This is a genomic window from Agrobacterium tumefaciens, assembly GCF_005221385.1.
In the GTDB taxonomy this organism is placed as follows: Bacteria; Pseudomonadota; Alphaproteobacteria; order Rhizobiales; family Rhizobiaceae; genus Agrobacterium; species Agrobacterium tomkonis.
The window spans coordinates 1-226,447 of sequence record NZ_CP039903.1 but is presented as its reverse complement, the minus strand read 5'-3'; the positions used below and the strand labels follow the sequence as shown (position 1 = coordinate 226,447).

Genomic DNA, 226,447 nt, shown 5'->3' with positions numbered 1-226,447 from the left:
CAAAATGTAAGAAGAAATCCGGCGCAGCGCCGAAAACGAGCAGGAGCATCATGCGCATCGGCGATGGTTGAAATGAGCCACCGCGACCTGCCGTTCGTTAACAAATCGTTAATTCGATAGGTACCAAACAACAACGCTGATTTGCAAGGCGTTCCTCGCTTCGCCGGAGCGGTTTCGCATAAAGCTGCAGGCTTCAGGCAAGCTCGGGCAAAAAAGCGATCAAACAAAACCGCTGCGACCGCCAATTCGGCAGTCGCAACGGATAATTATCCGGTTGTGATGTTCAGGCCGCCTCGCCCTGATGGGCCGGAACGAATCGGGCCGCCATCAGGCTTCTGCGCAGGAACTCGGTATTCTCATCCGGATTTTCCGACGGGTTCTGAAACGAAACATGATTGATCTCGACCGCCGCATGTTCATTGGCGAGAATCAACTGCGCATAGACCGTGGCGCCTTTCGGTTTGATTTCGAGATCGAGAACGATCTCCGGGGCGCCTTCCCATTCAAGCTTGTATTCGCCACCCGCACCGAAATTGATCGTGCCGGGATGATAATAAAGCTCTGCGGCGGAAGAGACGAGGTCGGCGATGCTGCCATAGCACTCGAATCTGAGCAACGAAATCAGGTCTGCCGGGTCTAGCAATCGTAATTCGGTAGCGATCGGGTTGATCGCCTCTGCGACGATCATTTCCCGCTGTTCAGAATAGGCGGATTTTTTCATTGGTTTTATTGAACCCGTATTTTCGATGACTTCATGGCGTAAACCCGATGAACGAGCTCAGCCACAGCCTTATAAAAGGCTGGTGGAATCACACTATCGATCGAGACTTGCGCAAACATGGAGCGTGCGAGCGGTGGGTCTTCAAAAACGGGGATATTGTTTTCTTCCGCAATCTCGCGGATTTTCAATGCGATAAGGTCCTGGCCCTTGGCGACGACAACAGGCGCGTCACCTTCTTCGCGCACGTAACGCAACGCCACCGCAAAGTGTGTCGGGTTGGCGATGACAAGTGTTGCGCGCGGCACATTGTTGATCATGCGGCGGCGGGCGCGATCGCGGGCGATCGAACGCTGGCGGGATTTGACCACAGGGTCGCCCTGCGATTGCTTGTACTCTTCCTTCACCTCGTGTTTCGTCATTTTCAGCTGGCTGAACCAGTGGTGGCGCGTCCACAAAAGATCGACGGCGGCAAGCAATGCGGTCGAAAGCAGGATCACGACCATCATTTTCTTGACGATCTCGACGACCCTGACAAAAATCACCTGCGGATCGGAAAACATCAGGTCGATGAGGCTGTAGAAATCGCCGCGCAGCGACATGAACATAATGATCGAGACGATCAATATCTTGAACAGCGACTTGCCGAATTCCACGAAGCCCTGCTTGCTGTAAATGCGCGTGAACCCCTTTGCGGGCGAGATGCGCGACCATTGCGGGCGCACCCTCTCAAGCACTGGCGATGGCAGGTTCTGGAGAAACGACGAGGCAAGGCCGAAAACGATGAACATGATCATGGCCGGCATGAGCAGATAGGCCATGGACGTGCCGAGGAAATAAAGCAGAGACAGGGCATCAGGCCGGGTGCTGAGGTCCCATTGTTCGGGCTGACCGAACAGGTCTTTCAGCGTGACGCCAAGACGGCCGGCGCCATCGGGCAAAAAGAAGACCAGATAACAGTAAAAAGCGAGCGACGAGGCAAAGATCGGCACTTCCCGAGAGAAGGGAAGATTGCCCTTCTCAGCCGCATCGCGGAGCTTTTTCTCCGTCGGGGCTTCTGTTTTACTGTCCTTGTCCTCATCGTCTGCCAAGGCACGTTCCCGGGATCAAAAAAAAGGCCCGCCGATCCCGGCAGGCCGTCATCCCGAAACTAGCGTCCGGGGCCGGCCATCGCAATGGCCGGTTCTGCCCGAAGGGTGGGTTATCAACCGGCTTCCGCTCAAGCGGCGGCCGATTGTTCTTCCGCGCCGGCTTCCTTCAGCTGGATCTGGCCGGAATTGGCCAGACGGATAGCCTCCTGGGCAACTGCGCGGCGGGCGATCGCCACTTCGCGGGTGTTGACCGAGGCCTGCGGTACGGCAAGATCCGATTCGATCATGCGGCGCTGGCGCGGGCTGATGCTGGACAGCACACATTCCTTGATTTCCATCGTGGCGCCACGCAGCGCCATGGTCAGAACGTCGGCCGAAACATCGTTGAGCAGCATGACGCGGCTGCGCTGCGGCATGAACATGAGATCGTCGAAGAGGAAGATCTTCGGCTTGACCTTGTTTGCGGCTTCCTTGCTCAGTGTTTCGAGCGAGCTGAGCAGCGTATCGACCTGCGGCTTCTCCAGCTCGTTCATCAGATCGGCAACCTTGGTGGAGCCGCCTGCATTGCGTTCCGCTTCGATCTCGTTGATCAGATTGATCACACGCTTCTCGATGATCTGGGCAGCCGTCGGGCTCACTTCCTTCATGTTCACCGTGCGGTTCATGATATCGGCGCGCTGCTCTTCGGGAATGGTCAGGAGAACCTTGGCACCGAAGGATGAGGGCAACATGGAGAGAATATAGGCGATGGTCTGGGGATGTTCGCGCAGCAGGAACTTGCCGACGAATTCCGGCTCCGCTTCCTGCAGGCGATCCCAGATCGAGGCTTCATAGGCCTGGAAGGCTGCACGACGACCGAGAAGGCTGTCCACCTCTTCAGGGGTCAGGCCTTCTTCGAGAATGCTTTCGATTGCCTTGGCATTGTCCATGAGACCCGTTCCTTCGGTAAACAGGTCTTCGAACTCCGCCACGATCTGCGCAAGCTCATCGGGAGGAATGACGCGCAGGGTCTGGGCCGAGGAAATGATCATCTGCAATTCGTGCTGCGTGAAAAACTTCAGCAGCTTGCCGGCGACACCCTTGCCCATGGCAAGCAGCACCGCGGCCGCCTTGTCGGCCTGAGACAACGGCTTGCCCGCAAGGGGGTTACCGAAATCCTCGAAGTCCATCATGGTCTTTCCTCTCCGTCCCCACAGGGATCAGGCTTTTCTGGTACTCATTACTTCAATCAATTTTACGCCGAAGCGCGTATCGTCGTCTTCAAGTACCGTTATCTCACCGCGCGCAATACGGCGGCCATTCACCATGATCTCGACGGGCTCGCCAATCTTGCGGTCAAGCGCAATCGTCGCACCCTCTTCGAGGCTCATCAGTCCCGAAACCAGCATACGGCTGGTGCCGAGAACGATCTGGACATCGATCGGGATGTCCATGATCAGTTCCATGTTCTCGGACAATCCGCTGCCAAGCGGCGCCTTCACACCCGCGACCTGCGGGGTGGTGGCGAAATCATCCATCGCAAAACTGGCCGCTCCGCCACCGAAGGCGGAAAGGTCGGTATCATCGGAAGCGTCGTCCGTGCTTCCGAAATCGCCGAAGTCGCCAAAATCGGACAGCGAACCTTCCGCGTCCGTCTTGAGGACGCCACGCAGATCGCCGATAGCCTGGTCGATGTCGCCGGCATCTTCCAGCGACGGCAGCTCCGCATCATCGGTCAGAGGTGTTTTCTTCGTAGCCATGCGCTGATTATTCCCTTTGAAACTTGCGTCAGCCTGCCCAGAGCCCAAAAAGGGCGGGCAGGATTTTAACCCATCAAATGTCGCAAAATCTCGTCGTCCGTGCTGACATTGTTCTTCACCCGAACCATGTAGCGCTCACCGGACTTGCCGAATTCGCAATTATAGAGCTTGGAGCCGTTGGCGCTGACCTCGACGCCGATATCGTCCTGCTTCAGATCCTGAAACGGAATGACATCGCCGGCAACCAGTTTGGAAATCGTCCGCAAGGTCAGCGTTTCGAGCTTGATGCGCGCCTCGAGCGTTACCTGCGATCTCTTCACCTGCTGCGAGATCATTTCCATCCATTCCTCCTGCTTCTTCAGCGCCTGGGCCGAAGCCTTGGGCGCGACGATGGAGGTCTTGAGCAGGGGCCGCTGCGGCACGATGAGAGAAAACTCCGACGAAACCTTGCCGATATCGATCTTCATGCGGATGCTGACGCCGTAAAGGCCGGCAATCATCTCGTCGAAGGCGCTCTTTCCATTAGCACTGAACGGCGGGTCGATCGTCGCCTCGAAGCCGCCCGGCGCGTTGACGCCCGAACGCAGCACGCCCGCGATGCGGCCGAGAACCATGGCCGCAAGGTCGAGTTCGATATGCGACAGGTTGCGCTCGTCAGGTTCGCCGATGGTGTCGGGTGCAGCACCCAGCATGCGCTCCATGAGCGCGATGACAAAGCCGTTGCCGACCGCCATCATGAAATTGGGGCACCAGTTGCGCAGCGAACAATCGGCAACCGAGACGTTGTGCCCGACATTGGCGATGAGATCGGTCATCAGCCCCGATTCGGAACCGATATATTCGACATCGATCGCGATGCCGGTCTCGCTGTGAAAGATATCAGGCAGGAATTCGCTGTAGAGATGGCCGATATCGGAACCGATCCTGGCGATCGTCTTGCGATCGGAAAGCCCACCGGTGAGTTGCGCGAGCAGGGCCGTGTCGATGGTGGGGGCTCTTTGCGCTGCAGCTTTTACCATGGTCATGCCGCCTTGTTTTCGCCGCCGGGATTCATCATCTCCTGCTCGACGGCGTCGATGGACGGCCGCTCGTAGTTGGAGATGGTCTTGCGGCCGTATTCAAGCGCGACCTGCGGCACTGAACCGTTCATGTAGGCGATCAGCGTCTGCTTGACGATGATGTAGAGGCGGTGCTGCTTGGAGCGGACGATCTTGACCTGCGATGCGAGCGGGTTGCAGATCGAGTAGGACAGGATGATGCCGAGCATGGTGCCGACGAGTGCGGCGCCGATCAGGCCGCCCAGCACTTCCGGCGATTCGTTGATCTTGCCCATGGCCTTGATGACGCCGAGAACCGCCGCGACGATACCGATGGCGGGGAAGGAATCGCCCATGGTGGTGATCGCGTGGTAAGGCTTCAGCTTGTCGTAGAGGATGGTTTCGATTTCTTCATCCATCAGCGCCTCGATTTCGTGGCTACGGGCATTGCCGATGATGATGAGGCGAACGTAGTCGCAGATGAACGAGGTCAGTTCCTTGTTCTTCAGAACCGAGGGCGCCGACTGGAAGATCGAGGATTCTTCCGGATTGTCGATGTGCGCTTCGATCTCGTTGCGCGATTTCGTGCGCAGATCGCGCATCAGCGAATAAAGCACGCCGAGCACGTCGAGATAATTGCGCTCCTTCGGAACCGAATGTTTGAAGGCCTCGCCGAGCGCCTTGCCCGAATCTTTCACGACCTTCATCGGGTTCGCCATGATGAAGCCGCCAAGCCCCGCTCCGCCGATAATCAACAGTTCGAACGGCTGGATGAGGACGTCCAGATGGCCGCCCATCGCCATGTAGCCGCCGATGATGCAGCCGAAGGTGATTATAAGTCCAATTACAATATTCATTGATCGACCACGCCCGAACAGTGTTCCATGCCGCCATCTCTAGAAAATGTGGCTTGCGTGAACCTGTCCGCTACGCCTCTTTCATGCTTCTCCGGCAACCAGTTTCGCACAAGCAAGCTACGGCAATATGCCGGCAAAGGCGGACGTGCGCCTCGAGATCGGGATCAAACGAGAGCGGCGGTTCAGTGACTTCCACCTACACCAGCTACAGACTGATCAGTCAGGACATCGGCAAGTCGCTTGAGCGCGTGTCGAAGCAGCCTGACGTGGCGCGCGAAACCGAATATTACCGCGCGAAGATCGGCGATGTGAAATCCATCGACGACTTCATGGCCGATACACGCCTTTATAATTATGCGTTGAAAGCCCATGGCCTCGAGGACATGGCCTATGCGAAAGCCTTCATCCGCAAGGTGCTGACGGAAGGCACCTCGGACAAGGATGCCTTCGCCAACAAGCTTTCCGACAATCGTTACGCGGATCTGGCGAAATCACTGAATTTTGCCGAGCTTGGAAAAGCTGCGACCGCGACCGAGGCTGCACAATCGGGCACCATCGAGAAATATACCCGCCAGACGCTGGAACAGACAGCCGGCGATGATAATAACGGCGTCCGCCTTGCCCTTTATTTCGAGCGCAAGGCGCCGGCGATCAAATCAGGCATGGATTTCCTGGCCGATGACGCGCTCGCGCAGGTGTTCCGCACAGCCTTCAACCTGCCTGACGAGTTTGCCGCTGCGAGTGTTGAGAAACAGGCCGCTCTCATCGAAAAATCCATCAAGATCAAGGATCTGCAGGATCCTGAAAAGGTCGGCAAGCTGCTCGAGCGTTTCACCATCATGTGGGAAATGCAAAACCCCTCAACGACCTACGACCCCTTGGCCGTCTTCGGCTCCTCCAGCGGCTACGGCATTTCCCCGGACCTGCTGATTTCCATCAACTCCCTGAAACTCGGAGGCAAATGATATGCAATCCGGACTATATGTCGCCCTGTCCTCGCAAATCGCGCTGGAGCGCCGTCTCACCACCATTTCCGATAATATGGCGAATGTGAACACGGTCGGCTTCCGTGGCTCCGAAGTGAAGTTCGACGAAATGGTCGCCAAGAACCACAATGACATGAATGCCAAGGTGGCCTTCGTTTCACAGGGTAACGACTATCTCTCCACCCGCCAGGGCGCTTTCGAGCAGACCGGCAATTCCTTCGACTTCGCCATCAAGGGCGACGCCTGGTTCTCGATGGACACGCCTGATGGCCAGATTCTGAGCCGCGACGGCCGTTTCACCATGCGCCCGGACGGCGCGCTGATCTCTTCGAATGGCTATCCGGTCCTTGATGCGGGTGGTGGTCCCATCCAGCTCAATCCGAATGGCGGACCGATCACCGTCGGGCTCGACGGTGCCATCAGGCAGAACGAGAATATCGTCGCCACGCTCGGCATCTTCAAGGCGGATTTCTCGCAAGGTTTCCTGCGCCATCCCAATAGCGGCGTGAAGCCCGTGGCCCAGCCGACACCGGTCGTCAACGATCACGAGGTCGGCGTCGTTCAGGGCTATCTCGAGCAGTCGAACGTCAATGGCATTTCCCAGATGACGCAGCTCATTCAGGTCAACCGGGCCTTCGAGAGCATTTCCTCGCTGATGCGCGATACCGAATCCACCTTCGGCGAAGGCATCAAGACGCTTGGCGGCGCGCGTTAAGGAACTGAGCAATGACAATGCCGGAACCCATGCTCTCGGCTGAGGCGATTTCACCGAAACTTGCCCAGCTGGCGAGCCTCGCCGGACACTATGCCGATCCGGAGTTTTCGGTGGCGCCGGGCGGCCATGTCCGTACCATCGCCGCCGGACACTATACGGTTTCCGGCCTGTCGCGGCATGTGAGGCTCGGCGAGTTCGTCGCCCATCGCAGCACGACCGGCATCCATCTCGGCGAAGTCGTGCGCGTGGAGCCGGATATCTGCTATGTCTGCCCCATCGAACCCGGTGAACCGATCGGCATTCACGACACCGTCATCCGCAAGGGCGCTTTCCGTGTTGCGCCTGACGACAGCTGGTGCGGGCGCACAATCAATGCGCTTGGCGAACCCATCGACGGCCAGGGGCCGCTTTCCTCCGGTACAGAGCGCCGTTCGATCTCCAACAACGCGCCACCATCCATGACGCGCAAGCGCGTGGAGACGCCTTTCAAGACCGGCGTGCGGGCAATCGATATTTTCTCTCCCTTGTGTCTCGGCCAGCGTCTCGGCATTTTCGCCGGCTCAGGCGTCGGCAAATCCACGCTGCTGTCGATGCTCGCCAAGGCCGACGCCTTCGACAAGGTAGTGATCGCGCTCGTCGGCGAACGCGGACGCGAAGTGCGCGAATTCATCGAAGACACGATGGGCGAAAACATGAGCAAGTCCATCGCCGTCGTTGCCACCAGCGATGAAAGCCCGATGCTGCGCAAGATGGCCCCGCTTTCCGCCGTCACCATTGCCGAGCACTTCCGCGACAAGGGCGACAACGTTCTTCTTATCATCGACAGCGTCACCCGTTTCGCCCATGCGATCCGCGAAGTGGCGGTTGCTTCGGGCGAGCCGCCGGTTGCGCGCGGTTATCCGGCCTCGGTCTTTACCGAACTGCCGCGCCTTCTGGAGCGGGCCGGCCCCGGCGCCGAAGGCACCGGCACCATCACCGCCATCGTCTCCATTCTGGTGGATGGCGACAACCACAATGATCCGATTGCCGATTCGACCCGCGGTATTCTCGACGGCCATATCGTGCTGGATCGTAGCCTTGCCGAAGAAGGCCGTTATCCGCCGATCAATCCGCTCGCCTCGATCTCGCGTCTTGCCAAGAAGGCCTGGACGCCGGATCAGGAAAAGCTGGTCTCGCGCCTGAAGGCGCTGGTGCATCGCTTCGAGGAAACGCGGGATCTGCGCCTCATCGGCGGCTATCGCCCCGGCACCGATCCCGATCTCGACATGGCGGTAAAGCAGGTCCCGATCATCTATGAAACGCTGAAACAGCTTCCGAACGAGCCGGCGGCGCAGGACGCCTATGCTGATCTCGCGACAGCGCTACGTGGCGGAGTGCAGAACAATCAGCCGCAGGTAAACCCGAGAATGAGAGGCTGACACCGTGAAAAAGAAAAAGATCGACAATGGCGACGTCGAGGATACACGGTCGCAGCCGCCTTTCTTCACGTTGGACCGCATTCTGGCCTGGACGGGAATTGGACTTGCCGCAGCTGCGGCCTTTTTCCCCTGGTATGTGTTCTTCAATGAAGACAAGTTTGGAATAAAGGTGGCGGGCGGTGACCGCACACGCGACCTGCCCCACACAGGCCCCCGGGAAGTCTTCAGCGTTTCGCCGATGGCCATGACCAACCGCAACAAGGAAGACATGCCGCAACCGGCCGAACTGCCTGATATGCTGACGACGGCGACAGTCAACGCCAGCGGCAAGGAAAAGCAGAACGATCTTGCCGCCGGCGTGGAAGACCAGCCTTTCCCCGGTCAGACTTCCTTCCGTTTGCTGCATGTTTCCAACGGCCGCGCGCTGATCGAGGATGGATCGGGCATGTATATGGTGCGGGTCGGCTCCACCCTGCCAGACAATGCGCTTCTGACCAAGATCGAGCAACGCGGCGGCGAATGGCAGATCGAAACGTCCTCGGGTAAAACCTATCGTCCTGAAAAGTAGACAATTTTTTCTTCCTTGAAAAAGGCGTGCCGCATCTGCCGGCGCGCCTTTTTTGTTTCACGGATGGCCGTTCTTCCGCCGTTCGGCTTCTTTGCCCCTCCCCGCAAGTCTGACGCAAGATTAGGTGCTTAGGTTCGGGCCATACGAGATGGAGAAGTCTATGCAACCGATTCAACTGTTCGATCTGGCATCCCGCCAAGCGGAATGGCTGAGCGTGAGGCAGGAAGTCGTGGCGACCAACATCGCCAACGCCAACACCCCCAAGTTCCACGCCAAGGATGTCAGCCCTTTCGAAGCGGTCATGCAGGCCACCAGCCAGCAGGTCGGCATGGCAAAGACCCATCCCGCCCATTTTGGCGCGAGCAACCTCAGCGAAAATATCGCCGTGCGCGACAACCCGGTCAATAACGAGATCGGCATGCAGGAGTCCGGAAATTCGGTCGCGCTTGCTGAGGAAATGACCAAGACGGGCGAGATCAAGCGGCAGTACGACCTGAACGCCAATCTCGTCAAATCCTTCCATCGCATGATGCTGATGACGGTTAAGAGGTAAACCATGGATCCCTTGAGTGCGGCGAGCAAGATCGCGGGCAGCGGCCTGGAGGTGCAGTCCACCCGACTGCGCGTCGTGTCCGAAAACATCGCCAACGCCAGATCGACCGGCGACACCCCCGGCGCCGACCCCTATCGCCGCAAGACCGTTACCTTCGGTTCCGAGCTCGACCGCGTCAGCGGTGTGGAGCGCGTGACGGTGAAGAAGCTCGGCGTCGACCGTGGTGACTTCGTCAACGAATACGACCCCGGCAACCCGGCCGCCGACACAAACGGCATGGTGAAGATGCCGAACGTCAACATCCTGATCGAAATGGCCGACATGCGCGAAGCCAACCGCAGCTATGACGCCAACCTTCAGGTCATCCGCCAGACACGCGACCTCGTCGCTTCCACCATCGACCTTCTGAAGGCATCGCAATGATCGACGGCATCAAGCAACTCAGTTCCCTTTCGCTCACGCGCGGCGCAAGCGACATCTCCTCGCTGACCGAAAGCGTTTTCGGCAGCCAGCAGACGACGCCCGCCCAGCAGACGGGCGCAAGCTTCGCGAGCGTTCTCGGCAACGTATCGCTGGATGCGATGAACAACCTGAAGAAGGCGGAAGTCGCCTCCTTCGAAGGCATTCAGGGTAAGGCGAACACGCGTGAAGTGGTCGATGCCGTGCTTTCGGCCGAGCAATCGCTGCAGACCGCCATCGCGCTGCGCGACAAGATCGTGTCGGCCTATCTCGACATTACCAAGATGCAGATCTAGCCCAGCGGGAATATTGATATGAGAGCTCTTGCAATCGCCGCCACCGGTATGGACGCCCAGCAGACCAATCTGGAAGTCATCGCCAACAACATCGCCAACATCAACACCACCGGCTACAAGCGCGCGCGTGCGGAGTTCACCGATCTGCTCTACCAGACGGAGCGCATGCAGGGCGTGCCGAACCGCGCCAATCAGGCGATCGTGCCGGAAGGCGCCAATATCGGTCTCGGCGTGCAGACGTCTGCCGTCCGCAACATTCACACCCAGGGCAACCTGATCGAGACCGGCAACAAACTCGACGTGGCGATTATCGGACAGGGCTGGTTCCAGATCGAAGCGGCTGATGGTTCGACGCTCTACAGCCGCGCCGGCGCCTTCAACAAGAATGCCGACGGCAATCTGGTGACGGTCGATGGCTACAATGTCATTCCCAACATCAACATCCCGACCGACGCGCAGGACATCACCGTTACCCGCACGGGTCAGGTGACGGCCCGTATCGGCAACGCCGCAGACTTCACCGAACTTGGCCAGCTGACCATCGCCAACTTCGCCAACGAAGCCGGTCTGAAGCCGCTCGGCGACAACCTCTTTGCCCAGACGCCGGCTTCCGGCGACGCGGTCATCGGCGTGCCCGACGATCCGAGCTACGGCTACATCAAGCAATCCTACCTTGAAGGCTCGAACGTCGATGCCGTCAAGGAAATCACCGACCTGATCACGGCGCAGCGCGCCTATGAGATGAATTCCAAGGTCATCACCACCGCTGACGAAATGGCATCGATTGTCAGCAAGAACCTGAAGTAAGAACGGAAAGGCAGGCGGACATGAGGTTTGGCCGAAAAAATAACAGCTGCAGAACGGCGCTCGTCCGTATGTGCCTGGCGTCTGCCTTTTCACTTGTTGCCATGGCGCCGGCTTTCGCCCAGGCGCCGATGGCGCTGGTTCCCACACGCACCATCTATCCGGGCGAAACCATCTCGTCCGACCAGGTGAAACCGGTGGAAGTGACCAATCCCAACATTTCCTCGGGCTACGCGACCGACATCAGCGAAGTTGAGGGCATGATCTCCAAGCAGACCCTGCTTCCCGGCCGCACGATCCCGGTCGCCGCCCTGCGCGAAGCGTCGCTGGTGGTGCGCGGTACCAGCGTCAAGCTCGTTTTCACCATCGGCAACATGACGCTGATGGCCTCGGGAACGCCGATGACCGACGGCTCGCTTGGTGAGGTGGTGCGTGTGCGCAACATCGATTCCGGCGTGATGGTCAGCGGCACGGTCATGAAGGACGGAACCATTCAGGTGATGGCGAAATGAGATTGCTTCGTATCCTGGCCGCGGCCATTCTGTTTTCGGCCCAGCCGTTCCTTCCCGTACCCGCAGCCCACGCCGATACATCCCGTATCAAGGATATCGCATCGCTGCAGGCCGGACGCGACAACCAGTTGATCGGATACGGTCTCGTCGTCGGCGTCCAGGGCACGGGCGACAGCCTGCGCTCCTCGCCATTCACCGAACAATCCATGCGCGCGATGCTGCAGAACCTCGGCATCACCACGCAGGGCGGCCAGTCGAATGCCAAGAACATCGCCGCCGTGATGGTGACGGCAAATCTGCCGCCCTTCGCCAGCCCCGGCAGCCGTGTGGACGTGACGGTCAGTTCGCTTGGCGACGCCTCTTCGCTTCGCGGCGGCACGCTGATCATGACCTCGCTTTCCGGCGCGGACGGGCAGATCTATGCGGTTGCGCAGGGAGCGCTGATCGTCAACGGCTTTTCGGCGCAGGGCGATGCCGCGACGCTGACGCAGGGCGTCACCACATCCGCGCGCGTGCCGAACGGCGCGATCATCGAGCGTGAATTGCCGTCCAAATTCAAGGATTCGGTCAATCTGGTCCTTCAGCTGCGCAATCCCGATTTCTCGACTGCGGTGCGTGTTGCGGACGTTGTCAACGCCTTTGCCCGCGCCCGCTACGGCGATGGTATCGCCGAGCCGCGCGATTCGCAGGAAATCGCGGTGCAGAAACCCCGCACCGCTGACCTCACCCGGCTGATGGCGGAAATCGAGAACCTGACGGTGGAGACGGATACGCCCGCCAAGGTCGTGATCAACGAACGCACCGGCACGATCGTCATCGGCGCGGATGTGCGCATCTCCCGCGTTGCCGTCAGCTATGGAACGCTGACCGTGCAGGTGACGGAATCGCCGCAGGTCATCCAGCCGGAACCCTTCTCGCGCGGCCAGACCGCCGTGCAGCCACAGACGGACATCATGGCGCTGCAGGAAGGCAGCAAGGTCGCCATTGTCGAAGGTCCTGATCTTCGCACGCTGGTTGCCGGTCTCAACAGCATCGGGCTCAAGGCGGATGGCATCATATCCATCCTGCAAGGCATCAAATCCGCCGGCGCCCTTCAGGCGGAGCTTGTGCTGCAATGATGGAACTTCTTAAAAACCAAGCCCTGCCGAATGGTCTTGTCCGGTTCGCAGCCGTTGCCTCCCTGCTTTTCCTGCTGCCGGCCGCCGGCGCCGAAAGCCAGCAGAACGTGGTGTCGGAACTGAGCACGCAGGATGAAATCCAGAAATTCTGCACCAACATCGCCGATGCCGCCCGCGACCAGCGGTATCTGATGCAGAAGCAGGAGCTTGAAAAGCTTCAGGCCGACGTCAACGAGCGCATCTCCGTGCTGGAAGACCGCAAGGCAGAATATGAGGACTGGCTGGCGCGCCGCGAACATTTCCTTGCCCAGGCGAAAGCCAATCTCGTCGATGTCTACAAGACGATGAAGCCGGACGCCGCCGCACCCCAGCTCGAGAAGATGCATGTGGAGATCGCGGCCGCCATCATCATGCAGCTGCCGCCGCGCCAATCCGGCCTCATCCTCAGCGAGATGGATGCGCAGAAAGCCGCCACCGTCGCCGGCATCATGTCGCAGGCAACCGACAAAAACACTTCGAAGGATCCTTCATGAGCACGCGTCGTCTTCCGGCCCTCCTCCTGCCGCTGGCTCTGCTGGCAGGCTGCCAGAACAACCAGACCCTGAAGGAAATCGGCAACGCACCCGCGATGAGCCCGATCGGCAGCGGCCTGCAATTCAGCCAGACGCCGCAGATGGGCATGTATCCCAAGCAGCCGAAACATATGGCGAGCGGCTATTCGCTGTGGAGCGACAGCCAGGGCGCATTGTTCAAGGATCTGCGCGCGCTGAATATCGGCGACATCCTGACCGTCAACATCCAGATCAACGACAAGGCCGATTTCGACAACGAGACCGAACGCAACCGCACCAATTCCAGCGGTCTGAACTGGAAGGCCAAGGCGGAAATCTTCGGCTGGACGCCGGAAGCGGACTCCAACATCAAATACGGATCCGACACCGACACCCAGGCCAAGGGCAAGACCAAGCGTTCTGAAAAGCTGACGCTGATGGTGGCTGCCGTGGTGACCGGCATTCTGGAAAACGGCAACCTCATCATCAGCGGTTCGCAGGAAGTGCGCGTCAACCACGAAATCCGCATCCTCAATGTCGGCGGTATCGTCAGGCCGCAGGATGTCGATGCGCAGAACATGATTTCCTATGAGCGTATCGCCGAAGCCCGCATCTCCTACGGCGGTCGTGGCCGCCTGACGGAAGTGCAGCAGCCCCCGGTCGGTCAGCAGGTCGTCGACCTGTTCTCGCCGCTCTGACGCCGGTTTGCGGGAGCGGGACTGACCATGGAAAACGAACAGGCTGAGAGCAAGAAAAAGTCCTCTCCGGTGGTCATGACCATCGCTGGCGTTGTGATCCTGACGCTGCTCGGTGCGGGCGGCGGCTGGCTGGTGGGCGGCATGATCGCCCCCAAGATCGCCGGCGCGGAAGCCGCAGCGCACGCGCCGGCCGCTTCGGCTGAAAAAGGCAAGGCCGCCGAGGGCATAGAGAAAATCTCCGCCGAAGCGAACGGCATCGTCCAGCTCGACCCCATCACCACCAACCTCGCCTACCCTTCGACCAACTGGGTGCGGCTGGAAGTGGCGCTGATGTTCAAGGGGCCGGTGGAAGTCGGGCTGGCGGAGGATATCCACCAGGATATCATGGCCTATGTGCGCACCGTTTCCCTTCAGCAGCTGGAAGGGCCGCGCGGCTTTCAATATCTTAAGGATGACATTCAGGAACGAGTTGACCTGCGCTCGCAAGGGCGCGTATCCAAGGTCATGTTCCGGACCTTTGTCATCGAATGATTCGATTTCTTGTAACCATCGCCGTCCTCCTCGCCTTGCCGGGCCTTGCCAGCGCCCAGCAATTTCCGTCCGATCTGTTCAATACGCAGATCGACGGATCCGTCGCGGCATGGATCATCCGCACCTTCGGCCTTCTGACAGTTCTCTCCGTCGCGCCGGGCATCCTGATCATGGTCACGAGCTTTCCTCGTTTCGTGATCGCCTTTTCGATCCTGCGCTCCGGCATGGGCCTTGCCTCGACGCCATCCAACATGATCCTGCTGTCGATGGCGATGTTCATGACCTTCTACGTCATGTCGCCCACCTTCGACAAAGCCTGGACGGACGGCGTGCAGCCGCTTTTGCAGAACCAGATCAACGAACAGCAGGCGATAGGGCGCATCGCCGAACCCTTCCGTACCTTCATGAACGCCAATACGCGTGACAAGGACCTGAAGCTGTTCGTCGATATCGCCCGTGAGCGCGGACAGGAAGTGATGACCGACAATGTCGTCGATTACCGCGTTCTCGTTCCGGCCTTCATGCTGTCGGAAATCCGCCGCGGTTTCGAGATCGGCTTCCTGATCATCCTGCCGTTTCTGGTCATCGACCTCATCGTCGCCACCATCACCATGGCCATGGGCATGATGATGCTGCCGCCCACCTCGATTTCCCTGCCGTTCAAGATCCTGTTTTTCGTGCTGATCGACGGCTGGAACCTGCTCGTCGGCAGCCTCGTCAGATCGTTCAACTGACGGCATTTGTGCCGAAATAAACTTCGTTAATCCTGTTTGTTAACCCCGCAGCCCCACGGCAGCGGGGTTTTCGCGTTTTAAGGCTTTGGTTACCAATTTTGCTAGGGCCCGGATAACTATAATTTTAAATTAAAAACTTACCATTTAAATACACTTTGCAGTAACCATAAGTATTTTCCAGTATTTCTTAATGCTCAAATTAATAATTACGCAATTTTTCGCTGCGAAATTCTCCCTACACACAGCGGGTTTGGTTTCAAGAGACAAGTAACTCTGAACCGAGTGGCATGAAGCCGAAACGTTGTGACCGGTAATACGAAGTCCGGAATGTCCCCAATTCCAGTATCTCGTAAAAACAAGGGACAATATATTATGGCAAGCATTCTCACCAACGCCTCCTCTATGGCTGCTCTCCAGACGCTGCGTTCTATCGGCAACAACATGGAGACCACACAGGGCCGTATTTCGTCGGGCCTCAAAGTAGGTTCCGCCTCCGACAACGCCGCTTACTGGTCCATCGCGACCACCATGCGTTCGGACGCTTCGGCGCTCTCTACCGTTTCCGACGCGCTCGGCATCGGCGCTGCCAAGGTCGACACGGCTTATTCCGGTATGGAAGCCACCATCAAGGTCGTCCAGGAAATCAAGGACAAGCTGATCCTTGCTCAGGACCCGACCGCCGACAAGAAGAAGATCCAGAAGGAAATTGGCCAGCTCCAGAAGCAGCTGACCTCCATCGCAGACTCCGCAACCTTCAACGGTGAAAACTGGCTGAAGACGAAGGCATCCAACGATGGCGCCGCATTTGCTGTCGGTACGGACGATGCCGCTATCGCCAACCTGAAAAAGCAGGTTGTCGCATCCTTCACCCGTGACTCCGCTGGCGCCGTCAAGGTTCAGCGCGTTGACATGCAGCTCAGCGGTTCGAACATCCTGTTCGACACCGGCGCTGTGACGGACGGCAAGGGCACGGGCATTCTCGACAAGGCAGCGATCGCAGACGGCGTAAAGCAGACTGTTTCGAACCTCGATATCTCGGACCTGTCGATCTACAAGGGCGCTGGCGCCACAATGCTCGGCACTGCCGCTGCAACCGACAACGACATCCTCGACAAGCTCATCAGCCACGTCGACAAGCAGCTTGAAACCCTCAACAGCGCTGCTGCCGATCTGGGTTCGGTGTCCAACCGCATCTCCATGCAGGAAGACTTCGTCTCCAAGCTGACCTCGACCATGGAAAAGGGTATCGGCCGTCTGGTTGACGCCGACATGAACGAAGAGTCCACCCGCCTCAAGGCTCTGCAGACGCAGCAGCAGCTGGCAATTCAGGCCCTGTCGATCGCCAACAGCGACTCGCAGAACATCCTGTCGCTCTTCCGTTAATCGGAACGAAAATTCTAAAAAAACGAGCCGCGCCCGAAAGGGCGCGGTTTTGCGTTCCGGGCATGGCATGCAAACCGCAAGGTTTCATTTACCATTCCTGCTTTCAAAGCATTTACCACGATTAGAGTGAAGGCCCGGGCGTCCGCTGAAATTAGGAAATTGGAAAGCACCGGCTGTCAGATTTTGCGCATGGACAAGCGGATAGCCGCTGGCCGGAATGACATAAAACACAAGATCGCAAGCGGTGGCTGACCGTCTTGTAATCGGGTGAAAATGGCAGACGCAACGGAGGCTGACCCGAGCGTATTGCCCCTCTATCAAAGCCGCATCCGGAAACGGGTGCGGCTTTATTATTTTTTTAAACATTTCCAGCTACGCGCGCGCACGCGCAAGGGTTGCAAAACAAACCGCCAGAATGTACTTTTTTAGAAAGCCATTAGGTCTTCATTAACTATATAAAGGTTAGCTAGAGCCATCGAAACGGTGAGCTAACCTTTAAAAATCAGCCGGTTAGCAGGCATGACGCTGTGCGCCGTTCCCGGTGAGACCGGAATGTCCCTTTTCTAATCAGCCATTCAAGGGGCAAATCTACTATGACGAGCATTCTTACTAACGTCGCAGCTATGTCTGCACTTCAGACCCTGCGCTCTATCGGCCAGAACATGGAAACGACGCAGGACCGCGTTTCCTCCGGCCAGCGCGTCGGCGAAGCTTCCGACAACGCCGCTTACTGGTCGATCGCGACCACGATGCGTTCCGACAACGGCGCACTTTCGGCCGTCCAGGACGCTCTCGGCCTCGGCGCTGCCAAGGTTGATACGGCTTATTCCGGTATGGAATCGTCCATCGACGTCGTCAAGGAAATCAAGAACAAGCTGGTTGCCGCCCGCGAACCCGGCGTCGACAAGTCCAAGATCCAGGAAGAAATCAAGCAGCTCCAGGATCAGCTGAAGTCGATCTCCAGCTCCTCTTCCTTCTCCGGTGAAAACTGGCTGCAGGCCACCGTCAGCAACGGCGCTGGCGAACTGAAGAACGTCACCAAGCAGATCGTGGGCTCCTTCATCCGCGACGCCGCCGGTAACGTATCCGTAAAGACCGTTAATGTTGACCTGAGCCGTAACACGGTCCTGTTCGACACGTCTTCGGGCGCTGCAAAGGACAAGCAGGGCGTCCTCGACTCCTACGCTTATTTTTCTTCCACGGGCAGCTACAAGCTGTTCGAAATCACCAATGACTCGGACGGCGTAGGCGCCGCTCAGCCGGTGACCAAGGTTGCTGCAGCCAAGGTTTACACTGAAGCTCAGCTTAAGGGCCTGAAGGAAGCAACAGCCGGCACCGCCGTCACCTTCACCACCGCCGCTGCAACGGGTATCGTCACGATCGCTAATGCCGATACGACCACTCCGAACGTCAACGGCACCTACTTCAATCTTGGCAACGACCAGTACGTGAAAATCAACACGACTGCGCCGACTGCGCCGGCAACCAAGACCAACATTGCCGTTGGCCTCGACGGCACCACCAAGATCTACCTCGAAGAAGGCGCTGACGCCCAGCTTGCAACGCAGCTCACCTACTCGCTGACGTCTCTGGACATCACCAAGGATCTGACCGGCACGTTCAAGAACAGCGACGGCTCGGCAGTCTCGGAAAACCAGTACCTCGACGCGATGGTATCCTTCGTCGACAAGCAGCTCCAGAGCATGACGTCCGCTGCCGCCGACCTCGGCTCGGTCAAGATGCGCATCGAACTGCAGGAAAACTTCGTCAACAAGCTGACCGACTCGCTCGACAAGGGCATCGGTCGCCTGGTCGACGCTGAAATGAACGAAGAATCCACGATGCTGAAGGCTCTTCAGACCCAACAGCAGCTGGCTGTTCAGGCCCTGTCGATCGCCAACAACGACTCGCAGAGCATTCTCTCGCTCTTCCGTTAATCACGGGCAACATCATCAAAAACGGAAAGCCGCGCCTCGAGCGCGGCTTTTTTCATTATGGTTAAGAAAAATTATCGTTCCTTAATTTTTCCCTTTTTTGATTTAGGCTTTGTTAACCATTCGCCGCCTAAAACCTAGTCATCGAAACGATTGGTTAACCAAGACGAAAAAGAGGTTAACAGGCATCAAGCCGCTCGATCGTTCCCGGCGGCAATCCGGAATGTCCCTTTTCATTTCAGCCAATCAAGGGGCAAATAATTATGACCAGCATTTTGACAAACGTCGCGGCAATGGCCGCCCTTCAGACCCTTCGCGCCATCGGCAGCAACATGGAAGAAACGCAGTCGCGTGTCTCCTCCGGCCTGCGCGTCAAGACCGCATCCGACAACGCCGCCTACTGGTCGATCGCGACCACCATGCGTTCCGATAATGGCGCTCTTTCCGCCGTGCAGGACGCCCTCGGCCTCGGCGCCGCAAAGGTCGATACCGCCTATTCCGCCATGGAAACCACCGTCGATGTCGTCAAGGAAATCAGCAAGAAGCTGGTTGCAGCCCGCGAAGCAGGTGTCGACAAGGCAAAGATCCAGGAAGAAATCCGCCAGCTTCAGGACCAGCTCAAGAGCATCGGCGAATCCGCCTCCTTCTCCGGCGAAAACTGGCTGAAGGGCAAGATCAGCGACGCTTCGGGCAACCTGACGCCGGTCACCAAACAGATCGTCGGTTCCTTCGTTCGTGATGGTGCAGGTAACGTCGCCGTCAAGACCATCAACATTCAGGTTGATAACAAGACCGCGCTTTTCGATACGTCAACCGGCGCGACGAAAAACGGCATTCTCGACAGCGCTGCCTATTACTCCGACACCGGTGTTCTGCGTGATTTCGAAATCACCACGACGACGCCCGCAGGTGTTGCGACAACCACGCCTTCTACCGCAAAAGTGTTTACCGAAGCTCAGCTTCTTGGTTTCCCGTCGGGTACGACAACCACGGTTTCGGCTGCGGACGCAACAACCGGCCTCGTAACCGTTGCCGCGGCAACAACCGCAAGAAACAACGGCACCTATTTCAAGATCGGTGAAAACGCAGCTGGCGAAGCCCTCTATGTGAAGGCCAACAATACGGCACCGACGCCCGCTGGCACCACTGTGACGGCGATCGGCACCGGTGGCTCCTCCAACAACAATATCTATCTCGAAACCGCTGCGGCAACGTCGCAGATGGCGCAGAAGCTTGATTACTCGCTGATCGATCTGGACATCACCAAGGACCTCAGCGGGCTGACGGATGCCAAAGGCCAGCCGCTGACCGACAATGACGGTCTCGACAACATGATCCAGTTCGTCAACACGCAGCTGGAATCGCTTATCAGCGCAAGCGCCGATCTTGGTTCAATCAAGATGCGTCTCGATCTGCAGGAAGACTTCGTCTCGAAGCTGACCGACTCCATCGACAAGGGCATCGGCCGCTTGGTTGACGCCGACATGAACGAAGAGTCCACGAAGCTCAAGGCTCTCCAGACGCAGCAGCAGCTGGCGATCCAGTCGCTTTCCATCGCCAATACCAGCTCCGAAAATATCCTGTCGCTATTCCGCCAGTAAGCGGCGCCCGTTGGCTACGGGCGGTTTCGTCCCGCTCTGGCAGCAACAGAATATTCGGATATGGAAACCGCGCTTCGCAAGAGGCGCGGTTTTCCCGTTCGTCTGGATTTCTGTTCTCCAAGGCTTACACGGAGTGCTTGGGAAAGCGCGCAAGCAGCGCGCGGCAGACTAATGCCGGCGGCTCGGCTAGGCGCGTAATTTTTTGAATTTATGGGAGAAATGGTGCTGCTAGAGAGATTTGAACTCTCGGCCTCTCCCTTACCAAGGGAGTGCTCTACCCCTGAGCTATAGCAGCATCCGGTGCCGAAGCGTGTGCTTCAGCATCAAGCGTGGCGGCCTATTGCCATAGGTTTTTGATGAGCGCAAGTCGCAAAACGATATTCTTCATCAAGCGGGGCAAAAAAGCGTTCCCCCTGTTGAAAAATGCATTTTTCGGATATTGCTGAATTTATGAACGAACATCATGACAAACAGGCGAATGCAGCGATTTGCGCGAACGACGCCGCAGAACCGTCCGCCGTGACGGCAACCGGTGCCCAGCAGGCTGGCCCGGGCGAGAAGGCACGGCAGCGCGAGGCGGAGCGCAAGGCGCGGGCGGCGAAGAAGCTTCGTGAAAACCTTCTCAAGCGCAAACAGCAGGTTCGTGCGCGTCGCGCCGGCGATGAGGACCAGACGATTGGTCTGCCTGCCGCAAAAACGGACGAATCATCCTCATAGAGAATTCATCAGCATAAATTGAAACGCCGCGGAAATTCGTCTAAGGACGCGCCTTTCCGCAAGGCATGATAAGAAAGGCGGGCGCAGGCCCGTAGGGACGCATGGATCGCATCAGAATTACGGGTGGCAACAAGCTTAACGGCATCATTCCCATCTCCGGCGCAAAAAACGCCGCCTTGCCGTTGATGATCGCATCGCTTCTGACCAGCGACACGCTGACGCTCGAAAACGTGCCGCATCTGGCCGATGTTGAACAGCTCATCCGTATTCTCGGCAATCACGGCGTCGATATTTCCGTCAATGGTCGCCGCGAAAGCCAGGGCGAAGCCTATTCCCGCACCGTCCATTTCACCTGCCGCACCGTGGTTGATACAACGGCACCCTATGAGCTGGTTTCCAAGATGCGCGCCAGCTTCTGGGTCATCGGCCCGCTTCTGGCCCGTGAAGGCCGCGCCCGCGTTTCCCTGCCAGGCGGCTGCGCCATCGGCACGCGCCCGGTTGATCTGTTTATCGAGGGCCTCGAGGCGCTCGGCGCGACGATGGAAATCGACGGCGGCTACATCAACGCCACAGCCCCCAAGGGCGGCCTGATCGGCGCGGTTTATACCTTCCCGAAAGTCTCCGTCGGCGCAACGCACGTGATGCTGATGGCAGCGAGCCTTGCCCGCGGCACCACCGTCATTCACAACGCCGCCCGCGAGCCGGAAGTCGTCGATCTGGCGCAGTGCCTCACCGCAATGGGCGCGAAGATCGAAGGTGCGGGTACCTCCACCATAACCATCGAGGGCGTCACCTCGCTCTCCGGCGCGCGCCACCGGGTTCTGCCTGATCGTATCGAGACCGGCACCTATGCCATGGCGGTTGCCATGGCCGGCGGCGACGTGGTGCTGGAAGGCACGCGCGCATCGCTGCTCGACAATGCGCTCGATACGCTGCGGCTCGCGGGTGCGACGATCAGCGAGACCGAAACCGGTCTGCGCGTCGTGCGCAACGGCAACGGCATCCAGCCGGTCGATGTTGTCACCGAGCCCTTCCCCGGCTTCCCCACCGATCTGCAGGCGCAGTTCATGGCGCTGATGACCCGCTCGCAGGGTGTTTCCCACATCACCGAGACCATTTTCGAAAACCGCTTCATGCATGTGCAGGAACTGGCCCGCCTCGGCGCGAAGATTTCGCTTTCCGGCCAGATGGCCCGCATCGAGGGCGTCTCCCGCCTGAAGGGTGCGCCCGTGATGGCGACCGATCTGCGCGCCTCGGTATCGCTGGTCATTGCCGGTCTGGTGGCGGAAGGCGAGACCATGGTTTCGCGCGTCTACCATCTCGATCGCGGTTTCGAACGTCTTGAAGAAAAGCTCACCCGCTGCGGCGCACTGGTCGAACGCGTCAGCGATTGATCCTTTCATTGCCGCTCATCCGGCTCCTACCCGTTGCAGAGCGGGCCTCGACTGCCTATTTCCAGTACAAGAAATAGACATTGCGGCCCGTGGCCCGCGGAAAAGGAAGAAAAAGATGAGCGGCCTGAAATTGCTCGCGCTGGATACTGAAGATCTCTCCGTCATCTCGACGCATATGCAGGACAGCGTCTTTAAACTGAAAGACGTTGCCTTCGAGCCGAAGCATGGCCAGTTCACGCTTTCCGCCAATCGTTTCGTATGGGAAAGCGCCGACAAGAAGAACCTGCCACCGGAGCGCTGCCGCAGCGTCGTTTTCCTCAAGCGGGTCTCCGCCGTGCGCTCATATGGCATCAACCGCACCGATAAGGAGCAGGTCCTGTCGCTTCTCGCCATCCGCTTCGTGCAGAATGGCGAAGGACCCGATGGAGCCGTTGAGCTGACGCTTTCGGGCGGCGGCGCCATAGCGCTCGACGTCGAATGCATCGAGGCGCAGCTGACCGATGTGAGCGGCGCCTGGGAAACCGCCGCCAAACCGCATCATCCCGATAGCGAATAAGCGCTTCACGCGTCGCAACGGTTGCGTTTCGTGACCGTTTCGATTTATGCCACATACCAGAGCCGCGATTATTGCGCGGCGAGTTCGTGAACCTCGCGGCATCGTCCGCGGGGACAATGAAAGGGTAATGGCGTGGCAATCTGGCTGGAGCAGGCATCGGCTGATTTCGAACAGAAATTCGCAGCCTTCCTGACGACCAAGAGGGAAGTTTCCGAAGACGTCAATGCGACGGTTCGTGACATCATCAACGATGTCCGCCAGCGTGGCGATGCGGCCCTTGCCCATTATTCCCAGAAATTCGACGGCATCGATTTTACCAAGGTTTCGATGCGGGTAACGGCGGATGAAATCGATGCCGCCTATTCAGCGGTCGACAAAAGCGTCATCGAAGCCCTCGAACTCGCGGCCCGGCGCATTGAAAAACACCATGCGCGGCAGATGCCGAAGGACGACATCTACGAAGACGATATTGGCGTGGGGCTCGGCTCGCGCTGGACGGCCATCGAGGCTGTCGGCCTTTATGTGCCTGGCGGCACCGCCAGCTATCCCAGCTCGGTGCTGATGAATGCCGTACCGGCAAAGGTCGCCGGCGTGGAGCGCATCGTCATGGTCGTGCCCGCCAATGGCGGCGTGATAAACCCCGCGGTTCTTGCTGCGGCGCGTATTGCCGGCGTTGTGGAGATCTATCGCATCGGTGGCGCGCAGGCTGTCGCAGCCCTTGCCTATGGCACGGAAACCATCGCACCGGTCGCCAAGATCGTCGGCCCCGGCAACGCCTATGTGGCAGCTGCGAAACGCCAGGTCTTCGGCACGGTCGGCATCGATATGATCGCCGGTCCCTCCGAGGTGCTTGTTATTGCCGACAGGGACAATGATCCGGACTGGCTGGCCGCCGATCTGCTGGCGCAGGCGGAGCATGATCGTGGTGCACAATCGATTCTCATCACCGACAATGCCGAACTCGGCAAGGCGGTGGAGGCAGCCGTCGAGCGGCAGTTGAAGCGCCTGTCGCGCGCCGAGACGGCAGCGGCGAGCTGGGCCGATTTCGGCGCGGTCATTCTGGTTGAGAAGCTCACCGACGCCATTCCGCTGGCCAACCGCATCGCCGCCGAACATCTGGAACTTGCCGTCGATGACCCCGACGCGCTGATGGCCCACATCCGCAATGCCGGTGCCATCTTCGTCGGACGCCATACGCCTGAGGTGATTGGCGATTATGTCGGCGGCTCCAACCATGTTCTGCCGACCGCGCGCTCGGCACGCTTCTCCTCCGGGCTTTCGGTGCTTGATTTCGTCAAGCGCACCTCTATCCTGCGCCTTGGGCCAGAGCAGTTGCGCCAGCTTGCGCCGGCAGCGATCACCCTTGCCCGTTCGGAAGGGCTGGACGCGCATGCGCGCTCGGTCTCCATTCGCCTCAATCCGGAAAGTTAAGCGATGGCTTCAGGCGATTTCCGGCTCTGCGACGTGGTTCTGGACGATAGTATCGGCCGGTCCACGCCTGATGTGGAGCACGAACGCGCCGTCGCCATTTTCGACCTGATCGAAGAAAATACCTTTGAGCCAGCGGGCCACGAAGGCGGGCCATACCGGCTGCATATTTCGCTGGTCGATGCCAAGCTGGTTTTCGCGATAAAGACCGAAGACGAAAAAGACGTTTCGACCCATATTCTATCGCTGACGCCGTTCCGCCGCATCATCAAGGATTATTTCCTGATCTGCGAAAGCTATTATGAGGCGATCCGCTCCTCTACACCCAGTCAGATCGAGGCGATCGACATGGGCCGGCGCGGCATTCACAATGACGGCTCGCAGACCCTGATGGATCGGCTTTCCGGCAAGATCAAGGTGGATTTCGACACGGCGCGCCGCCTCTTCACCCTTGTCTGCGTGCTTTATTGGCGGGGTTAGAGATGAGCGATCCTGCCGCAGCGCCAAACGAGGGACGAGCGCCCAAATCGGTCCTCTTCATGTGCGGTATGAACTCCATCCGTTCCCCCATGGCGGAAGTCATCGCCAAACGGCTGGTGGCGCCTGGCATTTACATCCAGTCGGCTGGCGTGCGGGCTGGCGAGCGCGATCCCTTCGTGGATGCAGTGCTGGAGGAACAGGGATTTTCGCTCGGCAAACACAAGCCGCGCACGCTGGACGAGATCGAGGATGATTTTTTCGATCTGATCATTACATTGACCCCAGAGGCCCATCACGCCGCGTTGGAACTGACCCGCTCGAATTCGCTCGATGTGGTCTATTGGCCGACCATGGATCCGACGGTGATCACGGGCACGCGCGAACAGATTCTCGACGCCTATCGCGAAGTGCGGGACCATCTGTCGAAACTGATTTCGGAACGCCTGCCGGGGCGGCAGCAGCCGGTGGCGGATACGCTGTCAAAAGACTGAAAACTGACCTCGCCTCATGAAAATCGGTACTGATTTTCAAGCCGATGCTTTAGAGGTTCACAAATGTGCCGGGATTGTGTAGTTTCCGCGCAATTTTCCCGGACAGGACATGTCCGGCACTATCAACAGGAAGAAAACCCTTACATGACAAAAGAAGAAGTCCTTGAATTCCCGGGCATCGTAACCGAATTGCTGCCGAACGCAACATTCCGCGTGAAGCTTGAGAACGAACACGAAATCATCGCCCACACCGCGGGCCGCATGCGCAAGAACCGTATCCGCGTTCTGGCGGGCGACAAGGTGCTGGTTGAAATGACGCCTTACGACCTGACCAAGGGCCGCATCACCTACCGCTTCAAGTAATCCGTTCGGCATCGGACGCCCGGGCAGCGCAATGACAAACACAAAACAAAAGCTCGTTCTGGCATCCGGCTCACCGCGGCGTCTGGAACTGTTGCATCAGATCGGCATCGAGCCGGCACGCCTGATGCCGATGGATATCGACGAGACGCCTGCGAAGCTCGAGCATCCGCGCACGCTGTGTCGTCGTCTGTCGCTGCAGAAGGCCGAAGCGGCGCATGCCGCGCTCAAGAGCGAGCAGACGTGGAAAGATGCCTATGTTCTCGGCTCCGACACCGTCGTGGCCGTGGGCCGTCGCATCGTCGGCAAGGCGGAATATACCGAAGACGCCTCGGCGGCGCTGCATCTTCTCTCGGGACGCAGCCATTGGGTCTATACCGGCATCTGCCTTGTAATACCCGGCGGCAAGATCCGACAGAAGGTGGTGGAAACCAAGGTGCGCTTCAAACGGCTCTCGACGCGAGAAATCGATGCCTACATCGCCTCCGGCCAGTGGCGCGGTAAAGCGGGCGCCTATGGCATTCAGGGCATTGCTGGCGCATTCGTGCAGAAACTGACAGGTTCCTACACCAACGTCGTCGGCCTGCCGCTTTACGAGACCATGTCGCTTTTGTCCGGTGAAGGATTTGAGGTGACGTCGGGCTGGCTCGAGGGATAGACCATGGTAAAACCCTCCACTGAAAGCGCCGGAAATGTCACGCCGCTGCGTAAATCCCAGCCATGCCCGGAATGTGGGCGGCCCTCGACGCGCGACGACTATCCGTTCTGTTCGGATCGCTGCCGCTCGCTCGATCTCGCCCGCTGGCTGAATGGCTCTTACGCCATTCCGGTCGCGGACGATGAAAGCAGCGCCGGCGGGCAGGACACGGGTAAAAATACATCCGAATAGCACCATGCGCCGCCGGAGATTTCGGCGGTGGATTGCATATATTATTTTTTGAGCTTCCGCTTACATCCATATTCACAGGGCTGAAAACGGCCCGAAAATCCATATCAAAAAAGGCTTCCGCCCTGCCCCGGCAGCCATAGGGTCCTGCGATGGACGCAAGCCTGCAAAAAAGAGTAAGCCATGGCGCGCTGCTGTTTGCAGTGCTGGCCGTCTGTCTCGCCATATTGGCGACGGTGCTGCTTGCCAACGATCAGAAGCACCTCAAGAGCCTGCTGACCTACCTCAATCTGGCGCCTGCCATCTATTCCGCCGAGCCGCCGCCCAAGGTGAGGCCCGTCAAACGGCAAAAGCTCGCCGCCAAGAAGGTCGATCTGCCGCATCATCTATTGAAATTCGAAAAAACCGGCGACAGGGCATCTTTCGCACGCGATTTCGTGCTTTCTGGCAAGGACCTCTGTGACCGTTTCACCACCGAGGGTTTTTCCAACCTCGAAGGCTGGCATGCCAGCCCGGTGAATATCCGAAATTTCGAATGCATCGCCGATCTTGTCGAAGAGAATGCAGCAACGCCTGCCGAACGGGCATCGCTTTTCCTTGAAATCAGAGGCGAGGCATCGGGCGAGATCAGATCCATAAGAATGAAGGCCGTGGCGCCTGAGACGCCTGACGGTGCCGCCATCAGGGCCAAGCTTAATGATGCACTGGCCCTGATTATCGGGCAAACCCGCTGGGCCGACCTTGCCGCCATGCTTGGGCCAGCAAACGGGATGCAGGCCTATCAGGCGCAACATTTCGGCATTTCGGTCTCCGTCAAGCCGGAGCCGACCGCACCGCATCGCATGAACGTGATTTTGCTCGCGAACGAACAGTCGCCGGGGCTGAAGCTGACGCGCAGTTTTTTCGACAGGGGGCAATGGCTTCCCGCCGCCAGCGCCTCGGATCGGCCGGTCGTCTATAATTCCGTCGAGAAAAACCGTGTCCGCTGATGCGAAACCTGCTCAGCCTATCGCTGCCAGCTTGCGCCGGACCGGGGGGATCCTGTCGCTTTGCTGAGCCTGGCGCTTGGCTTCCCACTGAAGAGCAGTGCGAACGATGATCGCCAGATCGTTGAAACGCGGGCGCCAACCCAGCTCCGTCTGAATACGGGTGGAATCCGCTACCATGGCGGCAATATCACCCGGCCGACGCGGACAATGGATGACCGGGAAATCGTGTTCCGATTCCTGCCGCACCGCGTGCAGCACGTCCAGCACCGAATAACCGACGCCATAACCACAATTCAAGGTTCGGGTGCCGCCACCGGCGCGCAGATGCGCCATGGCCAGCATATGCGCATCTATGAGATCGCTGACATGGATATAGTCGCGAACGCCCGTGCCGTCAGCGGTCGGATAGTCCGTTCCGTAAACCTCAACCCGATCACGCCGGCCGGTCGCGGCCTCGCAGGCGACCTTGATGAGGTTTGCCACGCCCGTCGGAGAAGGACCGGCGCGGCCCTGCGGATCGGCTCCGGCGACATTGAAATAACGCAGCGCCACATAGTTGAAATCATGCGCCTGCACGACATCGCGCAGCATGATTTCAGAGGCGAGTTTCGACAGGCCGTAGGGATTTTCCGGGCTCAGGATCGCCGTTTCCGGCACCGGGCCATCAAAGGGCTGGTTTCCATAGACGGCGGCTGTCGAGGAGAAGATGAAATTGCGAATGCCATGGGCGACCGCTGCCGCGACGAGGGCGCGGGTCGTGCCGGTGTTGTTTTCGTAATATTCCAGCGGCTGGCTGATCGATTCAGGAACGCTGAGGGAGCCGGCAAAGTGGAAAATGGTCTCGATCTGGTTTTCTTCGAAAATCTGGTCGAGCAAGGTGCGATCGGCCGCATCCCCCAGATAGAAGCGCGCAGCCGGCGCGACAGCCCAACGCGACCCCGTGGAAAGCCGATCGACAACAACGACCTCTTCCCCGGCATCGAGCAAAGCCCACACCATGTGGCTTCCTATGTAACCTGCTCCACCCGTGACCAGAACAGCCATGACACTACTTCCCTGTTTGCTTTTCTTGAGCCCATCAAAGCCAATAATTCTTCATCATTGATTACTTGCACAGCAAATACGCGACCCAGCCCTCAGCCCTCTGAAAAGGTGGCTTACGATTGGTTAGCGCAATGAAGTGCTTTTTATTTATTAGATGAAAATGTTCTCATAAAAGGAACAGAAGGCGCATAGCACAGAAAAGCCCGCACGTCGATGGTTGCGCCGTGGGGTTGCAGTTTTGGAGCTTCACTGTGATTTTTGAGCAAATGCACCTGTCGCGGTGACGTACCAACGCGACAGGCAAACATTGCAAGGAAGACCGATATCTACCTGCCGAGAATGTAAGATGACAGCCGATCGGCTGCATCTTCTATCTGCCTGGGGTTGCGCAGGAAGCAGGCGCGCAGAAACAGTTCTCCCCCCGGGCCGAATGCCGTGCCGGGCGCCAGGCCGACGCCGGTTTTATCGACGATATCCAGCGCCGTGGCGCGGCTGTCCGTCACGCCGTCTATCTTGAGAAAGGCATAAAGAGCGCCGTCCGGCTTCAGCGTTTCAACCCTGTTCGTTGCGATCAGCGCATCGCAGAGAATATCGCGGGACGCCAGAGCACGTTCGTAGTTTTCGCGGATGAAGCCATCGCCCTGGTCGAGGGCTGCGACTGCGCCGCGCTGCATGAACTGCGCAACGCCAGAGGTGGAATATTGAATGAGATTTTCGATGACCTGACCGATGGCCGGCGGTGCCACAAGCCAGCCGACACGCCAGCCGGTCATGGACCAGTTCTTTGAAAAGGAATTGGCGAAGACGATCTTGTCGTCCGGCTCCATGATGTCGAGGAACGAAGGCGCGCGGGTGCCGGCATAGTGATAAAGCGCGTAAATCTCATCCGCGACGATCCAGAGATCGTGTTTGCGGGCAAGCGCCAGAACATCGCGAAGATTGTCGCGCGTCGCGGTCCAGCCGGTCGGGTTCGAAGGCGTGTTGATAAAAAGCGCCTTGGTTTTGCCGGTGATGGCGCTTTCAAGCTTGCCGATATCGAGATCCCAGCGGCCGTCGCGGAAATCGATACCGACCGGAACCGCCTTTGCGCCCGCCACACCGATGGCGGCAACGATATTCGGCCAGGTTGGTGAAAGATACACCATCTCGTCGCCCGGCGAGGTCAGCGCCTGCACGGCAAGCACAATCGCCTGCATGCCGGAACCGGTGACGTAAAAATGCTCCGGCGGCAGCGATGCCGCGAAGTGCCGTTCGTAGTAGCGGCTGAGCGCCTGGCGCAGCTCGGGAATGCCACGCTGCCAGGTGTAAAAGGTTTCGCCATTGTTCAGCCCATCAATCGCAGCCTGATTGATGAAGTCAGGGCTCGGCAGATCGCCTTCGCCAACCCAGAGCGGCAGGAGATTGTCCCGTCCCCGGGCATAATTCACGACCTCAACGATGCCGCTCTCGGGAGCCGCCAGAGAGCGCGCACTCAGACTGTTCAAAATGGACATTAAAGACACTCCGTTTGGTGCCTTCTTATCGCATCGAACCGGTCATATGCATGATATTCCGTGAGGCGAACATGGATTTTCTTTATGGATCGATCCCCGGCGCAAGAGAGCTGTCCGCGCAGGTCAGCAAAACCAGGCCGGGGATAATGTCGGTCTCAGCGCGTCTTGAGCAGATCGCGGATTTCGGTGAGAAGCTTGACGTCTTCCGGCGGCGGAGCCGCTTCCGTCTTTTCTTCGGCCTTCTTGGTTTCTACCGAGGCGCGAAGCTTGTTGACGCCCTTGACCATCAGGAAAATGATCCAGGCGAGGATGAGGAAGTTGATGAGAACGGTCAGAAAGTTGCCATAAGCAAAGACGGCACCCTGATCACGGGCAGCGGCAAGCGACGGGGCGGTGACGCCGGAACTCAACGGCAGGAAGTAGTTCGAGAAATCGAAGCCGCCGAAAATTGCGCCGACGATCGGCATGATGAGATCGTTGACGACGGAATCGACGATCTTGCTGAAAGCCGCACCGATGATGACACCGACGGCCAGGTCCATGACATTGCCGCGGGCAATGAAGGTTTTAAATTCGTTTAGCATCCAGATTGTCCCTCTCTCCTGCTTCGAAAGCTGAAGCTATGTGACTGTCCCTACAGGTTCGACCATATAGGTTCCCCTTCGCATTTGGAATTCGTCAAGATTGCATTTATTAGCTTTTTTGCACGCCATAACACGCCGGGTGAAAACGGCACCGGCGGACGTGCTTCAGCAATCTGTTTGCTTCGCATTTTCCCGTGCGTAAAACCGCTACGCACTTTACTGGAAATGCTCCCGTCTTGAACTTTATGATCAGACCGCGCTCATTCTCAACCGCATGGAATTCGCCTATGCTCATATCAGGGAATTCTTGCATGGGGAGGATGCGTGCTTCCTGGGTGGATCATATTCGGTTCGGCCTTCGCTTATGTCCTGCTGCTGTTTGCGGTTGCAAGCTTCGGGGATAGAAACAGCCGGAAAAGAAACGCCCCGAAGAAGGGGCGGCCGTTCGTTTATGCGCTGAGCCTTGCGATCTATTGCACCTCCTGGACCTATTTCGGCGGCGTCGGGCTTGCGGCCGACAAAGGATTGGAGTTTCTCGGCATCTATACCGGGCCGATCCTTGCCTTCACCATCGGCATGCCGATCATTCGCCGAATCGTCGAGCTGGCCAAAACGGAAAAACTGACATCGGTTGCGGATTTCATCGCCGCCCGTTACGGCAAGAACTCCACCGTGGCGATGATCGTCGCCGTCATCGCGCTTGTGGGCGCCATTCCCTATATCGCCCTGCAGCTGAAAGCCGTTTCCAATTCGGTGGCGACGATGGTCGATCCCGGTGACTACGGCATTGGCAGCGGCAATCTTTATTTCCTCGATCTGCCGCTGGTCGTCACCATCGTCATGGCCGGTTTCGCCGTCATGTTCGGGACCCGCCACACCGACGCCACAGAACATCAGGACGGGCTCATTCTGGCGATTTCGATGGAATCGCTGGTCAAGCTGGTCGCCATGTGTACCGTCGGCTTTTACGTGCTGTTCGTCCTTTTCGACGGGCCTGTGCATCTGTGGCGGCTCGCCACGGAGAATGAACAGGCCATGCGGGCCATATCCTATCACACGCCCGTCAGCCGCTGGATTGTCATGACCCTGCTATCCGGCTTCGCCATCATCCTTCTGCCGCGCCAGTTCCACGTCACCGTAGTGGAAAACCGCACGCCGGAAGAATTGCGCATGGCGGGGTTCCTCCTGCCGCTTTATCTCATCGCCATCAACATCTTCGTGCTGCCGATCGCGCTCGCCGGCATTCTGACGCTCGGCGCAAACGGCAGCGCCGATCTCTACGTCCTGCAACTGCCGCTTACGCATCAGATGCCGGTCGTATCCCTCATTACCTTCATCGGCGGATTTTCGGCGGCAACCGCAATGGTTATCGTTGCTTCGGTGGCGCTGTCGATCATGATTTCCAACGACATCGTCATGCCGATCTTTCTGCGGCAGAAGCTGTTGAACCGCTCGCCGCACCGGGACAATTTCGCCAAAACGCTGCTCAATATCCGCAGGACGGCGATCTTCGCGGTGATGCTGCTGGGTTACTTTTATTATCGCGCCGCCGACAGCACGACAGGGCTCGCCTCCATCGGCTTCCTGGCCTTCGCCGCCATCGCCCAGATGGCCCCTGCCCTTTTCGGCGGCCTGTTCTGGCGGCGCGCCAATGCGCGTGGCGCAATTGCCGGCCTGAGTTCGGGCTTTTTCGTCTGGGCCTATCTGCTGTTTCTGCCGAGCTTCGGCGGGCCTGACAATTCCGAAGTGGCTGCGAATATTCTCGGTTTCCTGTTTTCCGGCAGTACAGTCTTCAACGGACCGGAAGCCGATCCGTTTGTGAATGCCGTCATCCTCAGTCTGCTCGTCAACAGCATGGCCTTTGTGCTCGGCTCGCTATCGCGCAACCCGCGGCCGGTGGAGCGGATCCAGTCCGGCATTTTCGTCAAGCGTCATTCGAAATCGCAATTCGCCACACGCGGCTGGAAAACCCGTGTGAGCGTCGGCGACCTCAAAAGCGCGATCGCCCGCTATCTCGGGGAAGAGCGCATGCTGCGCTCACTCGCCACCTATGAAAAGACGGCTGGCCGGAAGCTCAACGATGACCAGCCGGCGGACATGGCGCTGATCCATTTCTCCGAACAATTGCTTGGCAGCGCCATCGGCTCCTCCTCGGCCCGCCTCGTGCTGTCGATCATTCTCCAGAAGGCGGAAGATACCAGCGCAGACACCGCCTGGCTGCTCGATCAGGCCAGTGAAGCCCTGCAATATAATCAGGATATGCTGCAAACGGCGCTGGCGCAGATGGATCAGGGCATCGCTGTTTTCGACAGTTCGCAGCAGCTGACCATCTGGAACCGGCGCTTCCGCACCCTGCTGGACCTGCCCGAACAATTCGGCCAGGTGGGCGTGCCACTGACGGATATCGTCGCCATGCTGCAGGAGCGCGGCGACATGCCGGCCGGTGATACGGACGAGCTGATCACCAGTTTCCTGACCATGGACCTGCCCTTCTCGCTGGTACTGGCTGGCGGCGAGCGCATTATCGAAGTGCGCTCCAACACCATGCCGGACAAGGGCATCGTCGCCACCTTCACCGATATCACGCAGCGGGTGGCGAGCGATCAGGCGTTGAAACAGGCCAACGAAACGCTGGAGCAGCGCGTGGCGGAACGAACCGTCGAGCTTACCCGCGTCAACCGCGAACTGGCGGAGGCAAGAGCATCCGCCGACGAGGCGAATATCGGCAAGACGCGGTTCTTCGCCGCCGCCGGTCACGACATTCTCCAGCCGCTCAATGCAGCGCGCCTCTATTCCTCCTCGCTTGTCGAACGGCTTGGCGTCTCCAGAGAAAGCGATCTCGTCCACAATATCGATTCAGCGCTGGAATCGGTCGAGACCATTCTCGGCGCCGTTCTCGATATTTCCCGCCTCGACACGGGTTCGATGAAGGCGCGCATGACGTCGGTGCCGCTAAACGAGCTGTTGAAACGCATCGAAACCGATTTCGCACCCATGGCGCAGGAAAAGAACCTCGACCTCGTGGTCATGCCCACCTCACTCACGGTCCGTTCCGACCCCAATCTCCTGCGGCGGCTCGTGCAGAATCTGGTCTCGAACGCCATCAAATACACGCTGAGGGGCAAGGTCGTCGTCGGTGCCCGCCGCCGGGGCGGCGAAGTCGTCATTCAGGTGACGGATTCCGGCATCGGCATTCCCGCCTCCAAATTCCGCACCGTCTTCAAGGAATTCGCCCGGTTGGACGAGGGCGCAAAAACGGCCTCCGGCCTTGGGCTCGGCCTTTCCATCGTCGACCGGCTGTCGCGCATGCTGCACCATCCCGTGCAGCTGATTTCGACGCCCGGCAAGGGTACGACCTTCCGCATTCATCTGCCGCGTGAATCAGACCGCGTTGCGCCAGCCAAATCCGGCGGCGCCGTCAGCAATGCGGCGGCGAGCGATCGCCTGCAGGGGGTGCGCGTCCTGTGCATCGACAATGAGCCAAAAATCCTCGAGGGCATGACGCTGTTGCTGACGGGATGGGGTTGCGAGGTTCTGCCGGCAGGTTCGGTGGCGACGCTGGAAGAACCCTTCCTGAAACTGGCGGCAGCGCCTGATATCATCATCGCCGATTACCATCTCGATGATGGTGACGGCATCAGCGCCATCCGCCTCATCCGCACATTCTACGGCAAATCGATCCCTGCCCTGCTGGTGACGGCGGATCGCAGTCCCGAAGTGCGCAGCGATGCCGAAAAATACGGGATTTCCGTTCAGCATAAGCCGGTCAAACCGGCGGCGCTGCGCGCCTATATCAACCAGATATCCAGCACGGCACGGGCAGCGGCGGAATAAAAAATCCCGGACCTTGCGATCCGGGAGTTCTTGATTTTGCGAATTGGGGGTATCAGGCGGCCCGGTTCAATCGATCCCTACCCGCCGCCGAACCCTGCTCCATCTGGAAACGCTGGACGAGATCGAGCAAGGCCTCCACCTCGCCGGACAGCACCCGGCTCGCCGCACTCGACTGCTCGGCAAGTGCTGCATTCTGCTGCGTCATCTGGTCCATCTGGTTTACGGAACCGTTGACGTTGTGAAGCGCCGATGACTGGTCCTGCGTCGCGGTCGCGATGGTTTCAACGTGCTGGCTGACGGTGACGATCTGCTGGCTGATGGCGGAAAGAACCGTGCCCGCCTCCTGCACCAGCTTCGATCCGGTGCTGACTTCGTGCGTCGACTGGTTGATGAGCTGCTTGATCTCGCGGGCTGCATCGGCGGAACGTTGCGCCAGTTCACGCACTTCCTGCGCCACCACGGCAAAACCCTTGCCCGCCTCACCCGCACGCGCCGCCTCGATGCCGGCATTCAAGGCCAGGAGATTGGTCTGGAAGGCGATATCGTCGATGACCTCGATGATCTGCTCGATCTTGCGCGAGGCGCCTTCGATGCGGCCCATGGCATCAACGGCGTTGCTGACGACCGAGCCGGAACTGTCGGCGCTCTGCTTGGTAATGCGGACGGCCTCATTGGCCTCCCGCGCCCGCTCGGCCGACGATCTGACCGTTGCGGTGATTTCCTCGACGGCGGCGGCGGTCTCCTCCAGCGAGGCCGCCTGATTTTCGGTGCGCTTCGACAGATCAACCGACGACTGCTCGATTTCAAAGCCGCTATGCTGGATGATGAGCGTGCGCTCACGGATCTGCCCCAGCGCATCGCGCAGATTGAGCAGGGATTCGTTGAAATCCGTGCGCAGCCGGTCCAGACGGCCGGTGAAAGGTGTCTCGATCGTGCGGCTCAGATCGCCACGCGAAAGCCTGCCGAGACCGGATGCGATTTCACCGACTGCAAATTCGATCTGGCTGTCCAGCGCCTGCTTTTCCGCGTCGTTGCGGTGGCGTTCGGATTCCGCCACCGAGCGTTCATCGGCGCTTCTTCCCTCGATGGCCAGTTTATCAAGCGCATTCTCGCGGAAGATCACCAGAGCGCGGGCGATGTTGCCGAATTCATTGGTATTGGTGGCATAGGGGATTGGTGTGTCGAGATTGCCGTCCGAAAGAGACTTCACCGCGTCCGTCAGTTTGCCCAGCGGCTGCAATGTGCGTCTGATTACGAAATAGGCGAGAAGCCCGACTCCGCCCATGGCCAACGTACCGCAGATCAGCATCAGGTCGCGCAGGCCGAATATCTGGGCTTCGTAAACGGCCATGGGGACGCCGACAAAAAGAATGCCGACGGTGGCGCCGGAATTGTTGATAACCGGCATGTAACCGGTCATGTAACTGACGCCGAAAAGCGTGGCCGGGCCGAAATACGCTTCGCCCTTGCTGACTTTTTCGAAAGCAGGATGATCGGTGGCAAGCTTGGTGCCTGCCGCGCGTTCGCCCTTTTCATTTTTCAGATTGGTGATCATACGGACATATTCACCGGCCTTGGTTTCAAAAACCGTGGCGATGCCACCGTTTCCTGCCGCGGTGCGATCAACGAGGTCGTTGTCGCGCAGCGTCCCAATGCTGGCGCGGCTGACACTTTTGAGCTGCCCATCGCCCATGTCCAGCGCGACGCCACCGACCTTCATCTCGTAGAGGATCGCCATGTTGCGCATTGCGCTGTTGGTATCGCGCAGCGCGGTGGTGATGATATTATCCTTCAAGCGCATGTAGGTGGAAAAACCAACTGCCGCCACGCTGAGCATGATCAAGCCGATCGTCAGCACGACGACTTTGCTCGCGACGGTCTTAAAGAGCCGGTTGTGCATGAACAGTTCCCCAAAGCCAAACCTGCGACAGTTCTAGCTGGCAACTGTTAAAAAACGCGAAATGAGACGCCGGAACCATGGCGTATCGGCAGGCCTGCCGCGGCCTGCGGCCCTGAAAACCCGGGGATGCAGTGCGGGGGAGCCCCCGCCCGCCATCAGTGGATATAGCCGAGCCGGATGGCCTTTGCGATTGCCTGAATGCGGTTGACGGAATCGAGCTTGATCGTCGCGGAACCGAGATAGGCATTGACCGTGTGCACGGAAAGCCCGAGCTTGACCGCGATCTCTTCACTGATCCGGCCGTCACCTGCCAGTTGCAGGCAGGCGATTTCCCTCTCGCTCAGTGCTTCCGAGGGCGCAGCCTTGCGTTCGTCGAGCGCCAGCATATCCACCATGATCTCGCAGCATTTGATGTGCTGCTCGATGACGACCTCATTGTCGAGAACGAGATTGGTGCCGCAGAAAACGATGTAACCGTTGCCGATGGTGCCGAGCCGCACCGGCATGGCCAGCCCGGCATAGGGCAAGGTGTCGTTTTCGATCCGGCGCAGCAACGCCGGAACATCGGGAAGATCGGCAAAGCCGCCGGCATTCTTGTTGCGCCAGATGACCGGCAACAGCGACGTCTCGATATGATCGAGAAGAATATCACCGACGGCGCGGATGAACTGCGTGCTCTGTTCTGCGGCATTCATGCCCCAGTTTTCCAGCTCGCAGGTCAGCTTCTTCTTGTTGGGGAAACCGGAAGCGGCAGCCTTCGTCACCACGAAATTTCGTGCGCCGACCAGCTTCTGCATGGCGACGAGCTTCGGAAACAGATCCGACCGGCTCGTTGCGACAGGGCTGCGGTAAAACATGCCCGTTTGACCTGTACCCTCATTGTCTTTCGTCTGTACCATCCGTCCGACCATTATACGAGGTTGTTGCGCACGGCGTAGGCAATTGCCTCCGAGCGGGTTTTTGTCGCGGTTTTACGCATCACGCTTGTAATGTAATTATTGATCGTATTGCGCGAAATGCCAAGGATCATCGCAATTTCGTCGCTTGTCTTGCCTTCTGCAATCCAGAACAGGCATTCGAGCTCGCGCTCGGTAAGATCGATATCACGCACGGCCTTTGCTTCGCTGGCGATGCCGAAACTGACGCAATAACCCGTCAACAGGGCGATTTCGCGCAGACGCTCCGGTGAAGGAACAGCGTGTTCGGGAAACAGCAGCAGAAGGGAAAGGCGGATGCGGCCCACGCAGAAAGACAGTGCGGAATATTGCCGGTCGATACCGTAGGGAACAGAAACATCGTCGGGAAGAAACAATAATCGCGGCCGCAGAAGCGAAAGGCATTTTTCCATTTCGCTCGATCTGTTCTGGCTGTTCGTCAGTTCAATGCCGAGCCTGCGTACCAGATCGAAAGGCCAGTCGGATGTGACGATGAATTTCAGCCCGGTTTCTTCGAGAAGGTCATCCCGCGCCAGCAGATAATGCGAGGCGCCGGCGTAGGTTACGAGCAAATCCAGTGCGCCTGCAACGTTACCGGCAGCGGCCGTGGCTGCGACGTTCTTGGCAAGCTGATCGCGCGGCAAGGGCTTACCCATGCCCTCCATAGGCTTGGCAGACAGCCTGCGGATATCAACATCGACTTTCAATCGCCTACGCCCTCTTGCTCCCAGTGGGAGATTATACATCGGGATGGAATCATTCCATTCAAGAAGCTTACCAAAATGGAATGGCACGCCCCCGGAGACCGAATCACTTCATTTTATGGAACCGACCGGAATTTGCCATTACCTGACAACAGCCTTTCCACGTATTTCCTCATTCGTCTATTGCTAAAAAAACATACTGAAAAGCTGGCCAATCCATAAACGTCATTCTCAGCCTATTCCCAGCAAACTGTATCGTTGATGAATTTTTTGTAAACACTGTCCTGAAACGAGAATGCCACGGCCCGGCGACCAAGGATAGTAAAAAGCCCGAAAATGCGAAAAAGGCCGGGGTGAGCCCGGCCTTTTCAAAATCACGCTGCCTTTTCCACCGCCCATTTGCGCAGGATCTTGGCTGCTCTTTCCTCGCTGATTTCCACCATGCGGGAGAGCCTGCGTTCCGGTCCTTCGCGAACCCGGCGGTTGAAGGTGCCTTCGCTGTCGCCACCCGCCAGAAGATCGTCGGTGCTGTCGAAGCCGAAATCCGCTCCGAAACCTTCCATAAGACCACCAGCACCTGCATCCATGCCCGGAGAGAAATCCGGCAGTTCGAGACCGGCGGTCTCCTGGCTGAGCTGACCCGCAGCCGCGCCATTGCCGGCGACCGTGCGAACCAGGGGGCGCACACCAAGCCAGATGACGAGGAAGGCGACAGCGACGAAAGCGAGCGAGTTGATGATGCCGGCCGAATTGCGGCTTAACACTTCCATGATGCCCGGACCGCTGGCGGCCTCATCGAGCAATTGCGTTTCAAGGAAGTCCATTGCCGTCAGCGTCACGATATCACCGCGATCGGAAGAGATACCCGCCGCCGAAGTCACGATCTTCTGCATTTCGGCAAGATAGGCGTCGATCTTGGCCTGATCGACGGGTTCGCCGACCATCTTGGCAATGCGACCCTTGTTGACGACCACGGCGACCGAAATCTTCTCGACCGTATAGCCGTTCTTGACCGTAGCGACCGTCTTCGAGTTGATCTCGTAATTGGTCTGCTCTTCCTTCTTGGCCGACTGGTCGGAGGACTGCGGGCCACCGCCGCCGCCCTGCGGGGCTGCCTGCGGTACGTTCTGTTCCACGGTCGCTGCCGTATCCGGCTGCGTTTCCTGGGATTTCTGGTCTTCCTTTACCGTGCGGACAGAACGCTCGACGCGCGATTCCGGATCATACACGGTCTCCTGGATCTGGCGGCTGTCGGTGTTCAGCTGCGCCGTGACGCTCGAGCGGAAATTGTCCATGCCGAGGAAAGGCGCCAGCGCCTTGTCGATATTGGTGGTGATTTCCTGCTGGACGTTCTGCGCCAGCGTCAGCGAGCGGTTCATGGCGGCGTTGGTGACGTCGTCGCCGGAAGCCAGAAGCTGGCCGGTGGAATCGAGCAGCGTCACATCATCGACTTCAAGGCCGGGAACGGCCGAGGCGACGAGGTGACGGATGGAGGCGGAGGCCTTGCGACCTGCGGTGGCGCTGGCGCGGATCATGACCGATGCAGTTGGCTTCTGTTCGCCACGGCGGAAATTGCCGACATCAGGCATGACGATATGGACGCGTGCGGCCGCAATCCCATCGATCTGCTGGATGGAGCGGCTGATCTCACCCTCGAGGGCGCGAACGCGCGTCACTTCCTGCATGAAGGAGGTCAGGCCGAGAGAACCGACATTGTCGAAAAGCTCGTAACCGGCATTGGCGCTATCAGGCAAACCGCGTTCGGCCAGAAGCAGCCTTGCCTTGCTGGTCAGCCCAACGGGAACCTGAAGGCTCGAACCGTCGGTTCCCACCTGAAAGTCCAGCCCCGATTCGGCGAGCGCAATGCTGATCTTGTTGAGGTCGCTTTTTTCAAGCCCTACATAAAGGGTCTCGTAGGCGGGACGGTTCACGTAGAGCGCTGCCGCAAGGATAACGGCCATGGACAAAACGCCCACGCCGCCCAGCATCAGCAGCCGTGTCTGACCCAGCGCCGCGAAATTCTTCAGGACCTGAGGGATTTGATTTAACAGATTCATTCTGTTCCGCACCGTCATTCATAGAATCCGAGACCTTTTGGCCCCGTAATGACAATAGGGTGCGAAGCTTGCGCGAGCGTTGCCTTTCTCCGCATTCAGCGAGGAAAGGAACGTCGGCAGAAATCCGGTCTAGAACAGGTCGAAGTCGCCGGAAGTCTTGTCCAGCGGCTGGGAATGGCCGTGCCGGAAGGCAGCGCCCAGCGCCTTCTGCATTTCGGCAAGCTTGACGAGGCTGAGCGCCGTGGAGACATCCACGATCCATTCACCGGGAATGGAACCGGTGATGGTGTCGATGAATTCGGCAAGACCGCGGGTCTTCTGAACGGCGAGATCAATGCCCTGCAGCAACTTGATGCCATCGCCCGACAACTGACCGCTGGTCACTTCCAGCAACTGCGGCTCGATGCGCTCTATGAGATAGGCGACATCGTGCAGCTCCGACACCACGCGCATGAGGACATCCGGCAGTGCTTCTTCGAACGGAGCGGTACCGGCGTGGTCTGCAATCTGCATTGGAAACTCCGTGACTAGAAAAATTCGATGTCGTTGGCGACGGGCTTGGGAGCCGGCACCGGACGCGTTTCCATGGCGACCGTCTTCTGGGTTTCCGCGCCGCTGAGCGGATGCTGACGCGCGCGACCCGAGACCGGCCAGAACTCGATCTTGCGGCCATGCTCTCCGCCCGTGGAAGAGCTTATGACCGGAATGCCTTCGTCCTTCAGAAACTGCATGGCGAAGATGGCATTCTGCTCGCCGACATTCGAGAAGCTGGCGATCGTCTTCGCGCCGCCGAAAACCTTGGCCTCCAGCCGGTCGCGGCGGGCGCCCTTCTTCAGAAGGCCGTTGATCAGAAGTTCCATGAGATGCACGCCGTAACGCGTCGCATCTCCCCCGGTCACATTGCCCGTTCCCGGCAGCAGGAAGTGGTTCATTCCTCCAAGCCCGGCAACGGGATCTCTCAGACAGGCGGCCACGCACGAACCGAGTATCGTCGTCATGACCACGTCGGGATCGCTGACAACCTTGTACTCGCCCTGAATGATATGTACGCGTTTGGCCGCAGCTTCAATCATTTCAGCGATCCGAAAACCGCCTCGATGGCTGCACGCATCTTGTCAATAGTGAAAGGCTTGGCCAGCACGTTGTTTGCGCCGAGCTGCGCCGCCTTCTGCACCAGCGCGCGGTCGCCCTGCGCCGTGAGGATGATGAAGGCCGCCTTTTTAAGAGTCGGATTGGCCCGCACGGCGTGCAGGAAACCGAGACCGTCCATCTTCGGCATGTTGAAGTCGGAGATGACGAGATGATGGGGCTGCTGCTCCATGATCTTCAATCCCTGCTCGCCATCGCCGGCGGCAGTGATCTGCTTGAAGCCCAGCTGTGTCAGCGCATCGCTGAGAAGCAGCCGGCTGGTCACCTGATCGTCAACGATCAGAACTTTGATCTTTTCTGCGAGAGACATTAGTCAGCACCTTCTTTGCGGGCAGTGGTTAGTTTCAGGATTTCTTCGCCGATGGAGGCCAGCGGCAATTGCTGTTCGACGGCACCGAGCTCATAGGCCACGCGGGGCATGCCGTAGACGACACATGTTTTTTCGTTCTGGCCGACGGTGCGCGCACCGGCATGGCGCATTTTCAGCAGTCCGGCCGCGCCATCGCGGCCCATGCCGGTGAGAATGACGCCGACGGCGTTGCGACCAGCAAGCTCGGCCACCGAATCAAACAACACATCGACGGAGGGACGATGGCCGTTGACAGGATCACGCTCGATGAGCCGGCAGCAGGGTGCTGCCCGGTTGGCGATCTGCAGGTGGCGTTCACCGCCCGGCGCGAGATAGATCTTGCCTGTCTGCAGGCGTGCACCATCCGTCGCTTCTTCCACGACGGGCGCGCAGATGCGGTTCAGCCTTTCGGCGAAGCTCCGGGTGAAGGTCGGCGGCATGTGCTGGGTGATGACGGTCGGCGGGCAATTGGCCGGAAACTTCTGCAGCACGGCGATCAGCGCTTCGACGCCACCCGTGGATGAACCGATGGCCACGACTTTACGACCCGCCCGATAGTCGCTGACCGGGGTAGGCTGCACTGCCGCGGCGCTTTCCGGACGAGCCGCGCGATAGGCGGCATGTTGGGAGCGGGCGGCAGCCTTTACCTTGTCGGCGAGATCGCCAAAGGGACGCGCATCGCCCGGAGCAGGCTTGCCGACGCAATCAAAGGCGCCGATTTCAAGAGCCGCAAGCGACGCGTCCGCACCGCGATGCGTGAGCGACGAGACCATGATCACCGGCATGGGCCGCAGGCGCATGATCTTTTCGAGAAATTCGAGGCCGTTCATTTCCGGCATCTCGATGTCGAGCGTCACGACATCGGGGTTGAGCTGCTTGATGGCGGCGCGCGCTTCCATGGCGTTGCCGGCCTGCCCGACCACCTCGACTTCCGGATCGGCCTTGAGGACAGCCGAAATCAGGCCGCGCATCGTTGGACTATCATCGACGACGAGTACCCGTGCGAGTGCGCTCATGCCTTCCTCCCGGATGCGTGACCAATGTAGCGGTAGGTGGTGATGCCGGTATTGTCGAACAGGTTCTTGGCATCACCGGCGACGCGTTCGGAATGGCCGATATAGAGATGCCCACCTTCCGGCAGCAGGCCGGCGAAACGCGACCAGATGCGCGTCTGTGTCGGCTCGTCGAAATAAATGACGACGTTCCGGCAGAAGATGACGTCGAAATTGCCCTTGAAGGGCCATTGCGTCATCAGGTTCAATTCGTTGAAAGTGATGAGGCGCTTGACCTTGTCGTCGATGCGGAATTTGCGGCGCCCGCCGGCATCGACCTCCGTGAACCATTGCTTGCGCATGGCGGGAGAAACGGTTTCGAGCGCGTTGTCGTCATAGACGCCGGCACGGGCCTGCGCCAAAATCTTCGGATCGATGTCCGTCGCCAGGATCTTGAAATCGTAGTCCGCCGCATTCGGGAACATGGCGAGCACGGTAAGCGCGATCGAATAGGGCTCTTGCCCGTCGGAACAGGCCGCCGACCAGATACGGACACGCCCACCGCTCTTTGCTCTTGCAATGAGACCCGGCAGGACCTCGTCACGCAAATGTTCGAAATGATGGTTCTCGCGGAAGAAGCGCGTGAAATTCGTCGTCAGATGCGACAACATCTCGCGCCGCGCCGTTGCGCCCTCGGTTGAGGAGACCAGCGTGCAATATTCGCGGAAACCGGAAAGGCCGAGATTGCGGATATGCTTCGACAGGCGGGAATAGACCAGCGACGCCTTGGTGTCGTTGAGATAGATACCCGCATCCGCATAGATCATCGCAGCGATCTCCGACAGATCGCGTCTCGTCAGCGGATATTCACCGCTGGCAAGAACGTCGTCCGGAGACTGGCGCTGGTCACTGAAATTAAGTGCTGCCATGAACGAACCGCTTTCAACCTGTCGCCGCAAGCGACATTTCCTGCTTCAGGGGCTGTCCGCGCGAAGCGCTGACGATGGCATCGACATCCAGAATGAGCGCAACGCGTCCGTCACCGAGGATAGTGGCGGCGGCAATGCCCGGAACATGGGTATAGTTTGCTTCCAACGACTTGATGACGACCTGGCGCTGGCCCTGAATGGCATCGACCATCAGCGCGCGCTGACCGCCGCCTTCCGATTCCACCAGAAGCGCCACACCTTCGACCGGATCGGCCTGGGTCGGGCGGAAGTTCAGGACGCGTCCGACATCGACCAGCGGGCAGAAGGAATTGCGGATGGAGATCAGTCGCTGGTTGGAGCCGAAGGAGTGGATGTTCTTCGCTTCCGGCTGCAGGGTTTCCACGATTGCGGTCAACGGCACGACGAGCGTCTGCCCGGCCACCGTCACCACCATGCCGTCGAGGACGGCAAGCGTCAGCGGCAGGCTCATGGTGAAGGTGGAACCATGTCCGGGGCGCGAGGAGATGCTGATGCGGCCGCCAAGCGCCTGAATGGAACGCTTGACCACATCCATGCCGACGCCGCGGCCGGAAATGTCGGAAATCTTGTCTGCCGTCGAGAAGCCCGGTGCAAAGATCAGGTTGTCGATCTCTTCGTCGGTCAGGTTCGCATCGGCGGCAATGAGATCATTGTCGATCGCCTTCTGGCGAACGCGTTCGCGATTGATGCCGGCGCCATCGTCCTGAAGCTCGATCAGGATGCGGCCCGAGCGGTGCTTGGCCGAAAGCTTGATGGTGCCTTCCGGGTTCTTGCCCGCGGCTTCGCGTTTTTCCGGTGTTTCGATGCCGTGGTCGACGGCATTGCGGATCATATGGGTCAGAGGCTCGGCCAGCTTGTCGATAACGGTCTTGTCGACTTCGGTATTCTCACCTTCGGTGATGAGGCGGATCTGCTTGCCGATCATGTCGGCGACTTCGCGGACGATACGGGACATGCGCTGGAAGACCGGCTTCACAGGCTGCGCGCGGATGGCCATGACGCTGTCCTGGATCTCGCGCGTCAATTGCTGCAGCTCGTCCAGGCCCATATTGACGGCAGAGGTGCCGCTCGCATCGTTTTCGATGACGCTCTGCGACAGCATCGCCTGATTGATGACAAGCTCGCCAACGAGGTTGATGAGGCGGTCAACGCGGTCGAGATCAACGCGGATGGTCTGGCCGGCACTTGCATTGGCCGCCGCATTGGCATTCGCCTGCGCTGCGGCCGGCGCTGCCGCCGCCTCACGCTTTTCGATGGCGGCATTGACGCTCTGGGCGATCTGCGTCGTTGCGACGGCCGCTTCAACGGCTGCGGCAACAAAAGGTTCTTCCACCATAGCTGCTTCGACGGCAATGTCCGCTTCCGGTCCGCTATCAAGCGCCGAGAGATCGAACGGAACCGGGATCATCGGAAGTTCTTCGTCATCCGCAGCGGCACCCGAAAGAACCGGCGTGATTTCGAGATCGCAATCCCATTCGGCGAATTCGAAGACGCTGCGGATACCCTCTTCACCCTTGTCGGTGGTGATCGAAACCGTCCAGGAGAGATAAGATGCTTCAGGATCGAGCTTGTCGAGCGAAGGCAGCTCCGACAGGTCGCAATTGATGCTCATCTCGCCGATACGCGAGAGATCGCGCAGGAGAAGCGCTGCCTCGTTGCCCTTTGAATAAAGCGATGCATGCGGCTTGAAGGTGATCTGGAAGGTCGGCGCTTCCATCAACGGTGTCGTGTCGTCGGCAAAGTCCGAGAAGGAGAACAGGACCGGCTGGAAACCGCTCTCATCCGTCGGCTTGGGCGCGGCGGGTGCCGGCGCCTTTATGGCAGCTGGGGCTGCCGCCGGCGCGGAGGCCTGTACGGCTTCGCCGTTTGCCAGCGCTTCCAGCTCCTTGACGAGACCACGGGTGCGGCTTTCATCGACGCTGCCGCCGTCTCTGGCCGCATTGGTCAGGTCCGCCAGCACGTCGGCGGAGCGCAACATGACTTTCAGAACATCCTGTGTCGGCTCCAGCTTGTTGGAGCGAACGCAGTCGAGGGTCGTTTCAAAAACGTGGGCGAAGGCCACGAGATCATCCAGACCGAAGGCACCTGCCCCGCCCTTGATGGAATGAACGGCACGGAAAACGGCGTTGACGGTTTCCGGATCGCGGTCGCCGTCATTCAATTTAAGAAGCCCCGATTCCAGTTCAGCGAGCTGCTCCTCGCATTCCTGGAAAAAGATTTCCTTGATTTCGTTCATATCCATCGTGAAATGTCCCGTATCAGGCGGTTACGCGTTCAATGGCATCGATGAGTTTTGCAGGGTCGAACGGCTTGACAATCCAGCCGGTCGCACCGGCCTGACGGGCGCGGTTCTTCTTTTCTGCATCGCTTTCAGTCGTCAGAACGAGGATCGGGATAGCCCGATATTTCTCGTTGCGGCGCACACCTTCGATAAAGCCGAAACCATCAAGACGGGGCATGTTGATGTCAGTCACGATGACATCGGGGTTGCTCTGTTCCAGCACCTCGAGGCCTTCAACGCCATCTTCGGCCTGAATGGTCTCAAAACCGGCATTGTTGAGCGTGACCAGGAGCATGTTCCTGATCGTCCGGGAATCATCCACGGTGAGAACTTTTTTCTTCACTTTTGCATCTCCTTGGGGAGCAAATGGTCAATATCGACGCCTATCAGTTTCATGGTCTTGTCGAATGCATCGGACACCCTGGCAAAACCGAAGGGCTTGCCGTCCTCCTCCCAGGATTTCGCGCCGGCCATCAGGACCTGGACGCAAAGCGCGCCAATGCGCTCCACCTCGGACGCATCGACCGACAAAGGTGCTCCTCTCAGCGTCATCAGCTTGCCTTGCAGCGCCGATGCTTCATTGAGATCCAGCACCGGTGACAGTTTCAGCGTCGCCTCAGCTGCTTTTCTGGCTGCCATTACATGACTCCTTGGCGTCTGAATTGTTGGTAATCCTGGCCGTAATCCGTGCGGTTATCCGCACGGGCCATAAATGATGTGTCCTGACGGTCCGCCACGGCCATTGCCGCCGCCTGACCCTGACGGGCGATGCGGAACTCGCGAATGGTGCGGCCCAGTTGCAGAATGACAGTGTGTAGCGCGTCTGCCTCGCAGGAGCCTTCGCCGATCTCGTTTGCGATCCGGCCGGCCTGCCGCTGCTGTTCGCTAATATCGGCAGCGACCGTTTTCAGGTCATCGGCCTGTGCAGACGTATGCCGGGAAACTTCGGCGATCATGTCGTTGATGCCGGACACCTGCCGGACGACGCCGCCGATTGCTTCCTGCGTGCGGTTCACCATGCGAACACCGCCCTCGACCTGCGTCTTGGTGGTGCCGACAAGGCTCTTGATTTCCCTTGCGGCGTCGGCGGAACGCTGGGCGAGTGCCCGGACTTCCTGTGCGACGACGGCGAAACCGCGGCCGCTTTCACCCGCACGCGCCGCCTCGATGCCGGCGTTGAGGGCGAGAAGGTTGGTCTGGAAAGCAATCTCGTCGATCGTGCCGATGATCCTGCCGATGTGCTCGGCGGATTGTTCGATGTCAGACATGGCGTCGATCGCCTCGCCGATTGCCTTGCCGCTTTCGACAGCCGCGTCGCGGGCGCAGGAAACCGCCGTTTCCGTCGCCGATATGCGGGTGCCGTTTTCGGCGAGGTTCCCGATCATCGCCTGAAGCGCGCGGGAGGTCTCGGCAAGGGCTTCTGCCTGCTGGCCGGAACGTTCTGCGATGGAGCGACCGATATCGGCGAAGCGGGCGCTGAGCGTCTCGGCGTCGCCGATACCCTGCTGCGCGGAGGTCAGCGATGCGCCGATCGTTTCAAGCGCCGCGTTGAAGGAGGCGGCAACATCGCGATAGGCTTCCGGCAGATCGCCGCCGATACGCGCCTTAAGATCGCCGGCGGCAAAGGCCGTCAGCGCCGCACCCAGCAATGTCGCTGCTTCCGAACGGTCATTGTCGCGCTGTTCCGCAAGTTCCCGGCCGTGACGCAGGCGTAATTCATTAAAGCGCAGCGAGACGGCGATCTCCGTATCGACCATCACCAGACGGACGATGTTCTTCACAGCTTCGGCCAGTTCACGGCTCTTCTTGCGGCTGCCGGGCAGGATGGAGCGCGGCGCGTGCTCAGTCACCAACCCACCGAGCAGATGTTCCAGAACGATGGCGTGGCTGGCGATCTGCCAGCGTGGATCGAGACCCATGCGGCCGGCATTGTCGGAAAGAACCTTCACCCGCTCGGCATAAAGCGCATCGAAACGCGCATCCGTTAGCACACTCCAGTGCGAGGATTGCAGATCGTGCAGGCGATCAAGCTGGTTTTCGCTTTCGAAAGACGGAGAACAGTCGGGCATCGACTGAAAACGGTTCATCACGTCCCGCAGGCCGGCCTTGACGTAAGGCTCCAGCATGCTGCGATAATTGCGCAGGAAATCGGATTGCGTCTCATCGAGGCCGGCAAAACGCAACCGTCCCGCCAGGCTTGCACCTGCCGATCTGCGCGCTTGATCTGATGGCAAGTCCTGCCCCAACCGACGTCCCCAACAACATGACGGCCGGTAAAACCCGGCCAATTGGCCAAGGTTCAGAACGCCAGCACCCTAAGGGGGATTTTTGAACGAACATACCCATCGCGGACGATGCGGCATCGACGCTTGCCTGACCTTCTTGAACCAAGAAACGAAAATACCGGATCGGCACCGGTACGGCAGTGCGGCGTCATGCCTGGAAGGGGAGAGAACCCCATTCCGCCGTGGAAATACCATCAATCTTTATGGTTAATTCCTTGCTTGAAAGTTAAGAAACATCAGCTCCAGCGTCAAACGGTAAAATTTGTAAAAGCTTTTAGCCATTGCCGCCCTCACTTTGCCGCAAACGGGCAAAAACGAAAAGGAATCGGCCATTGCGGGCGGTTTTTCCGGCCTGTGCGCTGGACAAGCGCCTGCGGCTTCCCCTAAAACAAATCAACGGGATATTCGCTGAGCGGTGATGCTTTAAAGAGACCTTTACGATCAAGGAGATGCCAACTTGTTATGGATGGAGAAATGCCGCCGTTCAAGGCGCCATCCGCAAGTGTTGATCGGCATCATGGTCGCAAGCCTGCTCGTCATGATAGGCTTCCAGGCACCATCCGGCATCAAGACCCTTTCCAAGACCAGCCGTCTGGAGAGATTGCAGACCGTCGATCTCAACCGTTCCCTCACTCTTCGCGACAGGGATTGCGATAGCGGCTGCAAGGCCGGGGATACCAGCTCGGGTCTTCGCCCCGGCAACTTCCCCTCGCCCGCTTTGCGGATCGCCGTTGACGCCGGGCCGGCCGTTGCATCTGTTGCCGTCGCGCCACAAGCTTTCCGAGACTTTGCGAGCGTGGTTCCAAGAGCACCCCCGCATATTATCTATTAGTCATTCCGGCGGTCCTCATCATTCGGCTCTCATGAGCCTTGAGGGATCGGAGTCGTCGGAAACCCGCCGTAGACTCCAATTCCAGAGAAAAACCACCGCTGCATATGACACTTGCAACCATTCTTCCATTTATTGTCGCATTGCCCTTTGTCGGCGCCATTCTGACGGCTTTCATGCCGCGCGATGGCGCAGCCGCCGGCCCCGCCTCCGTTGCAGGCGGCGTCGCCCTTTTCGGTCTCATCAGCAGCGTCTTTCTTTATTCGACTGTCAGCGACGGCGGCGCGCTGAAATACGATGTGGAATGGCTGCCGCAGCTCGGGCTGAATTTCACCCTGCGGCTGGACGGGTTTGCCTGGATCTTCGCAATCCTCATTACCGGCATCGGCCTGCTCGTGGTGCTCTACGCCCGTTATTACATGTCGGCCAAGGATCCAATCCCGCGGTTTTTCGCCTTCTTCCTCGCCTTCATGGGCTCGATGCTCGGCGTGGTCCTGTCCGGCAACGTCATCCTGCTGTCGATCTTCTGGGAAATGACCAGCATCTTCTCGTTTTTGCTGATCGGCTACTGGCACCAGAACGCCGGCGCGCGCGACGGCGCCCGCATGGCGCTGACCGTGACCGGCATAGGCGGATTCAGCCTCCTGGCCGGACTTCTCATCCTCGGCCATATGGCGGGAAGCTACGATCTGGACAAGATCATCGAGGCCGGGGCCGCGATCCGCGCCCATTCCCTCTATCTGCCGGCACTTATTCTCATTCTTGGCGGCGCGTTGACCAAAAGCGCGCAGTTTCCCTTCCATTTCTGGCTGCCCAACGCCATGGCAGCGCCCACACCGGTTTCCGCCTATCTGCATTCGGCGACCATGGTGAAGGCGGGGGTTTTCCTGCTCGCGCGGTTCTGGCCGGTGCTGGCAGGCACGCCGGAATGGTTCTGGCTGGTGGGCGTGGCCGGCATCATCACGCTGCTGCTCGGCGCTTATTTCGCCATGTTCCAGCAGGACCTGAAAGGCCTGCTCGCTTATTCGACCATCAGCCACCTCGGCCTTATCACTACTCTGCTGAGCCTCGGCAGCCCGCTTGCGGCAGTTGCGGCCATCTTCCACATGGTCAACCACGCCACCTTCAAGGCCTCGCTGTTCATGGCGGCCGGCATCATCGACCATGAAACCGGCACCCGCGACATGCGGCGCTTAAGCGGGCTTTATACCTATATGCCGGCAACGGCGACGCTTGCCATGGCGGCCAGTGCGGCCATGGCCGGCGTGCCGCTGTTCAACGGCTTCCTTTCCAAGGAAATGTTCTTTGCCGAGGCCGTCGAGACCCATGCCGATTCACTCCTGGACCGGGCGCTGCCCTATGTCGCGACGCTATCGGGCGCTTTCGCCGTCGCCTATTCGCTGCGCTTCATCCACACCGTCTTCTTCGGCCCCAAGCCCGTCGATCTGCCCAACCCAAATCCGCACGAGCCGCCGCGCTGGATGCGTTTCCCGATCGAGTTCCTGGTTTTCGCCTGCCTGATCGTCGGCATCGTTCCGAGCCTCTCCATCGGCCCGTTCCTGCATTCGTCCGTGCTTTCCGTGCTCGGCGACCAGACGCCCGTCTACAGCCTGTCGATCTGGCACGGTTTCAACCTGCCGCTCATCATGAGTATCGCGGCACTTATCGGCGGTGTGACGATCTATGCGCTGCTCGGCGGTTATTTCTCGCGCTGCGACGACGGTCCGCCGGTTTTCCGGCATTTACGGGGACAGCGCATCTTTGAGCGCATTCTCGTCACCGTGTCCTGGAAGTGGGCGCGGTGGCTGGAAAGCACGCTCGGCACGCGGCGTCTGCAGCCGCAGCTGAGACTTCTCATCCTCGTGGCGCTTCTTGCCGGTTTCTCGCCACTATTCCTTTCGGAATTCTCCCTGTCGCTGCCGCGCGTGACGACCTTTGATCCGATCTTCGCCATCCTTTGGCTGATCGGCATGATTGCCGCGCTGGGTGCCGCCTGGCAGGCGAAATATCATCGCCTCGCCGCCCTCATCATGCTCGGCGTCTCCGGGCTCGTCACCTGCCTCACCTTCATCTGGCTTTCCGCGCCGGATCTGGCGATCACCCAGCTGCTGGTCGAGATCGTCACCACGGTTCTCATCCTGCTTGGTCTAAGGTGGCTGCCAAAACGCTTCGAGAAGGTCGATAGCAGCGACGAGCTGCCGGCGCAGCTTCGCCGCGCCCGCGATTTCCTGCTGGCGGCAGCCAGCGGTATCGGCATGTCCGTCATCGCTTACGCCGTCATGACCCTGCCGGTGCCGAACGCCATCGCCACCTATTTCCTGGAGCGCGCCTATACGGAAGGCGGCGGCACCAATGTCGTCAACGTCATCCTCGTCGACTTCCGTGGCTTTGACACATTCGGCGAGATCGCGGTGCTGGCCATCGTGGCGCTCACCGTCTTCGCCCTTCTTCGCCGTTTCCGCCCCGCGCATGAAAGCATCGGGGTGCCGGAACAGCAGCAGATGCAAAACGCCTTCGATGCCGAACGCCCTGATCGTAGCAAGGGCGATACGGTCCGCGACTATCTCTATGTGCCGTCGATCGTGATGCAGTGGATGTTCCCCGTTATCATCACCTTTTCGATCTTCCTGTTCATGCGCGGCCACGACATGCCGGGCGGCGGCTTTGCGGCCGGCATCACCATGGCGATTGCCTTCCTGCTGCAATATCTCGCCGGCGGGGCGCGCTGGGCGGAAGACCGCATTCGCATCCTGCCGCTGCGCTGGATGGGTTTCGGCCTTCTGATGGCGGCGGCGACGGGTATCGGCTCCTGGTATTTCGGCTACCCGTTCCTGACCTCCTATTTCCAGTATACGGAGATACCCTATATCGGCAAAATGCCGACGGCATCCGCCCTGCTGTTCGATCTCGGCGTCTTCTCGCTGGTCGTCGGCTCCACCGTTCTTATCCTGATAGCACTGGCACACCAATCGTTGCGTAACTACCGCGTTCGCACGCCTGACGCCGCAAAAGCGGAGGACGTGTAATGGAACTCATTCTTGCAATCGGCATCGGCATCATGACCGGCTCCGGCGTGTGGCTTATCCTGCGCCCACGTACCTATCAGGTCATCGTCGGGCTTTCGCTTTTGTCTTACGCCGTCAATCTCTTCATCTTCGGCGTCGGCGGCATCAAGACCAATGCGCCGCCAGTGCTGGTCAACGGCGTCGACAGTTCGACACTCGCCGACCCCGTGCCGCAGGCGCTGGTGCTGACGGCTATCGTCATCGGCTTTGCGACCACCGCATTGTTCCTCGTCGTGCTGCTCGCCGCCCGCGGCCTTACCGGCACCGACCATGTGGACGGGAGGGAGTCGAAATGATGTCGTTCCCCTTCCACATCGTCATCGCCCCCATTCTGGTGCCGCTGATCACCGCAGCACTTCTGCTGTTCTTCGATGAGCGCCAGCGCGTGGCGAAAGCCGCGATCAGCCTTACCTCGACCGTCCTGTTGCTGATCGTCGCCATCCTGCTGTTCCGCGAGGTGAACTCGACGGTCAATACCGAGATCGCCGCTGTGGTGTCGAGCGGCGTCTATCTGCTCGGCAACTGGCCCGCCCCCTTCGGCATCGTGCTTGTGGCCGATCGCCTCTCCGGGCTTATGGTGCTTTTGACCGCGCTGCTTGCCATTCCGTCGCTGATCTATTCGATGGCGAAATGGCATAAGGCCGGCGCACATTTCCATTCGCTGTTCCAGATGATGCTGATGGGGGTCAATGGCGCGTTTCTGACCGGCGACCTCTTCAATCTCTTCGTGTTCTTCGAAGTGATGCTGGCGGCCTCCTACGGCCTGCTGCTGCATGGCTCCGGCCAGCAGCGTGTGAAGGCCGGGCTGCATTACATCGCCATCAACCTCGTCGCGGCGCTGTTTTTCCTGATCGGCGTCAGCCTCATCTATGGCGTCACCGGCACGCTGAACATGGGCGACCTTGCCCACCGTATCGAGGGGCTGAACCCAGACCAGCGCATGCTGCTGGAAACCGGCGCTGCGGTGCTTGGCATTGCGTTTCTGGTCAAGGCCGGCATGTGGCCGCTGAATTTCTGGCTGCCTTCCGCCTATGGCTCAGCGTCTGCCCCGGTTGGCGGTCTGTTTGCGATCATGAGCAAGGTCGGCATTTATGTCATCGCCCGCCTGTCCTTCCTGCTTTTCGGGCAGACGGCCGGCGAATCCGCCGGCTTCGGCCATGACGCACTGCTGGTCGGCGGCATCGCCACCATCATCTTCGGGGCCATCGGCGTCCTGGCGTCGCAGGCGCTTGGGCGGCTGGCCGGGTTTTCGGTTCTGGTATCGTCGGGAACGCTTCTGGCCGCCATGGGCACCGGCAATCCGACGGTGGCGGCTGGCGCGCTTTATTATATGGTCAGTTCCACGCTCACCATCAGCGCCTTTTTCATGCTGATCGAACTCGTCGAGCGCGGGCAGGATGCGGGCGCGAACGTTCTCGCCGTCACGATGGAAGCCTATGGCGAGGGTGAAGACGAGGAAGAGGAGGAAGAAGTCGGCGTGACCATGCCCGCCACCATGGCGGTGCTCGGCGCCTGCTTTGCCGCCTGCGGCATTCTTCTGGCCGGTCTGCCACCGCTCTCGGGTTTCATCGCCAAATTCTCGATGCTGACCGCCATTCTCAACCCTTCGGGGCTCGGCGCCAATGACAGCGTTTCCACGCTTTCCTGGTGGCTGGTTTTCCTGATCGTCTTTGCCGGTTTCGCCTCGCTGATCTCGATGACGCGCGCCGGCATCCGCACCTTCTGGGCATCCATCGAGGGAACCGTGCCGCGCGTTCTCGTCATCGAAATCGCGCCCGTGATGCTGCTGCTTGGCCTTACGCTTGCCATGACCGTGCAGGCAGGGCCGGTGATGCGTTACATGCAGGAGACGGCGCGTATTCTCGATCTGCCGGCAAGCTATATTCAGGGCGTCATTTCCGCGCCAAGAGCGGGCAGCAACCCGGAGGCGGAGCCATGATGAGCCGTCTCCTCCCCTACCCGCTGCTGACGGTTTCGCTGATCTTCTTCTGGATGACGATCAACAGCTTTTCGCCCGGACACCTGCTGCTCGGCACCGCCGTAGCACTCATCGCCTCCTGGGCGATGGCGTCGCTCAGGCCAGCCAAACCGCGTATCCGCAACTGGCACAGGCTGGTGCAGCTGATCCTGATCGTGCTTTACGATATTATCAGGTCCAATATCTCGGTCGTGAAGATCATCCTGTTCAAGCGCGAAAGGGACCGTAAATCCGGCTTCCTGGCGGTGCCGCTCGATATTCGCGATCCCATGGCGCTGGCCATTCTGGCAACGATCCTGACCTCGACGCCGGGCAGCGCCTGGCTTGAATATAATTCCAGCCAGGGCACGCTCCTCCTCCACGTTCTCGACGATGTGGATGAGGCGGCGTGGATAAGCCTCATCAAGAACCGTTATGAAAAACTGCTGATGGAGATATTCGAATGAGTTCGATTATCCTTTTCTGGTCCTTTTCGCTGGCGCAGCTGATGCTGGCCATCGCCATGGCGATTTCGGTCTATCGCATCGCCATCGGCCCGCGGGCGCAGGACCGCGTGCTGGGCGTGGATACGCTCTATGTCAACGCCATGCTGCTTCTTTTGACCTTCGGCCTGCGCACCGGCAACGACATCTATTTCGAAGCCTCGCTGCTGATCGCCATCCTCGGCTTCGTCTCCACCGTCGCCCTTTCCAAATTCATGATGCGTGGCGAGGTGATCGAATGAACAGTGCCGCAGAATTTCCGCTCTGGGCCGCCATTCTCGTGGCTTTCTTTGTGCTGCTGGGCGCTTCGCTGACGCTGATCGGCACCATCGGCTTTGCCAAGCTGAACAGCTTCTACGAGCGCCTGCACGCGCCCACACTCGGCACCAGCTGGGGCACCGGCGGCATCGTCATGGCCTCGATCATCTATTTCTCCGTCTCCGGCGACCGCTTCGCCTTCCACGAAATCTTCATCGGCATTTTCATGACGGTGACGACGCCGGTGTCGCTGATGCTACTCGGCCGGGCCGCGCTTTATCGGGACCGGGCGGAGCAGAATACGGATAATCGGGAGCATCTTTAAAGCGTCGGATTATTTTGTCCGGCAGTTCGCCACGGCCTCGATTGCGATGGCCATCACTTCCAGATCGCTTTCCTTCAGCACATTTGCCGCCGAAGCGATTTTTGCTTTCAGCAGATCATCGGCGGTCAACGCGGCTGTTTTCTTTTCGAAATCAAGCAATGCGTTCGGAGTGCTATCCAGAACGGTCGCTATCCGAACGAGCGTCGCCAGATCAGGCTCCCTTCGGCCCATGATGTAATTGCCGTAACGACGCTCCGTAAGCCCCGCTCGGCGGGCAACTTCGGCATTGGAGAGACCAAGCTCCTTCGCGCGCTTTTTCAGATTTGCTGCAAATGATTCCATAGGAACAGATTGTTCCTGACAGAAACCACGGGTCTATGTACATTATGGCGTTAACGATCACGTCATTATAGGTAGGCTATGCCGCTCAGCGCCGATTATCTCTATCTCATCGCGGGCTGCAGTTTCGTCCTAGCAGCTTACCTCTGGCTCGAATGGCAGACCCGCATTCGACCCCTGCTCTTATCAAGCTCGGAGATTAAACGCCTTGCCGATAACCTGACTGAACGACATGGCGAGCGCGCGGAGGAATTCGCGTCAATGGAAGAAGACCGGGCGTGGCGCTATTCGCGAAGCTTCGAGCAGGGCAAATGGCGACGTGTGCGCAGAGAGCTTGAGTGCCGCAACAATATCCCATAGCAGGATAATTCAGGATCGACCCTTGGCACCGAGATTTTGAGATTTTTCGGCACATGACAAAGTCTACGCATACACCCGAGTATCGGCTTCTTGTTGAGATACTAACCGACACGCGGCGAAAAGCAGGGTTAACCCAGCAGCAAGTCGCAGATCGGCTGGGTAAGCCACAGTCCTATGTCGCAAAGGCCGAAGGGGCTGAAAGACGCATAGATGTCGTTGAGTTTGCAAAACTGTCGGCGGCGATGGATCAAGACCCGATAGCGCTTCTCCACCTTTTACTCGAGCGGATAAAATAACAGCGCTCTCCTCTCCGATCAAAACTGTTTCGAAGCAATAACCTTGCGAAAAGTGAGGGAAATTCGCCTGTCTCGGGCTGTCCTAACTCCGTTCACGATATCCGATTTTCGAGCCGGAATTTCATGAGTCAACCCGTAGCGGCCAGCGTCTCTTAGCAAGACGCCGGAGCGAGGTTGAAGCAAGACGCCGCATATGGCTGGTCCACGCAATTCGCGGAAAACCATCTCGCATGTGGATAAAAGGCTTATCGATACGATCCCATCGTCAAAACAGGGAACACAGTCGACATGGGCGCTAATACCCTGCCCCGGAAGATATTCATTAGCGATAACCTGATCGGGCAAATCCCGGCAATATCCTGCGGTAACTAACCGCTCCGCGAACACGCCAAGCCATGGCGGCAACGGCCCGAGATATGCATCCGCGGTAACAGCGCGCGCCTTATAGTCGTACCGATAACCGAAATGCTGCACGCGACGTTTCAACTCCGTGCTCCACGCACCCGCATCCAGTCTGTCGGTGACGGCGGCCTCCTCCTCTGGAGAAAGAAAGCCATCAAAATAGACAATGCCGGGCGGTAGAAGAGGTGGGCTTGTGACACGATCCATTTGCGGGCTGCTCTCCAACTGCCTGCAACAAACAGGGTTGGCCCATGGCTACACCGGGCCTGTCAAAAGCATATGATGGCGGTAGCTACTCATCGAAATTTGCTTGCAAATGGACAAGTCGCCAAGCACGCAATTCGTCAACAATGCTATTGAGAGAAATGGTGCCCGGAGGCGGATTTGAACCACCGACACGCGGATTTTCAAGCCGCGCCTGTCGAGCCGAAAACAGCACCTTACGAAGAAATTTCTGTCAAACCCGCCATCGAAAGTCAAGCACTTAGCGGGCATTTGTCAAACGCTCTGGACACCGTTCAAGCCCGCGTAAAAGAGGCCGCGTTGTGGCTTAGCCTCAACCCCATGACCCTGCACCCGGTCGTCACGATCCGCCGCCGCTTTGCCTTGACCGTCATGGAAGCAGCGGAAGCCGCGAAGCTCGCTCACTCCCTGTCTAAGCCGGGAGCAAGCGAATGACGAACTATCAAGCGTCTGCGGCGCTCCTTCGTACTCGCATCGTTGCCCGCTCCGCACGCGCGCACGATGATTATTTCGAAACTGGCGCAGGCACGAAGCCCGCATCCAAGGTCTACGAGAAACAGGCGTCCGCCCGTGCCGCTGAACGCGTGGTGCAGCAGGCGCGCCGCAAGCGCGTGACCAGCGAAGAGCGCTCCAAGGAAATCCAGCGCCGCCGGAAATGGGCGAGCGGTGGCAATATGCCTCCTGAAATCCGCGCCTGCTACTCTGAGGCCGAACGTGCCGCGCTCGCTGTCATTGCAGATCGTTGCCGCAAGAAGGGCTTCTGCGACCTGTGCCTTGACGAGATCGCCCGCGTGGCTGGCGTCGGTCGGACTTCGGTGCAGAACGCTATCCGCAAGGCGCGCTCCAAGGGCTTCGAGCATATCTCGGTTCGCGAGCGTCCGCAGACCTTCGGCAAGAACCTGACGAACATCATCAAGATCATTTCGAAGTCGTGGGGCAGCTGGATCATCCGGGCGATAGGGTTCAAAGGTTTGAACACTTCAGTGAGTAAGGTAAAAACCTCTCTCTTCGAGACTGCCGAAAAGGAAAAAACGGCTTTTGAGAGGGTGTATGCGGCTTCCGCCCGAAACCCCTCAAATCGGCCTGACCAGCGGCAAGCGCAGCCGAGCATGAACCGCACTGGTTGGTGGCAAGCTTCCACCGCAGCGCATGGCTAGAGGCTGGACCGATGGCCAATCTCGATAGGAATACAATCACGAAACTGCGGAAGCTCTTGCCCCTGCTGGCAAGTGACCATGCTGGCGAGGTTGCCGCGACCGTGGCCGCAATCATGCGGACGCTGGAAAGCGCTGGAGCTTGCCTGCACGATCTGGTGGCGCTGATCGACAAGCCGCCGCGCGTTGTCGAGAAGGTTGTGTATCGGGACCGGGAACCAGAGCCGAAGGCAGAACCGGCCCGTTCGCCGGTCTCTGCGGTCTACATCATCGAGACAGGGCGCATGCTGCTCAACGCGGCGTTCCTCCATGACCGCGAGCGGACGTTTGTGAGCAACATGGTGGTGCGCGCCGAACTCTCTGGTGATCAGTTCACCATGACGGTCAAGCAACACATCTGGTTTCGCGAGTTGGAGACCCGACATCGCGAAATGGAGGCGGCGCATGCGTGACCGGCTGTCCCTCTCCCCCCTCATGGGTCCTTCCCAGAAAGGAGGTGACTAGCGGGTGTGGGGCAGCCCGGCGTTTGCCTCGCTGCAAGTGTTTCCAAGGGGGTTCCACCGCCAAATGCGTGGAATCGGAATCAAGATTTACTAGGAGAAAATTCTAACGATGGGTACTCAACAAAGCAGCTTACGAATTTCGCTGATTGACGATGCAACCGGCCCTGCAAGGCATATCGGTCGGGCGCTGAATAACCTGCGGGCCGAGGCCGTTTCCTCCTTTGCGCCGATGCGTGGTCTGATCGGACAGGTTGCGGCGCTCGGCGCTGGCTATTTCGGCGTCTCTGAGGGCTTCAAGGCCACAGCAGGCGCGGCCATGAGCTTCGAGTCTGCCTTTGCAGACGTGAAAAAGGTTGTCGAAGCCAACGAAGAACAGTTTGAAAACATGCGGCGCAGCATCCGGGAAATGTCCGGCGAAATCCCGCTTGCCGCAAACGACATTGCCGCTCTCTTCGCTGCGGCGGGTGAGAGTGGAATCGCAACGGCCGATCTCAAGAATTTCGCTGAAATGGCCGCACGCGTTGGAATCGCATTTGACCTCGGCGCGGCGGAAGCGGGCGAAAGCCTCGCCAAGCTGAAAACGCAATTGGGCCTGACCGTGGCCGAAACCGGTGACATGGCCGATGCGATCAACCACCTTTCGAACAACATGGCTTCGAAGGCGAAGGACGTTACCGAGTTCATGTTGCGCGTCGGCTCCATGGGTGAAATGAGCGGTTTCGTCAAAGAGGATTTGGCGGCGATGGGTAGCGCCATGATTGCCGCCGGATCGGATGCCAGCACGGCGGGAACGGCGATGAAAAACGTCATGCGCGCGCTGACCCGTGGTGACTTCGCCAAAAAATCGCAGCGGGACGCCGCCAAGGCACTCGGGCTGCATCTGCCGTCCATCGCCAAGGATATGCAGAAAGACGCGAAAGGGACCATGCGCAAGGTGCTGACCGCGATTGCAAAAGCGCCGAAGCACCAACAAACGGGCCTCCTTTCCGAATTCTTCGGTGACGAGGCCAGCGCCTTCATGCCACTGGTGGGCAACATCCAGTTGCTGGATCAGGCGCTTGGGAGCGTGGCCGACCGCACGAAATACGCGGGTTCGGCGTTCAATGAGTACATCCAGCGCGCAAACACCACGCAGAATGTGCTGGAACTACTCGGCAACAAGGCTTCGAACGTCTTTGCGGAAATGGGTGACAACATGTTGCCGACGATCCGCGAGGGCGCGAAGGGGATCAGCGATGTCCTGGACACGCTTGGCAATCGTGTCAGCATTCTCGATGAGGTGACGACCAGCGTTAAAGGCTTTGCGCAGGGCTTCGGTTATACCGGCGGGATGCGCGAACTGATGAATGACATCGGCGACAATCTCTTTGGGGCCGTCGATCCGAACGCCGCCGACAAACTCGGGCGTGTTTTCGTAGAGGCGAAGGAATGGGGCAAATCCATTCGCGAGTTGAACGACGCCATCAAAGAAAACCCTATCACCAAGTTTTTCGCGGATATGTCCGGCTACGGCTTCCAGATTTTCGCGTGGGGAACGGGTATCGGGCTGTTGGCGGGTTCGGTCAGAAAGCTGGCTAAAGCTCTCTTCCTCCTTTCCGGCGCAAGCACCATTCTTTCCGTGCTCAAAACGGTCGGCTCCATCGCCTCGATCTTCCCCGGCAATAAACCGCCTATCCTGCCGGGCGTACCGGAAACAAAAACGACCTCGCCGGGATCGTCGCGCCCGTCGCGTATTCCCGGTGGCAGGCCCGGCACGTCCGGCCCGTGGGGAACTGTACCGCCGAAAAGCCTGTTGCCTGACGGGGCATTGGTAAAAAGCTCGGGCGTTTCCGGTCTTGGTTCGCCGTACAAGCCCACTGTGCCGCCGTCGATCCTGACTGAGCTTCAATCAGCCGCAAAAGGTTGGGGTAGCGGCATCATGAAAGGTGGCGTTCCCGCGTTGCTCGGGCTGGCAGGCGAATACGGTATCCGCCAAGGTTTCCAAGGCGTCTACGGTCAAAACTATCGGGAGCCGCCGGGCATCGGGGAATCCTTCTCCGGCTGGTGGGATACGATGACGAACCGCAAGACGTGGCTAGGCGATGCAGCGAATGATGGTTTCAGCTTTCGGAAGCATTCGAGCATCGAGATCCCCGACCGCCCTTTGCGCATTGATTCATCGTCTATCGACAGAATGAATACGCCGAATGGTACGCAGGATGTTCGCGTGACAAACCAGCAGCCGCCGAATGTGACGTTCTACGTCAATAACAATATTTCCGGCGTGACGGACCCCAACGCGGCGGCAAAAGCGGCGGTTGATTATCTGAATGGTGAGGTTTCGGCCAAGATGGAAGCGCTGCTTTCGGATTGATCTCGTTTCCCCAACTTTGCGAAGCCAATTTCAAGTCGCCAAGTTGGCGACTTGAATTCTAAAACGGAAAAAACCCTGCAAAAGTTTTGTATGGGGGTTTGAAGTTGACTGATATTGGGAAACAATGAAGCACCCTAAATGCGTGAGGGAGGAACGGTTGCACCCGCCCTCCCTCTCCGGGGTCGCCAGTAGCCGGGAAGCAGATTGGTAGCGGTTCTAAACGCCTCTGCTTTCCGGCACATGCGCATTATGTGTGTGAATCGGTCTCTCTGGCACTATGAGCAGGTAACTATCCACAACCGATTAGGTGTTTTCGCGGATTTTCGCGAAAATATGCCTGTTTGTTCTTTTTTGTTCGCGCTTTTGCATAAGTTTCGAATATCGCAGGGGCTAAAAAGCATTACTTTAAAAGCGTTCAAAACCGGAACGCTTTCACTGCAGCGCGCCACTCAATTCAAAAAGAATTTTTCCGAAAGAGATCAGGAAGTAAATAATCGTTGCCAACCCCATTATCAAAACGACAGCAAACATCCACAAGGCGTAATCTGGAAATTTCCGTGTGGGCTCCATCGCTATAAGGCGGGTTTTACTATTCTTGCTTCGGACGTTTACGATTTCTGGAAGCCGTTTGACATCGAGAATCGAAATTGAAAACCAGTCGCTCGCCGACAAAAAAGGAACCTTGATGATCAAACGACCGTCAGGGAGCACGTTTTGAGAAAACTCCCTTGGTGTCCAAAGTTCATAATGTTGGGGCGTCCAGTTCAACACAATCTCAATGTCTTCAACAGCCGCACGACCTGCGTTATTAAACCATAATTCCTGCGTGACGATATTGAGTTCAGTCCCGTCTTGGTTCGCGCTAGGCAGTCGATACCAGTGGGCGTGCCTTACCGACCACATCAGTTTCCCACGTGCCGCCACGACCTGCGTGAGCCATATGGTCAGAATGGCAATGACAATTGCCTGAAAAAACTGAGAAGAAATCAGACTGACGATAAAATCTTTGGTCATGTCGCTCCGTTACTCACCGGTCACTTTAAGGTAGTCTCTCACCGCCCAAGCTTTCGCAACGAGTTCATCTATGGAGTCACTGAAATATTGATCCTCATCGTCACGTGAGATTTTCTTCAACTGGCGAAAATACTCTCCCATGTTGTCGGCATTGAAATCATCCTCTCGAACGACTTTCTGAAGACATAAATAGAAGCGTTGTTCGTCGTTTGGATGGTTTTTGGACCACGTGTCAGTCGCAAGAAATGAATCAAAAACACTGTACATCGCGTTTCCTCCGCAGCCGTTTCAAATGTTTCCAGATGAAACATTAAAAACGTTCGCGATGGAAACGTTTAAATATTTCCGCCGGAAATCTTTTTGATACCGTTTCGTTTAGAAACGGTTTTGAGAAATCCTTTCAGTCGGAAAGGTTTTTGCCGAAACCACTCCAAGCGGAAGTGGTTTACTCCTTTCCGATGGAAAGGGGTTTTACCCGTTTCATTCGGAAACGGGTTTCAGCGCTTTTCCACATCCGTCGCGATATCGCTGGCTTCTACGCTGTAGATGGAAAGCATCTCTTCCGCGAATTTGGTAAGCTCAGACGGAATATCGTCACCGTAACTCAAGATATGGTGGCACACCGATTTGAAGAGTGCCGTCTGTCCCTTCTGGTTATTGATCTTCTCAATCAACAGGCGCTTGTACTCTTCCACCTGATCGACCACCGAACGTAGTTCTTTTTCGTCCGCGACATGGGAATCGAGTGTGAATTCCAGCCGCGAGACGATTTCAGCATTCATAGAACGCCCGCTTTTTTCGGCGGCCTGCGCAATTCTCTCTTTCAAATCAGGAAGCATCCGCAGCCCGAAGGGCGGAATATTCGAGATTTTCTCATCGACAGGCTTCTTTGTGCTCATGGCTTCACGTTGTAGTCATTTTTCCATTGACCGCAATAACTACAGTGTGTAGTCATTTCACAGTGTAGTCACATTGAAGGTGTGAAGAATGAGTGTGATTCCCCCGCTCGGGGTACGCCTACCGAGTGAGATCAAAGAGAAAATTAAAGCCGCTGCGGTGATGAATCGACGTTCTATGAACGCAGAAATAGTTGTCGCATTGGAGAGCATCTACGCCAGCAAGACGTCTGAAACGCAAAAAGCCGATGCACACCGAGCCTAGGAACTCGTGCATCGGCTTTTCAACCTTCTAGGAAAGGTGCATTAAGCAAATGAAACATAATACAAAAACCGCGGATAGCGCAAGCGCTATCGAACGCCTTTTCCGTATCGCCAAAGAATTCGACATGCTGACCGGCGACACGCACGACGCGCATACTGCCGCCGAGATCGCCTGTGATGCCTTTCAGGGCTTGCTGAGCGGCACGAAAGCAAACGAAATCGTCAAAGAAGAATGGGCTGAGCTTTTCTATTACATCGGAGAGACTGAGCGCCGACACATTGATTATCAAGTTGTTGATGCGGTCAGGCGCGCCCGCGAGGCGGACGAACGCGCAACCGAGCTTTCCGACCAGTTGATGGATGTCGTTCGTGAAATGCGCAGCGGCGTTCCCGTTTCCGCCCCGAAACTCTCCGGCCTTGAGACCGCGATTGAAACGTGGATGACGGCCCATGCCGCATGGGTGGCCACCGAAAAGGGTGGCGCAATTCCAGATGGCACGCCGGAAGAACTGGCCGAGCGGCAGGCACTTCTTGAACTGGCAGGTTTCCCCTGCAACTCGATTGAAGATGTGCACCGCAAGGCCAATCTGTTCCAGAGCAACGACCATTTGAGTAACCTCGCGTCCGATTGCGCGCTGGACCTGCTGCGCTCGTTCTCTGGTGAAAAATATCCTTGAGTCACAAATGTTACTAAATTGACTCCCTGCACCGTTCGTGCATTCTGGTCATCATTGTAACCAAAAGAGGCGACTCATGAACAAGCTCAAAACTATCTTCTCTTCCGGCGCTGTCGCGCAGGCTCTCGGCGTGGTTCCGGTCACGCTCCGCATGTTGCGTCAGCGCGGCGTTTGCGATTACGGCCACGTGGTCGAAGGCGGCGAAGACAATCCCCGCTCGCGCCGTCGCTACGATGTCCGCGAGGTCTGCATGATGGGTGTTGCGTTCACGCTCTCCCGCTTCGGGTTCGATCAGGAAGAAGCCTTCCAGATCGTCAACAACTCGGACGAAATCAAGAACGCAATCGCCGCCGTCTTCTTCGATGCTGACGACACGCCGGACCGCATCATGTGTGTTGTTGATGGCAACGGCGAGTCCGAAAACGGCGACGGCTGGAGCAACTTGGTGTACTTGAGCCTGCCCGACTGGAAGGCAAACGCGGCTTCCGCATTCGAGGCCACCGACGCGCTGACGCAGGAACCGGCGGAAGCCCTCCTTTCCATCAACATCAGCGCCGTTGCGCGCCGTGTCATCAAGGCGCTGCGCGCCAGCGACGAGGGCTAAGAATGGCAATCGCCCTTCGCAAAGCCAAAGCTGACAGCGGCCTTCGCCGCACTTGGGGTTTCCAGTCGGAAACGCTCAATGAGGAAGAACGCACGGTTTGGGTTGTGGCGGCGACGGAAACGCCGGTTCGCCGGTATTTCGGCAACGAAATCTTGCTCTGCACGCGCAAGGCGGTCGTGGCAACCCGCCTGAAAAACTTGCCCGTGCTGGACAGCCACCGCAGCACCAGCGTGAAGGATATCTTGGGGCAGGTTATCGAAACCCGCTTCGAGGATCGCAAGCTTCACATGAAGTTGCTCTTCGCCGACAACGACAACGGCAATGCCGCTCTCGCGCTGGTCCGTGACGGCATGCTTCATAGTGCCAGCGTCGGATACGGCATCTTGGAAGCCGAAGAATCTACCGGGCGCAATGGCGTGCCGGTCATCACCGTAACTCGCTGGGAGCCGACAGAGATTTCCCTTGTCTCCGTTCCCGCCGATCCCAACGCAACAATTCGAGGAAATGTGAAAATGGCTAGGAAGCCCACGACGACCCGCCGCGACCCGGCGGATGACATTCTGGAAGACGAGATCGAAACCGGCCATGACGAGGACACGGTTATTACGCCTGTTCGCCGCCGCATCGGTCTTTCGATTGCCGACACTCAGCGCTTGTTCGGCATGCGCGATACGGCTGTCCGCTCGGGCGTGAAGGTCGAAGAGTTTGACGAGATTGTCAGCAAGTGCGGTTCGATGAACTCCATCCGCGAAGCATATCTCGATCTTATGTACAACCGCGATAAGGAAACCCCCACCGATAGCCATGTTGGTCTTGATCCCTTTACCGGCAACAGCCGTTCCGGGGATGATCCCAACAATCTTATCGTGGACGCGCTGGCTGTGCGCCTTGGCGCAAAGGCCGAAATTAAGAACAATCCCCTTGTGGGCCGTTCCACCATCGAAATCGGGCGCCGTTATCTTGAACAGCGCGGCGTATCCACGCGCGGCATGGATGACAAGAGCGTGGGTGACGTGTTGATTGGCGACAATCGCCGCCTCGCTGGCCTTTCGTCGCGTGGGCAGCACACCACGTCTGATTTCCCTTTGCTTCTGGAATCGGCAGGGAATCGCACGCTGTTGCAGCGCTACGAAGTATATGCCTCTCCGTTGAAGGGGCTGTCCAATAAGCGCAACGTGCGTGACTTCCGCCCGCACACCGTTATTCGTCCTGGGGAAGCGCCGGAACTGGAAAAGCTGTTGCAGTCCGGCTCCATCAAGTACGGTACGATCGGTGAGGAAAGCCAGACCCTTACTGTCGACACCTACGCCAAGATGTTCTCCATCAGCCGCAACGCATTGGTGAATGACGATCTCGGCGCTTTCGATGATTTCCTTTCCGAGTTTGGTCGCTCTGCGGCCAGCGTGGAAGGCAATCTTTTCGCAAATCTGCTTCTCGCCAATAACCGGGCAGGTGTCCTTCTCTCGGACAACAAGCCGCTCTTCCACGCCGACCGTAACAACATCGGCGCGGCTGGTCAGGCCCTTAACGTGGAAACGCTTGGTGAGGCGCGGAAACATATGCGCCTGCACAAGAACGTCAACGGGACCGGTACGGCGGGCGTCGTGCCGGCTGTCTTGCTTGTCGGGCCTGAACTTGAAACGGAAGCAGAACGGACGCTTACGCAGATCGCCGCAACGAAGGTCGGAGACGCCAACCCGTTTGCCGGGAAGCTCCGCCTTGAGGTCGAGAACCGCCTTGAAGGCACCGGCTGGTATCTCTTCGCCGATCCGGCACAGCGCCCCGCATTCATGCATGGTTACTTGCAGGATCGCGAAGGCCCGCAGATCAACGCAAATGACGGCTGGAACATTCTCGGCGTCGAATACCGTTGCTTCCTCGATTTCGGTTGCGGCCCGCTCGACTGGCGCGCCGCCTACTATGTCCCCGGCCAGTAAGCCGCGAAAAACATGCGTCAGCACCTCGCGGTGCTGGCGCTCAAACCCGGCATTGGAAGAAAGGAAACGACGCTGTGACCACCGCCATGTTTAATATCAAAGTGATCCAGCCGCGTATGCTGTCCCCCAAGATGGCTGCTGATTATGTCGGCATTCCGCAGAAGCGCTTTCCTGTCACCTGCCCCGTCGCGCCAGTCGTCATGCCGGGTGATAAGAAACTGTACGATGTGCGTGATCTGGATAAGTGGCTTGATGAACTCAAGGGCGGGACGGATGCCGCCGATGATGACATTATCGGCAAGCTCGGCGGGACGCGCTGATGGCGACGGCGCGCGAAAAGCGGGTAAATAAATACGCCGGTTGGAAAATCCAGCGCGACAAGAAACCCCCGTTTCGTTGGCGCGCTTATCACCGTGCGACCGGCCACAAAATCGATTGCCAGAAATTCGAGGTCTACAGCCTCGCCTTCGACATGGAAGTGCATCGCATCAATAAGCTGTATGAGGTCAAGGCAGCGAAGCCGGGAACGCTCGGCATGCTCATCAAAAAGTATCGCGCCAGCCCAAAGTTTCAGAAGCGCGCGCCGCGCACGCAGTCCGACTATCAGAAGGTTTTCGACTGGCTCCAGCCGATTGATGACCAGCCCCTTGACTGGTTTACGCGGGGCCGTGTCGCAAAAATCCGCGATCAAGCCGAACAACAGCATAAGTTTCGCTTCGCAAATTACGTCCGTTCTGTCCTGTCCATCATCTTCGCATGGGGCATGGAATACGAGTACGTGAAGGAAAACCCGGTTGAACACGTCAGCCTAGCGGAACGCCCGAAAGACCTTCCAGACGCGAACCGGCCATGGACGGATGCGGAGCGCGAGGCGGTCTTGGCGGCGCTGCCGCCCCATATGCTTCTGCCGTTCAGCCTTATGATGTTCTACGGCCTTGATCCGCAGGACGCTTTGGCGCTGCCGAAGACGGCTATTTCAAATGCGGGCATCGACACCCGCCGCAACAAGACCGGCCAACCGGTCTACCTACCGTTGTTCGCGCCAGTCAAAGAGGCGCTGGAGGCTTCGCCAATCCACAGCGCCATTACTCTCTGCGCCAGCAGTCGGGGCCAGCCGTGGACGTACAATGGTTTCAGCACGAATTGGGACCGGATCAAGAAGAAGCTTGAAGAGGCTGGCGCTATTCAACCGGGCCTGACGCTTAAGGGACTCCGCCACACCGTTGGTACGATCCTCGCGGAAATGGGCCGCGATAACGCGACTATCGCCCTTGTCTTGGGTCACGCGACCGAAGCCATGGCGAAGCACTATTCTCGCCGCGCCGACAGGTCGAAACAGGCACAGAGCGCGGTGGCCGATTTTGAGGCCGAACTGAACAAACGAAAAACGAAGTCTGTCAAACTTTGAGAAAAAGTTTGTCAAACTAATGCTAAACGGAAAGCGGCAGATGATGGAAAAAGATAGGCATAATAAGGGCTTAGAATGGTGCCCGGAGGCGGATTTGAACCACCGACACGCGGATTTTCAATCCGCTGCTCTACCAACTGAGCTATCCGGGCACTTCAGGTCCTTGAAGAACCTCCGCTTTTGGCGGGCGGGACTGTTTTGCGCCCCGAAAGTGAGCGGGGTTATAACATCTTGTTCGGACATGGCAAGCGCCATCGCGAAGTTTTTTGACAGTTTTTTCACAGGGGCTGTGGATGGCTGGAATGTCTGCCCGGTGCAGGCCGGATTGCGGCGGAAAACCCGTTATCGACCATGTGTCGCGCCTTGCAGCATCCGGCCGCTACCCGGGTTCGGCGCCAGCCGATCCTGCCCGGCATAACGGCACCGCAGGCGGCAGCTAGGCCGCTTCGCTGCGCCGTGCGGCAAGGCCAAGCGCGATGGGCACAACGGCCACCAGCGCCGCCATGACGGGCGAGGAAGCGAAGATGCGGCTGGCAAGCGAGGTTACGGCGACGGAGCGCACCACCGTCATCAGGCGGGAATTCTCGCGGTCTCTTTCATGGTGAGCCTGTGCGGGTCTGTGGCGGGAATGCTGGGCCGCCTCCAGCCGTTTGATATCGCGGCGGATCTTGTCGACCTCTCTGCGAAGCTCTTCCAGTTCGGCGCGCAGCGACGGATCGACGGTATTGGCAGCACGCGTCCTTTTGACCGTGGTTTTTTCCGTCTTTGCTTCCGCGGCTGTCGCTTCAGCCTCTTCGTCCAGCTCTGCCAGATGGTCGTCGAGGTCCGTGGGCTTGTCGAAACCGTGGGATCGCAGTGGTGCTTTCATCGCTATCTCCTGGGGCGTGCTGAATTGCGGCGGCGGGCGTCTTTGCCCGGTCTCGCCCTTTCAACGCCCCAGCTGGGCAAAGGATGCACCGAAAGCGATCAGCGCGGTATATTCGGCTCAAAAAAAACAGGCCCCGGAGGGCCTGTTTACTGATCTGACCGGAAGCCTCATGCCGCCTTGGCGGCGCTGGCATAGGGATCGAAGCGACCGTAGAAGGTTTCGCCCTTGGCGGCCATGTCCTTCAGGAGCGGCGTCGGCTTGAAGCGCGGGCCGTAGGTCTCGCTGAGCTTTTCGGCGAGTGCCACGAAGTTCTTCACGCCCATGCCGTCGATGTAGGAAAGCGCGCCGCCGGTATAGGGCGCGAAACCGAAACCGAGGATGGAGCCGACATCGGCCTCACGCGGATCGGTAACGATGCCTTCTTCCACCGTGCGGGCGGCCTCCAGTGCCACGGTGACGAGGAAGCGCTGTTTCAGCACCTCCATATCCACCGCTTCAGGCTTCTGCTGCGGATAAAGGTCCTTCAGGCCGGGCCAGAGGGATTTCTTGGCGGGCTTTTGTGGATAGTCGTAGAAGCCCTTGGCGTTCTTGCGGCCGAAGCGGCCCTCGCCTTCCACCAGCTTCTTCACCAGCTCCATATGGCGCGGATCGACGGCCTTTTCGCCGAGATCGGCGACGGTGGCTTTCAGGATCTTGTAGGAAAGATCGATGGCCACCTCGTCGTTCAGCGCCAGCGGGCCGACCGGCATGCCGGCGAATTTCGCGGCATTTTCGATCATGGCGGCGGGCACGCCTTCGATCAGCATATCGTAGCTTTCCGCCATATAACGCAGCACGCAGCGATTGACGAAGAAGCCGCGCGTATCGTTGACGACGATCGGGGTCTTCCTGATCTTCGCCACATAGTCCAGCGCGACGGCGAGCGCCTTGTCGCCGGTTTCCTTGCCGAGGATCACTTCCGTCAGCATCATCTTCTCGACCGGCGAGAAGAAGTGGATACCGATGAAATCCGCCGGGCGCTTCGAGTTCTTCGCAAGCCCGGTGATCGGCAACGTGGAGGTGTTGGAGGCGAAGATCGCACCTTCAGGAAGCACCGCTTCCACGGCCTCGATGACGGTCTTCTTGACATCGCGGTCTTCGAAGACGGCCTCGATGACGAGATCGGCATCGGAGAGCGCCTTGTAATCCGCCGTCGGGGTGACGAGGTCGAGCAGGGCCTTGCCCTCATCCTGCGTCAGCCTGCCCTTGCCGATGGCCGCCTTAACGCTTTCCTCGCAATGGCCCTTGCCCTTGTCGGCGGCTTCCTGATCGCGATCCACCAGCACGACGGGGATGCCGGCAGCTGCGGTGACATAAGCCACGGCAGCGCCCATGAAGCCCGCGCCGACAACGCCGACCTTTTTGAACTCCGTCTTCGGCTGGCCGGCCGGGCGGCGCGCGCCCTTGCCCAGTTCCTGCATGGAAATGAACAGCGAGCGGATCATGCCGAAGGCTTCCTTCGAGCGAAGGATTTCGGTGAAATAACGCTGCTCCACCTTCAGCGCCGTGTCGAAGGGCAATTGCAGGCCTTCATAGACGCATTTGAGGATGGCGAGGGCGGCCGGATAATTGCCGGCGCTTTCACGGCGCAGGATGGCCGGAGCGGCGGGCCAGAGCTGGGCTGCGGCAGGCGTCCAGATGCCGCCGCCGGGGGCCTTGAAGCCCTTTTCATCCCAGGGTGCGACCGGCTTCAGGCCGTCCTTGATCATCTGCTTGGCGGTTGCGACCAGCTCACCTGGCTCCACCACCTGATGCACCAGACCCATGGCCTTGGCGCGCGCGCCGGTCAGCGACTGGCCGGTGGTCATCATCTGCAGTGCCGATTGCGCATCCGTCAGGCGCGGCACGCGCTGGGTGCCGCCGGCGCCAGGGAAGATGCCGACCTTGACTTCCGGCAGGGCGATCTTGAGGTTCTTGGCGCTGGAGGCGACCCGGCCGTGGCAGGCAAGCGACAGCTCAAACGCGCCGCCCATGCAGGTGCCGTTGATGGCGGAAACCCAAGGCTTGCCGTTGGTCTCGATCTTGCGGAACAGGCCCGTCATGCGGCCAACCAGTTCGAACAGCTTTGCCGCCGCCTGATCCGGGTTCTTCGTCTTCTCATCATTGTAGAAGGAGAACATCGACTTGATCATCGAAAGATCGGCGCCGCCGGAAAAGGTGCTCTTGCCTGACGTGAAGACAACGCCCTTGACGGCACTGTCGGCGACGGTTGCGTCAAGAATGGCGTTCAGCTCGTCCATCACCTCAGAGGTGAAGACGTTCATGGATTTTTCCGGCATGTCCCAGGTGACGAGGGCAATGCCGTCTGCGTCCGTCTCGATGGTGAAATTGGTGTAAGTGCTCATTTGGGATTCCTCTTCCCTGAATCTTAATGGCCGCTTCGCTTTCTCCGTCATCCTCGGGCTTGACCCGAGGATCCAAGCACCGGGGATAGATCCTCGGGTCAAGCCCGAGGATGACGGAGGAACCGTTGCGGTATCAGCCGAAGCCTCTCAAACCCGCTCGATGACGGTCGCCGTGCCCATGCCAGCGCCGATGCAAAGCGTGACGAGCGCGGTGTTGAGATCGCGCCGCTCCAGCTCATCCAGCACCGTGCCGAGGATCATCGCGCCGGTTGCACCCAGCGGATGGCCCATGGCGATGGCGCCGCCATTGACGTTCATCCGGTTGTGGTCGATTTCGAAGGCCTGCATGTAACGCAGGACCACCGCGGCGAAGGCCTCGTTGAGTTCGAAAAGGTCGATATCGGCAAGCTTCATGCCGGTCTTTTTCAGGAGCTTCTCGGTCACATCCACCGGGCCGGTCAGCATCAGCGCCGGGTCGGAGCCGATATTGGCGAAAGCCTTGATTCGGGCGCGGGGCTTGATGCCCATCGCCTCGCCACCCGCCTTCGAGCCAACCAGCACGGCGGCCGCGCCATCGACGATGCCGGACGAATTGCCCGCGTGGTGCACGTAATTGATCCGCTCCACTTCCGGATGCGCCATGATGCCAACGGCTTCGAAACCGCCCATTTCACCCGGCATCTGGAAGGAAGGATTGAGCGAGGCCAGCGCCTGCATGTCCGTGCCGGGGCGCATGTGCTCGTCACGATCAAGGATCGTCAGGCCGTTTGAGTCCTTCACCGGAATGACCGACTTGTTGAAATAGCCCTTTTCCCAGGCATGCGCCGCACGCTTCTGGCTTTCGACGGCATAGGCGTCGACATCGTCACGGGAGAAACCATACTTGGTGGCAATGAGATCGGCCGATACGCCCTGCGGCATGAAGAAGGCCGGGAAGTTGACCGAAGGGTCCATGTACCAAGCCCCACCCGACATGCCCATGCCGACGCGTGACATGCTTTCGACGCCGCCGGCGATGACGATATCGTCGGACCCCGCCTTGACCTTGCCGGCCGCGAAGTTGATGGCATCGAGACCCGAGGCGCAGAAGCGCGAGATCTGCATGCCCGGCGCCTTGTTGGAATAACCGGCCTCGAAGGCGGCGGCCTTCGGGATCACGGCACCGGCATCCATGACAGGATCGACGCAGCCCATGATGATGTCGTCGACGGCAGAGGTGTCGAGCCCGTTACGGTCGCGGATCGCTTCCAGCGTCTTGGCGGCAAGGCGAACGGAAGGCACCTCATGCAGGCTGCCATCCTTCTTGCCGCGTCCGCGCGGGGTGCGGACATGGTCGTAGATAAATACGTCGGTCATTGTTTCTCTCCCTGCGGGTTAGAGCATTTCCGGTGAAAAGATCACCTTCAATGCTCTATCTCTTTGTTTCTACGCATTGTCCGGACGGAAAACCGCTGCGCACTTTTCCTGGAAATGCTCTAAACGCCAACCTTCTCAGAATGCTTCCGCAGCCAGTTCCATCATGGTGTCCGCGCCGGTTTCGATGCGGGCCTTGCGCAGCGCCGTTTCCGGCATGATGCGCTCCATGTAAAACTTCGCCGTGACAAGCTTGGTCTTGAGGTAATCCTCGTCCGAAGCGCTGCCTGCTGCAAGCGCTTCGCTGGCGGCTTTCGCCATGCGCGCCTGCATATAGCCCAGCACCACGATGCCGAAGAGATGCATATAGTCGGTCGAGCCGGCACCGGCATTGTCGGGTTTCGCCATGGCGTTCTGCATGAACCACATGGTTGCGGCCTGCAGGTCGTTCAAGCCCTTCTTCAGGCCCTTGGTGTAAAGGGCAAGCTTTTCGTCGGCGCGGTTTTCCTCGCAGAAATCGCCGATTTCCTTGAACAGCGCCATCACGGCGCGGCCGCCATTCATGCCGAGCTTGCGGCCCACCAGATCGAGCGCCTGAATGCCGTTGGCACCCTCATAGATCATGGTGATACGCGCATCGCGGACATATTGGCTCATGCCATGTTCTTCGATGTAACCGTGACCGCCGAAGACCTGCTGCGCCATCACGGCGTGGTCGAAGCCCTTGTCGGTCAAAACACCCTTCAGGATCGGCGTCACAAGACCGAGCAGATCGTCTGCCACTTGGCGCTGCTTTTCGTCGGCGGCACGGTGCGCGATGTCGGATTGCAGCGCGGTCCACAGAAGGAAGGCGCGGCCGGCCTCGTTATAGGCCTTGATGGTCATCAGCGTGCGGCGGATATCCGGGTGCACGATGATCGGATCGGCCTTCCTGTCGGGGAATTTCGCACCCGAAAGCGAGCGGCCCTGAATGCGGTCACGGGCATATTCCACCGCGTTCTGGTAGGCGATCTCGCCAACGGAAAGACCCTGCAGGCCGACGCCGAGGCGCGCCTCGTTCATCATCACGAACATGGCCGACAGGCCCTTGTTCTCCGCGCCCAGCAGATAACCCGTCGCGTCATCATAGTTCATGACGCAGGTGGCGTTGCCGTGAATGCCCATCTTGTGCTCGATCGCACCGCAGGTGACGCCGTTGCGCTCGCCGAGTGTACCATCTTCCTTGACGAGGAACTTCGGCACGATGAACAGCGAAATGCCCTTGGTGCCTTCCGGCGCGCCTTCGATGCGGGCGATCACCAGATGAACGATATTGTCAGTCATGGAATGTTCGCCGGCGGAGATGAAGATCTTCTGGCCGGAAATCTTGTAGCTGCCGTCGCCCTGTGGCACCGCCTTGGTGCGCAGCAGGCCAAGATCGGTGCCGCAATGGGGTTCGGTCAGGTTCATGGTGCCGGACCATGTGCCTTCCACCATCTTCGGCAGATAGGTTTCCTTCTGCTCCTGCGTGCCGTGCACGAGGACGGCAGCGATGGCGCCCTGCGTCAGGCCGGGATACATCATCAGCGACAGGTTGGCGGACGACATATATTCGCCGATCGCCGCATGCAGCGTATAGGGCAGGCCCTGCCCGCCGAACTCCTGGGGAACGGCAAGGCCGATCCAGCCGCCCTCGCAATAGGCGTCATAAGCGGACTTGAAACCTTCAGGCACCGAAACCGAGCCGTCATCGGCGCGCTTGCAACCCTGTTGATCGCCGGAAAGGTTGAGCGGGAAAAGCCGTTCTTCGGCGAGCTTTGCAGCCTCGCCGGTAATGGCCTCGATCATGTCAGGGGTTGCATCTTCAAAGCCGGGCAGGTTGTTATACCGCTCGAGGCCAAGAACGTCGTTCAGGATAAAAAGCGTGTCTTTGACTGGGGCCTTGTAAACAGGCATTACCGATGTTCCTCCGCATCGTGGTGCCGGAGACAATCCGGCGGATATGGGATGACAATATTTGACGTGCGCGTAAACGTCAAATAAATTTCAATGGATATCGCCAATCCTCTGCTGGCAAATGGCTGCTCAACCCGGTGCGGCCTACCCCCGCGCCACAAAAGTTAAAAAATTCCAACCATAGTTAACCACTTCTTTACCACGTTTCGTGAATTCTCCGACAAGAGGTAACTGCTTCGTTCATCGGCGCATTTTCCTCCAAGGGGGCGAATACCGGCTCTGGAATTGCTGCATGTTGCAGCGACAGCATGCACAGGCAGGCAACGTCGCGACAACAACCGGGCATAGCGGGCGGAAGCGAAGCGAGCGAGAAGATGAACGGATTGCGATCGAATAACCAACAGCCAAGCGACAGGTCGTCTCTTGATGCTCTCAATCGCACCATTGAAGGCCTTGAAGCCCGTATTGAAGGGCTGATGAGCCAGAAGTTTCCGCGCGAGCCGCGCCCGAGCCCCGCGCCCGAGCCGAAAGGCGAGGCTTATGCCGCGCCACGCGAACCACGCGCCACGGTTACCCCGCCGCAACTTGACCCCGTCAACGAAATCCGCCAGCGCCAGCGCCTTCTCGAGGCGAGCTTCCAGCGCCCGCAGGAACCCGTTGCGCGTCCGGAACGGACAATTACCCGCCCACTTGCACCGGAATATCGGCCGAACGTTCAGAACGCGGCGGCCAACCCCGCTCCGCGCGCACGTTCCATTCCGCCCTATCAGGAACCGCAGCGTAATGACGCCGCCCTGCAGGAGATCGCGCAGGCGCTCGTCAACCTTCGCCACGAGCTGAAGCACGATATTTCCGAGGGCGTGGCCCGCGAAGCGCAGGGGCTGCGCGCAGAAATCCGCAATATCCGCGCGGTGGCGGAAGATCAGCAGTTCATCGGCGATCTGCGCGACGACATCGCCCGGCTTGCGGGCAGCATCGACCAGCTTGGCAACCTCGCATCTCCTGACGCCTACGGGCTGCGCAACGAGTTCGAGGACCTGCGCCTCACCATCGACCAGCTTGCGCGCGAAGACAGCGTGCACCGGATCGAAAGCCGCTGGAACAATGTGGAAGACACGTTGCGCGGTTTTGATACGAACTCATTGCAGGATGAGATCGTGTCGCTCGCCTATCGTCTCGATGACATCAAGACCCAGCTTGGCGGCATGAGCAACAATCCTGCCGTGCGTGTCCTCGAGGAAAAGCTGATTGCGATTGCCAGCGCCGTGGAGCAGCTCGGTAAGCATATGCAGCCCAATGAGGCCGCCTTTACCGAACAGTTTTCCGGTCTCGACCAGCGGTTGGACGAAATCAGCCGTGCCATTGCCGCGACCAATACCCGCTCCAACACGCAGACGACGGATAATGCGCTGGCGCAGCGGCTGGAAACCCGTCTGAACGGCCTTGCCGAACAGCTCGGCGACATCAACCGCCTTGCCGCCGCCAAACCCGAGCCGGCGATGGACCTGACTGCCCGCCTTGAAGCGCTGTCCGGCAAGATCGACGAACTCAGCACCGCCCGCGACGCCGCCCAGCTGCATGAGCGGCTGGACCAGCTTTCGCTGCTGCTGGAGCGGTCGCAGCGCCCCTCGCAGCAGGCGGAACTGACATCCTTCCTCAGCGACATTTCCCGCAAGATCGATGCGCTGGATCATGGCGCCGTCAATGACGGTCTGGCAGAACGGCTCGATACGCTGTCGCGCCGCATTGAAGACCTGGATTATCGCTACAGCCAGCCGCAGCCGGCATCGGGCCTCAGCGAAAGCGCCTTTTCGCGCCTGGAAGAGCGGCTCGGCAATATCGCGGCGCGTCTCGACGAGACCGCCCATGCCGCCCCCGCCGATAACGGCGCGCTCACGAGCCTCGAAAACCAGATCGCCCATCTTTCGACGCTGATCAGCCAGCCGATGCAGATGCAGGCGGCAGGCATGTCCCCGGAACTCGATGCCCGCATGGCGGCGATCGAGGACTATATGGCGTCTAACGATGAATATATCATCGAAGCTGCACGGCAGGCTGCCGAAGCGGTTCTGGACGCCTATACGCGCAACAATCTCTCGGCGGGCGCAAACCTCGCCGACATGACGATGCTGACCGATCTCGCAACCGATCTGCGCAGCCTCGAAGCCTTGAGCCGCAATACCGAAGAGCGCACGCATCGCACTTTTGAGGCGCTGCATGAGACGCTGGTGCAGATTGCCGGCCGTCTCGACAGCCTGGACAACGCTCCCGCCTACCGCGAAGAGGCCGCGCCCCGCAGGGTCGCGCAGCCTATGGTCACGCCCGCCCGCGAAGAAGTGGCGATGCCAGCCGCCATCTTCCCGGAAGAAGGTTACATCGCTGAAGAACAGGCCATTCTCGACGCCGACGAAAACGAAGCGGATGCACTGGCTGTTGTGCCGCCTGCCGCCGCAAAACCCGCCAAGGCGGAAAAGAAGAGCCTGCTTGCCGGCCTGACGAAACGGTTCAAGACCAGTACGGCAAAGACCGTCAAAACCGCTGAAGAGCCGGTCTCGGCCTCCTCTGCCCGCACGCAAGTGGAGCCGGCTCCGTCGCTCGACCCTATCGACGTTCTGCCCGCGGGCCAGGAAAACGAACTTCTGGAGCCGGGCTCGGGCGCACCTGACATCAAGAAGATACTGGAACGCGTGCGCGCCAGCCAGGTGGCTGCCAGCGGCAAGGCCGTAGATGCTGAAGGACGGACGGATTTCATTGCCGCCGCCCGCCGCGCAGCACAGGCTGCGGCCATGGAAACATCGCCGGAGAAGCTCGAAACCGGCAAGAAGAGCCGTAAGGCCGACGCCTCGGCGCTGTCGCGCTATCGTCGCCCGCTGCTGCTTGGTATCGGCGCCATTCTTCTCGCCATGATGGCCATGCCGCTCGTCAAGACGCTGATCGGCGGCGCGGAAGCCCCGGCACCTGTCATCGAGCAGAAGATGGACAATGCACCGGTCTCGGCACTTCCTGAAACCGGCGACAAGGCCGTGACCATCCCCTCCGATCTCGCCATCGATCCCGAGCAGGCGGCATCGGCCGACAGCATCGAGAATACTGCGCCGGCGCAGAACATCATCGATACCCGCACCATTGGCGGCGCACCGCTCGCAGACGAGCCGCCGGTTGCCGATGCGCCGGTGGTGGATCCGACAACGCCAGACACAGTCGCAAAGAGCGAAACGCAGGCTCCGACGCAAACTGTCACCACCGTTGTTCCACCGCAGGACGCAATCGTGGTTCCCGCCGGCATCGAGCCCGCATCACTGGCCGAAGCGGCCGCCAAGGGCGAAACGCAGGCGCTGTTTGAGATCGCCGCACGTTATACCGAAGGTCGTGGAGTTACCGCCGACCGTGCGGAAGCGGCGAAATGGTACAAGCTGGCGGCGGATCGTGGCCTGGCGCCTGCGCAATACCGTCTTGCCAATCTTTACGAGAAGGCGAACGGTGTGGAGCGCAACCTTTCCGAGGCCAAGCGCTACTACACGCTGGCCGCTGAACAGGGCAATGCCGGCGCCATGCACAATCTCGCGGTCCTGCTCGCATCCGACGCAGCCGGCCAGCCGGATTTCACCGCTGCGGCGCAGTGGTTCATCAAGGCTTCGGAACTCGGTGTGCGTGACAGCCAGTTCAACCTCGCCATTCTCTATGCCCGCGGCAGCGGCGTGAAGCAGGATATCGAGGAGTCCTACAAGTGGTTCGCGATTGCCGCCAAGGATGGCGACGCGGACGCCGCCCAGAAGCGTGACGAAGTTGCGGGAGCCATGAACCCGCAGCAGCTTCAGAGCGCCAAGGCCAAGGTGGACGCATGGAAGGTCAAGCCACTTTCGGAAGACACCAACAGCGTCAACCCGCCTGAAGAATGGGCTGGCAAGGAAGGTGTGAAGACCGCCTCCGTGGACATGGAGAAGGCGATCCGCAACATTCAGGCGATCCTGAACAAGAACGGTTTCGATGCCGGTCAGCCGGATGGCAAGCTCGGCAAGAACACTGTCACCGCCATCAAGGATTTCCAGAAATCCGTCGGCCAGGCACCTGACGGGCGCATCACCAACGAACTGGTGACTGCGCTGCTTGCCCGCAACAAGTAAGCCTTCCGGAACCGGTGAAGCGGCCCCCTTGGCCGCTTTCGCACCACTCGGCGCAGGAATGTGGCTGGCCATCGACACACAGCCGCTATCTTTCCAAATTATCAACGTATTTACCGTTGAATGTTGACACGTCAGGCCCTCACGGGCATGACGGATGAAGGCTGGGCCATGCCCGGTCTTTTCAGACAGAAAGTGTAAATCGCGGCGCGGCCCCCTCACCCGGACAAGCCCTGCCGCCCGGAACCATTTGCCCGAGGTCCGAGCCGTGACTGTCTATCTGCCGATCGCAGAACTGTCGGTGAACATTTTCATCATTCTCGGCATGGGCGCGGCCGTCGGTTTTCTTTCCGGAATGTTCGGCGTGGGCGGTGGCTTTCTGATCACCCCGCTGTTGATTTTCTACAATATCCCGCCAGTAGTGGCCGTGGCGACGGGTGCTAACCAGGTGGTTGCCTCTTCGGTCTCCGGCTCGATCACCCATTTCCGGCGCGGCACGCTGGATATCAAGCTCGGCAGTGTGCTGCTTGTTGGCGGCCTGGTCGGGGCGACGGTCGGTGTGTGGATATTCTCCTTCCTGCGCAGCATCGGCCAGCTCGATCTCATCGTTTCGCTGCTCTATGTCATCCTGCTCGGCACCGTTGGCGGGCTGATGCTGAAGGAGAGCATTTCAGCGCTGCGCCGCGCCGCCCGCAACGAAACCGTGACGCTGCGCCGGCCGGGCCATCACAACTGGGTGCATCGCCTGCCGCTGAAGATGCGGTTCAAGAAATCGAAGATCTATCTCAGCATCATTCCGATCGTCACCCTTGGTTTCGGCATCGGTATCCTCACCTCGATCATGGGTGTCGGCGGCGGTTTCATCATGGTGCCGGCGATGATCTATCTTCTGCGCATCCCGACCAATGTCGTCGTCGGTACATCGCTGTTCCAGATCATTTTCGTCACCGCCTACACAACCATCGTTCAGGCGGCGACCAACTATTCCGTCGATGTGGTGCTGGCCTTCATCCTGATGGTGGCGGGCGTCATCGGCGCGCAATATGGCGTGCGCGTCGGGCAGAAACTGCGCGGCGAACAGTTGCGCGCGCTTCTTGCCCTTCTTGTCCTCGCGGTCGCCCTTCGCCTTGCGGTCTCGCTGGTGGTGCGCCCGGAAGACCTGTTTTCGGTTGCCGTGGGAGGGCTGGGCTATTGACCTCTCGCCTGCTCATCGCCGCCCTTCTGATCTTACCCTGCCTTGCCTTTGGGAGCATGGCCTCCGCACAGACGCCGCCGCTTGCCCTGCCTCCCGGTACGCAGCAGCGGTCATTGCTGGAAAATATCGAAATCGGCGCATCGACGACGGAAATTCCCATCGCCTCCGATTTTCGCGGTGCGGATTTCACCCTCTTCGGCGCGCTGAACAATACCGACCAGCTGCTGCTGGCGATCGGCCAGTATGACATTGTCGTCACGCTCGAAGGGCCTACCGACTATATGACCGTGCGCAAGAAGCAGCGTGTTGCGGGCATCTGGATCAATACCAGTGCGATCACCTTCACGCCGTTGCCGGAATCCTATTCCATGGCCAGCACGCGTGACATAACGGATATCGCCTCGCCAGGCACCTTGCGGGCCATGGGGCTGGGCGTCGATCATCTGTCGCTCAAAAGCGCGGTGTTTTCCGGCGTACCCGATAATGTCTTCGATTTTCAGGAGGCCTATCGGCGCCTGAAGCTTTCCAGCGGCATCTATCGCAATGACACGACCGGGGTGAGACTTGAACGCACCGGTCTGTTCTGGGCGACGCTTCGCCTGCCCGCCAACGTGCCGAACGGCGTGCACACGGCCCGTGCCTATCTGTTCAAGAGCGGCAAATTCATCGCCCAGCGCGAGCTGAAACTGCGTGTCGTCAAGACGGGCATGGAACAGGCCATCACCGATGCCGCGCATCAGACGCCGCTTGCCTACGGCGCGCTCTGCGTTCTGCTGGCCGTCGTGACCGGCTGGGGTGCCAGCATCATCTTCCGCAAGGACTGACCGCTTTTTCATCGCGAAAAAGAGAGCGTTTGCCGCCCGCAGCGGCAAAGATAGCATTCGCTTCCTTTAACGGTTTGCGGTAAAATTCAAGACGTTACAACCTCGCACCCAGACAGTGGCGGCCAGCGCGGTTGTGACCGGGATGAAAAGGAGAAATGTCATGTTCAAGCACATTCTCATTCCCACCGATGGCTCGCCGCTGGCGCAGATCGCAATCGACCAAGGGTTCGCTCTCGCCAGGGAGGCAGGCGCAAAGGTGACCGTCGTGACGGTATCGGAACCCTTTCACGTGATTGCGAGCGACGTCGAAGACATTGCCGCCATTGCCGAAGAAGAATTCCACCGTTGCGAGGAGGCGGAGCATCTTCTCAGGGACACCCAGGCGCATGCGGCGTCGATGGGGCTGGATTGCGAGGCGCTGCTGGCGCGGGCGGGACGGCCGGACGAGGCGATCATCGAAATTGCCGACAGGACCGGCTGCGACCTCATCGCCATGGCCTCGCACCGGCGCAGGAGCTTTATCGAGATGCTGCTCGGCAGCGTCACGGCAAAGGTGCTGAAGAATTCGAAGATACCGGTGCTGGTTTACCGGCAATAGAGCATTTCCGTCAAAAGTGCGTAGCGGTTTTACGTCCGGACAATGCGTAAAGACAAAGAGATAACGACGACGATACTCTCAGCCGAGCAGATTTGAGAACCGCACCGAATAGATGCGGTCCCGTCCCATCAGATGCGCGACGAGCGCCGCATGATCGAACAGGCCACGCATGGCCTTGTGGCGCAAATCCAGCCCGCCACTCATCACCCCGAAAGCCGGCATCAACAGACGCGCGCCATCCGTGGCGAAGCAGGGCCGCCGGACCGTCTTTTCGCGACGGCGAACCGTGGCGGAGGGATGCAGATGCCCGGCGATTTCGCCGGCGGCATCACCCAGCTTCGGCTCGTGGCGGAAGGTGAGGTTGCCGTAAAACATCTCATCCACAGAAGAGCCCGGCAGATCGACCGTGCCATCAGGATCGTGGTTGCCGTTGATCCATATCCATTCGCGGCCATGCGCCATCTCGCGAATGAGTTCGCGCAACATGGGCGACAGATGCTCTGACCCGACGCGGTCGTGGAAATTGTCGCCGAGGCTGACGACGATCTTCGGATCGTAGCGGCTGACGAGGGAGGACAGGATTTTAAGAGTGGCGATGGTGTCATAGGGCGGCAGCATGCGCCCGCGCCGGGCGAAGGCGGCACCCTTTTCCAGATGCAGGTCGGAGACCACGAGCAGCGACAGGTCCGGCAGGTAAAGCCCGCCCAAAGGATCGCACCAGGCGGCGACACCATTCACGGCGGTTTCGCTGCCAAGGCATTCGAAGCCGTTCGAAAATCGGTCGCTCAGTGTCAGCCGGCTCAACACTTACCTTCGTTCCCTTATTCCAGTCCGCCGTTTCAGGACATGGCCTCGGCGATCAATTCGTCGGCGGCCTCGGCCAGCACATCGTCCATCGCCTCGCCCGCCACCGTCTCGCGACCGATTTCCAGCATGACCGGAACGGCAAGCGGCGAGACATGCTCCAGCGCGCGGTGGGTGGTGTGCCCCTTGATTCGCTTCAGCATATCGCCAAGACGGCCAATATCCAAAAGCCCCGCCGCCGCATCGCGCCGTGTTGCTTCCAGCAGGATATGGTCCGGCTCATGGCTGCGAAGAACGTCATAAATAAGATCGGCGGAGACCGTGACCTGCCGGCCGGTCTTTTCCTTGCCGGGATGGCGGCGCTCGATAAGGCCGGAAATGACGGCGCAATTGCGGAAAGTGCGCTTCAGCATGAAGGATTCATCCAGCCACGCCTCCAGATCATCGCCCAGCATATCCTCATCAAGAAGGTCTGCCAGCGACAGGCGGCGTGATTTCAGCCGCCTGCCGATATCTTCCATGGCCCAGATGGCGAGCGAATAATCGGTGGCGACGAAACCCATGGGTTTTGCGCCGGCCCGTTCCAGCCGCCGCGTCAGAAGCATGCCGAGCGTCTGGTGCGCCAGCCGTCCCTCGAAGGGATACATGACCATGAAGAAGCGTTTGCGAAAGGGGAACGTCTCGACCAGCAACTCGTCGCGCTTCGGAATGATCGATTTTTCCTTCTGGATCGCCAGCCAGTCGCGCACCTGATCCGGAAGCGCGTGCCAGCGGGCAGGATCGGCGAGCATGGAGCGCACCTGATCCGCGAGGTAGGTGGAAAGCGGAAACTTGCCGCCGGCATAGGAGGGAATTTTCGGATCCATGGAGAAGGCCTGCGACACCAGACATTCGCTCTCCCTGATACCCTCGAAGCGCAGCACCTTGCCGGCAAACAGGAATGTATCGCCCTGCACCAGCTGTTCGAGGAAATATTCCTCGACCTTACCGAGTGACATGCCGCCGCGGCCGACCGTGCCCCTGGCATTGCGCTTGACCATGCGGACATTCAGTTCCGCCGCCTCGACGATGGTGCCGAGGTTCAGGCGATATTGCTGCGCAACCGCAGGATTGGAGACGCGCCAGCGGCCATCCTTCATCTGGCGGATACGGGCGTAGCGCTCATAGGTGCGCAGCGCATAACCGCCTGTCGCGGTAAAATCCACCACCCGGTCGAAGGTGGCGCGCGGCAAATCCGCATAGGGCGAAGCGCTCGTTACTTCACGATAGAGCTCGTCGGCATCGAAAGGTTCGGCGCAAGCCATGCCGAGCACATGCTGGGCGAGAACATCGAGCGCGCCTTCGGCGATCGGCGGCGTATCCTGTGCGCCGATGTAGTTTGCATCAAGTGCTGCCCGGCACTCCATCACCTCGAAACGGTTGGCGGGAACGAGTATCGCTTTTGACGGCTCGTCCATTCGGTGATTGGCACGGCCGATGCGCTGGGCAAGGCGGCTCGCCCCCTTCGGCGCGCCGACATGCACGACGAGATCAACATCGCCCCAGTCTATGCCGAGATCGAGCGTGGATGTGGCGACGACGGCGCGCAACTTGTTTTCCGCCATGGCCGCTTCCACCCTGCGGCGCTGGCCGGCATCCAGCGAGCCGTGATGCAGCGCGATGGGCAGATTGTCATCATTGATGGTCCAGAGTTCCTGGAAAATCCTCTCCGCCTGCGAGCGGGTGTTGACGAAGATCAGCGTTGTCTGGTGCTCTTTCAGCGCCGGGTACAAATCCTTCATGGCATAGCTTGCCGAATGGCCCGACCATGGGATGCGTTCTTCCGTCTGCAGAATGGCGATATCCGGTTTTGCTCCGCCTTCGACCGTGATGAGGCCGGCAGGCGGTTCGCCTTGCCCCTGCGGTGCGAGGTAACGGCGCAAATCCATCGGCTCCGCCACGGTGGCGGAAAGGCCGATAAAGCGCACGTGCGGAGCGTGCCTGCGCACCCGGGCGAGTGCCAGCGACAGCAAATGGCCGCGCTTGGAAGTGACGAGTGAATGCAGCTCGTCCAGCACCACATATTTCAGGTCGCGGAAAAACCGTTCAGCCTCTTTGTTGGCAAGCAGCAGCGACACCTGCTCGGGCGTGGTCAGCAGAATATCGGGCGGCTTGACCTTCTGGCGCTGACGTTTGGCCTGCGGCGTGTCACCCGTGCGCGTTTCGATGGAAATCGGCAGGCCCATTTCGAAGACTGGCTTGGTGAGGTTGCGCTCGATATCCACCGCCAGCGCCTTCAGCGGCGAGATATAAAGCGTGTGCACGCCGACGAAACCGGAGCCCGCCGGCACCTTGCCGCGTTCCGCCAGATCGGTGAGCGAGGCCATGAAGCCGCCCAGCGTCTTGCCGGCACCTGTCGGCGCAATCAGCAACATGTTTTCACCGCCCCGCGCCCGCGCCATCAACTCCAATTGATGCGCGCGCGGAGACCACCCTTTTTCAGCAAACCATTTCTGGAATGGAAGGGGCAAGGTGCCGACATGCGTGCCGGAAGTGGGAGACTCGGTGTGTTTCACGCCTTCAAGGTAGTGAAAAAGCTGCAAAAAAGAAGGGCGGAACATGGCCGCTTGACAGGAAACCATAATCATGGATAAATAATATCCACGATACTGAAGCAACAGGACATGGGAAAGACCGATGAAACTCGGCGACGGCGTAGAACAGGCCATTCACAGCGTAGGCATGCTGGCGGGACTTTCCGAAGGCGGCGTGCTGTCCGCAGCGGCGCTGGCGGAATTCCACGGCGTTTCCACGAGCTATCTCCTGAAGCACCTGCAATCACTGTCCAGCGCGGGAATTGTCGCCACCGTACCGGGTCCGAAAGGCGGTTACCGTCTGGCCCGGGCAACCGACAAGATCACGCTGCTCGATATCGTGCTGGCTGTCGAAGGACCGCAGCCAGCCTTTCGCTGTGCGGAAATCCGCCAGCGGGGGCCGAACCCCTTGCCGGGACGATATTTCACCAAGCCTTGCGGCATCAATGCCGCGATGCTGAAAGCGGAGAAGGTCTACCGCGCGGAACTTACCAAAACCAGCATCGCCGACATTCTGGGTGACCTTGCCGCCAATGACGATGGCGGGATTGCCGCGCGCGGCTGCGCCTTTCTGGAGTTGAACGAGCGCAAGACGATGACGCGCTGAGACCCGAAAAGACAGAACCACGGACAGACCTGCCAAGCCAATACCGGTGAGCCTGACAGCTTTCCGGACCGATACTGCATGCCCTTAAATAGACCCCAATCACTGGAGAGACCGATGAAAACCCGTATCAACTATGCCAAAGCATCCCCCGAAGCCTTCAAGGCCGTGATGGCGCTGGAAAACTACGTCCAGAGCAGCGGCCTTGAGCGCCGCTTCGTTCACCTCATCAAGCTGCGCGCCTCGATCATCAACGGCTGCGCCTTCTGTGTGGACATGCATGTCAAGGAAAGCCGCCATGACGGTCTTGCCGAACAATGGATCAATCTGATGAGCGTCTGGCGGGAATCGACCGTTTATACCGAACAGGAGCGGGCGCTGCTCGGCTGGGTGGATGCGGTGACCAGGATTGCCGAAACCGGTGCGCCGGATGATGCCTTCGAAACGCTGAAGGCGCATTTCTCCGATGAGGATATCGTGAAGATCACGGTTGCTATCGGCGCCATCAATACATGGAACCGCATCGCCGTTGGTTTCCGCTCTCAGCACCCGGTGGATGCGGCAGCCAAGGCGGCCTGAATTATTCAATCGAAATCGGGCGACCGCTACATGGCGATGTAGCGGTCGTTTCTGTGATTGACGGCAAGGGTGAGGTTCATGACCAGCGCGCCTAAGATGGAGCAGAGGATGACAAAAGGCGTCGCGACGAAGAAGGAGCAGGCCAGCACCATGCCATCAAAGGCGAGCTGCACGAGGCCGGCACGCCAGCCGAAACGGTCCTGCAGATAAAGCGCCAATATGCCGAAACCGCCGAGGCTGGTGCGGTGGCGAAACAGAGCCAGCATGCCGGCGGCGACCGTCAATCCGCCGAAAAGTGCAGCTGCAATCGGATTGATGCTCTCAAAAGCGAAAAAGCCGGGCATATATTCGGACAGCAGTGCCGTCATGGCGATGGCGCAGAATGTCTTGATGGTGAAGGCGAGGCCGAGGCGGCGGAAGGCGAGATAATAAAACGGCAGATTGGCGAGAAAAAACAGAGCGCCGAAGCTGAAGCCGCTGGCGTAATGCGCCAGAAATGCGAGACCCACCACACCGCCGGTGAGAAGGCCCGCGGCGGAAAACAGCGTAACGCCGAGCGAAATCAGCATGCTGCCCGCCAGAATGGCCTGCGCATCTTCCAGCAGCGAATGGCGATCGGGCGCCGACGTCCAAAGGTTCAAACGCCTGCGCGCACTGGTATCGTCCATGCATTTTCCCCTGACTTGCCAGACCTGGCCCGATCTGGCCCCACCTTGCCCAGCTATTGCGCCCAAGCCCGACGAATTTCAAGCGTTCAGCTTAACGCACGACGATGTATCTGTCCGAGCGGTGATTGATGGCGAGGAATATGTTGAGAACGAAAGCGCCGACAATCGAATAGACCACGGTGGTCGGATCGATGACGAGAAAAGCGCAGAGCATGACAAAAGCATCGAAAGCCAGCTGGATAAGACCGGCGCGGATGCCGAAGCGGTCCTGAATATAGATGGCCAGAATGCCGATACCGCCGAGGCTGGCGCGATGGCGATAAAGCGCCAGCAACCCATAGCCCAGAAGCAGACCACCAAGCAGCGCCGCCCAAAGCGGATTGATGCTGTCGATGACCATCCAGCGCGCCTCCACTTCCGTCAGCACCGAAACAAGGCCGATGGCGATGAAGGTCTTGAACGAAAAGGCGAGACCGAGGCGGCGGAAAGAGAGATAATAGAACGGCAGGTTGACGAGGAAGAACAGGAGGCCGAAGCTGACGCCGAAGGCATAGTGGATGAGAAAGGCGACGCCGGCGGTGCCGCCGGTCAAAAGGCCGACCTTGTTCAGGAGATAAAAACCGAGCGCCGAGACGATGGCACCGGTAACAATGCCTTGCACGTCTTCCACCGGCGCATGTTTGGCCGGATCTGAACTCCACATGCCGTAAACGCTTCTCGTTCTGCTCACACTTTTTCCCTCAGGTTTCCGGCATATTTTGCACTGCAAAAAATACCGGATCAAGATGGATATGTAAGCAACGCTGACCTATCGTGAAAAAGGCAAGAAACGGAATGTTCAGCCTCTGGCGCGTGCAAGAAAGAGAATGCCGGAAAGGGGTTTTCCGGCATCCTTGCGAATGGTGGTTTTGCGGATTTCGATGAGGGAAAAGCCTGTCCGCTCAAGAAGGTCGGTCACGTAGCTTTTGGAATGGGCGTAGCGAAGGGATTCCCGCAGGACGAAACCTTGCTCATCTCCCGCATCCTCCACCGAAAAGGCAAAAAAGCCTGATGGCTTGAGCAGGGCGGAAACGAGCGGCATGACGGTTTCAAGACTGCCGAGATACATCATCACGTCGGCAGCGGCGACGAGATCGGCGCGGTGCTGCGCAAGTGCCGGGGTGAACAGTCCCGAGGTCTCTTCATCCAATGAAAGATCGGCCTGGTCGAGATGATCGTAGAGACCCTTTTCCTCGGCCTTGGCCAGCATGTTCTGCGAAATATCGAACCCCTCCAGCCGTTTTGCGAGGGAGCGGATTTCGACGCCAAGGAGACCGGTGCCGCAGCCGATATCGACAATGGTGTCGAAGATGCCGCCTTTCGCTTGCCTGTCGATCAGTTCCGCCAGTTTTTGCGGCACGCTGTAATCCAGCTTCTCAACAAGCGAGGTTTCGAAGCGGTCGGCATAATCGTCGAACAGCCCTTCCACATAACGGCTCGGCGGCTGCTCGGGTGTTTCCGCGGCGCCGAGAACCGCAAGTTTCAGTTCGGCTGCAAACAGCCCTTCCCTGTCCAGCTCGGCGACTTTCTCGTAAGCCGCCACCGCTTTTGCGGTCTCGCCCGCCTTTTCGTGATATTCCCCGAAGCGAAACCATCCCGCCGTCCACCGTGGCGCAAGTTCAAGCGCCTGTTCCATAAGTTCGGCGGCGGCGGGATAATCACCGCCTTCCGCCAACATGCGGGCATAGTCCGCCCGGCGGTCGGCAATGACGTCACCGGAAGAAAACTGGTTTGGGGCCATCAATGATTCCTGAGAAGATGCCGGCTGTCATTTATCAAGCCATAAAAAAACTCAAGTCCTATTTCATGGCACCCGCGTGGAATTGACTGATATGGCGCGATATAATGCGTGAAAACTTGCATCGAAGCGGTCCGTTTCATATGTCAGGACAAAACAGGAGACTTGCTGATGGCCGGTGAGGTCAACAAAATGCTGGGTGATACGGTGGCCCGCACCGTGGTGAAGCTGCTGGTGGTTTCGCTGCTCGTCGGTTTTCTGATGGCGATCTTCGGATTGACGCCGTGGAACATCATCTATAGCGCGCGCGATTTCGTCGTCGACCTGTGGCGCAGCGGTTTCCATGCGCTGGGCGCAATCGGCGACTATCTGATCCTCGGGGCCACGATCGTCATTCCCGTTTTCATCATCCTGCGCCTTCTGAGCTATCGCCGCTGACATGACCAATACATCATCACTTCAGACGCTTTCCCGGCGCGGCTTCGTGCTGATTTCCGCCAGCTCCGTTCTTTCCGCCTGCGTTTCCATGCCCACCAACAAGGGAATGCCATCAGGCACCCGCGATGAGACGGCGGCCGCGCTTCCGATGGTCAACGATCTGCGCCGCTCGAAGGGGCTTTCGCCGCTTACCATTAATGGTGCGGCAAGCGGCGCTGCCGCTTATCAAGCCGGCCGCATGGTCAAGGCGCAGAAGATGGCGCATCTGATCGGCCTCACCGACAGCTTCCTCATCCGCATGAAGGACGGCAAGGTTCCGCTTCCGGCGGCGGAAAACGTGGCCGCCGGGCAGGACAGCGTCGAGCGTGTGGTCAAGGCCTGGATCGGCTCGCAACATCACCTCGAAAACATGCTCGGGCCCTATAACGGCCTTGGCGTTGCGGTGGCCTATGACGCCGCCAGCCGCAACCGGCCCTATTGGGCGATGGTGCTCTGCGCCTGATCAGATGACGGAAGCGGGGTTCACGGGCAAGCGCGTCGCCGCGCCCCTACCCCGCTCCAGAATCAGCCGAGCTTGCGGTCAGCCCAGCGGTCTACCGTGCTGTCGCGCAGGTCACGAATAGACTGCACGCCCTCACGGGCGACCAGCTGCGACAGGCCCTTGACGATGGTGGATGGCAGGCCGGGGCCTTCATAGACCATGCAGGAATAGAGCTGCACCAGATCGGCCCCTGCCCTTACCTTTTCCAGCGCGGTTTCCGCAGACGAGACGCCGCCGGCACCGATGATCGGCAGGTTGCCGCCGACGCGGCGGCGCATCTTGGCGAGAACCGTGGTCGAGAGCTCGAACAACGGCTTGCCGGACAAGCCGCCGGTCTCGCCTTTGTGCGGGCCGGGCCGCAGGCCTTCGCGTGAGAGCGTGGTGTTGGAGACGATCAAGCCATCGAGATCATGGGCGAGCGCTTCTTCTGCAACGTCATCCATTCCCTCCTCGGTCAGATCGGGTGCGATCTTGAGAAAGACAGGAATGCGTTTGCCAAAGCGCTCAGTCTGCGCCTTGCGGCGCTCCAGCACCGCAACGAGAAGTGCGGCAAGGCTTTCACGCGCCTGCAGGTCGCGCAGGCCGGGCGTATTGGGCGACGAAATATTGACCGTGAAATAGGATGCGACCGAATAAAACGCCTCTATGCCCTGCACATAATCGGCGATGCGGTCTTCGCTATCCTTGTTCGCGCCGATATTGACGCCAACGATGCCGCGCAAGCTCGCTTGCTTCAGGCGCTCCAGCGCCGCGGCATGGCCTTCATTGTTGAAACCGAGGCGGTTGATGACGCCTTCATCCTCGACCAGACGGAAGATACGGGGTTTCGGATTGCCGGATTGCGCTTTCGGCGTGACAGTGCCGATTTCCGTGAAGCCGAAACCGAGCCGCAGAAGCGGTCCCGGCACTTCGGCGTTCTTGTCATAACCTGCCGCCATGCCGAGCGGATTGGGAAAAACGAGACCGGCAACCGTCTGTTGCAGGCGCGGATCATGCGGCACCATGCAGGTGGGCAGAAAGCCGCTTTTCAGCGCGGCGATCGACAGTCCATGCGCCTTTTCCGGATCGACCAGAAACAGGCCCTTGCGGCCGATCGAGGAAAATAATCCGCTCATCATAAAATCTCCGGAAACTGGTGCTGGCCATCATGATCGAGTGAGAGCGGCGTTTCCCAAAGCACGGCACTCAGGGGAAGCGGGGCATAGAGGTGGGGGAAAAGATCACCGCCTCTGGAGGGTTCATAGACCAGCTTGTCGCCCAGCGCTGCGCCGTCGACTGCAATCAGAAGCAGATCGACCTGGCCGGAAAAATGCCGCGCGGCGGTCTCGGCCACCTGTTTTGCCGTCGAAAAATGAATAAAGCCGTCCGTCAGGTCGATAGCCGCACCTTCGAACACGCCTTTTGCCCTGGCTGCACTCCACAACGTCTCCGGCACGATTTTATAGATGATCGCGGGCGTTTCATGCATAGGGCTCTCCAAGGCTTTCCACTCAGCGGGATTTGCCGCAAAGCTCGAAGATTGTCCACAGTTTCCACGGCATTTTTATTGCGGAGAGCTTCAAAGGCCACCTCTCCACAAGCTTTTTCTTGTAATGCGCAAGCGATTGGCGCAACCTTGAGCGGAGGAGCCGGGTGCGTTTCGACAGCCGGCAAGGGAGTGCACCAGTACCCGCGAAAGAACCGCATAACGCCCTTGGGAGGGGGCCAGAATGTCGGAACTTGTCATTATTATTGCAGATGATCACCCGCTTTTTCGCGGCGCCCTCAAACAGGCCGTATCCGGTCTTGACGGGCAGCAGACCATTGTGGAAGCGGGAGATTTCGAAGCCGCCCGAAGTGCTGCAACGGCACGCAACGACGCCGATCTGATGCTTCTCGATCTTGCCATGCCGGGAGTTAGCGGATTTTCCGGCCTGATGGCGCTCAGGGCAGAATTTTCCAGCCTGCCGATCGTCATCGTTTCGGCAACGGACGATGCCACCACCATCCGCCGATCCATCGAACTCGGCGCTTCAGGTTTCATTTCCAAATCCTCCGGTATCGATGATATCCGCGATGGTATCCGCGCGGTGCTGGAAGGCGATGTCTGGATACCGGCGGGTCATCAAGGCGAAAAGGAACAGGATTCGGACGTCGCCGATCTCATCGGTCGACTCAGAACGCTGACGCCGCAGCAGAGCCGGGTTCTCGGCATGCTTGCCGAAGGGTTGCTGAACAAGCAGATCGCCTATGAGCTGAATGTTTCGGAAGCCACGATCAAGGCACATGTCTCAGCGATCCTCTTAAAGCTCAAGGTAGACAGCCGCACGCAGGCCGTCATCCAGCTCGCCAAGATAAATACGTCGGCCATGGTGGCATGAGATAAGGATTTTATTCCTTTCCTTTCTTTACTCCAGGCTGGATATAGTCTAGATTCCGATGGGTAAACGACAGGAGCTTTTCCGCCACCGGCTCCATCTGCGGGCTTTCTATCATGCTTTCACACGAGACGATCTGGAGCGCCATCGATACGCTAGCCAAGCGCCATGAGCTGACACCATCAGCACTGGCAAAACGTGCCGGTCTCGATCCCACCTCGTTCAACAAGTCGAAGCGTTTCGGCCCGGACGGACGCAAACGCTGGCCCTCGACGGAATCCGTATCAAAAGTGCTGGAGGCAACGGGGGCGAGTGTCGATCAGTTTTTCGGCTACGCTTTCGGCAAGGCACAGACCATGCAGCCTTCCGGTGCCGACAACGCCATTCCGCTTCTCGGTTTTGCGCAGGCCGGTTCCGGCGGTTTTTTCGATGATGGCGGTTTTCCGGCGGGTCAGGGTTGGGATGTGGTGGAATTCCCTTCTTCCCCCGAACGCAAACAGGGCGTCTACGCACTGGAAGTGCAGGGCGAAAGCATGATGCCGCTTTACCGCGACGGCGATATCCTCATCGTGGAACCGGGCGCGCAGGTACGGCGCGGTGACCGTGTGGTGCTGAAAAGTCGCGACGGTGAAGTGATGGCCAAGGTGCTGGCGCGGCAAAGCCCCAAGAACATCGAGCTTCTGTCGCTGAACCCCGAACATCCCAACCGCAGCTTCGACATGGCCGATGTGGAATGGATCGCTCGCATCATCTGGGCCAGCCAGTAAGCGCGCGGGTAAAGAGCCGCTGACGCTATACCCAACGCAATATATGTTCAGAGACCAAGCGCATTTGCGGCGGCATCCACCGTCATGACTTTCGCCCCTCCGGACGTCGCCCGGCGAACGAGGCTCTGAAGCCTCTCTTCCGGGCAACCGTAAAAGCTTGGCGTGGTCGAAACATCATGGGTGAAAATGATGAGCCAGCCGCCATTTTGCAAAACATCCTCCAGCCAGCGGTCAGCGGCATCGAGATAATTTTGATCCGACCGTAATTCGACGGCGGCAAGATTATGCGGATCGACGCTGCCGCGGTTGATGCCGGGCATAATGCCGCGGGTGGTTCTGAACCGGCGCCGCAACAGGGGCTGCATGATTGGCGAGGCCATGCCGAAAGGAACGGAGAAATTCTGCCTGTGCCGTTTCTCGTCGAACGATCCGAGCACGCGGTCATTGCGGTCGAAATCTTCTTCAAGCCCGCGCCGTGAAAAGCTCGACAGTTTGCGGTGGGAATAGGTGTGGCAGGCAAGCTCGTGGCCGGCCGCTGCAAGCTCTGAACAGCCTTTTGCGGAAATCATCTCCTGCTGTTCATCGTGCCGGTCGATAAAAACGCCCGCAATGTAAAACGTCCCGAGAACGCCTTCATCCTCCAGAATGCGGGCACCCTTCGTCCAGGCACTCGCCGGAACATCGTCGAATGTGAAGGAGACGATCGGCTGAGATGTTTCGATCCGCACCGCCGGTCCCGGAAAATACCGCACCAGCCGGTTATTGACCCGGTCTGCAAGCGTTCCGATTTTTTGCGTCATACACAGCCCCCCGGCCTGTCAACAAATTACTGCCCCTGTTCAAGTATGTCGTAAGCCTGATGCCTCAAACAATAAATTGCGATCAGAAGAGACGACCAGATAGGCCCGGTTCCGGTAAAGAAATTACTCTCAAGACACGAAGAAAGTAAGGCATACACCCAGATTCGTCCGAAAAGCCGCGTCAAAGCCGGATCCGTGCCGCGGTCCACCGCCGTGCGAAAATCATTTGCGGGAATGATGACGAGCCATATGACTGTGAGGATGAAAGCCGGCAGGCCGCCATTCAGCAGACTTTCGATATAACCGTTATGGGCATGAAAGGCCGTGATTGCCCAGGTGCCGGCAATATCGGCCTGCGATAGAAGCCGGTCGCTCGTCCAGAACGCCTGGAAACCCTGCCCGAAGATCGGAGACTGCGCAAAGGTGTCGAAGGACAGGCGCCATATGTCCGTTCGCCCGGTGAAGGTGGAATCGATGCCCAGGCTTTCGACCAGATTCTGTATGCTTGGAAAATAAGTGGAGCCGACCGCAAGGATGTTGAGGAACGTGAGGAGGCCGCCGATCATCAGCAATGTCCGGCCGGCATGTCTTTCCATGATCCAGATCAGCGCGATGGTGACGGGCAGCAGCATCGCGGCGGTTTTCCCGTTGGTTTTCCAGAGGAAGAACCCCGCCAGCAGCGTGATCGCAATACCGCCAACCGTTGACCAGGCGTTACGCAGATAAAGCCCGACCATGAAAAGAATGATCATGGCGGGCGCGGCGGCGTTCTTGTGGTTGAAGATGCCGCGCCAGTCACCCGCCAGCGCTTTTTCATCGAGATCAAAGGGCTGATGGATTGCGCGCGATCGCAGGAAGATCACCCCGAAATAACAAAGCGCCAAAAGAATGATGGCGAAGATGGCCATCATCCGGTCGAACTGCCGCCGGTCCCTTGGCATGACGACGAGGACACTGGTGATGAAGCACAGCAGCGCCGTAAAGATCAGCCGCTGCAGCGAGGTGCCTGGCTGCGTGCCGAGCACCGAGCAAATCACCAGCCAGGAAAACAGCAGCAGGATAGGCAGACGCGGCCGCAGCAAAAGCCCCGTCAGCCGGTGACGCAGGGCAAATACCAGCAGGATCAACGCAATCACCAGCCCGGTCAGCTGGTTTGCGGCGGCGCGCGGGACCGGCGGCACCGCAAGGCTCTCGAAAGGCGCCACAGAAATCCAGATATAGAGCATCGTGACGACGAAAAAAATCGCGTCGCGGCGGCCGCCCGAAAGGGACATGGCGCTGCTTTCCGCAGAAATGGACTGCGTATCAGCAAAACGCGGCATGGTCGCCTGCATCGGGAGCGGAAAATCGGATCATTGGCCTGCCTTGTGACGAACAACAAAACCCTTGTGAAACCGGGCCATGTCCAAATAACCATAAACGGTCATTATCATCATTATTGTGCAATTGCTTTAACCCTCTCTTACCTCAAGAAGGCTAAGACAGGAGAAACTGCCATTCATTCAGGTTATTGGCATTCAGGTTACTGGCCGATTACCGGCTTTTTTCAGTTCGCGAAATATTGCAAGGCCGGGCGATCATTCTTGAACTTGCCCGGCAATGTCGAAAAAACATGGAGAATGAGGTGTCGTTGAATACGCCGCGGTTCGGCCATCTAGTCAGACTGGGATTGACCTACATGGCATCCGGCGGGGCACTGCTGATGTCCAGCGCCGCCCAGCTTTTGACGTTTGCCCTGCTCGCCCGCCATCTCGGTGTCGAACAATTCGCGCTTTACGCCTCGATTACCGCCGTGACCAATCTCGGTGTGCAGATCTGCGGCATCGGCTCGCAGGAATCGCTCATCCGCCGCGTGGCGCAGGATCGCAGCATGTTTCCCGTCATGCTCGGCCACAGTTACCTTTTGAGTGCCGCGACAGGCGTGGTGCTGACCATCATCGGCATGGTAACGATTCCGGTGTTTTTCCCGACCTCGGAAACATTGCTGCACACGCTCATCACCACCTTCCTGATCCTCATCACGAACCTCGTTCTCTTGAAGGTTATTTCGCTTTCCACACAAAGCTTCATCGCCCATTCCGACTTTGCCTCGGCCAACAAGCTGGAAGTGATGTTTGCCGTTGCCCGCACGATTGCCGCCGTGGTCGCCTGTCTCGTCTTCAAGGTGGAAACGGTAGAGGCCTGGGCATTGTGGAACCTCGCCGCCCACACCATTGCCGCCGTAATTTCCGTGAAGGCGATCAGCAGGCTCGGCAGGCCGGTGTTCCGGATCGTGCGCGATGAAATCCGCATCGGCATTCTGTTTTCCACGCAGTTCCTGTTCAAGGCCGTGCGCGGCAATGCCGATATTCTGGTTCTCGGCGCCATTGCCAGCGCCGAGGTTCTGGGCAGCTATTCCATTGCCCGGCGGATTCTCGACAGTTCCTATCTCTCCGTTGAAGCGCTTAACCGCCTGATCTATCCGGGTTCGGCTTCCGCCGCCCTGCAGGGCATCAGCAAGACGATAGAACGCGCCTATAATGTGCTGAAGGCCGCCCTTGTCATTGCAGCCGGCAGCGCATTTGCGATCTTCATCATCGCACCATTCCTGCCCCTCCTGTTCGGTGACGAATATGTTTCCCTGCCCGTCATCACCCGTGTTCTTTGCTGGGCGGTGATACCCATGGCTGTTGCGGCAACGGCGCTTGAAGCGCTCGGCGCATCCGGACGGCAGGATATTCGCGCCAAGATATGGAACAGCGGGAACCTCATCGGTTCCATCGTCGTTGCGCTTGCGACCTGGTCTTTCAGCATTTCAGGAACGATCGGCAGCTATTTCATGGTGGAGACCGCCATTGCCGCTGCGGTATGGATCGCGCTTTTGCGATTGCGCCGCAGTGACGAGGCTTTTGCCCCGGCGAAATAGAATGAGAACGCCCCAGGCGATCTGAATCGGATCGACACCCAACTATCGCCATCCGCGCCTTTTCCGAGCGTCAGGCCGCTACGCCGTTTTTCCGAATGTTCTAGTAGAGCCCATAGGGAAAATAACGGCGGTAGATTTCTTCCAGCCGGCCGTTGCGGGAAAGTGCGGCAAGCGCCTGATCAAAGGCCGGCACAAGCACGTTATCCGGATCGACGGCCATGATGGAAAGGCCTTCGCCGAGAAACCTGTCGGACATATAAGGCCCGCCGAAGAGAGAACAGCAGCCTTCGGAGGCGCTCCCCGAAATCCAGAAAGGCAGGCGCAGGCCGTCAGCGAAGATGGCGTCCACTTTGCCTGTCTTCAGGGCTGCATACATGGGTTCGTAGCCCTCGAAACCCTCTGGGGCGGCTTTCGGGAAAAATGCCTTGAGCATCTGTTCATGCCGTGAACCCGCGACAACCCCCACCTTTTTTCCCGACAATGCATCGGCGCCGGAGCCGGAGAACTTCGCGGCCTTGTTGACCGCAAGACGGGCGGGCAACAGCAGATAAGGGCGCGAGAAGGTAAAACTCTTGCGCAGGTCAGCGGTGGTGGCAATGCCGGAAATCACCGCTTCGCCTTCGCCCATTTCCAGGGCCGCCTCCAGCTCGTCAAACGGCAATGCCTGCACCTGGCACTTGCTTTCCACCTTCAGCTGGGCGCAGATTTCACGCACCAGATCCACATGGAAACCCGCGAGCCGGCCCTCCTGGTCGGTAAAATTGAACGGTGGAAAATCAACCGACATCAGAAACCTGATCCGCGGTACGGAAGAAAGATCGCCGCCAGGAAACCGCTCCTGCGCATCAAACAGCACCGGCATGCGGTTTCCGTCTGAAAGACCTTCGGCATGGGTTTCGTCAATAACACCAAAAAATTGTAAAGCGATAGCTAAAGTAAAGCCAATACCTATATTTCGCGTTACATTCGTCATTCTCATCTATACTGTCCGTAGCAGGATGTGGGACATTACCATGACGGCGGCGGCGATGCATGGATCAATCTAGCCATTATACACGAGAATCGTTTCGCACGACGCCAATGGAACGGAAAATTGCATTTTCATTCACGGGCGATGATCGGCAATGGAGCGCAGCTGAACAGGCTGAACCCGGACAGGCGCAGTTCCTCGCTTCACTGGGCTTCGGCAAACCCTATATCGACGCATTCGAGCAGCGGGCTCTTAAAAATGGCTCGACGGTGGAAGATGAATTGCTGGCAAGCGGCCTTGTCCAGACGGAAGCTTACTTCGGTGCTTTTGCCAGATTTCTGCGACTACCGTTTTTCCCGGAAATCGATCCGGAACGGGTCGAGGATATCAAGAACCTCGATATGCAACTCGCCGAACCACAGTTGCTCCGGTTGAAGCCACTGAACGGCAGACCGCTCCTTCTGATCGTGCCGGAACTGGGACGGTTTGCGTTGCTGAAGACCATGCTCGATCGGCATCCGCATCTTTTCGACGAGCTTGCCGTCACCACGCCGCAGGCCATGCGCAGCGCAATCTGGAAGGCTGGTGAGACGCGCCGCAGCCATGAGGCGCAACAAAGGCTTTTCAACGCGGCCCCGGGCCATTCCGCCAGGATTACATTGCAGGGCCAGCAGGGTTTCTACACTGGCATTCTGGCTACGCTGCTGACGCTGTCGCTGCTTTTTTATACGGAAGCGGCGCTGGCTTACATTCACGTCAGCCTGACGATGCTCTATTTCTTCACCCTGCTTTTCAGGCTGTTTGCGCTCGTTAACGCTCCGCACGCTCCGACGGAAAACGAAAAACAAACCCTCCCGGCTCTCCGAGACGACAGTGACCTGCCGGTCTACACCGTTCTCGTGGCGCTCTATCGCGAGGAGGCGGTCGTCGAGCAACTCATCGGCGCGCTGGAGCGTCTGGATTGGCCCAAGTCCCGACTGGATATCAAACTCGTCTGCGAAGCGGATGATGACGCGACGATCGCCGCCATCAAGCGCGTCAATCCCGGTCCACATATCGAGCTGATAAAAGTGCCGCCATCCCTGCCGCGCACCAAACCCAAGGCGCTGACCTATGCGCTCGCTGGGGCGCGGGGCACATTGGTTGCCGTCTACGACGCAGAAGACCGCCCCCATCCGCAACAATTGCGCGAAGCCCATGCCACCTTTCGCCGCCAGCCGGACGAAGTGGCCTGCCTGCAGGCGCCGCTTATTGTCAGCAATGCACGCTCCTCCTGGCTCAGCGCCTGTTTCGCGCTGGAATATTCCGGCCTCTTTCGCTGCATGTTACCCGTTCTTGCCGCACACAGGCTGCCGCTGCCACTTGGCGGCACTTCAAACCATTTCCGCACCGCGGTATTGCGCCGCGTTGGGGCGTGGGACCCCTATAATGTGACTGAGGACGCCGATATGGGCCTCAGACTGCACAGGCTGGGTTATCGCTGCGGTGTCATTCGGCGACAGACACTGGAGGACGCGCCAACCTCGTTCTCCGTCTGGCTGAACCAGCGCGCGCGCTGGTACAAGGGCTGGCTGCAAAGCTGGCTGGTGATGACCCGTGCGCCCGTTACAACTGCGCGCCAGATGGGATGGAGCGACTATATTGTCTTTCAACTGTTGATCGGCGGCATGCTTTTATCGTCACTGACCCACCCCCTGCTGTTTCTTTCCTTCACCTTCATGGCCATGGCGATCCTGGAAAGCGGCACAGATATGCTGTTTTCCTGGCAGGGCATTCTGTTCGTCATCGATACGCTGAATATTCTCGGAAGCTACACCATCTTCGTGCTGATGGGCCGAAACAGAATGATACCCTATGAAAAGAAGCAGGTCGGGCAACGCTGGCTGGCGATCCCGTTTTACTGGCTGATGTTGTCTCTAGCGGCATGGCGCGCGGTTGTGGAACTGAAAACCAGACCCTTCGTCTGGAACAAGACACCGCATATGCCTGCCGTCAAGAATTCGGCCTGACGCGGCATCCGCAATATCGGTGAATACAGTCCTCACACCTCTTTTCGGCGGCCGCAGAACGCGTCTCACCATTGCAGATGTGCTACTGCATCTCGCAAAAATTCGGTTTCGGCGGGTTGCCGTTATCGATACGTAATACACCAGAAGCCTTGCCGAATGAGGTGTCTCCTCCGGCAAGCTCTGTCACGCCGCCACGCGGGTGGCTAACGGCCCTATTTGGCGACGAGTTTGTTCTTGATCAAACCGACAATGATCTGAACGATCAGACCACCGACACCACCGCCAACCAGCTGACCCGCAAGAGCGCCGATATCCACACCGCCAGCCGCCGCATTTCCCGCCGCTCCGAGCAGCGAGCCAAGTACGGTTCCGCCGCCAATGCCGCCAATGGCGCCTGCAATCAGGTTGCCAAGCGAGCCGAGATCGGAATCCTTCACTATCTTCCCGCCAGCCGTGCCGCCAACCGCACCACCGATCACCTGGGCCAATATCGAAGCAAGATCCATGTCATCCTCCTCACTGGTTTCCCCGACCATTCGGGAAAACAAACTTCCCATTCATGTCTGCGCGGGCAGGAAGGAGCTGGCCTTGCGCCTTACTCTTCTTTCTCGCCGAAAAGTTTCCAGACCACAGCACCGATGACGCCGCCGAGGATCGGAGCAAGCCAGAACAGCCAGAGCTGCTGCAATGCCCATCCACCGACGAACAATGCCTGTCCCGTCGAGCGGGCCGGATTGACAGAGGTATTGGTGACCGGAATGGAAATCAGATGAATAAGTGTAAGGGCAAGACCGATGGCGATTGGCGCAAAACCGGCTGGAGCCCTGCCATGTGTCGATCCCAGAATGACGATCAGGAAAAACGCAGTCAGGATCACTTCGATCAGCAGCGCTGACACCAGGGAATATCCGCCCGGTGAATGTTCGCCATAACCATTTGCAGCAAAACCACCAAGTTCGGCCCCCGCCTTGCCAGTGACGATGACGTAAAGCGCAGCTGCGGCGACAATCGCACCCAGCACTTGCGCCACAATATAAGGAATGAGGCTCGATACCGGGAACTTGCCGGCCACCGTCAGACCGACGGAAACCGCCGGATTAAAATGACCGCCGGAAATGCCTCCGACCGCATAGGCCATGGTCAGAACCGTCAGGCCGAAAGCAAAAGCAACGCCGAGGAACCCAATGCCGAGCTCTGGGAAACCGGCAGCGAAAACCGCGCTGCCACAGCCACCGAAGACAAGCCAGAACGTTCCCAAAAATTCAGAAAGAAGTTTGCGACTCATAACACTTCCCCATAATGTTACGACTGCATCAACTATTACGTGCAATTTAATCGTAGTCAAGCTAAATTATAGGGATGCGCTTGCCGCTTAGCGGCGGCCACGCGCGGCATGTCCGCAGGCCGAACTTTGCGGTGGAGAAGTTTTCTCTTTTTTGCCCTTCATGCCAGACATCCCCGTCGGTGGTCTCGATGCGCCTGACGCCGGAGATACCACTTCGGTTGTTTCTACGCAGAAGTACGGCCTGTTCGTGATTGGTGGCGGGCGGAATGGCAAGAAGGATGGCGTCGCGGTAGGCGCGTGCCTGACGATAGGCGGCATCGCCGGAACCGTAGATGCTGTCCTTGAACAGCCTGACGATCCTGTGGCCGCGCCGCCTGATACTGACCCACCATCCGGCACCATGGCGAGCGCCGGCGGCCTCTTCGCGGCGCAGGCCGTAAGTCTCGGCATCGTGCTTTGTCTGTCTCGGATTTCTTTCGAGCGTCACTCCATACCTCAGCCTGTCAGATATCATCGATGGAATTTTGGCATATGCAGGTTGCAGAATTCATGGTGAGTCCATGGTTTCGCCACAATGTTTGATTGCATTCTGTCGAGATTTTGACAGCTGATTGATATTTTTCCGATCTTCCATCGAGGTTTGCCATGAATGATCAGTCTTCTTTTTCCGATTTCGTTCAGGCGAGCCGCGTGCTCAAGGTCAAGTCTCCTCTAGGGGAAGACCAGCTTCTTCCTGAACGACTTGCGGTTGACGAGGGCGTATCACGGCTCTTCGAAATCCACCTGACCCTGCGGGCCAAGAAGGAAGCGGTCAAGCCCGAGGAGCTGATTGGCCGGCTTGTCGATGTGTCGGTCGAGATCAGCCAGGGCGATGGCGACGGTGGCGGTGTTCGCCGGCCGTTCAATGGTCTGGTGACGGAATTGCACGAAGGTCCGCCGATCACCCGCGGCATGCGCTCCTATGCGCTGACGCTGCGGCCGCAGATGTGGCTTCTGTCACGCCGCTCGGATTGCCGTATCTGGATGGACAAGACGGCGGTCGAGATCGTCGAGACGCTGTTTTCCGAACACGGCATTCCCGCCCCCGATACATCGGGCATCATCTCGCCGCCGCCGGCGCAGCATTACAGTGTGCAGTTTAACGAGACCGATCTGGACTATCTCACCCGGCGTTTCGAAGAGGACGGGCTGTTCTACTGGTTTGCCCATGAGGACGGTTCCCACAAGCTGCATGTGGCCGATAGCGCCAGCGGCTGGCTTGGGCCGTCGCCGGCCGCCCAGGGTGAGGGGACGGTGCGTCTGGCGCAGGGGTCGTCGGATCGCAACCACATTAGCGACTGGGCGCGGCGTTTTTCCTATGTGTCGGGCCAGCGCGCGGGTGCGGACTGGAATTTCGAGACACCGGGCATGGTGCCTGGCACCATGACGCCCTCACTGGTGCAGATGCCGGATGCGACGAAACGCGAGCTTTATGAATATCCGGCCCGCATCAAGACGGTTGAAGAGGCCGAGCGGGCGCAGAAACTCAGAACCCAATCCATCGAGGCCGATCATGACCGGGTATTCGGGTCTTCGACCACGCGCATCCTGGAAGCCGGCCGCCGCTTTACGCCTTACGAGGTTGCGCATCCGGAACATGCCTATGAAGAACATGTGATCATCAGGGCAAGCCACAGTATTGTGGATCTCTCCTATGAGACAAACAGCAACGAGCCGGAATATCGCAATCACTTCGAGGCGATCCCGGCACGCGTGCCGCTGACGCCGCACCGTGCGACGAAGCGGCCGCGCATCGAGGGTACGCAGGTGGCGATCGTCGCCGGTCCTGAAGGCGAGGAAATCCATCCGGATCAATATGGCCGCATCAAGCTGTGGTTCCCGTGGGACCGCAAGGCGAAGAAGGATGGAACCGATACGTGCTGGGTGCGCGTCAGCCAGGCATGGGGCGGCGGGACGTGGGGCGCGCAGGTCATCCCGCGCATCGGCATGGAAGTGATGGTCGCCTTTGTCGATGGCGATCCGGACAAGCCGCTGGTCATCGGCGTGGTCAACAATCCTGCCAATTCCGTTCCTTACGACCTGCCCGCCAACAAGACGCGCATGGTACTGCGTTCCAACAGCCACAAGGGTGATGGCTTCAACGAAATCACCTTCGAGGACGAGGCCGGCAAGGAGAACCAGTTCTTCCACGCCCAGAAGGACCAGACGACGCGGGTTCTGAATGACCGGACCAAGCGTATTGACCGGCACGAGGTTGCCTCGGTCGGCGGCAACCGCGCGGTGGAGGTTTCCGGCAACCAGAAACACGAGATCGGCGGCTCGGTGAACACCGTCGTTGGCGGCACGGGGCCGATGGCGATGATGGCCATGGCGGGCGTGCAGGCGCTCTCCGGACAGACGGCGGGGTTGCTCAGTCAGGCAGCACAGATCGCCGGTGGAGGTGGCCCGGGTGTCGCTGCCTTTGCTACGACACTTGCCTCATCGGCGCTTGGCTTTCTCGGTGCTGGCGGCATGTCGTCGCGGGATGGTGTGGTCTCCGGCCCAAGTCCGCGGGCAGATGCAGGCACGGCGCTTGCCGGCTCCGGCTCGGGCGTCGGTTCCGATGCCTCGGGGCTCTTTCCGCTGCCCGGCATCATGAACACGATCATCGGGGCGTTTCAGTCCACATCCGTAGGTGTGGCAAAAGCCGAGCAGGTCGGGGTCAGCAAGGTTACCAATATTGGCCAGACGGAAGTCCGACAGGTCGGAAAACAGCAGAACCTGACCATCGGCAAAGAGCAATTCGTCGAGATCGGTACGGGCCAATACACGCGTGTCGGTGAGAAGATCACCGTCAATGTCGGCAAGCTCTACAATCTCGTCTCCGAAGAGAAATACCACGGCGAGGCGAAGGTCTGGGAGATATTCGGCGACGATGAAATTCGCCTTTCGACACCCGGCGGATACATTTCCCTGACAAAAAGCGGCATCAAGCTCTTTGCCCTGAAGATCGATATCGAAGGTAACCAGATTAACTTCAAGAAAGGTGGGCCCGGTGAAAGTGGCTCTTGCTTGAAGTCGATGTCGAAGAATTCCACCCCGTTTGTCAGGATTTGATTATGAACGACACACCCATAATTGATCTGCCAAATCCGAACGAGACCGCCGAGCTTACAAGACAAGCCGTAGAGGCCATGACGGGACAGGTGTCCGTCGTTTTAGATGGGGGTGCATTTGATAATCTTCCGCGCATCCTTCAGGAAGAAGGTATCAGTGCCCGGTCATTGTTTCTTGAAGGTGCTTCCGCCGATTTTCGTTTGTCAGGACCATGGTTAGTCGATCTCTCGGCTATCCCCGTGCGCTCTTATATAGGCTGGCTAGACGCAAAAAATGCTTGCGCTGTCTATTGGTCCTGTCCGTCTGGAACCGATGATCTTTACCGTCACCTGAGGACTATTAACGAGGTTATGATCCCACTGGAGCAGACAAGTAGCAATCTGCCAGCTTCGAGTTCACCCCAGTATGAACGCGTATTGTTTCGACATTGGGACCCTAATGTCCTCGGCGCTCTTCTTCCAATTCTGACAAGGCCGCAGATTGCCCGCTTCTTGGGCCCTGCAGACTGCGTCGTTTTCAACGCACCGGACTACGGTGGGGTTAAGAGAGTAAAGGCGCCGGCAGACCTGCCTGCTACTCCGCCCGGCCCGTTGCGAATTGAGCGGGACCAAATTGAAAAGCTGAAAGCAGCCATGCTTCATTCCTCTCGACTCCGAATAGCCCGGTTCCTGAAAGCGAATACTCCGCCGTATTTTTCTGGCGTCGACGATAACTTCATTTGGGGTGCCACCTTGGCCAGCGAAAAATCTGCCGATGAGCTTGGTATCAAGACGGAGCGCGGTCGCGCTCGCTGGGCTTACGTCATGATAATGTCCGATGGAAAGGCGGCAGATGCTCCGGAGGTGCGAAACTATGTTGGCGATGGCGGCGACACACCCGATAATAGGGTTAAATCCCTGATTGACCACACCGTCGATGCCTTGCGTTCTAATCCGTCAGCATCTGGAGTGCCTGCATGAGTGCGACGACAACAGTCGCCGGGGCGGGCGGTGCTATCGCAGGAGGTTGGCTTGGCCGTGTTATTGGAGGCTTGGCTGGCAGCCTCGCTGGGCCTGGAGGTACAGCGGTTGGAGCATGGATAGGTGGACAAGTCGGCGCTATGGCGGGTAGAGCGGCTGCCTCCGCAATCGCATCTTATATGGAAGGTGCGAATGTAGACGCTGACGCCAAGACCAAGGAGAGCGAACAGGCCAAGCCTTGCGTTGATTGTGGGGAAATCGATTGCTTCAAACCTCCAAAAGGCTCGACGCCTGATGAGATCAAAGAATTCAAGAGACAACTCGAAGAACAGCAAGATGCAATAAACAATATTCCGCCCGACCAGCTTATCAAAAACATGGACACTTACGAAAAGATCGGTAGAGGCGCGACAGATGCTGCTGATCGTGCGGCAGCCCGAAGCAAGTGGCTGCGCAACAAGATAGAAGACCTTATGGAGAGTAACGGAGAACTCACTGAATCAGCAGCTAAGAGTGCTGCTCAGAAAGAGCTCAAAACTATGGATGTGATCCATACGCCTGATCTTTCCGCCGGTGGTACAGGGGAGTTTTCAACAAAAGACGGTGGGTTAGCACCGAGGTCGGCGAACAGGTCTATAGGTTCTCAGTGGTCCAAGGCGGGAGACAGCGGAAAAACACGACTGCAACAATTAAAGGAACACGCAGAAAAGGCACGACAAAAGGGCGAAAAAAGTAATACCAAACTTAAATTGTGTGACGAGGCTGGCGCTTCCGACCCCGACAATGCAACATCAGGGGGCAGCATTGGGGCGGGTTCGGGACAAGGTCAAGGTCAGTCAAATATTCCAACGTCCTGAGCAAATTTGAAAGGTGATCATATGGTTTCATATCAAACTAGGCTTGAAGCTGTTCTTACCAAATTGACTGCGGGTCAGCTGGAAAAGGGGCGTGGCCCGGTTGACAGCGAAAAGTACATGGGCCGCCTTCCAGAATCTATCTTCAAAGTTTGGGACGAGCTTGGCCTTGGGGTTTTTTGGAGCGGTTACTTTCAACTTTGCGATCCCGACAAGTATCGACCTATTCTCGACCAAGTCCTTTTAGGAGATCCTGATTTAGATCCTGAGAAAACACACGCCATAGGCTTCAGCGCCTTCGGGGAAATACTCGCTTGGAACGAAACTCATCGGAGTGTTTATGTCACTCTACCGGAAAGTCAGGTGTCTTGCCGCTGGCTAACCTCTCCTAAACAGGGGGTCGACCCAAACTTGACGATTTTAACGAGTTTACTGATGGTTGACGATGACTCATACGACATGCCAGACGAAAACGGCAGACCATTATTTAAGGTGGCACAATCGAAACTTGGTGATCTTGGAGCTGGGCAAATCTACGGATTCAAGCCCATCCTTGCCTTTGGTGGCCCCAGAAACGCCAACAGCTTGATCGTATATGACGCCTTTCCACATATGAGCATACTTGCACAGGCGCATGATTTCCAACTGGTTGATATGACACCCTTCCCACCCCGACACGTGCGCAGAATCGGTAATTAGTTGTTTGGTCATCTTCACTCGCAACGCTTAATTGCCAATCCATAGTAAGGTTGTCCGAAAAAAGGAAAGTTGAATGGTTGGACGCCCGGTCAGTTTAAAAGGCCATATGCATATATGCCCTATGATCGACCCCGGTCCTAAACCTCATATTGGGGGACCGGTAAATTCGACGCAGCAGAGTTTTGTGAACGTCGAAGGTGTACCAATCGCCACAGTTGGTGACACATGTCTGTGCGCAGGCGTGCCTACTAATGACAAGATCATCGCAGGCTCGTCCGTTGCAAGTATTAATGGGAAACAGATATCCCGCCTAGGCGACAGCTGCGCGCATGGTGGTAGGCTCGTTCAAGGTGTTCCGTGGCTAACTTTTGAATAGAGCTGATATGCTCGCAGCGCCCAGTAAAAGTTCGGGTCGCCGAATTGCCGAACATTAGGGTATACCCCAATCGTCAGTGTTTTTCGCTTACCGAAAAAATCATAGTCGAACCGCCAGGACTTGCCACCGGCAACCGAAATGTAGAGGTAAAGCCCCTTCTTATCAGACAGCTTGCGCGGCTTGCTATCGGCTTTGGCGTTCTACCTGAATGTCTGTCAGGGCCATTTTACGGTATCGGCTTCCCGCCACGTTGATGAATACCGTAATTTTTACCGACAAAATTGCTGGATGTCACTGCATACCGTTGCACGACCTTACGCACGCGTGAGGCAAAAACGCTGAAAATTCAGCGTTTCGTGGACGTCATCGGTCTTGTTGGAAAGGTCGCTGGAGCGGGTGAAGGGAATCGAACCCTCGTATTCAGCTTGGGAAGCTGCTGCTCTACCATTGAGCTACACCCGCACCGTGAAAAAAGACATCGGACAGTTCGCAGCGGGTGTCAAGCGCCCGGCGGGTTCATTATTCCACGCGGAAATGCTTGGAGAGTTTCAGGCCCTGAGCCTGATAATTGGATCCAAGACCCGTGCCGTAGAGGCCTTCCGGTTTCTGCAGCATGTGTTCATATACCAAGCGGCCAACGATCTGGCCGTGTTCGAGGATGAAGGGCACCTCATGGCTGCGCACTTCCAGCACCGCGCGGCTGCCGGTTCCGCCGGCCTGCGCATGGCCGAAGCCTGGGTCGAAGAAGCCGGCGTAGTGGACCCGGAATTCGCCCACCAGCGGGTCGAAAGGCGTCATTTCGGCGGCGTAAAGCGGCGGTACGTGCACGGCTTCGCGTGAGACGAGAATATAGAACTCATCGGGATCAAGGATCAGCTCGGCGCGGCCGCGCGCATGAAGCGGCTCCCAGAAATCGAGAACGTCGTGCTGGGCCTTCTTGTCGACATCCACCACAGCCGTGTGGTGTTTGCCGCGATAACCGATCAGGCCATTATCGCCGAAACCTTTGAGGTCGATCGAAAGCGCGATGCCGCCGCCCGTCACGTTGGGGGTTTCGCTGGCAACCAGCGTTTCCGTTTCGTGCAGCTTCAAAAGCTCGCTTTCGTTGAGCAGCGAATGGCCGATGCGGAAGCGGATCTGCGACAGGCGCGAGCCGCGGCGAACCACCACCGGGAAGGTGCGCGGGCTGATTTCCAGATAAAGCGGGCCGGTATATCCCGCCGGGATCTTGTCGAATTCCTGCGCGTTGTCGGTCATCACGCGGGTGAAAATATCAAGGCGACCGGTCGAGCTTTTGGGATTGGCCGAAGCCGACATCTCCGCCGGCAGTTCCAGGCTTTCCATCAGCGGAACGATATAAACGCAACCGGTTTCCAGCACGGCGCCCTCAGAGAGGTCAACCTCGTGCAGGCTGAAGCGATTGAGCTTGTCGATGACGCGGGTTCCGGGGCCGGGCATGAAGCTGGCACGAACGCGATAGGCTTTTGAGCCCAGCCGCAAATCGAGGCTGGCGGGCTGCACCTGGTCAACATCGAGCTCGGCCTCGCTCTTCAGCTTGCCGCCTGCAAACAGCGCCCGGATAGCGCCATCCGCCAAAATGCCCGTGGTTCTCGTCATGATCATCATTCCTTTTTACGGCGACAAAACCAAAAGGAAAGCATTGACGCAAGCCGATAACGGCAGTATGGCAAGCTTATCCCGTGGTGATTTGGCCGGTCGGCTTGCAGCCACGTTAAACAAGTGGCTAAAAAGACCGGGTGCTTGGAACCGGTCTGCTTTTGCGACCGGTTTTTTTGTTTTGAAGGTGATCACATGAGCAATAAATGGCGCCCGGCAACCCAGCTCGTTCACGGCGGCACGCTACGCTCCCCCTATGGTGAGACGTCTGAAGCGATCTATCTGACCCAGGGTTTCGTCTACGAAAACTCCGAAGCCGCCGAAGCGCGCTTCAAGGGCGAAACGGACGGGTTCATCTATGCCCGTTATGCAAGCCCGACCAATGACATGTTCGAAAAGCGCATGTGCCTGCTGGAAGGTGCCGAAGACGCCCGGGCGCTTGCCTCCGGCATGGCGGCCGTCACCGCCGCCATCATGTGCCAGCTGCGTGCAGGCGACCATATCGTTGCTGCCCGCGCCCTTTTCGGCTCCTGCCGCTGGGTGGTTGAGACGCTTGCTCCGAAATACGGCATCGAATGCACGCTGATCGACGGACGCGATCTCGGCAACTGGGAAAAGGCGATCCAGCCGAATACCAAGCTGTTCTTCCTTGAAAGCCCGACCAATCCGACACTCGAAGTGGTGGATATTGCCGGCGTGGCAAAGCTTGCCAACCAGATCGGCGCGAAGGTCGTGGTCGACAATGTATTTGCGACGCCACTCTTCCAGAAGCCGCTCGAACTCGGCGCCCATATCGTAGTTTATTCGGCGACCAAACATATTGATGGCCAGGGCCGTTGCCTCGGCGGCGTGATCCTTTCCGACAAGAAATGGATCGAGGAAGAGCTGCAGGACTATTTCCGCCACACCGGTCCGGCCATGTCGCCGTTCAACGCGTGGACGCTGCTGAAGGGCATCGAGACCCTGCCGCTGCGCGTCAAGCAGCAGACGGAAAATGCCGGCAAGATCGCCGATTTCCTCGCCGGTAGCGGCAAGGTCGCCAAGGTCATCTATCCCGGTCGCGCCGATCACCCGCAGGCCGATATTATCGCGCGGCAGATGTCAGGCGGTTCGACGCTGGTGGCTTTCGAACTGAAGGGCGGCAAGGACGCGGCTTTCGCGTTGCAGAACGCGCTGGAGATCGTGAAGATTTCCAACAATCTGGGCGATGCCAAGAGCCTTATCACCCACCCCGGAACCACGACGCATAAGAACCTTTCCGATGAGGCGCGCGCCGAACTCGGCATTTCCGGCGGAACTCTGCGTCTTTCCTGCGGTATCGAGGATACGGACGACCTGCTGGAAGATCTGGCGAAGGGGCTGGCAGCCGTTTCCGCCTGAGAATTCAATCCATAAGCGCCATGGCCCTACCCTGCGTTGGGCCGTGGCGCCGCAGCCGGCTCCGCAAGGGGCAAAATCCTGTGGCGGGCAACTAATATTTACCTTTATCGTTATCCCTAACGGTGGAAAACGGCGCGACAACAGGTGGCTCCCGCCCGTCAAGCCGTTCATTTTCTTGACGATAGCCAGAGCCTATAGTGTAGGATGATGGCAACAGGCATAATATCGAGGTGTGGCGCGTATGTATCGTGCTCTGACAAGGGATATCGAGGTAACGGTCGATCCGTATTATCTCGAAGAACAATCCGACCCGGATGACGACCGTTACGTCTGGGGTTATAAAGTCGTGATCTCGAACAACTCTGATATGACGGTGACACTCGTCAACCGGTATTGGCATATCACCGATCAGAACGGCCAGGTGGATGAGGTTTACGGGCCAGGCGTCGTTGGTGAGCAACCACACCTGAACCCCGGAGACAGCTATGAGTACTCTTCCGGCTGCCCGCTGGACACACCTTCAGGCCTGATGTTCGGCCATTATGAAATGGAAACCGAAAAGGGCGAGGTGTTCAACGTCACCATACCCGCCTTCTCGCTGGATTCACCCGGGCTTTTGCGGGTGTTGAACTGAGGTTCACAAGGCGGTTGAGAAGCCGCGCCTTTTAAAAGCGCGGCTTTCTACTCAGACGTTTTCAAACTCGCTGATGTCGTAGCGATAGGTGGTAGAGCAGAATTCGCACGTCACCGCAATTGCGCCGTCTTCCTCACTCGCCTTGATCTCTTCAGCGGTGAAACCGGACAGAACGCCCTTGATCTTGTCACGCGAACAGCTGCAACGATCGAAAATGGCCTGCGGATCATAAATGCGCACACCACTCTCGTGGAAAAGCCGATACAGAAGACGTTCGACCGGCACCTGCGGGTCGGTCAATTCATCGGTATCGACCGTATTCAGCAGCGTTACAGCCTCGGTCCAGGCATCGTCTTCCACCGTTTCGTAACCGCCTTCATCGCCATCACCACCGTGGAGATCGCGCATGCGCAGACGCTCCGGCGCCTGCGGCAGGAACTGGGCGATCACGCCGCCGGCACGCCAGCCATGGCGTGGCTTGCCTTCGCCGTCACGGTCGAAGAACTCGGCAACGCCGAGGCGCACGCGGGTGGGAAGCTGTTCAGACTGGCGGAAATAAACCCCGGCGATTTCTTCCAGCGACGAGCCATCCAGCGGAACGATGCCCTGATAGGGCTGCATGCCCATACCCTGATCGATCGTAAAAGCGAGAATACCGGTGCCCAGCAACTGTTCGGGCGAGGTGGCGCCGGCTGCGATTGCCTCGGCCAGTCGTTCTTCGTCAAAACGGGCATAGGCGCGCATGCTCTCGGGTGCGGTGAAATCCGCGACCAGAAGGTCCACCGGGCCGTCACCCTTGGTCTGCACCGTAAGCTTGCCGGAGAACTTCAGGGATGTGCCGATCAGCGCCGTCAGAACGGTCGCTTCCGCCAGCAGGCGGGCAACAACCGTGGGATAGTCGTGCCGTTCGAGGATGGCGTTCAGCAGCGGCCCAACCTGTACGGCGCGACCGCGCACATCCAGACCTTCGACCTGAAAGGGCACGACCTTGTCGTCGCCAGCAAGAACGAGATCGTCCAGTTCAACCGTTACATCTGCCATATCATAACTCCCTGGCGCAGCCGTTGCGCCGCTACCGTCCAAAAGTCCGGCTTTTTGAATGTGCTTTTTCCGCTTGTCGCACAGAGATCCGGGAAGCGAAACCGCCTCCGGGGAAAATCGTGCAAATCTTGATGATGGCCCGCCAGCAAAAAACCGACGAGCCTCTTCGAAGTCCCACAGATGGTAATGTATGCGGCCAAGTTCAAGCACCTGGCAGGCATCAGTCGGAACCGACGATGTTCGTCAGATGACGCCCATGCACCAGGCAATGACGGACTTCTGTGCGTGGAGCCGGTTTTCCGCCTCATCGAAGACCACCGATTGCGGCCCGTCGATAACGCCGTCCGTTACTTCCTCGCCGCGATGCGCCGGCAGGCAGTGCATGAACAGTGCGTCCTTATCGGCCTTGGCCATCAGTGCTTCATTCACCTGATAGGGCTGGAAGATGTTGTGGCCGCGCGCCTTGTGTTCCTGGTTCATCGATACCCAGGTGTCGGTAACGATACAATCTGCCCCGGCAACCGCCTTGTCGGCATCATGATATAGCGCGATCTCGCCGCCATTATTGCGCGCCCAGTTCAGGAACTTATCATGCGGTTCAGAGCCCATGGGCACCGCCATATTCATGCGATAACCAAAGCGGGCCGAGCCCTCAACGAAAGAGTGCAACACGTTATTGCCGTCACCCGTCCAGGCAATGGTCTTGCCTTTCACCGGACCGCGGTGTTCCTCGAACGTCAATATATCCGCCATGATCTGGCAGGGATGGGTGTCGTCCGTCAGGCCGTTGATAACAGGCACGGTTGCATGTTCGGCAAGCTCAAGCAGGCGCGAATGATCCGTGGTGCGGATCATGATGGCGTCGACATAACGCGACAGAACCTTGGCCGTATCACCGATCGTTTCCGCACGACCGAGCTGCATTTCCGTACCCGACAGGAACAGGGTCTCACCGCCGAGTTGACGCATGCCGACATCGAAGGAAACGCGGGTTCGGGTGGACGGCTTTTCAAAGATCATCGCCAGCATCTTGCCGGCTAACGGCTTTTCCGCAGTGCCGGCCTTGGTGGCAATCTTGCGCGCCCGCGCATCATCAAGAATCGTCCGCAAATCCTCCGACCCAACGGCCGAAAGGTCTAGAAAATGTTTTGGTGAAGCCATTTCAAACTGTCCCATGCTCGCGAGCCTCCAGGAAGAGGCCCGCCCTTGATTGGTTTCAGGCGATTTTCGCCTGTTTCGCTGTCAGGGAGGCGGCAGCCGCTTCCACTCGCGCCAGCCCTTCGCGGGCCTCTTCCGCCGTGGTGACGAGCGGCGGCAGGAGACGGATGACGTTGTCACCTGCCGGAACGCCGAGCAGGTGCTCCGCGCGCATGGCCTGCAGCAGATCGCCCGAAGGAACCTTCGCCTTGATGCCCATCAACAGGCCTTCGCCACGAATTTCCTCGATTACATCAGGATAGCGGTCCTTGAGCGATGCCAGTCCCTGGCGGAAGACCAGCGCGACATCACGAACCTTTTCCAGAAAACCGTCGGCCAGAACGACATCCAGCACCGCATTGCCGACCGCCATTGCCAGGGGGTTGCCGCCATAGGTGGTGCCATGCACACCGGCCGTCATGCCGGAGGCGGCATCCGCTGTTGCAAGGCATGCGCCAAGCGGGAAACCGCCGCCGATACCCTTGGCAACCGCCATGATATCAGGCGCAACGCCGGTCTGCTCATAGGCAAACAGCTTACCCGTGCGGCCGACGCCCGTCTGCACTTCATCAAAAATCAGGAGAAGGCCGTGCTCGTCGCACAATCCACGCAGGATTTGCAGGAATTCCTTGCTCGGCGCACGAATACCGCCCTCGCCCTGGATAGGCTCGATCAAAAGCGCGGCCGTCTCAGACGTGATGGCAGCCTTCAAGGCATCGACATCAGCGAAAGGAACCTGATCGAAACCTTCGACCTTGGGACCGAAACCCTCGAGATATTTCTGCTGGCCGCCGGCAGCGATTGTTGCCAGCGTGCGGCCATGGAACGCGCCCTCGAAGGTGACGATGCGGAATTTTTCCGGGTGGCCCTTTGAATAGTGATAACGGCGCGTGGTCTTGATGGCGCATTCCAGCGCTTCAGCACCGGAATTGGTGAAGAACACCTTGTCCGCGAAAGTTGCTTCCGTCAGCCGCTTGGCGAGCTTTTCCTGTCCGGGCACTTCATAAAGGTTCGAGACGTGCCAGACCTTCTCGGCCTGCGCCTTGATTGCTTCCACGAGGTGCGGATGGGCGTGGCCCAGCGAGTTAACCGCAACACCGGCTGCAAAATCCAGATATCGTTCGCCGCTCTCCGTGAACAGCCAGACGCCTTCACCGCGCTCGAAGCGCAGCGGGGCTCTTGCAAACGTATCGAACAATGGCGCGGCGGCTTCGGCCATGGCTGTATCACTCCTTGCGCGGATGCGCTGTCATAAGGTTGTCAATAGGCTCGCGAGGTTATCCCTCGCCTGAAAATCAAAAATGCCGCCTCGCGGCGGCAGGGGCACTATTGTCACTTCGTTTGCCGATGTCAACAAAAGTCCGCGTTTCCCGGGCTTCTCAAGCACTAGTAGGCGCCACCGAAAGAGGCCCAAGGTGTTGCCTTTCAGACTCAACTCGCCAGCAAGTTGGGGAAAACCGGAAAATCGATTCCAGATGATTCCCGCGACTCTTGCCACGGAGTCGGGCTGGCACTAGGTTAATCGCTAATTACTAGACTGCATTGCGGCGGAACTAGTCACCTAAAATCCGGCAGAAACCACGCTCGCGGCGCGCCCGCGAGACGGAGAGGGATTCTGCCGAAAGATACGCGACAAGCGGAGAAGCGGCATGAACTGGACAGACGAGCGGGTCGAGAAACTCAAGAAATTGTGGGCCGAAGGACTGAGCGCCAGCCAGATAGCAGCGCAGCTGGGCGGTGTAAGCCGTAATGCCGTGATCGGCAAGGTCCACCGCCTCAATCTGCCGGGACGCGTCAAGGCCGGCGGACCGGTGACTTCTGCACGCTCCGCGCCCAAGCGCACCGCGGCCCCTGCCCCGCGCGCGACAAATTTCACGGCACGCGTCAGCGCGGCACCGGCCCGAACCATGAGCCGTTCGAACGCAGCAACGGCTCTTCATGAAGAGATCGATATCGAAACCGCGCAGGTTCTCGATTACGTTCCTTCCAGAAATGTAGTGACGCCGATTTCCCGTCGCTTGACGCTGACGGAACTGACCGAGCGCACCTGCAAGTGGCCGGTCGGTGATCCCTTGAAAGACGATTTCCACTTCTGCGGTTGCGAAGCGCTGGAATCCTCACCCTATTGCAAGTTCCATGCGAAGCTCGCCTACCAGCCGGTCAGTGAGCGCCGTAAGGCTTGAGTGTTGCGGCACGCATTCAGCACTCAAAAACTACGGGCCTTCGGGCCCGTTTTTTTATGACAAATTCAGGCCGGTTCCGGAAAACAATCGCCGGTGGCATGTTCGGCCTTTCCTCCACGCCGCCCGGTCCAGGCACGTGCGGTTTAAACGGCAACTTTGGACGTGCCCTATCTCTTTGTTTTACGCATTTTCCGGACGTAGAACCGCTTTACTGGAAATACTCTAGCCCACAATCCGCATGCGAACAGGCCGCCGATTGTCCATTCAAAAGGTCAAGGTGCCGTGTTTGGGAAAGGTTCAAAACCGAAAGGCCCGAAACCGGAATGGTGTCGGGCCTTTTGATTTTGGTCAGATGTTGTGCTGATTGAAGCTGCTGTTCGGCTTAGCTCAGGCTTCCATCGAATATCCAGCACCGCGAACGGTGCGGATGACATCCTGCATGTGCGAAAAATTGAGCGCCTTGCGCAGGCGTCCTACGTGAACGTCAACGGTGCGCTCATCCACGTAGATATCGTGACCCCAGACGCCGTCCAGCAACTGCGAGCGGGAGAACACCCGGCCCGGAGATGTCATCAGGAATTCCAGCAGGCGAAATTCCGTCGGTCCGAGGCGCACTTCGCGGCTCTTGCGGTGAACGCGGTGGGTTTCGCGATCGAGTTCGATATCGCCGCATTTCAGCACCGATGAAAGAACCTCGGGGCGGGCCCGGCGTAGCATGGCCTTGACGCGGGCCATGAGTTCCGGCGTCGAGAACGGCTTGACGACATAATCGTCGGCGCCGGTGGCAAGACCGCGCACCCGCTCGCTTTCTTCACCGCGCGCTGTCAGCATGATGATGGGCAGGCGTTCGGTTTCGGGCCGCATTCTCAAGCGCCGGCACAGTTCGATGCCGGAAACACCGGGCAACATCCAGTCCAGGATAAGAAGATCCGGAATACGTTCCTGCAGCCTGATTTCCGCCTCGTCGCCACGGGGTATCGTGTCGACGTCGTATCCCTCAGCCTCGAGATTGTAACGAAGCAGGACGCTCAACGCTTCCTCGTCTTCCACAACTGCAATCTTGGGCACCATATACTAACTCCGCAAGCTTCTGCCTGTCTGTTATTCGGTCACCGAACCGAGTGTGTTGGAACTATCGTCCTTCGGACGCTCACCCTCCGGCTGGCTGCCGGTGGCCATGTAATAGATTGTCTCAGCGATATTCGTCGCATGATCGCCGATACGCTCGATGTTCTTGGCGCAGAACAGAAGATGTGTGCAGGTGGTGATGTTGCGCGGATCTTCCATCATGTAGGTCAGAAGCTCACGGAAGAGCGACGTGTACATGGCGTCGATTTCTTCGTCCCGTTCACGAATGGCGTTGGCTTTCTCGGCAGAACGCGTGGAATAGACGTCGAGTACTTCCTTGAGCTGCACCAGCGCCAGTTCCGACAGATGTTCGAGACCGCGGGCGAGCTTGCGCGGCACGCCGGTGCCGGCAACCGCGATAACGCGCTTGGCAGTGTTCTTGCCGAGATCGCCAACGCGCTCGAGATCGCCGGCAATACGCAGCGTGCCGATGATTTCGCGAAGATCGGCCGCGACAGGCTGCCGTCTGGCGATGGTGACGATGGCCTTGTCGCCGATCTCGCGCTCGGAATGGTCGAGGATCGCGTCGTCGGAAATGACCTTCTGCGCAAGCGCAGCGTCGGAATTGACCAATGCGCGCACGGCGTCGGCGCACATCTGCTCGGCCAGACCGCCCATTTCGGCGATGCGGCGCGTCAGGAACTTCAATTCCTCGTCATAAGCGGACAGAATATGCGAATGGGTCGTTGTCTGTGTCATGGTCTAATCCTCCGGCTTGGCCTTCATGCACGTGCACGCCAACGGGGCACGGCAAAGGCACCAGTCTTGTTCGGTTTCGATAAAGCGCCGGCCGGAAATCAGCCGAAGCGGCCCATGATGTAATCCTGCGTACGCTGGTCGTCCGGATTGGTGAACATCTTGTCCGTTTCGTTTTCTTCGACAAGATGACCAAGATGGAACATGGCCGTACGCTGGGAAACACGCGCTGCCTGCTGCATGGAGTGCGTGACGATGACGATCGTAAAGTTGGCGCGCAGTTCGTGGATCAGTTCCTCGACCTTGGCGGTTGCGATCGGATCGAGCGCCGAGCAGGGTTCATCCATCAGGATCACTTCCGGGCTGACGGCAACCGCGCGCGCAATGCACAGACGCTGCTGCTGACCACCGGAAAGGCCGGTACCGGATTCCTGCAGGCGGTCTTTCACTTCGTTCCACAGGCCGGCCCTCTGCAGGCTCTGTTCAACGATCTGGTCCATATCCGCCTTGTTACGGGCAAGACCGTGGATGCGCGGACCGTAGGAGATGTTCTCGTAAATCGTCTTCGGGAAGGGGTTCGGCTTCTGGAACACCATGCCGACGCGGGCGCGCAATTCCACGACATCGATCGCCTGATCGTAGATATCGTCGCTGTCGAGGGTGATCTTGCCGGTAACCCGGCAGCCATCGATCGTATCGTTCATGCGATTCAAGGTACGCAGGAATGTGGATTTACCGCAACCGGACGGACCGATGAGCGCAGTGACCGTGTTTTCGCGGACATTGAGGTTCACGTCGTAAAGCGCACGCTTTTCGCCGTAAAAAACCGAAACGTCCTTGCCGATCATCTTGTACGAAACTTCATTCATTTTCTTGTCCAGCGCCTTTTCAACTGCTGCTTCCGACAACATGTTCATTGCTCAATCTCCCTCTACCAGCGCCGTTCGAAGCGGCGACGCAACAGGATTGCGCCAACATTCATGACGATGAGGAACAAAAGCAGGATGATGATAGCGCCGGATGTCCTTTCGACAAAGGCACGTTCCGCTTCGTTCGCCCACATGTAAATCTGCACCGGCAGAGCCGTGGACGGATCCATCGGCGTTGTCGGATAATTTGCAACGAATGCCACCATGCCGATCAAGAGCAGCGGCGCCGTTTCACCCAGCGCATGGGCAAGGCCGATGATGGTGCCGGTGAGAATGCCGGGCATGGCGAGCGGCAGAACGTGATGGAAGATCGTCTGCATCTTCGAAGCGCCGAGACCAAGTGCTGCGGCACGGATCGACGGCGGCACGGCCTTCAATGCGGCGCGTGTGGCAATGATGATCGTCGGCAGTGTCATCAGTGTCAGGACGAGGCCGCCGACCAGAGAGGCCGAGCGCGGAAAGCCCATGAAGTTGATGAAGACGGAAAGGCCAAGCAGACCGTAAACGATCGAGGGAACAGCCGCGAGATTGTTGATGTTCACCTCGATAAGATCCGTCAAACGGTTCTTCGGAGCAAATTCCTCGAGATAGATGGAGGCTGCGACACCGATTGGCAGCGACAGAACCAGCACGATCATCATCATATAGAAGGAACCGATCAGCGCCACACCGACACCTGCCGCTTCCGGACGGCTCGAATTGCCGTTAACGAAGATGCCGGTGTTGAAATGTTTGCCGAGCTGGCCGCCTTCGGCGAGCTGATTCATCCAGCCGAGCTGCTGGTTCGAGATACGGCGGTTGGCTTCATCCACCGTCAGATCGACCTGGCCCTTGAAGGCACTATCCACATCGCCCGATGCGAGAAGCGTGACGTTGCGTGTGGTGCCGATGACGGCAGGATCGGCGACGACGATGTCGCGCAGCTGGGTGCGGACGCTGTCGGAGATCATGACGTTGACGGCGCGCAGACCGGCGCGGTCCGTCGGCGCGACGCCGAGAACCTTGGCAACCGCATCTCGGGCGAGAACGGGATAATTGGCCGTCATCAGCTTTGCGGGGTTTGCGGCCCGCTCATTCTTCGGATCGATGATCAGTTCGGAAAACTCGACCGGGACCGTGATCATCGTCTGCTGGAAGGCGGTGTAACCCTTGGAAACGACCGACCAGAGCAGCAGGAAGAGGAAGATGAGGCCGAAGGAAATCGCTGCCATTCCATAGGCGCGGAAGCGGCGTTCGGCGGCATAGCGGCGCTTGATGCCGATATCACGGCGCGTGGCGCTGTTTCCGGCGGCAGCACCGGCTGTGGGAGAAACGATGTCGGTCATTCATATTGCTCCCGGTATTTGCGCACGATGTAAAGCGCGTAGATATTCAGGCAAAGCGTGATGGCGAAAAGCGTGATGCCCAGCGCGAAGGCGACAAGCGTCTGCGGCGAGGTGAATTCAAGGTCGCCGGTCAGCTGGCTGACGATCTTGACCGTCACCGTGGTCATCGGTTCGAACGGGTTGATCTGCAGGCGGGCCGCAACACCGGCGGCGAGAACCACAATCATCGTTTCGCCGATCGCACGCGACGCCGTCATCAGCACGGCGCCGACGATGCCGGGAAGAGCGGCAGGAACGATGACCTTCTTGATGGTTTCAGAGCGCGTGGCACCAAGACCGAGAGAACCGTCGCGCAACGAACGCGGCACAGCGGTGATGATATCGTCCGACAGTGACGAGACATAGGGAATGAGCATGATTCCCATCACAAAGCCGGCGGTAATGACGCTCTGCGCCTGGATGAAATTGGCATAGTTTCCGGTTGTGAGACCGCTGATCTGCGTGGAAATGTCTCGCAGGAAAGGACCCACCGTCGTCAGCGCGAAGAAGCCATAGACGATCGTGGGAATACCGGCGAGGACCTCGAGCAGCGGCTTTGCCACTGAACGCAGGCGCGGCGAGGCGTATTCCGACATGTAAATCGCCGAAAACAGACCGACCGGGACCGCGACCAGCATGGCGACGAAGCCGATATAGAGCGTGCCGGCAAGCAGCGGGATGAGGCCGAACTGGCCGGAGGAGTCCGTTGCCCCAGCGGCGGCAAAACGCGGATCCCACACGGTTCCGAAAAAGAACTGGTGTGCCGGAACCATGGTGAAGAACTGGATGGCTTCCGTCAGCATCGACAGGACGATGCCGATGGTCGTCAAGATCGCGATGGACGAGGCAACAAGCAAGGATGCGAGAATGACCCTTTCAACCTTGTTGCGGGCCCGAAAGCGCGGAGCGATCGAACGCAGCGCATAAGCGGCGCCGGCGAACGCGGCCGCCAGCACGATGACGATCATCGCGATGCGGCTTGTAGTGGTCATCGTGTTCAGCGTCTGGGCAGCATCGACCATATAACGCTCAGGATCGCCGGCGATCGCGACGCCTTTCGATGCCAGAAGCGGCCTTACCGCGGCTGTATCCGCGTCTGCCTGCGCAGTTTCTTCCGCCGTCAGGCGCTGAAGACCTCGGGCGATGGAGCTCACCATGCCATAGGTCAGGCTTTGCTGCGCCTCGGACTGGGCGCGCACATCTTCGGGAAAATTGCCGCGCACGGCAGAAGTGACGACCAGCGGGCTGATAACGAGCCAGACACAGAGAATGAACGCCGCGGGCAACACCGCCCAGACGACCGCGTAGGAGCCGTGATAACCGGCACGGGAATGCATGCTGGCGGGGCGCCCGCCAGACAGAGCAATGGCGCGGCGGCTGCCGAGCAGATAACTGCCGATGCCGATCAGCGCCAGTATCAGCAAAAGGATCGATGTGTTCATTAGAATTCCCTCGGCGTGCCTCAAGAGCACGGTGCGATATCGGGCAAATCAAAAAGTCATCAAAACGAGACCGCTGGACCATCCAGAGATGCCTGCCTTTTGACTGTATCAAAGTCTGGCAAGCGTCAAGGTTGATACAACCTATCCATCTGTAATCCATAAACAATTATGTGGATGGCGATGGATCGGAACTGTCAACCGGAGACAATCGCCGAAGCGGAGAGGCACCGGGCGGAACAAGGGGCGCGGCAGGCCGCGCCCCTCATCTTTATTACATGGAAGCGCCGGCTGCGAACTTGGCGCGGATTTCTTCGCGCTCCTTGTCCGGAGCGGCAACCAGGCCGTAGTTGGCGAGCGGGGAATCAGGGCCGATCATGTCGTCAGAAACGAAGAACTCGACATATTCCTTGAGGCCCGGGATAACGCCCAGGTGAGCCTTCTTCACGTAGAAGAACAGCGGACGGGAAACCGGGTACTTGCCGCTGGCAACGGTTTCGGTGGACGGAACAACGCCAGAAACAGTGGCAACCTTCAGACGGTCAGCATTGTTTTCATAGAAAGCGAGGCCGAAGACGCCGAGGCCGGTCTTGTTGGCGTCGATGCGGGCCAGCGTTTCGGTGTAGTCGCCGTCGATGTCGACCGCGGCGCCATCCTTACGGACAGCGATGCACTTTGCAGCTGCCTGCTTGGCATCGGTGACGATCTTCTTGATGGCGTCGGTAGCGCCGGCTTCCTTGCAGCCGTCAGCCATGATCTTCTCTTCGAAGACTTCGCGGGTGCCGTGCTTGGAACCCGGGATGTAAGCGGCAATCGCTACATCAGGCAGTTCCTTGTTGACTTCCGACCACTTCTTGTTGGGGTTGGCAACGAGCTTGCCGTCCTTGACGATTTCAGCGGCGAGAGCGAGGTAAAGATCCTTCGGCTCGAGCTTGATGTCCTTGTTGGAAGCGTCCATTGCGAAGACGATACCGTCGTAACCGATCTTCACTTCCTGAACGTCGGCAACGCCGGCAGCCTTACAGGCGGCCAGTTCGTCGCTCTTGATTGCGCGCGAAGCGTTGGCGATGTCGATGGTGCCTTCACCAACGCCGGAGCAGAACGCCTTCAGACCACCGCCCGTGCCGCCGGACTCAACAACCGGAGCCTTGAAGTTCGGGAAGGTTTCGGCGAAGGTTTCAGCAACGATCTTGGCATAGGGCAGAACCGTGGAAGAACCGGCAACCTGGATCTGGTCGCGAGCAGCGGCGGCGCCAGCGAAGGCGACAGAAGCCACCAGAGCTGCTGCGGAAAATTTAAGGATGTTCATTTGTCTCTCCCGTCGTGGGCTTGTTTGTGGACGCGGCCGATAGCGGCACTCGCTCAAAGCATGCGCTCGGCGACCTTTTCTTAACCACCGTAGCCACATCCTTTTATGTCACTTCAGTGAAAGATTTGTGACAACCTAAATTATTGATTTAATTTATAAAATTTTACGACAGTAAAAGCAGATAGATATTTTATGTCAGAATCTGACCGTGAAGTCCGTACCGTTGCCCAATTCCGATTTGATGATGAGGCGGGCACGGTGGCGGGTGAGGATGTGCTTGACAATGGCAAGCCCCAGACCCGTTCCTTTTTTGGAACGGCTGTCGGCGACACTGACGCGATAAAACCGCTCCGTCAGACGCGGCACATGTTCAGCGGGAATGCCCGGCCCCTTGTCGATGACGCTCACTTCCACCGGCTTGCCGGGTTCGGCGCGCAGCCAGACATCCACGACCTTGCCTTCCTGTCCATATTTGCAAGCATTTTCAACGAGATTTTGAAACACCTGCACCAGTTCGTCGCGGTCGCCCTGCACTTCTGCCGGCCGGTCAGGCAGATGTAGGGTGATCTCGACATCCAGCTCATTGGCGAGCGGCAACAGCGCGTCCCGCACATGTCCGATGACGGGGACGAGGTCGACCTTCTGGTCAGGCGCGATATTCGCCCGCAGCTCCAGCCGTGAAAGCGACATCAGATCATCCACCAGCCTGCTCATGCGGGTTGCCTGATCCAGCATGATGGCGAGGAAACGTTCCTGTGCCTTCGGATCGTTGCGAGCCGGACCCTGCATGGTTTCGATGAAGCCGCGCAGCGAGGCGAGCGGCGTGCGCAATTCATGGCTGGCATTGGCGACGAAGTCGCTGCGCATCCGGTCGATGCGGCGAAGCTCCGACACATCACGGAACGACAATATGTAAAATGGCGGGCCGGCCACCTCCCCCGCATCCGCACGGGCGATGCGAACGATGAAGACCCGTTCGGATGGAAAACGCTCCGAATGCTCGACCTGATTGGGCTGGCCGGTGGTGATGGTTTCGCGGATGACATCCAGCAGACCGGGAGATCGCAGGCGGGCGGAAATATGCGCGCCGGGTGGAAGCTGGCCGAAAGCACGTTCGGCCGCACCGTTCTGAAACAGCACGCTGGCATTCTTGTCGAGGATGAAGACCGGCGTATCCAGCACTGCAAGGCCGGCCCTGACACCGGAAATGACACTTTCGGCGGGCACCTCGGGTTCATCCGTTTCCGCAACCGCGGTTTCATCGGTTTTCGGCGCCACTGGCCGTTCCCGAACCGCAAGAATGGCGATGATGGCACAGAACCAAAGAACGGCCGGCATATAGGGCGTGTGCAGTTCCGAAACGGCCACGATGGCCAGCATGCTGACGACGAGAACGGGCAACCAGTTTCGGCCAAGCTTTCGTCCCAAAAGCCTTAATCCACGATCGCCTTCCATGACTGCCATTTCAGCCTGCTTTCCACTTTCACCTGACGGCGCATCGAATTCTCATAGGCCAGCTTCATGACAGAGATTCATCACCGCGCATTTTTCGCAACGTATATGCGCAAAATCTGTGCCGCAATCTTCCCCGGCGCCGCACCATGCGCAGCCACTCCTCTTTCACTTGAATTCTGCCGGTGGATATGAACTCATTGGCGGTGAGTTGCCTTTACACAACAATAGCCGGAGAACAAATATGGCCGAAGACACGAAGAAGCGAGCGGTGGAGCTTACCATTGGCGGCAAGCCGCGCAGCTTCGACATCGACGATCCGGTTCTTCCCGACTGGGTGGAGGACAAAAAACTCTCTGCAGGCGACTTTCCCTACGACAAGAAGATGAAACGGGAAGATTACGACGCCGCGCTGGAGGCGCTGCAGGTGGAGCTGGTGAAGGTGCAGTTCTGGCTGCAGGCCACCGGCAAACGGGTGATGGCGGTCTTCGAAGGCCGCGATGCGGCGGGCAAGGGCGGCGCGATCTTTGCGGCCCGGGCCTATCTCAACCCCCGTTATGCCCGCGTGGTGGCGCTGACCAAACCGACGGAAACAGAACGCGGCCAATGGTATTTCCAGCGCTATATCTCACATTTTCCGACTGCCGGCGAATTCGTTCTCTTCGACCGTTCCTGGTATAACCGCGCCGGTGTCGAGCCGGTCATGGGATTTTGCACCCCGGAAGAACACAAGCGCTTTCTCAAGGAAACACCGCGGCTGGAAAAGATGCTGGTGCATGAGGACATTCATCTTTTCAAGTTCTGGCTCGACATCGGCCGCGAGACGCAGATCGAACGCTTCCACGATCGCCGCCACAGCCCGCTGAAATGCTGGAAGCTTTCGGATATGGACATAGCGGCGCTGACGAAATGGGATGACTACACACAAAAGCGCGACGAGATGCTGGAAAAGACCCACACCGACGATGCCCCCTGGACGGTGGTGCGCGCCAACGACAAGCGCCGCGCCCGTGTGAACCTGATCTGCCATATTCTCAATGCACTCGACTATGACGGCAAGGACAAGAAGGTGATCGGCGAGATCGACGACAAGATACTGGGGTCGGGTCCGGAGTTTCTTAAATAGGACGGGGAGACGAAGGCAAGCGCCTCCTCACGGCGGCGCTTGCCATTCTTCCTGTCAGTCTTACTGGCCGGGCAGAATGCGCACGGAGTAAAGATTGACCGGGCGGCTGTTGCCGTCAATGTCGCTGTTGATGAAGATTTTGCCCGGCGCGTTAGGAGCGAGCGAGCGCTCGAATGTCGCGTTCAGCAGCATATCCGCCCTTTCAGCCGTGGCCGTAAAGCGGTGACGTGAACAATCTCCAAGCGTGGCGAAATCGCAGGCGACGGAAACCTGTGTCTGCCGGTCGCTGGATGATTGCAGCGTGATCGATATGGTCGAGGACTTGCCCGCCATGTCACGCATGACTTCCACCGGAACCTCGACGCTAACAGCACCATCCTGCGAAACACTTCTCGACGTCACCTTTATCGCCTTGCCGGCAGGTGTGGCGATGTTTTCGACCGTGGCGCGCGGGCCTGCCGAAACTCCGGCGCTGCCGCGCTCGGCATTAAAGAGTTCCACCCAGTCATCGGAGAAACCACGGCCGGCGGAGAGGCTCGGCGCCGGTTCTGCGCCGTTGAAGTCCTCCGCCTGCACCTGGGCCGGCGGATTGGGCACGCTGGTATCACGTTGCGCCGGCGACAGCAGCAGGCCGGACGAATAGACCCACCAGGCGCCGAAACCGATGAAGGCGAGAAGCGTTACATATATGAAAAGCCTTGCAAAAAGTCCGCGGCGCTTGCGGCGGCCAACAGCGCCTTCCGGGCGGAAAGCAAGCGAGGCATCGCCCGCGCTGGATCCTCTCCTGGATGGCTTTGCATTGCGCCGACCGGCACTTAGCGGCTCTTCAGCAGCAGCGACGCCCGGCCGCGCGTCACGCGTTTCGCCACGCAGTTCCGGCTCGACGGCCATATCGCCGTGGTGCTGCGGCTGCGAAACGGGATCGACCGAGGGTTCATCATGGGCGACACTCTCCGGCAGTGGTGGCCGCAATTGCTGTTCCACCCTGTCCAGAAGCCGGTTACGCTCTTCATTTTCAATGACATGAATGAGGCTTTCAAGCCGCTGGCGTTGCTGGGCGACGACCTGTGGTTCGTCTATGCCCTGCTTGCGCAGGCCAGCTTCCAGCGCCTGGCGCGATGATTGGTAAATCCGTGCACGAACTTCGGCGTTCGATCTGTCCGATTTTTCCAGAGCATTTCTGATTGCCGTTTCCAGTCCGCTCACGACCGATCCTTGTTCTGTTGCGCTGTGCAAAAATATGCGGCGCTGCGCCATTGGTTTACGATTCGGTAACGGCTATGCCGCGCCTCCGCAAGCATCGTTTGTTATAATGACCGGATTGGCTTGGGGAAAATCGATCCATTGTGGCGCTGCGAACGCAGATTTGTGACGCCGATACGGCGCGGTTTTCGCTTTCAATCCGTCGCCGAACACGATATTAACTTACGTGCGCGTAAACGTAATTCATGGGAGGAAACATGCTACCGTCCGTGCTGAAAGACAATCTGCGTCTTCCGGTCATAGCATCACCGCTATTCATTATTTCGCATCCGCAATTGACGCTGGCACAATGCAAGGCGGGTGTCATCGGCGCTTTCCCGGCGCTGAACGCGCGGCCCGAAAGCCAGCTGGACGAATGGCTGGCGATGATTACCGAAGAGCTTGCCGCCCATAACAGCGCCAACCCGGATCGTCCGGCTGCCCCCTTTGCGGTCAACCAGATCGTGCACATGTCCAATCGCCGGCTGGAACATGATCTTGGCCTCTGCGTCAAATATAAGGTGCCGGTGGTGATTTCCTCGCTCGGCGCCGTACCGGAGGTCAATGCGGCGGTGCACTCCTATGGCGGCATCGTGCTGCACGATGTGATCAATGATCGACACGCCCGCTCCGCCATCCGCAAGGGCGCGGATGGGCTGATTGCGGTGGCAACCGGCGCTGGCGGACATGCCGGCACGTTGTCACCCTTCGCGCTTGTTCAGGAAATCCGCGAATGGTTTGATGGCCCGCTATTGCTGGCCGGCGCCATCGCCAATGGCGGTTCAATCCTCGCGGCACAGGCCATGGGCGCGGACATGGCCTATATCGGCTCGCCCTTCATTGCCACGCAGGAGGCGCGCGCTTCCGACGGCTACAAACAGGCGATCGTGGACGCTCAAGCGAAAGACATCGTCTATTCGAATTATTTCACCGGCGTTCATGGCAACTACCTGAAAAGCTCCATCGTCGCCTCCGGCATGGATCCCGACGACCTGCCCGAAGCGGACCCCTCCAAGATGGACTTCGAAACGGCAACCGGCGGGGCAAAGGCCTGGAAGGACATCTGGGGCGCCGGCCAGGGTATTGGCGCGGTCAAGGCCGTGGAGCCGGTGGCAGACCTCGTCGATCGGCTGGCGCGGGAATATAAGGCTGCGAAAAACCGCATCTGCACAACGGCCTGACGCCGCCCGCAAACAATAAGCAGGCAAAGCTTTTTGCGGAAATTTCAAAAGCCGCGTATTCAAGGCTTGAAATCCGTCAGCATTGCCTGTATCAGCCCGCCATGAAGCTGATCCGCAACAGACGGGTCATGTTCGGGCCGCTTTAGCTCAGTTGGTAGAGCACGTCATTCGTAATGACGGGGTCACGTGTTCGAGTCACGTAAGCGGCACCATTTTTTTCTAAAAAACCTAGATATCTCAAATCATTAAGACGGAGCGGTGGTTTTTCATCCACCTTTCTGCCCACCTTTTGCGCGTCGGTATGAGGATGGTCACAAGCCCGTGAACTGCACTTGCCCGTTTGAAGCATCGGCGCCGGTCCCAACCTTCTTCAACATGCCCCATAGCCGCGATGGATACTGAAGTGATGAAAGCGATATCGAATTGATGCGCCAGATGGACGAGCACGCACTCACTTTCGATAGGGCAGAGCCGGGGTTTCCCGCCTACGGGCCTTTGCGTCGATCGATGGTCGCGCTCCGTACAATGGGTCAGTCTTTCAGAAAACCTACCGCAACTAACTCGCTTAGCGTATCGTTTCCCCAGTAGAGCAAGACAAGGCTGAACAGGAGCGTACTTATTCCTATCGACCATCTTACCGGAGAAGCCTTGGGGTCTGCGAGGTCCCACCTGTCAATTATAAATATCAGGCAGTGCTCAAAAAGCCTCTGCAAGTAGATGAAAAAGACGAGCCAGGTGAGCCAGTAGACGACGGTAATGAGCATCATTGGATGCTTTTGTCGCGATAGCTCGATCCCGACTAGCAATGCGATTGTCGTCACAATCTTTATGACGTGATCCAAGATTCCTGAAAAATGCTGAAGATTGTCCTTGCTGTCTTCAAATGTCTCACAGTGGGATCGGAAAGCTTGCTCAAGTAACTTCTTCATATTGGCCGGTTCCTGAGTCGCTAATTTTTCGCGGGTATTTAAGTCAAATCGGCTTTTTCGAAAGATGCCAAGCCGTAGCGCGCTGGATTTGATCGCATGTGAACGGACATGGCCAGACGTCTAACCATGTGGCCTATAGGCAAGATTAGCGCACAATCGCTGTAGGGGAGCGTCGCGTCTCCGTTCTCATAGGCCAAGCCCATCACCTTGCCATCTGCATCCTTGCTAAACCTCAGTATTGCATCGGAACGGTATGGTGAAGTTAGAACCTTCTCAGCGACCCAGTTGGCATACGTATGTGGTTCTGATGCTAGTGATGCCTCGTCGTGATGAACGGAGAAGCCGTAGCGGAGAAGCCGATCGGATAAAAGATTGTAAACGAGATGATATCCCGTAAATATCAAAGTCTTCCGTAATTCACCGTTGGGCTCCTTTAGTGAAAGAGCCTGCCCCCTTGCTATGCGGGTTTTGAAAGTGTTCCTGTTAACGCCTAAGAGCTCTGCGACACCGGTAATGCTTGGCATTCCAATGTGCCAGTGGTCTTTTAAATAATGAAATGCCTGAACAGGGAGGTCTTCACTGTTTTTGCTCATCGCGGACACCTTATGGTTTCAATGAAACCATTATGGTTTCAATGAAACCATAAGTCAAGCTCCCCTCCCCGGCGGGATGCGCCAATTCCATGACTTTAGCTGCTATGTTGTTGAGTTTTTTCGTTTTTTGCCCATCAGCATCTCCAGCTTCTTGGAAACTCGCCATTTCACAAGCTTTTCCATGCGGTTGCTGATCTGACTTGTCTGTATCGATCTCGGCCGGGGAACCGGGCCAGATATTCATGGCCGCAGAAATTGCGGCAGCTGCTCCAACATCCTCCAACAGGTCGCGTCAATTGCAGCCTTGATGTCAGGTTTTGTCAGGTTCTCGGCGCCACTTGCCATTTGTCTTGAAAGAAAACGAAAAGGCCAGCGCCTGACTGCTGGCCTATTTCTCTCTGCGCTAGTTCATCCGTAGACGTGCGCAACACATAACCCAAACCGATCTATCTTATCGACCCCATCACAAACTTTGATGCACTCTGTTTCCACTCTGTATTATCAGGGCGGCGCTGCCTTTTTACGGCTTCCGAAAATTCGATCTCTTTTAGGGAGTGACAAAATTCCTTCATCTACCGTACGGCGAGCGTAGCAGCAGACCCCATTCCCCTATTTCGGCCTATTTTACGCTCTCATCAGTATTTCCCACTATTTTATTGGCACATGGGGTAACTGAAAAAAAGCGGGAACGTGGGTTTCTGGCAAGGCTGCCCTCCCCGTAATTTCCCGTAAATCGGGCGTCCTCAGATTTGGGGCAGCCGATTTTTTAAAGCCGGCACCGTCTCAAAAAAGCGACGCATGTCAGGTTCTCATGACACCGCAAAAGCCCGGAACGCGTTTTCTAAGCATCCGGCAGGCGCTTACGCAGCTTTCAGAGCTCTCTGCCGAACCGCCATCCGCTTGCGTCGAGGTTTGAACCGCTTTTGAACACGAGTGGCTTTGCCTGAAGCCTTTTCTGGTTCAACGGAGACCTTCAGGTTTAGCGCCTTCAGGACACCCATCAGCGTTGAAAACTTTGGATCGCCGTCGTCGCTCAATGCCTTATAGAGAGCTTCTCTGCTGACCCCGGCCTGACGAGCAATTTTCGTCATTCCTTCGGCCTTCGCGACAACGCCCAGCGCATGAGTTATGTATCGCAGATCCCCGGTCTCGAAGGCATCGGCAACCAGTTTAGCTTGCGATTCTTCGGAGTCGAAAAACTCCGAAGCGTCAAAAGGTACGGATTCAATAGCCATCTCAAACCTCCTTTGCCATATCCTGAGCACGCTTTACATCGCTCGGCTGGCTCTTCTTGTCACCGCCGCATAGAAGCACGATGATGACATTGCTTTTTTTCACGAAGTAGACGCGATATCCGGGCCCATAATCGATGCGTATCTCACCTATGCCATTGAAATATTTCACATCGCCAAGGAGGCCAGATTGGACCCGCACAAGTCGCGTTGCTATGCGCTGCTGTGCCGTTCGATCCTTGAGGCCGCGGAGCCAGTCTTGAAACTCAGTGGTACGCCTCACCTCGATTGACTGTGAACTAGAGTTATCACTTTCTTCGTCACAGTCAACTGTCTGTTGATTATCTGGTTCCGCAACTGCTTCGTCTTTCTCCCCAAATATCGCTCCCATAATGGCGTCTTCGGGCTTGTCCTTCTTGCCCATGTTAACTCGCTTTCCAACAAAAATTCGACACGACGTCCCTAGTGAATGGCTTCCAAAATCTCAGCACGTGCCACGGTCATTCCTCTCACGCCTTGAGATTAAATAACGGCGGAGCACCGCCTAAACCGCACGGGGGCGCCACCGGCCGGCCCATTCTTTTCTTTCTACTAATTAAAATTTCAGTTGAGTAGACTCGACTCTGAACGTTCAGCGTGTTTGCGTAATCGCGGGGACGTTATTGGGGGCTATTTTGACAATTGTATATTTGCGGGTGCTCAGCGCCCTATTCATTTCGTGTGCCTTGAGCGCATGCACCACTTCGCGGGAAGCGTTCGACAATAATCCAAAGTCGATCGATAAACCGACGCTCTGTCGGACATACTTGCAGAACCAAGATCCAGTATTCCAGCAAGATATTTTGAAAGAACTGAATCGACGGGGCGTACAGGCTTTTGATTGTCCTCAGATGGTTCAGAATCAGGATGCAGCGGCCGCTGCGCTTGTTGCTGTAGCACTCGTGGGCACCGCCGTCGCCGTGTGCGCGAACAACAATTGTGGGGGCGGCGGCTACCGTTTGACGAGCTACTCCCAGATAGGCGGCAGCCTCTTTGTCGGTGAGCAGCTTATCTGCCTTGATGTTAACGTCTGTCATTTGTTGACCTCTAGTGTCCGGTTGCGACAGACAAGAGGATGGCAAATGCGGGACTGCTTAAATATTTGGAAGGGTTAAAAAATAATGGTAGGAGGGATTATTTTATTTGTATCGCATTGAAACTTATATGGTTTTTTTTGCCCCATGCGGCCTCCCGGATTGCTTTAACGGCGGATGTTGCTCTCTAGCCAAAGCCCAAGCGCTATCGAACGCAGCGTCAGTAAGCCCACCTTTATTCTCGGCCCTCATTTCATCTTTGATTTGGCTTCTAGTCTTGCTTGTGTTTTCTTTTTTGATAGCGATTATGCGGGCTGCCATAGTGAGCACAGGGTTCTGGGCTTCTGGAAGTTCTTCTTCCGTGACCTTATGGTGAATCGGTTTAGTGATTGAACTTGCGAATAGGGTTAGGCTTTCCCGCTCAACATAAATCCAATCTGGAACGCTGTAGTCAGAGCGAAAAATGCCGTCTGACATTTGCCCAAATTTGAAAAGTGGCGTGAAATCGTCAACGTTCCAAGATGAACGGCTGAACTGAATAAACGCGCCCTCTCGCACGCCAAGCTCTTCACGCGGCAGCTTGAAGTCACCGCCCTTCGCTGCGCGGAGCGCAAATTTAACCTGCCCTCGGGCTATGGCAGGCCCGAGCTCGTCCATAATCTGGGATATTCGATCGATCGCGTTTTTATCCTTCCCTACAGACGCAAATGCTTTCCGGGGGGTATCTTCCTGCCAGTCGGCAAAAATGGCGCGGCCCAGGATATCTACCGCGCGACCTATGAATACGTAGCTGCCATCCGGGGCATCTCGGGGCTGGCTACTGTCGAACCAAAACGAACTTCTTGTTACTGCTGGGTAATATGCCAATTCGCTGCACTCCGCGAAAGCACCGTTACCGCAGGGAAACCAAAGGTGCGTTTGGCTTGTCGGCTGGCCGGCCTATCCCCACGGATTCGAAATCTCTATCCCTCCGCAACAAGCCGCAGGACTTGCCCACCCTTGCCGGTTACATGATTTGCCCAGCGCTCAAGAAGCTTGCGGCGCTGATCCAAAAAATCGGTTCGCCTATATGCGCGCTCCACCTTACCGCCCACGGTGTGCCCGAGCGTTGTTTCTGCAATATCGTGTGGGGTGTCTGTTGCTTCGGCTATCCAGTCGCGCAAAGAGGAGCGAAAGCCGTGCGGCCGATATGCGATTTTATCGCGCTCCATTAGCCTCGACATCGTGGCATCGGAAATTACGCCCTTCTTGATGCTTGGGAATAGGAAGCCATCACGGGAGAGCGGCAACGCTGCCTTGATGATATCCAGCGCTTCAGGCGTGAGCGGCACGCGGAAATCTGGCGTCTTCCCTTTCCTGCCTTTCATTGCCTCACCCGGTATCGTCCACACGTCGCCCTCAATCTGGTCAACATGTAGGAAGCGCAGTGGTCGGGAGCGAACGCCAGTAAGAATGAGAAGGCGCAAGGCAAGGTGCGTTATCGAACCATCGGAAAGACGGGTGTAGAAAGCTGGCACCTCAAGCCAGGGCATTGCGGGAATGTTAGTGGCTTCGTGTCTCTGCTGGCCTAGAAGCGCCCGAGCTTTGGCAACCGCTTGAATGTCCACCTCAAGGCCAAGGGCGGCAGCATGGCGCATGCAGATGTCGAGGCGGTTTAGGGCCTTGCGCGCTGTCTCTGCCTTGGTGTGCCAGATTGGCGAAAGCACATCGCGAATTTGGGTTTGGTCGATCTCGGCAACCGGCGTCTTGCCGAGTTTAGGAAGAATGTGAAGCTCAAGAGGGCTGAACCACCGGCCCGCCTTCCCATCGCCCTTTAGCTCTGCCTTCCGGCTTTCGAACGCATCGTCGGCAACGTCCTTCAACAGGTGCAGCCGCTTTACCGCTTCCCGCTTATGTTTCTCGCGCTGGCTAATAGGATCAAGGCCAGAGCGTGCGGAGGCGCGCCAGCGTTCGGCAGCTTCGCGCGCTTCCTTTAGCGATACCTCAACGATCGAGCCTAGACCCATCTCCCGGCGCCTGCCGTGGATCGTAAAACGCAACACCCATTGGCCGCCGCCATCTTCACGCTTGATGAGCCACAAGCCGCCGCCATCGGAGAATTTACCGGCACCGGCATTTTTGACTGCAAGCGCCGAAAGCTTGTTCAAAGAGCGGGCCATTTCAATCCACCTTCTAATCCACCTTTGGAGAAACGACTTATGACGACGAACTATTACATAAGACGACTGCGTTTTACAATCGATAGACTGGAACGCAAGGGGTAGGCAAGCGAAAGGCGACAGGTTATGACACACGCTTACTAGAGTTCAATGCACGTAAGCGGCACCATTTCCAAGTAAAATGAAAACTCATTCAATACCGCGGGATCGACAGCTTCGATTTTACACGCCTCTACGTCGTGACAGAAACTCGATAACACGTCGGGGTTCCTTGACCGTCAGACTTCGTCAATCAAACATAATCCCCAATTATTGACTTTCGAGATGATTGTGTGTATCAATACACACATGAAAAGCGGCGACATCGTTTCGGCCTTGAAAGCGGATGGCTGGTACGAGGTGAGCACGATAGGTAGTCACGTTCAATTCAAACATCCAACCAAACCAGGCCGCGTCACTGTTCCTCACCCGAAGAGAGATTTGCCGATCGGCACGCTTAAAAGCATTGAAAAACAATCCGGACTGAAACTGAGGTGAACCATGCGTAACTATATCGGACTGATCCATAAGGACGCTGATAGCGATTACGGCGTTTCTTTCCCCGATTTTCCCGGTGTCGTGACTGCGGGCACTGATCTTGATGACGCGCGCCGAATGGCGGAAGAAGCTTTGGCGCTCCATGTTGAAGGTATGATCGAGGATGGCGAAGCCATTCCCGAAGCGTCTTCTCTCGATACCATCATGGCGGATGCAGAAAACAGGGATAGCGTTGCCATCCTCGTTGCCCTCAAGGCAGAGAGCAGGAAGTCCGTTCGTCTCAACATCACGCTCCCGGAAGACGTCCTGAAGGCAATTGATGCCTTCGCAGAGACCAGAGGGCTGACGCGGTCTGGATTCCTGGCGCGCGCGGCGAAACATGAGATGTCGAACGCAACCCGCGACGATCATAGGTAAGGCCGTTCGACCGACGCGTGATCGTCACGGCAAAAGTGTTTGAAACCAAACAGCCCGCAATACGTTGACCGGCAAGTCACTCTCAACCAGAAAGCCAGTCATCGTGGACGTCATTCGTATTCTTATCGCCATCCTTCTTCCGCCCGTCGGTGTGTTCCTTCAGGTCGGGCTTGGCCTGCATTTTTGGCTCAATATTCTTTTGACGCTGTGCGGTTATGTACCCGGCATTATTCACGCCATCTGGGTGATCCTGCGGAAGTGAAGTCCGGCCATTTGCAATGGAACGTCCGCAACATTTTAGTACGTGATTAAATTCTTATGATCTCTGGAACCTCGTCTTCTCCCTCACGTTAAGGTGATGACAAGCAGCCAAGGAGAAAATCATGAACCAGATCATCTACATCGTCGGCCTCGTCGTTATCGTACTGGCAATCCTGTCGTTTTTCGGCTTCCGCTGATCCCCGTTGTCAATTCACTCGCTTGCGCATATTCTAAGCGGCAGTGACACACGGCTGCGTTCATGGGTTGCTCCGCTGTCGGGTGTATTTCGGGATCGCGTTGCTCTGGGAGGTGCACGATGAAGAACGAGAGATGGACAGAACCGGTCGAGGTCAATCTTGAGGCGAACGGCAAGAGTGTCGTCGCCGGCCCCTCTGAAGCGCTGACGTTGCTAACGGAAGGCTGGCCGAAGATTGGCGGATTAAGCTTCGTGAGAGCCAGAAGCGCCTGCCGCGCCGCCCTTGACGGGCGCAAATCGCCGGAGGAAGCGCGCAAATGTTTCACCGATGCGGTTTCCGAGATGCAGAAAAACCCGCATTGACAGGCCCAAAACAAAACGGCTCCTGAAAAGGAGCCGTTCTTTTACGTATTGCGCTCCCGGTAACAAAATTGCCGGAAGCGCTTTTTTCTGGACCTTACATCCAGTAAGGCGCGACGCCGTAATAGTCGTAAACCTTGCGGTCCTTGGCGTTCAGCAGATCATTGTCATCGAGATTGGCGAAGTGCGGCGCGTTTTCGATCTCTTCCTTGGTAAGATCGATGCGGTAGCCGTCCAGTTCTTCATCGTAATGCAGCTTTTCCCAGGGCAGCGGGTAATAGTCGTCACCGATCCCGAGAAAGCCACCGAAACTCAACACCGCATAAGCGACGCGGCCGCCACGCTTTTCCAGGATAATGCGCTGGATCGACCCGATATGTTTGCCATCGGCGCCATAAACGCGGGTGCCTTCTACCTTGTCGCTGGCGATCAGGCTCGGCGTATCCTTGACATAGGGATCCTGCCCAGCGCGGGGTTCCTGATGCAACATGACGTCTTCCTCCTTGATTTTCTTCGTTGGTGTCACGTCTTGTAAACCCTGCGACGGAGAAATCGTTCCGAGGCGTTTCAAGCGCTGCGGCAGGTATTTTTTTGAAGAAGGACGGAACAAAAAGGCGCACTTATTGGCGGATTTTTTGCCAGACGGAGGGGGAAACTCCGACCATCTTGCGAAAGACGCGGGAAAAATGCGCCTGGTCTGAAAACCCGCTAGCAATGGCGATGTCGGTCAACGCCATATCGGTCCGCATCATCAGATCCTTGACGCGATCGATACGCGCCTGCATCTGCCATTGGTGCGGCGGTACGCCGGTGGAAGCCTTGAAGGCATGGCTGAAATGGGATTGCGACAGGTTTGTGAGTTCCGCCAGTTCCTCCAGCCGGATCGACCGCAGGCAATGTTCGCGGATATAGTCGGTCGCCGCTCTTAACTGCCAGACGGCGAGCTTGCTGCGTTTCTTGACCGGTTCCCGCTTTACCTTGAGAAAATCCGTCAGCAGCGCCAGCACGAGGCTTTCGCCGTAAAGGTCATGCAAGGGGTCTGGATTATCGCATTCGGCAGCGATCAGCCGCGCCAACGCCAGCAGGCGCTCATCCTCGAACATCAGATGCGGATCGAGCAGGCCGTGCGGGTCAAACCCCTGCACCAGCCGCGCGCCCAGCAAACCCGCATCAAAATGCAGATCGAGATGGCGCACAAAGGACACATTGCTGAGTTCCGCATGCACATCCAGATCGGCGGGCACGAAGGAAATCCGGTTCGCCTTGGAAGAACCGTGATTGTCACGACGGGAGCGGTTCATCATGAACCGGCCATCATCGCTCCCGTCCATATCCAGCAGAAAAACGAAACGCGGGTCCTTGCCAACATAACGGCCACCCGCTTTCGGCGCGCAACGCACATCCCAGAGGTCGGCGACGATGCCGTTCCAGACCCTCGAGCGCGGGCCGCCGATGACGGCAAAGCCCTCGATCTCATTTTCCATCCGTACGCGGAAAGCCATGGCCTCTTGATCCCGCAAGGCGCAAAGGCGCCTCTATAAACATGATAAATCTATTCATGTTTATAGAGGCAAACTATATTTCCCGCAACTGCTGGCCTGCTGCCAAACCTTACCACTTCTTTGCAAGCTTGAAGGTGATGGTGCGGCTGTCACCCCAGCCACAAACCGAGACGCCGGCGCAGCTCTTGACATATTCCTTGTCGAAGACATTCGCGACATTGACGGATGCCGTCCAGTCGTTCTTCTCGTAACGTATCGCGGCATCGAAGACCGCCGCATCTGGAACGCGCAGCGTATTTGCCGCATCCGCCCAGGATTTACCCTGATAGCGCACACCGCCACCGATGCTGAGGCCTTCAAACGTATCATCGGTGAAGGCGTAATCCACCCACAGGGACGCGGTGTTGGCGGGCACGATCCATGGGGATTTGCCGATCAGGTTGGGATTGGCGTCGCGGGTAATCTCAAGATCGGTATAGGAATAGGAGGCAAGCGCCTTCCAGTTGTCGGAAAGATTGGCCTTGGCTTCCAGCTCGAAGCCGGTGGATTCCACCTGTCCGAACTGCCCGCTCGTGGTCACGCCGCCAGCCGTATAGGACACGATGGCATTGTCCTTGACCAGCTTGAAGACGGAGGCAGTGATGCTGCCATCAAAGAAAGTCGGTTCGTATTTGACACCTGCTTCGAACTGGTGCCCCTCCTCCGGTGCGGCCGGGGTGCCATCCGCAAGCGTATCGATCAGCGGATTGAAGAAGGTGGCCGCCGAGACATAGGGTGTCAGGCCATTGTCGAATTCATAAGCGAGGCCGGCCCGGCCGCTCAGCGCATCGTCATTGGAGCGGAAAGACGCGCCTGCCGGCAACCTATTGTTCAGCTCCGTATCGACATAATCGTAACGACCGTTGAGCGTCACCAGCCAGCCATCGCCGAAACGCAGCTGGTCCTGCGCGTAGATGCCGATCTGCTGCTGGGTCACGACATTGTCGGCATAAACGAAATTCGTACCCTGCGTCGAGCCATAGACCGGCTTGAGCGCGCCGATCGCATTCGATCCGCAGCAAGCCTGCACCTGATCCAGCCTGTAATATTTATAGTCGAGACCGACGAGCAGCGAATGGCTGACCGCGCCGGTTTCGAACTGTCCTTCAATGCGGTTGTCAACGCCGAAACTATCCGCTTTCGACAGGCCGTCATAACCGAAGCGGGTCAACATATAGTCGTTGGTGGTGGCATTGAGGATCGGCTGGCCATTGGCGTCGGCATTGGCCCAACCGCCCGGATAGGGTCCGGTCTCGTGCTTGTAGAGGTGGCCATAACGGGCGTTCTGGCTGATCTTCCAGCCATTGTCGAATTCATGGCTGACTTCATAACCCACCATCGACTGGTAGACACGGCCATTGTCGATATCCGGTTCGCCATAAAAGGCCTTGCGGTCGAGCTTGCCGAATGGCGCATCGACAACGGTACCGACATAGGGCAGGAAGCCATTGCCGACATGCACCTGATCGAGCGCCGAGAAATATCCGTAGAGCGTGGCACTTGTCTGCGCATCCGGCTCGAAGGTGATCTGCGGCATGATGAAGCCGCGCAGATCCTCTGAGTAATCGGTGTAATTATCGCCGCCGGAAACCTTGCCGGTGACGCGGTATTTCCATACGCCCTCACCATCCACCTTGTCGCCGACATCGAAACCGAAAAAGGCATTGCCGAAATTGTTGATGCCGATTTCCGTTTCACGAACCGGCGTATCCTGAGTTTGCTTGCGGACCAGTTGCACGATACCGCCGGGATTGGCGCCGCCATACAGCACCGAAGCGGGCCCTTTAAGGACTTCCACCCGTTCCAGACCATAGGCATCCATCTGGAAACCGCCGAAACCATAACTGAACAGGTTCAGCCCATCGAGGAACACGCCGGTCTGGGTGGCCTGAAAACCGCGAATGTAAAACCAGTCGGTATCCGGGTCGGTGCCGAAGGGCTCCGCCGTCACACCGGGCGTGTAGCGCAGTACCTCGTCGATTTTGGTCACGGCACCGCGGTCATCCATTTCCTTGCGACCGACGACGGATACGGATTGTGGAATGTCTTTCGTTTCCGTGCCGGTTTTCGAACCGGTCGCGCTTTTCTTCGCAACATAGCCACGGACCGGGCCCGTGGCATTTTCCGCCCCCTGCCCTTCGACGGTGATTTCCCGCAGAACAGTCGTTTCCTGTGCGTGGCCCATCACCGGCGCCATCAAAACAACGACAGCCGTTCCCAAAGCCAGACGGCTCAAAAACATCCCATGCAAATTTTTCAAGATATGCCCCGAAACAGATCGCGGCCGACGATCATAGCCGGCAGGCCGCAGCACTTCAATTAAGCTGAGTATTTACATCAGGATTAAGGCGGGATGCTTGTCGTTTTCCGGGAGGATTTGAAGCTTATTGGCCTCTCGCACTGTTTTATGCCCCTCATTTTATGGGACGAGACCCAGCCATCAACCTTTGCGCCGGCCGATCCTTGCAAGCAGCATGACGGGAAGGATGCCGATGACGACGATCGCCAGTGCGGCGATTGCCGCCTCCTCATAGGTGCCGCGCGCTGCTTCGCCGTAGAGATGGGTCGCGAAGGTCTCGAAATTAAGCGGCCGCAACAAAAGCGTGGCGGGGAGTTCCTTGACGCAGTCCACGAAGATCAGCAACGCCGCTGCCGCAAGCGATGCCTTCGAGAGTGGTAAGTGGATCTGGCGGAATGTCTGGGTTGCGGATCGCCCGAGTGTTCGTGAAGCGTGATCAAAAGATTGCGGGATACGGCTCAGGCCGGCGTCGACGCCGCCAGCTGCAATGGTGAGGAAACGCGCCGAATAGGCATAGATCAGGGCGGCCCCGCTGCCGATGAAAATGAGGCCGGTGGATATGCCAAACCAGTCACGCATGGTCTGGTCAACAAACCGGTCGAAACCACCGAGCGCGATCAGCACACCAATAGCAATGACCGTGCCGGGAGCTGCATATCCCACCGTGGAAAGACGATAGGACCAAAGCGAGAGGCGCCCCGGAGCAAGGCGCATCGCGTAAGCAACCGCAAGGCCGAGAATAAGGGTGATCAACGTCGCCAATCCGGCAAAGACGATGGTGTTCAACGCCTCCTCGGTGAAACGGGCAGACAGGCCGCTGAAGCGGAACCGTTTCCATGCCTCGATGACGAGATAGCTCGCTGGCGCGACGAAACCGATCAGGACCGGCAGGCTGCCGAGTGTAAATGCACCGCAGGCCTTGAGGCCGGTAAGGCGCACCGGCTCCAGTTCCCGGCTTTTCTGCGCGGAAACCGAATAACGCTGCTTACGCCGCGCCCAGCGTTCAAACGCCACGAGGGCGACGACGATGAACAGCATGGAGAGCGCGATCTGCGCCGCACCGGGCAGATCGGATTTCGTGACCCAGGTCGTATAGACCGAAACTGTGAGGGTGCGGACGCCCAGAAATTCCGAGGCGCCGATATCGTTCAGCGCTTCCATAAGGGCAAGGCTGACGCCGACCGCGATCGCCGGCCGCGCCAGCGGCACTGCGACCTTTAAAAAAGCCCTCTGTCTGGAAACGCCAAGCGTGCGGGCGGCCTCCAGCAGATTGCCAGCCTGCGTCAGGAACATGGCGCGGACGGGAATATAGACATAGGGAAACAGCACGAAGCCGAGCAAAATGATGCAGCCCGTCATCGATCTTATGTCCGGCAGACGGAATTCACGCGGGCTGGAATAACCGAGCAGAAAGCGGATTATGCCCTGCACTGGCCCGATCGGATGCAGAATATCCAGATAGGCATAGGCAACAATATAGGTTGGCATGGCCAGCGGCAGCAGCAGCGCCCATTCCAATATCCGGCGACCGGGAAAATCATAAGCGGTAACCAGCCAGGCCGAACAGGTTCCGATGATGCCGGCCAGCAAGCCGACACCGGTGAGAAGGATGACCGTATCCGGCAAGGCCGTCAAAAGAACGGTGGAGCCGAGATGCTCCCACAGGCCGGCAGACCCCTGCACCGCCTGAGAGACCAGCGCCAGAACCGGCACCATGGCGCCGCAGACCGCAATGAGCGACAGGCCCAGCCACCAGAAGGCGGATGAAAACCTTGGTCTTGCGCGGGACGTCAATGGCTGAGCGGCGTCTGGATTCATGAGCTTCTTGAAAATACAGGGAAAGGCGCCCGCGGGTGCGAGCGCCTTCCACCTTGTTGTTGCCAATTGGCCTTTACTTGTCGAAACCGACCTTGTCGACCAGCTCGCTCGCCTGCTTGCGATGCGACACGATCTCCGTCAGCGGCTTGCTGTCGATCTTCAGGTCACCGAAGGAAGCGACGATCTCGTTGAGACCCGCGCCCTGCTTGACCGGATATTCGTAGTTGGCTTCGGCATAGATCTTCTGGGCTTCGTCGGAAACGAGATATTCCAGAAGCTTGACGGCTTCAGCCTTGTTGGGCGCATTCTTGGCCACGGCCGCACCGGTAATGTTGACCTGCGTGCCACCATTCTTGAAGGTCGGCAGAACCACCTTGATGGCGTCGCCCCACTTGACCTGCTCTTCGCCGCCCTTGCCCGAGCGCATCAGGCCGACGTAGTAGGAGTTGGCAATACCGATATCGCAAATGCCGCCGAGGATGTCCTTGGCAACGTCACGGTCACCGCCGCCTGCCTTGCGGGCCAGGTTTTCCTTGACGCCAGCAAGCCACTTTTCAGTGTCGGCAGCGCCATAATGAGCGATGTAATCGGCAAACAGTGCCGTGTTGTAGGGGTGCTGGCCAGCGCGAATGCAGACCTTGCCCTTCCACTTGGCATCCGCCAGATCTTCATAGTTGAAGGAAGCAAGGTCGAGATCCTTCGCCGCATAAAGAACGCGGGCGCGCATGGAAAGCGCAAACCAGTGACCCTTGGCATCACGAAGTTCGGCCGGGACTGCCTTGGTCAGGGTTTCGGACTCAACCGCCTGGGTAACGCCCTTTTCTGCGAGATCAACGAGGTTGCCGGCATCCACGGTCATCAGGACGTCGGCAGGCGAGCTTGCGCCCTCGCTCAGAACGCGCTCAGCCAGACCATCTTTCAGGAACACGGTGTTGACCTTGACGCCGCTCGACGCGGTGAAGGATTCCAGCAGGGGCTGGATCAGGCCCGGCTCTCTGGTGGTGTAGATGTTGAGTTCCGCGGCGCTGGCTGACCCGGCTGCAAAAGCAACAGTGCTGGCAAGCAGGGCAAATCTGGTAAATTTCGTCATGGTCGTCTCCCTCTTCGATGGCGGCAATATAGAGGCAGCAGACATCATACCTGATGGGTCAAATCAAGTTTTATTTCGCTGTTTTCTGTCGAGTTTGATCACCAAGAGTTGAAAAGGATGCTGAAATTTACATGCAAATCCACTCATTCAACCTCAAGTAAATATCAGGACACCCTTGGGGTCGATACCGAAACGCACTGCCTTGGTCTTGGCGGGTGTGCGCTGCATCGTGCGGACACGCAAGTCTCCCGGCAGCCCGGGTACGGCGATGCCGAGCTGTTCGATCTCACCGAGGAAAACGCGGCTCAATATTTCGCCGGCGATCCCGTCTTTCGCTGTGTTGTCCTCGATAATCGAAATCGCATTGGGTCGAACATAGGCAACCGCAGCAAGGCCATCGGGCAGATCGGAGGCATCACCCAGCAGCCCGAGCGGTGTTTCAACGCGCCCCTGCCTTACCCGGCCTTCGATCTTGTTGAAGGCGCAGAAAAAATCAGCGGCATAGCGGGTTTTGGGATTGTCGTGGATTTCATAACCCGTGCCGCTCTGCACGATGCGCCCGCGCTGCATCAGAACCACACGGTCGCCTGCGGACAACGCCTCTTCCGGATCATGGGTGACCATGATCGCCGTCGTCCCCAATTGTCGCAGAAGACCAAGCGTCTCTTCGCGGACATTGTCGCGCAAACCTCTGTCCAGATTGGAGAAAGGCTCATCCATCAGCAACAGACCGGGCTGAGGGGCGAGCGCACGGGCAAGCGCCACTCGCTGCTGCTCACCGCCCGAAAGCGTATGCGGATAACGCTTGGCCAGCTCTTGCAGATGCACGTGCTCGATCATCTCCATCGCACGGCGGCGGGCCTCGGCCTTAGCGAGGGTTCTGAGACCGAACATGACATTCTGCTCGACAGTGAGATGCGGGAACAGCGCATAATCCTGAAAGACAAAACCGATATTGCGCTTTTCCGGCTCAACGAAAACAGCCGAGTCGGCAACGGCCGAACCATTAAGGGAAACGCTACCGCGGTCTGGCGTCTCCACACCCGCAACGATGCGCAGCAAGGTCGATTTTCCACAGCCCGACCGTCCAACCAGACAAATAATTTCGCCGCGTTCGACGGACAGGTCGATATCGGACAAGACATCCGTATCACCGAATCTTTTCCCAACCGATTTCAGTTCAAGCGCTGCGCTGCCTGCCATTTCCAATCCTGCCCTGCTTTGCGAATTATGTTGATCGCTCAAATCAGGATTAAAGTCAAAAAATCGCACATGACTCCGTTTCCATTCACGAGGACGCGAGATGTGCGACAGCAATATTGACGTTTACGTTAGAGTTAAATAGGCTTCACCGATACGATGGACGTCAGGGGATTCCGCGTCTATCATTCGTCACCGGGGAGCGGGAGGAGCGGTCGATCCGGTGGCGCACATGTGGTTCCTTCTATCTCGCCGATATGCCGGCTGGTTGCGGGAGCTTCATGATCATCACGAAGCCTAAAGCGCCCTTCATGCATTCCACCGAATGCACGGCGCGAAAAAGACTCTGGGAGGAGAAGCATGAGTGAATTGTCCCTGGGACAGCCGGGAAATGTCAGCGTAGAGAAGCGTTGGCTGTCGTCCTATCCGCCGGGCGTCCCTTCCGAGATCCCCGTATCGGCCAACGCCTCGCTTGTAGACCTTCTTGAAAAGAGCTGCGTGCAATTTGCCGACCGCAAAGCCTTTTCCAGCATGGGGAAATCGCTGACCTATCGGGAGCTGGATGCTCAAACCCGCGCTGTGGCCGCTTGGCTGCAATCCAGAGGACTGGAAAAAGGTGACCGGGTTGCGGTGATGATGCCGAACATCCTGCAGAACCCTGTCGCGGTTTATGGAATCCTGCGGGCGGGCATGATCGTGGTCAACGTCAATCCGCTCTACACACCGCGCGAACTGGAACACCAGCTGAAGGACTCCGGCGCAAAGGCGCTGTTCGTGCTCGAAAACTTCGCCCATGTGGCGCAGCAGGCGGTGCCGAAAACCGCCGTACGGCATGTGGTCGTCGCAGCCATGGGTGATCTTCTCGGCTTCAAGGGGCATATCGTCAATCTTGTCGTTCGCAAGGTGAAGAAGCTTGTGCCCGCCTATGCGATCCCCGGCTCGATCAGCTTCAAGGCGGTGCTGAAGGAAGGCCAGGGATTTTCCCTGAAGTCCGTCGGCCTCACGGCTCAGGATATCGCCTTCCTGCAATATACCGGCGGTACTACGGGCATCTCCAAAGGCGCGATCCTTACCCATGCCAATCTTCTGGCCAACAAGGCGCAGATCAGCCTGTGGCTGGACGCCGCCTTCAGCAGCCGCAAGGATCGTCCCGAGGTTCTCAACTTCATCTGCGCGCTGCCGCTCTGCCACATTTTCGCGCTGACGGTGAATTCGCTGATGGGCATTGCGCTCGGCGGCCACAATCTGCTGATCGCCAATCCGCGTGACATTCCCGGCTTCGTCAAGGAACTGTCGCATTACCAGCCGCATATCTTCCCCGGCATCAACACGCTTTTCAACGCGCTGATGAACAATGAGGATTTCCGCAAGCTCGACCTCTCATCGCTCATCCTCGTTCTCGGCGGCGGCATGGCGGTGCAAAGACCGGTCGCGGAACGCTGGCTTTCGATTGTCGGCTGCCCGATTGCGGAGGGCTACGGTCTTTCCGAGACGTCGCCCGTCGCAACCGTCAATCGCCTCGATTCTACCGAGTTCAGCGGCACCATCGGTCTGCCGCTGTCATCGACGGAGATCGACATTCGCGATGACGATGGCAACCGTTTGCCTGTGGGTGAAGTTGGCGAGATTTGCATTCGCGGCCCGCAGGTCATGGCCGGTTATTGGCAACGGCCCGATGAAACGGCAAAAGCCATGACCGCCGACGGTTTCTTCCGCTCCGGCGACATGGGTTTCATGGACGAGCGCGGTTACACCAAGATCGTCGACCGCAAGAAGGACATGATCCTCGTCTCCGGTTTCAATGTCTATCCGAACGAGGTGGAAGAAGTGGCTGCCAGCCATCCCGGCGTCCTGGAATGCGCCGCAATCGGCGTTCCGGACGAACATTCCGGCGAAACCGTCAAACTTTTCGTCGTCAAGAAGGATCAGTCGTTGACGGAAGCCGAACTCAAGGCCTTCTGCGCCAAGAACCTGACAAACTACAAGCGGCCAAAGATCATCGAGTTCCGCACCGAGCTGCCGAAATCCAATGTCGGCAAGATTTTGCGGCGCGAATTGCGCAATCTGAATTGAGCGCTTGAAGCGAATGACGAGAGCCGGGCGACCGGCTCTTTTCTTTTATCCCGGCGCTTTTCTTTTATCAAAGTCGCCTTGATTTGGCCGCCTGAAAAAGAATAGTTTCCTCATCCTTCCACGGAAGCCGAGGAGCACATGATGCAGGCCACCATCGAAAAACTCAAAGCAACGGCAAGCAGCACAGCCGCAACCGATCTTCGCGCCGCGTTTGCGGCCGACGACAAGAGATTCAGCCGTTTCAGCGTAAAATTCGATGACCTGCTGATGGATTATTCCAAATGCGCCGTCAACGAAGAGATCGTGACGCTTCTCGAACAGCTGGCGCGCGAAGGCGGCGTCGAAGCCAAGCGCGAGGAGATGTTCTCCGGCAAGGCCATCAACTTCACCGAAGACCGCGCCGTGCTGCATACCGCGCTGCGCAACCGCTCCAACACTGCCGTTCTCGTTGACGGCAAGGATGTGATGCCTGATGTGAACGGCGTTCTGGCGGCCATGGGCAAGTTTGCCGATGCGATCCGTTCCGGTTCCCTGAAAGGTGCGACCGGAAAGAAGATTACCGACGTCGTCAATATCGGCATTGGCGGCTCCGATCTCGGCCCTGTCATGGCAACGCTCGCGCTTGCGCCTTTCCATGACGGGCCGCGGGCGCATTTCGTTTCCAATATTGACGGCGCACATATTGCCGATACGCTGAAGCTGCTCGATCCGGAAACCTCGCTCTTCATCATCGCGTCGAAGACCTTCACCACCATCGAAACGATGACGAATGCCGCCACCGCGCGCCGCTTCATCGCCGAGAAGCTGGGCGAGGAGGCCGTAAAGCACCACTTCGCCGCCGTTTCCACCGCGCTGGACAAGGTTGCAGCCTTCGGCATCGAAAGCGACCGCATCTTCGGTTTCTGGGACTGGGTAGGTGGCCGTTATTCGATCTGGTCCGCCATCGGCCTGCCGCTGATGCTCGCCATCGGGCCGGATAATTTCGGCAAGTTCCTGGATGGTGCACATGCGATGGACAGGCACTTCCGCGAGGCGCCGATCCGCGAAAACCTGCCGATGCTGCTCGGCCTCATCGGCTTCTATAACCGTAACGTGCTGAACTATCCGACGCGGGCGATCCTGCCCTATGACCAGCGGTTGTCGCGCTTCCCCGCCTATCTCCAGCAGCTGGACATGGAATCGAACGGCAAGGGCGTTACCATCGACGGCACACCCGTCGAAGGCCAGTCCGGCCCCGTTGTCTGGGGCGAACCCGGCACCAACGGCCAGCACGCTTTCTACCAGCTGATCCATCAGGGCACGAGCGTCATTCCGGCGGAATTCATGATCGCCGCCAACGGTTTTGAGCCCGAACTGCGCCATCAGCACCAGCTCCTCATCGCCAATTGCCTGGCGCAATCGGAAGCGCTGATGAAGGGACGGACGCTGGCTGAGGCGAAAGCCCAGCTCACCTCCAAGGGCATGGAAGACAAACTTGCCGACTTCATCGCCCCGCACCGCGTCTTCACCGGCAACCGCCCTTCGATCACCTTCGTCTATGACAAGTTGACGCCTTTCGCGCTTGGCCGCCTGATCGCGCTTTATGAGCACCGCGTCTTTGTGGAAGGCGTGCTGTTCCGCATCAACTCCTTCGACCAGTGGGGTGTGGAGCTTGGCAAGGAACTGGCAACCGGCCTGCTACCCGTCGTGGAAGGCAAGGAAAGCGCCGCCGGCCATGACAGCTCTACACAGGGGCTGGTAAAGGCGCTGGCGGGTCTGGCTGGGTAAAAGCCGCCTACCCTCGATCTCAGGAAAGCCGGAAGGACACTTCCGGCTTTTTTAATGCAGCGGCCTTAAATATAAAGCGCCGCCATCTTGCGCCATGCACCCGCTCGATGGGCGCGGCCCTCCCAGACATGCATCTGATGGCCCACCTGCTTGTCTGATAGAAGCCGGCTCAGATGATGGTTGTTGTTCAAAAACGGGTCTGCATCACCGATGGTGAAAACCATGTCGATGCGGCGCAGGTGTTCAAGTCGCCACGGGCAGGCAAGACCCGGCAGGAAATGGCTTGGCATGTGAAAATAGACATTATCGTCATAATAACCGTCGAATAGATCGCCGAATGATTCCACCTTCATCGTCAGGTCGTAGCGGCCGGAAAAGGCGACGAGTTTGCGGAACAGATGCGGGTGGCGAAAAACGAGGCTGGCGGCCTGAAACGCACCGAGGCTGCAGCCATGCACGATGGTATCGGTATGGGAATTTTTCTCGGCCATCAGCGGCAGTACTTCGCTGAGGATATAGTTCTCGAAGGCTGAATGGCGGCGGATGCGGTCGGCGGGATGATGATGGGCCGCATAAAAAGTCTCTGTGGCCAACCCCTCAATGCAATATAGCTGGAGATGTCCTGCCTCCAGCTTGTCGGCCAGGCTACCGACAAGCCCCAGTTCTTCATATTCGAAGAAGCGCCCGTCCCGGGTGGGAAACATCAGCACCTTGGCGCCGGCATGACCGAATATCAGGAGCTCCATGTCGCGATGGAGCCTGTGACTATACCAACGGAGATATTCGCGTTTCATGGCACCTTGAAAAACCGTCTGACCTTGTCCTTGTGGACCGCATCTTGCGATGCGCTGTCAGGGTAATCGAAATGCCCGGCGTCGAGGATGAAGATTTCATTAAATTTTGAGTGCGGCAGCGCATTGGCCACTGCGAACTGGCAGGGCGGCGCCACCGATGGATCGAAAAGCGCCGGCGCAACCAGCATCGGCACTTTTATGCGGGCGGCGGCACAGGCGGCATCGAAGAAGCGCAAGGTCTCAAGCACATTCGGATGGCCCTTCTGGTATGACTGAACCGAATTCGCACTGCCAACGGTGGGCAATGTCAGCCAGAACGGCCTATGTCCGAATGTCGGTACCACCAGATGGCCACGGTCGATGCGCTCATCAAACGGTATTGCCAGCGCTCCAATGCCACCGCCGAAACTGATGCCGCTATACCCCACCTGCCCTTCCAGCCAGGGGTAAAGGGTCACGAGCGTCGAAACGGCGACCCACAGATCATCTACGCAACCGCCGATGATGTAATCGTCTTTCCTGTCGATATTGTAGAGAACATGAAGGGCGGATTCCGAAGAAATCGGCGGACAGGCGCTTAGCGAGAGCCCGCGAAAACAGGGAAACAGCACAGCCGTTTCTTCCACCGGCACTTCGAAATCAGGCTCGGAGCGCCCACCATAACCATGGCCGACGACGAGGCCGCGGCGCACCAGGCCTTCGCGCGGAAGAAGCATCCAACCACCGATGCGGAAGCCGCCGGTGGAGGTGTAGATGACATCGAGGACATGCCAGCGCGGATGGCTGAGCCTGCTCTTGCGCAGCACTGGCCGCGGATCCGTAGCGAGCGCGCGGCGATAGCGCTTCTGCCAGAAGTCATCGAAGCCCGGCGGCGCTTCGGGCGGGGTGATGGCCAGCAGCTGTTCGCGCTTCATGCCGTAGCTGGGATCGAAATCGAAAGGATGGATATTGGGAACACTCATGCGACGCTTGTTTCGCGAAAAAACAGCTGACACAAGCGTGATAATATCGAAATACCGGTTTTTTAGGGCATTGACCGCGCGCACAGCGGCTGTGCCGAAAATGCCCCGCCTCAAACAGCAACATCCTGACCTTCGGGCAAGGTCCAAAGCTGTGGGTCCGCATTGATTGCGGCTACAACCGCCAATGCTCTTTCGCGGCATCCGGGCGTTTCACCAAGGGCCATATCTTCGGCCTCGATTCCCACCAGATAATCGGCGACTTCAGCGACAGCGATACCTCTGCGCAATTGGCCTGCGGCCGAAATCAGGTAATTGTCGTATTCATCCGCAAAACACAGGTTATCGGGATCGTTCCAGTTTTCTCCCGCCGGCAACAGGCCGATGGGGTCCCACACAGACCAACCGATATCCCGCAACCGCGAAAGCCTGATCCTGGGTGGTGGGGTCAACGGAGCCATAGTCTCATCCGTGGCGATGCAAATTGGGACGAGAATACGCCCCTGTCCTCAGAACCACAATATTCCAGACACAGATCAAGCGTTAGACAGCGATGCTCAAAGCCCGATTTCATGCGCAAAAGGCGGATTTGCGCCAGCCCGCGAGACAGTGACCGCAGCGGCTTTTGCACCTAACGCCAAAGCTTTCCTGATCTGCTCTTCATTGAGCGTGGCAACCTGCGCCTTCGTCAGAAGGCCCTGCATTTTAAGCGAAGCGAGGATGCCCGCGTCAAAAGTGTCGCCCGCACCGACGGTGTCGACGACTTCGACCCGCTCGGAGGCCACTTCCACCTTGAGATTGGCGGTATACCCCACAGCGCCCTTGGCACCGCGGGTGACGACCACCAGTTTCGCGCCATGATGCAGCCAGTGGCGGGCAAGCGTATCCTCATCACCTTCCAGACCGAACCAGGCCAGATCCTCATCCGAGAATTTGACGATATCCGACATGGCGGCCATGCGGCGGATGCGGGCCATATGCGATTGCTTGTCCTTGATGAAACCGGGGCGGATATTCGGATCGAGCGAGATGACGCGGCTTTTATGCTCGCGCGTCATCAGGGCTTCATAGGTGCTGCCGCAAGGCTCCGGGATGAGGCTGATCGCGCCAAAATGCAGCGCCTCGCAATCGGCACCCAGTGCCGGAAGCTCGGCCTCAGTGATCATCCGGCCAGCGGTATTCTCGTCGTAAAAAGCGTAAGTCGCATGGCCATCCACCAGCTTGACGAAGGCGATGGTCGTGGGGCGCGAAAGGGTCGCGCAATAGCTGAAATCCACCTTGCTGGCGCGCAGCGTTTCCCGCAGGATATCGCCCATCATGTCATCGGAAAGGCCGGTGAAAAAGGCGGAGGGGACGCCGAGACGCCCCAGCGCAATCGCCGTGTTGAAGACCGCTCCGCCGGCATAGGGGGCAAAACCCGCCTCACCCAGCGTCGTCTGCCGGGGCAGCATGTCGATCAGGGCTTCACCACAACACAGGATCATTACGGTCCTCCTCAAAACAGCAAATCAAATGAACTTAAATCGATTTAGACGAAGATCGATCGGAAGGCCAGCCACAAGCCGGCTGGCCGCATCCGAAATCACGATTGCGGCAATTCGCTGACGCCGCCGTGCTTCGCAGACCAGGGCAGCGGATTGTCGAGGAAAGCTTCAACCCCCGACAGCGTCTTTTCATCGAACAGTTTTTCAGCCCGTGCGACAGCCAGAACATCGCGCCAGGTCGTCAGATAATGCAGCTTGACATTGCCATTGGCGAAGCGCGCTTCTGCCTCTTCGAAGATGCCGTAATAGAAGAGCGCGATACCGTGATCAACGATGCCGCCCGCCGCTCGGATCGCGTCGATGAAGGTAAACATCGAGCCACCGGCCGTCGTCAGATCCTCGATGACGAGAACGCGGGCACCTTCCGGCATATGGCCTTCGATCTGGGCGTTGCGGCCATGGCCTTTCGGCTTCTTGCGGCAATAGATCATCGGCAGGCCAAGGCGCTCGGCAAGGAAAGCGGCGAAAGGAATGCCGGCCGTTTCACCACCGGCGACACAGTCGAACTTCTCGAAACCGGCCTCACGCATCACCGCCGCCGCCGCGAAATCCATGGCTGCGGAGCGAATGCGCGGGAAGGAGATGAGCTTGCGCATGTCGATATAGACAGGGCTCTTCATGCCCGAAGCGAAGGTATAGGGGCTTTCGGAATTGAAATGGACCGCCTTGATTTCCCACAACATCTTCGCAACCAGTTCCGCAACGACGGTGCGATCGGTGAATGTGAAATGGTTCATAGGCGTTCTCCTTTTTCGGCCTTGGTTCATCGCTCCGAAAACCCGGATCGGTTTTCGGAAAGCACAAAGTCTTGGTTCAGTGTTGCAGGCATCCTCAGGCGGCGCCGGAATTTAAGGCGAATACCTGAAGACCATAACAAAACCGCCGGCAGTGCCGGCGGTCATTAAAAAATCAGCTTACATCCCAGTGGAGCGGGAACATCGGGTCAAACACCGTCACCGGCCCAGCACCCGTCTCGATCTTTTCGGGGAAGGAAACCGCTTCATCACGCTTGACCAGCGTGATCGTCTCTTCGTTCGGCGCGAGACCATACCAGGCGGGACCATTCAGCGAGGCGAAGGCTTCCAACCTGTCGAGGGCATTTTCATCCTCGAAGACATGGGCGAGACAGCTCATGGTGTTGATGGAGGTATAGATACCGGCACAGCCGCAGGCGCATTCCTTCAGCGGGTCCACATGCGGAGCGGAATCCGTGCCGAGGAAGAAGCGCGCATCGCCCGATGTCGCGGCAGCCCGCAGCGCCAGCCGGTGTTCTTCGCGCTTGGCGACGGGCAGGCAATAATAATGCGGCTTGATACCGCCAACCAGAATGGCGTTGCGGTTGATGATGAGATGGTGAGTGGTGATGGAGCCAGCCAGATTGGCCTTGGACGACTTGATATAGTCCACACCGTCGCGGGTGGTGATGTGCTCCATCGTCACCTTCAGTTCCGGCAGGCGCTGGCGCAGCGGTTCCAGAACCGTATCGATGAACACCTTCTCGCGGTCGAAAATATCGACTTCCGGCGTCGTTACCTCACCATGCACGCAGAGCGGCAGGCCAATCTTCGCCATGCGCTCCAGAACCGGCATCGCCCTGTTGAAATCGCGCACACCGCCATGGGAATTGGTGGTCGCACCCGCCGGGTAGAGCTTTACGGCGGTGATGAGGCCGCTTTTTTTGCCCTCTTCCACATCGTCGGCCTGCGTGTCCTCAGTCAGATAGAGGGTCATCAGCGGTTCGAAACGGTCACCCGCCGGGATCGCCTTGACGATGCGTTCGCGATAGGCGCGTGCATCGGCCGTGGTAACGACCGGCGGCACCAGGTTCGGCATGATGATGGCACGGGCAAAATGGCGGCTCGTATCCCCGATCACCCCTTCCAGCATTGCCCCATCACGCAGGTGCAGGTGCCAGTCATCAGGGCGGCGCAGGGTGAGCGACTTCATCGGGATACCTCGGAGCATGATGGAATTGCGCCCGCTTAGCATCTTTTGTCGCGGGAAAACAGCCGCCAGAGGTCATCGGGCGGCTGTAAATGTCATTTTTTTAAAGCCTGCCTCAGATGTTGCCGGCTTCCGGCCCCCAGACATCGGTCATGGCGAAGCCATCAGCGAAGGGGTCGAAGGGATCGAGGCCCACCTGGTGCAGGCCGAAGGTGAAGCCGCGCCCGGCAATGGTGGGAATGACGGCCGGGCGGCCCGCCACCTCGGTGACGGCGGAGAGGCCGACATCGAATTCCGAACCGATGATCGAGCGGGATTTATATTCGTCTCCCACCTTCACCTTGCCGCGCGCATAAAGCGTCGCAAGATTGGCGGAATTGCCGGTGCCGCAGGGGGAACGATCCGCCCGGCCCGGCCACATGGTGGTGCAGGTGCGGATGGAACCATCCGCATCCACATCGCGGAACATCACATAGGCAACGCCTGATATGGCGGGGATTTCCGGATGAACGACCGTCATTTCACGGTTGACTAGGTCCTTCAGAGTCATGCCGGCGGCAACGAGTTTCGCGGCATTGGCCTTCTCGATGGTGAGACCGATCTGGCGAACATCAACGAGCGCGTAAAAAATGCCGCCGTAGGAAATGTCCATCGTCACCTTGCCCCATTCGGGCGTTTCGATGCTGACATCCAGCTCATGCACGAAGGATGGAACCATGGTCAACTTGACCTTTTCACAGCGCCCGTCCCGGCAGGTGGCGGTGGCCTTGACCAGACCGGCGGCCGTTTCGAGAATGATGACAGTTTCCGGCTCCTGCATTTCTACCATGCCGCTTTCCAGAAGCGCGGTCGTTGCGCAGATGGAATTGGAACCCGAACTGGCATGCGCCTGATCCGGCTGGAGAATGACGAAGGCGGCATGCGCATCCGGATGCTTCGGCGGCAGGAGAAGATTGACCGATCCCATCGGCGTGCCGCGCGGCTCTAGTGTCAGAAAGCGGCGAAGCGCCTCGCCCTGCGGATCGGTATTCATCCAGTGAAGCTGTTCCGCCACGGTATTACCGGGAATTTTAGGCGCGCCGCCGGTGACGACACGGCCGATTTCGCCTTCGCAATGAACATCGAGAAGCTGGAGGGTGCGTTTCCAACGCATGGGTCTTACTCCGGAAGTTGGGTTGTTGACCCGACCATACAGATAAAAATACAAGCTGTATACAAATCTGCGGGGCGCGATGACAAAAACGCCTAACGTTTTCGCCACCCCCGCTCACATCTCAGCTTAACGGTTACGGCATTCCGCCCGCTTGCGATTGGCGGCGGCCTCGCAGTTGACCCTTGACGATTGAAGCGCCTGATCATCCACCACGGAACCGGCCGTATCGCCCACCGATCCGACAGTGTTCTCCATGGAGCGACCGAGCCGTTCCACCTGCCTGCCATAATTTTCCCGCGTGCGCGGATCGAACACCGCAATCGGTGCGCTGACCACCACGCTGGCTGCCGTTCCAACGGTTTGCGCAGCGCCGATGCTGACAGCACCCAGCGCCTCACCCAGACCGACATCGGAATCCGTCACCGTCTGGCCAGCAATCAGGCGGTCGCCGATCAGGCGGACGACCTCGGGGCTTTCGGCAAATTTACCGTGGTTCAGGCGATCACCGGATTGCAGCTTGGTGAGATCGAGAACGGTGATGCCGGCCTTTTCCAGCTGGCTGCTATAAGGCTCGACGGATGGATCGATCTGGCCGAGACGGTCGACATTGCCTGAGATACGGCGCGACAGGCTGAGTGCGCGGTCATCCTGCGAGACGAAAAGGGTGAATTTCGGCGGCGTCTTGCCAAGACTTGCGAATTGCCGGCTAAAGACGTCCACATCGAGATCCGGCGCGGCAAGAATGACATTGTTGATCTTCGGATCGACGCGGCCGTTACGGATTGCCATCTGGCGCAGCGCTTCCACCGCAAGCCAGGTGCCCATGGAATGCGCCATGACAGTGACCTCACCGATGGACTTGTCCTTGGCGAGACGCGTCAGCATCTCTTCAAGCGCATCGCGGGAGTAGTTGGTGCTTTCCTTGTCGTAATTATAGTCGAAAATGCTTGCTCGCGACGGCCAGGTGAAGACGACGGGCACAACATCCGTGCCTGAATCATGGACTATCTGGGCGAAGCGATAAACGGATTCCTCGTAGCGATTGTTGAAGCCATGCACGAAGACCAGCACGCGGCGGTCCTTCGCGATATGTTTACCGATCCAGCTTCTGGTTTCGGCTTCGGAACGAATAGGCTCCACCGCCACCGTGGTGAAATCCTTCAGCGGGTTCGGCGGCAGCTTTTTCGGCCATTGCACCTGCCCGACCTTGCGGTTGGCGTTGGGCGGAATCGAAATGGTGACGGCATCGACCTTCAAGCCCGTTCCACGCTCACCGCCGAAAAGCACGGCGGTGTTTTCCGATGGCGCACGCGTGGTGGCAACCAGAAGGTTGACCGGCGTCGTGCCCGCCACGGTCTGCCCCGTCGGCGTCATGACCCCGATGGGTCGCCCACCGCAGCCTGCGAGCAGGGCGACAATCGCAATTACGGCCACAAAGCGAAGGGGCATCACATCACTCTCCTACAACCCAGAGGCAGCCGGATAACAGCCAGGGGGAGAGGATTTTCTACCGGAGGCGGAACTGCCGCGCCAGCAACCAAAGCGGAGCAGCGCACACTTTCCGCCCCGGTGTGTCCAAACAGACCCAATTGCCGGGCGACGGGCAGGAAACTCCGTGGCCGGCAAAAGCGCAGGCCCTATTGCTGCGGCAGCATCGTTCCTCTTTCACGAAGTGTATTATGCCAGGAGAGCGCCTCTTCGATGAGATGCGGCGTGTGCCCGCCCCGCGCCGCCGCCCGCTGGTAATAATCCGTCAGCGCATCGCGATAGCTGGGATGCACGCAGTTTGCGATGACGACCGCCGCGCGCTCGCGCGGAGCGAGACCGCGCAGGTCGGCAAGACCTGTTTCGGTGACGAGAATATCCACATCATGCTCAGTGTGGTCGACATGGCTGACCATCGGAACGACGCTTGAGATGGCCCCGCCCTTGGCGATCGACTTGGTGACGAAGATCGACATATAGGCGTTGCGGGCAAAATCCCCCGAACCGCCAATGCCATTCATCATATGCGTTCCGCCGACATGGGTGGAATTGACGTTTCCGTAAATATCGAATTCCAGCGCCGTATTGATGCCGATGATGCCGAGGCGGCGGATGACCTCAGGGTGATTGCTCACCTCCTGCGGACGCAGGATCAGCCTGCTCTTGTAGTCGGCCAGCCGCGGCATGACCCGTTCGTTCATGGCGGAGGATAGCGTGATCGATGAACCGGAGGCGAAGGTGAGCTTGCCCGCATCGAAAAGCTCGAAGGTCGAATCCTGCAGGACTTCCGAATACATTTTGAGATCGTGAAACGGCGTATCGATGAAACCATGCATTACCGCATTGGCGATAGTGCCGATGCCGGCCTGGAGCGGCTGGAGTTCGTGGGTCATGCGGCCATGACGCACCTCGTTCAGCAGGAACTCGGTGAGATGGCCGGCAATCGCCTTGGTCTCGTCATCCGGCGGCAGCACCGTTGAAAAACTGTCGCTCTTGTCGCTCAGCACGATGGCGGCGATTTTTTCCGGCGGAACCGGAATGAATGGCAGGCCGACACGGCTGTCCGTCGCCACGACGGGAATGGGCATGCGGGTCGGGCGTTTGGCGGGAATGAAAATGTCGTGCAGGCCCTCCAGCACTTCGGGCTGCGACAGGTTGATCTCAACGATGACCTTATCGGCCAGAATGGCGAAGCTTGCGGAATTACCAACCGAGGTGGTGGGGACGATGCCGCCTTCCGCCGTGATTGCCACGGCCTCGACAATGGCAACATCGACGCCATGGATCTGACCGCCGCGCAGTTGCTCCACCGTTTCGGAAAGATGCTGATCGATGAACATCACCTTGCCGTCGTTTATTGCTTTGCGCAAAGCCGGATCGGACTGGAACGGCATGCGTCGCGCCAGCATGCCGGCCTCGACCATGGTCTTGTCGAGATCGTTGCCGAGGGAAGCACCGGTCATCAGGGTGATCTTCATGGGATGCGACTTGGCGCGCTCAGCCAGCGCCAGCGGCACGGCCTTGGCTTCACCAGCGCGTGTGAAGCCGCTCATACCGACAGTCATGCCATCCTGAATGAGACTGGCGGCCTCTTCGGCGCTGACGATCCTCTTCAGCAGGGACGCATTGCGGATACGCTTTTCAAGCATGCACTTCTCCATGATCTGCACTCACGATGGCACGACATCAAGCTGGCCATTTCTCTGGCGACTATGGCGTGCAGTTTCACCGATGAAACTGACATAGATCAAGGGCGCGATCGGGACCATGGCCTTAGTCCATCAAATCTCGCTCAGGAAACCGCAAGTGGTGCATCGGCGCTACAGGCCGCGGGGTCTTCGCGACATCGCCGCCTCGCCAATCGGAGAGCTTCCGTAGCATCGTATCGGCGGCGAAATATGATGAGGCGGGCAACCGCCCCGTCATATCGCCAAAAATCGCCCGTGATCAGGGGCCTTTACAGATGGGTGCCTGACCGAGGACAACCTGCCCCACTTCGGCATCATAGGCGCGCAGACCAAATGCACCTGTCGTGATGACCCGGTAACAGGGGTTGCCACCCGTCCAAAGTGGATCGAGAACATCGATATCGGTAATGAAACGATGCGCGCAGGCCTGACCGGAACTGTAGGCTATGCCATCTGACGTCGTACCAGCCATAGGCACATGGATGTGACCAAAGATGATATGACGCACACCGGCCGGGTGAGCCGCGAGGCGGCGCATGATGGCGCCATCATCATGCATGCCGATATGTTCGAAATGGCGGATGCCGCAATCCATCGGCGGGTGGTGGATGAACACCGTGACCGGCAGTTCGCCCGCGCTTTCCAGCGCACGCTCCAACCATGCCAGACGATCCGCGCCATACCTGCCGCCGATGACATCCGCTTCGTGGCTGTCGAGAAACAGCAGGCGGCCGAATTCGGTATCGATGAATGACTGGATATAGCCATTGTCGTCGCGCGGCTGTTCCGGGAAAGCTACAACGAATTCCGGACGTCGGTCGTGGTTGCCAAGCATCAGCCGCACGGGGACGGAGACGGGCGCGAGAATATCGCGCAGCAGTTCATAGGCTTCCGGCTCGCCGTAGTTGCAAAGATCGCCCGTCATGACAAGAAGATCGGCGTCGGCATGTTTTTCGACAATATCGGCCACCGCCGCGCGCAGCTGCTTTTCCGGATCGACGCCGTTTACAGCGATGCCGGGCGGTACGAGATGGGTGTCGGTGATCTGGATGATCTTCATAACAGGTCTTTCTGCACAAAATGGCTGCGGGAACGGATTTCCCCGCAGCCTCTTTCAGGGGATCTGCTTATTTCAGCAGGGCGTTGGTCTGTTCGACAACTTGCTTGAGACCGGCTTCCGGCGTCACCTCACCGCGCATGACGGTGCCGATGATGTCGCGCTGTGTGCGCCAGATGCGGACGGAATCACCACCCGGATAACCGGCCCAAGGCAGCGAACGGTCGGCCTGCAGCGAAGCGGTCTTCACATTCGGGTTCTCGACATAATAGGGAGCGAGGAAGTCCGGACCGGTTGCCAGCTTGTTGGTCGGCAGGTAACCGGTGATGCGAACGATGGTGTTCTGCGCTTCCGGACCGGTGATCCACTTCAGGTATTTCCAGGCAGCATCCTGCTTGGCTTTTTCCTGCGTCAGGATAACGGCAGAGTTGCCGCCGGTCGGCACGCCGCCCTTTTCCTTGTTGTCGAGCGGGAAGGTCGCCGTCTTCAGCTTGAAGCGGTCGCCAACCAGACCCTGGATCGTCTGAACATGGGCCGGGGTCGAGAAGATGAAGCCGGTGAGGCCTGCACCGAACTGCTGGCGCGACTGGTCCCAGTCGAGCAGGTTCTGGCCACCTTCGGTGACGAACTGGCGGGCCATCTTCAGGGCGTTGAGACCGATCTCATTGTCGAAGGCAACGGTCTTGGTCTTTTCGTCAACGAGCTTACCACCCTGTTCGAAGACCAGCGCCTGCCACAACCAGTCATCCGGCCAGCCGTTGATGTCGTAGCTCATGCCGGCAAACTTGGCATCGAGAGCCTTGATCTTCTTGGCGAGAGCGATGAGTTCCGGGAAGGTCGTCGGCATCTTGTCCGGGTCGCCGCCAGCCTTGGTGACGAGGTCGGCGTTGATGTAGATGATCGGCGAAGACGCGTTGACCGGCAGGCCGTATTGCTTGCCGTCGATCTGGCCGAGAGCGGCCATCTTCGGGCTGTAGTTCTTGTCGAGGAAGGCCTGACCGCCTTCAGCCTGGATGAACGGGCCGAGATCGGTGATCTGGTTGCGCGGTGCGAGCGTGTGCACCAGTTCCGCCGTCAGGTTGTAACCCGAGAAATAAACATCGGGCAGATTGCCAGTGACGGCAGAGCGCAGAACCTGCTGCTGGCCTTCGTTGTAACCGGCGGCCGGGGCAAGGAAGTTGATCTTCACATCCGGGTTCTTCTTCATGAATTCATCGGCCAACGGCTGATGGAACTTGGTGAAGCCCGGCAGGTTGTAGAGAACGTTCAGCGTGATTTCATTGGCCAGAGCCGGCTGTGCAAGGCCTGCAAAAGCCATGCCGAGTGCCAGACCGCTCACCACAGCGCGTCGGTTGAGTTTCATATCAGTCTCCAGAGAGGTTGGGAGGAGGAGTGTGAACGGCGTCACTTGACGCCGGTCATGGTAATACCGGCGATGAAGTGCCGCCGTGCGAGGAGGAAGCACAGCACCATCGGCGCGGTAATCAGTGTGGCGCCCGCCATAAGCGCACCGTAATTGGCGCCGGATTCGACGTCGGCAAAGAACATCATGCCGAGCGGCGGCGGGGCGAGATTGGTGTCGGAAACCACGATCATCGGCCAATAAAGGTCGTTCCAGTGGGCGACGAGCGAGAAGACCGAGAAAGCGGCGAGCGAAGGCAGCGAGCCGCGCAGGACGAGCCCCCAGCAAATTTCCATTTCCGAAAAACCATCCATGCGTGCCGCCTCGATGATTTCATCCGGGTAGCTGCGGAAGGACTGGTTGAACAGGAAGATTGCGAAGACCGAGAGGAAGAACGGCATCATCATTGCGAAATAGGTGTTGAGGAGCTGCGTTTTCGCCAGCCCGACGAAAAGCGGCAGCGCCAGCGCCTGAATGGGCACGCAGAGCGCCGCGATGACGAGACCCAGGAGCAGCTTGCGGCCCGGAAACCTGAGCTTCGCCAGTGCATAGGCCGCCGGAACCGAGGTCAGCACCTGAACAATGAGGATGCCGACGCAGACGATGACGCCGTTCAGCATGAAGCGCGCCATCGGCACCTGTCCCGCAGCCCGGGCATAGTTTTCCACCGCGTCGAATTTTTCCGGGATCGGCCAGAGCGAGACGTTGAATATTTCCGCCGGTGAGCGGATCGACGTCAGCATCATCCAGTAAAACGGCAGGAGCATCACGAATGCGCCGAGCGCCAGGACCAGATGCGGGAAATATTTGCGGAGAGCGCCCATCAGTAATGCACCTTCCGGTCCATATGCAGCGTCTGGCCTATCGACAGGACCAGCACGATTGCGAGGAAGATAATGGTCAGCGCCGCCGCATAACCGGTGTTGGAATATTCGAAACCCTCAAGATAAAGATCGAACAGCAGGGTTTCCGAACCGAAGCGGCCCTTGGTCAGCACGGCGACCGTCTCGAATACCTTGAAGGCCGAGATGGAGGTGGTGACCACCACGAACATGGTCGTCGGCCCAAGCATTGGCCATGTCACCGTCAGGAACCGGTCTATGGGGTTCTTTGCACCGTCTAGCCGCGCCGCCTCATGCAGATCCTTCGAAATGGCGGTAAGGCCGGCAAGGAACAGCACCACGTTGAAGCCCAGAACCTGCCAGATGCCGATCAGCGCCATGGTGGGAATGAGGAGGACGGGATTGGAAAGGAAGGCGACGGGTTCGAAACCCAGCCATTTGATCGCGGCATTCACCGGGCCGAGCGAAGGGTGCAGCAGGAATTGCCACACGGTCGCCATGGCGACGAGGGTTGCGGTGACGGGAAGAAAATAGGCGACTTCCCAGAAGGCACGGCTGCGCTTGCGATTATAGACGAGCAGGGCCACGCCAAGCGCCAGAAACACGCCGAAGGGGATGACGATGACCGCGTAGATGGCGGTATTCGTCAACGCACGCAGGAAAACCGGGTCCTGAAATGCTTTTACGAAGTTGCCGAGGCCGACGAAGCGCGTGGAGAGCGCGCCGAGCTGGTAATCCGTGACGGAAAACCCGGCGAGAACCAGCATCGGAACAACATAGATGGCTAGAAGCAGCAGGCTTGCAGGGGCGGCAAACATCAGGCCGCGCCAGATCATCCGCCGGTCCGCCTTGGACAGGCGTGGACGGGATTTGGCACGCGCGGTCATGGAAGCATCAACAACCGTCATGCCGGCACCCGTTCACGCACCGTCGTCTTGCGGCGCAGGCCATCGGCGGCAAAAAGATGAGCGCTTTCCGGGGTAAAACCGAGGTTCAGCACGCCATGCGCATCGGCCTCCAGTGCCTCGCCCGCACCCTGACGCAGGGTGATGGCGACCGTCTCGTCGCTGAGAAGACGGCAGCTGACGAAGCGATCCGCCCCGTGGGTTTCGCTGCGGACCACGCGCACGGCAAAACCTTCGGCACCCGGACGCAGATCTTCGGCGCGCAGACCGAGGGTCGCGGGGCCAGCGTCGCGAACTGCCGTGTCGATGCCCAGATCACGACCGAAAGCGGTGATCTTGCCGAGCGTATCGATTTCGACCGGCAGCAGATTGATCGACGGCGTGCCGATAAAGCGAGCGACGGTCAGCGTTGCAGGCTTCCGGTAAAGCTCATCCGGCGTACCGAGCTGCTCGATCCGGCCTTCCGACATCAAGGCGAGGCGGTCGGACATGGTCATGGCTTCGATCTGGTCGTGGGTGACGTAGATGAAGGTTGCACCCAGCCGCCGATGCAGCCCGGCCAGCTCCTCGCGCATATGGGCGCGAAGCTTGGCATCAAGGTTGGAAAGCGGCTCGTCCATCAGGAATGCGGCAGGCGAGCGCACCAGCGCCCGGGCGAGCGCAACACGCTGGCGCTGACCACCGGAAAGCTGCGCCGGTTTGCGGTCCAGCAGATGCGCGATCTGCAGGGTCTCGGCCGCCTGTTCGACGGCGGCGTCGATATCGCGCAATGTTTCGGCCGGCGCCATCATGCGTCCGATCAGCGGCAGACGCGCGGCAAACGGCAAACGCCGCATACGCAGCGGCGTCGCGATGTTCTGGCGGACATTCATATGGGGGTAAAGCGCGTAGGACTGAAAAACCATCGCCAGATTGCGGTCGCTCGGATCAATCTCCGTCACGTCCTGCCCGCCGATCGATACCGAACCGCGATCCGGCGTCTCCAGCCCGGCAATGATGCGCAGCAGCGTGGACTTGCCGCAGCCAGACATGCCGACGAGGGACAAAAATTCCCCGGGACGGATGGAGAGATCGATCTCTTTCAGAACATCGTCAGCCCCGAAGCCTTTGCCGATTCCTGAAAGCTCAAGTGATTGTGGCGTCATTCTGCGCTCCTTTTCTGGAGCGCATATGCTTATATTGTATGACAATATGACGAAGGTTTGCGGAAAGTTCGGTGACATCAAAAAGCCAGGCAAACCCGGCTCACCGCCAAGCGTTGTAATACGGGCTTTCACCAAAACCACTAATATGTAGGGGTTTATTCCCAAATATGCGAAGCTGGCATTTCTCGGCTTAAAACCGCCTTGGAGCACTCAGCTCCTAAAGCCATGGCGGGAATCACAAGCGACCTCATTTTGGCTAAAATCTCGCCGCTGCCATGCCGCACCTCAATTGCAGAGGCGGCGCAGTCGTGATGTCTCGAAATCGAACCCGCAAACGTGTCCGCTTCCAACATGACTTTTACTCTGGGCCATCTGGTGACCCAGAGACTTCGAGTGATTCGAAGTTTGTTGGGCGCGCAGAGCCTCGTCGCCGATGCAAGAATGGCAGCGCTCATGCGGAGCCAAACTATGCGGATGAGGCTGCGCCACAGCAACGATTGACTTGGGTCTTATCTAAAGTTTTATGGGAAGAGAAATGGCGCACCCGAAGAGATTCGAACTCCTGACCCCCAGATTCGTAGTCTGGTGCTCTATCCAGCTGAGCTACGGGTGCGTGCCGTTCCGGTCGTTTCCGGTGGCGTGGCGATCCTCTAAAACGTCCTCATTCCGATTGCAAGCGATTTCGTTTCGAAATTGTCATTTTTCCGCAGCAATTCATTTATCTCATTGATTACAAAAGAAATTCCATAGAGGCCGTTTTCGAAGCGGTGCACACTGCCCTTTTTCCAGCGGGCGCGCCGATGACTGAGGGCCGTTGGCTCAGGGAATTTTCAGGCGGTTCTGGCCGCCTGCACAGTGGCGGCGCGGTCAGTGATCTCAATGCGGAACTGCGTGCCTGGGCCGGGCTTCTCGACAAGTGCTATGGTGCCGCCATGGGCAAGCACCAGTTCGCGGGCGATGACGAGGCCGAGGCCCGTGCCGCCGGAGCGGGCCGATCCGCGGAAAGCGGAAAACAGGTTCTCCTTTGCTTTACGCGGCATTCCCGGCCCGTTGTCGTCGATGACGATGCTGACGACGCTGCCGGCCCTTTGAGCAGCAATGGACAGATGTCGCGGCACGGTATTTGTCGCATCCGATTGCAGGGCCTGAACGGCGTTGCGACAGAGATTGTGGATCACCCGGAACAGCTGCTCGGCATCCGCGTCAACGGTCAGATCGCTGGGCACGCTGTCATGAAACTCGATGCCGCTTTCCGGCTCAAGCGCCAGAATATCGCGCACATCCCGAACCAGAAGGCTTAAATGGACCGTCTTGCGTTTTGGGGCGCCCTCCGTTGCCTGCCCATAGGCCAGAACTTCACCCGTATAGGCCACGGCGCGGTCGATGGTGCGCAGCAGTTTCGGAGCGAAACTGCGGACCATCGGATCCTTGGCATCCACCAGCCGGTCCGACATGAGCTGCGCGGATGAGAGGATGTTGCGCATGTCGTGGTTGATCTTCGAAACGGCGAGGCCGAGATCAACGAGGTTCTTCTGTTGCCTGAGCGTTTTTTGCAGTTCCGTCTGCATGTCGGCGAGGTGACGCCCCGCAACCGCCAGTTCATCGGTCCCTTCCTCGGGCACGAAGATGCGCTCCGGATTGCCGGGATCTTCCGAGAAATGCTGCATGCCAAGCGTCAACCGGCGTATGGGCCGGATCATGATGCGGTTGATGGAGATAAAGATGAGGCCGGCGGTGATGAGTGACAGGACGATAGAGATCAGGAACACATTGCGCGCATAAGCGAGCATGGCTGCCCGCAGCTTGTTTTCGCCGAGCACCAGCTCGATGATGGTGTCACTGTCGCCGACGACATCGAAAACGCGGATGATGCGGTTGCCGCCGAACAGCAATGTGGAAAACGCATCCCGAACCGCCGCCAGCTGTGAAACATCGGAAAGATCATATTGCTCGTCCACCCCGGGTGGCGTTTCCGCCACCGCGAGCAGGCGCGACGTGCCGTCCTTGCGCAGCGCAATAAGCTTTGCCCCGGTTGCCATCAGCGTGTCGTTCTGCACGCTTCGTGGCAATTCAGCCTGCAAGCCGTCAATCACCGCGCCGGCGGCAGCCGCCGTGTTCAGGCGGTCACGCAGCCATGACAGACGCATATTGGCGACGGAAGGCACAAAGATCAGTACTTCGGCGATCATCACGAAAATGACCGTGAGCAACAGCAGGCGCCCCGAAAGACCAGCGGTCAATCCCGGCATGCAGTGCACCGGATTGTCCTCCGTGCGGTCCAAGCTGTCTACGCCTTTAGATAACACCTGGCCCTGATCCTATGCGCGCCGCCGCTTCGGTTGAACGGCTCGGTTTATATGCACGCATGATAATAGGACCTAACTGACATTTTTCCAATGCACTGCAAAATAAACGTTTTCATCGGCGCAAAAAACAAACGCCGCCCGAAGGCGGCGTTTTACGGATAGCGGGTCTCACGAGAAACGCAGATCGGCTTTCTCAGAACTCCTGCCAGTCGCCATGCGCCGGTGTGGCGGCCGGCTGGGCATTGAGGGCGCGGCTGACGCTGTTCATCAATTTGCGGGCCGGAGAAGCGACAGCCGCCGCTCTGCCGGATACCGCCACGGGTCGCATCGGCTGCTCGATCCGCGTGTGGTGCGGAGCATCCTCAGCGCCAACCTTGAAGCGCGACACCAGCGTCACGAGATGTCCCGCTTCATTGCTCAGCTTGTGGGTTGCGGCCGACGTTTCTTCCACCATGGCGGCATTGCGCTGCGTTACCTGATCCATCTGGTTGATCGCCGTATTGACCTCGTGCAAGCCGGTGGACTGTTCCCGCGCTGCAGTGGCAATCGAATGGATGTGGTCATTGATCGCGAGAACACGGGTCTCGATCTCGTTCAACGCGCTACCGGTTTTCTGCACCAGCGATACGCCGCGTCCCACTTCCTGACCGGATTTGGTGATCAGCGCCTTGATGTCCTTTGCGGCGGTGGCGGAACGCTGCGCCAGTTCGCGCACTTCCTGGGCGACGACGGCGAAACCCTTGCCCGCCTCGCCGGCGCGGGCAGCTTCCACACCCGCATTCAGCGCCAGAAGGTTGGTCTGGAAGGCGATCTCGTCAATGACGTTGATGATCTGGCTGATTTCACGGGAAGCGTGCTCGATGCGATCCATGGCGGAGACGGCATCGCGCACGACACTGGCGGATTCTTCCGTCTTCTGCTTGGTCTCGGCCACCATGGTGCTGGCTTCCTGCGCACGATCAGTGGAATTGCGAACGACGGCGGTGATCTCGTCCAGCGCGGCGGACGTCTCTTCCAGCGCGGCGGCCTGCTGTTCCGTCCGCTTCGACAGATCGTCGGCCGCCGAGCGCAATTCGTTTGCGTTGCCGCTGATGCCTTCCGTGCTGCTGCGCACCTCGCGCATCGTTTCCCGCAGCTTGGACAGCGTCTGGTTGACGTTGGCCTGGAGTTCGGCAAACACGCCGCGGAACTCACCGTCCATCTTTTCCGTCAGATCGCCGCGTGCCAGACTTTCGATGACGCGGCTGGTCTCCGAGACGCCATTATCTACCCCGGTGAGCAGCGCGTTGATCGTTGCAGCGAAACGGTTGAGGTTTTCGTCACCGTAATCCTTGTTGATGCGGCGGCTGAAATCGCCTCCCGCAGCCGCATCGACGACGATGGCCATGCCGGCCTGAAGATCGTCGCTCTTGGCGCGCATGGCGGTTTCCTGGGCGTTCATGCGGCGCACTTCGCGGCCGTTCTTCTTGAAGACTTCAACGGCCGCCGCCATTTCACCGATCTCGTCGTTCTGGCCGAGATAAGGCACATCCGCGTCCAGATTTCCGTCAGCCACGGCGTTCATCACTTCCGAAACCCTGCGGATGGGCGCGCTCAGCTGCCGGGCTCCAATATAAAGACCGAAGGCCGCGCCGGCCAATATGCCGCTGCCGGTGACGATGATGACCAGCCAGAATGTCGTCGTTACAAAACCGTCGATGCCGGCCTTGACTGCCTCAAGTTCGGCAATGTCATTCTTTACGACTGCATCGATTTCCGCCTGATAGGCTTTGCGGTTGGCCCGGTTCGCGTCGTTGTTGCCCTGCAGGTTGGCCGCCTGCGGGCTGGCCTCGCGGGCAAGCCGCGCGGTTTCCAGGCGGAACGCCTTGAATTCCTTGAAGCGGCTGGAGAGGTTATCAAAGGCCGCCTTCTGTTCCGCCGGAACGAGAGGGGTCCATGTGCCGATCAGCTTTTCCATGGCGTCAAGGTTCTTGACGATGCCATCCGCGAAGGGGGCGGCCTTTGCGATATCGGGGGCGGCGTAAACCCCGCGCGCCTCCATCACAACCGCGGTGACCAGCCGGTTGAGCGCCTCGCCCTTATAGGCGCGCTCTGCCGCCTTTTCATATGCGACCGTACGCACCCGGAATTCGCTGACCGCATAGATGGACAGTCCACCGATAGTACAGGCCACGAGGCTCATCAGCCCGACAAGAAGATTGATACGACCGCGAATTCTCAATTTCGTTCCCCCAACACAAGCCAGCCGCACGACGGAAAACAGGAAGCTGGCATAACTTTTCGCATCACAACATTTATCAATGCTGCGTTAAGAAAGAATTTCGGATTTTACCGATTGCCCGTTGGAATCAATCTCTATTGGCAGTCGGCGAAGGAGATGGCGGTGCGTTTTCCGCAAAAGGTGAACCGCGAAAACCCCTTCGGCAATTGACTTTGTTCGGCCTATGCCCTTATAAGCCGCGCACGCTCGGCCATTGAAAGCTCGCCCAGGCGGGGTTAGCCGTGCAAAAAACGAAACGCTCTTGCAAATAATTGCAAATTCAAGAAGGGCCGCACACCGCGGTATTAAATAAATGTCGAAGCGTACCTACCAACCGTCCAAGCTTGTTCGCAAGCGTCGTCATGGTTTCCGTGCCCGCATGGCTACCGCTGGCGGCCGCAAGGTTCTCGCAGCCCGCCGTGCGCGCGGCCGCGCACGTCTGTCGGCTTAATTGCCGAGCCTGTGGCCCGATGAAAGTCGCGGGCACATGAGCGAGACTAAAAAACACCCCGGCCGGCTTAAAAACCGGTCGGAGTTTCTTGCCGTTCAGGCAGGGGAAAAACGACGGGGAGGCACCTTTCTTCTGGAAGTGCTTGATCGGAAGACCCCGGAAACCGAACCACGGGTCGGTTTTACCGTAACAAAAAAACAAGGCAACGCGGTCGAGCGAAATCGCATGCGCCGCCGTCTCAAGGAAGCCGTCAGGCTTTCTGCCGGGGTCGCAATGAAGCCCGGTCATGACTATGTGATTGTCGCCCGCAGGGACGTGCTCAGTACGGCCTTCCCGAAACTTCAGTCTCTCCTTACCGAGCGCATTGAAGGAACGGCGAAACCGAAACGGTCCCAGGAGACCCGCTCCAGGAAAGAATGATGGAAAAGAACCGCAATTACTTCATCGCGATAGCCCTTTCGGTTGTCATCGTCCTCGCCTGGCAATTCCTTTACATGAATCCGCGCATCGAGCAGCAGCGCCGCGCCGAAGAGGCCCGCCAGGCGCAGCAGCAGACGACGCAGCAACAGCCGGCACCCGGTGCCGCACCCGGCGCAACCGTAGAAGGCGCACCGCCCGCATCCTCCACGCAGGCCGCCGCCACGGCGAGCCGGGAAGAAGCGATCGCCAAGACCCAGCGCGTCGCCATCGACACCAACGCCATTGCCGGTTCGATCAACCTGACCGGCGCCCGTTTCGATGACATCCGGCTCAAGGGCTACCATGAGACCGTCGATGACTCGAGCCCGATCATCACACTGTTTTCACCCTCCGATACCAAGGACGGTTACTTCACCGAGCTTGGTTACGTCGGCGCTGCGGAAGTCGGCGGCGTTCCCGGCCCGACGACGGTCTGGACCCTTGCGAGCGGCGACAAGCTGACGGAAACCACACCCGTCACGCTCACCTATACCAACGAAAAGGGCGTCGTTTTCTCCCGTACGGTGTCGATCGACCCACATTACATGATCTCGGTCGCCGACAAGGTCGAGAACCCCGGTCAGGCGGCTATTTCCTTTGCCACCTACGGCCGCGTGACGCGCAACAACAAGCCGGCGATCCCGCCCGTCTTCGTTATCCATGAAGGCTTTCTCGGTGTCTCCGGCAAAGACGGCAGCCTGACGGAAGAGAAATACAAGGACGTTGAAGAGGCGCCGGTAACGGTTGCCAAGGCGACCGGCGGCTGGCTCGGCATCACCGACAAATACTGGGCCGCGGCCATCGTTCCGCCGCAGACGACGCCGTTTGAAACCCGCTATTCGCACATTACGGGCAATCAGCCGAGCTATCAGGCCGATTTCAAGAGCGACACGATGACGGTCGAACCCGGCCAGTCCATCGAGCTGAAGAGCCTTGTCTTCGCCGGCGCCAAGGAAGTGCCGCTGGTCGACCGTTATGAAACCGAATATTCCATTCCGAAGTTCGACCTTCTGATCGACTGGGGCTGGTTCTACTTCATCACAAAGCCGATGTTCAAAATGATGGATTTCTTCTTCCGTTATTTCGGCAATTTCGGCGTGGCGATCCTGCTCACCACCATCGTCGTCAAGGCGCTCTTCTTCCCGCTGGCCAGCAAGCAATATGCTTCCATGGCGAACATGAAGCGCGTACAGCCGAAGATGGAAGAGCTGAAGGCCAAGCATGGCGATGACCGCATGGCCATGCAGCAGGCGATGATGCAGCTCTACAAGGAAGAGAAGATCAACCCTGTGGCCGGCTGCTGGCCGATGCTGTTGCAGATCCCGGTGTTCTTCGCGCTCTACAAGGTCATCTACGTCACCATCGAAATGCGGCATGCACCGTTCTTCGGCTGGATCCATGACCTTTCCGCGCCCGACCCGACATCGCTGTTCAACCTGTTCGGCCTTCTGCCCTACGACGTGCCGCACTTCCTGATGATCGGCGTCTGGCCGTTGATCATGGGCATCACGATGTTCCTGCAGATGCGCATGAACCCGACGCCGCCCGATCCGACACAGGCGATGATCTTCACCTGGATGCCGCTGATCTTCACCTTCATGCTGGCTTCCTTCCCGGCTGGTCTGGTCATCTACTGGGCGTGGAACAACACGCTGTCGATCTCGCAGCAGGCCCTCATCATGAAGCGTCACGGCGCCAAGATCGAACTGTTCGATAATCTCAAAGGGCTGTTCAAGCGAAAGCCGGTGCAATCGAAATGAGTGAAACCGGCCCGGCAACCGAAAAGCCCCTTTTCGGGCGACCCTGGATATTCATTCGCGGCGTTCCCGCGATGAAATTCCTGCCGCCCGAAGGTCCGCCGGAGATTGCTTTTGCCGGACGTTCGAATGTTGGCAAGTCCTCGCTCATCAATGCATTGGTGGGCCACAAGGGACTTGCCCGCACCTCCAACACGCCCGGCCGCACGCAGGAACTGAACTATTTCGTTCCGGAAGGTTATTCCGGCGAGCCGGGCGACCTGCCGCCGATGGCGCTGGTTGACATGCCAGGTTACGGCTATGCGCAGGCACCAAAGGACCATGTCGATGCCTGGACGAAGCTTGTCTTCGACTATCTGCGTGGCCGCGCGACACTGAAGCGCGTTTACGTGCTGATCGATTCCCGCCATGGCATAAAGAAGAACGACGAAGAGGTACTGAGCCTGCTCGACAAGGCGGCTGTTTCCTATCAGGTCGTGCTGACGAAGACGGACAAGATCAAGGACGTCGGTGTCCCCCGACTGATCGGCGAGACGCTGGAGAAAATCCGCAAGCGCCCCGCCGCCTATCCTGAAGTTCTCGCCACGTCGTCGGAAAAATCCTTCGGGCTGGACAGCCTGCGCGCCGAGATCGTCAGAACCGTCTCGCTGTAAGAGGCTTCCGCCCTTATCCTCAGGCGACGGTAAAAAGCAGAACGGCGGTCCACAGCATCGCCGTCAATGCCAGAAGCCGCCAGAAACGCACCGAATGCCAGACCTCCAAAAGCATGGCGGCGAACATGCTGCCATTGCGCAGAGGCTGGCTTTTGAAAGGCAGGCCTGATCGGGTTGGATCCCTTTCAAGCAGTGCAGCGACGGTCGCCTTTTCCCGATACTCGGTTTCCGCCAGATTATCCCGCCAGCGCCTGACCATGGCGGCGAACTGGCGGTCGCGTTTGACGCGTTTGGCAAGCTCCGCCATGCTTTCCGGCGGCAGGGCACCCAGCACATATTCGCCTGCGAGCACTTCGTCCCGCAAACCGCTTTGCTTGTCTCGATCCTGTGCCGTCATAGGTCTTCAAACTCCTCGGTCGTCCGGGCAGCATCGTTTCACGATGCGCGACACGTCCCTGTCGCCCTGCTGAATAACCCCTCCCCTGCTGTGAACAAGGCTGGTCCGATTGGTGCTTTATGTCAATCTTATTACGCGCTTTGCGCCGCTCAAAAACGGAATTTTACCAGGGGCAGACACAATAAGGCCCGGAGGTTATTTCATTCGTCAAAAGCAGACATCCGCCTGTCCCTGCAAACGTGCCGGCATGTCCAATCCATGCATCCTGCACCGCAAAAATCGATTCCGATTTCTGCACCGATGCTGTAGAGCGATGAAAGGCTCTTTTGGGCCGCAACCACAGACCGAGGTTTTTCCATGACTTCTTCCGAAAGCGAAACTCAGGCGCGGCTGCTTGCACAGGCTCTGCCCTTCATGCAGAAATATGAGAACAAGACCATCGTCGTAAAATATGGTGGTCACGCCATGGGGGATTCGACACTCGGCAAGGCTTTCGCGGAAGATATCGCCCTGTTGAAGCAGTCCGGCATCAATCCCATCGTCGTCCATGGCGGCGGCCCGCAGATCGGCGCGATGCTGACGAAGATGGGTATCGAATCGAAATTCGAGGGCGGCCTTCGCGTCACCGACGCCAAGACCGTCGAGATCGTCGAGATGGTTCTGGCCGGTTCGATCAACAAGGAAATCGTCGCGCTCATCAACCAGACGGGCGAATGGGCTATCGGCCTTTGTGGCAAGGACGGCAACATGGTCTTCGCCGAAAAGGCGAAAAAGACCGTCGTCGATCCCGATAGCAATATCGAGCGTGTTCTCGATCTTGGTTTTGTCGGTGAAGTCGTGGAAGTCGACCGAACACTGCTCGATCTGCTCGCCAAGTCCGAGATGATCCCGGTCATCGCCCCCGTCGCTCCCGGCCGCGATGGCGCCACCTACAACATCAACGCCGACACCTTTGCAGGTGCCATTGCCGGCGCGCTCAATGCGACGCGGCTTTTGTTCCTGACCGACGTGCCGGGCGTTCTTGATCGCAACAAGGAACTCATCAAGGAATTGACGGTTTCCCAGGCACGCGCGCTCATCAAGGATGGCACGATTTCCGGCGGCATGATTCCGAAAGTCGAGACCTGCATCGAGGCCATCAAGGCAGGCGTGCAGGGCGTGGTGATCCTCAACGGCAAGACCCCGCATTCCGTGCTTCTGGAAATATTCACGGAAGGTGCCGGCACGCTGATCGTGCCCTGATGCGATTTAATGTGGCGGGCGGCCAGCCTGTCCGCCACAGACGACGTTTCAGCCGAACACCAGAAGCGACAACACCCCGACGACAATTAACAGGCAGCCGGAAAGTTCGAGCCTGTTGATCTTCTCCTTGAAGAACAGCACGGTCGAGGCGAAGGCAAAAAGCATCTCCACCTGCGCCAGCGCCTTGACCACGGCGGCCTGCTGCAAGGTCATCGCGGTGAACCAGCCGAAAGACGCCGTGGCACCCACGAAACCGACAGCAAGCGACGGTTTCCACGCCTTTGCAATGCGCCGTAACTCGTCCCTCTGCCGCCAAACGATCCACAAGAACATCGACACTGTCTGCATCACGATAACGATGACGAGGGTATAGCCCGCCTGAACCACCGCATCCGGCGTCGGCAGGCTGGGCGCGAGCGCCAGTGACGCCGAACGATAAGCAACCGATGACAGGCCGAAAAATGCGCCCGAAGCGAGGCCGATACCGGCGGTACGGCTGAAGATGGAGGTGAGAATGGAAGCAGGCGTCACTTCCGTACGGGCCACCGAAATCAGCATGACTCCGGCCACCGAAACCGCAATGGCCGCCAGTGTCCCGCCATTGATACTTTCACCGATAAAAACAAGCGCGAACAGCGCAGCCTGCGCCGGCTCGGTGCGGGAATAGGCCGTGCCGACCGCGAAGTTGCGGAAGGAAAACAGGTGTACCAGCAGGAAAGTTGCGGCGATCTGCGCCATGGCCCCGACCGTCGCCCACACGGCGAAAGACATGTTCGGCACCGGCAGCGGCCGGCCTAGCCCGAAATGCAGAAAGGCGAGATAGGCAAGAGCAAAGGGCATTCCGAACACGAAGCGCACGAAGGTTGCGCCCGTGGTGCCCATCATGCCCTTGAGGTGTTTTTGCAGGGTCGAGCGCAGGTTCTGCAAGAACGCGCTTGCAAAGGTTATGCCTATCCAGAGTTCCATGGTTTGGCGGTATCATGCGCTGCAGGCCCCAGCCAAGCCCGATTTTCTCGCCAATCGTCGTCTTTTCGATTTTCTTCGGCATTCGAAACGGGCATAAAGCAGGCCATGGACACAAAGCCGAAAAACCTGCCGGATGCCGCCGATTTCGCCCATGTGAGCGAATGGGTCTTCGATCTCGACAACACGCTCTATCCGCATCACGTCAATCTGTTTTCACAGATCGACCGCAACATGACGGCCTATGTTGCGGAGCTTTTAAAGCTCGACCCGGAAGAGGCCCGTGTGCTGCAGAAGCGTTATTACCATGATCATGGCACCACGCTTCAGGGGCTGATGATCAATTACGGCATCAGCCCGGACGAGTTTCTGGAACGCGCGCATGCTATCGATTATTCGGCGCTGAAACCCCATCCGGAACTCGGCGAGGCGATCAAGGCGCTGCCGGGCCGCAAGTTCATACTGACCAATGGCAGCGTCAAGCATGCGCAGGCGGCCGCCGGCGCTCTCGGCATTCTCGACCAGTTCGAGGATATTTTCGATATCGTCGCTGCCGGTTATCTGCCGAAGCCGGCCAGCGCGACCTATGAGAAATTCGCAGCACTTGCGAAACTCGACACGAAAAAAGCAGCCATGTTTGAAGACCTGCCGCGCAATCTTGCGGCACCCAAGGCGCTCGGCATGAAAACCGTGCTGCTCGTTCCCTCCAATCTTGAGGGTGTCATCATGGAGCGCTGGGAAATTCCCGTCGAGACCGATGCGCATATCGACTACATCACCGACAATCTGACCGGCTTCCTGACGCGAACCATCGCCGGCTGACCGCGATAGCCGAGTTACGTCGCAACATTACCGAAGCTTCATCCACCTTACCGATGTTTAAGTGGTGAGGTTCGGTTGAGATCATTATCTTTTCTTCAGGGACACCAAAGAAAGGTAATGACGATGATGACCACGCGAAAAATCGCCCTCTCTGCTCTTGGCGCAGCCCTTGTGCTCAGCACGGCCGCAACGGCGAGTTTCGCCGCACCCGGCAAAGGCCATAAGGATCGCATGCCGATCCGCCAGGAAGCTGCCTTCATTCACCTCCTGAAGGTTGCCGATACCAATAAGGACGGCAAGATTTCGAAGGAGGAATTCGCCGCACGGCAGGATGCGCTTTTCACCGAGATCGACAAGGATAAGGACGGTTCGATCACGCCGAAGGAAATGCGTGAATATCGCCAGGCGAAAATGGAAGCTTTCCGCGCCGCCAATCCGCGCCCCGAGCGTGAGAATGCCAAAGCCGACGAAGGCAAAGGCCCCGAAGGCAAGCGCGCCGAACGCGACCATGGCGGCCGTTCCGGTCATCAGGGCTGGGGCAAGCATGGCGGCAAGGGTGCAGGCCTGGGGATGCTCCGCTGGGCCGATACCGACGAGAACGGTCAGGTCAGCAAGGCCGAATTCACCGCAGCCGGCGAAAAAATGTTCGAACGGCTGGACAAGAACAAGGATGGCGTCATCTCCATTGATGACATGCCGGACCGCCCGTTCCTTTGATCCGATAACGATAAAGCCCGCTCAAAAGGCGGGCTTTTATCTTTGTTTTGTCGCATCTCCGGACGTAAAATTGCTATGCGCTTTTACTGGAAATGCTCTAATGCAGGCTGACGGTTTTGAGGTCGTCTTCGGCCGCCTTGAAAAACGTGCTTGAGCGGTTGTCGGTCAGGAGGATCGGCGTACCATCCGCACCAAACAGCGCCCAGAGATCCAGTTGCGGATCGAGATCAGGCGCTTCCGGGAAACAGCGGCTTACGTCTTCCGCACGGATCTTGCGGATATATCCCACTTCTCCCTCGCCGATATGGGCGAGCTGGGATCGGGTGAGACGCGCATGCGCTTCTTTTAAAAGCATATTTCAGCCTCCTTCTTCACGCCGAGCGATTCATGTCCGATTCCGGCGTTCACGTTCTACTCTGAGACGGAAATATTAATTTTCTTTACCACGTTCGAAATTTCAGGCCGCACCAGATCGATGGAAAGAAGGCCGTTGCGCATGCGCGCTTCCCTGACCTGCATGCCATCGGCAAGCACGAAGACCCTCTGGAACTGGCGCGCTGCGATGCCTCTATAAAGGAAATCCCGCTTTTCCTGTTCCTGCTGGCGACCGCGAATGACAAGCTGGTTGTCGGCTGTCGTCACATCCAGATCGTCCTGCGAAAACCCGGCAACAGCGATGGTGATGCGCAGGCGCTCCGGCACGTCTTCGGCCCCGGGCAGGCGTTCGATGTTATAGGGAGGATAGCCGTCATTGGCCTTCGCCATGCGCTCCAGCGTTTTTTCCATGGCATCAAAACCCAGCAAAAGCGGGTGGGTGAATGGCGTCATGCGGCTCATATCTTTTCTGTCCTTGCAACCAAGCGACGTTTTGCGGTCCCGCTTCCGGCAACCTTGCCGGTCAATCGTACCGGCTGAAACAATATGGGAAGCCAAACCGCGATGCGCAAGACGCGAGACCGGCGCGAAGGGCACGCCGCGGAATGAGCTTGACAAGTGAGCATCCGCCGCTCGAAAAAAGCGCTCATCTCAACGGCGGGCAAGACATGGCAGAACGCAGAAAAATCATCATCGACACCGATCCGGGCCAGGACGACGCGGCGGCAATCATGCTCGCTTTCGCAAGCCCTGAAGAAATCGACATTCTCGGATTGTGCGCCGTCGCCGGCAACGTCCCGCTGAAACTGACCAGCCGCAACATCCGCATCATCTGCGAATTGTGCGGCCGCACCGATATTCCCGTCTATGAGGGCGCAGAGAAGCCGCTGGTGCGCAAACCCATCACTGCCGAGCATGTTCACGGCAGCACCGGTCTCGACGGCCCTGTTCTCGATGAGCCGACGATGGAGGCGCAGAAGCAGCATGCGGTCGATTTCATCATCGAAACGCTGATGCGAGAGCCCGCGGGCACGGTGACACTCTGCACGCTCGGCGCGCTTACCAATGTAGCGCTGGCGCTCCTGAAAGCGCCTGAGATCGCCGACCGCATCAAGGAACTGGTGATGATGGGCGGCGGCTTCTTCGAGGGCGGCAACATCACGCCCGCGGCCGAATTCAACATCTATGTCGATCCACAGGCTGCCGATATCGTCTTCCGTGCCGGCATTCCTGTTGTCATGATGCCGCTCGACGTCACCCATAAGCTCCTGACCACCAAGGCGCGGGTCAGCCGTATTCGCGACATCGGCACGCGCCCGGCCATCGCCATGGCGGAAATGCTGGAATTCTTCGAACGTTTCGACATCGAGAAATACGGTTCGGACGGCGGCCCGCTGCACGATCCGTCCGTCATTGCCTATCTCATCAGACCCGAGCTGTTTCAGGGTCGCGAGTGTAACGTCGAAATCGAGGCCACTTCCGAACTGACCATGGGCATGACGGTGGTTGACTGGTGGCACGTGACCGAACGCGCCGCCAATGCCCGTGTCATGCGCACTGTGGATGCGGACGGGTTCTTCGAATTGCTGACGGAACGTTTTGCCCGGCTCTGACCGTAACGCAGACATGAAAAAGGCCGCTGGCGATATGCCGGCGGCCTTTTTATTTGAAGCGGGAAAACCCGTCAGAATTCCGTCCAGTCATCCTGCGCCAGTGCGTTTGCACCGCTGGTTCTTGGGCGGGCGCGCGATGCTGTCGAGCGGGCTGGGGCTGCGGCCGGAGCCGAAGGTGCACGCATTGCAGCAGCCGCGGAGCGTAATTGCTGGCTGGGTTGGCCACCGGACACGGCGAAACCGGCGACAAGCGATTTCAGCGTTTCGGCCTCGCCGTTCAGCGTCACGCTGGCCGCCGTGGTTTCTTCCACCATCGCCGCATTCTGCTGGGTGACCTGATCCATCTGGGTAACGGCAGAATTGATTTCCTTGAGACCTACCGCCTGTTCGCTGGCGGAAGCGGAAATCTGCCGTATCAGCTGGTTGATCTGCAAAACCTGATCAGCGATGTTCTTCATCGTCTCGCCGGCCTTGCCCACCAGCTGGACGCCCTCGCCCACCTGGGTGGCCGAGGTGTTGATCAGTCCCTTGATCTCCTTGGCAGCGGTTGCAGACCGTTGCGCCAGTTCGCGCACTTCCTGTGCAACGACCGCGAAGCCCTTGCCGGCATCACCCGCGCGGGCCGCTTCCACACCGGCATTCAGCGCCAGAAGATTGGTCTGGAAGGCGATTTCATCAATCACGCCGATGATGCGGGAAATTTCCGCCGAGGATTGCGCAATGCCCTGCATGGAGTTGACGGCCTGCTGCACGACCTCGCCCGACTTGCCGGCATCATCGCAGGCATGGCTGACGGCGCCGGCGGCCTGCGCGGCATTTTCCGCGCTGGAATTGACCTGTGCGGTCAGCTGGTTAAGGGCGGCGGCGGTTTCTTCCAGACTTGCGGCCTGCTGTTCGGTACGGTGCGAAAGATCACTGGCGGCGCGGGTGATCTCACCGGTGCCATTGCCGATGGTGACAACCGTCGCATTGACGGTGGAGACGGTTTCCTCGAGGCTTGCGAGCGCCGAGTTGAAATCACTGCGCAGCTTCGCATAGTCGCCCGGGAACTCATCCTCGATCCGGTAGGTCAGATTGCCCTGCGAAAGCGCGTTGAGCCCGGAGCCAAGCACGCTGACGATGTGTTGCTGCATGCGGCTGTTTTCCGTGCGCTCGGATTCCGACCGCTGACGCGCCGTTTCCGCATTGCCACGCTGGACAGCGGCATCCGCCTCCATTTCACGAATGCCGGCGAGTTTTGCGCGGAAGCCTTCCAGCGCGGTGGCCACAGCCCCCGTTTCATCCCGGCGGTCCTGCCCGGACACCGGTTCATCGTAACGGCCTTCGCTAAGCGTCCGCACATCCGAGACCAACGAGGCGAGCGGGTTGCCGACGAAATGACGCACGGCGAAATAAAGCGCGGTGATGACTGCGGCGAGAATGACGAGCGCACCGATGATCATCATATAGGTCTGCTCTTCCACCGGCGCGTTCAGCGCCTGGTGCGGAATATCCACCAGAACCACCCAGGTGGCATTGAGGCCGGGGACCGCAAAGGGATAGACGAGGCGGTTATAGGGCGCGTCGGTATCGAGGCCGAGGTTTTCGATCAGGCCCTGCTTGCCGGAAGCGAGCGCCGCCTGAACGGCGCTGGCGCCGTCTCCGTCATAGGCCTTCATGTTCTGCTCGGGCGTCGGCGGCACCAGCCATTGGCCGCCCTGCGACACGAGCGTCACGCGGCCGGTCTCGAAAGGACGCAGCGCCTGCAGCTTCTGCGACAACGAGGCCAGCGAAATATCGACGCCGGCAACGCCAATCATCTTGCCGTCCGACATGACGGGATAGGCAAGCGAGGTCATGGTGGTGGGCACTTCCGTACCCTGCGCCAGATATGGCTGGGTGATGGCGCCCTTGCCCGTCTTGGCGGCGAGCGCCCACCATTCAGCGGCGTAGTCATTATCGAAAGTCGAGAACTGGATGTCACCCTTCTGGGTCTTCGACCAATAGGGGGCGAAGACGCCATTTTTATTGGTGCCGAGATCGAGCCTGTCGGCAATCTCCGTGCTCTGTCCGTCGAAAAGGCCGAGCTGCTCGCAGAACCAGCTTCCGAAAGCGAAAGCATTCTGCTCGACATTGGCCTTGAGGATGTTGACGATGCCAGGACGATCCATCGATTTCGCCTGATGCGCACGGCCGATGACACCGGCCATGGAACGCGCGGCGCTGCCGAGTTCGCCGACGTCGGCGGCGATGACGTTGGCGATGGCGCGCGCCTCGGTATTGGCCTGATCCATGGTCAGCGCGTGGACACGGTCGCTGGTCTGGGAAATAAGGAAGGAATTCGATGCGACAAGAACCGTGGTGATGGCACAGCCGGTCACGAGGATAAGCTTGGTCGCAAGCGACTTCACTTTGAAATTGAACATTTTGGCCTCGATCAAATCGTCTGCCGGGAGGCTGACGTCAACGGATGATAAATCTCCGTCATGGAGGCCCGTCCGCATGGACAGTGCGCTGCAGCGCGACGTGGCAAAATTAGAGTATGTTTGCTAATTAAGCCCTAAAATTTACTTCGTCGCGCCAAGCAAAAATCAGTGTTCGTAATAGGCCGAGATGATGTCCCATGCATCGTCAGCCGTTTCGGCGAAATGCAGCAATTCCATATCTTCCGGGGCGATGGTGCCGAAATCCGCCAGGAATTCGAAATTGACCACCGAGCGCCAGAATTTCTCGCCGAACAGGATGAGCGGAATGGGTGCCATGCGCTTGGTCTGGATAAGCGTCAGTGTCTCGAAGAGCTCATCGAGCGTACCGAAACCACCGGGGAAGATCACCACGGCCTTCGCCCGCATCAGGAAATGCATCTTGCGGATGGCGAAATAGTGGAAATTGAAGCTCAATTCCGGCGTGACATAGGGGTTGGGCGCCTGTTCATGCGGTAGAACGATGTTGAGACCGATCGACGGGCCGCCCACATCGGTAGCACCACGATTGCCCGCTTCCATCACGCCGGGACCGCCGCCAGTGACCACGACATATTCGAGATGATCGGATTTCGCGGCATAATCGGTGCATAGCCGGGCGAACTTGCGCGCCTCATCGTAATAGACCGAGGATTGCTCCAGGTTGCGCTTCTGCGTCTCGTTACGCGCCGCCCAGGCCTCGCCACCGGGTTCGGGAATGCGGGCGCCGCCGAACATGACGACGGTGGATTTGATGCCGCGCTCGGTGAGCGCCATTTCCGTCTTCAGAAGTTCCAATTGAAGCCTGACGGGACGCAATTCCTCACGGCAGAGGAAATCCATGTCCACATAGGCAAGCCGGTAGGACGGGGAATCCGATTGCGGTGTCTTGGGAACGACCTCGGCCTGCTGCTTGTCCGCAGAGCTGCGCTTCAAAGGGTCCCATACCCCATCCTTACGCCGCAATTTGCCATTTTTCAGTCGTGTCATTTCCATGCCTTTCGTCTGACGCGCCAAATCACCCAAATCACATTGACGCCTTTCCAACACTCCCTTAGATCAAATGGCCAAAGCCTTCCAGCGGCGCGGGACCAGCCGTGACCACGACCACACGCGACTTTAAGGAATTTTCCATGAGCCTTACGGATCTCACCTCCCTCGAAACCATCATCGAAACCGCCTTCGACAACCGCGATGGCGTGAACGTATCGACGAAGGGCGAGGTTCGCGATGCGGTGAACACATCTCTTCAACTTCTCGATAGCGGCAAGGCGCGCGTGGCTGAAAAGCAGGCGGATGGCAACTGGAAGGTGAACCAGTGGCTGAAAAAGGCCGTGCTCCTCTCCTTCCGCCTGAACGACATGGAGATCGTGACCGGCGGACCGGGTGAATCCACCTGGTGGGACAAGGTGCCGTCGAAATTCGAAAACTGGGGTGAAAACCAGTTCCGTGCCGCCGGTTTCCGCGCCGTGCCGAACGCCGTGGTGCGCCGCTCCGCCTATGTCGCCAAGAACGTCGTGCTGATGCCCTCCTTCGTCAATCTCGGCGCTTATGTCGATGAAGGCACGATGGTCGATACCTGGGCAACCGTCGGTTCCTGCGCGCAGATCGGCAAGAATGTGCACCTTTCCGGCGGTGTCGGCATTGGCGGCGTTCTGGAGCCGCTTCAGGCCGGCCCGACCATCATCGAGGATAATTGCTTCATCGGTGCCCGCTCGGAAGTCGTCGAAGGCTGCATCGTGCGCGAAGGCGCCGTTCTCGGCATGGGCGTGTTCATCGGCAAGTCGACCAAGATCGTCGACCGCGCTACCGGCGAAATCACCTATGGCGAAGTTCCGCCCTATTCCGTCGTCGTTGCCGGCACCATGCCGGGCAAGCCTTTCCCGAACGGCGAGCCGGGCCCGAGCCTCTATTGCGCCGTCATCGTCAAGCGCGTCGATGAAAAGACCCGCTCCAAGACCGGCATCAACGAGCTTCTGCGCGACTGATAAAAGCGACTGCTATGACCACGACCGATCCCGTTGCCAATCTCGCCGCCCTCATCCGTTGCCCATCGGTGACGCCTGCGGAAGGCGGTGCGCTTTCCCTGCTCGACACCCTGCTTTCACCGCTTGGCTTTGCGGTTGAAAAGATGGTGGCGCGCGAGGCGGGAACGCCTGATGTGGAAAACCTCTATGCCCGGCTCGGCACGGAGGGTCCGCATCTGATGTTTGCGGGCCATACGGATGTCGTTCCTGTGGGTGACGAAGCCGCGTGGAGCCATCCGCCCTTTTCGGCAGAGATTGCCGGCGGGGAAATGTACGGTCGGGGTGCGGTGGACATGAAGGGCGGCATCGCCTGTTTTGTCGCCGCCATTGCCCGCCATATCGAAAAACATGGCAAACCGCAGGGCTCCGTTTCCTTCCTGATCACCGGCGATGAGGAAGGCCCGTCGATCAACGGCACCTCCAAGCTTCTGGAATGGGCTGCCACCAAAGGCGAAACATGGGATGCCTGCGTGGTGGGCGAGCCCACCAATCCCGACCAGCTGGGCGACATGATCAAGATCGGTCGCCGCGGATCGCTTTCCGGCCGGATCACCGTCCATGGCGTTCAGGGCCATGCCGCCTATCCGCATCTCGCCGACAACCCCATTCGTGGGCTGCTGCAGCTCACCCATGCGCTGATGCACCCGCCATTCGATCACGGCACGGATAATTTCCAGCCATCCAATCTGGAAGTCACGACCGTCGATACCGGCAATGCCGCTACCAATGTCATCCCCGCACGGGCGACGGCGGCCTTCAACATTCGTTTCAACGATACCTGGACAGTGGAAAACCTGCGGACGGAAATCATCCGCCGTCTGGATGCCGCCGCAGCCGAAGGCGAGCTTCGCCCTGACCGCAGTCCGGTCAAATATGAGATCGTCTGGGCGGACCGACCGGCTCACGTTTTTCTGACGCGCAACAATGCGCTCATCTCGTCGCTCTCAGGCGCGGTTGAGGCCGTTACCGGTCAGGAACCCAAGCTCTCGACCACCGGCGGCACCTCGGATGCCCGCTTCATCAAGGATTATTGCCCGGTGGTGGAGTTCGGTCTCGTCGGACAAACGATGCATATGGTCGATGAGCGCGTGGCGGTTGCCGATCTCGAGACACTGACGCGTATCTACGAAACCTTTATCGAACGCTGGTTCGCCCATGCCGACGGCAAGTGAGATAAGGCTTTATCTGAAGGGCCTGTGGCTGCTGCTGCTCGGCGACCATACCGGTGCGCGCTATCTGGACCTCTCCGAGCGTGGCATGTGGCGCTCCTTCTATTCCGCCCTCTGGTGCCTGCCCGCCATGCTGGTGTCCTGGCTGTGGCTGCGCGCGGCCTTCCTTGCCGGCTATCCGCCGGGTACCGGAACCGGGCTGATCTTCTTTTTCCGTCTGGCAATGGTCGAAGCCATCTGCTGGATCGTGCCGCTGCTGTTGATCGGCATTCTGCTCTTCGCTTTCGGCGCACGCGAAAAATTCGCGCCGCTGGTCACCACCATGAACTGGCTGTCGCTGCCGTTTTCTTACGCCTATGCGGCTCTGATCCTGATCGCGTTCTTCCTGCCGCCCCTGCAGGGGCTGATCGCCATTCTGTGGCTGGCACTGCTCCTGTCGCTGGTCTTCGCTTTTTCGCGGATCGTGCGGTTCTTCATCCGTGACCAGTCGCTGCTCGTCTCGGCCATCGTCATGACGCTGCTGGTGCCGGGCATGCTTCTCTCGGAGGCGCTGCAGCGTTTTCTTGGCGTCTACCCCGCCTAGCCTTTGCAAAACGCTTCACGAGCCGGAGCGGACGACCTCTCCGTCTTCCTTCACGAATTCACCTATGTCCGGGTTGGGCAGAATTTCCAGCACGACCTCTGAAGGCCGGCAAAGCCGCACACCCCTGGGCGTCACCACGATCGGGCGGTTGAGCAGGATCGGGTGGGCTTCGATAGCATCCAGCAGCGCATCATCCGGAATGGTCTCATCCTGCAGCCCCAGCTCCGCATAGGGCGTTCCCTTTTCGCGCAGCAGGGCCCTGAGCGGAAGCCCGATGCGTATGGCAAGATCACGTATCTCTTCTCGTGCGGGCGGCGTTTTCAGATATTCTATCACCACGGGCTCAACACCGGAGGCCCGGATCATCGCAAGCGTGTTGCGCGAAGTTCCACAGGCGGGATTATGATAGATCGTCACCGTCATTGCTCATCTCCATGCGCAGACGCCTAGGCTCAATTACGTCGGGATAATCAACCTGCATGAAATAAAGACCGTCCGGCGGGGCAACGGGGCCGCAGGCTTTGCGATCCCGCGCCTCCAGTGCCGCACGCACATCCTCCGGCGTCATGGCGCCTTCACCGGCCATTTTCAGCGTACCAGCGAAAGAGCGTATCTGGTTATGCAGGAAACTCTGCGCCGTCGCGCGGATTTCGATGAGGTCGCCGTTGCGCGTCACATCCAGCCGGTCGAGTGTCCGGATCGGGCTGTTCGCCTGACAATGAACCGAGCGAAAGGTCGTGAAATCATGCCGACCGACGAGCATCTGCGCTGCCGCATGCATAAGCTCATGGTCCATGTCTTTCGACACCCACCATGCGCGCTTGTACTCCAGCGCCAGCCGCGATTTCCGGCAAATGATGCGATAGAGATAATGGCGGCGGGTGGCGGAAAAACGGGCGTCGAAATCTTCCGTTACGGCTGCGACGTCAAGAACCGAGACGGCCTCCTTGGCCATTGCCAGATGGGCGTTCAACGCATTGCGAAGCTTGTAAGGCTGCCAATCGCGAGAAAGATCGGCATGGGCCACCTGCCCGACGGCATGCACGCCGGAGTCGGTACGGCCCGCACCGCGAATGGAAACGTTTTCCCCTGTCAGCGACCGGACCGCAGCTTCCAGCGCGCCTTGAACCGAGGGGCCGTTATCCTGTCTCTGCCAACCGAAATAGGGTGAACCGTCATATTCGACGGTCATGCGGAAGCGTGGCATCAGCCGAGCCTCGTTGTGACGGGAACGGGGGTGCCGCGAACAAAATCGGCGGCCGACATCGGTTTGCCGCCCGCCTTTTGCAGGCGGGTGAGCCGAACGGCATCGCTGCCGCAGGCGATGGTGAGGGCGTCGTCCAGCACGGTGCCCGCTTCTCCCATGCCGCTCGCCAGCTCAGAGGCCAGAACCTTCACACGCTCCGCCTTGCCGCCAATATCCATTTCCAGCCATGCACCGGGAAAAGGCGAAAGGCCGCGAATATGGTTATGGACATCCTGTGCAGGGCGAGAGAAATCGATGCGGGTCTCACCCTTATCGATCTTTGAAGCGTAAACAACACCCTCTTCGGCCTGTGTGACGAGGGGCAGGTCGTCTGCTTCCAGTCTGTCCATCGCCTGCCGCATCAGCCGCGCGCCTGCGAGCATGAGACTGTCGTGCAATTCGCCGGCGGTCATATTCTCGCCGATCGCGACCTTTGCGGTCAGCGCGACGGGGCCGGTATCGAGCCCCTTTTCCATTTTCATGACCATCATGCCGGTCTCGGCATCGCTGGCCATGATCGCACGCTGGATGGGGGCCGCACCCCGCCAGCGCGGCAGCAAGGAGGCGTGGCCATTATAACAGCCAAGGCGCGTACCAGTGAGGATCGCTTCAGGCAACAGCAGCCCGTAAGCCACGACGACCGCCACATCTGCGTTGAAGGCCCGGAACTGCTCGCGATCTTCCTCGGCCTTGAAGTTCACGGGCGTCAGCACGGGCAGGCCCAAAAGTTCGGCCGCCTGATGCACGGGAGACTTCTGCGGATCAAGGCCACGACGACCGCCGGGACGCGGCGGCTGGGTATAAACGGCAACGACCTCGTGACCCGCTTCCACCAATGCACGCAAGGTGGGAACGGAAAAATCCGGCGTGCCCATGAAGATGATGCGAAGAGCCATCGTCGCCCCCTGCCCTTTCTACTGGTCGGTCTCTAGCTAAAGAGGACGGATCAGACCTTTGCGCGGGCCGCCTTGGTGAATTTCTTGATGACCATGTCGCGCTTCAGTCGCGAAATATGGTCGATGAACAGAACACCGTTCAGGTGGTCGATCTCGTGTTGCAGGCACGTGGCGAGAAGCCCGTCCGCCTCCACGGTCTGCTGCTTGCCGTCACGGCCGATATATTGCACCGTCAAAGAGGCTGGACGCTCGACTTCGGCGTAATAGTCGGGAATGGAGAGGCAGCCTTCCTCATAGGTCGAAATATCGTCCGACACCTTTAGGATTTCCGGGTTGATGAAGACGACTGGGGTCTTTTCCTCGCCCTCACGCGCAACGTCAATCACCAGCATTCGCCGCGCTACGCCGACCTGGATGGCGGCAAGGCCAATGCCCGGCGCATCATACATGGTTTCCAGCATGTCGTCGGCAAGGCGCAGCACTTCGGCATCCACCTGTTCGATGGGTTTCGATTGCTGGCGCAGCACGGGATCGGGCAAAATGATAAGCGGTTTGATAGTCATGGCTTCCCATAACGTATCTCTTGCGCGGAGGAAATAAAAAACACGAGCGGTCAAACCGCGCCGGGCTTCCGCTCTCCCGGACTCATTTCCGCCGCAGGAATGTTCTTGTTTTGATCTTACGAATCACAAGAAATCTGCTAGATTTAATCATGAGCATAGATTTATCCGTTCTCCTCGATCCAGCATTGCGGGCCGGTTCCGTCGATATCAGCTTCGGCGCGCTGCTCGCGGCTCTGGTTTTCGCTCTCGCGATCACATGGCTGGTCACGACGAACCGCGTGAAAAAAGCGGGAGCCGACGGTGAAATTTCCGACCTCCTGAAAACCCAGTCCGAACTGCACGGCCGGATTGCCGCCATGGCGGAGACGCTTGGCACACGCCAGACCGAGATGAGCCAGACGCTTAACCAGCGCCTCGACGGCATGTCGCAACGGCTGGGCGAAACGCTCACGGAACAAACCCGGTCGACGCATGAGAATCTGAGCCGTCTTCAGGAGCGCTTGGCGGTCATCGATGCTGCCCAGGGCAATATTCAGGATCTGGCCAAGGATGTGGTCGGACTGCAGGCGATCCTTTCCAACAAACAGACGCGCGGGGCCTTTGGACAGGCACGCATGGAGGCGCTGATCGCCGATGCACTTCCCGCAGGTGCGTTCCAGCTTCAGCCCACACTTTCGAACGGTTACCGGCCGGACTGTACGATCAAGATGCCGAATAACGCGCCGCCGCTTGTCATCGACGCCAAGTTTCCGCTGGAAGCGTGGAACGCACTGAAAGCAGATGAATCGCCTGACGCCAAACGCGCCGCCACCCAGCAGTTCCGGCGCGATATGGAAGTACATATTCGCGATGTGGCCGAAAAGTACCTCATCCGCGGCGAGACGCAGGATACGGCCTTCATCTTTGTGCCGTCGGAATCGATCTTCGCCGATATTCACCAGCATTTCGAATATCTGGTGCAGCGCGCCCATCGGGCTCGCGTCGTCATCGTATCGCCGTCACTTCTAATGCTGTCGGTGCAGGTCATCCAGTCGGTGCTGAAAGATCAGCGCATGCGCGAGCAGGCGCATCTCATTCAAGGCGAAGTGGCGCTGCTTATGGACGATGTGCGGCGGCTGGACGACCGAACACGCAAGCTGCAAGCCCATTTTGGGCTGGCGCAGAAGGACGTCGACATGATGCTGATTTCCTCCGACAAGGTCTTGGCGCGCGGCCAAAAAATTGAGGGCCTCGATTTTTCGCCGACGGAAAAAGAAGCTGCGCATGGGGAAATCGAGCAAGCCCGTCGCTTTGCGGATAACAGAGCCGGTGCGGCCAAATTGCGGGTAGTTGACGACGAGTGATCGTCTCGGGCAAAGTCGCCGTCTTGCTTGAATTTCATACGGACATGCCGCCCATGATTACTGTTTTCGGCTCCATCAACATGGATCTCATCGCCACCGCAAAACGCCTTCCCAAACCCGGTGAAACCGTGACGGGAGAGAGCTTCTCCACCGCGGCGGGCGGAAAGGGAGCCAATCAGGCGCTTGCCGCAAAGCGGGCGGGCGCCACGGTCAAAATGGCGGGCGCTGCGGGCGACGATACGTTTGCCGCACCGGCGCTGACATTGTTGCGTGATGCCGGCACCGACCTCTCGCTCGTCAAGACCGCGCCGGGCCCGACCGGTACGGCGATGATCCTTATCGGTGAAGGCGGAGAGAACATGATCTCGGTCATTCCCGCCGCCAATGGCGAAGTGTCGGCATCCGACGCCGCCAAGGTCGTGACGGAGATGTCGGCGGGCGATATTCTGATGCTGCAGTTCGAAATACCCGCGCCCGCCATCGAAGCGGCGCTGACGGCCGCGAAGGCGAAACGTATCACCACCGTCATCAATACTGCCCCGCTGACCGCCGACGGGCCACGCCTTGCCGGCCTTGCCGATATCGTCATTGCCAATGAAACCGAGTTCGAGCTGCTGATCGGCAAAAACGGGCTTTCCGGTTCGGAACGGGAAAACGAACTCAAGGCCTTACATGAAAAAACCGGCCAGACATTGATCGTCACGCTCGGAGCGGACGGCGTGATCGCCATTCGCAACAGCAAGCTTTACCGGGCGGCCGGTCTGAAGATCGTGCCGGTCGATACGGTTGGCGCAGGCGACACCTTCTGCGGTTATCTCGCCGCCAGCCTCGATCAGGGGATGGATTTCGAAAAGGCGCTGAAGCGTGCAGCCGTCGCAGGTTCGCTCGCCTGCACTCGCGCCGGCGCCCAGCCCTCCATTCCGCTTGCGGCGGAAGTGGATGCGAATATCTGAGACTTCACCCCGCTCAGCGACGAATAAAAGTGAGATAGGCCGAGCTGCGGCCTTCTCTTTTCGCCTTGTTCTCATAACGCGTACCCGGCCAGTTGGCATAGGGCGTGCGCCAGTCGTCAGCGGTCGCCGCCGTCCATTCGAAACCACCGTGACGGGCGCAATGCTGCAGCGTCCAGTTGACGTAGGTATCGATATCCGACGCGAAGCAGAACTTGCCACCGGGTTTCAGCACCCGGTGGAAACGGGCCAGATTGACGTCGGAGACGAAACGGCGCTTCCAGTGCTTTTTCTTCGGCCAGGGATCGGGGTAAAGAAGGTCAATGTGATCGATCGAAGCCTCCGGCAGCCAGTCCAGCAATTGCGTCGCATCATCATCGTAAAGACGGATATTCATCAGCTCGCGTTCACGCACTGTTGCGAGCAGCTTGGCCATTGAATTGACGAAGGGCTCGACGCCGATAAAGCCTGTCTCGGGGTTTTCAACCGCGCGATGGGCAAGGTGCTCGCCGCCGCCGAAACCGATCTCCAGACGGACCGATCTTACATCCGCGGGAAAGAGAGCCACCAGATTTTGCGGTGGTGCGCTCTCCAGATCGATTTTCAGCAAAGGCAGCAGATTTTCGATCGTGTCGATTTGCTGGTTGCGCAAAGGCTTGCCCTTGCGTCTGCCAAAAAACGCTTCCGTTGCGCGCGAACGCCGTTCTTCCGTCATGTCATACTCTCAAGAACAAATAGATTTAACCCGCACAGCGCCAGATGAATGGCACTATGCGGGTTACAAAGATGCAGACGGTATCTCTCAATCGCCGTCGAATGACAAGGCTTATGCGCTCAAGGCTTCCTTGAGCGGCTTCACCAGATCAAGCTTCTCCCAGGAGAAGGAGCCGTCACGGCCGGCCTTGCGACCAAAGTGGCCATAGGACGAGGTCTTGGCGTAGATCGGCTTGTTAAGATCGAGGTGACGACGGATACCCGACGGCGACAGGTCCATGACCTTGCGGATCGCGCCTTCGATCTGGTCTTCGCTGACCTTGCCCGTGCCGTGCAAATCAACATAGACCGACAGAGGCTGGGCAACGCCGATCGCGTAGGAGATCTGAATCGTGCAGCGCTCGGCAAAACCAGCGGCAACAACATTCTTTGCGAGATAGCGGGCGGCATAGGCAGCCGAACGGTCGACCTTGGTTGTGTCCTTGCCGGAGAATGCACCACCGCCGTGGGGGGCGGCACCGCCATAGGTGTCGACGATGATCTTGCGGCCGGTCAGGCCGGCATCGCCGTCGGGACCACCGATGACGAACTTGCCCGTCGGGTTGATGTACCACTGGCAATCATCAGCGATCTTCAGGTCGCCCAAAGCTTCGCGGATATAGGGCTCGACAACGGCGCGAACCTTCTTCGAATCCCAGCTTGCATCGAGATGCTGCGTGGACAGAACGATGGAAACGGCCTCGGCGGCCTTGCCATCGATATAACGAACGGTCACCTGGCTCTTGGCGTCGGGTCCGAGTTTTGCCGCTTCGCCTTCGCCGCTTTTACGGGCGGTGGCGAGCAGTTGCAGGATACGGTGCGAATAATAGATCGGAGCCGGCATCAGATCTGGCGTTTCCTTGCAGGCATAACCGAACATAATGCCCTGGTCGCCGGCACCCTCGTCGCCCTGCTTGTCGGAAGCATTGTCGACGCCCTGCGCGATGTCTGCCGATTGCGGATGCAGGAGAACGTCGATCTTGGCCGTCTTCCAGTGGAAACCATCCTGCTCGTAGCCGATGTCGCGGATTGCCTTGCGGGCCGCGGACTTGAACTTGGAAGGATTGATGACCGGATGGCCAGAGGCGTCCTTGACGACCTTGCCGTCCTTGTCCTTCTTCAGCAGGGTATCGGGAACCCGAACCTCACCGGCGATAACGACACGATTGGTCGTCGCAAGCGTCTCGCATGCGATGCGCACGGTCCATGGGTCAACACCCGTCTTGGACGCTTCACGATAAATGAGATCTACGATTTCATCGGAAATACGGTCACAAACCTTGTCCGGATGACCTTCGGCCACGGACTCGCTGGTGAACAGGTAATTGGCACGCATGCGGGATTCCCCTCAAAGAACGGTCTTCGAGTTTGTTAGTCATTTCGGCCATGAAAGACAAGGACACAACCACATAAATATATCTTTATGTGAGAATTCCTTTCTAATCTGGCACAAAAAAACGGTCCTTGCGGACCGTTGAGTGTCCGGCGCCCTTGCCGGAAATTATGGGCATCATCTGTGGAGACTTACTCCGCGTCTCCTTCGGCGGCGAGCGCCTTGACGAGATCAACGAGACGACGGCGGACCTTGGGATCGGCGATCTTCACAAAAGCGCGGTTCAGCTGCAGACCTTCAGCCGAGGACAGGAAGTCAACCACGTAGTTGGAGCTGGAGGCTTCCGCCATGCCGGTCGCGCCGCCAACCTGATCGCCGGGAGCATCTTCGAAAAAGAAGGACACCGGAACGTTGAGGATCGCGGAAATATTCTGAAGGCGGCTCGCACCGACGCGGTTCGTGCCCTTTTCATATTTCTGGATTTGCTGAAAGGTAATTCCAAGGCTTTCGCCCAGCTTTTCCTGGCTCATGCCCAGCATGGTTCTGCGAAGACGAATTCGGCTTCCGACATGAATGTCGATGGGATTAGGCTTTTTCTTATTCTCGGTCATCATGCGGTCCTGACACTCGGAAAGGGTTGATATCTCGCTTCATTACTATTCGAAGAAATGAGCCGGCATTTCGACAGCGTCTAAACTTGTTTTACGACTGACGTATTCACTATGCAATTGTGGGAGTTCCCGGTCAATTCTGACGCCGAGCAAAACTCCAGGCAGGAAATACCGCAACGATCAGCATGATTGAAAAAATCAACCAGAAATACGTCCGATGTGTGTCGTAAGTAAATGCGTCGTTGGACCCACCACTCAAAGTGGCGTCAACAATGCCAACCCGACCGTAATCCAACCCGGCGATAATGCGCCCATAGGGGTCTATGACGGCGGAAATTCCGGTATTGGCGCCGCGAATCACCGGCACGCCGGTTTCAACAGCCCGGACTCTGGCCTGAAGAAAATGCTGGTAAGGGCCAGGCGTGTCGCCAAACCAGCCGTCATTTGTCACGTTCAGAATTGCCGCCGAACCCGCCAGACCTGGCGTCATCTCACCGGGGAAAATGATCTCGTAACAGATCAGGGGATAGAAGGTCTTGCCGGAAGGAAGCGTCAATGGCGTGCGCGACGAGGCGGCCGAGAAACCACCCGGCAGGCTGATGACATTATCGATGCCGAACTCCCGCAAAACGCCTTCGAAGGGAACATATTCCCCAAACGGTGTCAGGTGAACCTTGTCGCTTGCCGCGATGATTTCGCCCTGGCTGTCGATCGCGTAGACTGAATTGTAATAACGCGGCGGCCGACCGGCACCCTGGTCTTCCATTCTGACAGCGCCGGTGAACAGGATTTGCCCGTCCTCCAGCGTTTTTGCGATTTCCACCAGAGCGTCGGGGTTCTGCGTCAGGATGAAAGGTACGGAGGTTTCCGGCCATACGACGATATCAGGGCGCTTTTTCCCTTCGCCGGGAGGCAGCGCCGTCAACCGCAGATGTTCGCCAAAGATCTCTGCCCGGTCGGCGTTCAGCATTTTACGGGACTGATCGATGGAGGGCTGTACGATCCTGACGGTCAGCGCGTCCGCCGGTGTCTCAACCGGTGCCTGAAGGCGATAGAAGCCGTAACCAAAATGGCCGGCCAGCAGCAGACCCGCCAGAGCGAGGCCCGGCCACATGCTTTTTTTTGTGCCGATCAAAGCGGGAGCAGCGAAGATAAAAACCGCAAGCGTGGTAACGCTGAAAAGTCCAAGCAGGTGCGCGGACTGCATCATGACCGGAATGGGCATGATGCCGTAGCCGATGGCGTTCCAGGGAAATCCAGTCGCAAGAAAACTGCGCAGCCATTCAAACAAGCCGAATGCGGCGGCAAGGGCGGCGATACGGCCGAGACCATCCGACCAGACGATGTTGGCCGCAGCGACTGCAAAACCATAAAACAGCGCAAGAAGAGCCGGAAGGCCGATGATGGCGAGCGGCAGCGCCCAGGCGAATTCGTCTGCCTCCAGCAACAGGGCATTGCCCAACCACCAAAGACCCGCCACGAAATAGCCGAAGCCGAAACACCAACCGATGCCAAAAGCCGGCAGGATGCGGCTGAATATGCCGCCGCCCGGCTTACCGGTGCAGCCGTCCACCAGCCAGACAAGCAGGGTGAAGGAGAAAAACAGCGCCGCGAAAAAACCGAATGGAGGCAAAGCCAGCGCACCAACCGCGCCTGCGGCAATCGCCATCACTGCGCGGCTTTTGCCACCGGCCAGCATTACCCTGCCTGCAAGACGCTCCATGCCATCTCCGTTTATGCGCGTCCGGAAAAGACCGCTCCCGGCAAGGCCGCGCCGCGGAATTTTCCCTCAAACCCGGAGTAACGGAAAAAAGATTCGCAGTCCACAGGAGTGGAGAAAGCCCTGATGATCCGCCGCACATTTCATCGGCCCACAGGAGCATTCAAAGCGGGCGAATCCATATTGAACCAGCGAACCGACGGGTATTACCCCGTCGGTCCTGTTCAGTCGGCATTCTGCTGGTGAGTGATAAGGCGCATATCCGGCGCGGGCAGCGCAATCACCTCGTTCGTGCGGGCATCGCCTGGCGCGCGATCATCCTGCCCTTCCGAGCCGTGATCACGGACAATGCGGACGCCCTTGATGCGCCGTGTATCCGCATCGAGAATCTGGAACTCGAAACCGGGAACGGCCCTGACCACCTCGCCCTTGGCCGGAATACGGCCGAGCGCGAAGAAGATGAGGCCGCCGAGCGTATCGATTTCCTCCAGATGTTCGCGAACATCGAATTCCGGCCCGATCGCCTCGGCAAGTTCCGTAAGTTCCGCACGGGCATCGGCCACGAGCACATCCGGGGACAGGCGCGAAAACATCGCCTCGTCCTTGTCGTGCTCGTCATCGATGTCGCCCACGACCATCTCGACGATATCCTCGTGGCTGACGAGACCGTCCGTGCCACCATATTCATCGATCACGAGCGCGAGCTGGGTTCTCTGGGCCTGCATCGTCTTCAAGAGATCGGAGGCCAGCATGGAGGGCGGCGCGAACAGAATTTTCCGCACGAGCCCGGCATCGGCAACCGTCTGTTCGAGATCGACCCGTGCCAGGTCGAAGTTCGGTCGCGGCGAACGCGGCGCCTTTACTTCACCATAAGCGACGCTGCGTGATCCCGCCCGGCGCTTGTTGCGCGCCTGCTTGGCGACATAGGCCAGCAGGTCACGAATGTGGATCATGCCCTTCGGGTCATCCAGCGTCTCATCATAGACCGGCATACGGGAGCGTCCGGTTTCCTCAAAGAGGATCAGGGCCTCGCCAATGGTCATGTTCTGGTCGAGACCGTCAATATCGACCCGCGGGATCATGATATCTTCGACCCTGATCTCGCGGAAACGGAGGATATTGTTCAGCATCGCCCGTTCTTCGGGCGAAAAGGCAGCGCCAATTTCGGTGTCGTCCATCAGCGCGTCGGTCAAATCCTCGCGCAGGCGCTCGCCCTGAGACGGTCTTAGCAACCGTGCGATGCGCGACCAGATCGTCGATCTTGGCTTTGCATTGTAGTCTTGACGTAAATGACTACTGCCTTCCTCCGAAGAGGACTGCTCGCCGTTTTCTCTGCCCTCATTGGCAGGTCGTGCAGAATGTTCGTTCATGGCTCCAGACAATATTCAAAGCGGTTCCTGACCCGCGTATGGATCAGATAGGCCAAGCACCGCCAAAATGCGAGTCTCAAGCGACTCCATTTCTTCCGCTTCCTCCTCGTCCATGTGGTCATAACCAAACAAATGCAGGAACCCATGAACGAGCAGATGGGTCAGATGATCCTCGAAACTCTTGTCAAGTTCAAGGGCCTCACGCTCAACCGTCTCGCGCGCGATGACAATATCGCCCAGCATCGGGCCGGGCATACCACCCGGTTCCAGCGGAAAAGCGGGGAAAGACAAGACATTGGTCGCCTTGTCCTTGTCGCGCCACTCTGCATTGATTTCCCGAATATTTTCGTCATCGGTAAAGACCAGCGACAGTTCCACCGGCATTTTCGGGAAGGGCTGCTCCTCTTCCCGCTTCAGGAAATCAACCGCCGCATCCAGCACTTTGGTTGCAAAGACAGCCAAGTCCTCTTCCGAGGACCAGCCTTCGGCCTCGACGCTGATTTGAATATCCAGAGCTGTCATTGTCTTTACGTCAGTTGCCCTTCACGAGGCTTTCATCCGGCACTGCCGTGTGGGATTCATAGGCCCTGACGATGCGCGCCACCATCGGATGACGCACGACGTCGACATCCTTGAAGCGCACGACCGACACGCCTTCGACATCCCCAAGGATTTGCAGGGCCTCGACAAGGCCGGATTTCACCCCGCGCGGCAAATCCACCTGGCTCGGGTCGCCGGTCACGATCATGCGGCCGTTTTCGCCGAGACGGGTCAGGAACATCTTCATCTGCATGGTCGTGGTGTTCTGGGCTTCGTCCAGAATAACGGCGGCGTTGGCAAGGGTGCGGCCGCGCATGAAGGCGAGCGGCGCAATTTCGATGACACCCGCCTGAATGGCGCGCTCCACCTTGTCACCCGGCATCATGTCATAAAGCGCATCATAAAGCGGACGAAGATAGGGATCGACCTTTTCCTTCATGTCTCCCGGCAGGAAGCCCAGGCGCTCACCCGCTTCGACGGCAGGACGCGACAGGATGATACGGTCAACCGCGCCGCGCTCCAGAAGCTGTGCGGCATGCGCCACGGCCAGATAGGTCTTGCCGGTGCCGGCGGGGCCGACGCCGAAAACCAGTTCGGATTGCTCCAGCGCCCGCATATAGACATCCTGCGTCGGCGTGCGAGCAGCGATGGTCTTCTTGCGGGTGGAAATCTGCGCCATGGAAATCTTCGCCTTGCGCTCCATCGTCGGCAAGGTCAGTTGATCATCTGCGGCCATCGCCATGCGGATCGCGCCTTCCACATCGGAAACCTCGGCGGTTCCGCCCTTGAGCAGCCGTTCGTAGAGGAAATCCAGCGCCCGGCGAGCCTGATTGGTGGCGACGACATCACCGGTGATGGCGACGGAATTGCCGCGCGGGCGCGCATCGATGTTGAGGCGCTGTTCCAGCAATTTCAGGTTCTGATCGAACTGACCGAATAGCTCTCCCGCTATCCTGTTATTCTCGAACGTGAGGACGAAGTGATTGGCGTCGGTCGCGGCTTGGCGTGGCTGGCGCGATGAAGGTGATACCAATTCATGTGCGTTCAAGCGGTCAGGCTCCTGTCCCAATCAGTGTCGGCTCCTCACTCTAACTCTCTGCCACCTCGGCAAACAAGCTGTTTGGACCCGTTGCGGTGATTCGTACATTAACAATGTCACCGATTTTCAAAGTCTTTGCATCAAGATTCACGGATTGCAGCCAGGGAGAGCGACCTATCAACTGTTCAGGCATGCGGCCGGGCTTTTCCAGCAACACATCCATGGTCTTTCCGACCAGCGATTCCGCAAATTCCTTCTGTTGCCGCAGCAACAGGGCCTGCAATCGTTCCAGCCGCTCGGCCTTCACCTCTTCCGCAACCTGATCCGTAAGATCGGCGCCCGGCGTACCGGGACGGGTGGAATATTTGAAGGAGAAGGCCTGCGCGTATTTCACCTGCTCGACCATCGCCATCGTGTCTTCGAAGTCGCGATCCGTCTCACCGGGGAAGCCGACAATAAAGTCCCCCGACATGGCGATATCAGGGCGGGCGGCGCGGATTTTTTCGATAAGCTGGATATATTCCTCGCCCGTATGGCGACGGTTCATGGCTTTCAGAATGTTATCCGATCCTGACTGCACCGGCAGATGCAGGTAGGGCATCAGGATACGCAGATCGCGATGGGCGCCGATCAGCCGATCATCCATGTCGCGCGGATGACTGGTGGTGTAGCGAAGCCGTGCAAGGCCCGGAATTTCCGCCAGCCGGTAAAGCAGCTCGGCAAGGCCCCATTTCTCGCCCTTGGCACCCTCGCCCTGCCAGGCGTTGACGTTCTGGCCAAGCAGCGTGATCTCGCGCACGCCGGCATCCACCAGTTTCATCGCCTCATCGACGATCTGACGCACGGGACGGGAGACTTCCGAGCCACGGGTATAGGGCACGACGCAGAAGGTACAGAACTTGTCGCAGCCTTCCTGCACGGTCAGAAAGGCGGTGACGCCGCGGGTGCGCAACGTCGCCTTTTCAGCTACCGGCAAATGTTCGAACTTGTCCTCGACCGCATATTCGGTCTCGATGACGCGTTCACCGCCGCGTACCCGCTTCAGAGCGTCCGGCAGGCGGTGGTAGGTCTGCGGGCCAATGACGACATCGACGGCAGGTGCACGGCGAAGGATTTCCTCGCCTTCCGCCTGCGCCACACAGCCGGCAACGCCGATCATGAATTCGCGGCCCTGCTCTTGCCGCGATTTTTTCATGTCGCGCAGACGGCCAAGCGCCGAATAGACCTTTTCAGCTGCCTTTTCGCGGATATGACAGGTGTTCAAGAGAACCAGATCCGCCTCACCCATATCCTCGGTCTGAACGTAACCATCCTTCGCCAGCGCATCGCTCATGCGGACGGAATCGTAGACGTTCATCTGACAGCCATAGGTCTTGATAAAGACCTTGCGGCTGTTAGAGCCTTCGCGGGCGATCATGTGTTGGGCGTCAAGGCCAAGCGTTTCCTGGGTCATGGCCGCTATTTAGTGTTTTTCCTAGCCAGATTAAACAAAAAAATCCCGGAAAGAGCGACGACACCGCTATTTCCGCCAGCCGCCGCGCAGGCTGAAGGCCAGCATGGAACGGATGGAAGCAGCGATATCGATCGAAAGTCGTTTGCGGTTATCCGTGCTGTGAAATGGAACGCTCTCGCCGAAGGTCACGTCCACATCAATGGCGCCGGCCTTGATGATGCCAAGCAGATGCGGCACCAGCGTTATGCTGCCCGGCCAGGCGGCAATGACGCGATGATAACGGCCCATGGCCATGCCATGCACCCGCGTATAGGCAATCGCAACCGGCTGCACATAAACCAGCTTGCCCGGCACCTGTTCAGCGGCGGTGGAGGCGGCACCGAACAACGAGGATTTCACCGCCAGCATTCGGTTCCCATCCGAAGTGGTGCCTTCGGGGAACAACACGACAATCTCGCCATCAGCCATGCGGCTGGCGATTTCGCTGACCTGCGCGCCGGTGCTGCGCTTCTGCTCACGCTGAACGAAGATGCTTTTCTGCAGCCGGGCGAGCCAGCCGAAAACCGGCCAGTCCCGTACTTCCGTCTTGGCGATGAACACCACGTCGGCAATGCTGCCGAGAACGAGAATATCCTTCCACGAGGCGTGGTTGACCGCCAGCATCAGCGGCTTTGCCCGCTCCACCTCTCCGTGAACATGCACACGAATGCCGAGAACATGGCAGGCGATGCGATGCCAGAGGCGCGGGATACGGCGGCGCAGCCGCCAGTCGAAGGCAAGGCCCAGCAGTTGCAGCGGCAGCAGGATGAGCGTGACGATCAGGAGAACGATCGCGATATAGGCTGTGCGCAGCCACATCATGAGTGAAACGCCCGCTTGTTCACCGGCGTCTCAGCGTTCGTCGGGCTTCAGCGGCACGCCGTAAAGCTCCAGCCGGTGATCCACCAGCTTGAAGCCATGCTCGCGGGCGATCTTTTCCTGAAGCGCTTCGATTTCCGGCGAATGAAACTCGATGACCACGCTGTTCTTCAGATCGATCAGATGATCGTGGTGCTCTTCAGGCACGGTCTCATAACGCGAACGGCCATCACGAAAATCGTGACGTTCGATGATACCGGCGTCTTCGAACAGCTTCACCGTTCTGTAGACGGTGGAAATCGAGATGCGCGGATCCACGGCGGAGGAACGGCGGTACAGTTCCTCGACATCGGGATGGTCGGCCGATTCCTGCAGGACACGGGCAATGACGCGGCGCTGGTCCGTCATCCGCATGCCGCGCTCGGCACAAAGCTCCTCCAGCGTTTTCGAAAGGTCTATCACGTCTTCTGGCCTTTTGAGTATTCCGGTTGAATTTTGCGGCTTTCGCCGAAAAAATGCCTGTCGCAGGGAACTAGCGAAGATCGCGGCGCATGACAAGCGCCGTCGACTTGGTTCCATCCCTGGAGGTGTAATAGGCCTTGCGCTCCGCAACCGTCTTGAAGCCGAGCTTTTTATAAAGCCCGAGAGCGGAGGTGTTGCTGTCGTCCACCTCGAGAAACATGGTTTCAGCGCCGCGCATCATCGCTTCGCGCACCGCCGACTGCATCAGGCGCCAGCCAAGACCGGTGCGTCCGAACTTGTCAGCCACGGCAACCGTCAGGATTTCCGCCTCGCCTGCAACTTCCCTTGCGAGCACGAACCCCCCGAGCGGCCTGCTGAAGAACGCGTTGGTCTGACGCGCGACGGCACCGAAAACCGAACCTTGCGTCAACAGCCCGGAAAACTCCCCGTCATTCCAGGCGCGCGGAAAACGCAGCGCATGCAGTTCCGCCACCGCGGCGCAATCCTCATGCTGCATCGGCACGATCTCGAAATAGGGTTTCCAGCTCAGATATTCGTCAAACATAATAGGAATCTGGCATCACAAGAATCGGGCATTACAGGAATCATTCACAGGCAATGCCCTATCAGGCAACGTCCTGGCGTGCCAGCGCAAAACCGGTTTGCGGACGGGCATCCGGACCGCGCAGATAAAGCGGCGCAGGTTTCGGTTGACCCGCCTGCTTGCGCGCCGCCGAGCGTGCAACCGAGGCAATCGGGAAATGGTCCGGCCCCGAGCCGATTTCCTCTCCTGCAAACAGCGGCGCGGCCGAACCAATCACGGCGCCGTCGAAACCGGAAAGAACGCCCCTGGCGTCATCCAGAGACAAAAGCATCGCCTCAGCGAGCGGCGATCCATCCGCCGCGAAAGTCTGGAGATAGGCTTCGTTGCGCTTGGCATCCAGCCCGACGGCCACGGGCCGGCCGGGATTTGTCAGAAGATGATGCAGCGCGAGCGTTTCAAGTGTGGTGACACCGACGGCCTCGACGCCTAGCGACAGGGCAAAGCCACGCGCGGCGGCAACACCGACACGGATGCCAGTGAAGGACCCCGGACCGATGGTCACAGCTATGCGCTCAACCTTCTGGAGCGGAAGCTGTGCCTGCTGCAGGGCGCCATCGATCACGGCCATCAGCCTTTCGGCATGACCCTTTCCGATCATTTCGCACACCTCGCCGAGCACCCTGTCGGAGGCGCTGTCATAGACGCAGGCGGAACAATCCACACCTGAGGTGTCGAGTGCGAGAACAATCATGTCGGGACCTGGCTTACGATGTCATACCGCTTCGACTTCGCGCACTTCCGGCACGAAATGGCGAAGCAGGTTCTGAACGCCGTGCTTCAGCGTGGCGGTGGAGGACGGGCAGCCGGAGCAGGCGCCCTTCATGTTCAGGAACACGGTGCCATCACGGAAACCGCGGAACGTGATGTCGCCGCCATCCTGTGCAACTGCGGGCCGCACGCGGGTTTCCAGCAGTTCCTTGATGGTGGCGACGATTGTCTCGTCACCCTCTTCGAAAAATTCGTCCTCTTCGTCCGATACTTCCGCCGCAATCGCCGTACCCATGATCGGGCGGCCGGACATGAAGTGTTCCATGATCGAACCGAGAATGGCGGGCTTCAGGTGCTGCCATTCCGCATCGTCTTTGGTGACGGTTATGAAATCGAAGCCGAAATACACGCCGGTGACGCCGGGAATCGTAAAGAGACGCTCTGCCAGCGGAGAAGCCTGCGCCTGCGAAGGATTGAGAAACTCAGCTGTCCCGCTTTCCAGCACCACCTTGCCGGGCAGAAACTTCAGCGTGGCGGGGTTGGGCGTGGCTTCCGTCTGAATGAACATCATCGTCTCCTTCGAGGTCGCGGTTCACGCCCCGTAATTTAGAATTCTTCCAAAATACGCCCGGCGAAGCTTCACTTCAAGCCCTGACATGATAATTACATTCAAGAAATCGTCAGCCCCTAAATCTTGTCCGAAACCCGGATCAGCAGAGCGCGTCGATTTCCTCGTCCGTCAGCGTATCCGGCAGGACAGTGACGGGAATGGGGAAGGCTGCCCCTCGCCCGGCGATGGAAGAAACGAGCGGCCCCGGCCCTTCCTTTGTCGATCCCGCCGCCAGCACAAGAATGGCGATATCGCGGTCTTCCTCGATCAGCCCGTGGATCTGCTCGGTGGCGCTGCCTTCGCGGATCACCGCTTCAGGCTCGATGCCGATTGTCTCACGCACCTTCTGAGCGATCTTGGCGAGGGTGGCTTCCGCCTCCTCGCGCGCCTCGGCCCGCATGATCTGCTCGACGCCCAGCCATTGCTGGAAATCGCCTTCCGGGATCATGTAGAGCAGCACCAGCCCGCCATTGGAATTCTTGGCGCGACGACCGGCATAATGCACGGCCCTTTCGCATTCCGGTGTGTCATCGATAACAGCGAGAAATTTGCGACGATGCCCTTCCAGACGCGACAGCCGTGTTGAAACCATTCCGCACTCCCTCAATCCGCCGTGATCCGAGAAACCGCCCGACGGTTCGGGCGGAGATTATATCAAATCACGGCAGGCGCAAACCGCCCGCCGCATCAGCGCGGCAGCGACCTCTCAGCGCAGGAAGCCGATGATGTCGCGCACCTCGTTCATCGTCTTTTCGGCAATGGCGCGCGCTCGTTCACCGCCCTCTTTGAGGATGGCGTCGATATGGGTCGGGTCATCGAGAAGGCGGCGCATCTCGTTATTGACCGGAGCGAGCACATTGACGGCAAGTTCGACGAGCGCCGGCTTGAAGGCCGAGAATTGCTGTCCGCCGAATTCCGCAAGAACGTCCGCCTTCGTCTTGTCGGAGAGAGCGGCATAGATACCGACGAGGTTTTCCGCCTCGGGGCGGCCCTTCAGACCTTCCACTTCGCTCGGCAGCGCGTCAGGATCGGTCTTCGCCTTCTTGATCTTCTTCGAAATCGCGTCGACGTCGTCCATCAGGTTGATGCGCGACAGGTCGGACGGGTCGGACTTCGACATCTTTTTGGTGCCGTCCTTCAGGGACATGACGCGCGGCGCCGGGCCGCCGATCAGCGGCTCCACCATCGGGAAATAGGCATGCACCGGCTCGTCGCCCACCTTGATATCGAGGCCAAGACCGGCGTTGCGGATATGGTCGCCGAAATCGATGTTGAATTTCTGGGCGATATCGCGGGCCAGTTCCAGATGCTGCTTCTGGTCATCACCAACGGGAACGTGGGTGGCGCGGTAAACGAGAATGTCGGCAGCCATCAGGCTCGGATAAGCAAGCAGACCGAGCGAGACCTGTTCGGCATTCTTGCCGGACTTGTCCTTGAACTGCGTCATGCGCTCCATCCAGCCGATGCGCGCCACGCAGTTGAACACCCATGCGAGTTCCGCATGCTGCGGCACTGCCGACTGGTTGAAGACGATGTGCTTTACGGGGTCGATGCCCGAGGCGATGAAGGCGGCCGCAATCGAGCGGGTCTGCGCCTTCAGGTCGGAATGAACGAGCTGGGCGGTGATGGCATGCATGTCGACGACGCAATAGATGCAGTCGTTATCTTCCTGCAAAGCCACGAACTTGCGGATAGCGCCGAGATAATTGCCGAGATGCAGATTGCCGGTCGGCTGGACGCCCGAGAAAACCAGCGGCTTGAATACGTTCATTGTCGTCCTCGAAAAGGCTTGTGGAGGGCCCCGCCCCATGGTTGGAATTGCACGCGCGCTTATGCACCCGCAGCCCCTCGCAATCAAGCGGTTTCAGGGCATGTCAGCCGCGCGGCTGAAGAAGATCCCAGCGATTTCCATAAGGATCGGCAAAGACCACGACGGAGCCGTAAACCTCGTGGCGCGGTTCCTCCAGAAAGCGCACGCCGCGGGCGAGCATGGTCTCATAGTCTCTTTGAAAATCGTCCGTATGCAGGAAAAACCCGACACGCCCGCCGGTCTGGTTGCCGATGGCAAACCGCTGCGGTTCGCCATCGGCCTGGGCAAGCAGAACAGCGCAGCCATCAGCGCCTTGCGGCTTCACAACCAACCATCTTTTGCCATCGCCGAGAGGCTGATCGGAAAGGCATTCGAACCCGAGAACCTCGCAATAAAACGCCTTCGCCCGGTCGTAATCATCCACGACAAGCGTGACGAGCGCCACGCGGCGGTTCTCAGCAAAGGACATCAGCCTGCCTCCGTCTCGACGTTCTTTTTGCCGCGTTTGCGGACGGCTCGCTTGACCATGCCGATATCGGCCCCACCCGAAACGAAGGCCAGCACGAAATAAACCAGCATGGCCGCGAAAACGAGAGCCATGATGGTGCCGGCCCGGACGAAAATCGACGAGGCCGAAGATAGCTCGAAACTCAGCCAGGTCAGCGCATAGTGGACGAAGCCCGCCATGAGGGCGGCAGCCAGGAGCAGTCGCGGAATGCGGGTGAGCAGCGGAATATCCACCTGCCAGTGGCCGCGCCACAAAAGCATGGCGAAAAGCAACGCGGCATTCACCCAGCCGGCGGTGATCTCGGCAATGGCGATGCCCGGACCGCCGAGACGCGGAAACAGCGTCAGCGCCAGGGAGACGTTCACCACCACGGAAATTGCCGCAAAAATCATCGGTGTGCGGGTGTCTTCGCGGGCGAAGAAGCCCGGAATGAAAGCCTTTATCAGCACGAAAGCCGGCAGGCCAAGACCATAGATGCCGAGGATCTGCGCAACCGTGATGGTGGCGGACGGCGAAAAATTGCCGCGCTCATAGAGAAAACGGACAATCGGTTCCGCCATGACGAGAAGGGCAGCGGCAGCGGGCAAGGTCAGGAACAGCACGAATTCGACCGAACGGTTCTGCAGGCTGCCCGCCTCGACCATATGGCCACCGCGCAGGGCGCGCGCCAGTTCCGGCAGAAGCACGGTGGCGACGGCGATACCGACCACGCCGAGCGGTAGCTGGTAAATCCGGTCCGCATAGGCAAGCGAGGAGATCACCCCTTCGCCGGCGGAGGCGATATTGGTGTTGATGAGCAGGTTGATCTGGGTGATGCCGCCGGTGATTGCCGCCGGCAGGGCAAGGACCAGAAGGCGCTGCACATTCTTGGTCAGCCGCGGCCTGCGGAAGCCGATGCGCATGCCGGCATTGCGCACGGCGATCCAGACGATGGCAAGCTGCACCAGACCCGCCACCATCACCCCCCAGGAGAGCGCATAACCGACCTGCAGGGGATCGTAATTCTTCCACCATGCCCAGGCGAGCACGCCGATGAGGATGATATTGAGGAAAACCGGAGCAATCGCGGCTGCGAAATAACGGTGCAGCGAATTCAGCATGCCGCCCATCATCGCCGCCAGCGACATGCAGGCGAGATAGGGAAACATGATGGTGGCGAGATGGACGGTGTTATCGAATTTCACCGGGTCTTCGAGGAAGCCCGGCGCAATCACGGTGCGCACGATGAACGGCATCGACAGTTCCATCAGAATTGTCAGGGCCAGAAGCACGGTGAACAGGACGCCGAAGACTTCCTCGGAAAAGCGCCTTGCGCCCTCCATGCCGTTCGCCTCAATTTCCTTGGCGAAGAGAGGCACGAAAGCCGAGTTGAACGCGCCTTCGGCAAAAAGTCGCCGGAAGGTGTTCGGAAAACGGAAAGCGGCGTTGAAGGCATCGGCCACTGGGCCGGTGCCGACGGCGGCAGCCATCAGGGTTTCCCGGAGGAAGCCGAAAATGCGGCTGCCCAGCGTGGCGGTGCCGACGGTGGCGAACTTGCCGATCAGACTCATGGGCGCTTCAAGCCTTTGCCGTGCGCGCGGCCGGCAGTGCCGCCACGTCGGGATGGGCGATGATGCCGTTCGGCATGCGGTCGCGCAATTCGTCTTCCTGCTCGCTCATCACAGCCTTCAGGCGCGTGGCGATGCTGGCCTGCCGATTATCGTTCGTCACCTTTTGCCCGAAGAGATCAGTCACATAGAAGGTGTCGATGACCTTTTCGCCAAAGGTGGTGATGCGGGCGGAATGAATATCGAGCGACAGATCGGCGATGACAGCCGTCATATCCGCCAGCAGACCCGGCCGGTCGAGGCACTCGACTTCGATAACGGTGAACTTGTTCGACAGCCCGTTGGAAATGATGACCGAGGGCGGAATGATGAAGGCGCTTTTTTTCTTGCGGCTCTTGGTGCGCGTCGCGATCATTTCCGGCAGGCGTTGTTTGCCGGATAGAACCTCCTCGATGAGCTTGCCGACATTGTTGCCGCGCCGCGTCTCATCCTCGTCGATCGGGAATTCGCGATTGATGAGGATCGTATCGAGCGCCCGTCCATCCGATGTGGTGAAGATTTGCGCATCGGCAATGTTGGCGCCGGCCGCAGCGCAGGCACCGGTGATGATCGACAAAAGGCGCGGATGGTCGGGCGCCAGCACGGTGATTTCGGTGATGGCGTGGAAGGAATGCGTGCGCACCATGGTCGACAGCGCCTTTTCCTGCTTGTCGGCCTCACGGATGAAGCGGGTGTGGCGCACCTGGTCTTCCAGCGCCACCGTCAGCAGATAGGGCTCGTAATGCAGCTTGGTATATTTGCGCCGCGCCTTCTGGCCCCAGTCATCGAGGGCGTCGTATAGCGCCTGCCGAGCGATCTGCGCGCGTTCCTTGCGAGAGACTTCCGAGAAGCCGCCGGAGAGAAGCAGTTCGGTTTCATAATACAGCGAGCGAAGCAATTGCCCCTTCCAGCCGTTCCAGACGCCCGGGCCGACCGCGCGGATATCGCAGACCGTCAGGATGAGCAGCATCTTCAGCCGCTCCATCGATTGCACCTTGTCGGCAAAATCGGTGATGGTCTTGCGGTCGTGCAGGTCGCGTGTCTGGGCGACCATGGACATCAGGAGATGCTGCTCAATGAGCCAGACGACGGTTTCGGTCTGCTTGCCGGTGAGGCGGAAACGCTGGCAGAGCTTGCGGGCCACGCGCGCGCCGGCAATCGAGTGGTCCTCCTGCCGGCCCTTTGCCACATCGTGCAGCAGCACGGCGACATAAAGCGCCTCGCGTTCCTCAACGCCCGGCATCAGCTGGTTGGCAAGCGGATGGGCATCCACAGCCGTCCCCTTGTCCACCTCCGACAATACGCCGACCGAGCGGATCAGGTGCTCGTCCACGGTATAGTGATGATACATGTTGAACTGCATCATCGCGACGATCTTGCCAAATTCCGGAATGAATTTGCCGAGAACGCCTGCCTCATTCATGCGCCGGAGCGTCAATGCGGGATCGCGCCGCGAGGTGAGGATCGAAAGAAACAGCCGGTTCGCCTCCTCGTTTTCCCGCAGCTCTTCATTGATGAGCGACAGCGAGCGCGTGACGACACGCAAAGCATCCGGATGAAGTTCGAGGTTGTTGATATCGGCAATATGGAAAAGCCGGATGAGGTTGACCGGGTCGTTCTTGAAGACGTCAGGCTTGGCCAGCGCGATGCGCCCCCGGTCCTCGACAAACTCCACCGACCCCGGAATCTTGCGGACGCGGTGGGCGAAGCGGCTGAGAACGCCCGAAAGACCCGGCACATCCTTCGCCTGCCGGTCCTCCAGTGCAGCGCAGACGATGCGCGTCAGGTCACCCACATCCTTTGCCACGAGGAAATAGTGCTTCATGAAGCGTTCGACGGCGGAAAGGCCGGGGCGCGGCTGGTAGTTCAGCGCATCGGCGATCTCACGCTGAATATCGAAGGAAAGGCGCTCTTCCGCTTTATTGGTGATGAAATGCATCTGGCAGCGGACGGCCCAGAGAAAATCATCGGCCTTTTCGAACAGCTTGAGTTCGGACTTTGACAGGACGCCGAGTTTGACGAGATCGGCGGTATCGCGGACGTGGTAATAATATTTGGCGATCCAGAACAGCGTATGCAGGTCGCGCAACCCGCCCTTGCCTTCCTTGACGTTCGGTTCCACCAGATAGCGCGTATCGCCCGCCTTGCGGTGACGCTGGTCACGCTCGGCAAGCTTGGCGGCGATGAATTCCGGGCCGGTGCCGGTGACGACTTCCGCCTCGAAGCGCTTTTCCAGATCGTCGGTCAGGGATTTCTTACCGCAGATCGCCCGCACTTCCAGAATGGCGGTTCGGATGGTCATATCGGATTTGGACAGGCGGATGCACTCATCCACTGTGCGGGTGGCATGGCCGACCTTGAAGCCGAGATCCCAAAGGAGATAGAGCACGAACTCGACAGCCTTGTGCATGTCGGGCGTGTTCTTGGCCGGCAGCAGAAACAGCAGGTCGATATCCGATCCCGGCGCCAGCGTGCCGCGGCCGTAACCGCCGACTGCCGCCACCGCGATCTGCGGGGCATCCTTTGGATAGGCATATTGGCAGGCAAGATCATAAAGCGTCTCGATCAGACGGTCCTGAAGCCAGGAAATGCGGCGGGCGCAATCAATGCCGCTGCCATCGGCTTTCAGCAGTTCGCGGACCTTTTCCCGGCCTTCGGTGCTGGCCTTGCGAAACAGCGGCAGCAGATCGGACCTGACATCGGCGATGCGCTTGCCATCTTCCTTGAAGATGATGTCACAGTCGCGCTTCAGCGCCGAGACATCGAGAATTTCGGAAAAATCCAGGTCCTTGATGGCCATCTATGCCGGTATCCATGTCCTGTGGGAAATCCCACCGCTTGCGATGGGAGTGTCCTATAGCGAGTTTTAAAGGCGATGGACAGGCAGTCTCCGCATCGAACCGAAAAGTGTCAGCGGTTTTCGGAAAATTCGATGCGCAAGAAAGTTCAAGCCTTGCCAAGTTCTTTCTTTAACGCATAGAGCGCGTCCAATGCCTCACGTGGCGTCATTTCGTCGGGATTGATCCCCTTCAATGATTCTTCAACTTTCGATGGTCCGGCCTTGCGAGTTTCCTCGCGGCGAACCGCGATCTGGAACAGCGGCAGATCATCGATCAGCTGGCTGGCCGGGTTCTTGCGGTCGGCATCTTCCAGTTTCGTCAGCACTTCGCGCGCACGCTCCACCACCGATGCCGGGAGGCCCGCAAGCCGCGCCACCTGAATACCGTAGGAGCGATCCGCTGCACCTGGTCCGACTTCGTGCAGGAAGATAACGTCGCCCTCCCACTCCTTCACCCGCATCGTGGCATTGGAGAGGCGGCCGAGTTTTTCCGACAGCACCGTCAGCTCGTGAAAATGGGTGGCGAAGAGGCCACGGCAGCGATTGACCTCGTGCAGATGCTCCACCGCCGCCCAGGCGATCGAAAGACCGTCAAAGGTTGCAGTACCCCGGCCGATCTCGTCCAGAATGACCAACGAACGGTCCGTTGCCTGATTGAGGATGGCAGCGGTTTCCACCATTTCCACCATGAAGGTCGAGCGGCCGCGCGCCAGATCGTCGGAAGCGCCGACGCGAGAAAACAGCCGGTCGACGATGCCGATATGAGCAGCTTCCGCCGGAACGAACGAGCCGATCTGCGCCAGAATGGCGATCAAAGCATTCTGGCGCAGGAAAGTCGATTTACCGCCCATGTTGGGGCCGGTGAGCAGCCAGATCGCACCGTTCTTGCCACCATTGACGGCCGAAAGGTCACAATTATTGGCGATGAAGGGTCCAGCAGACTGCCGTCGCAACGCCTGCTCCACCACCGGATGCCGCCCGCCCTTGATCGCAAAGGTCATGGAAGCATCGACGATCGGGCGGCAATAGGCTTGTTCGGTAGCCAGATACGCAAGGCTTGAGGCAACGTCGATGACAGCGAGTGCGAAAGCACCGGCCTTGATCGCTTCCGCCTGCTGCACCACGGCCTCGACCATGCGGGCGAAGGCTTCCAGCTCCATTGTCAGAGCCTGCGCTGCGGCATTGGCGATGCGGCTTTCCAGATCGGCAAGCTCGGTGGTGGTGAAACGCATGGCGCCAGCCATGGTCTGGCGATGGATGAAGCGCGCCTTAGCCTCATCCGTCGCCATCATCACATCCGCATTGCCCGCCGTCACCTCGATGAAATAACCGAGAACGTTATTGTGCTTTATCTTGAGTGACTTGATGCCGGTCTCATCGGCATATTTCAGCTGCAGACCGGCGATCACCCGGCGCGACTGGTCGCGCAGCGCCCGCACCTCATCGAGTTCGGGATTGGCGCCGTCACGCAGGAAACCACCGTCGCGTTTCAGAAGCGGCAGATCATCGGCAAGCATCGAGCCGAGCATGGCTTCCAGCCCGCCCGGCAAGGCTTTCAGATCCTTGAGAGCCGTCGCCAGTTCATCCGGCAGCAACCCGCCATCGAGAATAGTCGCGATTTTTTCAGCCGAAGCCAGCCCCTGCCTGATAGCGCCGAGATCGCGCGGGCCGCCGCGCTCCAGCGCAAGGCGGGATAGTGCGCGCGGCATATCCGCGACATGTTTCAGGGCATCGCGCAGGTCATCGCAGAGAGAGACGTCATCGATGAGATAAGCCACCGCATCAAGGCGGGCATTGATCTTGTCCGGGTCAGTGAGCGGCGACATCAGCCGCTCGGCCAGCATCCGTGCGCCGCCGCCCGTGACCGTGCGGTTCAAGGCATGCAGCAGCGATCCGTCCCTTTCGCCTGATAGCGTCTTCACCAGTTCCAGATTGGCGCGGGTGGCGGGATCGATGAAAAGGGTGGAGGCCGCACTTTCACGTTCCGGCGCCCCCAGCGGCGGACGCTCGGCGATCTGGGTCTTTTCGACATAGGCGACGGCCGCGGCCGCCGCAGCCATTTCCACCCGCGAAAAGGTGCCGAAACCATCGAGCGTCGAGACGTTGAAGTAACGGGCGATGCGCCCTTCCGCCGTGGCGCTGTCGAAGAGGATTGCGGGCTGCGGCACAGCCACGCGGCCAAGCACATCGAAGACCGGCCGCAGTTCCTCGTCATGGAACAGGCTGTCGGCAACGATCAGCTCGCGCGGGTCGATACGCCAGATATCGGCGAGAAGCCGCGTCAGCGTGGTTTCCGCCAGACGGAAGACGCCGGTGGAAATATCGATCCACGCCAGCGCAAACTGCGCCTCGGCACTGCCGCGAATACGGGCAAGCGCCATCAGATAGTTGGATTCCGTCGGCGACAGCAGCTTTTCTTCGGTCAGCGTGCCGGGCGTGACAAGCCGCACCACATCACGCCGAACCACCGATTTCGATCCGCGTTTCTTCGCTTCCGCCGGATCTTCCACCTGCTCGCAGACGGCGACACGATAACCGCGCAGGATGAGTTTCTGGAGATAATCATCCGCCGCATGCACGGGAACGCCGCACATGGGAATATCGTATCCCATATGCTGGCCGCGTTTCGTCAGCGTGATGCCCAGAGAACGGGAGGCTTCGACCGCATCGTCAAAGAACAATTCGTAAAAATCGCCCATGCGGTAAAACAGCAGCGAACCCGGATTGTTCGCCTTGATCTCGATATATTGTTCCATCATCGGAGTGGCCGAAGCGCGGCTCTCCTCCGTGATCAAGGAAGCGGTTGTCAGAACGTCCGTCAATGGCCTGCCGATGTCATATCGTGTTGCGGAAAACAAGCGCCGACACTAGCGGGAATGTCCGCCCCAAGACAACACGCGCGGGCCCGCTGCCCACAGGAACATCCGGCAAAAAGCCGGTCAGCCGTTGATGCGCTCGGCCTCGCCGCCGTAATAGCTGATATAGCGACCGGCAATGGACGTGACAGGCAGAACCACCAGGACGTCTGTCGTATTGAAGGCATGGTCCACCACCGCGCCGGCACCGAACATGGCGCCCAGACGCATATAACCCTTGATCAGCGGCGGCATGGCATTCAGCGCCTTGCGGGTATTCAACGCTTCCGCCGGCATCAGGTCCATCTCGCGGTAAAGCTCGGGAAGCGCAGAAGCCTCCCACTCGCCCTTTGCAACGCAATTATGATGCAGGAAGGAGAGCGCCAGCGCATGGGTTTCCGGCTGCACGCCGGGGAAGGAGGCGCAGCCGATCATGGCATCCATGCGATGTTTTACCGCATAGGCCCAATTACCCTGCCACAGAAGCTCGACCGTGCGCTTGGTGCGATATTCGGGCAGCACGCAGGAGCGGCCAAGCTCCATGAAACGTTTGCCCGGATGGCGCGCAACCAGCCCGGCAATGTCGAATTCGCTGGCGGAATAAAAACCATTATTGGCGAGCGCCGTTTCCTGGCGCAGCAGACGGTAGGTGCCGACGATCTGGTCCTCGCTGTCACCTTCGATCGCCTTGTCCAGTACGAGCAGGTGGTCGCAGACACTGTCCCAGGCGTCGATGTCGCGCTTGCGCCGCATCGCGTCCGCGGGAAGGCGCGCATTCATTTCCTCAACGAAAACCTTGTAACGCACGGATTGCGCGGCATCGATCTCGCGCTCATTTCTCGCGAGCCGGGTTTCCAATGTACCGATACGACCGAAAAGACCCTCATTACCCTGAGTCGACTCAGGACGTGGGGGAATGACAACATTGTTTTCACAAATGTCGTGATTGAAGATTTCGGCAACCATGGGGAATCGCTCCGCCACCAAAGAATTTTCCTGTCATAAATCACTAATTGACGACAGAATAGTGACAAAATGAAGCCAGCGCGAGTCTGTCAAGCTATTATGGGGAAAGGCGTTTCGCCTCCAGCATACGACGGATTTCCTCGACCAGCTGTCTTGGGTCGGTTGGCTTGGCCAAAACCTTGGCCGCACCGGCTTTTAGCAGGATTTCGGCCGTGTCGGCACGTGCATCGCCACTGAGCACGATGACGGGAATATTTCTCTCACCCTCCAACGTGCCGAGAAGTTCCGGCAGCACCTCAAGCCCCTCGCCACCCGGCATATTGAGATCCGAGATGATGAGGTGGGGCAAACGGGCAGCACCCGGCGCCAAAGACTGACGCAGCGCCTGAAAATCATCGACGGCACGAACGATATAGCCGCTCTTCTCCAGGACCGCCCGGATGATGCGCGCATTGACGGCATCATCCTCGGCCACGAGAATATCGACGCCACTTGCCCCTTCCTTCAGCCGAGATGAAAAGCCCACATCGGGGTGGTTGTCGTTCAGCGCGTCACGGCGCTCTATGCCGCGCAGGCGGCCACAGAGGACGTCGATCAGTGATTTTTCGCGCAGCGGCCGGATCAGCCAGGCGTCGAAGGAGACATGCATGGTCGAAGGCCGTTCCTCCGGGCTTACCAGCAGGGTGCGGCGAATATTCTGCTGCGGCCAATCTTTGAGGGCATCCCTGAACAGGAGTGAAACGCGCCGGTCGACGATAATATCGGTGAGATCGGCGCCGAGGTCAGCTGCCCCATCCTGCAGTCTTTGCAAATCTTCCGGCTGATGGACGAGAACACATTTACCGCCAAAGGCCTCTATTGCCTCCATCGTCACCGCTGCGGCCACACCCTTTGGCGCAATCAGCAGGACATTCGTGTGTTGCAGGCAGTGGCGCCGGCCCGGATCCGGCATTGCAGCAGGCGCGCCGCCCGGACGGAACGAAAGCGTGAAGATGCTGCCCCTGCCCCTGTGGCTCGAAACCGTGAGGCTGCCGCCGAATTCCCGCACGATGCGGGCGGAAATCGCAAGCCCGAGGCCCGTGCCGGCGCTTCGCTGCGACATCGGCCCTGCCTGCTCGAATTCACCGAAGATACGGGCCTGTTCTCTCTCGCTCATGCCCGGACCGGTATCCTCAACCGTCATCTGCAATTCGCCCTCGACCATGCGCGCCCGGATGACAACCCCACCCTCTCGAGTGAATTTGACGGCGTTTCCGAGAAGATTGAACAGAACCTGCCGCAGTCTTGCCGGGTCGAAATCGAGATAATCGGGCACGTCAGGGCTGACGAAGGAGGTGATTTCAATCCCTTTTTCGTGGGCGCGGTGCGCCAGCATCTCGACAATGCTCTCGATCAACCGCCGCAGGTTTTCCGCCCGAGGATTGAGCTTGAAGCGGCCCGCCTCCATGGTCGAATAATCCAGCAGATCCTCAACGAGCTGCACCAGCGACTGGCCGGACTGCTTCATGCCGTCAAGATAATTACGCTGCTCTTCGTTGATCTTCGTTTGTGACAGCAGATGATTCATACCGAGCATGCCGGAAAGCGGCAGACGGATTTCATGGCTTACCGTGGCAAGCAGCCTCGCCTTTTCCGCATCGGCCTTTTCGGCGCGTAAGCGGGCGTCTTCCCTTTCGGCAAGCGCAAGCCGCTCTTCCGTCACGTCTCTGGCGATGCTGCTGATGAGAAGACGGCTGCTGGCCAGATCGCGGGTTACCGCATCGTGCCAGGAGAAGATGCGCTGTCCGAAAGGGGTGGCGATCTCCACGTCATAGGCGTGAACCTTGTCGCCCGGACGGAAGGCAATGCCGATTTCCTCACAACTCAACCCTTCAGGGGCCGAGCATCCCGTCATTTCGCGAAAAATCCTGTTTGCTTCGACGATGCGCCGATCCAGATTGCGGATGACGACGATATCACCCATGGATTCCTGCATTTCGGCGATCAGCGAGCGGTTCTGCGTCTGCCGCAGACGAACATCCAAATCCTCGGCCAGCGCAACTTTACCTGGGGCAGTTTTGCCGAACAGCGCGTAGAAAAGGACACCGACGAGCACGACGCCAAAGAAGGATGCCAGGGCAACGGTGACCGCATAGGGCACTGCAAGCGCAATCAGCGCGGCGGAAAATGCACCGACCGACAACGAAATGGCAATGTACGAGGAAATCGGCCCTGAGCCGATCTCGTGCTCCGCGCCGGCATGCTGCCTTGTTGCGTCGACACGATCTCCCGGCTGCGCCGCTACAGGTGCCAGCCCAAGGCCGTCTGAAACTTTTTCCCGAAGTTTTGCCAGTTCGCTCATATCCAACCGCTACCACGGCAGCGGTTTTGATATGTTTGGTGGAAACCCTAAAATTTTACTTTTTAGCCGCCCGGGCGTGCAGAAATTCGTCAAGAATGACGCAGGCCGCACCAATGGTTATGAAACTGTCAGCCAGATTGAAAACGGCGAAGGACCATGTCTGCGTATGAAACAGGATGTAGTCGATGACGTGTCCATAGAGAAAACGGTCGAGAAGATTGCCGGCAGCACCCGCGATGATGAAGGCAAAGCCGAGATGGGCGAAGGTGCGGTCCGCTGCCGTCTTGCGCCATAGCCACAGCACGAAAACAACGATAACGAGCCGCATGCTGACGATGAACCAGCCCTGCATGTCCGACAGCATCGAAAATGCGACGCCGAGATTATAGGTGCGGTAAAGCGCCAGAAACGGAATGACTGGCACCATCTCCTGCAATGGCAGATAGGCTTCAACCAGTTGTTTGACGATCTGGTCCAGCACCAGCGCGGCGACGATCAGCGCGAAAGCCGGGCCGAATTTCGAAAACAGTGCCGCTTTGGCCATTACTTCACCGGTGCCAGTTCGAGGAGATGTCGCCGTGCTTCGAAAAGCATCACGGCGGTTGCGATGGCGAGATTGAGGCTGTCGGCACGGCCCTGCTGGGGGATGCGCGCCAATTGATCCGCCTTGCCAGCCAGTTCCGGCGGCAGGCCGGATTGCTCGTTACCCATCAAAAGCACGACCGGCTTGCCGGCATAGTCGATCTTTCGATAATCCACGGAACCCGAGAGATGGGTGGCGACGACGCTGACCTGCGCCGATTTCTTCCAGGACAGGAATTCTTCAACCGAGGCGCGGGCCACCGGCATGGCGAAAACCGAACCCATGGTGGCGCGAACTGTTTCCAGCGAGAAGGGATCGGTGCAGTCGCCGACCAGAATGACGCCCGAGGCGCCAGCCGCATCGGCGGTGCGGATGATGGTGCCGAGATTGCCGGGATCACGCACTCGGTCGAGCGCGATATAGGTCTCACCCTTTTCCGGGCGAATATCCCTGAGCGAGGCCCATTTCTGTTCGAAAATGCCGACGACCATCTGCGGATTGTCGCGGCGGGTGATCGAGGCGATGACCTTTTCGCTGACCTCGAGTACCAGACCACCGGACGCGACGGTCTTTACCGCGGCCTGCTCCACCAGCGGCTTGCCCTTGGCGGCCTTGGCATAAACCAGCGTCTTGATCGTCCAGCCCAGTTCGAGGGCATCGATGACCAGCTTCAGGCCTTCCGCCATGAAGGTACCGGTCTCTTCCCTGCCCTTTTTTTGGGTGAGCGCCTTGATATCCTTGATGATGGGATTGGCAAGACTGGTCACTTCCTTGACCTGGCCAACCCGGCGCGTCGTGTTTTCGCGCATATCCTTCATCATTTCGGCTCCCAGCGACTGAACAGCGATGTGGAAAGCACCCGGCCCGGCGTCTTGCCGTCAAGCCCTGCCTCACGAATGACGAGTTCCCCTGACGCGACGACGCCACCGGCGCCGCGCATGGTCTCGCGCATCAACTCGTGCATCGAATAAAAACTGGCCCTGATGGAATAGGCCGTCAGCACCAGGCCGAGCGCCTTGGGTGAGAGGATTTCCCGGCAGATATCCAGCATCAGCGGCAGATGGTCGAACAATTGCCAGACCTCGCCATGGGTGCCGCGGCCGAATTTCGGCGGGTCGGTAAGAATGATGTCATAGGTGCTGCCGCGACGCTCCTCACGCTGGATGAACTTCATCGCATCTTCGCAAATCCAGCGGATCGGCGCCTGTTCAAGCCCGGCAAGCGCCTGATTTTCCTTGGCCCAGCCAATCGCTTTCTTGGAGGCATCGACATGGGTGACTTCAGCCCCCGCAGAGGCCGCAACCAGCGAGGCGACGCCGGTGTAACCGAACAGGTTCAGCACTTTCAGCGGCCGGTCAGCCGTCTCGACGGCATGTTTCAGCCATTCCCAATGGACGATCTGTTCCGGGAAGACGCCGACGTGACGGAAGGCGGTGAAACGGCCCAGAAATTCAACGCCGAGCAGGGACAAGGGCCAGGTTTCGCCGAGCGCCGTCTTCGGAAAGCGCCAACGGCCCATGCCGTCCTCATCCGTATCGCCGCTGAAAATGGCGTCGGCATTCTGCCACACCCGGTCAGGAACCGACGGTTGCCACAAGGCCTGCGCCTCGGGACGGACGACGCGGTAGTCGCCATATTGTTCGAGCTTCAGGCCATTGCCGCTGTCGATCAGGTGAAAATCGCCCGCACCGCTCGATTCCAGAATGACCGGAACCCGTTCTGCGGGACGTTCACCGGTGCGCTGCTTGAGCGGCCGTGCAGGTGCCTGCTCAATCGCCGGTGCAGCAGCAACCTTTTCCTTCGGTTCAGGTTTCGGCACGCTGCTAACCGCGTCGGGTTCGCGCTTTTTCGGTGCTGCTTCCGCGCGTCGCGCCGGCCTTGCGGCATGAACCTGTTTTTTCTCGCTCCCGGCCCGTGCACGATTGCCCGGCCGGCTGTCTTTTTTCTTCAATGGAAATCTTTCCGCTTCTGCCCGCGTCTTATGGCGCAGCAAATAGCATTCCGCACGCCGCTCGACTAGAGCCGGAACGACTGTCGGCTATATCACTTTGCCGGGAGTTGTCCCGCATTCGGAAGCTGCGCGGCTGCAGTCGCCTTCTGGCGGTTCGCCTCGTCATGCCAGCGAACGGCTTCCCTGGCTTCGATACGGGCGCGTTTGCGATGTTTGCCCTGCGCAAACCATGTGGCTGCCGATCCCAGCAGCACGCCAGCAATGACGGCCAGAAACAGGAATACGAAGAACGGCGCGGTGAAGGACAGAACGCCGTCATCGGGACGGAAGGGATTGAGTGCAAGCGTCACGGCCTGACGGTTGGCCACGCACAGGATGACGAGGATAATCGCCAGCGGAAGCAGGATGATGAGGTTGATGATTTTTTTCGACATCCGACATTACTCCATCGCTGCGGGGTTCCGCCGGCTCCGTTTCCGGCATCCTGCGTCCGGGACGATCAATCGTCCTCTTCTTCGTCACCCATTCCGGGGTTCAGGCGCTCACGCAGCTCCTTGCCCGTCTTGAAGAAAGGCACCCATTTTTCCTCGACGAAAACCGATTCGCCCGTGCGCGGGTTCCGCCCTGAACGTGAAGGTCGGTTTTTCACCGAAAATGCGCCGAAACCACGAAGCTCGACACGATTTCCACCCGCCAGGGCATCGGTGATTTCATCCAGCACCGCATTGACGATGTTTTCCACGTCACGGTGATAAAGGTGCGGGTTACGCGCAGCAACGATCTGCACCAGTTCAGATTTGATCACGGTTGCCCCCTGAAAGAATTGGATTTTTAACGTGGCCCAACCTGCCAAACGGAAACAAGACCGTCAAGAAACAACTTGTCCGCACCGAGCTGGCCGGGTCCCGCAAAGGGAATTAAATCGTCATATCCCAGAAACTTCGCTATTTGCGCAACACTGAAAAACGAAAAAGGCGAGCGGGACGACGGCGCGCGCCATTCGACGATCGGCAAATCCTTGGCGACGCCGTGTGTTTCGAGATAGCCGCGGATTTCCTTTTCGCCACCGAGCGTATCAACCAGCTTATTGGCGAGCGCCTGCCTGCCGGTGAAAATCGATCCATCCGCCAGTTTCAGCACATCCTCACGCGGCAGCTTGCGACGATCGGCCACAAGGTCGACAAACCAGCCATAGCTGTCCATCACCATGGCGCGGATCATGGTCTTTGCCTCTTCAGGCGCCTCGTGGAACGGCGAAGGTTCCGCCTTCAACGGGGAGGACTTGATTTCCTGCAGCGAGACCCCGAGCTTGTCCATCAGCTGGCCGACCTGGGGATATTGAAAAATCACACCGATCGAACCGGTGATCGAGGTTTCCCCCGCGACGATGACATCGCCGGCCGAAGCGATCATGTAACCGGCGGAGGCGGCCAGAGTGCGGACGTCGGAAACGACCGGCTTCTTTTCCGCAACGCCGCGAATAGCCTTGAAGATGCGCTCACCGCCATAGGTGGTGCCGCCCGGCGAGGATATCGACACGATCAGCCCTTTGACATTGTCGCTCTTGGCGATCTTGTCGAGCCGTTCCAGGAGTTCTGTATTGTCCTGGATCAGGCCGGAAATCTCGACGCGGGCGATATGGGGCTTGGCGCTTTGCTGCGGCTCGGTCCAGAAAAACCGGTAAAGGCCGAAAATACCGACGACAAACAGCAAAACAGCGGCAATCCGCCAGAAAGTCAGCTTGCGGCGCAATCGCCTGCGATCCGCTATCGCCATATTATCCATCGAAAACCTCTGCCATCCGGCCTTTGACGCCACGTGTGCTTCACGGCCATATGGTTCTTCTAGCGCGAAGCCGCAAGGAAACAATAAGGAAACCAGAATTACGATAAAATTCGCATTTCCCTTGCACCTTTCCAGACAAAAACCATATTGGCAGGACAAAGCACTCGTGCCAAACACATTAAGATAAACATACAAGCTTCAATTGCGCGCCAAAAATGGCGCCCAGGAAGTTTCCGGACCCACTCTTATGCTTGAACGACTCCGCGAACCCGCGCCAGCATTTCCGCTGCCCAATGACCAGAACGGCGCTTATGAGCGCGCTCTGCGACATTCCGCGCGCGTGAAACGGTTGAAAATCATCCTGCCGCTCAGCGCAGCGGTGATTTCGCTCGCCTTCATCGCCGTTTCGCTCATCCGCACCTGGGCGCCCGACGAGGTTTCGCTGGAAAGCGCAAGGATCGAAGACGGCAAGATCGTGATGGAAAAACCTGCCGTTGCCGGCCGCAACGAGAAGGGGATCGATTATTCCATGAACGCCGACCGTGCGTTGCAGGATATCGCCAATCCCAACCTGATGACGCTGGAGAAGGTTCTGGCCGCAGTGCCTGTCAATGACAGCGTCGCACAGGTGATCGCCAAGGAAGGCATTTTCGACCGGGCCACCAATACGCTGAAGATGACGGCACCTTTTGACATCAATCTCAGCAATGGCATACAAGCGAAGTTCCAGTCTGCGGATGTTGATTTGAAGGCCGGAAAAATGAGCAGCAAAGAGCCCGTTTCGATCAAAACAAACGACGGTGCCATTGTTGCGCAATCGATTGATATCGCCGATAATGGCAAGACTATTACATTTTCGGGGCAGGTACGGGCACGTATCGCTGCATCCAATATCAAAAATGAAGCCAAGTGAGAGCCCGGTCCAGATGATGCAAGTTTCCCGTCCCGTTTCCCTTGGCAGATCCGCAGGCGTTGCAGCCGCAGGTCTTGTTTTCTCCTGTCTCGCAACCGTGGCTTTCGCCCAGAGCACCACCAGCAATATGCAGGGTGTAAAGCTCTCCAGCGACCAGCCGATCGCGATTGAAAGCGACCAGCTCGAAATCCGGGATCAGGAGCGCAAGGCCTACTTCACCGGAAACGTGAAAGTTGTGCAGGGCACGACCACCCTTCAGGCCGGCAAGATGACGGTCAACTACAAGGGCGAGGGTTCTTCGCTCACCAGCGGTGACGCCAATATCGAAAAAATCTTCGTCGATAATAATGTCTATCTGACGTCCGAGACCCAGAAGGCCACGGCCGATCACGGCGAATTCGACATGGCGGCGCAGACCTTTATCCTTACGGGCAAGCAGGTCGTTCTGTCCGAGGGCACCAATGTCTTCACCGGCTGCAAGCTCACTGTCTTGATGAATTCGGGACAGGCGAAGCTTGAAAGCTGCGGCGGCCCCGTTCGGATCATGCTCGATCCGAAATCGCAGAAAAAACAGTAGTCTCACCTCGTGAAGATACCTTCGATCTCAAAAATGTTTGGCGGTGGGCGCAACCCATCCGTGGAAGCGGCATCACAGGCCGACAAGGCCCGCTATGAAGGCACGCTGATCGCGCATGGTCTGACGAAGACCTATAATACGCGCCGGGTGGTCAACGGCGTGTCGCTTGTCGTGCGCCGCGGCGAAGCCGTGGGGCTGCTGGGTCCGAATGGCGCCGGCAAGACAACCTGTTTTTACATGATCACGGGGCTCGTACCCGTCGATAGCGGCAAGATCGCCATCAATGGCAACGATGTGACCGGCATGCCGATGTACAGGCGTGCGCGCCTCGGCGTCGGATATCTGCCGCAGGAAGCCTCGATTTTTCGCGGGCTGACGGTCGAGGAAAACATCCGCGCCGTGCTTGAAGTCCACGAACCGGACAGTGTCAAACGGAACCGCAAGCTTGATGAGCTGCTGGAAGAGTTCCACATTGCCCAGCTGCGCAAGTCGCCGGCAGTCGCACTGTCGGGCGGTGAACGCCGTCGCCTTGAGATCGCCCGCGCTCTGGCGACCGATCCGACTTTCATGCTGCTGGACGAGCCTTTTGCCGGTGTTGATCCGATTTCGGTCAGCGACATCCAGAATCTCGTCAGACATCTGACCGCACGCGGGATTGGTGTTCTCATCACCGACCACAATGTCCGCGAAACGCTTGGCCTCATCGACCGTGCCTATATCATCCATGCCGGTGAGGTTCTGACCCACGGTCGCGCGGACGATATCGTCAACAATCCGGACGTGCGCCGGCTCTACCTCGGCAATAATTTCAGCCTTTAAGCTTGCGGGCGCGAAAGATTCTTCATCGCGCCCCGCGCCGACGCTTGACCAAACAAGATAAAAAAGCAATTTTTGGGCCAAGTTTCTTTGCCTTCTCAAAATTTATGAAAACTGTGGCAATGGAGAAGCTGTAAGGGGAGTTTCGCGTCCGCCATGGCATTGTCTGCCAGCCTTTTGCTGCGTCAAAACCAGTCTCTCGTCATGACACCGCAACTGATGCAGTCCATCCAGCTGCTTCAGATGACGCATTTCGAGCTGACGCAGTTTATTGCGCAGGAGGTGGAGCGTAATCCGCTGCTGGAAATTGCGGCAAACGACGGCGATTTGGGCAGTGACATCCCTGATACTGCGGATAATTTCGGCGATGCCGACGGCGAAGCTTCGGATAAAAACCCTACGGTAACGGCCGACAGCGACGACTGGTACGGCGACCGCGCCGCAAATCTCGGCGAACAACTCGATACCAGCTTCGAAAATGTCTTCCCTGATGATGCCGAGCCCAGAAAGGCCGATGCGCCCGAACTGGCAAGCCAGTGGAAATCCATGCCCGGGCAGGAATCCGGCGAAAGCTATGATCTTGACGATTTCGTCGCCGCGAAACAGAGCCTTGGTGACCATCTCAGTCAGCAATTACCGCTGGCCATATCCTCCACCGAGGACCGCATGATCGCCGATGCGCTGATCGGCCAGCTCGACGAAACCGGATATATCGCAGCGGATGCCGTCGATGATGTCGCCGACCGGCTGGGAACGGCGCCGGCGGCGGTGGAGCATGTTTTAAAGACCCTTCAGGGCTTCGATCCTCCGGGCGTGTTTTCCCGTTCCTTGAGCGAATGTCTGGCAATCCAGCTCGCCCAGAGGGATCGGCTCGATCCGGCAATGCGGGCCTTGATCGACAATCTGGAGCTTCTGGCCAAGCGCGACTTCGCGTCCCTGAAAAAACTCTGCGGGGTCGATGAAGAGGATCTTCTCGACATGCTGGCGGAAATCCGGACGCTCAATCCGCGTCCCGGCGCGGGTTATGATTCGACCGTTTCGGAGACGATCGTCCCTGATATCATCGTTCGAGCCTCCTCATCCGGCGGCTGGCTTGTGGAGATAAATCCCGAAACCCTGCCGCGCGTGCTCATCAACCAGAGCTACTTTGCCGAGGTTTCGAAACACAAGGCGCGCGCAGGAGAGGACCAGGATTTCCTCTCCGAATGCATGCAGACAGCTCACTGGCTGACCCGCAGCCTCGACCAGCGCGCCCGGACGATCATGAAGGTAGCGACCGAGATCGTGCGCCAGCAGGACGCCTTTCTCGTCAATGGCGTCGATCATCTGCGCCCGCTGAACCTCAAGACGGTGGCCGACGCCATCAAGATGCACGAATCCACCGTCAGCCGGGTGACATCGAAGAAATACATGCTGACGCCGCGCGGGCTGTTCGAGCTCAAATATTTCTTCAGCGTCTCGATCAGCGCGGTTGAAGGCGGCGACAGCCATTCGGCGGAAGCGGTGCGTCACCGCATCAAGACCATGATCGCACAGGAGGCCGCCGAGGCGGTGCTTTCCGATGACGACATCGTCGACAATCTGAAAAAGAGCGGGGTTGATCTCGCCCGCCGCACTGTCGCCAAATATCGTGAGGCGATGAACATCCCCTCCTCGGTCCAGAGACGCCGCGAAAAGAAGGCGCTCGCCAGGTTGTCAGTCTTCTGAGCGGTGCGCGTGATCACGTTTGGAGCGCTTTTTTGCCGCACCATTGACTCTTATCACGCCAGGGGCTAGAAGCCCGCCGCACACGTAAGCAAGGTCATTTGTAACGGATTCATCTCCACCGTCCATGGGCGTAAAATTCGAATGGAGGCTTTTTAAGGTCTTCGAAACGCTTGGATGCGCGCGCGGCTTGACGTAAGCTGGTACTCGCAAATCACTACAAAAAGGAAAATTTCCATGAGTGTGCGTGTATCTGGTAAACATATGGAGATCGGTGAATCTTTCCGTCAGCGGATTGAGGACAATATAGGTCTGGCAGTTACCAAATACTTCGATGGGGGGTATTCAGGCCAGGTAACCGTGGAGAAGTCGGGATCGCGTTTTGCCGCCGACTGCAAGCTGCATCTCGATACGGGCGTTGTATTGCATGCGGCGGGTCAGGCAAATGATCCGCAGGCAAGCTTCGATGCCGCCGCAGAGCGGATCGAGAAGCGCCTGCGTCGCTATAAGCGCAAGCTGAAGGACCATCACAACGGTTCGAATGGCGTGTCGCAGGAAATCGCCTATACGGTGATGGATGCTGTTCCCGATGAGGACCATGAGGTTCCCGAGGATTACGCACCCACCATCGTCGCGGAGAGTTCGAAACAGATAAAGACAATGTCCGTTGCCAGCGCCGTGATGGCGCTCGACATGACGGACGAACCGGTTCTGCTATTCCGCAGCCCGGGCAAGGAATATCTCAACATCGTCTACCGACGTCATGACGGCAATATTGGCTGGATCGACGCGGAAACGATCAAGAGCTGAACAGTCTGACAAGACGTGGGAGGCAGAACGCGAAAGCGTCTCTGCCTCCTGCATCGTCTCGATGGCATGAAGGAAAAAGAGAATGGCGTTGGCAGATTTGCTGCAACAAGATGCGATTATTCCCGCCCTCAAGGTGAATTCCAAAAAGCAATTGCTTCAGGAGCTGGCCGCAAAGGCAGCCAGAATTACCGGAGTCTCGGAACGGGAAGTTTTCGACGTCATCCTCCAGCGTGAAAAGCTCGGCTCCACTGGCGTCGGCCATGGCATCGCCATTCCGCATGGCAAGCTCGCCAGCATTCATCAGATCACGGGCGTCTTCGCGCGTCTTGAAACACCGGTCGATTTCGAAGCGCTGGACGACCAGCCGGTCGATCTGGTTTTCCTTTTGCTTGCGCCTGAGGGCGCCGGTGCGGATCACCTGAAGGCACTGTCTCGAATTGCGCGCGCCCTGCGCGACCCTGAACTGGTGGCTAAGCTGCGCGCCACCGATTCCGACACGGCAATCTATGCTTTCCTCAATCAGGAACAGGCGACGGCGGCATGATCCGTCGCCACTGATCTCAGGTTTTCATGACAATAAAAAACGCGCCTCAAGGGCGCGTTTTTTATTGCGGGAAGGAATGCCTCAGGCATCCTTTTCATTGAGAGAGGCCGTGCCGGGCTCTGCCGATGCGGCGGTTTCCGCCTTCGGGCCACCCTTGGCGACGCCGACCATGGCGGGGCGCAGGACGCGGTCGCCGATGGTGAAACCGGCTTGAATAACCTGAAGCACAGTGTTGTTCGGAACCGCCGGGTTGGGAATTTCGAACATGGCCTGGTGGAAGTTCGGATCGAACTTCTGGCCCTCGGCGTCGATCTTCTTGACGCCATGGCGCTCGAGCGTCGACAACATCGAACGTTCGGTCATCTCGACGCCTTCGATCAGGCCATTGAGACCGGCTTCGCCATTGGTCTTGAGCTCATCGGGAATAGCCTCGAGCGCGCGGCGAAGATTGTCGGAAACGGCGAGCATGTCGCGCGCAAAGCCGGCCAGCGAATAGGCCTTGGCGTCCTTGACGTCGCGCTCGGTGCGGCGGCGAAGATTGTCCATTTCGGCTGCGAGGCGCAGAAACTTGTCGCGCAGATCGGCATTTTCAGCCTTCAGCAGCTCGACCGGATCGGGTTCGGCGGCATCAGTCGGCTCTTCGCCGGCGAGCGCGGGATCGAGAAACTCTTCGGCGATGTCCGCGTCAGGTCCGGGCTTTTTTGTATCGTCGGTCATGACGTTCTCCAAATTTGAATATTGTTGGTTGCGCCCGATATCGAGCTTTGGCGGGCAAAAATCAAGGCTTGCGGCGAAAAGCTTGCCGCATTCTCTGACCTTGCGGGCTTGTCCTATCTTTGCTTCCGGGAAAGGCGGGCCATGATCTGGGCGGTATAATCGACCATGGGAACGATACGGGCGTAATTCAGCCGCGTTGGCCCGATCACACCGACCGCACCCACGACACGGTTGTCATCATCGCGATAGGGCGCAACGATGAGCGATGAACCGGACAGCGAAAAGAGCTTGTTTTCCGAGCCAATGAAAATCCTCACACCCGAGCCGCTTTCCGCAAGGTTGAGGATTTCGATGAGATTTTCCTTGCGCTCCAGATCATCGAACAGCAGGCGTACACGATCAATGTCTTCTTCGCCGGCCAGCCCTTCGAGCAGGTTGGAACGTCCGCGAACGATGAGGCGGCCGAGCTTGCCCTCCTCATTGTCACCCGCCCAGACGGCAAGGCCGCGTTCGATGAGATCCTGCGCCAGCGTGCCGAGTTCCGATTGCAGCTCCGCCCGCTGCGTCTGAAACTGGCCACGCAATTCCTGCAACGTCTGGCCGGAGAGATGGGCATTGATGAAATTGGCCGCCTCAGTCAATTGCGACGAGGAAATACCAGCCGGCAATTCGATGATGCGGTTTTCGACCTGATTGTGGTCGCCCACCAGCACCGCAAGCGCCTTGGTGGGTTCCAGCCGAATGAACTCGACATGTTTGAGGATGACATCGTTCTTGGCCGTCAGCACGAGGCCGGCGCCGCGCGACATGCCCGACAGCATGCGGCTCGCTTCCGTCAGCAGCCCTTCCAGCGATTGTTCGTGGCCGGCGACCGGGCCGATCTGCCGGTCGATATTCGCCCGCTCGTCGGCAGGCAGATCGCCCACCTGCATGAAGGCGTCGACAAAGAAACGCAGCCCCGTCTGGGTGGGCAGGCGCCCGGCGCTGATATGTGGCGAATAGATGAGGCCCAGTTCCTCGAGATCGCTCATGACGTTACGCACGGAAGCCGGCGAAAGCGACATCGGCAGCAACCGCGACAGGCTGCGCGATCCCAGGGGTTCGCCAGTGTCGAGATAGCCTTCGACGATGCGCCGGAAAATTTCCCGCGACCGTTCATCCAGCAGCAATGCCTGATCTTTTGAAAGCGGTGCTGAAAAACCCATCTCGTCCGTTCTTTGTCACCCAAATCTACTCTGGGCCAATATAATGCGTCGCGCCGCTGCGGCAAAATGGAAATTGGCTTTGCAAAAGCCCGGAGCGCACCTTAGAAGGCAGGAACCAACATGGAGAGTGGATCATATGCGGCCTTCAGGCAGAAAAACCGATCAGATGCGCAAGGTTTCCTTCGAGCGCAATTTCTCGAAGCACGCCGAAGGCTCCTGTCTGGTCAAATTCGGCGACACGCATGTGCTCGTCACCGCAAGCCTTGAAGAAAAGACGCCGCCGTGGCTGCGCAACAGTGGCAAGGGCTGGGTCACCGCCGAATACGGCATGCTGCCGCGCTCTACCCATGAGCGCATGAAGCGCGAAGCCGCCGCTGGCAAGCAGGGTGGGCGCACGCAGGAAATCCAGCGCCTAATCGGCCGCTCGCTCCGCGCCGTCGTTGATCTGCAGGCGCTCGGGGAGCGCCAGATCAGCATCGACTGCGACGTCATCCAGGCGGACGGCGGCACACGCACCGCCTCCATCACCGGCGCATGGATTGCCCTGCATGATTGCCTGAAGTGGATCGAAACCCGCAACATGATCAAGGTCGAGAAGGTTCTGAAAGACCATATCGCCGCGATCTCCTGCGGCATCTTCGCCAAGCAGCCGGTGATCGATCTCGACTATCTGGAAGACTCTTCCGCCGAGACCGACGCGAATTTTGTCATCACCGGCTCCGGCGGTATCGTTGAAGTTCAGGGAACGGCGGAAGGCGCGCCCTTCTCCGAAGAAGAATTCCTGACGCTGCTTGGCCTTGCCAAGGCAGGCTGCAGCGAGCTGGTCGCCCTTCAGAAGCAGGCAATCGCCTGAGCCGACAGGAAACCATGATGCGCAAGCTCGATACCAGAACGATCGTCGTCGCCAGCCACAACAAGGGCAAGATCGCCGAAATCGCCGATCTGATCGGACCTTTCGGCTTTTCCGCCAAATCGGCCGCCGAGCTGAATTTCGCAGAGCCGGATGAGACGGGCACGACCTTTGAGGACAATGCCGCCATCAAGGCGCTTGCCTCCGCCAAGGCATCCGGCCTGCCGGCCCTGTCCGACGATTCCGGTCTTGTCATCGACGCACTGGACGGTGCACCGGGTGTCTACACCGCCAATTGGGCAGAGACGGCCGACGGCACGCGCGATTTCGCCATGGCAATGCAAAAGGTTGAAGATGCGCTTGCCGAACGCGGCGCATCGAAAGCCGAGGATCGCACGGGCCGCTTCGTCAGCGTATTGTGCCTTGCCTGGCCGGACGGTCATGTCGAGTATTTCCGTGGCGAGGTGGAAGGCACCGTGGTGTGGCCGCCGCGCGGAACGAGCGGTTTCGGTTACGATCCGATCTTCAAACCGGAAGGTTATGACACCACATTCGGCGAGATGACGGCCGATGCGAAACATGGCTGGAAACATGGTGACGCGTTTGCGCTGTCGCACCGCGCGCGCGCCTTTAAAAAATTCGTAGAAACCTGCCTGGAGGCATGAACCCGATGGTCGGGGAGCATCATTTTTCTGCCCCCGGCGCATCGCTTCTGCCGGATACGGGCGATCCCGGTTTCGGGATCTATCTGCATTGGCCCTTCTGCGCGGCCAAATGTCCCTATTGCGATTTCAACAGCCACGTCCGCCACCGGCCGGTGGATCAGGAGCGGTTTACCGCAGCCTTCCTGCGTGAAATGGAGCATATGCGGGCACTCAGCGGTCCGCGGGTCGTCACCAGCATTTTCATGGGCGGCGGCACGCCATCGCTGATGGACCCGCAGACGGTTGCAGCCATTCTGGATGGCGTTGCACGTTTCTGGCATGTCCCCGATGGTATCGAGATTACCATGGAAGCCAACCCTTCCAGCGTCGAGGCGGAACGGTTTCGCGGTTATCGCGCGGCGGGCGTCAACCGCGTCTCGCTTGGCGTGCAGGCACTGAACGACCGGGACCTGAAGTTCCTCGGCCGCCTGCATGATGTCGCCGATGCCCTGAAAGCCATCCGGCTGGCGCGGGAAATCTTTCCGCGCATGTCCTTCGATCTGATCTATGCCCGCCCCAAGCAGACGGTGGCCGAATGGGATGCCGAGCTGAAAGAGGCGGTGTCCTATGCGGTCGACCATCTGTCGCTCTACCAGCTGACCATCGAGGAAGGCACGCCCTTTTATGGGCTGCACAAGGCCGGCAAGCTCATCGTGCCTGACGGTGAGCATTCGGCCGTGCTTTATGAGGCGACGCAGGAAATCACCGAGCGTTACGGCATGCCGGCCTATGAGGTTTCCAACCATGCCCGCCCCGGCGCCGAAAGCCGCCATAACCTCACCTACTGGCGTTATGGCGATTATGCCGGCATCGGCCCCGGAGCGCATGGGCGTTTGACCAGAGGCGCCTCCAAGCTCGCCACCGCCACCGAGCGGCACCCCGAGACCTGGCTCGAGACCGTCGAGCGAGAAGGCCACGGCATGGTCGATCAGGAAATGCTGGGCGTCGACGAGCAGGCCGACGAATTGCTGCTGATGGGGCTTCGTCTGCGCGAAGGCATCGATCTGGCCCGCTGGAGCGATCTTTCCGGCCGCGATCTCGACCCGGAGAAGGAGGAATTCCTGCTGCAGCACGGTTTCGTGGAAAGGCTCGGCAATTCGCGCCTGCGCTGCACGCCTTCGGGCATGCTTATTCTGGATGCCGTGGTCGCCGATCTCGCCTGCTGACCGGCAGCACGGCCTGCCCTCAACCAATCTAGAATTGAGAAGCCAATAAAAAAGCGGCCCGGAGGCCGCTTTTTTCATGCGTTGTTTTCGTTGATCAGGCGTTTCAGCAGCTCAACCTCGTGGCCGAGCTTGGTATCGCCGGAAATCAGTTCCTCGATCTTGCGCACCGCGTGGAGAACCGTGGTGTGGTCGCGACCGCCAAAACGGCGACCGATCTCGGGGAAGGAGCGCGGCGTCAGCATCTTGGCCAGATACATGGCGATCTGGCGCGGCTTGACGATGACACGGGTGCGGCGGTTGGACACCAGCTCCTGTCGCGACACATTATAGTGTCTGGCGACGATGCGCTGAATATCCTCGATGCGCACGCGCTTGGTTTCACCGCTTCCGACGAGGTGCGACAGCAGCTCGTCGACACGGTCAACCGAGAGGTTCGGCTCAAAAGAGCGCCGGAACATCAGCTGGTTGAAGGCACCTTCAAGCTCGCGTCCGCTCGCCGTCACGCTTTTGGCCACGTGGGTCAGGATTTCGTCCGAAATCTCGAAAGACGGGTCGTCCTGGCGCGCCGAACCCATACGACGGTTGAGCATTTCATACCGCATGTCGTAATCGGGACCTTCGATCTCGATCGCCATGCCGCCCTGAAGACGGGACCGCACACGCGGATCGAGCGATTCCAGCTCCCACGGCGCGCGATCAGCCGCAACCACGACCTGCTTGGCGCTGTCGAGCAGCATGTTCAGCAGGTGGCAGAATTCGTGCTGGATCATCTTACCCTGCAGGAACTGCATGTCGTCGATGACGAGCAGATCGATATTACGCAACGTGTCTTTCAGCGTCAGCGCATCATTGTCGCGGATCGCAGTCGCAAAACGCCACATGAAATATTCAGCCGTCAGATAGACCACGCGCGGATTGCGCGGGCTGTCGATGGCGGCATTGGCAATGGCCTGCAGAAGATGCGTCTTGCCGAGACCAACACCCGCATGGATGAACAGCGGGTTGAAGCGCACGGCGCCGGCGCCGGCTTCGGCGATCGTCTTTGCCGCCGCAAGTGCGACACGGTTGGACGACCCTTCGACAAACGTATCGAAGGTGAAGCGCGTATCCAGCGGCGAACCGAACAACGGCCCGGAACCGCCCTGACGCAGGGTTGCCTGCGCTGCCGCAGGCTGTGCGGCGGGTGCTGCCGTGGGCTGCGACGGAATGAAGGACTTGTTGCGCGGCGCCGCACCGACTTCAGGTGCGGGCTGCACCCGTTCGTCAGCCTGCGCCGGTCGAACCGGACGGCTGGCCGAGCGGACAAGAATCTCCACCTTCAACACATCCGGATCCTCGCTCTGGACGAGGTTGGTGATCAGATCCATGTAACGGTTGTTGATCCAGGACTTCAGAAAGGTCGTCGGAACGGTGAAGCGGACGACGCTTTTCGAAACGGTATGGAGTTTGAGCCGTGCAAACCAGCTTGCATAGACTTCCGGACCAACCTGTGCCTTGAGCCGCGCGCTAAAACGCTCAAACAGCGCATCGTGCTTCATTGCCGATTTGTCCCCTGCCGCATCAGAGCAAGCTGCATCACATGCCTTCGGTGCGCGGTCCCCATCAGCCACCGCACCCATCGCCAAATTCAATTGCAT

222 protein-coding genes, 5 tRNA genes, 1 pseudogene and 1 riboswitch are annotated in these 226,447 nt (G+C 58.6%); of the genes and pseudogenes, 97 read left to right on the top strand and 131 right to left on the bottom strand.

The features are described from left to right. Positions 1-283: 283 nt before the first annotated feature. From CFBP6623_RS01175 to motA, 6 genes are all read right to left on the bottom strand, one after another. On the bottom strand, positions 284-721 hold the full coding sequence (locus CFBP6623_RS01175; RefSeq protein WP_046800591.1) for a hypothetical protein: 438 nt from the start codon (positions 719-721) through the stop codon (positions 284-286). Positions 722-726: 5 nt separating this feature from the next. Next, positions 727-1,809, bottom strand: coding sequence for a flagellar biosynthesis protein FlhB (gene flhB, locus CFBP6623_RS01170; protein WP_046800590.1), 1,083 nt, complete (start codon positions 1,807-1,809; stop codon positions 727-729). 128 nt (positions 1,810-1,937) lie between these two features. Beyond that, complete coding sequence (gene fliG / locus CFBP6623_RS01165) at positions 1,938-2,981, bottom strand: flagellar motor switch protein FliG (protein ID WP_046800589.1); 1,044 nt, start codon at positions 2,979-2,981, stop codon at positions 1,938-1,940. A gap of 27 nt (positions 2,982-3,008) precedes the next feature. Continuing rightward, on the bottom strand, positions 3,009-3,548 hold the full coding sequence (gene fliN, locus CFBP6623_RS01160; RefSeq protein ID WP_046800588.1) for a flagellar motor switch protein FliN: 540 nt from the start codon (positions 3,546-3,548) through the stop codon (positions 3,009-3,011). A 65-nt stretch (positions 3,549-3,613) separates the two neighbouring features. Continuing rightward, complete coding sequence (locus CFBP6623_RS01155; RefSeq protein ID WP_046800587.1) at positions 3,614-4,573, bottom strand: FliM/FliN family flagellar motor switch protein; 960 nt, start codon at positions 4,571-4,573, stop codon at positions 3,614-3,616. Further along, entirely contained in the window at positions 4,570-5,442 is an 873-nt protein-coding gene (gene motA / locus CFBP6623_RS01150) for a flagellar motor stator protein MotA (RefSeq protein WP_046800586.1), read from the bottom strand. Before motA ends, CFBP6623_RS01155 begins: the two co-directional genes overlap by 4 nt. Positions 5,443-5,627: 185 nt before the next feature. Between motA and CFBP6623_RS01145 the strand changes: the two genes are divergently transcribed. The 17 genes and pseudogenes from CFBP6623_RS01145 to CFBP6623_RS01060 all read left to right on the top strand — a co-directional run bounded on the left by CFBP6623_RS01145 (position 5,628) and on the right by CFBP6623_RS01060 (position 20,303). Next, the gene (locus CFBP6623_RS01145) at positions 5,628-6,407 is read left to right on the top strand and encodes a DUF1217 domain-containing protein (RefSeq protein WP_046800585.1); all 780 of its coding nucleotides are present in this window, start codon (positions 5,628-5,630) and stop codon (positions 6,405-6,407) included. Position 6,408: 1 nt separating this feature from the next. Further along, positions 6,409-7,143, top strand: coding sequence for a flagellar basal-body rod protein FlgF (gene flgF, locus CFBP6623_RS01140; protein ID WP_052817091.1), 735 nt, complete (start codon positions 6,409-6,411; stop codon positions 7,141-7,143). Positions 7,144-7,154: 11 nt separating this feature from the next. After that, positions 7,155-8,561 (top strand): flagellar protein export ATPase FliI, encoded by a 1,407-nt coding sequence (gene fliI, locus CFBP6623_RS01135; RefSeq protein ID WP_046800583.1) that lies wholly within the window; start codon positions 7,155-7,157, stop codon positions 8,559-8,561. A gap of 4 nt (positions 8,562-8,565) precedes the next feature. Beyond that, on the top strand, positions 8,566-9,129 hold the full coding sequence (locus CFBP6623_RS01130) for a hypothetical protein (protein WP_137002486.1): 564 nt from the start codon (positions 8,566-8,568) through the stop codon (positions 9,127-9,129). Between the two features lie 160 nt (positions 9,130-9,289). Then, positions 9,290-9,682: a flagellar basal body rod protein FlgB gene (flgB, locus tag CFBP6623_RS01125; RefSeq protein WP_046800582.1), complete on the top strand. Its 393-nt coding sequence runs from the start codon at positions 9,290-9,292 to the stop codon at positions 9,680-9,682. 3 nt (positions 9,683-9,685) lie between these two features. Beyond that, positions 9,686-10,105, top strand: coding sequence for a flagellar basal body rod protein FlgC (gene flgC / locus CFBP6623_RS01120; protein ID WP_046800581.1), 420 nt, complete (start codon positions 9,686-9,688; stop codon positions 10,103-10,105). Beyond that, positions 10,102-10,437, top strand: coding sequence for a flagellar hook-basal body complex protein FliE (locus CFBP6623_RS01115; protein WP_046800580.1), 336 nt, complete (start codon positions 10,102-10,104; stop codon positions 10,435-10,437). The genes flgC and CFBP6623_RS01115 overlap by 4 nt, the downstream gene beginning before the upstream one ends. 18 nt (positions 10,438-10,455) lie before the next feature. After that, positions 10,456-11,244, top strand: coding sequence for a flagellar basal-body rod protein FlgG (flgG, locus tag CFBP6623_RS01110; RefSeq protein WP_003503427.1), 789 nt, complete (start codon positions 10,456-10,458; stop codon positions 11,242-11,244). Between the two features lie 20 nt (positions 11,245-11,264). Further along, complete coding sequence (gene flgA / locus CFBP6623_RS01105; protein WP_080842295.1) at positions 11,265-11,753, top strand: flagellar basal body P-ring formation chaperone FlgA; 489 nt, start codon at positions 11,265-11,267, stop codon at positions 11,751-11,753. A 62-nt stretch (positions 11,754-11,815) separates the two neighbouring features. Continuing rightward, positions 11,816-12,871, top strand: a pseudogene (locus tag CFBP6623_RS01100) (flagellar basal body P-ring protein FlgI); the annotation flags it as partial. Further along, complete coding sequence (locus CFBP6623_RS01095) at positions 12,868-13,404, top strand: MotE family protein (RefSeq protein WP_046800577.1); 537 nt, start codon at positions 12,868-12,870, stop codon at positions 13,402-13,404. The pseudogene CFBP6623_RS01100 and the gene CFBP6623_RS01095, both read left to right, overlap by 4 nt. Continuing rightward, positions 13,401-14,120: a flagellar basal body L-ring protein FlgH gene (gene flgH, locus CFBP6623_RS01090; protein WP_046800576.1), complete on the top strand. Its 720-nt coding sequence runs from the start codon at positions 13,401-13,403 to the stop codon at positions 14,118-14,120. The genes CFBP6623_RS01095 and flgH overlap by 4 nt, the downstream gene beginning before the upstream one ends. Before the next feature lie 27 nt (positions 14,121-14,147). Beyond that, entirely contained in the window at positions 14,148-14,651 is a 504-nt protein-coding gene (locus CFBP6623_RS01085; protein WP_046800575.1) for a flagellar basal body-associated FliL family protein, read from the top strand. Beyond that, the gene (gene fliP / locus CFBP6623_RS01080; protein WP_046800574.1) at positions 14,648-15,385 is read left to right on the top strand and encodes a flagellar type III secretion system pore protein FliP; all 738 of its coding nucleotides are present in this window, start codon (positions 14,648-14,650) and stop codon (positions 15,383-15,385) included. The genes CFBP6623_RS01085 and fliP overlap by 4 nt, the downstream gene beginning before the upstream one ends. 372 nt (positions 15,386-15,757) lie before the next feature. Next, positions 15,758-16,768 carry a flagellin gene (locus CFBP6623_RS01075; RefSeq protein WP_046800573.1) on the top strand — a complete coding sequence of 337 codons (1,011 nt, stop codon included), beginning with the start codon at positions 15,758-15,760 and terminating at the stop codon, positions 16,766-16,768. A 593-nt stretch (positions 16,769-17,361) separates the two neighbouring features. Further along, complete coding sequence (locus CFBP6623_RS01065; RefSeq protein WP_046800572.1) at positions 17,362-18,705, top strand: flagellin; 1,344 nt, start codon at positions 17,362-17,364, stop codon at positions 18,703-18,705. A 260-nt stretch (positions 18,706-18,965) separates the two neighbouring features. Further along, positions 18,966-20,303: a flagellin gene (locus CFBP6623_RS01060; protein ID WP_046800571.1), complete on the top strand. Its 1,338-nt coding sequence runs from the start codon at positions 18,966-18,968 to the stop codon at positions 20,301-20,303. Between the two features lie 220 nt (positions 20,304-20,523). On the opposite strand, the gene CFBP6623_RS01055 is transcribed toward CFBP6623_RS01060, so the two are convergent. Beyond that, positions 20,524-20,598: transfer RNA gene (locus CFBP6623_RS01055), tRNA-Thr, on the bottom strand. 155 nt (positions 20,599-20,753) lie between these two features. On the opposite strand from CFBP6623_RS01055, the gene CFBP6623_RS01050 reads away from it, so the two are divergent. The 10 genes from CFBP6623_RS01050 to CFBP6623_RS01005 all read left to right on the top strand — a co-directional run bounded on the left by CFBP6623_RS01050 (position 20,754) and on the right by CFBP6623_RS01005 (position 27,604). After that, positions 20,754-21,020, top strand: coding sequence for a hypothetical protein (locus CFBP6623_RS01050; protein ID WP_046800732.1), 267 nt, complete (start codon positions 20,754-20,756; stop codon positions 21,018-21,020). A 101-nt stretch (positions 21,021-21,121) separates the two neighbouring features. Next, positions 21,122-22,414 (top strand): UDP-N-acetylglucosamine 1-carboxyvinyltransferase, encoded by a 1,293-nt coding sequence (gene murA, locus CFBP6623_RS01045; RefSeq protein WP_046800570.1) that lies wholly within the window; start codon positions 21,122-21,124, stop codon positions 22,412-22,414. Between the two features lie 115 nt (positions 22,415-22,529). Continuing rightward, the gene (locus CFBP6623_RS01040) at positions 22,530-22,970 is read left to right on the top strand and encodes a DUF2948 family protein (protein WP_046800569.1); all 441 of its coding nucleotides are present in this window, start codon (positions 22,530-22,532) and stop codon (positions 22,968-22,970) included. A 132-nt stretch (positions 22,971-23,102) separates the two neighbouring features. Then, a complete protein-coding gene (gene hisD / locus CFBP6623_RS01035; RefSeq protein ID WP_046800568.1) occupies positions 23,103-24,401 on the top strand; it encodes a histidinol dehydrogenase in 1,299 nt (432 codons plus the stop codon). Between the two features lie 3 nt (positions 24,402-24,404). Further along, the gene (locus CFBP6623_RS01030; protein WP_046800567.1) at positions 24,405-24,878 is read left to right on the top strand and encodes a UPF0262 family protein; all 474 of its coding nucleotides are present in this window, start codon (positions 24,405-24,407) and stop codon (positions 24,876-24,878) included. A gap of 2 nt (positions 24,879-24,880) precedes the next feature. Then, positions 24,881-25,369, top strand: coding sequence for a low molecular weight phosphatase family protein (locus CFBP6623_RS01025; RefSeq protein WP_046800566.1), 489 nt, complete (start codon positions 24,881-24,883; stop codon positions 25,367-25,369). A gap of 144 nt (positions 25,370-25,513) precedes the next feature. After that, on the top strand, positions 25,514-25,732 hold the full coding sequence (infA, locus tag CFBP6623_RS01020) for a translation initiation factor IF-1 (protein WP_004432473.1): 219 nt from the start codon (positions 25,514-25,516) through the stop codon (positions 25,730-25,732). 31 nt (positions 25,733-25,763) lie between these two features. Then, entirely contained in the window at positions 25,764-26,387 is a 624-nt protein-coding gene (locus CFBP6623_RS01015) for a Maf-like protein (RefSeq protein WP_046800565.1), read from the top strand. Between the two features lie 3 nt (positions 26,388-26,390). Continuing rightward, positions 26,391-26,618, top strand: coding sequence for a DNA gyrase inhibitor YacG (yacG, locus tag CFBP6623_RS01010; RefSeq protein WP_046800564.1), 228 nt, complete (start codon positions 26,391-26,393; stop codon positions 26,616-26,618). Between the two features lie 149 nt (positions 26,619-26,767). Beyond that, positions 26,768-27,604, top strand: coding sequence for a DUF6030 family protein (locus CFBP6623_RS01005; protein WP_046800563.1), 837 nt, complete (start codon positions 26,768-26,770; stop codon positions 27,602-27,604). A gap of 12 nt (positions 27,605-27,616) precedes the next feature. Here the strand turns inward: CFBP6623_RS01005 and galE are convergent, their stop codons facing one another. The 3 genes from galE to mscL form a co-directional block, all read right to left on the bottom strand. Further along, the gene (gene galE / locus CFBP6623_RS01000; RefSeq protein ID WP_046800562.1) at positions 27,617-28,648 is read right to left on the bottom strand and encodes a UDP-glucose 4-epimerase GalE; all 1,032 of its coding nucleotides are present in this window, start codon (positions 28,646-28,648) and stop codon (positions 27,617-27,619) included. A 326-nt stretch (positions 28,649-28,974) separates the two neighbouring features. Next, entirely contained in the window at positions 28,975-30,141 is a 1,167-nt protein-coding gene (locus tag CFBP6623_RS00995; protein WP_046800561.1) for a pyridoxal phosphate-dependent aminotransferase, read from the bottom strand. A gap of 155 nt (positions 30,142-30,296) precedes the next feature. Continuing rightward, positions 30,297-30,725, bottom strand: coding sequence for a large conductance mechanosensitive channel protein MscL (gene mscL / locus CFBP6623_RS00990; protein ID WP_046800560.1), 429 nt, complete (start codon positions 30,723-30,725; stop codon positions 30,297-30,299). Between the two features lie 324 nt (positions 30,726-31,049). Here mscL and CFBP6623_RS00980 point away from each other — a divergent pair, with 324 nt between their 5' ends. Further along, positions 31,050-34,559: a PAS domain-containing hybrid sensor histidine kinase/response regulator gene (locus CFBP6623_RS00980; RefSeq protein ID WP_046800559.1), complete on the top strand. Its 3,510-nt coding sequence runs from the start codon at positions 31,050-31,052 to the stop codon at positions 34,557-34,559. Between the two features lie 52 nt (positions 34,560-34,611). Here the strand turns inward: CFBP6623_RS00980 and CFBP6623_RS00975 are convergent, their stop codons facing one another. From CFBP6623_RS00975 to CFBP6623_RS00915, 13 genes are all read right to left on the bottom strand, one after another. Beyond that, positions 34,612-36,459: a methyl-accepting chemotaxis protein gene (locus CFBP6623_RS00975; RefSeq protein ID WP_080842297.1), complete on the bottom strand. Its 1,848-nt coding sequence runs from the start codon at positions 36,457-36,459 to the stop codon at positions 34,612-34,614. 155 nt (positions 36,460-36,614) lie between these two features. Beyond that, positions 36,615-37,316 carry a transcriptional regulator VisR gene (visR, locus tag CFBP6623_RS00970; RefSeq protein WP_046800731.1) on the bottom strand — a complete coding sequence of 234 codons (702 nt, stop codon included), beginning with the start codon at positions 37,314-37,316 and terminating at the stop codon, positions 36,615-36,617. A gap of 53 nt (positions 37,317-37,369) precedes the next feature. Continuing rightward, positions 37,370-38,101 (bottom strand): transcriptional regulator VisN, encoded by a 732-nt coding sequence (gene visN, locus CFBP6623_RS00965; protein ID WP_052760248.1) that lies wholly within the window; start codon positions 38,099-38,101, stop codon positions 37,370-37,372. Between the two features lie 371 nt (positions 38,102-38,472). After that, complete coding sequence (fliF, locus tag CFBP6623_RS00960) at positions 38,473-40,155, bottom strand: flagellar basal-body MS-ring/collar protein FliF (RefSeq protein WP_046800557.1); 1,683 nt, start codon at positions 40,153-40,155, stop codon at positions 38,473-38,475. Positions 40,156-40,284: 129 nt separating this feature from the next. Continuing rightward, positions 40,285-40,668, bottom strand: a complete 384-nt coding sequence (gene cheT / locus CFBP6623_RS00955; protein WP_046800556.1) for a chemotaxis protein CheT — start codon at positions 40,666-40,668, stop codon at positions 40,285-40,287. Positions 40,669-40,682: 14 nt separating this feature from the next. Beyond that, positions 40,683-41,228 (bottom strand): chemoreceptor glutamine deamidase CheD, encoded by a 546-nt coding sequence (gene cheD / locus CFBP6623_RS00950; RefSeq protein WP_046800555.1) that lies wholly within the window; start codon positions 41,226-41,228, stop codon positions 40,683-40,685. Next, complete coding sequence (gene cheY2 / locus CFBP6623_RS00945; RefSeq protein ID WP_003515008.1) at positions 41,225-41,614, bottom strand: chemotaxis response regulator CheY2; 390 nt, start codon at positions 41,612-41,614, stop codon at positions 41,225-41,227. The genes cheD and cheY2 overlap by 4 nt, the downstream gene beginning before the upstream one ends. Beyond that, on the bottom strand, positions 41,614-42,669 hold the full coding sequence (cheB, locus tag CFBP6623_RS00940) for a protein-glutamate O-methylesterase CheB (RefSeq protein WP_046800554.1): 1,056 nt from the start codon (positions 42,667-42,669) through the stop codon (positions 41,614-41,616). The genes cheY2 and cheB overlap by 1 nt, the downstream gene beginning before the upstream one ends. Then, positions 42,666-43,574 (bottom strand): protein-glutamate O-methyltransferase CheR, encoded by a 909-nt coding sequence (gene cheR, locus CFBP6623_RS00935; protein ID WP_046800729.1) that lies wholly within the window; start codon positions 43,572-43,574, stop codon positions 42,666-42,668. Before cheR ends, cheB begins: the two co-directional genes overlap by 4 nt. Before the next feature lie 13 nt (positions 43,575-43,587). Beyond that, positions 43,588-45,855 carry a chemotaxis protein CheA gene (locus CFBP6623_RS00930; RefSeq protein ID WP_046800553.1) on the bottom strand — a complete coding sequence of 756 codons (2,268 nt, stop codon included), beginning with the start codon at positions 45,853-45,855 and terminating at the stop codon, positions 43,588-43,590. Between the two features lie 16 nt (positions 45,856-45,871). Further along, a complete protein-coding gene (gene cheY1, locus CFBP6623_RS00925) occupies positions 45,872-46,237 on the bottom strand; it encodes a chemotaxis response regulator CheY1 (protein WP_004439870.1) in 366 nt (121 codons plus the stop codon). Further along, positions 46,234-46,533, bottom strand: a complete 300-nt coding sequence (locus CFBP6623_RS00920) for an STAS domain-containing protein (protein WP_046800552.1) — start codon at positions 46,531-46,533, stop codon at positions 46,234-46,236. Before CFBP6623_RS00920 ends, cheY1 begins: the two co-directional genes overlap by 4 nt. Then, positions 46,533-48,128, bottom strand: coding sequence for a globin-coupled sensor protein (locus tag CFBP6623_RS00915; RefSeq protein ID WP_232370423.1), 1,596 nt, complete (start codon positions 48,126-48,128; stop codon positions 46,533-46,535). Before CFBP6623_RS00915 ends, CFBP6623_RS00920 begins: the two co-directional genes overlap by 1 nt. A 517-nt stretch (positions 48,129-48,645) precedes the next feature. Between CFBP6623_RS00915 and CFBP6623_RS00910 the strand changes: the two genes are divergently transcribed. The 7 genes from CFBP6623_RS00910 (at position 48,646) to mnhG (ending at position 55,116) form a co-directional block, all read left to right on the top strand. Then, positions 48,646-49,011 (top strand): hypothetical protein, encoded by a 366-nt coding sequence (locus CFBP6623_RS00910; protein WP_046800550.1) that lies wholly within the window; start codon positions 48,646-48,648, stop codon positions 49,009-49,011. 104 nt (positions 49,012-49,115) lie between these two features. Next, complete coding sequence (locus CFBP6623_RS00905) at positions 49,116-52,034, top strand: monovalent cation/H+ antiporter subunit A (protein ID WP_046800549.1); 2,919 nt, start codon at positions 49,116-49,118, stop codon at positions 52,032-52,034. Further along, entirely contained in the window at positions 52,034-52,369 is a 336-nt protein-coding gene (locus tag CFBP6623_RS00900) for a Na+/H+ antiporter subunit C (protein ID WP_003493763.1), read from the top strand. Before CFBP6623_RS00905 ends, CFBP6623_RS00900 begins: the two co-directional genes overlap by 1 nt. Then, positions 52,366-54,012: a monovalent cation/H+ antiporter subunit D gene (locus CFBP6623_RS00895; RefSeq protein WP_046800548.1), complete on the top strand. Its 1,647-nt coding sequence runs from the start codon at positions 52,366-52,368 to the stop codon at positions 54,010-54,012. Before CFBP6623_RS00900 ends, CFBP6623_RS00895 begins: the two co-directional genes overlap by 4 nt. Then, positions 54,009-54,497 (top strand): Na+/H+ antiporter subunit E, encoded by a 489-nt coding sequence (locus CFBP6623_RS00890; RefSeq protein ID WP_046800547.1) that lies wholly within the window; start codon positions 54,009-54,011, stop codon positions 54,495-54,497. Before CFBP6623_RS00895 ends, CFBP6623_RS00890 begins: the two co-directional genes overlap by 4 nt. After that, the gene (locus CFBP6623_RS00885) at positions 54,494-54,775 is read left to right on the top strand and encodes a K+/H+ antiporter subunit F (protein ID WP_046800546.1); all 282 of its coding nucleotides are present in this window, start codon (positions 54,494-54,496) and stop codon (positions 54,773-54,775) included. Before CFBP6623_RS00890 ends, CFBP6623_RS00885 begins: the two co-directional genes overlap by 4 nt. Beyond that, the gene (gene mnhG, locus CFBP6623_RS00880) at positions 54,772-55,116 is read left to right on the top strand and encodes a monovalent cation/H(+) antiporter subunit G (protein ID WP_046800545.1); all 345 of its coding nucleotides are present in this window, start codon (positions 54,772-54,774) and stop codon (positions 55,114-55,116) included. The genes CFBP6623_RS00885 and mnhG overlap by 4 nt, the downstream gene beginning before the upstream one ends. A gap of 9 nt (positions 55,117-55,125) precedes the next feature. On the opposite strand, the gene CFBP6623_RS00875 is transcribed toward mnhG, so the two are convergent. After that, a complete protein-coding gene (locus CFBP6623_RS00875) occupies positions 55,126-55,458 on the bottom strand; it encodes a helix-turn-helix domain-containing protein (RefSeq protein ID WP_046800544.1) in 333 nt (110 codons plus the stop codon). A gap of 410 nt (positions 55,459-55,868) precedes the next feature. On the opposite strand from CFBP6623_RS00875, the gene CFBP6623_RS00870 reads away from it, so the two are divergent. Continuing rightward, on the top strand, positions 55,869-56,111 hold the full coding sequence (locus CFBP6623_RS00870) for a helix-turn-helix domain-containing protein (protein ID WP_046800543.1): 243 nt from the start codon (positions 55,869-55,871) through the stop codon (positions 56,109-56,111). Between the two features lie 18 nt (positions 56,112-56,129). Here the strand turns inward: CFBP6623_RS00870 and CFBP6623_RS00865 are convergent, their stop codons facing one another. Further along, a complete protein-coding gene (locus CFBP6623_RS00865; RefSeq protein ID WP_046800542.1) occupies positions 56,130-56,720 on the bottom strand; it encodes an alpha-ketoglutarate-dependent dioxygenase AlkB in 591 nt (196 codons plus the stop codon). A 177-nt stretch (positions 56,721-56,897) separates the two neighbouring features. Between CFBP6623_RS00865 and CFBP6623_RS00860 the strand changes: the two genes are divergently transcribed. The 4 genes from CFBP6623_RS00860 (at position 56,898) to CFBP6623_RS00845 (ending at position 60,766) form a co-directional block, all read left to right on the top strand. Continuing rightward, positions 56,898-57,191, top strand: coding sequence for a hypothetical protein (locus tag CFBP6623_RS00860; RefSeq protein WP_080842302.1), 294 nt, complete (start codon positions 56,898-56,900; stop codon positions 57,189-57,191). Continuing rightward, a complete protein-coding gene (locus CFBP6623_RS00855) occupies positions 57,188-57,913 on the top strand; it encodes a hypothetical protein (RefSeq protein ID WP_080842303.1) in 726 nt (241 codons plus the stop codon). Before CFBP6623_RS00860 ends, CFBP6623_RS00855 begins: the two co-directional genes overlap by 4 nt. An 11-nt stretch (positions 57,914-57,924) precedes the next feature. Beyond that, positions 57,925-58,362 carry a hypothetical protein gene (locus tag CFBP6623_RS00850; protein WP_080842305.1) on the top strand — a complete coding sequence of 146 codons (438 nt, stop codon included), beginning with the start codon at positions 57,925-57,927 and terminating at the stop codon, positions 58,360-58,362. Between the two features lie 160 nt (positions 58,363-58,522). Further along, positions 58,523-60,766: a phage tail tape measure protein gene (locus CFBP6623_RS00845; protein ID WP_080842306.1), complete on the top strand. Its 2,244-nt coding sequence runs from the start codon at positions 58,523-58,525 to the stop codon at positions 60,764-60,766. Between the two features lie 432 nt (positions 60,767-61,198). Here CFBP6623_RS00845 and CFBP6623_RS00840 read toward each other — a convergent pair whose 3' ends face one another. The 3 genes from CFBP6623_RS00840 to CFBP6623_RS00830 form a co-directional block, all read right to left on the bottom strand. Continuing rightward, the gene (locus CFBP6623_RS00840; protein WP_080842307.1) at positions 61,199-61,780 is read right to left on the bottom strand and encodes a hypothetical protein; all 582 of its coding nucleotides are present in this window, start codon (positions 61,778-61,780) and stop codon (positions 61,199-61,201) included. Between the two features lie 9 nt (positions 61,781-61,789). Continuing rightward, entirely contained in the window at positions 61,790-62,047 is a 258-nt protein-coding gene (locus tag CFBP6623_RS00835; protein WP_080842310.1) for a hypothetical protein, read from the bottom strand. Positions 62,048-62,277: 230 nt separating this feature from the next. Then, positions 62,278-62,679, bottom strand: a complete 402-nt coding sequence (locus tag CFBP6623_RS00830) for an Arc family DNA-binding protein (RefSeq protein ID WP_080842312.1) — start codon at positions 62,677-62,679, stop codon at positions 62,278-62,280. An 88-nt stretch (positions 62,680-62,767) separates the two neighbouring features. Between CFBP6623_RS00830 and CFBP6623_RS27240 the strand changes: the two genes are divergently transcribed. The 6 genes from CFBP6623_RS27240 (at position 62,768) to CFBP6623_RS00800 (ending at position 67,566) form a co-directional block, all read left to right on the top strand. Next, entirely contained in the window at positions 62,768-62,941 is a 174-nt protein-coding gene (locus tag CFBP6623_RS27240) for an Arc family DNA-binding protein (RefSeq protein WP_080842315.1), read from the top strand. Positions 62,942-63,065: 124 nt separating this feature from the next. Then, positions 63,066-63,617, top strand: coding sequence for a hypothetical protein (locus CFBP6623_RS00820; protein ID WP_175415491.1), 552 nt, complete (start codon positions 63,066-63,068; stop codon positions 63,615-63,617). 76 nt (positions 63,618-63,693) lie between these two features. Beyond that, positions 63,694-64,221 (top strand): hypothetical protein, encoded by a 528-nt coding sequence (locus CFBP6623_RS00815; RefSeq protein ID WP_080842319.1) that lies wholly within the window; start codon positions 63,694-63,696, stop codon positions 64,219-64,221. Between the two features lie 2 nt (positions 64,222-64,223). Continuing rightward, positions 64,224-66,158, top strand: a complete 1,935-nt coding sequence (locus CFBP6623_RS00810; protein WP_080842320.1) for a prohead protease/major capsid protein fusion protein — start codon at positions 64,224-64,226, stop codon at positions 66,156-66,158. Between the two features lie 74 nt (positions 66,159-66,232). Beyond that, positions 66,233-66,478: a hypothetical protein gene (locus tag CFBP6623_RS00805; protein ID WP_232370424.1), complete on the top strand. Its 246-nt coding sequence runs from the start codon at positions 66,233-66,235 to the stop codon at positions 66,476-66,478. Beyond that, complete coding sequence (locus tag CFBP6623_RS00800; protein WP_080842322.1) at positions 66,478-67,566, top strand: tyrosine-type recombinase/integrase; 1,089 nt, start codon at positions 66,478-66,480, stop codon at positions 67,564-67,566. Before CFBP6623_RS00805 ends, CFBP6623_RS00800 begins: the two co-directional genes overlap by 1 nt. Before the next feature lie 76 nt (positions 67,567-67,642). Here CFBP6623_RS00800 and CFBP6623_RS00795 read toward each other — a convergent pair. From CFBP6623_RS00795 to CFBP6623_RS00770, 5 genes are all read right to left on the bottom strand, one after another. Then, positions 67,643-67,718, bottom strand: a tRNA-Phe gene (locus CFBP6623_RS00795). Positions 67,719-68,002: 284 nt separating this feature from the next. After that, positions 68,003-68,434 (bottom strand): hypothetical protein, encoded by a 432-nt coding sequence (locus tag CFBP6623_RS00785; protein WP_046800541.1) that lies wholly within the window; start codon positions 68,432-68,434, stop codon positions 68,003-68,005. A gap of 167 nt (positions 68,435-68,601) precedes the next feature. Next, positions 68,602-70,818, bottom strand: coding sequence for a 3-hydroxyacyl-CoA dehydrogenase NAD-binding domain-containing protein (locus CFBP6623_RS00780; protein ID WP_046800540.1), 2,217 nt, complete (start codon positions 70,816-70,818; stop codon positions 68,602-68,604). Positions 70,819-70,965: 147 nt separating this feature from the next. Beyond that, entirely contained in the window at positions 70,966-72,174 is a 1,209-nt protein-coding gene (locus CFBP6623_RS00775; protein WP_046800539.1) for an acetyl-CoA C-acetyltransferase, read from the bottom strand. A gap of 135 nt (positions 72,175-72,309) precedes the next feature. Then, positions 72,310-74,106 (bottom strand): acyl-CoA dehydrogenase C-terminal domain-containing protein, encoded by a 1,797-nt coding sequence (locus CFBP6623_RS00770; RefSeq protein WP_046800538.1) that lies wholly within the window; start codon positions 74,104-74,106, stop codon positions 72,310-72,312. A gap of 374 nt (positions 74,107-74,480) precedes the next feature. Between CFBP6623_RS00770 and podJ the strand changes: the two genes are divergently transcribed. From podJ to CFBP6623_RS00745, 4 genes are all read left to right on the top strand, one after another. Further along, positions 74,481-78,230 carry a cell division protein PodJ gene (podJ, locus tag CFBP6623_RS00760; protein WP_080842324.1) on the top strand — a complete coding sequence of 1,250 codons (3,750 nt, stop codon included), beginning with the start codon at positions 74,481-74,483 and terminating at the stop codon, positions 78,228-78,230. A gap of 265 nt (positions 78,231-78,495) precedes the next feature. Beyond that, complete coding sequence (locus tag CFBP6623_RS00755; RefSeq protein WP_046800536.1) at positions 78,496-79,422, top strand: sulfite exporter TauE/SafE family protein; 927 nt, start codon at positions 78,496-78,498, stop codon at positions 79,420-79,422. Positions 79,423-79,478: 56 nt separating this feature from the next. After that, a complete protein-coding gene (locus tag CFBP6623_RS00750; protein WP_425090163.1) occupies positions 79,479-80,246 on the top strand; it encodes a TIGR02186 family protein in 768 nt (255 codons plus the stop codon). A 160-nt stretch (positions 80,247-80,406) separates the two neighbouring features. Beyond that, positions 80,407-80,844 (top strand): universal stress protein, encoded by a 438-nt coding sequence (locus CFBP6623_RS00745; RefSeq protein WP_046800534.1) that lies wholly within the window; start codon positions 80,407-80,409, stop codon positions 80,842-80,844. A 78-nt stretch (positions 80,845-80,922) separates the two neighbouring features. Here the strand turns inward: CFBP6623_RS00745 and pdeM are convergent, their stop codons facing one another. Together pdeM and CFBP6623_RS00735 are read right to left on the bottom strand one after the other, a co-directional pair. Further along, positions 80,923-81,651: a ligase-associated DNA damage response endonuclease PdeM gene (gene pdeM, locus CFBP6623_RS00740; protein ID WP_046800533.1), complete on the bottom strand. Its 729-nt coding sequence runs from the start codon at positions 81,649-81,651 to the stop codon at positions 80,923-80,925. Positions 81,652-81,683: 32 nt separating this feature from the next. Further along, on the bottom strand, positions 81,684-84,275 hold the full coding sequence (locus tag CFBP6623_RS00735; RefSeq protein ID WP_232370425.1) for a ligase-associated DNA damage response DEXH box helicase: 2,592 nt from the start codon (positions 84,273-84,275) through the stop codon (positions 81,684-81,686). 49 nt (positions 84,276-84,324) lie between these two features. On the opposite strand from CFBP6623_RS00735, the gene CFBP6623_RS00730 reads away from it, so the two are divergent. Both CFBP6623_RS00730 and CFBP6623_RS00725 read left to right on the top strand, forming a co-directional pair. After that, positions 84,325-84,828: an RrF2 family transcriptional regulator gene (locus CFBP6623_RS00730; RefSeq protein ID WP_046800532.1), complete on the top strand. Its 504-nt coding sequence runs from the start codon at positions 84,325-84,327 to the stop codon at positions 84,826-84,828. A 114-nt stretch (positions 84,829-84,942) separates the two neighbouring features. Beyond that, complete coding sequence (locus tag CFBP6623_RS00725) at positions 84,943-85,404, top strand: carboxymuconolactone decarboxylase family protein (RefSeq protein ID WP_046800531.1); 462 nt, start codon at positions 84,943-84,945, stop codon at positions 85,402-85,404. Positions 85,405-85,430: 26 nt separating this feature from the next. On the opposite strand, the gene CFBP6623_RS00720 is transcribed toward CFBP6623_RS00725, so the two are convergent. From CFBP6623_RS00720 to CFBP6623_RS00710, 3 genes are all read right to left on the bottom strand, one after another. Continuing rightward, positions 85,431-86,072 (bottom strand): YitT family protein, encoded by a 642-nt coding sequence (locus tag CFBP6623_RS00720; protein ID WP_046800530.1) that lies wholly within the window; start codon positions 86,070-86,072, stop codon positions 85,431-85,433. A gap of 91 nt (positions 86,073-86,163) precedes the next feature. Beyond that, positions 86,164-86,775, bottom strand: a complete 612-nt coding sequence (locus CFBP6623_RS00715; RefSeq protein ID WP_046800529.1) for a YitT family protein — start codon at positions 86,773-86,775, stop codon at positions 86,164-86,166. Between the two features lie 135 nt (positions 86,776-86,910). Then, positions 86,911-87,852, bottom strand: coding sequence for a class I SAM-dependent DNA methyltransferase (locus CFBP6623_RS00710; RefSeq protein ID WP_046800528.1), 942 nt, complete (start codon positions 87,850-87,852; stop codon positions 86,911-86,913). Positions 87,853-88,020: 168 nt separating this feature from the next. Between CFBP6623_RS00710 and CFBP6623_RS00705 the strand changes: the two genes are divergently transcribed. Both CFBP6623_RS00705 and CFBP6623_RS00700 read left to right on the top strand, forming a co-directional pair. Then, the gene (locus CFBP6623_RS00705) at positions 88,021-88,287 is read left to right on the top strand and encodes a DUF6460 domain-containing protein (RefSeq protein ID WP_046800527.1); all 267 of its coding nucleotides are present in this window, start codon (positions 88,021-88,023) and stop codon (positions 88,285-88,287) included. 1 nt (position 88,288) lies between these two features. Next, complete coding sequence (locus CFBP6623_RS00700; protein WP_046800526.1) at positions 88,289-88,789, top strand: CAP domain-containing protein; 501 nt, start codon at positions 88,289-88,291, stop codon at positions 88,787-88,789. A gap of 62 nt (positions 88,790-88,851) precedes the next feature. On the opposite strand, the gene CFBP6623_RS00695 is transcribed toward CFBP6623_RS00700, so the two are convergent. Beyond that, on the bottom strand, positions 88,852-89,943 hold the full coding sequence (locus CFBP6623_RS00695) for a quinone-dependent dihydroorotate dehydrogenase (RefSeq protein WP_046800525.1): 1,092 nt from the start codon (positions 89,941-89,943) through the stop codon (positions 88,852-88,854). Further along, on the bottom strand, positions 89,943-90,296 hold the full coding sequence (locus CFBP6623_RS00690) for a DUF952 domain-containing protein (protein WP_046800524.1): 354 nt from the start codon (positions 90,294-90,296) through the stop codon (positions 89,943-89,945). Before CFBP6623_RS00690 ends, CFBP6623_RS00695 begins: the two co-directional genes overlap by 1 nt. A 241-nt stretch (positions 90,297-90,537) precedes the next feature. On the opposite strand from CFBP6623_RS00690, the gene CFBP6623_RS00685 reads away from it, so the two are divergent. Together CFBP6623_RS00685 and CFBP6623_RS00680 are read left to right on the top strand one after the other, a co-directional pair. Further along, positions 90,538-91,188 carry a response regulator gene (locus CFBP6623_RS00685; protein WP_046800523.1) on the top strand — a complete coding sequence of 217 codons (651 nt, stop codon included), beginning with the start codon at positions 90,538-90,540 and terminating at the stop codon, positions 91,186-91,188. Positions 91,189-91,301: 113 nt separating this feature from the next. Then, a complete protein-coding gene (locus CFBP6623_RS00680; RefSeq protein ID WP_046800522.1) occupies positions 91,302-91,952 on the top strand; it encodes a S24 family peptidase in 651 nt (216 codons plus the stop codon). Positions 91,953-91,999: 47 nt separating this feature from the next. On the opposite strand, the gene CFBP6623_RS00675 is transcribed toward CFBP6623_RS00680, so the two are convergent. Together CFBP6623_RS00675 and uppY are read right to left on the bottom strand one after the other, a co-directional pair. After that, complete coding sequence (locus CFBP6623_RS00675) at positions 92,000-92,752, bottom strand: polysaccharide deacetylase family protein (protein WP_046800521.1); 753 nt, start codon at positions 92,750-92,752, stop codon at positions 92,000-92,002. A gap of 26 nt (positions 92,753-92,778) precedes the next feature. Continuing rightward, positions 92,779-94,074 carry a Wzy-type polysaccharide biosynthesis protein UppY gene (uppY, locus tag CFBP6623_RS00670; RefSeq protein WP_046800727.1) on the bottom strand — a complete coding sequence of 432 codons (1,296 nt, stop codon included), beginning with the start codon at positions 94,072-94,074 and terminating at the stop codon, positions 92,779-92,781. A 290-nt stretch (positions 94,075-94,364) separates the two neighbouring features. Between uppY and uppX the strand changes: the two genes are divergently transcribed. Beyond that, the gene (gene uppX, locus CFBP6623_RS00665; RefSeq protein ID WP_046800520.1) at positions 94,365-95,657 is read left to right on the top strand and encodes a Wzx-type polysaccharide biosynthesis protein UppX; all 1,293 of its coding nucleotides are present in this window, start codon (positions 94,365-94,367) and stop codon (positions 95,655-95,657) included. A 100-nt stretch (positions 95,658-95,757) separates the two neighbouring features. Here the strand turns inward: uppX and CFBP6623_RS00660 are convergent, their stop codons facing one another. Further along, complete coding sequence (locus CFBP6623_RS00660; RefSeq protein WP_046800519.1) at positions 95,758-96,519, bottom strand: transporter substrate-binding domain-containing protein; 762 nt, start codon at positions 96,517-96,519, stop codon at positions 95,758-95,760. 170 nt (positions 96,520-96,689) lie between these two features. On the opposite strand from CFBP6623_RS00660, the gene CFBP6623_RS00655 reads away from it, so the two are divergent. Next, positions 96,690-98,636 (top strand): glycosyltransferase family 2 protein, encoded by a 1,947-nt coding sequence (locus tag CFBP6623_RS00655; RefSeq protein ID WP_167379164.1) that lies wholly within the window; start codon positions 96,690-96,692, stop codon positions 98,634-98,636. A 212-nt stretch (positions 98,637-98,848) separates the two neighbouring features. Here the strand turns inward: CFBP6623_RS00655 and CFBP6623_RS00650 are convergent, their stop codons facing one another. From CFBP6623_RS00650 to CFBP6623_RS00640, 3 genes are all read right to left on the bottom strand, one after another. Further along, positions 98,849-99,142: a hypothetical protein gene (locus CFBP6623_RS00650; RefSeq protein WP_046800726.1), complete on the bottom strand. Its 294-nt coding sequence runs from the start codon at positions 99,140-99,142 to the stop codon at positions 98,849-98,851. An 89-nt stretch (positions 99,143-99,231) separates the two neighbouring features. After that, positions 99,232-99,921: an aquaporin Z gene (aqpZ, locus tag CFBP6623_RS00645; RefSeq protein ID WP_046800517.1), complete on the bottom strand. Its 690-nt coding sequence runs from the start codon at positions 99,919-99,921 to the stop codon at positions 99,232-99,234. A gap of 61 nt (positions 99,922-99,982) precedes the next feature. Further along, complete coding sequence (locus CFBP6623_RS00640; protein WP_232370426.1) at positions 99,983-100,408, bottom strand: hypothetical protein; 426 nt, start codon at positions 100,406-100,408, stop codon at positions 99,983-99,985. A 158-nt stretch (positions 100,409-100,566) separates the two neighbouring features. On the opposite strand from CFBP6623_RS00640, the gene tssI reads away from it, so the two are divergent. The 5 genes from tssI to CFBP6623_RS00615 all read left to right on the top strand — a co-directional run bounded on the left by tssI (position 100,567) and on the right by CFBP6623_RS00615 (position 105,905). Then, positions 100,567-103,017 carry a type VI secretion system tip protein TssI/VgrG gene (tssI, locus tag CFBP6623_RS00635; RefSeq protein WP_080842327.1) on the top strand — a complete coding sequence of 817 codons (2,451 nt, stop codon included), beginning with the start codon at positions 100,567-100,569 and terminating at the stop codon, positions 103,015-103,017. Positions 103,018-103,019: 2 nt separating this feature from the next. After that, the gene (locus CFBP6623_RS00630; RefSeq protein ID WP_080842329.1) at positions 103,020-103,976 is read left to right on the top strand and encodes a DUF4123 domain-containing protein; all 957 of its coding nucleotides are present in this window, start codon (positions 103,020-103,022) and stop codon (positions 103,974-103,976) included. Continuing rightward, the gene (locus CFBP6623_RS00625; RefSeq protein ID WP_232370427.1) at positions 103,973-104,833 is read left to right on the top strand and encodes a polymorphic toxin type 15 domain-containing protein; all 861 of its coding nucleotides are present in this window, start codon (positions 103,973-103,975) and stop codon (positions 104,831-104,833) included. The genes CFBP6623_RS00630 and CFBP6623_RS00625 overlap by 4 nt, the downstream gene beginning before the upstream one ends. A 21-nt stretch (positions 104,834-104,854) precedes the next feature. Further along, positions 104,855-105,529: a GAD-like domain-containing protein gene (locus CFBP6623_RS00620; protein WP_046799403.1), complete on the top strand. Its 675-nt coding sequence runs from the start codon at positions 104,855-104,857 to the stop codon at positions 105,527-105,529. A gap of 73 nt (positions 105,530-105,602) precedes the next feature. After that, on the top strand, positions 105,603-105,905 hold the full coding sequence (locus CFBP6623_RS00615; protein ID WP_080842331.1) for a PAAR domain-containing protein: 303 nt from the start codon (positions 105,603-105,605) through the stop codon (positions 105,903-105,905). On the opposite strand, the gene CFBP6623_RS27050 is transcribed toward CFBP6623_RS00615, so the two are convergent. The 3 genes from CFBP6623_RS27050 to CFBP6623_RS00600 all read right to left on the bottom strand — a co-directional run bounded on the left by CFBP6623_RS27050 (position 105,875) and on the right by CFBP6623_RS00600 (position 107,522). Next, on the bottom strand, positions 105,875-106,045 hold the full coding sequence (locus CFBP6623_RS27050) for an Arm DNA-binding domain-containing protein (protein WP_232370433.1): 171 nt from the start codon (positions 106,043-106,045) through the stop codon (positions 105,875-105,877). The genes CFBP6623_RS00615 and CFBP6623_RS27050 overlap by 31 nt on opposite strands. Positions 106,046-106,293: 248 nt before the next feature. Beyond that, a tRNA-Gly gene (locus CFBP6623_RS00605) sits at positions 106,294-106,367 on the bottom strand. Positions 106,368-106,424: 57 nt separating this feature from the next. After that, positions 106,425-107,522 (bottom strand): 2'-deoxycytidine 5'-triphosphate deaminase, encoded by a 1,098-nt coding sequence (locus CFBP6623_RS00600; protein ID WP_046799463.1) that lies wholly within the window; start codon positions 107,520-107,522, stop codon positions 106,425-106,427. A 73-nt stretch (positions 107,523-107,595) separates the two neighbouring features. After that, positions 107,596-107,674: riboswitch (SAM riboswitch) on the top strand. A 43-nt stretch (positions 107,675-107,717) separates the two neighbouring features. On the opposite strand from CFBP6623_RS00600, the gene CFBP6623_RS00595 reads away from it, so the two are divergent. Then, positions 107,718-108,902 (top strand): O-succinylhomoserine sulfhydrylase, encoded by a 1,185-nt coding sequence (locus CFBP6623_RS00595; RefSeq protein ID WP_046799402.1) that lies wholly within the window; start codon positions 107,718-107,720, stop codon positions 108,900-108,902. Positions 108,903-109,143: 241 nt separating this feature from the next. Then, positions 109,144-109,536, top strand: a complete 393-nt coding sequence (apaG, locus tag CFBP6623_RS00590) for a Co2+/Mg2+ efflux protein ApaG (RefSeq protein WP_046799401.1) — start codon at positions 109,144-109,146, stop codon at positions 109,534-109,536. A 51-nt stretch (positions 109,537-109,587) separates the two neighbouring features. On the opposite strand, the gene CFBP6623_RS00585 is transcribed toward apaG, so the two are convergent. The 3 genes from CFBP6623_RS00585 to CFBP6623_RS00575 all read right to left on the bottom strand — a co-directional run bounded on the left by CFBP6623_RS00585 (position 109,588) and on the right by CFBP6623_RS00575 (position 112,993). Beyond that, the gene (locus tag CFBP6623_RS00585) at positions 109,588-110,577 is read right to left on the bottom strand and encodes an Hsp33 family molecular chaperone (RefSeq protein WP_046799400.1); all 990 of its coding nucleotides are present in this window, start codon (positions 110,575-110,577) and stop codon (positions 109,588-109,590) included. A 243-nt stretch (positions 110,578-110,820) separates the two neighbouring features. Then, the gene (gene argF, locus CFBP6623_RS00580; RefSeq protein WP_046799462.1) at positions 110,821-111,738 is read right to left on the bottom strand and encodes an ornithine carbamoyltransferase; all 918 of its coding nucleotides are present in this window, start codon (positions 111,736-111,738) and stop codon (positions 110,821-110,823) included. A 55-nt stretch (positions 111,739-111,793) separates the two neighbouring features. Further along, the gene (locus tag CFBP6623_RS00575; RefSeq protein WP_046799399.1) at positions 111,794-112,993 is read right to left on the bottom strand and encodes an aspartate aminotransferase family protein; all 1,200 of its coding nucleotides are present in this window, start codon (positions 112,991-112,993) and stop codon (positions 111,794-111,796) included. A gap of 430 nt (positions 112,994-113,423) precedes the next feature. On the opposite strand from CFBP6623_RS00575, the gene CFBP6623_RS00565 reads away from it, so the two are divergent. After that, entirely contained in the window at positions 113,424-113,957 is a 534-nt protein-coding gene (locus tag CFBP6623_RS00565) for a GcrA family cell cycle regulator (RefSeq protein ID WP_046799398.1), read from the top strand. Between the two features lie 387 nt (positions 113,958-114,344). Here the strand turns inward: CFBP6623_RS00565 and phoB are convergent, their stop codons facing one another. From phoB to phoR, 7 genes are all read right to left on the bottom strand, one after another. Continuing rightward, positions 114,345-115,028, bottom strand: a complete 684-nt coding sequence (gene phoB / locus CFBP6623_RS00560) for a phosphate regulon transcriptional regulator PhoB (protein WP_003493692.1) — start codon at positions 115,026-115,028, stop codon at positions 114,345-114,347. Positions 115,029-115,058: 30 nt separating this feature from the next. Then, a complete protein-coding gene (phoU, locus tag CFBP6623_RS00555; protein WP_046799397.1) occupies positions 115,059-115,784 on the bottom strand; it encodes a phosphate signaling complex protein PhoU in 726 nt (241 codons plus the stop codon). 98 nt (positions 115,785-115,882) lie between these two features. Beyond that, positions 115,883-116,698 carry a phosphate ABC transporter ATP-binding protein PstB gene (pstB, locus tag CFBP6623_RS00550; protein WP_046799396.1) on the bottom strand — a complete coding sequence of 272 codons (816 nt, stop codon included), beginning with the start codon at positions 116,696-116,698 and terminating at the stop codon, positions 115,883-115,885. A gap of 14 nt (positions 116,699-116,712) precedes the next feature. After that, positions 116,713-118,035 carry a phosphate ABC transporter permease PstA gene (gene pstA / locus CFBP6623_RS00545; protein ID WP_046799395.1) on the bottom strand — a complete coding sequence of 441 codons (1,323 nt, stop codon included), beginning with the start codon at positions 118,033-118,035 and terminating at the stop codon, positions 116,713-116,715. Then, positions 118,032-119,516: a phosphate ABC transporter permease subunit PstC gene (gene pstC, locus CFBP6623_RS00540; protein WP_052820252.1), complete on the bottom strand. Its 1,485-nt coding sequence runs from the start codon at positions 119,514-119,516 to the stop codon at positions 118,032-118,034. The genes pstA and pstC overlap by 4 nt, the downstream gene beginning before the upstream one ends. A gap of 271 nt (positions 119,517-119,787) precedes the next feature. Further along, positions 119,788-120,822 (bottom strand): substrate-binding domain-containing protein, encoded by a 1,035-nt coding sequence (locus tag CFBP6623_RS00535; protein WP_046799393.1) that lies wholly within the window; start codon positions 120,820-120,822, stop codon positions 119,788-119,790. A gap of 195 nt (positions 120,823-121,017) precedes the next feature. Then, a complete protein-coding gene (gene phoR, locus CFBP6623_RS00530) occupies positions 121,018-122,286 on the bottom strand; it encodes a phosphate regulon sensor histidine kinase PhoR (protein ID WP_046799392.1) in 1,269 nt (422 codons plus the stop codon). A gap of 232 nt (positions 122,287-122,518) precedes the next feature. On the opposite strand from phoR, the gene ppk2 reads away from it, so the two are divergent. Beyond that, positions 122,519-123,400 (top strand): polyphosphate kinase 2, encoded by an 882-nt coding sequence (ppk2, locus tag CFBP6623_RS00525; protein ID WP_046799391.1) that lies wholly within the window; start codon positions 122,519-122,521, stop codon positions 123,398-123,400. Between the two features lie 60 nt (positions 123,401-123,460). Here the strand turns inward: ppk2 and CFBP6623_RS00520 are convergent, their stop codons facing one another. Next, the gene (locus CFBP6623_RS00520) at positions 123,461-124,606 is read right to left on the bottom strand and encodes a hypothetical protein (RefSeq protein ID WP_046799461.1); all 1,146 of its coding nucleotides are present in this window, start codon (positions 124,604-124,606) and stop codon (positions 123,461-123,463) included. A 254-nt stretch (positions 124,607-124,860) separates the two neighbouring features. On the opposite strand from CFBP6623_RS00520, the gene CFBP6623_RS00515 reads away from it, so the two are divergent. Continuing rightward, the gene (locus CFBP6623_RS00515; protein ID WP_046799390.1) at positions 124,861-125,823 is read left to right on the top strand and encodes an NAD(P)H-dependent flavin oxidoreductase; all 963 of its coding nucleotides are present in this window, start codon (positions 124,861-124,863) and stop codon (positions 125,821-125,823) included. Between the two features lie 136 nt (positions 125,824-125,959). Next, positions 125,960-126,035, top strand: a tRNA-Thr gene (locus CFBP6623_RS00510). Positions 126,036-126,353: 318 nt separating this feature from the next. On the opposite strand, the gene CFBP6623_RS00505 is transcribed toward CFBP6623_RS00510, so the two are convergent. The 8 genes from CFBP6623_RS00505 to CFBP6623_RS00470 form a co-directional block, all read right to left on the bottom strand. After that, positions 126,354-126,752 carry a hypothetical protein gene (locus CFBP6623_RS00505; RefSeq protein ID WP_080842336.1) on the bottom strand — a complete coding sequence of 133 codons (399 nt, stop codon included), beginning with the start codon at positions 126,750-126,752 and terminating at the stop codon, positions 126,354-126,356. 38 nt (positions 126,753-126,790) lie between these two features. After that, positions 126,791-127,345, bottom strand: a complete 555-nt coding sequence (locus CFBP6623_RS00500; RefSeq protein ID WP_137002484.1) for a hypothetical protein — start codon at positions 127,343-127,345, stop codon at positions 126,791-126,793. A 10-nt stretch (positions 127,346-127,355) separates the two neighbouring features. Further along, on the bottom strand, positions 127,356-127,628 hold the full coding sequence (locus CFBP6623_RS00495; protein ID WP_137002483.1) for a hypothetical protein: 273 nt from the start codon (positions 127,626-127,628) through the stop codon (positions 127,356-127,358). A gap of 577 nt (positions 127,629-128,205) precedes the next feature. After that, positions 128,206-128,580 carry an addiction module antidote protein gene (locus CFBP6623_RS00490; protein ID WP_175415490.1) on the bottom strand — a complete coding sequence of 125 codons (375 nt, stop codon included), beginning with the start codon at positions 128,578-128,580 and terminating at the stop codon, positions 128,206-128,208. A 1-nt stretch (position 128,581) separates the two neighbouring features. After that, positions 128,582-129,001 (bottom strand): type II toxin-antitoxin system RelE/ParE family toxin, encoded by a 420-nt coding sequence (locus CFBP6623_RS00485; protein WP_332311143.1) that lies wholly within the window; start codon positions 128,999-129,001, stop codon positions 128,582-128,584. A 283-nt stretch (positions 129,002-129,284) separates the two neighbouring features. Continuing rightward, positions 129,285-129,653, bottom strand: coding sequence for a hypothetical protein (locus CFBP6623_RS26655; RefSeq protein ID WP_167379166.1), 369 nt, complete (start codon positions 129,651-129,653; stop codon positions 129,285-129,287). Positions 129,654-129,776: 123 nt separating this feature from the next. Next, positions 129,777-130,517, bottom strand: a complete 741-nt coding sequence (locus tag CFBP6623_RS00475; protein WP_137002482.1) for a hypothetical protein — start codon at positions 130,515-130,517, stop codon at positions 129,777-129,779. Positions 130,518-130,612: 95 nt separating this feature from the next. Next, complete coding sequence (locus CFBP6623_RS00470) at positions 130,613-131,809, bottom strand: tyrosine-type recombinase/integrase (protein ID WP_080842349.1); 1,197 nt, start codon at positions 131,807-131,809, stop codon at positions 130,613-130,615. A gap of 348 nt (positions 131,810-132,157) precedes the next feature. On the opposite strand from CFBP6623_RS00470, the gene CFBP6623_RS00465 reads away from it, so the two are divergent. The 4 genes from CFBP6623_RS00465 to CFBP6623_RS00450 all read left to right on the top strand — a co-directional run bounded on the left by CFBP6623_RS00465 (position 132,158) and on the right by CFBP6623_RS00450 (position 133,583). Beyond that, the gene (locus CFBP6623_RS00465) at positions 132,158-132,346 is read left to right on the top strand and encodes a type II toxin-antitoxin system HicA family toxin (protein ID WP_080842352.1); all 189 of its coding nucleotides are present in this window, start codon (positions 132,158-132,160) and stop codon (positions 132,344-132,346) included. A gap of 3 nt (positions 132,347-132,349) precedes the next feature. After that, on the top strand, positions 132,350-132,763 hold the full coding sequence (locus CFBP6623_RS00460; RefSeq protein ID WP_080842355.1) for a type II toxin-antitoxin system HicB family antitoxin: 414 nt from the start codon (positions 132,350-132,352) through the stop codon (positions 132,761-132,763). Between the two features lie 103 nt (positions 132,764-132,866). Next, positions 132,867-133,025 (top strand): YqaE/Pmp3 family membrane protein, encoded by a 159-nt coding sequence (locus CFBP6623_RS00455; RefSeq protein WP_046799460.1) that lies wholly within the window; start codon positions 132,867-132,869, stop codon positions 133,023-133,025. Between the two features lie 315 nt (positions 133,026-133,340). Next, the gene (locus tag CFBP6623_RS00450; RefSeq protein WP_046799388.1) at positions 133,341-133,583 is read left to right on the top strand and encodes a DUF982 domain-containing protein; all 243 of its coding nucleotides are present in this window, start codon (positions 133,341-133,343) and stop codon (positions 133,581-133,583) included. Between the two features lie 94 nt (positions 133,584-133,677). Here the strand turns inward: CFBP6623_RS00450 and CFBP6623_RS00445 are convergent, their stop codons facing one another. The 6 genes from CFBP6623_RS00445 to CFBP6623_RS00420 form a co-directional block, all read right to left on the bottom strand. Continuing rightward, a complete protein-coding gene (locus CFBP6623_RS00445) occupies positions 133,678-134,070 on the bottom strand; it encodes a PRC-barrel domain-containing protein (protein ID WP_046799387.1) in 393 nt (130 codons plus the stop codon). Between the two features lie 130 nt (positions 134,071-134,200). Continuing rightward, positions 134,201-135,082, bottom strand: coding sequence for a helix-turn-helix transcriptional regulator (locus tag CFBP6623_RS00440; RefSeq protein ID WP_167379167.1), 882 nt, complete (start codon positions 135,080-135,082; stop codon positions 134,201-134,203). 109 nt (positions 135,083-135,191) lie between these two features. Further along, positions 135,192-137,363, bottom strand: coding sequence for a TonB-dependent siderophore receptor (locus CFBP6623_RS00435; protein WP_232370435.1), 2,172 nt, complete (start codon positions 137,361-137,363; stop codon positions 135,192-135,194). Between the two features lie 198 nt (positions 137,364-137,561). Then, complete coding sequence (locus tag CFBP6623_RS00430; RefSeq protein ID WP_080842360.1) at positions 137,562-139,238, bottom strand: ABC transporter permease; 1,677 nt, start codon at positions 139,236-139,238, stop codon at positions 137,562-137,564. Positions 139,239-139,311: 73 nt separating this feature from the next. Further along, positions 139,312-140,328 carry an extracellular solute-binding protein gene (locus CFBP6623_RS00425; protein WP_046799383.1) on the bottom strand — a complete coding sequence of 339 codons (1,017 nt, stop codon included), beginning with the start codon at positions 140,326-140,328 and terminating at the stop codon, positions 139,312-139,314. Between the two features lie 153 nt (positions 140,329-140,481). Continuing rightward, a complete protein-coding gene (locus tag CFBP6623_RS00420) occupies positions 140,482-141,531 on the bottom strand; it encodes an ABC transporter ATP-binding protein (protein ID WP_046799382.1) in 1,050 nt (349 codons plus the stop codon). A 357-nt stretch (positions 141,532-141,888) separates the two neighbouring features. Here CFBP6623_RS00420 and CFBP6623_RS00415 point away from each other — a divergent pair, with 357 nt between their 5' ends. Together CFBP6623_RS00415 and pgi are read left to right on the top strand one after the other, a co-directional pair. Further along, positions 141,889-143,601, top strand: a complete 1,713-nt coding sequence (locus tag CFBP6623_RS00415) for a long-chain fatty acid--CoA ligase (protein WP_046799381.1) — start codon at positions 141,889-141,891, stop codon at positions 143,599-143,601. Positions 143,602-143,742: 141 nt separating this feature from the next. After that, positions 143,743-145,368, top strand: a complete 1,626-nt coding sequence (gene pgi / locus CFBP6623_RS00410; RefSeq protein WP_046799459.1) for a glucose-6-phosphate isomerase — start codon at positions 143,743-143,745, stop codon at positions 145,366-145,368. 65 nt (positions 145,369-145,433) lie between these two features. On the opposite strand, the gene CFBP6623_RS00405 is transcribed toward pgi, so the two are convergent. The 17 genes from CFBP6623_RS00405 to CFBP6623_RS00320 all read right to left on the bottom strand — a co-directional run bounded on the left by CFBP6623_RS00405 (position 145,434) and on the right by CFBP6623_RS00320 (position 164,813). Further along, complete coding sequence (locus tag CFBP6623_RS00405) at positions 145,434-146,162, bottom strand: esterase family protein (RefSeq protein ID WP_046799380.1); 729 nt, start codon at positions 146,160-146,162, stop codon at positions 145,434-145,436. Beyond that, positions 146,159-147,124 carry an acetylxylan esterase gene (locus CFBP6623_RS00400; protein ID WP_046799458.1) on the bottom strand — a complete coding sequence of 322 codons (966 nt, stop codon included), beginning with the start codon at positions 147,122-147,124 and terminating at the stop codon, positions 146,159-146,161. The genes CFBP6623_RS00405 and CFBP6623_RS00400 overlap by 4 nt, the downstream gene beginning before the upstream one ends. A gap of 110 nt (positions 147,125-147,234) precedes the next feature. Continuing rightward, the gene (locus tag CFBP6623_RS00395; RefSeq protein ID WP_046799379.1) at positions 147,235-147,582 is read right to left on the bottom strand and encodes a hypothetical protein; all 348 of its coding nucleotides are present in this window, start codon (positions 147,580-147,582) and stop codon (positions 147,235-147,237) included. 96 nt (positions 147,583-147,678) lie between these two features. Then, entirely contained in the window at positions 147,679-148,605 is a 927-nt protein-coding gene (locus CFBP6623_RS00390; protein ID WP_046799378.1) for a carbohydrate kinase family protein, read from the bottom strand. 98 nt (positions 148,606-148,703) lie between these two features. Next, complete coding sequence (locus tag CFBP6623_RS00385; protein ID WP_006310650.1) at positions 148,704-149,402, bottom strand: orotate phosphoribosyltransferase; 699 nt, start codon at positions 149,400-149,402, stop codon at positions 148,704-148,706. A 172-nt stretch (positions 149,403-149,574) separates the two neighbouring features. Continuing rightward, entirely contained in the window at positions 149,575-150,612 is a 1,038-nt protein-coding gene (pyrC, locus tag CFBP6623_RS00380) for a dihydroorotase (protein ID WP_046799377.1), read from the bottom strand. Between the two features lie 112 nt (positions 150,613-150,724). Further along, a complete protein-coding gene (locus CFBP6623_RS00375; protein WP_052820263.1) occupies positions 150,725-151,762 on the bottom strand; it encodes a 4-hydroxyproline epimerase in 1,038 nt (345 codons plus the stop codon). 126 nt (positions 151,763-151,888) lie between these two features. Beyond that, positions 151,889-153,211 (bottom strand): alpha/beta hydrolase, encoded by a 1,323-nt coding sequence (locus tag CFBP6623_RS00370; RefSeq protein ID WP_046799375.1) that lies wholly within the window; start codon positions 153,209-153,211, stop codon positions 151,889-151,891. 188 nt (positions 153,212-153,399) lie between these two features. Then, entirely contained in the window at positions 153,400-154,896 is a 1,497-nt protein-coding gene (locus CFBP6623_RS00365; protein ID WP_046799374.1) for an acetyl-CoA hydrolase/transferase family protein, read from the bottom strand. Positions 154,897-155,194: 298 nt separating this feature from the next. After that, positions 155,195-155,995 (bottom strand): phosphodiesterase, encoded by an 801-nt coding sequence (locus CFBP6623_RS00360; RefSeq protein ID WP_062654285.1) that lies wholly within the window; start codon positions 155,993-155,995, stop codon positions 155,195-155,197. Positions 155,996-156,062: 67 nt separating this feature from the next. Beyond that, positions 156,063-157,355: an ABC transporter substrate-binding protein gene (locus CFBP6623_RS00355; protein ID WP_046799372.1), complete on the bottom strand. Its 1,293-nt coding sequence runs from the start codon at positions 157,353-157,355 to the stop codon at positions 156,063-156,065. Between the two features lie 41 nt (positions 157,356-157,396). Further along, complete coding sequence (locus tag CFBP6623_RS00350; protein ID WP_046799371.1) at positions 157,397-158,218, bottom strand: carbohydrate ABC transporter permease; 822 nt, start codon at positions 158,216-158,218, stop codon at positions 157,397-157,399. Continuing rightward, entirely contained in the window at positions 158,218-159,144 is a 927-nt protein-coding gene (locus CFBP6623_RS00345; RefSeq protein WP_080842363.1) for a carbohydrate ABC transporter permease, read from the bottom strand. Before CFBP6623_RS00345 ends, CFBP6623_RS00350 begins: the two co-directional genes overlap by 1 nt. Further along, positions 159,141-160,286 carry an ABC transporter ATP-binding protein gene (locus tag CFBP6623_RS00340; RefSeq protein WP_167379168.1) on the bottom strand — a complete coding sequence of 382 codons (1,146 nt, stop codon included), beginning with the start codon at positions 160,284-160,286 and terminating at the stop codon, positions 159,141-159,143. Before CFBP6623_RS00340 ends, CFBP6623_RS00345 begins: the two co-directional genes overlap by 4 nt. Positions 160,287-160,822: 536 nt before the next feature. Then, positions 160,823-160,899, bottom strand: a tRNA-Arg gene (locus tag CFBP6623_RS00335). Between the two features lie 217 nt (positions 160,900-161,116). After that, a complete protein-coding gene (locus CFBP6623_RS00325; protein ID WP_052760228.1) occupies positions 161,117-162,535 on the bottom strand; it encodes a sensor histidine kinase in 1,419 nt (472 codons plus the stop codon). Between the two features lie 250 nt (positions 162,536-162,785). Continuing rightward, positions 162,786-164,813: a methyl-accepting chemotaxis protein gene (locus tag CFBP6623_RS00320; protein ID WP_046799367.1), complete on the bottom strand. Its 2,028-nt coding sequence runs from the start codon at positions 164,811-164,813 to the stop codon at positions 162,786-162,788. A 352-nt stretch (positions 164,814-165,165) separates the two neighbouring features. Here CFBP6623_RS00320 and rpmH point away from each other — a divergent pair, with 352 nt between their 5' ends. Genes rpmH through yihA form a run of 4 tightly spaced genes read left to right on the top strand, consistent with a single transcriptional unit; the run spans position 165,166 to position 168,172 of the window. After that, positions 165,166-165,303: a 50S ribosomal protein L34 gene (gene rpmH / locus CFBP6623_RS00315; RefSeq protein WP_003493611.1), complete on the top strand. Its 138-nt coding sequence runs from the start codon at positions 165,166-165,168 to the stop codon at positions 165,301-165,303. Positions 165,304-165,339: 36 nt separating this feature from the next. Next, a complete protein-coding gene (rnpA, locus tag CFBP6623_RS00310; RefSeq protein ID WP_046799366.1) occupies positions 165,340-165,723 on the top strand; it encodes a ribonuclease P protein component in 384 nt (127 codons plus the stop codon). Continuing rightward, a complete protein-coding gene (yidC, locus tag CFBP6623_RS00305) occupies positions 165,723-167,522 on the top strand; it encodes a membrane protein insertase YidC (RefSeq protein ID WP_046799365.1) in 1,800 nt (599 codons plus the stop codon). The genes rnpA and yidC overlap by 1 nt, the downstream gene beginning before the upstream one ends. Then, positions 167,519-168,172 carry a ribosome biogenesis GTP-binding protein YihA/YsxC gene (gene yihA, locus CFBP6623_RS00300; RefSeq protein ID WP_046799364.1) on the top strand — a complete coding sequence of 218 codons (654 nt, stop codon included), beginning with the start codon at positions 167,519-167,521 and terminating at the stop codon, positions 168,170-168,172. The genes yidC and yihA overlap by 4 nt, the downstream gene beginning before the upstream one ends. Positions 168,173-168,191: 19 nt before the next feature. Here the strand turns inward: yihA and CFBP6623_RS00295 are convergent, their stop codons facing one another. Then, the gene (locus tag CFBP6623_RS00295) at positions 168,192-168,569 is read right to left on the bottom strand and encodes a hypothetical protein (protein WP_046799363.1); all 378 of its coding nucleotides are present in this window, start codon (positions 168,567-168,569) and stop codon (positions 168,192-168,194) included. A 357-nt stretch (positions 168,570-168,926) separates the two neighbouring features. On the opposite strand from CFBP6623_RS00295, the gene argB reads away from it, so the two are divergent. Continuing rightward, a complete protein-coding gene (gene argB / locus CFBP6623_RS00285) occupies positions 168,927-169,811 on the top strand; it encodes an acetylglutamate kinase (protein WP_046799362.1) in 885 nt (294 codons plus the stop codon). A 48-nt stretch (positions 169,812-169,859) separates the two neighbouring features. Here argB and CFBP6623_RS00280 read toward each other — a convergent pair whose 3' ends face one another. Next, a complete protein-coding gene (locus tag CFBP6623_RS00280) occupies positions 169,860-170,777 on the bottom strand; it encodes a DMT family transporter (protein ID WP_046799361.1) in 918 nt (305 codons plus the stop codon). 105 nt (positions 170,778-170,882) lie between these two features. On the opposite strand from CFBP6623_RS00280, the gene CFBP6623_RS00275 reads away from it, so the two are divergent. Further along, positions 170,883-171,596: a pyrimidine 5'-nucleotidase gene (locus CFBP6623_RS00275; protein ID WP_046799360.1), complete on the top strand. Its 714-nt coding sequence runs from the start codon at positions 170,883-170,885 to the stop codon at positions 171,594-171,596. Positions 171,597-171,722: 126 nt separating this feature from the next. After that, positions 171,723-172,313: an EF-hand domain-containing protein gene (locus tag CFBP6623_RS00270; protein ID WP_408606474.1), complete on the top strand. Its 591-nt coding sequence runs from the start codon at positions 171,723-171,725 to the stop codon at positions 172,311-172,313. Between the two features lie 97 nt (positions 172,314-172,410). Here the strand turns inward: CFBP6623_RS00270 and CFBP6623_RS00265 are convergent, their stop codons facing one another. Both CFBP6623_RS00265 and CFBP6623_RS00260 read right to left on the bottom strand, forming a co-directional pair. Next, positions 172,411-172,668 (bottom strand): DUF1150 family protein, encoded by a 258-nt coding sequence (locus CFBP6623_RS00265; RefSeq protein WP_003493591.1) that lies wholly within the window; start codon positions 172,666-172,668, stop codon positions 172,411-172,413. A gap of 56 nt (positions 172,669-172,724) precedes the next feature. Next, positions 172,725-173,150, bottom strand: coding sequence for an Hsp20 family protein (locus CFBP6623_RS00260; protein ID WP_046799358.1), 426 nt, complete (start codon positions 173,148-173,150; stop codon positions 172,725-172,727). A 206-nt stretch (positions 173,151-173,356) separates the two neighbouring features. On the opposite strand from CFBP6623_RS00260, the gene CFBP6623_RS00255 reads away from it, so the two are divergent. Further along, the gene (locus CFBP6623_RS00255) at positions 173,357-174,301 is read left to right on the top strand and encodes a nucleoside hydrolase (protein ID WP_046799457.1); all 945 of its coding nucleotides are present in this window, start codon (positions 173,357-173,359) and stop codon (positions 174,299-174,301) included. A gap of 71 nt (positions 174,302-174,372) precedes the next feature. On the opposite strand, the gene CFBP6623_RS00250 is transcribed toward CFBP6623_RS00255, so the two are convergent. Beyond that, on the bottom strand, positions 174,373-176,706 hold the full coding sequence (locus CFBP6623_RS00250) for a methyl-accepting chemotaxis protein (RefSeq protein ID WP_046799456.1): 2,334 nt from the start codon (positions 176,704-176,706) through the stop codon (positions 174,373-174,375). A gap of 165 nt (positions 176,707-176,871) precedes the next feature. Then, complete coding sequence (locus CFBP6623_RS00245; protein ID WP_408606471.1) at positions 176,872-177,738, bottom strand: LOG family protein; 867 nt, start codon at positions 177,736-177,738, stop codon at positions 176,872-176,874. A 137-nt stretch (positions 177,739-177,875) separates the two neighbouring features. Between CFBP6623_RS00245 and dapD the strand changes: the two genes are divergently transcribed. Genes dapD through CFBP6623_RS00230 form a run of 3 tightly spaced genes read left to right on the top strand, consistent with a single transcriptional unit; the run spans position 177,876 to position 180,521 of the window. Then, the gene (dapD, locus tag CFBP6623_RS00240; protein WP_046799357.1) at positions 177,876-178,730 is read left to right on the top strand and encodes a 2,3,4,5-tetrahydropyridine-2,6-dicarboxylate N-succinyltransferase; all 855 of its coding nucleotides are present in this window, start codon (positions 177,876-177,878) and stop codon (positions 178,728-178,730) included. Between the two features lie 14 nt (positions 178,731-178,744). Continuing rightward, positions 178,745-179,941 (top strand): succinyl-diaminopimelate desuccinylase, encoded by a 1,197-nt coding sequence (dapE, locus tag CFBP6623_RS00235; RefSeq protein ID WP_046799356.1) that lies wholly within the window; start codon positions 178,745-178,747, stop codon positions 179,939-179,941. Next, the gene (locus CFBP6623_RS00230) at positions 179,925-180,521 is read left to right on the top strand and encodes a hypothetical protein (protein WP_046799355.1); all 597 of its coding nucleotides are present in this window, start codon (positions 179,925-179,927) and stop codon (positions 180,519-180,521) included. Before dapE ends, CFBP6623_RS00230 begins: the two co-directional genes overlap by 17 nt. A gap of 15 nt (positions 180,522-180,536) precedes the next feature. On the opposite strand, the gene arsC is transcribed toward CFBP6623_RS00230, so the two are convergent. Genes arsC through def form a run of 4 tightly spaced genes read right to left on the bottom strand, consistent with a single transcriptional unit; the run spans position 180,537 to position 183,226 of the window. After that, on the bottom strand, positions 180,537-180,944 hold the full coding sequence (gene arsC / locus CFBP6623_RS00225) for an arsenate reductase (glutaredoxin) (RefSeq protein WP_046799354.1): 408 nt from the start codon (positions 180,942-180,944) through the stop codon (positions 180,537-180,539). Next, complete coding sequence (gene truA, locus CFBP6623_RS00220; RefSeq protein ID WP_046799353.1) at positions 180,922-181,728, bottom strand: tRNA pseudouridine(38-40) synthase TruA; 807 nt, start codon at positions 181,726-181,728, stop codon at positions 180,922-180,924. The genes arsC and truA overlap by 23 nt, the downstream gene beginning before the upstream one ends. Beyond that, on the bottom strand, positions 181,728-182,663 hold the full coding sequence (gene fmt / locus CFBP6623_RS00215) for a methionyl-tRNA formyltransferase (RefSeq protein WP_046799352.1): 936 nt from the start codon (positions 182,661-182,663) through the stop codon (positions 181,728-181,730). Before fmt ends, truA begins: the two co-directional genes overlap by 1 nt. 50 nt (positions 182,664-182,713) lie before the next feature. After that, positions 182,714-183,226, bottom strand: a complete 513-nt coding sequence (def, locus tag CFBP6623_RS00210) for a peptide deformylase (protein ID WP_046799351.1) — start codon at positions 183,224-183,226, stop codon at positions 182,714-182,716. Between the two features lie 149 nt (positions 183,227-183,375). On the opposite strand from def, the gene CFBP6623_RS00205 reads away from it, so the two are divergent. Beyond that, entirely contained in the window at positions 183,376-184,569 is a 1,194-nt protein-coding gene (locus CFBP6623_RS00205) for a DNA recombination protein RmuC (protein ID WP_046799350.1), read from the top strand. 53 nt (positions 184,570-184,622) lie between these two features. After that, positions 184,623-185,522 (top strand): ribokinase, encoded by a 900-nt coding sequence (locus CFBP6623_RS00200; RefSeq protein ID WP_046799454.1) that lies wholly within the window; start codon positions 184,623-184,625, stop codon positions 185,520-185,522. Positions 185,523-185,535: 13 nt separating this feature from the next. On the opposite strand, the gene trmB is transcribed toward CFBP6623_RS00200, so the two are convergent. The 27 genes from trmB to sppA form a co-directional block, all read right to left on the bottom strand. Continuing rightward, the gene (gene trmB, locus CFBP6623_RS00195; RefSeq protein ID WP_046799349.1) at positions 185,536-186,234 is read right to left on the bottom strand and encodes a tRNA (guanosine(46)-N7)-methyltransferase TrmB; all 699 of its coding nucleotides are present in this window, start codon (positions 186,232-186,234) and stop codon (positions 185,536-185,538) included. Positions 186,235-186,345: 111 nt separating this feature from the next. Continuing rightward, positions 186,346-187,608 carry a methionine adenosyltransferase gene (gene metK / locus CFBP6623_RS00190; RefSeq protein ID WP_046799348.1) on the bottom strand — a complete coding sequence of 421 codons (1,263 nt, stop codon included), beginning with the start codon at positions 187,606-187,608 and terminating at the stop codon, positions 186,346-186,348. A gap of 188 nt (positions 187,609-187,796) precedes the next feature. Continuing rightward, on the bottom strand, positions 187,797-188,216 hold the full coding sequence (locus CFBP6623_RS00185; protein WP_046799453.1) for a helix-turn-helix domain-containing protein: 420 nt from the start codon (positions 188,214-188,216) through the stop codon (positions 187,797-187,799). Between the two features lie 133 nt (positions 188,217-188,349). Further along, positions 188,350-189,939, bottom strand: coding sequence for an apolipoprotein N-acyltransferase (gene lnt / locus CFBP6623_RS00180; protein ID WP_052820283.1), 1,590 nt, complete (start codon positions 189,937-189,939; stop codon positions 188,350-188,352). A 221-nt stretch (positions 189,940-190,160) separates the two neighbouring features. After that, the gene (locus CFBP6623_RS00175) at positions 190,161-191,306 is read right to left on the bottom strand and encodes a hemolysin family protein (protein WP_046799346.1); all 1,146 of its coding nucleotides are present in this window, start codon (positions 191,304-191,306) and stop codon (positions 190,161-190,163) included. A gap of 15 nt (positions 191,307-191,321) precedes the next feature. After that, complete coding sequence (ybeY, locus tag CFBP6623_RS00170) at positions 191,322-191,828, bottom strand: rRNA maturation RNase YbeY (protein ID WP_046799345.1); 507 nt, start codon at positions 191,826-191,828, stop codon at positions 191,322-191,324. Positions 191,829-191,838: 10 nt separating this feature from the next. Further along, positions 191,839-192,894, bottom strand: coding sequence for a PhoH family protein (locus tag CFBP6623_RS00165; protein ID WP_046799344.1), 1,056 nt, complete (start codon positions 192,892-192,894; stop codon positions 191,839-191,841). 40 nt (positions 192,895-192,934) lie between these two features. Next, a complete protein-coding gene (miaB, locus tag CFBP6623_RS00160; protein ID WP_046799343.1) occupies positions 192,935-194,338 on the bottom strand; it encodes a tRNA (N6-isopentenyl adenosine(37)-C2)-methylthiotransferase MiaB in 1,404 nt (467 codons plus the stop codon). A gap of 66 nt (positions 194,339-194,404) precedes the next feature. After that, on the bottom strand, positions 194,405-195,199 hold the full coding sequence (locus CFBP6623_RS00155) for a lysophospholipid acyltransferase family protein (RefSeq protein WP_046799342.1): 795 nt from the start codon (positions 195,197-195,199) through the stop codon (positions 194,405-194,407). 30 nt (positions 195,200-195,229) lie between these two features. Continuing rightward, positions 195,230-195,658, bottom strand: coding sequence for a Fur family transcriptional regulator (locus tag CFBP6623_RS00150; RefSeq protein ID WP_046799341.1), 429 nt, complete (start codon positions 195,656-195,658; stop codon positions 195,230-195,232). Positions 195,659-195,728: 70 nt separating this feature from the next. Then, positions 195,729-196,223: a GNAT family N-acetyltransferase gene (locus CFBP6623_RS00145; RefSeq protein WP_046799340.1), complete on the bottom strand. Its 495-nt coding sequence runs from the start codon at positions 196,221-196,223 to the stop codon at positions 195,729-195,731. 61 nt (positions 196,224-196,284) lie between these two features. Next, the gene (tsaB, locus tag CFBP6623_RS00140) at positions 196,285-196,953 is read right to left on the bottom strand and encodes a tRNA (adenosine(37)-N6)-threonylcarbamoyltransferase complex dimerization subunit type 1 TsaB (protein WP_046799339.1); all 669 of its coding nucleotides are present in this window, start codon (positions 196,951-196,953) and stop codon (positions 196,285-196,287) included. A gap of 21 nt (positions 196,954-196,974) precedes the next feature. Next, complete coding sequence (locus CFBP6623_RS00135) at positions 196,975-197,538, bottom strand: NifU family protein (RefSeq protein WP_052820288.1); 564 nt, start codon at positions 197,536-197,538, stop codon at positions 196,975-196,977. 142 nt (positions 197,539-197,680) lie between these two features. Further along, positions 197,681-198,172 (bottom strand): universal stress protein, encoded by a 492-nt coding sequence (locus tag CFBP6623_RS00130; protein WP_046799337.1) that lies wholly within the window; start codon positions 198,170-198,172, stop codon positions 197,681-197,683. A 114-nt stretch (positions 198,173-198,286) separates the two neighbouring features. Next, complete coding sequence (trpS, locus tag CFBP6623_RS00125; RefSeq protein WP_046799336.1) at positions 198,287-199,351, bottom strand: tryptophan--tRNA ligase; 1,065 nt, start codon at positions 199,349-199,351, stop codon at positions 198,287-198,289. Between the two features lie 103 nt (positions 199,352-199,454). Then, positions 199,455-199,859, bottom strand: a complete 405-nt coding sequence (locus CFBP6623_RS00120; protein WP_046799335.1) for a VOC family protein — start codon at positions 199,857-199,859, stop codon at positions 199,455-199,457. After that, positions 199,859-201,448, bottom strand: coding sequence for a murein biosynthesis integral membrane protein MurJ (gene murJ, locus CFBP6623_RS00115; protein WP_046799334.1), 1,590 nt, complete (start codon positions 201,446-201,448; stop codon positions 199,859-199,861). Before murJ ends, CFBP6623_RS00120 begins: the two co-directional genes overlap by 1 nt. Positions 201,449-201,455: 7 nt before the next feature. Continuing rightward, positions 201,456-204,284 carry a [protein-PII] uridylyltransferase gene (locus CFBP6623_RS00110; protein ID WP_052820290.1) on the bottom strand — a complete coding sequence of 943 codons (2,829 nt, stop codon included), beginning with the start codon at positions 204,282-204,284 and terminating at the stop codon, positions 201,456-201,458. A 146-nt stretch (positions 204,285-204,430) separates the two neighbouring features. After that, positions 204,431-207,082 carry a DNA mismatch repair protein MutS gene (gene mutS / locus CFBP6623_RS00105; protein WP_080842375.1) on the bottom strand — a complete coding sequence of 884 codons (2,652 nt, stop codon included), beginning with the start codon at positions 207,080-207,082 and terminating at the stop codon, positions 204,431-204,433. Positions 207,083-207,262: 180 nt separating this feature from the next. Further along, positions 207,263-208,144, bottom strand: a complete 882-nt coding sequence (locus CFBP6623_RS00100; protein WP_046799331.1) for a GNAT family N-acetyltransferase — start codon at positions 208,142-208,144, stop codon at positions 207,263-207,265. Positions 208,145-208,241: 97 nt separating this feature from the next. Beyond that, entirely contained in the window at positions 208,242-210,485 is a 2,244-nt protein-coding gene (locus CFBP6623_RS00095; protein WP_046799330.1) for a hybrid sensor histidine kinase/response regulator, read from the bottom strand. Between the two features lie 55 nt (positions 210,486-210,540). Next, the gene (lspA, locus tag CFBP6623_RS00090; RefSeq protein ID WP_046799329.1) at positions 210,541-211,029 is read right to left on the bottom strand and encodes a signal peptidase II; all 489 of its coding nucleotides are present in this window, start codon (positions 211,027-211,029) and stop codon (positions 210,541-210,543) included. Next, entirely contained in the window at positions 211,029-211,889 is an 861-nt protein-coding gene (locus tag CFBP6623_RS00085) for a TrmH family RNA methyltransferase (RefSeq protein ID WP_046799328.1), read from the bottom strand. The genes lspA and CFBP6623_RS00085 overlap by 1 nt, the downstream gene beginning before the upstream one ends. Further along, positions 211,886-213,019 carry a class I SAM-dependent rRNA methyltransferase gene (locus CFBP6623_RS00080; RefSeq protein ID WP_046799327.1) on the bottom strand — a complete coding sequence of 378 codons (1,134 nt, stop codon included), beginning with the start codon at positions 213,017-213,019 and terminating at the stop codon, positions 211,886-211,888. Before CFBP6623_RS00080 ends, CFBP6623_RS00085 begins: the two co-directional genes overlap by 4 nt. Before the next feature lie 92 nt (positions 213,020-213,111). Beyond that, a complete protein-coding gene (locus CFBP6623_RS00075; protein ID WP_046799326.1) occupies positions 213,112-213,453 on the bottom strand; it encodes a LapA family protein in 342 nt (113 codons plus the stop codon). 65 nt (positions 213,454-213,518) lie between these two features. Continuing rightward, positions 213,519-213,824: an integration host factor subunit beta gene (locus CFBP6623_RS00070; protein WP_046799325.1), complete on the bottom strand. Its 306-nt coding sequence runs from the start codon at positions 213,822-213,824 to the stop codon at positions 213,519-213,521. Positions 213,825-213,850: 26 nt separating this feature from the next. Continuing rightward, on the bottom strand, positions 213,851-214,804 hold the full coding sequence (sppA, locus tag CFBP6623_RS00065; protein WP_046799324.1) for a signal peptide peptidase SppA: 954 nt from the start codon (positions 214,802-214,804) through the stop codon (positions 213,851-213,853). Between the two features lie 247 nt (positions 214,805-215,051). Between sppA and lptC the strand changes: the two genes are divergently transcribed. From lptC to ptsN, 6 genes are all read left to right on the top strand, one after another. Then, a complete protein-coding gene (gene lptC / locus CFBP6623_RS00060) occupies positions 215,052-215,717 on the top strand; it encodes an LPS export ABC transporter periplasmic protein LptC (protein WP_046799323.1) in 666 nt (221 codons plus the stop codon). A gap of 13 nt (positions 215,718-215,730) precedes the next feature. Further along, on the top strand, positions 215,731-216,294 hold the full coding sequence (locus tag CFBP6623_RS00055; RefSeq protein WP_046799322.1) for an LptA/OstA family protein: 564 nt from the start codon (positions 215,731-215,733) through the stop codon (positions 216,292-216,294). 33 nt (positions 216,295-216,327) lie between these two features. Further along, positions 216,328-217,113 (top strand): LPS export ABC transporter ATP-binding protein, encoded by a 786-nt coding sequence (gene lptB, locus CFBP6623_RS00050; protein WP_046799321.1) that lies wholly within the window; start codon positions 216,328-216,330, stop codon positions 217,111-217,113. A gap of 153 nt (positions 217,114-217,266) precedes the next feature. Continuing rightward, positions 217,267-218,817 carry an RNA polymerase factor sigma-54 gene (gene rpoN, locus CFBP6623_RS00045; protein WP_046799320.1) on the top strand — a complete coding sequence of 517 codons (1,551 nt, stop codon included), beginning with the start codon at positions 217,267-217,269 and terminating at the stop codon, positions 218,815-218,817. A 234-nt stretch (positions 218,818-219,051) separates the two neighbouring features. Continuing rightward, on the top strand, positions 219,052-219,624 hold the full coding sequence (gene hpf, locus CFBP6623_RS00040) for a ribosome hibernation-promoting factor, HPF/YfiA family (protein WP_046799319.1): 573 nt from the start codon (positions 219,052-219,054) through the stop codon (positions 219,622-219,624). 82 nt (positions 219,625-219,706) lie between these two features. Next, a complete protein-coding gene (gene ptsN / locus CFBP6623_RS00035) occupies positions 219,707-220,168 on the top strand; it encodes a PTS IIA-like nitrogen regulatory protein PtsN (protein ID WP_046799318.1) in 462 nt (153 codons plus the stop codon). Between the two features lie 81 nt (positions 220,169-220,249). Here the strand turns inward: ptsN and grpE are convergent, their stop codons facing one another. After that, positions 220,250-220,885, bottom strand: coding sequence for a nucleotide exchange factor GrpE (grpE, locus tag CFBP6623_RS00030; protein ID WP_046799317.1), 636 nt, complete (start codon positions 220,883-220,885; stop codon positions 220,250-220,252). Between the two features lie 113 nt (positions 220,886-220,998). After that, positions 220,999-222,090 (bottom strand): heat-inducible transcriptional repressor HrcA, encoded by a 1,092-nt coding sequence (hrcA, locus tag CFBP6623_RS00025; RefSeq protein ID WP_046799316.1) that lies wholly within the window; start codon positions 222,088-222,090, stop codon positions 220,999-221,001. Positions 222,091-222,226: 136 nt separating this feature from the next. Between hrcA and rph the strand changes: the two genes are divergently transcribed. The 3 genes from rph to hemW are packed head-to-tail and all read left to right on the top strand — an operon-like array spanning position 222,227 to position 224,810. Continuing rightward, positions 222,227-222,943 carry a ribonuclease PH gene (gene rph, locus CFBP6623_RS00020; RefSeq protein ID WP_080842377.1) on the top strand — a complete coding sequence of 239 codons (717 nt, stop codon included), beginning with the start codon at positions 222,227-222,229 and terminating at the stop codon, positions 222,941-222,943. A gap of 17 nt (positions 222,944-222,960) precedes the next feature. Continuing rightward, the gene (gene rdgB, locus CFBP6623_RS00015; protein ID WP_046799452.1) at positions 222,961-223,605 is read left to right on the top strand and encodes an RdgB/HAM1 family non-canonical purine NTP pyrophosphatase; all 645 of its coding nucleotides are present in this window, start codon (positions 222,961-222,963) and stop codon (positions 223,603-223,605) included. A 5-nt stretch (positions 223,606-223,610) separates the two neighbouring features. Then, positions 223,611-224,810 carry a radical SAM family heme chaperone HemW gene (gene hemW, locus CFBP6623_RS00010; RefSeq protein WP_046799451.1) on the top strand — a complete coding sequence of 400 codons (1,200 nt, stop codon included), beginning with the start codon at positions 223,611-223,613 and terminating at the stop codon, positions 224,808-224,810. A 74-nt stretch (positions 224,811-224,884) separates the two neighbouring features. Here the strand turns inward: hemW and dnaA are convergent, their stop codons facing one another. Beyond that, positions 224,885-226,348 carry a chromosomal replication initiator protein DnaA gene (dnaA, locus tag CFBP6623_RS00005; RefSeq protein ID WP_225341493.1) on the bottom strand — a complete coding sequence of 488 codons (1,464 nt, stop codon included), beginning with the start codon at positions 226,346-226,348 and terminating at the stop codon, positions 224,885-224,887. Between the last annotated feature and the right edge of the window lie 99 nt (positions 226,349-226,447).

What these genes read in the sequence shown, in the direction of transcription:
- CFBP6623_RS01175 (WP_046800591.1), bottom strand. Translation starts at nt 721, where the DNA reads ATGAAAAAATCCGCCTATTCTGAACAGCGGGAAATGATCGTCGCAGAG.
- fliG (WP_046800589.1), bottom strand. Translation starts at nt 2,981, where the DNA reads ATGATGGACTTCGAGGATTTCGGTAACCCCCTTGCGGGCAAGCCGTTG.
- fliN (WP_046800588.1), bottom strand. Translation starts at nt 3,548, where the DNA reads ATGGCTACGAAGAAAACACCTCTGACCGATGATGCGGAGCTGCCGTCG.
- CFBP6623_RS01155 (WP_046800587.1), bottom strand. Translation starts at nt 4,573, where the DNA reads ATGACCATGGTAAAAGCTGCAGCGCAAAGAGCCCCCACCATCGACACG.
- motA (WP_046800586.1), bottom strand. Translation starts at nt 5,442, where the DNA reads ATGAATATTGTAATTGGACTTATAATCACCTTCGGCTGCATCATCGGC.
- flgF (WP_052817091.1), top strand. Translation starts at nt 6,409, where the DNA reads ATGCAATCCGGACTATATGTCGCCCTGTCCTCGCAAATCGCGCTGGAG.
- fliI (WP_046800583.1), top strand. Translation starts at nt 7,155, where the DNA reads ATGACAATGCCGGAACCCATGCTCTCGGCTGAGGCGATTTCACCGAAA.
- flgB (WP_046800582.1), top strand. Translation starts at nt 9,290, where the DNA reads ATGCAACCGATTCAACTGTTCGATCTGGCATCCCGCCAAGCGGAATGG.
- flgC (WP_046800581.1), top strand. Translation starts at nt 9,686, where the DNA reads ATGGATCCCTTGAGTGCGGCGAGCAAGATCGCGGGCAGCGGCCTGGAG.
- CFBP6623_RS01115 (WP_046800580.1), top strand. Translation starts at nt 10,102, where the DNA reads ATGATCGACGGCATCAAGCAACTCAGTTCCCTTTCGCTCACGCGCGGC.
- flgG (WP_003503427.1), top strand. Translation starts at nt 10,456, where the DNA reads ATGAGAGCTCTTGCAATCGCCGCCACCGGTATGGACGCCCAGCAGACC.
- flgA (WP_080842295.1), top strand. Translation starts at nt 11,265, where the DNA reads ATGAGGTTTGGCCGAAAAAATAACAGCTGCAGAACGGCGCTCGTCCGT.
- CFBP6623_RS01095 (WP_046800577.1), top strand. Translation starts at nt 12,868, where the DNA reads ATGATGGAACTTCTTAAAAACCAAGCCCTGCCGAATGGTCTTGTCCGG.
- flgH (WP_046800576.1), top strand. Translation starts at nt 13,401, where the DNA reads ATGAGCACGCGTCGTCTTCCGGCCCTCCTCCTGCCGCTGGCTCTGCTG.
- CFBP6623_RS01085 (WP_046800575.1), top strand. Translation starts at nt 14,148, where the DNA reads ATGGAAAACGAACAGGCTGAGAGCAAGAAAAAGTCCTCTCCGGTGGTC.
- fliP (WP_046800574.1), top strand. Translation starts at nt 14,648, where the DNA reads ATGATTCGATTTCTTGTAACCATCGCCGTCCTCCTCGCCTTGCCGGGC.
- CFBP6623_RS01075 (WP_046800573.1), top strand. Translation starts at nt 15,758, where the DNA reads ATGGCAAGCATTCTCACCAACGCCTCCTCTATGGCTGCTCTCCAGACG.
- CFBP6623_RS01065 (WP_046800572.1), top strand. Translation starts at nt 17,362, where the DNA reads ATGACGAGCATTCTTACTAACGTCGCAGCTATGTCTGCACTTCAGACC.
- CFBP6623_RS01060 (WP_046800571.1), top strand. Translation starts at nt 18,966, where the DNA reads ATGACCAGCATTTTGACAAACGTCGCGGCAATGGCCGCCCTTCAGACC.
- CFBP6623_RS01050 (WP_046800732.1), top strand. Translation starts at nt 20,754, where the DNA reads ATGAACGAACATCATGACAAACAGGCGAATGCAGCGATTTGCGCGAAC.
- murA (WP_046800570.1), top strand. Translation starts at nt 21,122, where the DNA reads ATGGATCGCATCAGAATTACGGGTGGCAACAAGCTTAACGGCATCATT.
- CFBP6623_RS01040 (WP_046800569.1), top strand. Translation starts at nt 22,530, where the DNA reads ATGAGCGGCCTGAAATTGCTCGCGCTGGATACTGAAGATCTCTCCGTC.
- CFBP6623_RS01030 (WP_046800567.1), top strand. Translation starts at nt 24,405, where the DNA reads ATGGCTTCAGGCGATTTCCGGCTCTGCGACGTGGTTCTGGACGATAGT.
- CFBP6623_RS01025 (WP_046800566.1), top strand. Translation starts at nt 24,881, where the DNA reads ATGAGCGATCCTGCCGCAGCGCCAAACGAGGGACGAGCGCCCAAATCG.
- infA (WP_004432473.1), top strand. Translation starts at nt 25,514, where the DNA reads ATGACAAAAGAAGAAGTCCTTGAATTCCCGGGCATCGTAACCGAATTG.
- CFBP6623_RS01015 (WP_046800565.1), top strand. Translation starts at nt 25,764, where the DNA reads ATGACAAACACAAAACAAAAGCTCGTTCTGGCATCCGGCTCACCGCGG.
- yacG (WP_046800564.1), top strand. Translation starts at nt 26,391, where the DNA reads ATGGTAAAACCCTCCACTGAAAGCGCCGGAAATGTCACGCCGCTGCGT.
- CFBP6623_RS01005 (WP_046800563.1), top strand. Translation starts at nt 26,768, where the DNA reads ATGGACGCAAGCCTGCAAAAAAGAGTAAGCCATGGCGCGCTGCTGTTT.
- galE (WP_046800562.1), bottom strand. Translation starts at nt 28,648, where the DNA reads ATGGCTGTTCTGGTCACGGGTGGAGCAGGTTACATAGGAAGCCACATG.
- CFBP6623_RS00995 (WP_046800561.1), bottom strand. Translation starts at nt 30,141, where the DNA reads ATGTCCATTTTGAACAGTCTGAGTGCGCGCTCTCTGGCGGCTCCCGAG.
- mscL (WP_046800560.1), bottom strand. Translation starts at nt 30,725, where the DNA reads ATGCTAAACGAATTTAAAACCTTCATTGCCCGCGGCAATGTCATGGAC.
- CFBP6623_RS00975 (WP_080842297.1), bottom strand. Translation starts at nt 36,459, where the DNA reads ATGCACAACCGGCTCTTTAAGACCGTCGCGAGCAAAGTCGTCGTGCTG.
- visR (WP_046800731.1), bottom strand. Translation starts at nt 37,316, where the DNA reads ATGTTTTACCGCAGCCCTGTCGCAACGAGCCGGTCGGATCTGTTTCCG.
- fliF (WP_046800557.1), bottom strand. Translation starts at nt 40,155, where the DNA reads ATGAATCTGTTAAATCAAATCCCTCAGGTCCTGAAGAATTTCGCGGCG.
- cheT (WP_046800556.1), bottom strand. Translation starts at nt 40,668, where the DNA reads ATGCAGATTGCAGACCACGCCGGTACCGCTCCGTTCGAAGAAGCACTG.
- cheD (WP_046800555.1), bottom strand. Translation starts at nt 41,228, where the DNA reads ATGATTGAAGCTGCGGCCAAACGCGTACATATCATTCAGGGCGAGTAC.
- cheY2 (WP_003515008.1), bottom strand. Translation starts at nt 41,614, where the DNA reads ATGTCTCTCGCAGAAAAGATCAAAGTTCTGATCGTTGACGATCAGGTG.
- cheB (WP_046800554.1), bottom strand. Translation starts at nt 42,669, where the DNA reads ATGAGCGCACTCGCACGGGTACTCGTCGTCGATGATAGTCCAACGATG.
- cheR (WP_046800729.1), bottom strand. Translation starts at nt 43,574, where the DNA reads ATGGCAGCACTTAATTTCAGTGACCAGCGCCAGTCTCCGGACGACGTT.
- CFBP6623_RS00930 (WP_046800553.1), bottom strand. Translation starts at nt 45,855, where the DNA reads ATGGATATGAACGAAATCAAGGAAATCTTTTTCCAGGAATGCGAGGAG.
- CFBP6623_RS00920 (WP_046800552.1), bottom strand. Translation starts at nt 46,533, where the DNA reads ATGGCAGCCAGAAAAGCAGCTGAGGCGACGCTGAAACTGTCACCGGTG.
- CFBP6623_RS00910 (WP_046800550.1), top strand. Translation starts at nt 48,646, where the DNA reads ATGGAGAAATGCCGCCGTTCAAGGCGCCATCCGCAAGTGTTGATCGGC.
- CFBP6623_RS00905 (WP_046800549.1), top strand. Translation starts at nt 49,116, where the DNA reads ATGACACTTGCAACCATTCTTCCATTTATTGTCGCATTGCCCTTTGTC.
- CFBP6623_RS00900 (WP_003493763.1), top strand. Translation starts at nt 52,034, where the DNA reads ATGGAACTCATTCTTGCAATCGGCATCGGCATCATGACCGGCTCCGGC.
- CFBP6623_RS00895 (WP_046800548.1), top strand. Translation starts at nt 52,366, where the DNA reads ATGATGTCGTTCCCCTTCCACATCGTCATCGCCCCCATTCTGGTGCCG.
- CFBP6623_RS00890 (WP_046800547.1), top strand. Translation starts at nt 54,009, where the DNA reads ATGATGAGCCGTCTCCTCCCCTACCCGCTGCTGACGGTTTCGCTGATC.
- CFBP6623_RS00885 (WP_046800546.1), top strand. Translation starts at nt 54,494, where the DNA reads ATGAGTTCGATTATCCTTTTCTGGTCCTTTTCGCTGGCGCAGCTGATG.
- mnhG (WP_046800545.1), top strand. Translation starts at nt 54,772, where the DNA reads ATGAACAGTGCCGCAGAATTTCCGCTCTGGGCCGCCATTCTCGTGGCT.
- CFBP6623_RS00875 (WP_046800544.1), bottom strand. Translation starts at nt 55,458, where the DNA reads ATGGAATCATTTGCAGCAAATCTGAAAAAGCGCGCGAAGGAGCTTGGT.
- CFBP6623_RS00870 (WP_046800543.1), top strand. Translation starts at nt 55,869, where the DNA reads ATGACAAAGTCTACGCATACACCCGAGTATCGGCTTCTTGTTGAGATA.
- CFBP6623_RS00865 (WP_046800542.1), bottom strand. Translation starts at nt 56,720, where the DNA reads ATGGATCGTGTCACAAGCCCACCTCTTCTACCGCCCGGCATTGTCTAT.
- CFBP6623_RS00855 (WP_080842303.1), top strand. Translation starts at nt 57,188, where the DNA reads ATGACGAACTATCAAGCGTCTGCGGCGCTCCTTCGTACTCGCATCGTT.
- CFBP6623_RS00850 (WP_080842305.1), top strand. Translation starts at nt 57,925, where the DNA reads ATGGCCAATCTCGATAGGAATACAATCACGAAACTGCGGAAGCTCTTG.
- CFBP6623_RS00845 (WP_080842306.1), top strand. Translation starts at nt 58,523, where the DNA reads ATGGGTACTCAACAAAGCAGCTTACGAATTTCGCTGATTGACGATGCA.
- CFBP6623_RS00840 (WP_080842307.1), bottom strand. Translation starts at nt 61,780, where the DNA reads ATGACCAAAGATTTTATCGTCAGTCTGATTTCTTCTCAGTTTTTTCAG.
- CFBP6623_RS00835 (WP_080842310.1), bottom strand. Translation starts at nt 62,047, where the DNA reads ATGTACAGTGTTTTTGATTCATTTCTTGCGACTGACACGTGGTCCAAA.
- CFBP6623_RS00830 (WP_080842312.1), bottom strand. Translation starts at nt 62,679, where the DNA reads ATGAGCACAAAGAAGCCTGTCGATGAGAAAATCTCGAATATTCCGCCC.
- CFBP6623_RS27240 (WP_080842315.1), top strand. Translation starts at nt 62,768, where the DNA reads ATGAGTGTGATTCCCCCGCTCGGGGTACGCCTACCGAGTGAGATCAAA.
- CFBP6623_RS00820 (WP_175415491.1), top strand. Translation starts at nt 63,066, where the DNA reads ATGCTGACCGGCGACACGCACGACGCGCATACTGCCGCCGAGATCGCC.
- CFBP6623_RS00815 (WP_080842319.1), top strand. Translation starts at nt 63,694, where the DNA reads ATGAACAAGCTCAAAACTATCTTCTCTTCCGGCGCTGTCGCGCAGGCT.
- CFBP6623_RS00810 (WP_080842320.1), top strand. Translation starts at nt 64,224, where the DNA reads ATGGCAATCGCCCTTCGCAAAGCCAAAGCTGACAGCGGCCTTCGCCGC.
- CFBP6623_RS00800 (WP_080842322.1), top strand. Translation starts at nt 66,478, where the DNA reads ATGGCGACGGCGCGCGAAAAGCGGGTAAATAAATACGCCGGTTGGAAA.
- CFBP6623_RS00785 (WP_046800541.1), bottom strand. Translation starts at nt 68,434, where the DNA reads ATGAAAGCACCACTGCGATCCCACGGTTTCGACAAGCCCACGGACCTC.
- CFBP6623_RS00780 (WP_046800540.1), bottom strand. Translation starts at nt 70,818, where the DNA reads ATGAGCACTTACACCAATTTCACCATCGAGACGGACGCAGACGGCATT.
- CFBP6623_RS00775 (WP_046800539.1), bottom strand. Translation starts at nt 72,174, where the DNA reads ATGACCGACGTATTTATCTACGACCATGTCCGCACCCCGCGCGGACGC.
- CFBP6623_RS00770 (WP_046800538.1), bottom strand. Translation starts at nt 74,106, where the DNA reads ATGCCTGTTTACAAGGCCCCAGTCAAAGACACGCTTTTTATCCTGAAC.
- podJ (WP_080842324.1), top strand. Translation starts at nt 74,481, where the DNA reads ATGAACGGATTGCGATCGAATAACCAACAGCCAAGCGACAGGTCGTCT.
- CFBP6623_RS00750 (WP_425090163.1), top strand. Translation starts at nt 79,479, where the DNA reads ATGGCCTCCGCACAGACGCCGCCGCTTGCCCTGCCTCCCGGTACGCAG.
- CFBP6623_RS00745 (WP_046800534.1), top strand. Translation starts at nt 80,407, where the DNA reads ATGTTCAAGCACATTCTCATTCCCACCGATGGCTCGCCGCTGGCGCAG.
- CFBP6623_RS00735 (WP_232370425.1), bottom strand. Translation starts at nt 84,275, where the DNA reads ATGATTATGGTTTCCTGTCAAGCGGCCATGTTCCGCCCTTCTTTTTTG.
- CFBP6623_RS00730 (WP_046800532.1), top strand. Translation starts at nt 84,325, where the DNA reads ATGAAACTCGGCGACGGCGTAGAACAGGCCATTCACAGCGTAGGCATG.
- CFBP6623_RS00725 (WP_046800531.1), top strand. Translation starts at nt 84,943, where the DNA reads ATGAAAACCCGTATCAACTATGCCAAAGCATCCCCCGAAGCCTTCAAG.
- CFBP6623_RS00720 (WP_046800530.1), bottom strand. Translation starts at nt 86,072, where the DNA reads ATGGACGATACCAGTGCGCGCAGGCGTTTGAACCTTTGGACGTCGGCG.
- CFBP6623_RS00715 (WP_046800529.1), bottom strand. Translation starts at nt 86,775, where the DNA reads ATGTGGAGTTCAGATCCGGCCAAACATGCGCCGGTGGAAGACGTGCAA.
- CFBP6623_RS00710 (WP_046800528.1), bottom strand. Translation starts at nt 87,852, where the DNA reads ATGGCCCCAAACCAGTTTTCTTCCGGTGACGTCATTGCCGACCGCCGG.
- CFBP6623_RS00705 (WP_046800527.1), top strand. Translation starts at nt 88,021, where the DNA reads ATGGCCGGTGAGGTCAACAAAATGCTGGGTGATACGGTGGCCCGCACC.
- CFBP6623_RS00700 (WP_046800526.1), top strand. Translation starts at nt 88,289, where the DNA reads ATGACCAATACATCATCACTTCAGACGCTTTCCCGGCGCGGCTTCGTG.
- CFBP6623_RS00695 (WP_046800525.1), bottom strand. Translation starts at nt 89,943, where the DNA reads ATGAGCGGATTATTTTCCTCGATCGGCCGCAAGGGCCTGTTTCTGGTC.
- CFBP6623_RS00690 (WP_046800524.1), bottom strand. Translation starts at nt 90,296, where the DNA reads ATGCATGAAACGCCCGCGATCATCTATAAAATCGTGCCGGAGACGTTG.
- CFBP6623_RS00685 (WP_046800523.1), top strand. Translation starts at nt 90,538, where the DNA reads ATGTCGGAACTTGTCATTATTATTGCAGATGATCACCCGCTTTTTCGC.
- CFBP6623_RS00680 (WP_046800522.1), top strand. Translation starts at nt 91,302, where the DNA reads ATGCTTTCACACGAGACGATCTGGAGCGCCATCGATACGCTAGCCAAG.
- CFBP6623_RS00675 (WP_046800521.1), bottom strand. Translation starts at nt 92,752, where the DNA reads ATGACGCAAAAAATCGGAACGCTTGCAGACCGGGTCAATAACCGGCTG.
- uppY (WP_046800727.1), bottom strand. Translation starts at nt 94,074, where the DNA reads ATGCCGCGTTTTGCTGATACGCAGTCCATTTCTGCGGAAAGCAGCGCC.
- uppX (WP_046800520.1), top strand. Translation starts at nt 94,365, where the DNA reads ATGGAGAATGAGGTGTCGTTGAATACGCCGCGGTTCGGCCATCTAGTC.
- CFBP6623_RS00660 (WP_046800519.1), bottom strand. Translation starts at nt 96,519, where the DNA reads ATGCCGGTGCTGTTTGATGCGCAGGAGCGGTTTCCTGGCGGCGATCTT.
- CFBP6623_RS00655 (WP_167379164.1), top strand. Translation starts at nt 96,690, where the DNA reads ATGGATCAATCTAGCCATTATACACGAGAATCGTTTCGCACGACGCCA.
- CFBP6623_RS00650 (WP_046800726.1), bottom strand. Translation starts at nt 99,142, where the DNA reads ATGGATCTTGCTTCGATATTGGCCCAGGTGATCGGTGGTGCGGTTGGC.
- aqpZ (WP_046800517.1), bottom strand. Translation starts at nt 99,921, where the DNA reads ATGAGTCGCAAACTTCTTTCTGAATTTTTGGGAACGTTCTGGCTTGTC.
- tssI (WP_080842327.1), top strand. Translation starts at nt 100,567, where the DNA reads ATGAATGATCAGTCTTCTTTTTCCGATTTCGTTCAGGCGAGCCGCGTG.
- CFBP6623_RS00630 (WP_080842329.1), top strand. Translation starts at nt 103,020, where the DNA reads ATGAACGACACACCCATAATTGATCTGCCAAATCCGAACGAGACCGCC.
- CFBP6623_RS00625 (WP_232370427.1), top strand. Translation starts at nt 103,973, where the DNA reads ATGAGTGCGACGACAACAGTCGCCGGGGCGGGCGGTGCTATCGCAGGA.
- CFBP6623_RS00620 (WP_046799403.1), top strand. Translation starts at nt 104,855, where the DNA reads ATGGTTTCATATCAAACTAGGCTTGAAGCTGTTCTTACCAAATTGACT.
- CFBP6623_RS00615 (WP_080842331.1), top strand. Translation starts at nt 105,603, where the DNA reads ATGGTTGGACGCCCGGTCAGTTTAAAAGGCCATATGCATATATGCCCT.
- CFBP6623_RS00600 (WP_046799463.1), bottom strand. Translation starts at nt 107,522, where the DNA reads ATGACGAGAACCACGGGCATTTTGGCGGATGGCGCTATCCGGGCGCTG.
- CFBP6623_RS00595 (WP_046799402.1), top strand. Translation starts at nt 107,718, where the DNA reads ATGAGCAATAAATGGCGCCCGGCAACCCAGCTCGTTCACGGCGGCACG.
- apaG (WP_046799401.1), top strand. Translation starts at nt 109,144, where the DNA reads ATGTATCGTGCTCTGACAAGGGATATCGAGGTAACGGTCGATCCGTAT.
- CFBP6623_RS00585 (WP_046799400.1), bottom strand. Translation starts at nt 110,577, where the DNA reads ATGGCAGATGTAACGGTTGAACTGGACGATCTCGTTCTTGCTGGCGAC.
- argF (WP_046799462.1), bottom strand. Translation starts at nt 111,738, where the DNA reads ATGGCTTCACCAAAACATTTTCTAGACCTTTCGGCCGTTGGGTCGGAG.
- CFBP6623_RS00575 (WP_046799399.1), bottom strand. Translation starts at nt 112,993, where the DNA reads ATGGCCGAAGCCGCCGCGCCATTGTTCGATACGTTTGCAAGAGCCCCG.
- CFBP6623_RS00565 (WP_046799398.1), top strand. Translation starts at nt 113,424, where the DNA reads ATGAACTGGACAGACGAGCGGGTCGAGAAACTCAAGAAATTGTGGGCC.
- phoB (WP_003493692.1), bottom strand. Translation starts at nt 115,028, where the DNA reads ATGGTGCCCAAGATTGCAGTTGTGGAAGACGAGGAAGCGTTGAGCGTC.
- phoU (WP_046799397.1), bottom strand. Translation starts at nt 115,784, where the DNA reads ATGACACAGACAACGACCCATTCGCATATTCTGTCCGCTTATGACGAG.
- pstB (WP_046799396.1), bottom strand. Translation starts at nt 116,698, where the DNA reads ATGAACATGTTGTCGGAAGCAGCAGTTGAAAAGGCGCTGGACAAGAAA.
- pstA (WP_046799395.1), bottom strand. Translation starts at nt 118,035, where the DNA reads ATGACCGACATCGTTTCTCCCACAGCCGGTGCTGCCGCCGGAAACAGC.
- pstC (WP_052820252.1), bottom strand. Translation starts at nt 119,516, where the DNA reads ATGAACACATCGATCCTTTTGCTGATACTGGCGCTGATCGGCATCGGC.
- CFBP6623_RS00535 (WP_046799393.1), bottom strand. Translation starts at nt 120,822, where the DNA reads ATGAACATCCTTAAATTTTCCGCAGCAGCTCTGGTGGCTTCTGTCGCC.
- phoR (WP_046799392.1), bottom strand. Translation starts at nt 122,286, where the DNA reads ATGGCAGTCATGGAAGGCGATCGTGGATTAAGGCTTTTGGGACGAAAG.
- ppk2 (WP_046799391.1), top strand. Translation starts at nt 122,519, where the DNA reads ATGGCCGAAGACACGAAGAAGCGAGCGGTGGAGCTTACCATTGGCGGC.
- CFBP6623_RS00515 (WP_046799390.1), top strand. Translation starts at nt 124,861, where the DNA reads ATGCTACCGTCCGTGCTGAAAGACAATCTGCGTCTTCCGGTCATAGCA.
- CFBP6623_RS00505 (WP_080842336.1), bottom strand. Translation starts at nt 126,752, where the DNA reads ATGAAGAAGTTACTTGAGCAAGCTTTCCGATCCCACTGTGAGACATTT.
- CFBP6623_RS00500 (WP_137002484.1), bottom strand. Translation starts at nt 127,345, where the DNA reads ATGAGCAAAAACAGTGAAGACCTCCCTGTTCAGGCATTTCATTATTTA.
- CFBP6623_RS00490 (WP_175415490.1), bottom strand. Translation starts at nt 128,580, where the DNA reads ATGGCTATTGAATCCGTACCTTTTGACGCTTCGGAGTTTTTCGACTCC.
- CFBP6623_RS00485 (WP_332311143.1), bottom strand. Translation starts at nt 129,001, where the DNA reads ATGGGCAAGAAGGACAAGCCCGAAGACGCCATTATGGGAGCGATATTT.
- CFBP6623_RS26655 (WP_167379166.1), bottom strand. Translation starts at nt 129,653, where the DNA reads ATGACAGACGTTAACATCAAGGCAGATAAGCTGCTCACCGACAAAGAG.
- CFBP6623_RS00470 (WP_080842349.1), bottom strand. Translation starts at nt 131,809, where the DNA reads ATGGCCCGCTCTTTGAACAAGCTTTCGGCGCTTGCAGTCAAAAATGCC.
- CFBP6623_RS00465 (WP_080842352.1), top strand. Translation starts at nt 132,158, where the DNA reads ATGAAAAGCGGCGACATCGTTTCGGCCTTGAAAGCGGATGGCTGGTAC.
- CFBP6623_RS00460 (WP_080842355.1), top strand. Translation starts at nt 132,350, where the DNA reads ATGCGTAACTATATCGGACTGATCCATAAGGACGCTGATAGCGATTAC.
- CFBP6623_RS00450 (WP_046799388.1), top strand. Translation starts at nt 133,341, where the DNA reads ATGAAGAACGAGAGATGGACAGAACCGGTCGAGGTCAATCTTGAGGCG.
- CFBP6623_RS00445 (WP_046799387.1), bottom strand. Translation starts at nt 134,070, where the DNA reads ATGTTGCATCAGGAACCCCGCGCTGGGCAGGATCCCTATGTCAAGGAT.
- CFBP6623_RS00440 (WP_167379167.1), bottom strand. Translation starts at nt 135,082, where the DNA reads ATGGCTTTCCGCGTACGGATGGAAAATGAGATCGAGGGCTTTGCCGTC.
- CFBP6623_RS00435 (WP_232370435.1), bottom strand. Translation starts at nt 137,363, where the DNA reads ATGTTTTTGAGCCGTCTGGCTTTGGGAACGGCTGTCGTTGTTTTGATG.
- CFBP6623_RS00430 (WP_080842360.1), bottom strand. Translation starts at nt 139,238, where the DNA reads ATGAATCCAGACGCCGCTCAGCCATTGACGTCCCGCGCAAGACCAAGG.
- CFBP6623_RS00425 (WP_046799383.1), bottom strand. Translation starts at nt 140,328, where the DNA reads ATGACGAAATTTACCAGATTTGCCCTGCTTGCCAGCACTGTTGCTTTT.
- CFBP6623_RS00420 (WP_046799382.1), bottom strand. Translation starts at nt 141,531, where the DNA reads ATGGCAGGCAGCGCAGCGCTTGAACTGAAATCGGTTGGGAAAAGATTC.
- CFBP6623_RS00415 (WP_046799381.1), top strand. Translation starts at nt 141,889, where the DNA reads ATGAGTGAATTGTCCCTGGGACAGCCGGGAAATGTCAGCGTAGAGAAG.
- pgi (WP_046799459.1), top strand. Translation starts at nt 143,743, where the DNA reads ATGCAGGCCACCATCGAAAAACTCAAAGCAACGGCAAGCAGCACAGCC.
- CFBP6623_RS00405 (WP_046799380.1), bottom strand. Translation starts at nt 146,162, where the DNA reads ATGAAACGCGAATATCTCCGTTGGTATAGTCACAGGCTCCATCGCGAC.
- CFBP6623_RS00400 (WP_046799458.1), bottom strand. Translation starts at nt 147,124, where the DNA reads ATGAGTGTTCCCAATATCCATCCTTTCGATTTCGATCCCAGCTACGGC.
- CFBP6623_RS00395 (WP_046799379.1), bottom strand. Translation starts at nt 147,582, where the DNA reads ATGGCTCCGTTGACCCCACCACCCAGGATCAGGCTTTCGCGGTTGCGG.
- CFBP6623_RS00390 (WP_046799378.1), bottom strand. Translation starts at nt 148,605, where the DNA reads ATGATCCTGTGTTGTGGTGAAGCCCTGATCGACATGCTGCCCCGGCAG.
- CFBP6623_RS00385 (WP_006310650.1), bottom strand. Translation starts at nt 149,402, where the DNA reads ATGAACCATTTCACATTCACCGATCGCACCGTCGTTGCGGAACTGGTT.
- pyrC (WP_046799377.1), bottom strand. Translation starts at nt 150,612, where the DNA reads ATGAAGTCGCTCACCCTGCGCCGCCCTGATGACTGGCACCTGCACCTG.
- CFBP6623_RS00375 (WP_052820263.1), bottom strand. Translation starts at nt 151,762, where the DNA reads ATGCGTTGGAAACGCACCCTCCAGCTTCTCGATGTTCATTGCGAAGGC.
- CFBP6623_RS00370 (WP_046799375.1), bottom strand. Translation starts at nt 153,211, where the DNA reads ATGCCCCTTCGCTTTGTGGCCGTAATTGCGATTGTCGCCCTGCTCGCA.
- CFBP6623_RS00365 (WP_046799374.1), bottom strand. Translation starts at nt 154,896, where the DNA reads ATGCTTGAAAAGCGTATCCGCAATGCGTCCCTGCTGAAGAGGATCGTC.
- CFBP6623_RS00360 (WP_062654285.1), bottom strand. Translation starts at nt 155,995, where the DNA reads ATGAAGATCATCCAGATCACCGACACCCATCTCGTACCGCCCGGCATC.
- CFBP6623_RS00355 (WP_046799372.1), bottom strand. Translation starts at nt 157,355, where the DNA reads ATGAAACTCAACCGACGCGCTGTGGTGAGCGGTCTGGCACTCGGCATG.
- CFBP6623_RS00350 (WP_046799371.1), bottom strand. Translation starts at nt 158,218, where the DNA reads ATGGGCGCTCTCCGCAAATATTTCCCGCATCTGGTCCTGGCGCTCGGC.
- CFBP6623_RS00345 (WP_080842363.1), bottom strand. Translation starts at nt 159,144, where the DNA reads ATGACGGTTGTTGATGCTTCCATGACCGCGCGTGCCAAATCCCGTCCA.
- CFBP6623_RS00340 (WP_167379168.1), bottom strand. Translation starts at nt 160,286, where the DNA reads ATGACGCCACAATCACTTGAGCTTTCAGGAATCGGCAAAGGCTTCGGG.
- CFBP6623_RS00325 (WP_052760228.1), bottom strand. Translation starts at nt 162,535, where the DNA reads ATGCCGGGATTGACCGCTGGTCTTTCGGGGCGCCTGCTGTTGCTCACG.
- rpmH (WP_003493611.1), top strand. Translation starts at nt 165,166, where the DNA reads ATGTCGAAGCGTACCTACCAACCGTCCAAGCTTGTTCGCAAGCGTCGT.
- rnpA (WP_046799366.1), top strand. Translation starts at nt 165,340, where the DNA reads ATGAGCGAGACTAAAAAACACCCCGGCCGGCTTAAAAACCGGTCGGAG.
- yidC (WP_046799365.1), top strand. Translation starts at nt 165,723, where the DNA reads ATGGAAAAGAACCGCAATTACTTCATCGCGATAGCCCTTTCGGTTGTC.
- yihA (WP_046799364.1), top strand. Translation starts at nt 167,519, where the DNA reads ATGAGTGAAACCGGCCCGGCAACCGAAAAGCCCCTTTTCGGGCGACCC.
- CFBP6623_RS00295 (WP_046799363.1), bottom strand. Translation starts at nt 168,569, where the DNA reads ATGACGGCACAGGATCGAGACAAGCAAAGCGGTTTGCGGGACGAAGTG.
- argB (WP_046799362.1), top strand. Translation starts at nt 168,927, where the DNA reads ATGACTTCTTCCGAAAGCGAAACTCAGGCGCGGCTGCTTGCACAGGCT.
- CFBP6623_RS00280 (WP_046799361.1), bottom strand. Translation starts at nt 170,777, where the DNA reads ATGGAACTCTGGATAGGCATAACCTTTGCAAGCGCGTTCTTGCAGAAC.
- CFBP6623_RS00275 (WP_046799360.1), top strand. Translation starts at nt 170,883, where the DNA reads ATGGACACAAAGCCGAAAAACCTGCCGGATGCCGCCGATTTCGCCCAT.
- CFBP6623_RS00270 (WP_408606474.1), top strand. Translation starts at nt 171,723, where the DNA reads ATGACCACGCGAAAAATCGCCCTCTCTGCTCTTGGCGCAGCCCTTGTG.
- CFBP6623_RS00265 (WP_003493591.1), bottom strand. Translation starts at nt 172,668, where the DNA reads ATGCTTTTAAAAGAAGCGCATGCGCGTCTCACCCGATCCCAGCTCGCC.
- CFBP6623_RS00260 (WP_046799358.1), bottom strand. Translation starts at nt 173,150, where the DNA reads ATGAGCCGCATGACGCCATTCACCCACCCGCTTTTGCTGGGTTTTGAT.
- CFBP6623_RS00255 (WP_046799457.1), top strand. Translation starts at nt 173,357, where the DNA reads ATGGCAGAACGCAGAAAAATCATCATCGACACCGATCCGGGCCAGGAC.
- CFBP6623_RS00250 (WP_046799456.1), bottom strand. Translation starts at nt 176,706, where the DNA reads ATGTTCAATTTCAAAGTGAAGTCGCTTGCGACCAAGCTTATCCTCGTG.
- CFBP6623_RS00245 (WP_408606471.1), bottom strand. Translation starts at nt 177,738, where the DNA reads ATGGAAATGACACGACTGAAAAATGGCAAATTGCGGCGTAAGGATGGG.
- dapD (WP_046799357.1), top strand. Translation starts at nt 177,876, where the DNA reads ATGAGCCTTACGGATCTCACCTCCCTCGAAACCATCATCGAAACCGCC.
- dapE (WP_046799356.1), top strand. Translation starts at nt 178,745, where the DNA reads ATGACCACGACCGATCCCGTTGCCAATCTCGCCGCCCTCATCCGTTGC.
- CFBP6623_RS00230 (WP_046799355.1), top strand. Translation starts at nt 179,925, where the DNA reads ATGCCGACGGCAAGTGAGATAAGGCTTTATCTGAAGGGCCTGTGGCTG.
- arsC (WP_046799354.1), bottom strand. Translation starts at nt 180,944, where the DNA reads ATGACGGTGACGATCTATCATAATCCCGCCTGTGGAACTTCGCGCAAC.
- truA (WP_046799353.1), bottom strand. Translation starts at nt 181,728, where the DNA reads ATGCCACGCTTCCGCATGACCGTCGAATATGACGGTTCACCCTATTTC.
- fmt (WP_046799352.1), bottom strand. Translation starts at nt 182,663, where the DNA reads ATGGCTCTTCGCATCATCTTCATGGGCACGCCGGATTTTTCCGTTCCC.
- def (WP_046799351.1), bottom strand. Translation starts at nt 183,226, where the DNA reads ATGACTATCAAACCGCTTATCATTTTGCCCGATCCCGTGCTGCGCCAG.
- CFBP6623_RS00205 (WP_046799350.1), top strand. Translation starts at nt 183,376, where the DNA reads ATGAGCATAGATTTATCCGTTCTCCTCGATCCAGCATTGCGGGCCGGT.
- CFBP6623_RS00200 (WP_046799454.1), top strand. Translation starts at nt 184,623, where the DNA reads ATGATTACTGTTTTCGGCTCCATCAACATGGATCTCATCGCCACCGCA.
- trmB (WP_046799349.1), bottom strand. Translation starts at nt 186,234, where the DNA reads ATGACGGAAGAACGGCGTTCGCGCGCAACGGAAGCGTTTTTTGGCAGA.
- metK (WP_046799348.1), bottom strand. Translation starts at nt 187,608, where the DNA reads ATGCGTGCCAATTACCTGTTCACCAGCGAGTCCGTGGCCGAAGGTCAT.
- CFBP6623_RS00185 (WP_046799453.1), bottom strand. Translation starts at nt 188,216, where the DNA reads ATGACCGAGAATAAGAAAAAGCCTAATCCCATCGACATTCATGTCGGA.
- lnt (WP_052820283.1), bottom strand. Translation starts at nt 189,939, where the DNA reads ATGGAGCGTCTTGCAGGCAGGGTAATGCTGGCCGGTGGCAAAAGCCGC.
- CFBP6623_RS00175 (WP_046799346.1), bottom strand. Translation starts at nt 191,306, where the DNA reads ATGAACGAACATTCTGCACGACCTGCCAATGAGGGCAGAGAAAACGGC.
- ybeY (WP_046799345.1), bottom strand. Translation starts at nt 191,828, where the DNA reads ATGACAGCTCTGGATATTCAAATCAGCGTCGAGGCCGAAGGCTGGTCC.
- miaB (WP_046799343.1), bottom strand. Translation starts at nt 194,338, where the DNA reads ATGACCCAGGAAACGCTTGGCCTTGACGCCCAACACATGATCGCCCGC.
- CFBP6623_RS00155 (WP_046799342.1), bottom strand. Translation starts at nt 195,199, where the DNA reads ATGATGTGGCTGCGCACAGCCTATATCGCGATCGTTCTCCTGATCGTC.
- CFBP6623_RS00145 (WP_046799340.1), bottom strand. Translation starts at nt 196,223, where the DNA reads ATGTTTGACGAATATCTGAGCTGGAAACCCTATTTCGAGATCGTGCCG.
- tsaB (WP_046799339.1), bottom strand. Translation starts at nt 196,953, where the DNA reads ATGATTGTTCTCGCACTCGACACCTCAGGTGTGGATTGTTCCGCCTGC.
- CFBP6623_RS00135 (WP_052820288.1), bottom strand. Translation starts at nt 197,538, where the DNA reads ATGTTCATTCAGACGGAAGCCACGCCCAACCCCGCCACGCTGAAGTTT.
- CFBP6623_RS00130 (WP_046799337.1), bottom strand. Translation starts at nt 198,172, where the DNA reads ATGGTTTCAACACGGCTGTCGCGTCTGGAAGGGCATCGTCGCAAATTT.
- trpS (WP_046799336.1), bottom strand. Translation starts at nt 199,351, where the DNA reads ATGAACGTATTCAAGCCGCTGGTTTTCTCGGGCGTCCAGCCGACCGGC.
- CFBP6623_RS00120 (WP_046799335.1), bottom strand. Translation starts at nt 199,859, where the DNA reads ATGTCCTTTGCTGAGAACCGCCGCGTGGCGCTCGTCACGCTTGTCGTG.
- murJ (WP_046799334.1), bottom strand. Translation starts at nt 201,448, where the DNA reads ATGAGTCTGATCGGCAAGTTCGCCACCGTCGGCACCGCCACGCTGGGC.
- CFBP6623_RS00110 (WP_052820290.1), bottom strand. Translation starts at nt 204,284, where the DNA reads ATGGCCATCAAGGACCTGGATTTTTCCGAAATTCTCGATGTCTCGGCG.
- mutS (WP_080842375.1), bottom strand. Translation starts at nt 207,082, where the DNA reads ATGATGGAACAATATATCGAGATCAAGGCGAACAATCCGGGTTCGCTG.
- CFBP6623_RS00100 (WP_046799331.1), bottom strand. Translation starts at nt 208,144, where the DNA reads ATGGTTGCCGAAATCTTCAATCACGACATTTGTGAAAACAATGTTGTC.
- CFBP6623_RS00095 (WP_046799330.1), bottom strand. Translation starts at nt 210,485, where the DNA reads ATGAGCGAACTGGCAAAACTTCGGGAAAAAGTTTCAGACGGCCTTGGG.
- lspA (WP_046799329.1), bottom strand. Translation starts at nt 211,029, where the DNA reads ATGGCCAAAGCGGCACTGTTTTCGAAATTCGGCCCGGCTTTCGCGCTG.
- CFBP6623_RS00085 (WP_046799328.1), bottom strand. Translation starts at nt 211,889, where the DNA reads ATGATGAAGGATATGCGCGAAAACACGACGCGCCGGGTTGGCCAGGTC.
- CFBP6623_RS00075 (WP_046799326.1), bottom strand. Translation starts at nt 213,453, where the DNA reads ATGTCGAAAAAAATCATCAACCTCATCATCCTGCTTCCGCTGGCGATT.
- sppA (WP_046799324.1), bottom strand. Translation starts at nt 214,804, where the DNA reads ATGGATAATATGGCGATAGCGGATCGCAGGCGATTGCGCCGCAAGCTG.
- lptC (WP_046799323.1), top strand. Translation starts at nt 215,052, where the DNA reads ATGCTTGAACGACTCCGCGAACCCGCGCCAGCATTTCCGCTGCCCAAT.
- CFBP6623_RS00055 (WP_046799322.1), top strand. Translation starts at nt 215,731, where the DNA reads ATGATGCAAGTTTCCCGTCCCGTTTCCCTTGGCAGATCCGCAGGCGTT.
- lptB (WP_046799321.1), top strand. Translation starts at nt 216,328, where the DNA reads ATGTTTGGCGGTGGGCGCAACCCATCCGTGGAAGCGGCATCACAGGCC.
- rpoN (WP_046799320.1), top strand. Translation starts at nt 217,267, where the DNA reads ATGGCATTGTCTGCCAGCCTTTTGCTGCGTCAAAACCAGTCTCTCGTC.
- hpf (WP_046799319.1), top strand. Translation starts at nt 219,052, where the DNA reads ATGAGTGTGCGTGTATCTGGTAAACATATGGAGATCGGTGAATCTTTC.
- ptsN (WP_046799318.1), top strand. Translation starts at nt 219,707, where the DNA reads ATGGCGTTGGCAGATTTGCTGCAACAAGATGCGATTATTCCCGCCCTC.
- grpE (WP_046799317.1), bottom strand. Translation starts at nt 220,885, where the DNA reads ATGACCGACGATACAAAAAAGCCCGGACCTGACGCGGACATCGCCGAA.
- hrcA (WP_046799316.1), bottom strand. Translation starts at nt 222,090, where the DNA reads ATGGGTTTTTCAGCACCGCTTTCAAAAGATCAGGCATTGCTGCTGGAT.
- rph (WP_080842377.1), top strand. Translation starts at nt 222,227, where the DNA reads ATGCGGCCTTCAGGCAGAAAAACCGATCAGATGCGCAAGGTTTCCTTC.
- rdgB (WP_046799452.1), top strand. Translation starts at nt 222,961, where the DNA reads ATGCGCAAGCTCGATACCAGAACGATCGTCGTCGCCAGCCACAACAAG.
- hemW (WP_046799451.1), top strand. Translation starts at nt 223,611, where the DNA reads ATGGTCGGGGAGCATCATTTTTCTGCCCCCGGCGCATCGCTTCTGCCG.
- dnaA (WP_225341493.1), bottom strand. Translation starts at nt 226,348, where the DNA reads ATGAAGCACGATGCGCTGTTTGAGCGTTTTAGCGCGCGGCTCAAGGCA.